Raw genomic sequence first — 191413 nt, forward strand, 5'->3', positions numbered from 1 at the left:
CCTTCACGGCCGCGCTGACCGCGCCGCGCGAGGCGGTCCACGACCGGCCGTTCAACATCGGCAGCGAGACCAACAACGTCACGGTCGCCGAGATCGCCGAGCAGGTCGCCGAGGCGGTGCCCGGCGCCAAGGTGCGGATCACCGGGGAGAACGGGGCCGACCCGCGTTCCTACCGGGTGGACTTCTCCCGGTTCCGCGCCGCCATCCCCGGCTTCGACATCGAGTGGTCGGTCAAGCGCGGCGCGCTCGAACTCGCCGACGCCTACCGCAAGTTCGCACTGACCAAGGAGGACTTCGACCAGCGCTTCACCCGGCTCGCCGTGCTGCGTGCCGCGTCCGAGGCCGGCACCGTCGACGACACCCTGCGGTGGCGCCGATGACCCCTCCCGGCGAAGAGATGCACGCCCTGGTGGAGCGGATGTACCCGCTGTGCCGGAGCATCACCGGCGACGGCGTCCGCGCCACCCTGGACATCGTCGGCGAGTACCTGCCGCTGCAGGTGCACGAGGTCCCGACCGGGACGCAGGTGCTCGACTGGACGGTGCCGCAGGAGTGGAACATCCGCGACGCCTACATCGCCGACAGCGCAGGCAACCGGATCGTCGACTTCGCCACGTCCAGCCTGCATGTGCTCGGCTACAGCGTCCCGGTGTCGGCGACCATGCCGCTGTCCGAGCTGCGCGACCACCTGCACACCCTGCCGGACCACCCGTCGTGGGTGCCGTACCGCACCAGCTACTACAAGCCGGAGTGGGGGTTCTGCCTGGCCCAGGAGACCCTGGACGCGATGCCGGACGGCGAGTACGAGGTCCGCATCGACTCCACGCTCGCCGACGGTCACCTCACCTACGCCGAGCACGTGGTCCCGGGGCAGGTCTCCGACGAGGTGATCGTCTCCTGCCACGTCTGCCACCCCTCGCTGGCCAACGACAACCTGGCCGGCATCGCGGTGGCGACGTTCCTGGCCCGCGCCCTGGCCGAGGAAACCCCGTACTACACCTACCGGTTCATCTTCGCGCCCGGCACCATCGGGGCGATCACCTGGCTGGCCCGCAACGCCGAGCGGGTGGAGCGGGTCAAGCACGGCGTCGTGCTGGCCTGCGCCGGGGACCGGGGTCAGTTGACGTACAAGCAGAGCAGGCGCGGCGACGCGGAGATCGACCGGGTGATGCGGCACGTCCTGACCGCATCGGAACGGCCGCACCGCGTCAACGAGTTCACTCCGTACGGCTACGACGAGCGGCAGTACTGCTCGCCCGGGTTCAACCTCGGCGTCGGCTCGCTCACCCGGACCCCGTACGCCGGTTACCCCGAGTATCACACCTCGGCGGACAACCCGGACTTCGTCTCCCCGGAGGCGATGGCGGACACCCTCGCGGTCTGCCGCGAGGCGTTCGCCGTCCTCGACCGCAACCGGCAGTACATCAACCTCAGCCCCCACGGCGAACCACAGCTCGGCCGGCGCGGGCTGTACGACGCGCTCGGCGGCCGCAGCGACACCAAGCAGGCCCAGATGGCCATGCTGTGGGTGCTCAACCTCTCCGACGGCGAGCACAGTCTGCTGGACGTCGCCGAGCGGTCCGGGCTGCCGTTCGACACCGTCGCCGCCGCGGCCGACGCCCTGCACGGCGCCGGTCTGATCAAGGCGTGACGCCGATGACGATCGAGGGGGAGAAGACGACCAGACCGGCCGGGTCCGCCAAGCGGGCCCTGGTCGGCCGGCTGTCCTGGGGGCTGGCCGACCAGGCGGCCTCCAGCATGTCCAACTTCGCGGTGGGCATCTACGTGGCCCGCTCGCTGGGGGTGACCGCGTTCGGCGTGTTCAGCCTGGCCTGGGTGACGTACGGCGTCGTGCTCAACGTCTCCCGCGGCCTGTCCACCGACCCGCTCGTGGTGCGCTTCAGCGGCGTGGCGGACGCGTCCTGGCGCGGGGCGGTGGCCCGCTCCACGGGGACCGCACTCGGCGTCGGCACCGCCATCGGCGCGGTGTGCTTGGCGGCCGGGCTCGGTCTCGGCGGCCGGCTGGGGCCCGCGTTCGCCTGCCTCGGCGTCATGATGCCGGGCCTGCTGCTCCAGGACGCCTGGCGGTTCGGGTTCTTCGCCGCGGGCAACGGGCGCAAGGCGTTCGTCAACGACGTCGTGTGGGGCGTCGCGCTCGTCCCCGCCATGGTCGTCGCCGCCCATGTGGGCAGCGTGGCCGCCTTCGTGCTCGCCTGGGGCGCGTCCGCCGCCGTGGCCGCCGCGTACGGTTGCCTCCAGTCCGGCATCCGGCCCCGGATGGCAGAAGCACGCGGCTGGCTTCGCGAACAGCGCGATCTCGGCTACCGGTACCTGGTCGAGAACGTCAGCCTCAGCGGCGCCAGCCAGCTGCGGGCGTACGGGCTCGGCGCGATCGTCGGGGTCGGCGCGGTGGGTGCGGTGCGGGGCGCCGAGCTCCTGATGGGCCCGTTCCTCGCCGTGCTGATGGGCCTGTCGCTGGTCACCGTCCCGGAGGCGGCACGCGTGCTGCGCCAGGCCCCGCACCGCCTCGGCGCGTTCTGCCTCCGGCTGGGCGGCGGACAGGCCGGCGCCGCGCTTCTGTGGGGCGGGGCCCTGCTGCTGATGCCCGACCGGCTGGGCGAGCTCGTGCTCGGCGATGTGTGGCACTCCTCCTCGCATCTCATCGTGGCGATCACCTTCAGCGTCGCCGGCGCGGGCCTCGGCACCGGCGCGGCAGCCGGGCTGCGTGCGCTCGGCGCGGCCCGGCGCAGCCTGCGCTGCCAGCTGTTCGCCTCCGTCTGCTACGTCGGCGGCGGGCTCGGCGGCGCCGCCCTGGCCGGCACGGTCGGCTCGGCCTGGGGTGTCGCCGCCGCGACCGTCAGCGGCTCGGCCGTGTGGTGGCTGCAACTGCGGTCGGCCCTGCGTGAGCGCGACCACAACTCCGTTCCCGAAGTGAGGACCTCATGACGGCCCAACCCAGGCTGAGCATCGGCCTGCCCGTGTACAACGGCGAGGAGTATCTCGCCGAGTCGCTCGACGCCCTGCTCGGGCAGACCTACGAGGACTTCGAGCTGGTCGTCTCCGACAACGCCTCGACCGACGGAACCGAGGACATCTGCCGCAAGTACGCCGCGCAGGACTCCCGCATCCGCTACATCCGGCTGCCCCGGAACGTCGGGGCCACCCCGAACCACAACTACGTCTTCACCCAGTGCCGCGGCGAGCTGTTCAAGTGGGCCTCGCACGACGACCTCTACGCCCGCGACCTGCTGCGGCGCTGCATCGAGGCCCTCGACGAGCAGCCCGACGTCATCCTCGCCCACGCCGACCAGGCCGTCATCGACGGCGACGGCCAGGTCAAGGTGCCCTACGAGTACACGCTCGCCACCGACTCCCCGCACGCGCCGGACCGCTTCCGCAGTCTGCTGTTCGAGCCGGGCGGCGACGACTTCTACGGGGTGATGCGGGCCGACATGCTGCGCCGGGTCAAGCCGCTCGACAGCTACCACCACGCGGACCGCACCTTCGTCGCCGAGATCACCCTGCACGGGCGCTTCCACCAGGTGCCGGAACTGCTGTACTTCCGCCGCGACCACCCCAACCGCGCCGAGCGGGCGAACCCGTCCAAGCGGGCGCGGTGCGTCAACCTGGACCCGCGCCGGGCGGGCCCGCTGCACCCGACGCCCCGGCTGCTCGCCGAGTACATCTGGGGCTTCGCCGCGGCGATCCGGCGGGCGCCGATTTCCCCGGCCGACCGGCGCGAGTGCTACCGGCACATGGGCGCCTGGATGACCAGCCGGGTCCGGCCGGGCGCCGGCGAGCGCGTCGAGGACCGCGCCCCGATCGACCCGGCAGCGCTCGGCGTCTCCGTCGACGCCCTGGTCGCGGGCCGCGAAGGGCGGCGGGCATGAAGACGGCACCACGGGTGGGCGTGTTCGGCCTCCTCGGCTCCGGCAACCTCGGCAACGACGGCTCGCTGGAAGCCGTACTCGGATACCTGCGCACCGAGCACCCGGACGCGGCCGTGGACGCCCTGTGCGGCGGGCCCGAAGCCGTGACGACCCGGTTCGGGATCCCCGCCACACGGCTGCACTGGAACCGCGCGGAGTACCGCACCGCGTCACGCGCGGGCGCGATCGCCTCGAAGGGCCTGGGCAAACTCGTCGACGTCTTCCGCACCGCCGCGTGGGTGCGCCGGCACGACGTGGTGATCGTGCCGGGCATGGGCGTCCTGGAGGCCACCCTGCCGCTGCGGCCCTGGGGCTTCCCGTACTCGCTGTTCCTGCTCTGCGCGAGCGGACGGCTGCTCGGCACCCGGGTCGCGCTCGTCAGCGTCGGCGCCGCCGAGATCCGCAACCGGCCCACCCGGGCCCTGGTGCGCTGGTCGGCGCGGCTGGCCGCGTACCGCTCCTACCGGGACGCCCAGTCCCGCGACGCGATGCGGGCGATGGGCGTGGACACCGCACGCGACGAGGTCTACCCCGACCTCGCGTTCTCCCTGCCGACCCCGCCGGCGAGCCCGCCCTCGGGCGCGCCGGGCACGGTCTGCCTGGGCGTCATGGACTTCCACGGCGGGAACGACGACCGCGCCCGGGCCGACGAGATCTACCGCCGCTACCTCGACGGGACGATCCGCTTCGTCCGCACACTGGTCGAGGAGGGCAGGCCCATCCGGCTGCTCACCGGCGACCAGTGCGATGTGGCGGTGGTCGAGGCGATCCTCGACGCGGTGGACTCGCCGCTGGTCACCGCCGCCGAACCGGCGTCACTGGCCGACCTGATGAAGGAGATGGCGGCGGCCGACACCGTGGTCGCGGTCCGCTACCACAACCTGATCTGCGCGCTGAAGACCGGAACCCCCGTGCTCGCGCTCAGCTATGCGGCCAAGAGCGACGCGCTCATGGACCGGATGGGCCTGGGCGCCTTCTGCCACCCCGCGCGCGAGGTCGACGCCGACCGGCTGCTCGAACAGTTCCGGACGCTGGAGAAGCGATCGGGGGAGCTGCGCCAGGTCCTCACCGAGCGCAACAAGGCCGCGGCAGAGCAACTCGCCGAGCAGTTCGCCGCGTTGACCGCGGCCCTGTTCCCGACGACCGACCCCTCTCACACCCTGCGGAAGGCTTGATGAAAGCGACCGAAGTCCCGGAGATCGCCGGCGCGTACCTGTTCGAGCCCACGCCGTACGCCGACGAACGCGGCTTCTTCTGCCGCACCTTCGACGCCGACGTGGTCCGCTCGGTGGGCCTCGACCCGAACGCCTTCGTCCAGGACAGCGTCTCCCGCTCGGTCCGGGGCGTGCTGCGCGGCCTGCACCTGCGCTCCGGCGCGGGCGAGGCCAAGCTGGTGCGCTGCTCGTACGGGAAGATCTTCGATGTCGTCGTGGACCTGCGCCCGGACTCTGCGACGTACCGCAACTGGGCCTCTTTCGAGCTGTCCGGTGAGACGCAGAAGACCGTGTACATCCCGGCGGGATGTGCCCACGGCTTCCAGGCTCTTACCGAAATCGCAGACACCTCTTACCGTATCGATCGTCAGCACGATCCGTCCGAGGACGTGACGATCGCCTTCGACGACCCGGAACTAGCCATCCCCTGGCCGCTGCCGGTCACGTCGATGTCCCAACGGGACCGTGAGGCGCCGAGCCTCAGCGAGGTCCTGAAGCACAAGGAGGGTGAAGTCGGTTGACCACCGAACACACCGTAGAGACATCGGAGTTCGTCCTGCCCCGGTCGCGGGCGGCGAACGAGCGGCTGCACGCCATGATCCCCGGAGGCGCGCACACCTACGCCAAGGGCGACGACCAGTACCCCGAGAACCTGGCCCCGGTCATCAGCCACGGCCGCGGCGCCCATGTGTGGGACGTCGACGGCAACCGCTACATCGAGTACGGCTCCGGCCTGCGCTCGGTCAGCCTCGGTCACGCCCACCCGCGCGTGACCGAGGCGGTGCGGGGGGAGCTCGACCGCGGCAGCAACTTCGTCCGGCCGTCCATGGTGGAGGTCGAGGCCGCGGAGCGTTTCCTGGCCACGGTGCCGACCGCCGAGATGGTGAAGTTCGCGAAGAACGGCTCCGACGCCACCACCGCCGCGGTGCGCCTGGCCCGCGCCGCCACCGGCCGCACGCGGGTGGCCCTGTGCGCCGACCATCCGTTCTTCTCCACGGACGACTGGTTCATCGGCACCACCCCGATGTCCGCCGGCATTCCGGAGACGACGAACGAGCTCACCATCTCCTTTCCCTACGGGGATCTGGCCGCCACGGAGGAGCTGCTCACCCGCTACCAGGACGAGGTCGCCTGCCTGATCCTCGAACCCGCCACCCAGACCGAACCGCCGCCCGGATACCTCGCCGGGCTGCGCGAGCTGGCCGACCGGCACGGCTGCGTGCTGATCTTCGACGAGATGATCACCGGCTTCCGCTGGTCCGAGGCGGGCGCCCAGGGCCTGTACGGCGTCGTCCCCGACCTCTCCACCTTCGGCAAGGCGCTGGGCAATGGGTTCGCCGTCTCCGCGCTGGCCGGGCGCCGCGAGCTGATGGAGCGCGGCGGGCTGCGCCACTCGGGCGAGCGGGTGTTCCTGCTGTCCACCACGCACGGGGCGGAAACGCACTCGCTGGCCGCCGCGATGGCCGTGCAGAGCATCTACGCCGAAGAGGGCGTCACCGCTCGGCTGCACGCCCTCGGCGAGCGGCTGGCGGCCGGGGTCCGCGAGGCCGCGGCCGGCATGGGCGTCGGCGAGCACATCGTCGTCCGGGGCCGGGCCAGCAACCTGGTCTTCGCCACCCTCGACGAGAACGGGCAGCCGTCCCAGGAGTACCGCACCCTGTTCCTGCGCCGGCTCCTCGAAGGCGGGGTGCTCGCCCCGTCGTTCGTGGTGAGCAGCGCGCTCAGCGACGCCGACATCGACCACACCGTCGATGTGGTGGCCCAGGCATGTGCGGTGTACCGGAAGGCACTGGACGCCGGTGACCCCACCCCCTGGCTGGCCGGACGACCCGTGAAGCCGGTGTTCCGCCGCCTGGCGTGACGTCAGCGATGCTCCAGCCGACCGGCGTCGGCCGTGCGAACGGCCCGCCGGTCGGCCACACGGTCGACGAGCCAGGCGGTCGGCGGTACCACCGCGAGTGCGGTGCACCAGCCGCCCAGCGCGTCGGTCGGGTAGTGCGCACCCAGGGCGACCTGCGCCCACCCCATCGCGGCGCCGGCCACCAGCGCCGCGCCGAGCACGAGTGACATGCCTGCCGCCCTGCCGAGGCCGAGCCGGCCGGTCGCGGCCAGTGCCGCCGTGAGGGCCAGCGCGGTGAAGAAGGCGGTGTGCCCGCTCGGGTAGGACAGGTTGCCCGCGCCGTGGATGGTGCGCCCCACCACGTGCTTGAGCAGCGTCGCCGTCCCCACGGTGATGCCGACAGCGGCCACGGCGAGCACCGCGACGCGAGGACGCCGAAGCAGCAGGCAGCCCACGACGGCGACCACGATCACCATCGCCGATCCGGCGGGTTCCCCCAGGAAGTCCAGGGTCAGAGCGACGTACCGCCACGGCGGCCGGACACTGTCCGCGGTCGGTGGGACGATCCACCGGTCCACCCTGCCGGGCTCGCCGTGACCGGCGTACAGGACCCCGATCGCGGCGACCACCAGGGCGGCGAGGACGGCGGTCAGCCCGAGCCACGGCCGCAGCGACGGGGACAGTACCGCGGGCTCCGGCCGGCCGGTCACACGCTCACCGCGCCCGGTCGGCCTGCGCCGCCGTCCAGGTCCGCTCCTGCCAGGCGATCCAACGCGAGCCCCCCCGCCGTGTCCGATTCCCCCCTCCAGCGATCATAACTGCCGGGCGGACACCCGTTCCGGGTCTCCTACGGATAGCTGGTCAGGTTCGCCACGTTGGTGCCGGAGTTGGACGGGCCGCCCGTGTTGTTGATGACGTGGCTGATGGTGCCGGTGCCGCCGAGGGAGACCGTCACCATGCTGGTGAAGCGGACGCCGGAAGTGTTCGGCGCCTCGATGGCGTGCGCGGCCACGACAGCGGGGTTGACGTTGAAGTAGCAGTAGCTGCCCAGGCCGTAGGCCTGGTGGCTGGTGACCGAGTCGGCGACCTTGTAGGCGGCGTAGCCCTGGGTGGAGCCGTTCATCCAGGCCGCCTGGTTCGGCGGGTCGTAGGGCATCTCGTTCTGGAAGAAGTACGTGCGGCCGCCGTTGCCGTTCCAGACGGTCTGGTACTTCTGGAAGTGCTCGACGAACAGGCCGTACATCGTCACGTCGTCCCCGTTGACGATCACTCCGGTGTCCGCGGTGTTGCTGGTCCAGCCGACGCCGCTGCCGTGGTCGGCGCGCCAGATCCACATGTGGTCGCCGATGACGTTGTCGCTGTTGACGATCAGGCCGGTGGTCACCTTGCCGACGCCCGCGCCGCCGACGCGGAAGTAGACGTCGTGCAGGGAGGTCGGGTCGGACGCGTGCGAGGCAGATGCGCTCGACGGTCCGACCTCCAGCAGGCTCGGCGAGTTGGTGGTGCCCGCGTCGAACAGCAGCCCCGCGATCTTCACGCCGTCGACGTCGGCGACCTTCATGGCGGTGATGCCGTTGTCGGGCACGAAGGTGGCCAGGCCCAGGCCGAGGACGACGGTGTCGGCGCGGTTGATCTGCAGGGTCTGGTCGAGGTGGTAGACGCCGGGCGTGACCAGGAGGTTCTTGCCCGCCGCGAGGGCGGAGTTGATCTGCGAGGCGGTGGCGCCCGGCTTGACGACGTAGAAGGAGTCCAGCGAGAGCGAGGAGCCCTGGGTGCCGCCCGTCCAGCTGGTTCCCGAGGAGTTGGACCGCAGGGACGGCACGAACACCTGGTAGTTGCCGGATCCGTCGACGTACAGGAACGGCTTCTCGCGGGAGACCGGGCTCTGGGCGACCGTCGTGTACGGCGGGTTGGGGAAGCTGGTGCCGGGGACGCCCGTGCTGCCGGTGAACACCATGTTCCAGTTGGATCCGGTCCAGCTGCCCAGCTGGGAGTTGCGGGTCAGCCACTGCTGCTGGCTGCCGGAGTTGACCTGGCCGTCGATCTTGCTGTCGGCGAGGAGGCCACCGCTGGACCAGCCGCCGTCGTCCAGGGCGAGATTGCCGCGCAGGTGCATCCGGCGGTACGGCGCCGCCTGCGAGACCGCCCAGCGGTCGCTGCCGCCGGTGGGGTTGACCGACAGGTTCTCCGCGCCGCGCCAGAAGTTCTGGGTGGCGTTGCCCTGGAACCAGTCGGCCTCGGCGTGCACCGCACCGTTGATCGTCACCGCGTCGGGGGAGAGGCCCAGGCCCAGCACCTGCGTGTAGAAGCCGACGTTGACGTCGGCGCTGTAGGCGCCCGGCTTGAACAGCACGGCGTAGCGCTGGGAGCCGAACTGGTTGGTCTCCTGCTGCTGGAAGATCGTGTTCAGTCTGCTCTGGATCGTGGAGGACGACATCGACGGGTCGAAGACGACCACGTTCGGACCCAGGTCGGGGTTGGCGGCCGACTGGGTCACGGGGACGACCTGGAAGCGCTGGGCGGCGGTGCCGTTGCAGGTGTACTGCACGAACTGCACGCTGTCGGCGGTCGAGGCCGCGGGGTCGTCGAGGCACTTGCCGCTGTTGCGGTTGACGAAGCGGTAGGCGCCGCCGCCCTCGTCCACCGGCAGCCACTGCTGGTTGGCGCCGCCGCCGTAGGCCCACAGATGGACCGGGGCGTTGTCGGCCGTGGAGACGTCGGCGACGTCCGCGACCTGGCCCGTGTCGTTGGCGTTGTTGATCCGGACGTATCCGTCGCTCGTGGCGGTGAAGCTCCACCGCTGCGCGGTGGTTCCGTTGCACGCGTACTGCTGCACGACGGTGCCGTTGGCGGTGGCGGCCGCCTTGGCGTCGAGGCACCGGCCGCTGGCGGCGTTCATGACGGTCGCGAAGCCGGTGGGCAGGGTGGTGGCCGCGGCGTGCGCGGGGGCGCCGGTGAGCAGGGACGCGGCGGCCGTGGCCACCACTGCGGCCGCGGCGGATCTGCCGCGCCAGGGGATGGAAGGCATGGGCAGTTCTCCTGGTCTCGTGCGGGGAGGTCAGCCGGTGTATCCGGCGAACACGCGGGTGTAGTCCCAGTCGGACTGGCTCACGCCGGAGCAGCTGTCGGCCGAGCCGCCGGTGCAGGGCCGGTCGCGGTTGGTGGACCAGAACGTGAGCCGGGCCAGATGGTGCTGCTGGGCGTAGCCGAGGATGGTCCGGAAGTCGGCCACCGTGACGGTCTCGTTGTTGTCGGTGATGCCGTTCATGGACGAGATGCCCATGTCCCGGTAGGCCGTGTCGTCGCTGTAGCCGTACGCGTTCTTCAGCGCGTTCTTGAGGCCTTCCGCGGCCCGGGTGGTGAGGCTGCCCATGTTCTGGCCGGCCCCGCCGAAGTCGAACGGCATGATGGCCCAGGCGTCGACGGTCAGCCCGGAGGACGCGGCCCGGTTGATGAGGCTCGTGTCGGGACCGCTCTGGCCGGTGCCGATGGTGATGTACACCTTCAGGCCGGGGTTGTTGGCCTTCACGGTCTTCAGCGCGTCCACGGTCCGCTGCTGCACGGTCCCGTTGCTGTAGGCGTCAGCCTCCAGGTCGATGTCGATGGCCTTGAGGCCGCCGTAGGCGTTGATGACCTTCTGGTACGCCGCCGCCAGCTCGCCCGCGCCGGCGCAGGAGCTCTCCAGCTTGTTGCCGCTGTAGCCGCCGAAGGAGGGGATCACGTCGCCGCCGTTGCCGCGCACGGTGTTGATCGTCTGCTGGTCGACACCGCCGGTCAGCGCCCGGCTGCCGTCCCACTGCGGGTTGCAGTAGCCGTTGCTGAGGACGAAGGCGAGTGTGTAGTACTTCACGCCCGTCGCGTTGGTGATCGTGGTCGGGCTCGGCGGGTCGCCCCAGCCGTTGTAGAGGTATGGCGCCACGGCCATCGGCGCGGACGGCGTGGTGCCGTCACCGGCCGCGGGAGCGGTCCACTTCTGGTTGGCGGCGCCCGTGCAGGTCCAGATCTGGGCGCGGGTGCCGTTGGCCGAGGAGTTGTCGGTGACGTCGAGGCACTTGTCCGCCTGCGGGTTGACGATGTCGTGGGCGGCGGTGACGGTCCACTTCTGGTTGGCGCCGCCGGTACAGGTCCACAGCTGGAGCTTGGCGCCGTCGGCGGTCGAGTTGCCGGTCACGTCGAGGCACTTGCCGAGGGCGCGGAGGGTGCCGTCGGAGCCGACGGTCCACTGCTGGGCTGCGGTGCCGTTGCAGTCGTAGAGCTGGACGGCCGTACCGTCCGCGGGGTTGGCGCCGGCGACGTCCAGGCACTTGCCGGCCAGCCCGGTGATCGTGCCGGTGGCGGCGTGCGCGGGGGACGCGGCGAGCAGGCCGGTGGACAGGGTGAGAGCGGTGACCGCCAGGGCGGCCGATGCGGGCAGTGGCCTGGGTCTGGGCATGGCGGGGGAGCCCTTTCGTGGGGGGTGGGGTGCTCGGGCCGCGTTCACCTTGTGAACGGGCGAGTACACGCGCGGGGTTGGGGCTGCCGGTGAAACTAAAGGTACGGACCACTTTCGTCAAGGTGTGAAGTAAGAGTTGAGGGAAGGGAGTTGCCGCGGTCCGGCCACCGGTTGCAAACGGAAGCCCCCGTGTTGCCTGTGCCGGGGGAGTGACGCGGGGATACCTCCATGTCAGAAGGGTGTGACGTAATGTCCTCAAGGCGGTCTGCGAGGCCGATCCGTCCTTCTCGAACACCTACCGTCGGCAAGGTGCTTCGCATCGCGCGTCGACACGAAGGTGCCGACAGGCGACAGCGACCGTGGGGGCCGCTGCACCGGCTGCCGGCGCGGCGCAGCAAGACGGCGCGGACTACTGGGCGTTCTGCTGGATGGCACCGCCAGGATCGGTGAAGGTCACGTTGGCCGCCGCATCCTGCGGCGGCGCACCGCTAGAGATCATCAAGGAGTACATCGAGAACCAGAAGCGACCCGACTGAGGGCAACAGTGCAGACCCATGCGCCCGTGCAGGTCACCCCTGTCTTGAAAAGCGCTTCCTCCCGGGCGTGAACGCCCGGGGGTCCGCGCTAAATCATGCTGAACACCGCCCCCTGACCCCGACCCCGAGCCGGACCTCGGGAGGCAGTGTCCGCCCGCGCTGTGAGTGCGTGCGGACACTGCCGCGTCGAGTGGCGGGGCGTCAGCTGCGCAGGAGCCGCAGGTCGATCGCGTCCGCCATGGCCTTCATGCCCGTGTCGTTGGGGTGGATGTGGTCGCCGGAGTCGTACGACGGGTTGAGGGCGGCCGGGTTTGCGGGGTCACGCATGGCCCGGTCGAAGTCGATGACGCCGTCGAAGGCGCCGCCGGTGCGGATCCACCGGTTGACGCTCTGCCGGATCGCCTCGGCGGCGGGCGTGTAGTAGCCGTTGCCCTGGTCGGGCATCAGGGTCGCCCCGATGATGTTGACGTGGGCGGCGTGTGCCTGGTCGATCAGGGTGCGGTAGCCGTTGATGAGGTCCTGGGCGGTGAGCGGTCGGCCGTCGGGGCCGGCGTTGTTGCCGATGTCGTTGATGCCTTCGAAGAGGATGACGTCTTTGACGCCCGGTTGTCCGAGGGCGTCGTGGCCGAAGCGCTTGAGGGCGCTGACCCCCTGCCACAGGTTCGGGACGTCGGTGAGGACGCGGTTGCCGCCGATGCCGGCGTCGACGACGCTCAGCCCCTGCGGGCCCGGTCCGGCGCCGAGCCGGCGGCCGAGGAAGTCGGGCCACCGGGTGTAGGTGCCGGTCGAGGAGTGGTAGCCGTCCGTGATGGAGTCGCCGACGGCAACGACGGTGCCCCTCGCGGTCGATGACAGAACGTCGAGGCCCGCGAGGTAGTACCACGAGGTCGTGGTCGTGCCGAACGCGGCGGCGCTGTCGTCGCCGGTGTGGTTGCCGGAGGCGATGTAGGTGGTGTCGAAGGCGTCGGAGTGCCAGGTCGACATGCCCGGCGCACCGGGGAGGTAGAGGCTGACGAGCAGGTTCTCGCCGGCGCCGACCGGGATCGGGACGACGTCACTGACCACCTGCTCGCCGGCCGGGATCGTGAGGCGGCGGGAGCCTGCGAAGGTGACGTTGCGGATGGTTCCGCGTGTCGCCTCGCCGCCGTCGGCCTGGACGGCCATGTCCACCTCGCCGACTTCGAGGGGGGCGCCGCTGTACCGATTGGACAGGGTGATGCGTGCGCCCCAGCCCGCGACGCTGCTGTGCACCACCATCCGGATGGTCTGGTTGTCGAAGGACGGGCCGCCGGTCGTCATGCTGGGCGACCAGGCACTGACCCTGGTGGTCTTGCCCTGCGACGAGGAGGTGGTCGCGCCTGCCACGGTGGCGGTGCTCAGCGGAACGACCGCGAGCGCCACGCCGGTCAGTGCGCCGCACACGGACAGCAGTGATCTGCGGCGCGGTGGGCGACCCACCGCCGGTCTTCCCTTTGCAGAGGACATCGTCGTTCTCTCCGCTCTTGTCGTGGTCCCATCGGGAGCAGGGCCGGACCGGACTCAGCCGAAGTTGCTCAGCATGACGGACGCCCCGGGCTTGAGGCTGACCTTCCGAGAGGTGCTGCCCGCGAAGACGGTCGTGTCGCGGCCGCCGACGCTTCTGAGCGTCAGCTGCGTGACCTTGCCGCCCCGCCATTTGAGGTCGGCGACGAAGCCGCCGCGGACACCGACGCCGGACACCGAGCCGGAAGCCGCCCAGGCGGCGGGCAGGGCGGGCAGCAACTCGACGTGACCGGGGCGCGAATAGACCAGCATCTCGATCATCGCGGAGGGGGTGCCGAAGTTCGCGTCGATCTGGAAGATGCCGCGGCCCCCTCCCATGTCCATGATGTCGAGGAGGTTGGACGCGCTGCCGTTGCTGCCGTTCACCGACGGCTTCAGGTTGTTGACGACCAGCTGGTAGGCCTTCTCCGCGTTCTTCAGCCGTGCCCAGCACAGGCTGCGCCAGGCGTTGGACCATCCGTAGCTGTTCATGCCGCGGGCGGTCAGCAGGGCCTTCGCGCCGGCGAGGATGTCCTTCGGGGTGGAGTCGTCCGGGCGGATCCGGTCGCCGGGGAAGAGACCGAACAGCGGGGAGAGATGACGGTGTGTGGTCTCGCCGAGGTTGTCGGGCGACATCCACTCCTCCAGCCAGCCGGTCTTCGGGCTGACCACGGGCAGGTAGAGGCGCTCACGCAGGCCGTCGACGGTCGTGCCGTAGGAGAGGTCCTTGCCGAGTACGCGGGTGGCGTTGCGGTAGTTGCCGAAGAGGTTCCAGACCGCTTCCTGGGCGTAGGTGATGCCCTTGGCGTCCTGCGGGCCCTGCTCGGGCGACCAGTCGCTGTCGTCGACGAGGACCTCGCGCGAGGCTCCCGAGGCGTCGGTGACGGTCGTGGTGATGAGGCGGGCCTCCCAGAACTCCACGGCGCCCTTGAGAAGGGGATAGATCCTTTCGAGGTAGGCGCGGTCCTGGGTGAACTCGTAGTGCTCGAACAGGTTCTGGCAGATCCAGGCATTGCCCGCGGGGTGCCACCACCAACCGCTGCCGCCGTAAGGGTTGGTGGAGAAGGCAACGGCCCAACCCGCGACCTTCCCGCTGGAGTTCCGGAACCTGTTGGCCGAGGTGTTGAACAGCCGCTGCGTGACGTCCGTCCACGAGGGAAGCTGTGCGAGGCAGTAGTCCGCGAAGGCGTCGAAGCACTCGGAAAGGCCCGTCCGGTCGGCCATCCAGTAGTTCATCTGGACGTTGACGTCGGTGTGGTAGTCGCCCATCCAGTCGGGGTCGTTGCCGTCCAGCCAAGGGCCTTGCAGTCCCATCGGCAGGCTGCCCCGCGATCCGGAGATCATCAGGTAGCGGCCGAACTGCAGGTAGGCCGCCTCGAGTTCGGGGTCGGGGACATCGTCCCGGTAGCGCGCCTGCACCCGCTGCCAGGTGTCCAGCCCGCGCTGGGCGGCGGACGACGTACCGAGATTGATGTCCTGCTGCTCGAACACCGGGCGGAAGTCGGCGACATGGGTGTGCAGCAGGGTGCTCGCGGCGTGACCGGCGGCGGCCAGGACCTTGGTTCGCGCCAGGCGTTGCGGCTCCACTGACGGGTCGCGGAAACCGGCGGCCGCGTCAGGGGCGTAGTTGGTGCCCCCGCTGACCACGACGGTCAGGTCCTTGCAGTGGCGGAACGAGATCGACGTTCCGTCGACGGCGACCGAGCCCGCGCTGCTGTAGGCCGTGACGGCGGCGCCGTACTTCAAGCCGTTGGCGAAGGACGCCCCGAACGAGGCACAGCGCTCCGTGCGGTTGGCCGTGGTGGTCTCACCGTGGGTGCCGGTGAGGGAGACGGTGCCGGTGTAACTGCCCCCGCCCTGCTGGGAGAAGTACAGGACGATGACGTCGTCCGGGCGGCTGGCGAAGACCTGCCGCTGGTAGGTGACGCCGGACAGGTCGTACGAGGCGCTGACGAAGCCCTGGGCCAGGTCGAGGGTACGACGGTAGTTGTTGACCGAGCCCAGGTCGTGCGCGGGGATGTCGACGGTGAGTTCGGCCAGCAGGGTCAGCGAGCCGAAGTCGTCACGGCCGTAAGGGAATTGGCCGTCGCTCTGCAGGGTGTCGTTGAGTCCGCCGGTCCACAGGGTGGAGTCGGTGATCGTCAGCAGTTCGGCGGCGGGGTCGTTGCTCGTGAGCGCTCCGAGGCGCCCGTTGCCGACCGGCAGACCCTGTTGGATCATCGAGCCGGGGGAACCGGGGGCCCGCCACCACAGCTGGTTCCTCGCGGCGGCGGCCGGGGACAGCAAGGGGGAGGACGCGGGCCGGAGGGGGGCAGCCGAGGCGGTGAAAGCGGGCAGACCGCCGAGGGCGGCGACCGCGCCGGCCGTGGAGGCGAAGGTCAGAAAGCGTCTGCGGCTCGGGTGGTTGTCGGATGACTCGGGGTGCTGAGTGTCCACGTTGTGCACTCCATGTCCGGGAGGGAAGGGCGCATGCGGGAACGACGGATGGGGGCCGTCGGGAGGTGTACTGATCAGGACGGGAGGCCGATCAGGCGGACTTGGGTACGTCGATCCGGTCGATGTCGGGGGAGTAGTCCCAGCCGCTGTCGAAGGTGATCGTGTTGGAGCCCGCGTGGAGGGCCAGCTGGACGCTGACGGTCTCGACCGTGTTCCAGTCACCGGTGGACGGGAACCTCAGGCTCGTGCCGTGGCCGCTGTTGGAGTAGACGGTCACCGAGCGGGCGTCGCCGCTGACGTAGCCGACGTCGACGGTGTAGATGCCGTCCTTCTTCACCGTGATGTCGTTGAACTGCAGCTTGCTGTCGAGGTAGAGGTTGCCGATCTTCTTGCCGCCGGAGCATGCCTCGCAGGAGGCGACGGAGGCGTTCCCGGTCAGGGTGTTGTTGCCGGACTCGGCCTCGTAACGGGTGGTCGCCAGGGGAGCGCCGCCGGGCTTCACGGTGAACAGCCGGGAGCCGTGCGCGGGCAGCGTCGAGGTGATCCGGTTCTTGTACGTGCCGAGGTTCTGGTGGTTCCACAGGTCGCGCACGGCGGCCGCGCCCGTGAAACCGAAGGACGCCCAGTCCGCGGTGACGGAGGCCGGCGAGCCGCCGAGGTTGAACAGCGCGACGGTGTAGCTGCCGTCGGGGTTCCTGGTCCCCCAGACCTGCTGGTCGCCCATCGGGGTGACGGGACGCGCGACGGGCGAGGTGTTCTGGTCGACCGCTATGACCTCCTGGTTGGTGAGCAGGGAGAGGCCGTAGCTGTCGAGCCGAGTGAGGTCGTCACCGGTGAACAGGGGCGACTTGTTGATGGCCCACAGCGTCATGTAGCTCTGTCGCTCGGCCTTGGTGAGGCCGTCCATCGCGCCGTTGCCGACGTCGATCGCATCGAGGTCGTTCCAGCCGCCGGGGCCCGCCTTGCGGCTCCACGCGGGGGCGTCGTTCCACCGGTCGTCGACCGAGTTCTCCCAGGTGACCAGGGTGTTGCAGTAGCACTCGACATCGGTGTCGATGCGCCAGCCGTTGGAGTACTTCTTCCAGTCCGCGGCGTGGGAGATGTCGAGCGACCAGGACAGCTCCAGGTGGATCGGCCGCCCGGTGCCGGCGATGGCCTGGTGCCAGGCGGCGACGTCGGCGACGTTGTTGTAGTTGTCACCGGACTTGGACGAGCCGGGGCCCACTCCGTCCAGTTTGAGGAAGTCGTAGCCCCAGCCCGCGAGCAGCTGCGCCTGCGAGTCGATGTACTTCTGCGCGCAGGGGTTGTCGAAGTTCAGCTTGTAGGCGCTGTCCCAGCCGTTGGTGGTGCGCAGGTCCGGGTAGACGACGTTCGCGGTGGTGCAGCCCGGGGCGTCGTGGATCGGTGTCCTGCCGTCGCCGTACGCTCCCTTCTCCAGGCCCACGGGGAGGTAGATGCCGGCCTTGAGGCCCTTGGCGTGGATGTGGTCGGCGACCGACTTCATACCGTGCGGGAAGCGCACCGGGTCGGGGGTCTGCCGGCCGTACTGGTCGAACTCGGAGGTCCAGTTCTTGTCCATCCACCAGCCGGCGTCGATGTTGACGTGGTCGTAGCCGTACTTCTTCAGCGTGGCGGCCAGGGCGTCGGTCTGCTTCAGTACGTTCGCCTCGGTGAGGTAGCTGTAGTTGCCGTCCGGGTTCAGGCCCGGGTACTGGGAGGACTGCATACTCCAACTCGACCAGCCCATGTACGGCTTGGCCGCCGGGCCGGAGGCGGTGTCCGCCGTGGCCGGAGCCGAACCGGCCGCTGTGGTCGCCGACTTGGAGGCGAGGGGCGCTGCCTGAGTGGCGGCGGCCGGCACCGCGGTGCCGAGCCCGGCCGTGACGGCCAGGACCAGCACGGCTCTGAGGGGACGGCGCGTGAAGCCGGGGAGGGCTCTGGAGGGGGATGAGGGCATGGCTCGCCTCCTGCTTGTGCGGTGAGTGGAGTGGTGCGGCGGTACCCGGTGGGGGCGGGGTATCGGTGAATTCGGGCTAAGGGAGGTCGGTGACCGTGGCGGACTGCGGGTTGCGGCTCTGCAGCATCGTGGCTACTCCTCGTACGTCTCCGACCCCATGAAGGACTGGATCGCGGTGGCCGCGGCCCCGCGCGCCCACTCCTCGAAGGGCAGCGGACGGGTCATCACGTCACACTGCGAAGCGGTACCGAAGGCGGACGCGGCGAACGCGTCCCGGATGCCTTCGGCGAACAGGTCGTACGCGGCCAGGCCCTCCCCGGAGATGACCACCCGCTCGGGGCCGAGGAGGTTCACCAGGGAGGCGATGGCCTTGCCGATGGCCTCGCCGGCCTGCGCATAGACCGCTCGGGCACCCGGGTCTCCGCCGTGGGCCAGGTCCAACGCCTCGCCCACATCGGTCAGTTGCCTGCCCGTGGCCGCACTCACCGCGCGGAGGATCGCGGGGTCCGCCGCGATCGCCTCCACGCACCCGTGGTTGCCGCAATGGCAGAGCGGACCCCTCGGGTCGAGGGACAGATGCCCGATCTCACCGGCCACGCCGTGCGCACCCGACACCACCCGGCCGTGCACCACCAGGCCACAGCCGATGCCGGCGCCCACGGTCACCAGGGCGAAGTCCGAGAGCCCGACTCCGGCCCCGAACCAGTGCTCGGCGACCGTGAGCGCCCGCACGTCGTTGTCGACGGTGACCGGCAGACCGGTCGCGGTTGCGGTGAGCTCGGCGAGCGGTACGTCGCGCCACTCCAGGAAGGGCGAGTAGCGGACCACACCGTTCGCGCGGTCCACGTCCCCCGAGATCGCGAGGCCCAGCCCCCGTACCTGCACACCGAACCCGACGGCCTCGATGAGCAACTCCTGTACCAGCGCGGTGATGGCGGGCAGCACGGCCTCCGGCTCGCGCCCCGAGAGGGCCACGTGCCGGGACACACGGATACGGCAGCACAGGTCGGCCAGCACGCCGATGATCTCGTCGCCGGTCACCTTCACCCCGATGAACAGCGCCCTTCCCGCGTCAACCGACACCAGGGTGGCCGGCCGCCCCACCGCGGGCCGCGCCTCTTCGTCCGCGCCCTCGACGAGATAGCCGAGTTCCATCAGCGGACGGACGGCCTTGGTGACCGCGGCCGCAGAGAGCTTGGTGCGCCGCCCCACCTCGGCCCGGGTGAGCGGGCCGTGGGAGAGCAGCGTGGTGAAGACCAGGGAGGCGGCCGGGGTCATGCTGGGGGCCGACTGCCGGGAGAAGGTCGGGCGCATGGCCGGAAACCTAAGGTCGAATCTTTTCCGCTGTCAATGAAAAAACCATTCTTGCTCTGAGTATCGGTACAGGCGACGCAAGGCCGCTGAAGAAATGGTCCATCGCGACATGTGCCGTTGAATCAAAGGTACGGATCTTGGGGCGCACCACTCCTGGCGGGCGGGATCTTGCACATCCATGTGTCACCCGTCAATATGGTTACGTGAATCATGCATTTCCCTGCGGGACCCTCCCTTTGGACTTCGTCGGCACGTTGCGGGCGCGACGCAACGGCGAGCCGCTCGAGAAGCTCGCCACTCCCGAGCTGCTCGACGACTGGTTCCTGGAGTCCGGGATGCTCGATCTGGCGCCCGGGGCGAGCGAGGTCGACCTCTCCCTCGCCGTGGAGCTGCGTGAGGCGATCTACTCCCTGGTGGCGGCCCGTATCGAACGGCGGCCGTTGCCCGCCGAGGCGGTCGCCGAGGTGAACCTGCAGGCGTCCGGTCTCCCCGTGACCGTGCGGCTCGGTCCCGACGGTACGACCCGTACCGGCACGGTCGTCCAAGGGCTCGCCGCCCTCGCCCGTGAAACCGTCGAGATCATCGGCGGTGAGGAGGCGGCGCTGCTGCGCGAGTGTTCCCGCCCCGAGTGCACCCAGGTCTACCTCGATCGTTCACGGGGCCACCGACGGGAGTGGTGCGCCATGCGAACCTGCGGAAACAGGGTCAAGGCCGCCGCGTACCGGGCGCGCCAGCACGGCGCGAAGAGCTGACGCCGGGGGAGTGAACGGTTGTGACCGGTCAAGCAGCCACCTCTCTCCGGGCGCGCTACGTCGAACAAGCCGTGTCCGACCTGGCGGAGAACCGCCGACGACAGCGCGAACTGACCGAGAAGATCAAGATGTTGAAGCAGGAGGAAGCCCTCCTGACGGACATCCTCCGGCTCGCCGAACGGAACGAGGAGCCGAGCCCTTCTCCGGCGCGTCCGCTCGGAGATCTCCTGATCGAACTGCTTGGCACCCAGGACCGGCCGCGGCCGGCGAGGGCTCTGTGTGACGAGCTGAAGCAGCGGTATCCGGACCGTTCGCCCACCCCGCAGGTCGTGCGCGGCACCCTCGAGTCACTCGTCGCGCAGGGGCGGGTGACTCGCCACAAGCAGGAGCGGGCGGTGTCGTACTCCCTTGCGGAGCGCGCGACGGACTGACTTCCCCCGTTCAGAGGCGGTCCGCGTCGACCACGGCCTGGGCGAAGGCCGTCGGTGCCTCCTGAGGCAGGTTGTGGCCGATGCCGGTCAGTGTCCGGTGCTCGTACCTGCCGGTGAACTTGTCGCGGTACATGGAACCGTTGCCGGGCAGAGTGAAGGGGTCCTTCTCGGGGTCGAGGGTGAGGGTGGGCACCGTGATGGGCGGTGCCGTGGCCAGCTTCTCCTCGTAGCGGTCGTAGCGGGGTTCGCCCTCGGCCACGCTGAGCCGCCAGCGGTAGTTGTGGATGACGACCGCGGCGTAGTCGGGGTTGTCGAAGGCAGCCGCGGTGCGCGCGAAGGTGGCGTCGTCGAAGGCCCAGGTCGGCGAGACGAGATCCCAGACCAGCCGGGTCAACTGCATGCGGTGGTCGAGGTCCTCCATGGCCTTCTTGCCGCGCTCGGTGGCGAAGTAGAACTGGTACCACCACGTGTGTTCCGCGGCCGCCGCGAGCGGTTCGAGCTGGGCCTTGCGGTCGGTGATGAGGTAACCGCTCACCGAGACCAGGGCCTTGACGCGCTCGGGCCACAGCGCGGCGAGGATGTCGCCGGTCCGTGAGCCCCAGTCGAAGCCTGCGATCACCGCCTTGTGGATCTTGAGGGTATCCATCAGCGCGATGATGTCCAGGGCGATCGCCGACTGCTGTCCGTTGCGGAACGTGTGGGAGGACAGGAACCGAGTGGTGCCGTGGCCACGGAGGTAGGGCACGATCACGCGGTAGCCCTCGGCCGCCAGCAGCGGAGCGACATCGACGTAACTGTGGATGTCGTACGGCCAGCCATGCAGGCAGATGACCACCGGGCCGTGAGCGGGGCCCAGTTCGGCGTAACCGACGTCCAGCAGACCTGCCTTGACCTGTTTGAGCGAGGGGAACGAGGTGGGGGCGCCCGCAGTGGCCGCGAGGGCCGGCGCGGCGCTCGCAACACCCTGAAGGCCGGCCAGTGAGGCGGCGGCCGCTCCCGTGCCCAGACCCATGGCTGCGTTGAAGGTGCGCCTGTTGATCATCTGAAGTCTCCACTTGTAGTGGGCCAAGTGCCGCACTGCTGCTGCGAGTTCGGCGGGGCGACTCTGACACGGAGTGCGTCACCTGTCAAAAAGGTTACGAAGTGAGATGAGTAACCGATTAGACAGGTGACCACCCTTGTGGCTGCCGACGTCACCTGTCAGAGTGGTTACGCTATCGAGGCATCGCCCGATGAAGAAATGGAGTTCGGCCATGAACAAGGAACCGTTGACGGACCCGGCCGCGTCGGCGCGGCACGCGCGCTACGGCTCGCTCCCCGAGCGCATCCGCTTCGAGGACATGACCGAAGAGGTGGAAGCCGGCCACGGTGGCGGGGTCGCCTCGTACAACCCCGAGGGCTCCTGGAAGTACTACTCGTGCCTCGCCCTGGACCTGGGGCTGTAGGCGTCCGTTCGTCATGACAGGAAAGCCGATGAGACGACTTCTGACCTTTCTGGCGGCCGGAGTGCCGCTGGCGGCCGCCTTGTGTCTGCCGACCGGAGCTTCCGCCGACAGCCGGGGCTCCGCCGCCCCCTTCAACTGTTCGACCGTCTCCGTGCCGGCCCCGGCCGGCACCGAGGTGGAGTCCGTGACGGTGACCCGCCAGGAGGGCGGCACCGTCAACGGGACCGGGATCCTTGGCGGTTCGGTCACCGACGTGCCGGCCTACTGCGAAGTGACCGTCACCCTCACCCATCCCGGAGACGGTGACCACGCCAAGGTGCGGACGTGGCTGCCCGCGCAGGGCTGGAACGGCCGTTTCCAAGCGCTCGGCGGCAGTGCCTACGCCGCCGGGGACAACGGAGTTGGCCTGGCAACAGCGGTCAAGAACGGCTATGCCACCGCCACCACCGACGCCGGCGTGGGCGACGTCCTGGACACCGGCTGGGCGCTGAACGGCAAAGGGCAGGTCGACACCGCGCTGCTGCAGAACTTCGCCGACCGCTCCCAGCACGAGATGGCGCTCGTCGGCAAGCAGGTCGTCGACGAGGTCTATGGCAAGGCCGCCTCCTACTCCTACTGGAACGGCTGCTCCACCGGCGGACGCCAAGGCTATATGGAGGCCCAGCGCCACCCGGACGACTTCGACGGCATCCTCGCCGACGCACCCGCCGTCAACTGGGACGCGTTCGAGGTCGCCACCCTGTGGCCGCAGGTGGTGATGAACGAGGCGAAGACCCGCCCGGGCATCTGCAAGCTCAACGCCTTCAACCAGGCCGCCCTCAAGGCCTGCGACAAGCTCGACGGAATCAAGGACGGCCTGGTCGCCGACGCCGAGCGGTGCACTTACGATCCCCGCAGTCTCATCGGCACCAAGGTCGTCTGCGCCGGCGAGGAGGAGACCGTCACGGCAGCCGACGCGGCCGTGGTGCGCAAGATCTGGGACGGCCCGCGGACCACCTCGGGCAAGAGGCTCTGGTACGGCCTGCCGGTCGGCGCCGACTTCACGTATCTCGCGGGCGACGCCCCGTTCTCCGTCCCGGCCGCCTGGGTCGCGTCATGGGTGAAGAAGCAGCCGTCCTTCGACACCTCGAAGCTGACGTACGACCAGTTCACGCAGACGTTCAGGCAGTCCCGGGACGAGTACGGCAAGCTCATCGGTACGGACGACCCGGATCTGTCCGCGTTCCGTGACGCCGGGGGCAAGCTCCTCACCTACCACGGTCAGGCGGACCAGCTGATCCCCACCCAAGGCACTGTCGACTACCGCGAGCGCGTCGAGCGGAAGCTGGGCGGCTCGCACCGGGTCGACGACTTCTACCGCCTCTTCCTCGCTCCGGGCACCGCCCACTGTGCACTCAAGGGCGCGGTGGACGACCTGGCGGCTCTGACGAAGTGGGTCGAGCAGGGCAAGGCGCCCGCAACACTCACCGCGTCCCTGACCAACGCCTCCGGCCGGACACTCACCCGCGACCTGTGCCGCTACCCCTTGATCTCCCACTACAAGGGGCAGGGCGACCCGGCGGACGCCGACAGCTTCCGCTGCGTCCCGCCGCACCGGCACTGACCGGCCTCGCTGCATCAACCGTGCAGCCCACCTTCCCGACACATCCCGACCCAAGATGGGGACCCGTCATGGCAGTCAGCTACACAGCCGTCGTCAATGTCACCGGAGAGGGCCGCAACGGCGGCACCGTCCGCTCGCAGGACGGCCTCCTGGACCACAGCCTGGCCATACCCAAGGAACTCGGCGGCGCGGGCGACGCCACCAACCCGGAACAGCTCTTCGCCGCCGGCTGGGCAGCCTGCTTCCTCGGCGCCCTGCGCCGTGCCGCAGCCACCCGCAGGATCAAGCTCACCAGCACCGCCATCACCTCCGAGATCACGCTCACGCACGGCGACGACGGCGAGTTCACCCTCTCCGCCACGCTCAACCCCGTCCTCGGCGGGGTCGACGAGCACACCGCCCGTGAGCTCGCGGAGGCCGCCCACCGGATCTGCCCGTACTCCAAGGCCACCCGCGACAACATCGCCGTGACCATCAACGTGAGCACGGCCTCTCAGAACGGTGACCCGCGGTGAAGGCCCAAGAGGGAACGAAGCGCGTCGGCGGACGGCGGCTCGCGACGGTTGCCGCCGCGACAGTCGCAGCAGGTGCCGTGGCCGGTACCCTCGCCGCCACCGCGAACGGCGCATCCCGGCCTGCTGGGGAGGGCGTGCGGGCCAGGCCGACCATCGTCCTGGAACACGGTGCCTTCGCCGACGGCTCCAGCTGGAACGGCGTGATGCGAAGACTGCACGCAGACGGCTACCCGGTCGTCGCGGCAGCCAACCCGCTGCGCGGACCCCACGGCGACGCTGCCGCCCTGCGTACCGTCCTCGACCACGTCAAGGGCCCCAAGATCCTCGTCGGCCACTCCTACGGCGGCTCGGTGATCAGCGCGGCCGCCGCCGACGACCCCCAGGTCAAGGCCCTCGTCTACGTCGCGGCCTTTCTCCCGGCACCCGGCGAGAACGCCCTCGGTCTGACCAACAAGTACCCGGGCTCCACCCTCCCGGAGGCCCTCGACCCCGTTCCCTCCGTCAATGCCGACGGCACCGCCGGAACCGACCTCTACATCAAGCAGGACAAGTTCCGTCACCAGTTCGCCGCCGACGTCCCCGCGAACCAGGCCGCTCTGATGGCCGCCGCCCAACGGCCCATCGCCCAGGCGGCGCTGGAGGAGAAGGCCACCGTCGCCGCCTGGAAGGACAGGCCCGCCTGGGACGTCGTCACCACGCAGGACCTCAACATCCCTGCCGCCGTGCAGCGCTTCATGGCCCGGCGGGCCCACGCCCACACCATCGAGGTCGCCGCCTCGCACTCGGTGGCCGTATCGCATCCCCGTCTGGTCGCCGAGGTCATCGAAAGGGCGGCACAAGTCACGCGCTGAGGCCCTCGCCCCCCCCACGCACGCGGTTGCTGCGCCGGCCCTCTCGGCCGGCGCAGCAACCGGTCGGCCCCACAAGCCCGTTGCCCGCACAGTGGTGGTCACGAGGCAATCTGCACCTTGCTGTGATCGCCGAGGACGAAACGGTGGGAAGCGGGCTTGCGGGGCGCGGGAGTGACCTCGACATTGCGGCCGATGAGGGAGGCCTCCACCCGCCGGACGCCGCTCACCGAGGAGTCGCGCAGCACGATGGAGTACTCGATCTCACTGTCCTCGATCCGGCAGTCGCCGGCGATCGAGGTGAACGGGCCGATGTACGAGTCGGTGATCACGGCGTTCGCACCGACGACCGCCGGGCCCACGATCCGGCTGCCGGTCACCTTCGCCCCCGGCTCGATCCGCACCCGGCCGATGATCTCGCTGTCGGCGTCGACCGTGCCGTCGATCCGGCGCTCCAGGCTCTCCAGCACCGAGCGGTTGACCTCGAGCATGTCGGTGACGTTCCCGGTGTCCTTCCAGTACCCGGAGATGGTCGTGGAGCGCACCTCACGCCCGTCGTCGATCAGCCACTGAATGGCGTCCGTGATCTCCAGCTCGCCGCGCGCGGACGGCTCGATCGACCGCACCGCCTCATGGATCGCCGGGGTGAACAGATAGACGCCCACCAGCGCCAGCTCGCTCTTGGGATGCGCGGGCTTCTCCTCCAGGCCGGTCACCTGGCCCGACGCGTCCAGCTCGGCCACCCCGAACGCGGTCGGGTTCGGCACCTTCGTCAACAGGATCTGCGCCTGGGGCCGTTCCGTGCGGAAGGCGTCCACCAGATCGGTGATGCCGCCGACGACGAAGTTGTCGCCGAGGTACATCACGAAGTCGTCCTCGCCGAGGAACTCGCGGGAGATCAGCACCGCATGGGCCAGCCCCAGCGGCGCCGCCTGAGGGATGTACGTGACGTCGAGGCCGAACGCGGAACCGTCCCCGACCGCCTCCCGGATCTCCTCCGCGGTGTCCCCGACGACGATCCCGACCTCGGTGATGCCCGCCTCGGCGATCGCCTCCAGGCCGTAGAACAGCACCGGCTTGTTCGCGACCGGAACGAGCTGCTTGGCCGACGTATAGGTGATGGGGCGCAAACGGGTGCCTGAACCACCGGATAACAAAAGTGCCTTCATTCGGATGACCCTACTTAGGCCGGAGTCGCTGACGAGGGAATTCCGTACGTCTCCGTCTTCCGAACAGCCAGCTGGTTCGCCAAGTGAAATGCTTGACGGTGGCCGCCTACCCCGAAGAGGTCTCCCGCCGTCTCTGGGAGCGGCACACGTTCGCCCCCTTGGGCCTGGCGACGCCGTAACGGAGCTTGCTCGGGACGAAGGCATGGCGCGTCTGTCGGGCCGACTCGGCCTCTGACGACGGCTGCGGAGCCTACGGCAGGTGGCCCAGTTGCCGGGCAACGGCGTCCTGCGCGCCGGCAGACAACAGCGAGCCGGCCCGTGTGAGGAAGCCGTACAGGCCGGGGCCGTACTGCTTGGCCAGTTCCGCGTTGTGTGCCAGTACGTCGAGTTCGTTGGCGGCCGTGATGTCGAGGAACGCCCTCAGCTCGTCGGGGGAGGGCTGGTGTTCGCGGCCGGTGAAGCGGTCCCGGAAGGCGACCGCCGAGCTGCCGTCGATGCGTGGGTAGACGACGGCGCGGTCACAGCTGGCGTACAGGTAGACCAGTCCCTCCGCCGGCTCACCGATCAGGGCGACGAGCGTGGCCCGTTCGGTGAGGGGCAGCAGGGACGTGGCGAAGCCGTCGGTTCCGTACGTCGCGTGACACAGTCCCGCGGTCTGGACGTCGGGGCCGGCTCCCCATGCGGCCAGCAGCCGCTGAACCCGCAGCAGGTGCTCGAGCAGTGTGCCGCCCGGGTGGGGTGATCGGCCGGCTCCATGGTCGCGCAGGAATTCCTCGATCGCCGCCTGATCCCTCGCGCCGCTCGGGGACTGCTGCCGGGCCTGTGTCATGGTCGGACGTCCTCTCACGTGTGGTGATCTCGCAACGGGGATCAGCCTATGGCGCGGTGTTCACCAGCTGATTCCGGCCGCCACCGGCAGGTGGTCGCTTTCGGTGGCCGGCAGCACCCACGAGCTGTCCGGCTGCACACCGCGGACCAGGATCTGGTCGATCCGCGCCACCGGGAACCTCGCCGGCCAGCTGAAGCCGAAGCCGTCCCCGGCCAGCTGCTGCGCGGAGCGCAGCTGCGAGGTGAGGCCGGCGAACGCGCGGTCGTCGGTGGTGCCGTTGAGATCGCCGAGCAGCACCACCCGCTTGCTCTTCTCGGCGGCGACGGCCTTGGCGAGCATCTGCGCGTTCCTGTCCCGTGAGTCCGTCGCGAAGCCCGCTCGCGGATTCACCCGTGCGGATCCCAGATGGGCCACATACACCGCCAGCGAACCGTGGTGTGTGGCCACCGTGGTGCGCAGCGCCCGGTTGTAGGTCAGCTTGACGGCGGCCGGTTTGGTGGCCGCCAGCGGTCCGTAGTCCATCCCGGTGTCGATCGGCCGGGTGTCCGAGATCGGCAGCTTGCTCCACAGCCCGACCGTGCCCAGCACCGCGTGGTACGGGTATGCCTTCGCCAGTCCCTTCTCGTAGACGCCCCGCGCCTGCGGGGTGAGCTCCTCGAGCGCCAGCACGTCCGCGCCGGAGGCGATGAGGTCGCGGGCGGTGCCGGCCGGGTCGGGGTTGTCGGCGCCGACGTTGTGGCCGGCCACGGTGAGGTAGCTGCCCGGGTGGGACTTGTCGCCGAGCATCCCGCCGAAGAGGTGCAGCCACACCGTCACCGGCAGCAGCAGCGCGGCCACCGCGGAGGCGGAGCGGCGCCAGATCGCTCCGGCCAGCAGCACCGGGACGAACACGCCGAACCACGGCAGGAAGGTCTCCACCAGGCTGCCGAGGTTCCCCACCCGGTTGGGGACCTCGGCGTGCAGCAGCATGAGCAGGCCGAGCAGCAGCGCCGACGCCGCCAGGACCGGGCCGCGCTTCCAGGGCTCGGGCCGGGACGCTCTACGGATGGCCTGGCGGAGGGGCGCGCTCCAGGCACGGGAGCCGGTGTCCCGGCGGTCGGCGCCGTCCTGTCCGGTCTCCGCCGCGTCCACCTGCGTCATCGTCCGTCCTCGCTCACTGCCGTTCACTGCTGCATCCTCGGGTCCTCGGTGGGGTCGGCGTACATCCGCGGACAGCCACGAGCGATCGCACTGATCCGCAGTTCGTAGTGCCAGGTTTCGTTCCGGTAGATCTGGCACAGGCCGTACTCGGCGCCGTGCCGTGACAGCCACGCCGTCGCATCGGATCGCCCGAGGTCGACGGCGTCTCCCGTGACGTGCGGGGACGTGGCCGCGGTGGCCACCCATCGGGCGGCCTCGTTCTCGGATCCGTACTTGGCGACCGCCTGGCGAAGCAGCTGGTTCTGGTACGCCTTTGAACGCCAGCCGCTGTTGACGTAGAAGGTGACTCCGTCGTGAGCGGCAGCCGACGCCGCCCGGCGCAGGGCCTTGAGCAGTTCCGGATCGAGCTTGGCCACGGCCGGAATCGTGTCGTCGAAGACCGTCACGCCGTCGGGGACGATCCCGTCGGCCTCGCCCAGCGCACCACTGTGCTCACCGTGACGAGCATCCGAAGGTAATACGGCCGACGGAGGCGAAAGCGACGAGGAGGACGAGGACTTCGGCACCTGGTGGCCGAGGACCGCGGTGATCACCGCTATGACCACGATCAGGCCGACGACCATCAGGCCGCGCGTCCGGCGGTTGGTTGCAGGTGCCGATGACGGGGTTCGAGTCATACCCCCAGTCAAGGCAGCACGGTGTTGCCGGCACGTATGTGGTTTTCGATATGCCGGCGATATGCGCCGGCCGGAGCGTAAATGACGTGCGGGTGCGGGGTGTTGAGGACGAACCTGGTCCGGCAGAAGCCGTCGGGGGGCACAGCGGGGCTTCCCGTTGTCGGCCGTACGAGAGGTCCCTGTGCCGTTCTCCCAACTGGGCGAGCAGACAAGCCTGGTGGTCCTGCCGCTCCTCGCCGTCCTGACGCTCAACGTCGGCGCCGGGGCTGGTGACCGCAGCAGGCGTGCTGTTGTCGCCGGCCCTGATGGCCCTCTCGCCGCTCGCCCGCCTGGGGCGGCAAGGTGCTTATGTCGCCGATGACGCTTGAGGAAGACGTGCAGGGCGGAGAGGGACCAGTCCTCTCCGCCCTTCCGGCCGACGGCCCGAGGACCGCACGTCACGCTCCGATGACCGGTCGCGGACTACGCGTGCCCGAACCAACTGCCGCCCCACACCGCCCGGGTCCCCGCAGGGCAGGTCAGACGGAAGTCCCACCGGCCCGAGTAGGAGCGCCGGAACTCATGGCGGCCGTCGGTGCAGTCCACATACACCGGGTAGGTGTGGCTGTCGCAGGTCAGATAGACGCTTCGCTCGCCGTCCGTGCGCCCGTTGAAGCAGGCCACCCCGAGCTCGCTCTCGTCCGGGGAAGCAGCGCGCTGCACGAAGTCGAGCAACGAGTGCTCCAGCGGGGCGCTCTCCTGGACGGTCCGCCCGTCGACGTTGGTGGCCTGGGCCTGCGCGTCACCCGACGGGCCCGCAGCGCCGGCCGGTACGGACGCCCCTGCCAGCGCGGTGACGGCGATCGCCACAGTGGCGGCAACGTTCCTCATGGACGTCAAGTTCTCCTCCACAGAAGGGACAACGAGCTACAGATGCGAAGGAAGGTAGCGAATTACTCCCGGCACCTCCAGCCAGACATCCACCGGAACGCCACTGGTTGACTGGGCGTGTGTCCGAAGAACTGTTATCCGAGACCCGCCCACCGGTCTCCCAGGTATCGGGCAGGATCGTTCGGCGTCGAGGACGGGACAGTTTTCATGGGGACACAGCGCACGGTGGAGCCGGCGGCACTCGTGGCCGCCGCCCGAGGGGGCGACCCGGAAGCCCAGGAGGCCCTGGTCGGCGCGTACCTCCCGCTGGTCTACAACATCGTGGGGCGGGCGCTGAACGGCTCGGTCGACGTCGACGACGTGGTGCAGGAGACCATGCTGCGCGCCCTGGACGGACTGGGCGGTCTGCGCGCCCCCGAGAGCTTCCGTTCCTGGCTCGTGGCGATCGCGATGAACGAGATCCGCAAGCAGTGGCAGGACCGGCAGTTCACCCCGGGCACCGTGGAGGAGGCCGAGGAACTCGCCGATCCGGGCGCCGACTTCGTGGACCTCACCCTCGTACAGCTGCAGCTCTCCGGCCAGCGCCGGGAGACAGCGCGCGCCACTCGCTGGCTGGAGCCCGACGACCGTGGACTGCTGTCGCTGTGGTGGCTGGAGTGCGCCGGTGAGCTGACCCGCGCCGAGGTGGCTGCCGCAATCGAGCTGTCGCCGCAGCACACCGCGGTACGGGTGCAGCGGATGAAGGCGCAGCTGGAGGCGGCCCGCGTGGTGGTGCGGGCGCTCGACGCGCAGCCGCCGTGCCTGGAACTGCGCGGCATGCTGGGCACCTGGGACGGGCGGCCCTCGGCGCTGTGGCGCAAACGAATAGCCCGGCACGCCCGTGGCTGCGGGCGGTGCTCGGGCCTGTGGAGCGGGCTGATGCCCGTGGAGGGGCTGCTGGCCGGGCTGGCCCTGGTTGCCGCGGCGCCCTCGCTGCTGACGGGCGTGCGGGCTGCCTGGGGAGGGATGGCCGAGGCCGGGATGGCCCTGCCCGGCGCGGGGCCGCGGCCCTCCGGCAGCTCCGGTGGCCGTACCGGATCGGGTCCGGGAGCCGGACACCGTGCCGCGCGCGGGCGGGCGTCCCGGAGCGAGGTACGCCGCCGCCGGCGCAACCGGCGCCGGGCCGTCGGCGGGGCGGTCGTGGCGGCCTGTGTGGCGGGCGGCGGCCTCTGGTACTTCGGCACGGATTCCTGGGCCGGCGGCGAAGGGGCGAGCGCCGAACACGCCGCGGGCGCCCCTGTCGCTGACCTGTCGGAGTCCGGTGCCGTCGACACTCCGCCGCCGGCCTCCACGTCTCCGTCTCCCGCCGCGTCACCGACGAAGAAGGCGAACGCTTCCAGGAGCCCGAGCCCCGCGAAGAAGGACGCGCCGGCTCCCCGCCCGTCCACCCGCCCGTCACGGACGGCGACCGGCACCCCCGAGGTGTCGTCGACACCGTCGGACACCGTGGCGCAGGTGGTCGCCCTGGTGAACAAGGAACGGGCCGCGGGCGGCTGCGGCGCGCTCACCGAGGACCCCCAACTGGAGAAGGCCGCGCAGGGCCACTCCGACGACATGGCCGCCCGCGACTTCTTCGACCACACCAATCCGGACGGCCTCGACCCCGGGACGCGCATCACCGCCGCGGGCTACAAGTGGTCCACGTACGGGGAGAACATCGCCCAGGGCCAGCAGACGCCGGAGGCGGTGATGGAGTCCTGGATGAACAGTCCCGGCCACCGCGCCAACATCCTCAACTGCTCGTTCAAGGACATCGGCGTGGGCGTCCACGACGGGTCGGGCGGGCCGTGGTGGACGCAGGACTTCGGCGCCAAGCTCTGACGTGCGGGCGGCAGTTGCCGGGCAGGTGCTCAGCGCACCGGGAAACCGAACGAGTACCCCTGCTGCTTCAGCCACGGCAGGATCTCGTGCAGGGCCGCCACGGTCTGGGAGCGGTCTCCGCCGGCGTCGTGGAAGAGGATCGTCGGGCCGTTGGACAGCTCGTTCTTGACGGTGGCGACGATGGCGGCGGTGCCGGGGCGTTCGAAGTCCTTGGAGTCCACGTTCCAGCCCAGCGGCCGCATCCCCTGCTGGGCGGCGAGGTGCCTGCTGTAGGGCGTGAAGGCACCGCCCGGGGCCCGGTAGTACAGCGGCCGGACGCCCCCGGAGGCCTTGGTGATCATGCCGGCGGCGTCCAGGATCTCCTTGGACTGGTAGGAGTTGGGCTTCTTGTCCATGGTGGTGTCGTGCGACACGGTGTGGTCGCACAGCCGGTGCCCGGCCGCCACCACCGCCTTGACCAGGTCCGGGTGCGCCTGGGCCTGGGTGCCGACCATGCAGAAGGTGGCCTTCACCCCGTTGTCCTTGAGCACTTGGAGGACCTGCGGGGTCCACGCCGGGTCCGGCCCGTCGTCGATGGTGATGTTGACGCCCCGGGCGCCCCGGTCCGAGGCGTGGACGATGCTCGCCGCCACCGGGGTCGTCCGTCCGGCGCCCGCCGCCGAGGAGGGGTGGGCCGAGGCGCCCGAGTGCTGCCCGCTGAAGGGGCCGGCCTGCGCGGTCCACACCGAGGTGGCCGCCGCCACCGCCGTCACCCCGACCGCCGCCGCGAATACCCGGCCGTACCAACCCCGCCCGCCATGCCGCGCCATTTCTGCCCCGCCCTTGTCATCCCGGTGTTGCTTGTGCACCTGTCAGGACGGCGAAAGGTTGCTCCGGGATCCGTCTGTTACTGATCACGGACAATTCCGCGGGAGTTCCGGGACGGACGACCGGCACATGGGGGCGGAGCAGGGGTGATGCCTCCGCCGGGGAGCCGGTTCTGCAACGTTCTTGGGGGGCCGATGTGGCGTACGACGGCCGCGGCCCCCGCCGGGCGTCGAGGCAGGCTTGCGACCCGGACCGGCTCGTCCCTGCGGTCGCTTCTTCTACGACTACGACGGGACGTTCTCGGGGACGGCGTACCGGGTGCGGGATGTGGTGCCGCCGCCCGCCGCGAGAAGGCTGCTGCCTCTGGAAGCAGGCGAGTTCACCCGGCTCACCGTCAACGAGCCCGGCGCTGCTGACGGCTCAGTGCGACTGCCGCTGTAGAGCGGCCCCTCAGGCCGCCGGCCGTATCAGCCCCGACTCGTAGGCGAAGGTCACGGCCTGGACGCGGGCGCGGGCGCCGATCTTGGCGAGGATGTGGCTGACGTGGGATTTGACGGTGGTCGGGGCGATGGACAGGCGGACGGCGATCTCGGTGTTGGACCAGCCTGAGGCGACGGCGGTCAGGACGTCGCGTTCGCGGTCGGTCAGGGTGTTCAGTCCGGCCTCGCGTCCGGCGGGGTGGCCGGCCGGCTGCTCGCGGACCGCGTCGATGAGCGCACGGGTGAGGGCGGGCGTGATCGCCGCGTCCCCTGCGGCCACCACGCGGATGGCCGCGGTCAGTTCTTCCGGCGCGGCGTCGGTGAGGAGGAATCCGGCCGCGCCGGCGCGCAGGGCGGCGTAGGCGTGCCTCTCGTGCGGGGACGAGGTCAGGACCAGGACGCGGGGAGGGGGCCCGGCCGGCGTGGCGGCCCCGGAGGCAGAGAGGAAGCGCGGGAGCTGTGCGGGGCGTGCGATGCGCCGGATGGCTTCGATGTCGTCAGTGCCGGCGAGGTGGCTGTCCATCAGGACGACGTCCGGACGGAGCGCGGAGCACAAGCCGACCGCCTCGGCTGCGCTCGCCGCTTCGCCGGCCACGGTCAGGTCGGGCTCTGCCGTCAGGAGCATGCGCAGGCCGACGCGTTGCAGGGACTGGTCGTTGACGATGAGTACGGAGACCATGTCTGTCCTTCCCGCCTCTAAACGAAACGGTTTCGTTCACCTGAAGATCAGCATAGCCCTCCCTGCTAGCGAAACGGCATCGTTCTCCTTATGGTCTGGGTCACATCTCCCGGCCGTCGTGGACGGCGGCGACTTCCCGGGGAGCGGTCAGGGCTCGCGGTGCTCGTGTGCCGCCTGCTCAAGAGCCTCCGCCTCGGCCTCCGCGATCCGCTGCTCGGCCTCCACGTCGATCGAACGAGTCAGCAGCCAGTAGAGCGCCGCGGCGACCGGCAGACCGATGAACAGCGAGATGTCGGCTCCGTCGAGTGCGTCGGCGACGGGGCCGGTGTAGAGGGTGCCGACGGAGAAGAAGGGGATCATGACGGCGAAGCCCACCAGGTAGGCGATGATGCCGTGCCAGCCCCAACGGCCGTAGATTCCACGGGGGTTGAAGATCTCGGCGATGGCGTAGTGGCCGCGGCGCACCACGTAGTAGTCCATCAGGTTGACCGCGGTCCACGGGATGAACAGATAGAGCACCAGCAGCAGGAAGTTGTTGAAGTTCTCGAGGAAGTTGGAGGTCGCGGCCAGCGCGCCGACCAGGGAGAGCGCCGCGGTCAGCCCGATGGTCACCAGCCGCACGCCGAGCGTCGGCGTCACCCGTCTGATGGAGTCGATGGCACTGATGAGGGTCAGCGAACCGCCGTACATGTTCAGCGCGGTGACGGAGACCAGGCCCAGGACGGCGAAGAGCAGCACGATCGCGCCGAATCCGCTGAACACCTTGTCGCCGGCCGCGTTGATCGACTTGATCGTCTCGAAGTCCTTGCCCGCCCATGCGGCGAGCAGCGCCCCGAGGACCATCAGCCAGATGCCGCCGAGCGCCGAACCGAAGTAGGTCCAGTAGAAGGTCTTGCGGACGGTCACGCCCGGCGGGAGGTAGCGCGAGTAGTCGGAGACGTAGATGGCCCAGCTGATCTGGTAGCCGGCGACCACGCCGAACTGCGCGAGGAACGGTGTGGCCTTGAAGGCGCCGAGGTCGAAGGAGCCCGCCGGGTAGTGCAGCGTGACCAGGACGCCCACCGTGAAGATCCCGAAGACCACCAGGAAGGAGTACGTCAGGAACTGCTCGGCCTTGTGGATGATGTCGTAGCCGACGAGCGCGATCACGAGGGCGACGACGGTGACCACGACCACCCACAGCTTGACGCCGCCGTGCACCGTGGTGTGCATCGCCTCACCGGCGAGGATGGTGTTGAAGACGTTGAAGCCCGCGTACTGCACATAGGCGAACAGCCACACCAGCAGGGCGCCGACGTAGCCGAACTGGGGCCGCGACTGGATCATCTGCGGCAGCCCGAGCTGCGGGCCCTGGGCCGAGTGGAAGGCCATGAAGAAGGTGCCGAGAACGGTGCCCGTCACGATCGCGATCAGCGACCAGATGAGGTTGCCGCCCTCGGTGATGCTGATCAGACCCACCGCGAGGGTGGCGATCTGCGCGTTCGACATGAACCACAGCGGGCCCAGATGCCACAGCTTGCCGTGGCGCTCGTCCAGGGGGACGTAGTCGATGGACCGGATCTCCAGGCCCGACACCCGCGGTTCCGACGAAGTGGTCACGGCACCTCCAGCGTGATGATCCGCCCCTGTGGCCGGATTCATTCCCCGGAGGCGTCCGGTCAAGCGGTCATTGCCGACCCTTGACCGGACGGTTCACCGAGGTCAGACCGCCGGGCTGGGGAACGTCGGGTACTCGACCCCGGAGACGTGCTGGACGACACGGATGACCTGGCAGGAGTAGCCGAACTCGTTGTCGTACCAGAGGTAGAGGATGGCGTTGTCGCCGTCCACCTTGGTGGCACCCGCATCGATGATCGAGGCGTGGCGCGAGCCGATGAAGTCGCTGGAGACCGCGTCGGGAGCGGTGGTGAAGTCGATCTGACGCCTCAGCGGGGAGGTCAGCGACACGTTGCGCAGATAGTCGAGAACCTCCTCGCGGTCGGTCTCGCGGCCGAGCCGCAGGCTGAGGATCGCGATCGAGACATCCGGCACCGGCACGCGGATCGAGCTGCCGGTGATGGGCGCCTTGAGGTCGGGCAGCGCCTTCGCGACGGCGGAGGCGGCACCGGTCTCGGTGATGACCATGTTGAGCGGCGCGGAACGGCCGCGGCGGTCGGCCTTGTGGTAGTTGTCCAGCAGGTTCTGGTCGTTGGTGAACGAGTGGACGGTCTCCACATGGCCGCGCAGCACGCCGTACTCGTCCGCCATCGCCTTCAGCGGCGGCACGATCGCGTTGGTGGTGCAGGAGGCGCAGGACAGGATCTGCTCGTCCGGCTTGATGGTGTCGTGGTTGACGCCATGCACGATGTTGGGGACGTCGCCCTTGCCCGGAGCGGTCAGCACGACCTTGTCGATGCCGGGGCGCAGGTGCTGGGACAGGCCCTCGCGGTCGCGCCACTTGCCGGTGTTGTCGATCAGGATGGCGTTGCTGATGCCGTACGCCGTGTAGTCGACCTCCGACGGGTCGTTCGCGTAGATCACCTTGATCGCGTTGCCGTTGGCGAAGATCGTGCTGCTCGCCTCGTCCACCGTGATCGTGCCCTGGAACTGGCCGTGGATGGAGTCCCGGCGCAGCAGCGAGGCCCGCTTGACGATGTCCTGCTCGCCGCCGCCGCGCACCACGATCGCGCGCAGCCTGAGGCCGTTGCCGGAGCCCGCCTTCTCGATCAGCAGGCGGGCCACCAGGCGGCCGATGCGCCCGAAGCCGTAGAGGACGACGTCACGGCCCTCGCCGCGCTCGATCTTGTTGGCGCCGGTGGCGCCCGCGACGGCCTCCGCGGTGAACGCCTCCACCGACAGGCCGCGGTCGTCGGCCTTGTACGTCGCCGCGAGCATGCCGATGTCGATCTGCGAGGGGCCGAGGTCGAGCGCGGTGAGCGCCTCCAGGAACGGCAGGGTCTCGGTGACCGAGAGCTCCTCGCCGGCGATCTGCCGGGCGAACCGGTGCGTCTTGAGGATGCTGACCACCGACTTGTTCACCAAGGAGCGGCTGTGCAGCAGGACCGTCACGTCCCGCTCGCGGTGCAGCTTCCCGATGATCGGGATCATCGACTCCGCGATCTCCTCGCGGGTCTTCCAGTTGGTGAACGAGTCGTCGTTGACAGTCACAGATCCATCTTTCGAGCTAGGCAGCGCTCATATGTTAATCCCTGTTTGATCGATCGTTTGAGCGGGGTTGGTCACACCGCTTCTCGCAGGCGTACCGACCCGGAATCGAGACGATCCGGCCGCCCGTCCGTACCTGACGGGCATGGGGCACGCCCGCCCCGCGACCGCCACCGGACCGACCGAGGGACGTACACCATGAACGCAACCGCAGCCATCGGCGTGACCGGCCTGGGCGTGATGGGCCGCAACCTGGCGCGGAACTTCGCCCGCAACGGCTACGCCGTCGCCGTCCACAACCGCACGGCGGGCCGCACCCGCGCGCTCATGGAGGTGTACGGCGACGAGGGCACGTTCGTCCCCGCCGAGACGCCCGCGGACTTCGTGGCCGCCCTCCAGCGCCCCCGCCGACTGATGATCATGGTGCAGGCGGGGGAGGCCACCGACGCGGTCATCGACGAGTTCGCCCCGCTCCTCGAGCCCGGCGACATGATCATCGACGGGGGCAACGCCCACTTCGCCGACACCCGCCGCCGCGAGGCCGCCCTGCGCGAACGCGGGATCCACTTCGTCGGCACCGGCGTCTCCGGCGGCGAGGAGGGCGCCCTCGAAGGCCCCTCGATCATGGTCGGCGGTTCGGTGGAGGCGTACGCCGTCCTCGGCCCCATGTTCGAGACCATCAGCGCCAAGGTCAACGGCGAACCGTGCGCCGCGCACATCGGCAGCGACGGCGCCGGGCACTTTGTCAAGATGGTCCACAACGGCATCGAGTACGCCGACATGCAGCTCATCGCGGAGGCCTACGACCTGCTGCGCCAGGTCGCCGGCTACACCCCCGCCGAGATCGCCGAGGTCTTCGGCCGCTGGAACAAGGGCCGGCTCGGCTCCTACCTGATCGAGATCACCGCCGAGGTGCTCGCCCACACCGACCCCGTCACCGGCGCCCCGTTCGTCGACATCGTCGCCGATTCCGCGGGCCAGAAGGGCACCGGCCGCTGGACCGTGCAGACCGCGCTCGACCTGGGCTCGCCGGTCACCGCCATCGCCCAGGCCACCTTCGCCCGCGCCGCCTCCGGCCAGCGCGACCTGCGCGCCGCCTACTCGGGCCTGCCCGGCGGCACCCGGCCCCCGCTCAGCCGCACCGAGGCCGAACGCTTCACCTCCCAGGTCGAGCACGCCCTGTACGCGTCCAAGGTCATCGCCTACGACCAGGGCTGGAAGATGATCCAGGACGCGGCCGCCGAGTACGGCTGGAAGATCGACCTCGGCACCGTCGCCCGGATCTGGCGTGGCGGCTGCATCATCCGCGCCTCCTTCCTCGACCGCATCCGCGCCGCCTACGCCTTCGACCGCGATCTGGTCAGCCTGCTCGGCGAGATGGAGTTCGCCATGGAGATCACCGACGCGCAGGTCCCCTGGCGGGAGATCATCGCCTCCGCCGCCCGGCGCGGCATCCCCGTCCCCGCCTTCTCCGCAGCCCTCGCCCACTACGACACCCTGCGCGCCGGCCGCCTGCCCGCCGCGCTTCTGCAGGGCCAGCGCGACTACTTCGGCGCCCACACCTACCACCGCACCGACTGCCCCGGCACCTTCCACACCCACTGGACCGCGCCGGAACGCTCCGAGACGACGGTCTGACCAGCAGGGCACCCACACCCGCGCCCATGTCCGCCCGCCGCAGTCCCGGGCGAGCGTGCAGGCACAGCACGACCACCACGGCGTACAGGGCGAAGGCGGCAAAGGCGGTCATCGATCCGGTTCCTCCCTGAAGGTCCCGGTGCCCGAACGGGTACCGGGATCTTTCCTGTTCGCCCCTTCGTCGCACGAGGCCGACCCTGCGGCCCACGGGATCGCAGTCGCGTCCGGCACACCCCTCCGGTGCGGCCTTGACGCCCCGACCTGCGCCGACAAGGCTTCGGGCAACACCCGCCCGGACAGGTAGGACGACGATGGCAGACTCCCCGGACACTCCCGACAACAGAGCCGCGGGCCGGCCGCTCCAGGTCGAGACGCACGGCCTGGACGTCATCGCCGACGCCGAGCGCAAGGGCACCCCGCGGACCCTGTTCTGGCCCTGGTTCGGCGCCAACGTCTCCATCCTGGGCCTGAGTTACGGCGCCTTCGCGCTCGGCTTCCGGATCTCCTTCTGGCAGGCGCTGAACGCGGGTGTCATCGGCATCGTCTTCTCGTTCCTGCTCTGCGGGTTCATCGCGGTGGCCGGCAAGCGCGGCTCGGCGCCGACCATGGTCCTCAGCCGCGCCGCGTACGGGGTGCGCGGCAACCGCCTGCCCTCGGTGATCTCCTGGGTGCTCACCGTCGGCTGGGAGACCGTGCTGTGCGCGCTCGCCACCATGGCCACCGCGACGGTGTTCGCACGGCTCGGCTGGGGAGGCGGCACGGAGACGAAGGTGGTCGCTCTCGTCCTGGTCGGCGCTCTCACCGTGATCGGCGGTGTGATGGGCTTCGACCTGATCATGCGGCTGCAGACCGTGATCACGGTGGTGACGGGCGTCCTGACCGTCGTCTACATCGTGCTGGTCGCCGATCACATCCACTGGAGCACCGTCAGCGCCCTGCCGGCGGGCTCCGCCCAGGAGTTCATCGGCGCGCTGGTGTTCATGATGACCGGCTTCGGCCTCGGCTGGGTCAACGCCGCCGCCGACTACTCCCGCTATCTGCCCCGGAGTTCGTCGAGCCGAGGGGTGATCGGCTGGACCACCTTCGGCGCATCCGTGGCCCCGCTGCTCCTGCTGGTCTTCGGCCTGCTGCTGGCGGGCTCCTCCAGCAAGCTCGACGCGGCCGTCGCAGCCGACCCGATCGGTGCCCTCACCACCATCCTGCCGACCTGGTTCCTGGTCCCGTTCGCCGTGGTCGCGGTGCTCGGCCTGGTCGGCGGCGCGGTGCTCGACATCTACTCCTCGGGCCTCGCCCTGCTGTCGGCAGGCATCAGGATCCCCCGCCATCTGGCCGCCTTCGTGGACGGCGTCCTGATGATCGCCGGCTCGATCTACATCGTCTTCTTCGCCGACGACTTCCTCGGCCAGTTCATGGGCTTTTTGACCACCCTCGGCGTCCCCATCGCCGCCTGGTGCGGCATCATGCTCGCCGATCTCGCCCTGCGCCGCCGCGACTACGACGAGGCAGACCTCTACCGCCCCGCGGGCCGTTACGGCGACGTACCGCCCGCCCCGCTGCTCCTCACCCTCGCCGCCACCGCGCTGGGCTGGGGTCTGGTCACCAACTCCGCGGCCAGCTGGCTCAGTTGGCAGGGCTATCTCCTCGAACCGTTCGGCCTCGGCGGGAAGTCCGGCGCCTGGGCCTACGCCAACCTCGGCGTCCTCGCCGCCCTCGCACTCGCCTTCCTCGGCACCCTGGCCCTGGGCAGCGCCCGCGTCCGCGCCCAGGAGGCCGAAGCACCGAGCCCGGCCGCGGGGGAGGAGGTGCCGATCGCATGACCCCGTCCGCCACCGGACTGCTCGCCGTCATCGACATGCAGCGCGTCTTCGCCGACCCCGACAGCCCCTGGGCCACCCCCCGCTTTTCCGAGGCCGCGGCAGGAGTACGACGCCTGCTGCCGGCCTACGGCGACCGGGTCGCCTTCACCCGCTTCCTGGCCCCCGCCCAGCCGGACGGCGCCTGGCAGGCCTACTACCGGCAGTGGCCCTTCGCCCTCCAGCCGCCCGAGGCCCGACTCTGGGAGCTGGCCGACGAGTTCGCCCGCCGGACACGGTACGTCGTCGACGCCACCACCTTCGGCAAGTGGACCCCGGAACTCGCCAAGCACCTCGGCCCCGAGGGGCGCCTGGTCCTGGCCGGCGTCAGCACCGACTGCTGCGTCCTGTCCACCGCGCTCGCCGCCGCCGACGCCGGTGTCGAGGTGCTCGTCGCCGCCGACGCCTGCGCGGGCGCGGACGACGACTCGCACACCAAGGCGCTGCACATCATGGACCTGTACCGCCCGCTGATCCGCGTGACCACCGTCGCCGAACTGCTCGGAGAGGCGGGGTGAGCGAAGCCCGGCCCGGGCGCCGGTGAATCACCGAAGCACGCGACCCGGCTGCCCCCGGAAAGGAATCCACCGTGCCCCTGCCCAGCTTCCTCGGGGTTTTCGCGCACCCGGACGACGAGTCCCTTTCCGCGGGAGGCGTGCTCGCGCAGCACGCGGACTCCGGGGCCCGGACCGCCGTCGTCACCGCGACCTGGAGGGAGGGGACCTGGCGGTCCGGGGAGTTGGCGCAGGCGTTGCGGGTACTGGGGGCCGGGAAGCCACGGATGCTCGGGTACGCCGATGCGCGGGTGCCGCAGTCGGCGCCCGGGGCGGCGCGGCTGTGCGACGCGCCGCTGGACGAGGCGGTGGGGCGGCTGGTGGCGCACATCAGGGAGTTCCGGCCGGACGTCGTGGTCACCCACGACGGTTACGGCGGGCTGAGCGGGCATCCGGATCATGTTCACACCCACCGGGTGACGGTGCTGGCAGTGGAGGCCGCCGGGTGGGGGCAGCTGTATCCCGAGACCGGTGCGCCCTGGCGGCCGAGTGCGCTCTATCTCGCCACCCATCCTGAGTCCGCCGCCCGTGCCTTGGGCGGCGCGCTGCTGCGGCCGGGAAGGGAAATGTTCAGTGTGCCGGACGCGTGGGTCGCTGCCGTCGTCGATGTCGGGCCGTGGACCGAGCGGAAGATGACGGCCGTGCTGGCCCATCGCAGTGAGGTGGAGCGGGGCGCCCTGCCCGGCCGGCTGGCCGCGCTGCCGCCGGCCGAGCGCGCCCGGCTGCTGTCCACCGAGTGGTACATCCGCCACGGCACCCGGCCCGCCACGGCACCGCTGCCGCGACTGGTCCCCTGAGGCGCGTCGCCAAGACCGTCGACCTGCCGACGGCCTTGGACAGCACGCTTCAGTGGCGGACGAGACCGTCGATCATCACAGCGAGGGTGAAGTCGAACCGGTCGTGTCCCTCGCCTGCGGTGAGCTCGCCGGCGTGGCGGGTGATGTGCGGGAAGGTGCCGGCAGGCAGGGCGCTGAACCGGCGTAGCAGTTCGTCGCGGTCGACCACCCAGACGGCGTCGTCGTCTGCCGAGCGCCGACGCACGATCGATGCCTCGAGGCAGTAGGCGGCCACGTACAGCAGGAGGGCGTCGATGGCCCAGGCGGCGCTCTGCGGGGCGATGCCCCCGGCGAGCAGGATCGCCAGCATTCCTTCCGTGACACGCAGGGTCTCGAGGTTGGTGGGAGCCATGGCGAGCGCGGCGCGGGAGATCCCGGGGTACTTCAGGTACTGGTCGCGTATCCGGGTGCACACACCGCGGATCTGCTCCCGCCAGGCCGCGGGGTCGGGCTCGGGCAGGACGAGTTCGGCGCACAACCGCCCGATGAGCAGTTCGTCGAGGTCGGCCTTGTTGACCACGTGGGCGTAGAGCGAGGCGGGGCCGGTGTCGAGCGCACCCGCCAGCCGCCGCATGGTCAGGGCCTCGTAGCCCTCGGTGGTGATGAGGGCCAGCGCGGTGTCGACGACCTGTTCCACGGTGATCGGGGCCTTGCGGCGCCGTGGCCTGGGGCTGCCTTCGGCCTCGGGATTCGGCGGCTGGTGGCGTGCCGCACGTCGCTCTCTCGGGTTCACTCGCCCATCATAACTTGACACGAACACTGTTCGTAAATAGAACAGTGTTCGTGACGATGAATGTGAAGCAGGACGTGGACGTGACCGTGGTGGGAGCCGGGCCGGTGGGCCTCGTGCTCGCCGCGGAGCTGGCGCTCTCCGGAGCGAGGGTGCAGGTGCTCGAGCGACTGGCCGAGCCGGACGAGGGGATGAAGGCGGGGGCGATCAACGTGCCGACGGCCGAGGCGCTCGACCGCCGGGGCCTGCTGCACGCCGCCGAACAGATGCAGCGAGAGGTCCTGGAGCGGGTCGGCTCGTTCGCCCGGACGGACGGCGACCAGCAGCCCGGTGGCGGCCCGCGAGCGCGCGAGGCGCGGTTCACCGGGCATTTCGCGGGGATGGTCCTCGACGCCGACCTCGTGGACTGGTCCGATCCCGACCTCGCCGCGCACGCCGCGGTCGACGGAGCGAGGATGGTGCCGCAGCGTGAGCTGGAGGCCCTGCTGGCCGACCATGTCGCCCGGCTCGGGGTGCCGGTGCGACGCGGGGTGGAGGTCACCGCGCTCGAAGACACCGGCGAGAGGGTGCTCGTCGGCACCACCGCAGGCACCGTGCGCACCGGCTGGCTGGTCGGATGCGACGGCGGGCGCAGCACAGTGCGCCGCCTCGCCGGCATCGACTTCCCCGGCACCGACCCCGAACTCACCGGACACCTGGCGGTCGTCGACATCGCCGACCCGGAGCAACTCGCGGACGGATGGGTGTGGTCCGCCCAGGGGGCCTACCGCTACGGACCGCAGCCCGGGCGGGTGGTCACCGTGGAGTTCGACAGCGCTGCGGCCGACCGCCCCCACGTCCGGCCTCTCCCGCACGGGGCGCGGACCCCCGCGCAGCCGGTCACCCTTGAAGAGCTGCAGACCAGTCTGCGCCGTGTCTCGGGCACCGACGTCACGCTGACCGCGCTGCGCGGCACCGCGACCCGCTGGAGCGACAACGCCCGCCAGGCCGCGGCCTACCGAACGGGTCGGGTGCTGCTGGCCGGCGATGCCGCGCACGTGCACGCGCCGTTCGGCGGGCAGGGACTCAACCTCGGGATCGGCGACGCCATGAACCTCGGCTGGAAGCTGGGTGCCGTGGTGGCCGGATGGGCACCCGACGGGCTGCTCGACACCTACGACGCCGAGCGCCGCCCGCTCGGCGCCTGGGTCCTGGACTGGGCGCGGGCCCAGATCGGCGTGCTGCGCGGAGACGCCAAGTCGGCCGCGCTGCGCACGGTCGTCGCCGACCTGCTGAACACCCCCGCCGGCACGACCTACGCCGTCAAGAAGATCTCCGGCGTCACCCAGCGCATCGACCTGCCCGGCGACCATCCGCTGGTCGGACGGTACGTGCCAGATCTGTGGCTCGCAGACGGTTCCCGGCTGGTCGACCACGGTCACGGCGGCGGGTTCCTGCTGCTCGACCGCACCGCGGACGGCGCGTTCGCCCGCCTCGCCGCGGCCTGGGCCGGGCGAGTGCGCAGTGTGAGCGACGAACACGCCACGCCGACCGGGGTGTTGGTACGCCCGGACGGGGTGGTCGCCTGGGCCTGCGACACCGCCGACACCACCGGCCTGGAAGCCGCCCTGCACCGATGGGCCGGCGCGCCCTCGCCCTCATCCGAGCACCAGCCGCCGAGCTGACCTGCTGCCCGGCGCCTGCTCATCGGCCGGCCCCGGTCGCTCGGTGGCGATATGCGATTGCGTACCCGGCGCAGGACACGACAGGGTTTCCGGACACCCCACCCGTCAGGAGGCGCTCTCGTGGCCGTCCCTCCCGTGCGACACCACCGACTGGCCCTCCTCGGCGGCGGCTTCAGCCTCGAGGACGACGGCCTGCTCGACGACTGGCTGCTGCGCCACGCGCGCACCGCCCGGCCCCGGGTGTGCTTCGTACCCACCGCCAGTGGGGACGCCCCCGCGTACATCGAACGCTTCTACGACGTCTTCCGGTCACGCCACACCGGTGAGCCGACCGTACTGCCCTTGTTCCGGCGGGAGTTGGGCGACGACGGCCTGCGGGCTTTCGTGCTGGCGCAGGACGTCGTGTACGTGGGCGGCGGCAACACCGCGAACCTGCTGGCGGTGTGGCGCACGCACGGCGTGGACCGGCTGCTGCGCGAGGCCTACGACCGGGGCACCCTGCTGTGCGGCATCAGCGCAGGCGCCAACTGCTGGGCCGAGGGATCGCACACCGACTCCTTCGGCCCCCTCACCTTCCTCCCCGACGGCCTTGGCCTGCTGCCCGGCTCGGTCTGCCCGCACTACGACAGCGAGCCGGGCCGCCGCCCCTCCTACCGTGCGGCGGTCGCCGACGGCTCGCTGCCCGCCGGATGGGCGCTGGACGACGGGGTGGGCGCGCTGTTCGTGGACGGACAGCTGACGGAGACGGTGACGCGGGTGCCGGGCGCCCAGGTGCACCGGGTGGAGCCGGACGGGAGCGGCGGCGCCGACGAGCGGGCCCTGCCCTGCCGTCTGCTCACCTGAATCCCGGGCGACCTTGGCCTTATCCGGTCGGTACCCGCAGGGCACTTGCCGTGTTCAATCACCTCTATCGCGTGACGTGACCGACTGCCCCACCCGTCAGGAGGCACCGTGCTCGCCGCTCCCGAACCCGACCTCACCGAAGACGACATCATCGAGCGCGCCGTCGCGCTCAGGCCCGCCCTGCTCGAACGTCAGCCGGAGACCGAGCGGTTGACGCACTACCCCAAGGACACCCACGACGACTTCCTGCAGGCCGGCTTCTACCGGATGCTCCAGCCGAAGCGCTACGGCGGCTACGAGTTCGGCCTGCCGGTCTTCTACCGCGTGGTCACCGAGATCGCGCGCGGCTGCCCCTCCACCGGATGGGCGCTCTCGCTGACCGCCGCCCATGTCCTCCAGGTCGCCACCCTCTTCGACGAGCGGGCGCAGGACGAGATCTTCGGCGCCGACGGCGACTTCCGGGCCGCCTCCACCGTCGTACCCGTCGGGGTCGCACAGCCCGACGGCGACGGCCATGTCGTCCTGGACGGCACCTGGCCGTACTCCTCCGGCGCCCCCTACTCCACGCACTACGTCGGCCAGACCCTGCGCGCCCCGGCCGCACCGGGCGAGGCACCGGGACCGCCCGTGGTGTTCGTCGCGCCGCGCTCGGTGTGGACGGTCCTCGACGACTGGCACGGCGTGCTCGGCCTGCGCGGCAGCGGCTCCAACAGCATCCACATGGAGCAGGCCCGCATCCCCGCCCACCTCACCCGCGAGGCCTTCCTGCTCGACCTGCCCGTCGAGGGCGGCAGCACCGGGTCGAAACTGCACGGCAACCCGATGTATGCCGGGCGGGCGCCGAGCTTCTTCCACGGGGAGTTGGCCGCCATCATGATCGGCACCGCGTACGCGGCCGCCGACGAGTACGCCCGGATCGTCGCCGCCCGCCCCCTCACCCTGGAACCCGACCGCACCCGTGCCGACCTGCACGACTACCAGCGCCACCTCGGCGAGGCGCTCGGCATCATCGACATGGCCGAGGCGGCGCTGCGCCAGACCGCGCAGGACTGGATGGAGACCTGCCGGCGCAACGTCACCGGCCAGGCGCCCTTCACCGTCGTCGAGGACAACCGGCTCGCCCTGATGTTCCTGAACGCCGGGCGCGCCGCCTGGGACGTGCTGCAGGGCATCCTCTTCCGCACGGCCGGCTCCCGGTACGCCCGCGACGGCGAACGGATGCAGCGCTACTTCCGGGACGCGGCCACGTACTGGACACATGTGGGAGCGAGCATGGCCGAGCCCCTGACCCGCCGGGTCGGCTGCGACCGCCTCGGGCTGCCCTCGCAGGACATACCGCTGATCCCCTGAGGCAACCACCCTGGTGAATTCCCGGGGAACGGACGAATGGGCCGGCTGGGATCGGGTACGCGAGCAGGACCGTGCCGGGGGCCGATCTTTCCCGGGCGGGCCGTACGACCGCCGCTACCAGGGGATCTGCCATGGAGATACCTGCCAACGACCACACCACCACACCTGCCCGGCAGGCGCTGGACGCGCTGGCCGTGAACACCGAGGACACGGCGGCGCTGGACACGCTCGCCGGCAGTGAGGTGCTCGTTCCCGTGCCCGACGACGCAAGCCAGCAGGACGCAGTCGATCCGAGCGCGGTGGCGCTGCCGGTCCTGGAGCAGCCGGGCGGCGACCCGGTGGTGCCCGTGTTCACCTCGGAGGGGGAGATGGCCGGGCTGCTGCCGTTCGTCTCCCGCTACCGTCTGGTGCCGCTCGGTGCGCTGGCCTCGCAGTGGCCCGCCGACGATCTGTCGCTGACCATCGACGCCGGGTCCGAGCACCCGCTGACGCTCACCTCCGAGGGCGTACGGACCCTGCTGGCCCGGCCCTGACGGCCGGTGGGTGACGCAGGGGAAGGCGCCGGGCCCGGGAGATGAACGGCGCCGTCCCCGCTCATGCCCGGGCGCCCGCGCCGTGGCAGACGATACGACCGCAGCGGCCGCCGCGCCGCTCCCGGACGCGCGGCGACCACCCGCAGAACACGGCGGATTGTGGCATTACATCGTGAGCCTCTCTCCTTGAGCGGCACAGGTTCCCGGAGGATCAGAGGCTCCAGCCCGGGTTGAGGATCCCTCTCGGTCGAAGACGCTCTTGAGCCGCCGCTGCAACGCATGGGCGGCGGGCCCAAGTGCCGGCCTCCCGCTGACCTGGCACTCCGTCCCCGGCTGGGAGCCGCCGGCCACGCCCGCTCCGGGGCCGCTGGTCGCCATCGAGGACCCGTGCGCCATCCGCCGCCGGGCGATCGCGACCCTCGCCGCACACGGCGTGCCCGCCACCGTCGTCGGCGACGCGGGCTATCTCGCGGGCGTCCTCGACATCGCCCGCACCGGCGAGGGCGTGGCCCTGCTCGCCGCGGTCGGGCCCGCCCCCCACGGACTGACCCCCTACGAAGGCCTCCCGTCCGTCACCCCGATCCCCATGAGTGCCCTGGCCCGCCCCGGCGACGGCCGAGGCCGCCATCGCCGCCGTACGGGATCTGCTGCGCCAGGAGTGAGACGCAGGCGGCCGACGTAACGTGATCGCATGGAACAGCGCATCACATTGATCACGCTGGGAGTGTCCGACCTCGCCCGCGCCAAGCGCTTCTACGAGGTGCTGGGCTGGCGGGGCCAGGAAGTCGAGGAGACCGTCTTCTTCCAGGCGGGCGGTCTGGGGCTGGTCCTGTGGAGCCGCGAGAAGCTCGCCCGGGACTGCGGCCTGGAGCCCGGGGCCTCCGGGGGCTTCGGCGGAATCGCCCTCGCGCACAACGTCCGCTCCGAGGCGGAGGTCGACGCACTGCTCGCCGCCGTCCAGCGGGCCGGCGGAACCATCACCAAGCCCGCGGCCACCAACGCCATCGGCTTCTACTCCGGCGCCTTCGTCGACCCGGACGGCCACGCCTGGGAGATCGCCCACAACCCCGGCTTCCCACTGGCCGAGGACGGCTCACTCACGCTTCCCGATTTCGGCGCCGAATAGAGCTTGGTGAACCGTCCGTTCACATGCCCCGGCTCTCGGCAGGCGACGGCGGCCCGCAGAGGATGCCGTCGCCGTCTTGGAGCACGGGGGCGAGCGCCGGCTGGTCTCCTACCGCGGTCTGAGCGGCTGGGTTACGGAACGTGCGCGCCTCGCCCGGCTGCCGGCTGACGACACAGGGCCGGCCAGGAGCCGCCGTAGCCGAGGACAGGCGGCCGCTGACGGTGCCCGTCGCCTTCCTGAAGGGCGGGGCCGAGCGCGGGCTGATTGTCCTACCGCGGTCTGACGGCCGGGCGCTGAACCCGCGCTCCTCGCTCGACTGCCGGCTGACGGGGAAGAGCCGGCCAGGAGCGCCGTGGCCGGGGACGCGATTCTTCGCGGCCGCAGACGGTGCCCATCGCCTTCGTGCAGGACGAGGGCGAGCGTCGGCTGGTCTCCTACCGCCGGCTGAGCGGCTCGGTTACGGAACGTGCGCGCCTCGCCGGGCTGCCAGCCCTGGGCTGACCCGGAGCTGCCATGGCCAGGATGGCGAGGGCTCCTGGCCGCACTGAGCACGTCACCGCGCAGAGGCTATTCGAGGCCGAGCGGCCGCCCCTGTTGGTGGCCCTCCGCGAGAGGTACGGCGGCACGCCCACCGTCTCCCCGCTCCTGCCGCCCTGCCCGACCCCGCCGACCACCCGGTCCTCAGCCTCCACGGCCCTAACCGATCACCGCACGCGGGAGCGGTTCACAATGGCCGCATGACGTGGATCTCCGGCGTGGCCGGCGGGCTGCTGCTGGCGGTCATGGCCTCCAGCGTGGTGCGGACCCTGGTCGTGCCGCGAGGGCTCTACTCGGCGCTGGTGTACCGGCTGTGGTGGGTGCTGCGCCGCCTGCTGCGGCTGGCGGCGATGCGCGGCGGCTACGACGCCGTCGACCGCGCGCAGACCTGGCTCGCTCCGCTGATCCTGATCGGCATGCTCGCGACCTGGCTCGGCGGAGCCCTGGCCGGCTTCGGACTGCTGCTGCACGCCGTGTCCGGGCTCTCCTGGGGCAGTTCCTTCCGGGAGGCGGGCTCCAGCCTGCTCACCCTCGGCTTCGCCAGCGGCGACCGGCTGCGGCTGTCCGTGCTCGACTTCGTCGCGGCGGCCACCGGACCGGTCCTGATCGCCCTTCAGATCGCCTACCTGCCCACGCTCTACGCCGCCTACAACCGACGCGAGCTGGAGGTGACCCTGCTGCAGTCACGGGCCGGCGAGCCCGCCTGGGGTCCGGAGATCCTGGCCAGGCAGTGGCTGGTCGACACCGAGACCGCGCTGCCGCAGCTGTACCGGGCCTGGGAGCGGCTGGCCTCCGACATCGGTGAGAGCCACTCCACGTATCCGGTCCTGATGGCGTTCCGCTCGCCCCGGCCCTACCGTCACTGGCTGGTGGGACTGGTCGCCGTGATGGACGCGGCGGCCATACAGCTGGCGCTCAGCCCGCGCACCGCCCCGCCGGAGGCCCGCCTGGTGCTGCGGGCCGGCTTCACCGCCCTGCGCGACATCGCCCGCGTCCAGCGTTTCCCCTTCGACCCCGATCCCGCTCCGGACGCCGCCCTGCGTCTCACCTACGTCGAGTTCGAGGCTGCCGTCGCGATGCTGGAGACGGCGGGCTTCCACGCCGAACGCAGCCTCGCCGACGCCTGGCCGCACTTCCACGGCTGGCGGGTCAACTACGAGGCGATCGCCTACGAGATGTGTCGCCGCTGCGACGCGGTGCCCGCCCTGTGGACGGGACCGCGCGCCTTCGCGTCGACGCCGATCCCGCCCCGCAGACCGGCGGACCGCAGACCCGGCGAGCACCGGCCGGGGCAGCCGGGCCCGTCCGCCGGAAGCGGTCCCTGATCACGGGCTGTCCGGGGGGTACGCCCTGACCATGGCCGGCATCGGGGACAACTACCAGTTGCACACTCTCCTCGCGGACCGGTTGATCGGCGATCCCGAGCAGGGGCTGGTGGCGGGGGAGCGCCCGGCACGCTCATGCGTCGAGGCGGCCACCGACGGCGATCCGAGCCTGAGCACGGGCGATCCCGGGATACGCCGCTTCCGCCTCTTCTACGGGCACGGCGGCTATGTGTACCCCGAAGGCGTCCCGGCCGACATCGAGCCGCTCGACGGCATCCGTGTGCTCGTCCTGCATCCGTCCAACGGCACCTTCGGCATGGGACTCGGCCGGGTCTTCGAGCACATGACGCCCACGCTCGAACTGGACCGCGTACTCGAACCGGCGCAGACGCAGGTCTGGTTCGACCGGATGGCACCCGCCGTCGAGAACGATCTGATGGCGGGCTGAGCAGGCCCGGTTCGAAGTCCGCGGCAGTGCGGCAGCGCCCCTGACGGGGCGCGGGGCAGGGGGCGACAGCCGCTGCGCCGCGCGGGCGCGCTCGGCCACTACGGGCCTGTAGGCGATCGACGGCCCATGGGGGCCCCGCGGCGGAGCCGCCGTCGGCACAGCCCGCGGAGTGCTCAAGCCGGGATCGAGGCCGGCTGCGGGAAGGTCACCCCGGTGAGCTCCTCGGAGACCGTCCACAGTCGGCGGGCGGCGGCCGGGTCGCTGGCCGCCGGAGAGCGGCCGACCAGGGTCGGGGCGCCGCGCATCTCACCGAGGCCGTCGGGGCCGACGTAACTCGCACCGGGCAGGTCCTGCACGGCGGCGTACAGCGTGGGCAGCGCGCCGGCCCTGCTGTCCTGGGCCATGAAGCGGTTGCCGACCCGCATGAGGGCGCGTCGCAGGGCGCTGCCGTCGTGGCTCTGGAGGTTCGTTGCGGCATAGCCGGGGTGGGCGGCCAGGGCGCGTACGGGCGAGCCCGACTCGGCGAGGCGGCGCTGCAGTTCGAGGGTGAAGAGCAGGTTGGCCAGCTTGGACTGGCTGTACGCCTTCATGGGTGCGTACTCGCCGGTGAGGTTGAGGTTGTCGAAGTGGATGCGCGGGCTGCCCGGCATCTTGTGCGCACCGGACGACACCGTCACCACCCGGTCGGTGATGTGCGGCAGCAGCAGGTTCGTCAGGGCGAAGTGCCCCAGGTGGTTGGTGCCGAACTGCATCTCGAAGCCGTCCTTGGTGGCCGCCTCCGGGATGTTCATGACGCCGGCGTTGTTGACGAGCAGATCAAGCCCGCCCTGCCAGCCGGCGGCGAACTCGCGCACCGAGGCGAGATCGGCGAGATCGAGCCGGCGCACCTCCACGCTCCCTCGCACGCCCGCGGCGGCGGTCTCGCCGCGCTTCACGTCCCGTACGGCGAGCACCACATGCGCGCCGGCACGTGCCAGCGCCTCGACGGTGGCGATGCCGAGCCCGCTGTTGGCGCCGGTCACGACGGCAATGCGTCCGGTCTGGTCAGGTATATCGGTGATGTTCCACTTGCTGGGTTCAGTAGCCATGCCCGCCAATGTAGGCGCTGCCAACAATGCTGTCAATGACAACAATGGTGACGCCGACAACAATGTAGGCGGCAAAAACATGACCGATACACTGACGCCCATGCACACCCGCAACCGCCGCTACCACCACGGAGACCTCCGCGCCGCCCTGCTGGCCCGTGCCGAGGAGACGCTCCGCGAGAAGGGGCCGGCCGCGCTGTCGCTTCGTGAACTGGCCCGCGACCTCGGCGTCAGCCACGCCGCGCCGAGCCGTCACTTCAAGGACAAGCAGGCACTGCTGGACGCGCTCGCGCTGACCGGGTTCGAGCGGCTGATCGCCGTCCTCGGGGCCTCGCAGGACGGCGTCGGAGAGGCGTTCGCCAAGCGGCTCGACGCGATGGTGCGGGCGTATGTGGGTTTCGCCCGGGAGAACGCCGAGCTCCTCGACCTCATGTACTCGATCAAGCACGATCCGGAGGCCTCCGACGCGCTGCGCGCGGCCGAGCAGCGCTGGTCGAACCTGGTCGTGAGGCTGATCGGCGAGGGGCAGGCCCAGGGTGAGGTGCGGGAGGGGCCGATGGAGCGCGTGGGCCTCCCGGTGTTCGCTGCCCTGCACGGCTACGCCGACCTCGCGGTGACCGGCATGCTGCCCCCCGAGGTGGACGAGCACGGGCTGGACGACGTGATCGCGTTCATGCTGCGAGGCTCCGCGCCGGAGTGAGCGCGAGACTCCGTGCCGGAGTGACATGGATCACTAAAGATCTACCCGCCTGATGCAACTGCCGCCCGTGTCGTAACTGTCTGACAGGGAAGCAGGCCCCTCGGGGCCGAGGAGCGAGAGAGCGGGGCAGGTCGTGGGACGGCGCAAGGGCATAGGGATCGCACTCGTCACGGTCGCGATGCTGGCGGGCACAAGTGCCTGCGGGGGAGCCGGCAGCAGCAAGGCGAGCGCGGACGACGGAAAGGCGGGCAAGGCGAGCGCGAGCGCCTCGCCGTCACCGACGAAGCCCGCGGGTCCGCCGATGCTGCTGGAGACCATCACCCCGCAGACCGGAACCACCGTCGGCGTGGCCATGCCGATCTCGGTGATCTTCACCAACCCGGTGGCGGCCAAGGCGCGGGCCACCGTCGAGAAGCACATGAAGGTCAGCGCCTCGCAGCCGGTGGCCGGCGCCTGGCACTGGATGGGCGACCGGCGCGCCGACTGGCGGCCGAAGACGTACTGGCCCTCAGGCACCAAGGTGAAGATCGACGCCGACCTGAAGGGCGTCAGCAACGGCAACGGGCGCTACGGCGTGCACGGCTACACGCACACCTTCACCATCGGCGACGACGTGCGCGCGGACGTCTCGGTGACCGGCCACACCATGAAGGTGACCCGCAACGGCAAGCTGGTGCGCACCCTGTCGATCAATGCGGGCAGCGCCCAGTACCCGACGTGGGACGGCACCATGGCCGTCATCGACAAGCAGGAGAAGGTCCACATGACCTCCTGCAGCGTCGGCATCAGCTGTGACAAGGGCAGCCCCAACTACTACGACCTGACGCTGCCCTGGGACGTCCATCTCACCCAGTCCGGCACCTACGTCCACTACTCGACCGGCGACCCCAACCCGGGCAGCGGCAGCGCCCGCGGCTCGCACGGCTGCGTCCATCTGTCCATGGCGGACGCCAAGTGGTTCTACAGCCAGGTCAAGCAGGGCGACCCGGTCACCGTCACCGGCTCACCCCGTGGCAAGGCCTCGGCGGACAACGGCTACGCCGCGTTCAACCTGAGCTGGTCCCAGTGGCTCGCAGGCAGCGCGGCCGGGGAGCAGACGACCGCACAGCTGTGAGGTCGGTCAGGCGGAGAGCTGAGGTCGAGCTCTAGGAAGAACTGTGGGTCGCGGCCCGGCTGCCCAGCAGCCGGGCCAGCACCTCGCGCTGCAGCGGAAGCACCTCGGTGTGCAGGTCGCGGCCCTTGTCCGTGAGGGCGACGTACACCCCACGCCGGTCCTCCGTGCAGACGGAACGCTCCACCAGGCCGTCCTTCTCCAGCCGGGCGATGAGCCGGGACAGCGCGCTCTGGCTGAGGTGGACCCGTCCCGCGAGGTTCTGCACCCGGCACTGGTCGCCCTCGCCGGGCGCCTCGGACGCGAGGATGTCGAGCACCTCGAAATCGCTCGCGCCCAGGCCGTGCGGGTGCAGGACCCGGTCGATCTCGCACATGGTGCGGGCGTGCACGGAGAGGATGTCGCGCCATCTCTCCTCGAGCCGGGACTCGGCCGTCTTCGCTGCCATACCTGCACGGTAACACCGAATCAGCCGTTAGTTGACTGTGCATTGAATGCGGGCGCATACAGCCCGGCGGTGGTCAGGCGGACGGGTCCTGGAGCAGCCCGACCAGATTGCCGTCGGCGTCCTTCAGCGAGGCGATCAGCCGGCCGTTGCCGACGTCCTGGACGTCCTGCACCACTTCCGCACCCGCGTCCACCAGGGCGGCGAGCCGGCCCCGGATGTCGTCGACGTGCCAGTACGGCACCGGCCCGGTGAGGCCCTTCGCATGTCCGTTGGGGTCCAGGCCGACATCCTGCCCGGCGTCCTTGAAACCGACGTAGTACGGCGTGTCCGCGTACGGCTCGACCTGCAGCAGGGCGCTGAACAGGGCCTTCGCCCGGGCGATGTCCTTGACGGGGTAGATGATCGTCTTGAGGCCGGCGGTCATGGTGACTCCTCCGCATCGGGTGGTCCGACGGAATTCGTCGGTGGCTCCACGCTAGGGCGGGCTGTGGTCCAGCGGCTTCTCCAATCCTGACCGGTCCGCTACCGTCGGAACACTGCGTGAGGGGGGTCTCACGGAGCGTCGCGCGAGTGCGCAGGGGGACTGGGGGGAAGCAGAGATGCACGAAATGACCTTCGACTTCGAAGGCCTTATCGGGATGATCGCGAACCACCTGTACAGCGAGAAGAAGGTGTTCATTCGCGAACTCATCCAGAACGCCCACGACGGCATCCGCCGACGGGCCGCTGAGCACGGCGTGGTCGGCAGGATCGACGTCGAGACCCGTCCCCAGGACCTGGAGATCACGGTCCGGGACAACGGGATGGGCATGGACCACGACGACCTGGTCCACTACCTGTCCAACATCGGCAGGAGCCTGACCCGTGAGGGTACGGAGGAGGACGAGACCCTCATCGGTCAGTTCGGCATCGGCTTCCTCTCCGCCTTCGTGGTGGCATCCCGGGTACGGGTCGTGACCCGGAAGGTCGGAGACAGCTCCGGCTGGCTCTGGGAGAACGAGGGGAACAAGGAGTACACCCTTCAGGAGTGCGAGGTCCCCGCGGCGGGGACGACGGTGACGGTTTCGCTCGCCGGCCCCGAGGACCGCGGCATGATCCAGGAGGCCGAGGTCCGCAAGCTGATCCGCCGCTACGCCGACATGCTGACGGTGCCGATCCACCTCAACGGCTCCCCGGAGCCCGAGAACACCATGCACATGCCCTGGGAGAGGAGCGGGCTCACGTCATGGGAGTTGCAGGACGACCTGACGTTCTATGTGGAGCGCACCCTCAACGACCGGGTGCTGGAGGTCATCCCCGTCCAGTTGCGCGGCCCGGTCCACGCCGACGGAGTCCTGTACATCACCCGTGACCGTGTCTACAACGTCGACCAGCCCCGCACCATCCGCCTGTTCCAGCGGCGCATGTTCCTGTGCGAGGACCAGCAAGAGGTCCTGCCCCAGTGGGCCCGCTTCGTCAACGGCGTCATCAACACCCGGGACCTGACACCCACCGCGGCGCGGGACAACTTCCTCCGGGACGACAACTGGGCAGCCCTCCGGGACGCCCTCGGGGACCTGGTCATCAAGCACCTGGCCCACCTGCGCGACACCGATCGGCCGCGCTTCGCGAGCATCGCTCGCTACCACCGGATGAGCTTCGCCGCCGCCAGCTACTACTACGAGGCTTTCTTCGCCAAGTTCGCAGACCTGCTGCTGTGGCGGACCAATCGGCTGCCGGGAGAGGCGAGCCCAGGGGTGTCCCTGGACCCCCTGGCCGACGCGACCGCGGGTGAAGTGCTGCGGACGCTCCCGGAGATCCTGGCTGAGGTCCGCCGCCGAAGCCCCCAGTCGGCAGGACCCCAGATCTTGCAGTGCATCACCGGAGTCGATGCGGCCCGGCAGTACTTCGCCATCGCCAACGCCGCGGACACGCTGGTCGTGGACGCCAGTTACGCCTTCGAGCCGGAACTCCTCGAGGCGTACACCCGGCTGCCCGGCAAGTCGCTGCAACTGGTCCACGTCGACCGCGAGGACGCGCCATCGGGCGGAGTCATCTTCCGCTCACCCTCCGGTGACGCCAGCGCGGAGGTGGAGCGCCTCGCGGAACGGATGAGCGTGGTTCTGCACACCCCGCTCAACCAGGCGATCAGGACCGAGGCCCGTGCCTTCGACCCGAGGACCATCGCGGCGGTGCTCCGAACCGACGCACGCACCGAGGCCCAGCGCAAGGCGGAGGAAGTGATCCTCGATCCGAACGCGCTGCCCGGCATCCGGGAGATGGCGGAGGCGGTGTCCCGGATGACGCTGGGTGCGGGCCAGCGGCTCACGATCAATGCGGCCAATCCGCTTGTCCAGCGGCTGGCGGCGCTGCAGGACGCGGCGGACGAGGAGGTCCAGCAGCTGATGCTGGCGCTTTACCACAGTGCGGCCCTGGCCAACGGGCAGATGATCACGGCGCAGGCGGCGCAGGCGTTCCACGACCAGTTGCAGCGGCTGATGGGGCGCAGCCTCGAGGCCCTGGAACTCGACGCCAGGCGCCGGGCGCTGGAGGAACAACTGCATGTGCTCAAGGGCCGCAATCGGTCCGATACCCGGCCCACGCACCCGACCTTCTTCATGATCACGCCGTTCGCGGACCGGTACGCGGCTCTTGTCGCCGCGTGCCGCAAAGCGCTGGAACGGCGCGGTTGTGAACTGGTGGTCGCCAATGAACGGCACGAGGACCATCGGCTTCTGGACAATGTGCAGGTGCTCATGGACGGGGCCAGCGGCTTCATCGCCGAGATCACCGAGGCCAATCCCAACGTCATGTTCGAGCTGGGCGCCGCCTTCGCGGACCGCCGCGACCGTCCGGTCGTCCTGCTGCGGGAGAACGGCCCGTCCGTCAACGGGACGCTGCCCGCGGACCTGCGCGGCCTGCTCTACGTCACATACGATCCCGACGATGCGGAGCTCGTACAGCGCCTCGGCGACGGCCTGGCCAAATCCAGCGCCATGCGGGAGCTGTTGGAGGACAAAAAGCGCCTGTACTACCTCTCGCCCAGGACGATCAAGGAGCAACTGGGTGTTTTGATCCTTCCGGAGGAGAAGCTCGCCGCCCTCGCGCGCCGCTTCCCGACGGCGGAGGACTGGCGGACCGCCGAAGAACCGGACGTGGCACAGATCCTCGGCCAGCAGTACGAGGACCTCGCGCCGAACGTCCTGAAGCGGATGCGGTAGTCGGGAGCCGTGCCGTGAACAGCCGTGAGTTAAAGGAGCTGGTCCAGCGGGCGAAGGAGGCGGTCGCCGCCGACGACCTGTGGACAGCGGCCCTGTTGTACGAGCGGGTGCACGAGGTCGCGTCGGCGCAGGGCCGGGAAGACTGGGCCCGCTGGGCGCTGCGTGAGGCCGCCGGGTGCTGGTCCGTCTCTTCCGAGCCGGACCGCGGCCTAAGCCTGCTGATGCACGGGCTCCACGAAGCAGGTCCACCCGATCAAGAAAGCTACTGGCTCCACGCGCTGTTCGTGGGATACGCGATGCACCTGGACGTGGTGGTCGACGACATCGATGGACAATTGGATCAGTTGTCCGAACTCGCGGTGGACGTCTGGGGAGACGAAGGGGCGAATACACCGTTCCTGCAAGGCGAACTCCTAAGGCGGCGCGGCGACTGGAGCGGGGCACTCGGGGCATACGAACGAGCCTGGGCAGACCGCGAAACCGGGGGCCCGGGATGTTCCGCCGCTGAGATTGCGTCATGGGCGGCCGACGCAGCTTTGCGGTTGGCCAGGCGTGAAGAAGCACAACGGTGGACGGAGTTGTGCGCGCTCCACGCACGCCGGGTGTGGGAGCGTAACCATGTTGCAGCGCGGCATGTGAACCTCGCGTTGTTCGACAATGATGCTCCAGCGGCACGAGCGGCGTCGCGGGCCTTGGATGCGATCATGTCGCGCCAACGGCCCATCTACCGTGGCGTTGCCACCCTCCAAGCGGTCCACGCTCTCCTGCTCGACCCGGGGCAGGAAGATCCCGCCGAACCCGCACACCTCACCCGTCTGATGCTGGACCGGCATGCTGACGAGGGCGCTCTGTCATTCGACGTCCGCTACCGCTGGCTCCGCACGCGCGTCTGCCTCGAACTCGCGAGCCTCCGCTACGCGGCCGGCATACCTCCACGAGATGACATCTACTACCGACAGCCCGACGCGATGCCCACCCCCGACCGGATCCGTCTTCCCGACGAGATGGAAAAGCGGTTGTCCGTCCTCCACGAGGCATGCGACATCGCTCTCGCTCACGCCCGTGAGGCGGACACCCGTTTTGGCTGCTCCTGGCGAGAGCACGAGATCGCCGACCTCAGGGCCCGGGGTGAGCACATCGTCCACGCCCCATGGCGCCAAGGCCGGTCCCACTGACGAGCCCGGCCCCCCCTGTGCCGGCAGCACTCGTACCATCTCGGCGCTGATGCCGTCGTAGGGCTGGCGGATCGCGGTGAGGGCGGGGACGGCCTCCGTCGCCGCGATGCAGGCCGCCCAGGGACACGTCCTCGGGAACCCGGCGGCCCGCCCGGCGCATAGCCGTTACAGCACCCCTGCGCCATCAGGTCGGAGGCGACGAACACGGCGTCCATGCCGGGGGCCTGCGCCAGCAGTCGTTCACAGCCGGCCTCGCCGCCGGCCCGGCTGTAGTCACCGGAGACGGTGAGCCGCTCGTCGATCTCGACGCCCGACTCCGTGAGCACCTCCTGGCAGCCGGCGAGACGGTCGACACCGCCCGGCGTGTCCAGCGGACCGCTCACCACGCCGATCCGACGGCGCCCCGCGACAGCAGGTGGCGCACCATGTCACGGGCGCCGTCCCCGTCGTCCGCGGCCATATGGCTCACCTTGGAGCCGAGCCCCATGGGCTTGCCGCGCTGGACGAGGGGTCCCCCGCCTCGCGCAGCTGCTCCGCGACCGGGTGACTATGAGCGCAGGGCCGAGGGCCCCTGCCCGCGGTCCGTCGGGGCCCTCGCCGTCCGGCCGGGCGGGTCCGGCGGCTCGTCGAGGTGCCCGAGCCACTCGCATATGAGTCGTCCCAAGAGGGCACCGCCGTAGACGACGAAACCCACCCCGACCAGCCAGGACTCCACCACCAGGACCGTGCCGACCGGGCCGTAGCTGATCGCGTTGGTGACCAGGAGCGGGGTGAAGACCAGATAGGAGAAGCCGCGCAGGCCCACCAGGCCCGCCATCGTGGCGAGCGCACCGGGCAGCAGATAGCGCCAGGGCACCTGGCGGTTGAGCAGGAAGTGAGGTCCCCACCAGAAGAACAGGAGGCCGACCCCCATGCTGAGCAGGATGCGGGGCGGGCCCTCCAGCACGGTCCGGGTCTGTACCTGCGCGTAGAGGTACGCCATCAGCATGATCAGCCAGATCGCGTGCCGCCAGAGGTGGTGCCAGGGAGCGGCGGCCGTTTTCCAGATCCGTTCGTAGCCGTTCTGCACGCTGGAGGCGAAGGACATGCCGAAAAAGGCGAGCAGCGCGAGGCTCAGCGCGCTGGTGGTGCTGATCACCTTGCGGGTCGGGCCGAACACATGCGCGAGCGCGTCGGCGGACCGGCCGTCGAGGGCCATGCCGTCCACCAGCCACCCCGCGAAGCCGCCGTGTCCCAGCGGGTCCGCCGCGGCCACCACGATCAGCAGCGGCGCCAGGGTGACCAGGGCCAGCGTCGCGAACCCCATGGCCCGGTGCATCAACTCAAGCTCGTTGCCGCGCCTGTGCAGCTCGGCAATCCCCAGCCGGTGCCAGCCTGCCAGCCGTGACATGGGGACCACCCCTTCCTCCGGCCGGGGCTAGCGGTGGTGGTGTCCTGAGTGGCCAGAACGCATCCCGGTAAACCTGATCGGGTGACGCGGCACCCGATGGGCATCCCTACACATGCCAGCATGAACCGTCCCGACCTCGACGTGGAGGTTTTCATGGACCGTCCCAGTGAACTCGTCCCGCTCCGGTACGTCGCCATCGGCGGCCGCGGCCCCGAGGACGTCGTCGCCGACGCCCACGGCAGGGTGCTGACCGGAGTGGAGGACGGCCGCATCCTGCGCATCGACGGACTGGCGCGGCCCTCGGCCGCCCGCGTCGAGGTGCTCGCCGAAACCGGCGGCCGGCCGCTCGGTCTCGAACTTCTCCCGGACGACGCCCTGTTGGTGTGCGACGCCGAACTCGGACTCCTGCGCGTCGACCTCGGGGAGGGCATCGTACGGATCCTCGCCGACTCGGTGGCGGGGGAGAGGCTGCGGTTCTGCAGCAATGCGGTCGCCCTGTCCGACGGCAGTGTCTGCTTCACCGTCTCCAGCCGCCGCTACCCGCTGGACCAGTGGATCGGCGACATCGTCGAACACACCGGAACCGGTCGTCTGCTGCGCCTCGCCCCGGGCAGTGAAAGCCCAGAAGTGCTGCTGGAAGGGCTCCAGTTCGCCAACGGGCTGGCTCTGAGCGCTGATGAATCGTTCCTGGTCGTCGCCGAGACCGGCGCCCGCCGGCTGACCCGCTACTGGCTCACCGGCGACAAGAGCGGACAGAGCGAACCCTTCGTGGAGAACCTCCCCGGCATGCCCGACAACCTCTGGCGGGCCGGCCCGGACGGCCCGGTCTGGGTCTCCCTGGCCGGGCCCCGCGTCCCCCCGCTCGACCTCCTGCACCGCAGCGCCCCCGCCGTCCGCGGCGCCGCCGCCCGCATCGCCGTCCGCGCCCCCTTCCGTCCCACCGGCACCATCGGCGCCCTCGCGGTCGACGACCAGGGGGCGATCGTCCACCACCTCGCCCGCCGGCACTCCGGCTATCGCATGGTGACCAGCGTCTGCGAAGCCGCCGGACAGCTGGTCCTGGGCAGCCTGTGGGAGCGGGGCATCGCCGTGTGCGAGCGACCGGCCCCGAAATGACCCGGGCCCCGGCCGGGCGCTACCCTGTTGCCCGGCCGCGAGCACCCCTCGCGGCGCGGCGGTGGGGCCCGCCGTACCCGAACCGCGGCAGTGGTGTCGCCAACGGTCCCTACTTGCGAAGGAGCGGCGCCCGCATACCCCGGGCCCCGGCGAGTAGGAGACGTACGACCATGACAGCCCCGGAAGCCGAGAGCGTCCGCGCCCGCCCCCGCACCCCGCGACCGCCCGCCTGGCGCGCCCAGGCCCCCGTCGTCGCGGTGGTCGCGCTCGGCGGGGCCATAGGGGCCGTCGCCCGCTACGCCCTCTCCCTGTGGTGGCCCGCCCAGCCCGGCGGATTCCCCTGGGCGACCTTCTGGACCAACGTCGTCGGCTGCGCCGTGATCGGCGTGTTCATGGTCGTCATCACCGACGTATGGGCCGCCCACCGCCTGGTACGTCCCTTCTTCGGCACCGGCGTGCTCGGCGGCTTCACCACTTTCTCCACCTACGCCGTCGACATCCAGAAGCTGGTCGACGCCGGCCACCCGCTCACCGGGCTGGCCTACCTCGCCGCGACCCTGCTCGCGGCGCTCACGGCGGTGTGGCTCGCGGTCGCCGCGGCCCGCCGGGTCCTGAAGTGGAGGCAGCCATGACGAGGCTGACCGGCAGCGCGCTGCGCCTGACCGTCTTCATCGGCGAGAACGACACCTGGCACCACAAGCCGCTCTACTCGGAGATCGTGCACCGCGCCCACGCCGCGGGTCTCGCCGGGGCCAGCGTCTTCCGCGGGATCGAGGGCTTCGGCGCCTCCTCCCTGATCCACACCTCGCGGCTGCTGTCGCTCAGCGAGGACCTGCCCGTCGCGGTCGTCGTCGTCGACACCGAGGAGCGCGTCCGCGCCTTCCTGCCCCAGCTGGACGAGCTCGTCGACGAGGGCTTGGTCATCCTCGACGACTGCGAGGTCATCCGGTACGTCGGCCGCGAGGACATCCCCGGCAAAACGGACATGAAGGGTAAGAGGTCGTTGTGAACTGGCTGCTGGTCGTCGGCGGCGCCATGGTCGGAGCCCCGCTGCGCTACCTCACCGACCGCGCCGTGCAGTCCCGCCACGACTCGGTCTTCCCGTGGGGTACCTTCGCGGTGAACGTCACCGGCTGCCTGATCCTCGGTCTGCTGACCGGCGCGGTGGCCGAGGGCGCCGCCGGTTCCCATCTGCAGCTGCTCCTCGGCACCGGCCTGTGCGGAGCCCTGACGACGTACTCGACCTTCTCCTACGAGACCCTGCGGCTGACCGAGACCGGGGCGGGGCTCTACGCTGCCGCCAACGTCGTCGGGAGCGTGACGGCGGGCCTCGGTGCGGCATTCGCCGGGGTGTCGATCGCCCAGGCCCTGTGGGGGTAGGCGACCGGCCCGACTCCCGCGCGTAGTAAGACTGTCTACAGCACTGTCGACCAACTCCTCAGAACTGGATCCCATGAGCGTCATCAACGTCGGTCAGGCCGCCGTCCTCGGAGTAGTGGAAGGGCTGACCGAGTTCCTTCCCGTCTCCTCCACCGGACATCTGAAGATCACCGAAGGGCTCATGAGCATCCCGGTCGACGACAAGGCCGTCGTCGGCTTCTCGGCCGTCATCCAGGTCGGCGCGATCGCCGCCGTGCTCCTGTACTTCTTCAAGGACATCGTGCGGATCGTCTCCGCCTGGGGGCGTGGCCTGCGCAACAAGGAGGAGCGCTACCACCACGACTACAAGTTCGCCTGGTGGGTGATCTACTCGACCGTCCCGATCGTGATCGTGGGCCTGGCCGCCAAGCCCCTCATCGACGGGCCGCTCGCCTCGCTGTGGGTGGTCGCCGCCTCGCTGATCGTCGGCAGTGGCGTGATGTGGGCCGCGGACCAGATGGGCCGGCACAAGCGCGGTGAGGACGACACCACCCTCAAGGACGCGATGCTGGTCGGCTGCTCGCAGATCCTCGCCCTGCTCTTCCCCGGCTTCTCCCGCTCCGGCGCCACCATGTCCACGGCCCTGATCCTGGACCTGGACCGGGTCGCCGCCACCCGCCTCTCCTTCTTCCTCGGCATCCCGGCCCTGACCGGCGCCGGCCTGTACGAGCTCAAGGACGCCCTGGGCACCGGCGTGGGTGCCGCCCCGCTGGCCGTCGGCACCATCGTCTCCTTCGTGGTCGCCTATGCCTCCATCGCCTGGCTGCTGAAGTTCGTCGCCAAGCACTCCTTCAACGCCTTCGTCGTCTATCGGATCATCGTCGGTGTGCTGCTCCTGGGCCTGCTCAGCACGGGCGGCCTCAGCAGCTGACGGCGGTCGCGGAAACGGGCGCCTGTCGGTGAGCCGGCCATCGTCGCGGACCAGCCCTCGGTGCGCGGCGCTGCCGAGCAGGCGCCGTATCCGCCGGTTTCCTGAAGCGCTGCCCCGGAAAAACGCGCATGCGTACGGGATCTCCGCCGTGCCACGATGGCCCGGGGAAGCGAGGTCTCGTGGACGAGATGAGGCGATTTCGCCGGGCGCTGGCCGTGTGGGCGGCCGGGGGAGCGGGGGCGAGCGCGGCCGCCGAGGCGGCCCGGCAGCTGGCCGGCGGCGGTGTGCGGACGATCGTGCTCGTCGAGGGAAGCAGTGATCAGGTCGCGCTCGAAGCGCTGGCCGCGCGCCACGGCCGCGACCTCGCCGCGCAGGGCGTTGCGGTGGTGCCGCTCGGAGGCGCGACCAACATAGGGCGTTTCCTGGACGTGTGCGGCCCTGAGGGGCTCGGCCTTCCGCTGGCCGGACTCTGCGACATCGGCGAGGAGCGGCACTTCCGGCGTCATCTGGAGCGCGTCGGGCTCGGTTCCGCTCTCACGCGCGCCGGACTGGAGGCGCTCGGATTCCAGCTGTGCGTCGCGGACCTGGAGGACGAGCTGATCCGCGCGCTCGGGGCCGAAGGCGTGCAGCAGGTGATCGAGGCCCAGGGCGAGACGCGCCCCTTCCGCACCTTCCAGGGCCAGCCGGCCCAGCGGAACCGGCCGGTGGAGCACCAGCTGCGGCGCTTCATGGGCACCCACAGCGGCCGCAAGGCGCTCTACGCGCAGGCACTGGTCGAGCACCTGGACCTCGCGCTCGTGCCCCGGCCGCTGGAGCGCCTCATTGCACACGTGTGACCACGGCTCGGATGCGTGAGGGACGCCTGGCTGGGGACTTGGGGGTGAGGCCGGGTTGCGCGGCGTACCCCTGGGGGCCGACTCGGCCAGGCTCCTCTGGTTCAGACCACGAGCCGGGGGAGCCGCCGTGCGGTCAGGACACGCTGCCCTGCTCGCAGACTCGGCGGGCGACCTCGTGGAGCTTGATGTTGTTCTCCTGTGAGAAGCGCCGAAGGGTGTCGAATGCCTGCTCCTCGGTGAGCTGGTGGGCGCCCATGAGGATGCCCATGGCCTCGCCGATGGTGTGGCGGGTGGCGACCGCCCGTTCCATCTGGGCGTGCGTACGGGCGCTGGAGAAGGCGACCGCGGCGTGGGAGGCCAGCAGCCAGCCCGCCAGCTCGCTGGCCTCGGTGAAGGCGCCGGGCTTGCGGGAGTAGAGGTTCAGCGCCCCGAGCTCCTCGTCCTCGGTGAACAGCAGGAACCCCATCATGCTGCCCACGCCGAGGGCGCGTGCCTGCGGGGCGTAGGCGGGCCAGCGCGGCTGCTCCAGGGTGACGTCGGCGATGCGGAAAACCCGCTCACCCTCCGCGGTGCGGGCGGCATCGAAACACGGCCCCTCGCCCAGCCGTTCCTGCAACTGGTCGCTGTCGACGACCAGCTGCTGCGTGGGCGCCAGCGTCTCCACCGTCTTGCCGTGCAGCATCAGAATCCCCGCGGCATCGCAGCCCTCCACCAGCTCGATGGCCGAGTGGGTGATCCGTTCCAGGGTGGCGTGGACCGAGTCCTGGGCGAGGAGATCCCGGGCCATCGACGCCATCTGCTGCGCGAACCGACCCCAGTCCATACCGTCCTCCGTGTTCCGGCCCGTGCTCGTCAAAAGCCGTCTACCCAGCTTCTCTGTCGCCTCCCTTGACAGTTCCCGTTCGTCACCCCCAGGATCACTCCCGTGAACCTGTCAGACAGCAAGACAGCCAGTCAGGGTCCGCGGCGCATCAGCGCCATGGAGGCGGTCCTGGCACACCTGCGCTCCGCCATCGAGAACGGCGAGTACGCCGTCGGGGACAAGCTGCCCTCCGAGGCGGAGCTGTGCCGCACCCTCGAGGTCAGCCGGCCCGTGCTGCGCGAGGCCCTCAGGGCGCTGCAGACGATGGGCCTGACCGTCTCCAAGACGGGCAAGGGCACCTTCGTCGTGGCCAGCACCGTCGAGGACCCCACCTTCGGCGACTACGCGGCCAGCGACCTGCTGGAGGTGCGCCGCCACGTGGAGATCCCGGTGGCGGGCTACGCGGCCGTGCGCCGCACGCCCGAGGACCTCGACCACCTGGCGCACCTGCTGGAGCGCATGGAGCAGGAGACCGACACCACCTCCTGGGTCGCCCTCGACACGCTGTTCCACCTCGCTGTCGCCCAGGCCGCCCAGAACCCGGTCTTCCGCCGGGTCATCGAGGAGATCCGCGACGCACTGGCGCGTCAGTCGGCCTTCCTCAACGAGCTGGGCGGACGCCGCGAGCAGTCCAACCGCGAGCACCGGGCGATCGTCGAGGCGCTGATGGACGGTTCCGAACTCGACGCGGTGGACGCCATGGCGCACCACCTCGACCGCGTCGAGACGACCCTCACCGACATCGTGCGCCCCGCGCGCACGGACATCCCCACGGAAGGCGGACCCGAGGCGTGAGCGAGCACCTCAAAGAAGAGACGCGCACACCGGCCGCACATGTCGACGCAGGCGACGCCGGCTACAGCAAGTCGCTGAAGTCCCGGCACGTCAACATGATCGCCATCGGCGGCGCGATCGGCACCGGTCTCTTCCTCGGCGCGGGCGGCCGCCTCGCCGACGCCGGCCCCTCCCTGTTCATCGCCTACGCGGTCTGCGGCATCTTCGCCTTCCTGGTGGTGCGCGCCCTCGGCGAACTCGTCCTGTACCGGCCCTCGTCCGGCGCCTTCGTCTCCTACGCCCGGGAGTTCCTGGGCGAGAAGGGCGCCTACACCGCGGGCTGGATGTACTTCCTGAACTGGGCGACCACCGGTATCGCGGACATCACCGCGGTGGCCACCTACACGCACTACTGGGGCATGTTCTCCGACATCCCGCAATGGTTGATCGCATTGATCGCCCTTGCCGTCGTGCTGACGGTCAACCTGATCTCCGTCAAGATCTTCGGTGAGCTGGAGTTCTGGTTCGCCATCGTCAAGGTCAGCGCGCTCGTGATCTTCATGTGCATCGGCATCTACCTGCTGGTCACCCAGCACCCCGTCGACGGCACCCACCCCGGACCGGCCCTGATCACCGACAACGGCGGCGTCTTCCCCAACGGCCTGCTGCCCATGCTGCTGATCATCCAGGGCGTCGTCTTCGCCTACGCCTCCGTCGAGCTGGTGGGCGTCGCCGCGGGGGAGACCCAGAACCCCGAGAAGATCATGCCGAAGGCGATCAACTCGATCATGTGGCGCGTCGGCCTGTTCTACGTCGGCTCGGTCGTCCTGCTGTCCATGCTGCTGCCCTGGAACAAGTACAGCGCCGCCGAGAGCCCCTTCGTGACCGTGCTGTCCAACATCGGCATCCCGGCGGCCGGCGGCGTGATGAACCTCGTCGTCCTCACCGCGGCCATGTCCTCGCTCAACTCCGGCCTGTACTCCACCGGCCGCATCCTGCGCTCCATGGCGATGTCCGGCTCCGCCCCCAAGTTCACCTCGGTGATGAGCCGCAGCCAGGTCCCGTACGGCGGCATCCTGCTCACCAGCGGTATCTGTGTGCTGGGCGTCGGCCTCAACTTCGTGGTCCCGGCGGACGCCTTCGAGATCGTCCTGAACTTCGCGGCGATCGGCATCCTCTCCACCTGGGGCATGATCATGATCTGTCACCTCCTCTTCTGGCAGAAGACCCAGAAGGGCGAGCTGACCCGCCCGAGCTACCGACTGCCGGGCTCCCCCTGGACCGAACTCGTGACGCTGGCTTTCCTGGCCTCCGTCCTGGTCCTCATGTACGCCGACGGAGGCGCCGGCCGCACCACCGTGCTGTGCCTGCCGCTGATCGTCGGAGCGCTCGTCGCAGGCTGGTACGCCATCCGCGGCCGAATGCGGCGCACCTCAGCCAAGGCCGACGCGTAACCCCGGCGCCGGCTCCAGACCACTCAGAAGTGAACAGGCAGTGATGTACAGCAGCTCTCACGCGGACGCCCCCGCGATCCGTGAACCCCTCCACGCGCCCGTCGCACACGTCGTCCGCGGCGGAGTGACCGAGGGCATCCACTACGGCTCCGTGGTCGTCCTGGGGGCGGACGGTGAGGTCGAGTTCCAGCTCGGCGACATCGAGGCCGCCTTCTACCCGCGCTCCTCGCTCAAGCCCGTCCAGGCCGCCGCCATGGTGCGGGCGGGGCTGCCGCTGGAGGGGGCACTGCTCTCGCTCGCCGCCGCCAGCCACTCCGGCGAGGAACGCCACCTCGCCGGGGCCCGGCGGATCCTGGAGCTGGCCGGCGTCACGGAGGACGACCTGCGCAACGTCAAGGACATGCCGTACGACCCGGCGGTCCGCGACACGTGGATACGCGAGGGCCGCGAGCCCTCCCGGCTGGCCCAGAACTGCTCCGGCAAGCACGCGGCCATGCTGTACACCTGCAAGCTCAACGGCTGGTCCCTCGACGGCTACCTCGACCCGCAGCACCCGCTCCAGCAGGCGATCGCCGAGATCGTCGAGGACCTCACCGGGCAGCGCATCGCCCGGGTCACCGTCGACGGATGCGGCGCTCCCCTCTTCTCCATCTCCCTGCACGGCCTCGCCCGGGCCACCGCCCGCATCGCCACGGCGGCCCAGGGCACCCCGGAGGCCCGGGTCGCGGACGCCATGCGCGAACACGCCGAGATGGCCTCCGGCGCCGGCCGTGACGTCGCCGCCCTGATGCGGGCCGTCCCCGGGCTTGTCGCCAAGGACGGCTTCGAGGGCGTGGAGGTCGCCGCACTGCCCGACGGCCGTGCGGTCGCCGTCAAGATCTCCGACGGCGCGAACCGGGCCCGGATCCCCGTCACCGCCGCCGCCCTCGCCCGGGCCGGTGTCGACCCCGCCATCCTCACCCCGTTCGCGGGCGAGACCCTCCTCGGCGGAGGCGAACCGGTCGGCGAGATCCGCCCGGTCCGCGCGCTGGAGCCCCTCACGGTCCGGGCCTGCGCCTGAGAGCCGGTGCCACATTCCCGCCCGGTCGCGCCTTGCCCGGCACACGCCTGGTGACTCCCTCGCTCTCGACTTCGCGCGAGCGGGCGCGCCCCGGCCGCCGAGCGGTGATCCGGCCGGGGATGTGGCACAGGCCCTGACGGCTCCGGTGGCCACCGAGTGTGCGCGGTGGCCGCCGGCGGACCACCCGCGCCGGTCGCGCACCGGCCGGATCGACCCAGCGGGCACGCCACCCGCCGGCCCACGAACCACCGGCCCCGTCACCACCGGGCCGGTGCCTCGACCGGCTCGGGCGGGCGTCACCCCGTACCGCCCGAGCCGGCTCCACCCCACCCCCGACGTCGCCAGCCACCCAACCCTCACGCTCTGAAAGAGGACCCGCACCTCATGACCGCCGCCACCCGCAGCGAACACGACCTGCTCGGAGACCGCGACGTCCCCGCCGACGCCTACTGGGGGGTGCACACCCTTCGCGCCACGGAGAACTTCCCCATCACCGGCACCCCGATCTCCGCCTACCCGCACCTGATCGACGCCCTCGCCGCGGTCAAGGAGGCCGCCGCCCTCGCCAACGAGGAACTGGGCCTGTTGGAGCCGAAGAAGGCCGCCGCCATCGTCCAGGCCTGCCGCGAGATCCGTGCCGGCAGGCTGCACGACCAGTTCGTCGTCGATGTCATACAGGGCGGCGCGGGCACCTCGACCAACATGAACGCCAACGAGGTCGTCGCCAACCGGGCGCTGGAACTGCTGGGCTTCGAGAAGGGCCACTACCAGCACCTGCACCCCAACGAGGACGTCAACCTCGGCCAGTCCACCAATGACGTCTACCCGACCGCCGTCAAGATAGCGACGGTCTTCGCGGTCCGTGGACTGCTCAAGGCGATGTCGGTATTGCAGGATGCTTTCGCCCGCAAGGCCGTTGAGTTCCGTGGCGTGCTCAAGATGGGCCGTACCCAGTTGCAGGACGCGGTGCCGATGACGCTGGGGCAGGAGTTCTCCGCGTATGCGGTCATGATTGACGAGGACCGCAACCGTCTTGACGAGGCCGTCCAGTTGATCCATGAGATCAACCTGGGCGCCACGGCGATCGGCACCGGACTCAATGCACCTGCCGGATATGCCGAGTCGGCCCGCCGTCACCTCGCGGCCATCACCGGGCTGCCGCTGGTCACCGCGGCCAACCTCGTGGAGGCCACCCAGGACTGCGGGGCGTTCGTGCAGATGTCCGGCGTGCTCAAGCGGATCGCCGTCAAGCTCTCCAAGAGCTGCAACGACCTGCGGCTGCTGTCGTCGGGGCCGCGCGCGGGTCTGGGGGAGATCAACCTGCCGCCGGTGCAGGCCGGTTCGTCCATCATGCCCGGCAAGGTCAACCCGGTCATCCCCGAGGTGGTCAACCAGGTCGCCTTCGAGGTGATCGGCAACGATGTGGCCATCACCATGGCCGCCGAGGCCGGACAGCTCCAGCTCAACGCCTTCGAGCCGATCATCCTGCACTCCCTGTCGGAGTCCATCACCCATCTGCGCGCGGCTTGCCTGACCCTCGCCGAGCGGTGCGTGGACGGCATCACCGCCAACGCCGAGGCGCTGCGCAAGTCCGTGGAGGACTCCATCGGCCTGGTCACCGCCCTCAACCCGCACATCGGGTACACGGCGGCCACCGACATCGCCAAGGAGGCCCTCGCCACCGGCCGCGGTGTCGCCGAACTCGTTCTGGAGAAGGGCCTGTTGCCCGCCGAACGCCTCACCGACCTGCTGCGGCCCGAGGTCCTCGCGGGCAGCGGCCCCACCCTCGCCTGAACCACGGCCGCGCGCCAGGACCGACCCGGAGGCACAATAGTGATCATGACAACGACGTCGTCCTACGCCTACCAGCCGGTCCTGGAGCGCATCGCCGAGGAGATCGGGCGCACCCCCGGCCGAGGCCGCCCCGCCGACTACATCCCGGCACTGGCGGCCTGCGACCCGCGCCGCTTCGGCATGGCCGTCGCAGAACTGGACGGCACGGTGTACGGCGTGGGGGACTGGCGAGAGCCGTTCTCCACGCAGTCCCTCACCAAGGTCTTCACCCTCGCCCTCGACCTGGCCCGCGAGGGCGACGAGCTGTGGGAGCACGTGGGCCGCGAACCCTCCGGCAACCCCTTCAACTCCCTGGTCCAGCTGGAGTACGAGAACGGCATCCCGCGCAACCCGTTCATCAACGCGGGCGCCCTCGTCGTCACCGACCGCCTGCAGACCCGTACCGAAGACGCGTCCGGCGAACTGCTGGCCTTCCTGCGCGCGGAGAGCGGCAACCCGGCCCTGGACTTCGACAAGGACGTCGCCGCCTCAGAGGCCGCACACGGCGACCGCAACGCCGCCCTCGCCCATTTCATGGCGTCCTACGGCAACATCGACAACCCGATCCCGGTACTGCTCGACCAGTACTTCCGTCAGTGCTCCCTCACCGCCTCCTGTGCGGACCTCGCCCTCGCCACCGGCTTCCTGGCCCGCCACGGCATCCGCGCCGACGGCAGCCGGCTGCTCTCCCAGAGCCAGGCCAAGCAGGTCAACGCGGTGATGCTGACCTGCGGGACCTACGACGCCGCGGGCGAATTCGCCTACCGCGTGGGCCTGCCCGGCAAGAGCGGTGTCGGCGGCGGCATCATCGCGGTCGTCCCCGGCCGCTGCACCCTGTGCGTGTGGAGCCCCGGCCTCGACGAGCGCGGCAACTCGGTCGCGGGCGTCGCGGCGCTGGACCGCTTCACCACGCTGACCGGCCTGTCGGTGTTCTGAACCGGCCCGGGGTCCTGTGCCGAACCGGCCCAGCACCCCGGTCGGCCCGTCGCTGCCCCGGGGATCGCTGCGGCCGTTCGCTCACGAGCCGGTCACGCGCAGGCCCCCGCCCCGAAGGCGGCGCGTCAATTTCCGGCCACCCGGCGTTGACACGCTTCCCGAGTGTTGGCCATGGCTTTCCCCGTCGATCTCCGCCGCTGTCAGGTGCTGGGCCTGGCCGGCACCGCCTTCCTCGCCCTCGGGGGTGAGACGGCCGGCGCCCTGCCCGTGCGCGATCTGCTGGCGCCGGCAACCGCCCGCGCGGCGCTGGGCCTGGTCGGCGTGTACTTCGGCGTCGTGCTGCTGATCGCCGCCTGGGTGCTGCTCGGGCGGCTCGTGCGCAGCGCCGATGCGCCCACCCCGCGCGAACTGCTGCTCGTGCTCGCCGTCTGGGCGGCCCCGCTGCTGCTGGCCCCGCCGCTGTTCAGCCGGGATGTCTACAGCTACCTCGCGCAGGGTGCCATGGTCGACGCCCACATGGACGTCTACGCATACGGCCCCGCCCAGCTCGGCGGCCCCCTCGCCGACGAGGTCGCCCCGCTGTGGCAGCACACTGGCGCTCCCTACGGCCCGGTGTTCCTCGCCGTCGCCTCCGCACTGTCCGGGCTGACCCGCGGTGAACTGCCCGCCGGACTGGTCGGGATGCGGCTGCTCGCGCTGATCGGCGTGGCACTGATGGCGGCCGCGCTGCCCCGCCTCGCCCGGCACAGCGGCGCCGATCCGGCCGCCGCGCTCTGGCTCGGCGCCCTCAACCCGCTGGTGCTGCTCCACCTGGTCGCCGGTGCCCACAACGACGCCATCATGCTCGGCCTGCTCGGTGTCGGCCTGGTCGCGGCCCTCGGCCGGTGGCCGGTCCTGGGCGCCGTGCTCGTCACCCTCGCGGCCCTCGTCAAGGCGCCCGCCGTGCTCGGGCTCGCCGCGGTCCTCGTCCTTCAGGTGCGGGCCGGCCGCCACCCGGCGAAGGCCGCCGTGTCGACCGCCCTGGCCGCCGCGGCCACCACGGTCGCCGCAACAGCCGCCGCCGGCACGGGATACGGCTGGATAGGCGCCCTCGACACCCCCGTCTCCCCGCACAACTGGGCGCTGACGAGCCTCCTCGGCCGCGCCACCGGAGCCGTGCTGGAACACCTCGGCAGCGACCTCGCCCCCCTCGCCCTGCCGGTCTGGCACCTGCTCGGCCTTGCGATCACCGCGCTCGTCATCGCGGCCATATGGTGGCGGCTGCGCCCCCGCCCGGTCTACGCGCTCGGCCTGAGCCTCGCGGCCGTGGCCGCCTTCGGACCGGCGATCCGCCCCTGGTACGCCCTGTGGGGGCTGTTCCTGATCGCCGCCGCGGCCCCCACCACCTCGGTACGGCACCGGGTGGCGGCCGTGACAGGCGTGCTCGCGCTCGCCACCCTGCCCAGCGGCGGGCCCGTCGACACCGGGCAGCTGATGCTGGCCGTCTCCGGCGGGGCGCTGGCCGTGGTGGTCCTGTGGCAGGTCCACCAGGCGGCCCAGGCGCCCGCGCTGGGAGAAACCGCATGACCCCGCCCCGCACCGACCGCGGCCGACTGCTCCTGGTCCTCGCCCTCGCCACGGCCGTCACCGCCTTCACCGCGACCGTGCCGCTGCTGCGCGACTGGTTCGACCTGCGCGTCTACTACGGCGCCGTCAACACCTGGATCCACCACGGCGGACGGCTCTACGACTACCGGGTGCCGGGCACGGAATACGGCTTCACCTACCCGCCGTTCGCCGCCGTCAGCATGCTGCCCATGGCCCTCGTCGGCCTGGGCACGGCGATCGCCGGATCCCTGCTGCTCAACCTGGCGGCCCTGGCCTGGGTCCTGCACATCCTCACCCAGGGGGCCTGGCGCCGCTACGGCTGGTTCGGCTGCGCCCTGGGCGCGTGCCTGCTCGCCCTGTTCGAACCGCTCCGCGACACCTTCAGCTTCGGCCAGGTCAACCTCCTGCTGCTGGCACTGGTCCTCACCGACGCCTGGCTGCTGACCACCGGGCGGGAGCGCTGGGCAGGCATCGGCATCGGCCTGGCGGCCGCGGTCAAACTCACGCCCGCCCTCTTCATCGGCCTGCTCCTGCTCGCCGGCCGCCGGCGTGCCGCGGCGGTCGCGACGGCCGTCACCGGGGCGGCGACAGGCCTCGCCGCCTGGGTGGCCCCGGACGCCTCCCGGTTCTACTGGACCGAGGCTCTGTGGGACACAAGCCGGGTGGGCCGCCTCGACTACGTCTCCAACCAGTCGCTGCAGGGCATCCTGGCCCGGCTCGGCGTGGCGGACCGAGCGGTGTGGGCGGCGGCCGTCCTGGTCGTCCTCGGCATCTGGGCCCTGCGCACCCGCCGGGCCGTCACCGCCGCCGACTGGCCGGCCGCCTTCGCCCTCACCGGTCTGACCGCCTGCCTCGTCAGCCCCATCACCTGGGTGCACCACCTGGTGTGGCTGCTGCCGTCGTTCGCCGTACTGATCCGCGCCGGGCACGCGCGCGTGACGGGCGTTCTGTACGGGGTGCTGTGCACGAGCGTGGTGTGGCTCTGGTTCCACGACGCGTCCGGCGTCGACGGCTTCCTCGGCAGCAACACCTACACCTGGATCACCCTGGGGCTGCTGCTGTGGCTGCCGGTGGGTCAATTCCGCGCCGACAGCACGCCCTTGCGCCGCAGCACCAGCACCACCGCCCCCGCGCCGAGTGCCACGGCACCCGAGATGACCCCCGCCCTCGGCCACGGTGACCCGCCGTCCGGCGCGACGGCCACGGGCGTGGCGCGCGGCCCCGGGCGGGGCTTGTCCAGCAACGCGTCCAGCGAGCCCACCGGTTCGACCCTCCCCGCCGCCTCGAACCCCCAGTCCAGCAGTTCCCGCGCCTCCTCGTAGACGGTGAAGCCCCCACCCGCCTGAGGGTTCATCACGGTGACCACGAGCGTGCGCCCGCCCCGGCGGGCGGCGGCGACGAGCGTGTTGCCCGCGTCGCCGGTGTAGCCGTTCTTGACGCCGATCAGCCCCGGGTACGGCCGCACACCGTCCGCCCCGGTCAGCAGCCGATTGGTGTTCTCGATCTCGTACGACCAGCCGCCCCCGCCGGGGAACCTCGCCACGGCCGTACCGCAGTACCGGGCGAAGTCCGGATCGCGCAGCCCCGCCCGGCCGAACACCGCCAGGTCGTACGCCGACGACACCTGGCCCGGCGTGTCGTACCCGTCGGGCGAGCGCACCTGCGTGTCGCGGGCCCCCAGCGAACGGGCCCTGGCCTGCATCTGCCCCGCCGTCGTCTGCCAGCCGCCGTTGAGCGAGGCCAGCACGTCCACGGCGTCGTTCCCGGAGTTGAGGAAGACCCCGCGCCACAGATCCGCGATCCGGTACGTCCGCCCCTCGGCGACCCCGACCCTGCTGCTGCCCTCACCGATGTCCTCCAGCTCCTCATCCCGCACCGTGTGCCGGGCGTCCGCCGGCAGCGCAGGCAGCACCGTCAACGCGAACAGCGTCTTCAGCGTGCTGGCAGGCGGCAGTTTGCGGTGGGCATCGTGCGCGGCCAGCACGTCCCCGCTGCGGGCGTCCGCCACCAGCCAGGACAACGCGGACACGTCGGGGATCTCAGGCGCCCCGTGGTGGGGCCGCACCTGAGTGCCCTCGCGATACAGGAACGAGGGATCCGGCAGCGCCGCCCGCGGCACGCCCGGCGGGGTGGGCTCCGCGCGCGCGACGGGCGTGAACGCAAGGACACCCGCCGCGCAGAGCGCGCAGGCGGTGACGGCCGTCCGGGACGAGAAGTGGATGATCACACGATCAACGTAGGAATCGGCCTGCCGTACGCGACGGTGACCGGGCCGGGGGCGGGGCTCCAGCACCCGGATGCCGCAGTGCGGGGCCTGCGCGGCGGCCGGACGACGGCTGCGAACGGGCGGAGCCCGCGAGCGAGGACACCGACGGTAGCGGCGTAGTACCGCGGTACTACGCGCTCAGCCCGGGTCGGCCTCCCGGTACCACGGGATCGGGCGGATCGGCTCCTAGCGTTGCCGGTGAGGCGTCGGAAGCGACGGACGCCGTAAGCCGACAGAGAGAACGCGCATGATCGACGCACGGCAGCTGACCAAGAGATACGGCGACAAGACGGCCGTGGACGCGCTGGACTTCGTCGTGAAACCGGGTACGGTGACAGGCTTCCTGGGCCCCAACGGCGCGGGAAAGTCCACCACCATGCGCATGATCGTCGGACTCGACGCCCCGACGAGCGGCTCCGTCACCGTGAACGGCCACCAATACGCCCGCCACCGGGCCCCGCTCCAGGAGGTCGGGGCCCTGCTGGAGGCGAAGTCGATCCACCCGGGCCGCTCGGCGTACAACCACCTCAGGGCCCTCGCGCTGACCCACGGCATTCCGCGCCGCCGGGTCGACCAGGTCATCGACCTCGCCGGCCTTGCCAGTGTGGCGAAGAAGCGGGCCGGCGCGTTCTCCCTCGGGATGGGCCAGCGACTGGGCATCGCGGCCGCGCTTCTGGGCGATCCACAGACGGTGATGCTGGACGAGCCGGTCAACGGGCTGGACCCGGAGGGCGTCCTCTGGATCCGCAATCTGCTCAAGTCGCTCGCCGACGAGGGCCGCACGGTGTTCGTCTCCTCGCATCTGATGAGCGAGATGGCGCTGGTGGCGGACCATCTCATCATCGTGGGCCGGGGGCGGCTGCTGGCCGACACCACCGTCGGGGAGCTGATCCGCGAGGCGGGCGGCGACACGGTGAAGGTCGCCACCCAGGACCCGGCGCGGCTGCGGGACGTCCTTGCGGGCCCGGGCGTCGACATCACGGGGCGGGTGGGCTCCGAGGAACTGCAGGTGACCGGGCTGAGTGCCCGCAGCATCGGCCTGAAGGCGGCCGAGCACGGGATACCGCTGTTCGAGCTGAGCGCGAGGACGGTGTCCCTGGAGGAGGCGTTCATGGACCTGACCAGGGACGCCGTGGAGTACCACGGCTCCACGACCGGGATCGAGACCCTCGGGAGGCCGGCATGAGCACCCTCACCGCAACCGCCGAAGAACCCCGCACCGCCCCCGCCCGCCCCGCCTACCGGGTGACCGGACGGCGCGTGCTGTCCTCGGAGTGGGCCAAGCTGTGGTCCCTGCGCTCGACCTGGATCACCCTGGGCCTCGGCCTGCTGTTCCTGGTGGCGTTCGGACTGATCGCGGCGAGCCGGTACAAGTCCGGGATCAACTCCGGCCACATGGACCGGGACTTCGCCACTTCGACGGCCGTGAGCCTGTCCCTCTTCGGTACGAACTTCGCCCAGCTGGCCCTGGGAGTCCTCGGCGTGCTGGTCACGGCGGGGGAGTACTCGACCGGCATGATCCGCTCCACTCTCGCGGCGGTGCCCCGCAGGCTGCCCGTGCTGTGGTCCAAGGCGGCCGTGTTCGGGCTGGTCGCCCTTGCGGTGGGGACGCTGGGCGCGTTCGTCGCCTTCCTGTTCGGCAGCGGCATCGTCTCGGGCACACCCGCGGCCATGGGCCTCTCGCACACGGGCGTGCTGCGCAGCCTGCTGGGCGCCGGGCTGTATCTCGGCCTGGTCGGAGTGATCGGCACCGCGCTGGGCGCGCTGCTGCGCTCCGTGGCCGGCGGGATCTCGGTGCTGGTGGCCACCTTCATGCTGATCCCGGGACTGATCTCGCTGCTGCCGAGCTCCTGGCAGGACAACATCAGCCCCTACCTGCCCTCCAACGCGGGAGAGTCGATGTTCGCCCTGACCCACGACTCGACGACCCTGTCACCCGGCGCAGGGCTGCTGGTCTTCCTCTGCTGGACGGCGCTGGCGCTGGGCGGCGCGGCCTACCGGCTCGCACGCAGCGACGTCTGACGCACCATGGACAGGTGACGTCCGTGACCACCGATGACATCAGCGGGATGGGACCGCTGGTCGCCCGCTTGTCCCGGGGCGGCCAGCGGCTCAGGCAGGCCGACCGGAACCGTCCGTGGGTGCTGGACACCGCGGTCGTGGTCCTGGTCTTCCTGATGTTCTGCCTGCCCGACCTGCTGCACGGCGGTGCCGGCGACGGCGACGGCCCGCGCCGCTTCCGGCTCGCCTTCACCCAGCTGCCCCTCGCCGGGACGCTGGCACTCCAGGCCGGACTGGTCCTGCCCCTGCTGTGGCGGCGACGCAGGCCCCTGGCCGCCTTCGGCGTCATCGCCGCGGTGTTCGTTCTGCAGTGGTCCCTGAACGCGGTGCTGCGCGCGGACATCGCCCTGTTCGTCGCCCTGTACAGCCTGGCCCTGCACGGACGGCTGAAGCAGCTGCCGTGGGCCTGCGCCGCCATGGCGGGCGCCATGGTGCTGGTCGCCCTGCGGGTGTCCGCGGCCATGTCCGTCTGGGACGCGCTGTTCTTCCTGCTGAGCACCACCACCGCGGCCCTCGCGCTCGGCCTGATGGTCCGCATCCGCCGGGCCCAGCTGGCCGGACTGCGGGAGCGGGCCGCCCGGCTGGAGATCGAACGGGACCAGCGCAGCAGGCTGGCCACCGCCACCGAACGCACCCGGGTCGCCCGCGAGATGCACGACATCGTCGGCCACAACCTGTCCGTCATCATCACCCTTGCCGACGCCGGCGCCTACGCCAGTGACCTCGCTCCCGAACGCGGCAAGGAAGCCCTCCAGCTCATCGGAGACACCGGCCGCCAGGCCCTGGGCGAGCTGCGGCGCGTACTCGGTGTGCTGCGCGAGGCGGCGGACGGCCCCCAAGCCGGGCCCGAACTCAGCCCGCAGCCCGGCATCGCGGACATCGACGCCCTGTGCGCCAAGGTGCGCGCCGCCGGACTTGAGGTCGTCTACCGGACCTCCGGCGACGTGGACGCCCTCGACAGCGGAGTGCAGCTGACGGCGTACCGCATCGTCCAGGAAGCCCTCACCAACACCCTCAAACACGCCGATGCCCACACCCGGGTGCACCTGGCGATCGTCGAGGCGGACACCCGGCTGACCATCCGGGTCCAGGACACCGGCCCGGCGACACCGCCGGGCCCGCACGAAGAAGGGCACGGACTGGTGGGCATGCGGGAGAGGGCGGCGCTCTACGGCGGCACCGTCAGCGCGGGACCGGCGGGCGGCGGAGGCTGGAGCGTCGAGGCCGTCCTCGACCTCACGCCCCAAGGCGGTGTCCGGTGACCACAGTGCTCGTCGTGGACGACCAGCCGCTGCAACGCTACGGCTTCCGCATCCTCCTGGACTCCGTCGCCGAGACCGAGGTCGTCGGTGAGGCCGCCCACGGCGCCGAGGCCGTCCGCAAGGCCGCCGAACTGCGCCCGGACGTCGTCCTGATGGACATCCGGATGCCCGGCATGGACGGCATCGAGGCCACCCGCCGCATCGTCGCCACCGGCGAGCGTTCGCGCGTCCTCGTGCTCACCACCTTCGACCTCGACGAGTACGTCCACGCCGCCCTGCGCGCCGGGGCCAGCGGCTTCCTCCTCAAGGACGTGCGCCCCGAGGAACTCCTCGCCGGCATCCGTGCCGTCGCGATCGGCGACGCGGTGATCGCGCCCGCGCTCACCCGCCGCCTCCTGGACGAGTTCGCCCAGTACGTGCCCGCGCACCGGGGCGGCCTCGCCGAGGACCCGAGGTTGACCTCCCTCACCGACCGCGAGCGCGAGATCCTCGTAGCCGTCGGCAAGGGCTGGACCAACGGCGAGATCGCCGCGCACTTCGTCCTGTCCGAATCCACCGTCAAAACCCATGTGGGCCGTGTCCTCGCCAAGATCGGCGCCAGGGACCGCATCCAGGCCGTGATCTTCGCCTACGACCTCGGACTCGCCCGACCCCGCACGGACTGAACGGCCCGGGGCCGCAGGCGAGGCCCGGGTCATGACCATCCCCCGGATCAAGAACGTGACGTCGCATTTCACGATGAAGACCGTCAAGCCCCGCCCGTAGTGGGTGCGGGCACCTGTGGAGGGGGACCCTGGGTCCACACCACCCGCAGGCTCGAGGCGCAGATCCGCCACCCCTCGGCCGTCCTGACCAGTTCGGCATCGGCATGCCCGGCGGAGATGAAGACGCCGCCGGTGCCGTCCGCCAGAACGTGGGTGCTCAGCTGGGCGCCCCGCGTGGTGGCCCGATCGCCGTCGATCTCGATGATCGCGTTGGTGCCCATATGCACGGTTCGGTCGAAGAGCGCCATGCCCTGCCGGACCCGGGCCAGCAGAGCATCGCGGCCATGGACGGTGCCGATGGGCATCTCGGCGGTGACGTCTTCGGTGTGGAAGGCGCGAGCCCATTCCTCGTCGAAAACCCCCTCGTCCAGGGAACGCAGGTAGCGGTCCAGCAGATCGGTGATCTCGGCGCGGTCGGTCAGGGTGTGCAGCTGCCGCTGCATCTCTTCGATGTCCATGCCTGAAGGCTCGTCCCTCAAGCGCAGTTGAGGTCAAGGGGGCTGATGGGATGCCGTGATGACCCCGAGTTCTTCTCCTCAGGGGTGGGCGCGTGCTGAGCGGCTGGATGCCCCCCGCATGGTGGACGCCCTGCACGCGCAGAGCGGTGTGCGTCGATTCGACCTGGTCACCCTGCGCTCCGGTATCCACGCCCAGGCAGCCGACCCCGGGGTGACACAGCCGGTCCGCGTAAGATCACGCAGGCCCGATTTCCGGTTGATGAGGAGGCCCAACGGCCATGACGGACAAGCGTGTTGTAGTGGTAACCGGCGGAGGCACCGGCATCGGCGCCGCGACTGCCCGGCTGCTGCGGGCCGCCGGACACGACGTCGTCATCGGTGGCAGACGGCCCGAGCCGCTACAGCGCGTCGCCGACGAAACGGGTGCCCTTCCGCACGTAGCCGATCTCACGGATGCGACCGCCGTGGGTGAGCTCGTCGAGGCCACGGTCTCCCGCTACGGCAGGCTCGACGGACTGGTCCTCAACGCGGGTGTCGGACGCAGCGGCGCGGTGGGAGATCTCTCGGACGAGACATGGGAGTTGGTGATGCGCACCAACCTGACGGGGCCCTTCCTGCTGCTGCGCGCCGCACTCCCGCATCTGCTGGAGACCCGCGGTTCGGTCGTTGCCGTCGCCTCCGTCGCGGCACTGCGCAACGGGGTCGGCAACGCCGCGTACGCCACCTCCAAGGCCGCGCTGCTTCAGCTGTGCCGCTCCTTGGCCGTCGACTACGGCAGCCAGGGTCTGCGCGCCAACACGGTGTGCCCCACCTGGGTGCGCACCGAGATGGCTGATCGTCGTATGGCCCGCTTCGCCGAGGAGTCCGGGCTCGGAGGCGGCGTGGACGAGGCCTACGAAGAAGCGACGAAGCTGGTGCCCGCGGGGCGCCCCGGCGACCCGTCCGAGGTCGCCGAGGCGATTGCCTGGCTGCTCTCGCCCGCGGCGTCGTTCGTCAACGGCGCGGTACTCACGGTGGACGGCGGAGTCTCGGCACGCGACGCGGGAACCCTGGCGTTCGACTTCAGCGTCGAGCGCAGGGACGCTGGTTCCTGACGGGCATCGCTTTCGTGCCGGCGGCCGCCTGAGCGGGACGATCAGAGGAGGAGGGTGCGTGAGCACTCGGGACAACGCACCGGACGGGCCGTCCGGCGTTCGCGGCGCAGCCGGGCGCGGCGCACTGGAGGGTCTGCGCATCGCCGACTTCTCCCGGGTCCTCGCGGGGCCCTACGCCACCATGCTGCTCGCCGATCTCGGCGCCGACGTGGTGAAGGTGGAGCGGCCGGGCACCGGGGACGACACCCGGGCCTGGCAACCCCCGACGGACCGGGACGGCACGTCGACGTACTTCCTGAGCGTCAACCGCAACAAGAGGTCCGTCACCCTGGACCTCACGACCGAGGCGGGCCTGGAGCAGGCCCGTGCCCTGGTCGCCGAGTGCGACGTCCTGGTGGAGAACTTCCGCCCGGGCACGATGGAACGACTCGGGCTCGGGCATCGCGAACTCCTCGCCCGGCACCCGTCGTTGGTCTACTGCTCGATCAGCGGCTTCGGGGCCGGTGCCGGAGCGACGATTCCCGGATACGACCTGCTCGTGCAGGCCGTGGGCGGTCTGATGAGCGTGACCGGGGACCCGGCAGGAGAGCCGACCAAGGCGGGCGTGGCACTCGTCGACGTGATCACCGGGCTGCACGCCACGCTCGGCATCCTTGCCGCCCTCCGGCACCGGGACGCGACCGGGGAAGGGCAGCGCGTCGAGGTCAATCTGCTCGGCTCGCTGCTGTCGGCCATGGTCAACCAGGCGTCCGCGTTCGCCGTCGCCGGTGTGGTTCCGGGGCGCCTCGGCAACGCCCACCCGAGCATCGCGCCGTACGAGACGTTTCCGGCCGCCGATCGTCCCCTCGCGATCGCGGTGGGCAACGACCGGCAGTTCGCGGCGCTCGCCGAGATCGTCGGCGAGCCCGGCCTCGCGCTCGACGACCGCTTCCGCACCAATGCCGATCGGGTCGCCCATCGCACCGAACTGAGGGACATCCTGAGTGAACGGCTGGGCGCCGCGGGCGCGGACCACTGGTCGTCGGTCCTGCTGGCCGCGGGCGTGCCCGCCGGACCGGTCAACACCCTTGACGAGGCCTTCGACTTCGCGCGGAAACTCGGTGTTCCCGGCATCGTCGACATTCCCGCCGCACCTGCCCACGGAGCCGACGGCACACCCTCCCGCCAGATCGCGAACCCCATCGCACTGAGCAGGACACCCGCCCAGTACCGCCTGCCGCCGCCGCACCTGGGACAGCACACCGAGGAAGTTCTCCACCGCAGTGCCACGCAGGCCTCCACGCCGGACGAGTCGGCCACCTGATCGTTCTGACGCGGGCCCCTGTCGTGGGCCGATGAGCGGACGGGTCAGGTCGCCCTTGCGGTCGAGTGCACTCCAAGTCCTAGAGTCACGCTTCCGACCCGCCCCCATCCGCGACGGAGCACCGCAATGCGCTATCGAGTCCTCGGCAAGACCGGCATCGAGGTCAGCACGCACTGCCTCGGCACGATGATGTTCGGTGCCGTCGGCAATCCCGACCACGAGGACAGTGCCCGCATCATCCATGCGGCGCTCGATGCGGGCATCAACTTCGTCGACACCGCCGACATGTACTCGGCCGGCGAATGCGAGGAGATCGTCGGCAAGGCTCTCAAGGGCAGACGCGACGACGTCGTGCTCGCCACCAAGGTGCACTTTCCCCTGGGGGAGGGGCGCAACCGCAGCGGCAACTCGCGCCGCTGGATCCTCAAGGCCGTCGAGGACAGCCTGCGGCGCCTGGACACGGACTGGATCGACGTCTACCAGGTGCACCGCCCCGACCCCACCACCGACATCGAGGAGACGCTGTCCGTCCTCACCGACCTGGTCAGGGCGGGCAAGATCCGGACATTCGGCTGCTCCATGTTCCCCGCCGAGGACCTCGTCGAGGCCGATCATGTGGCGGAGCGGCGCGGACTGATGCGGATGCGTACGGAGCAGCCGCCGTACTCGATCCTCGCGCGCGGTATCGAACGGGCCGTGCTGCCCACCGCGCAGCGCCTCGGCATGGGCGTGCTGACCTGGTCTCCGCTGGCCTCGGGATTCCTGTCCGGCGCCTACCGCGCGGGCCGCCCCGTCGACCTCACCACCGGCCGCGCCAGACTTACCCCGCACCGCTTCGACCCCGAAGCCCCGGGCAACCCGGCGAAGTTCGAGGCCGTCGAGCAACTCGTCGCGCTCGCCGAGGAGATGGGCCGCACCCTGCCGGAACTGGCCGTCGCCTTCCCCCTGGTGCACCCGGGCGTCACATCGGTGATCATCGGTCCGCGCACCATGGACCAGCTCACCTCATTGCTCAAGGGGGCCGATCTGCTGCTCGACGACGCGGTGCTCGACCGTATCGACGAGATCGTGGCGCCCGGCACCGATCTCTATCGGGCCGACGGCGTCTGGCAGCCCCAGTCGCTCACCGAGCCCACCTTGCGCCGCCGCCCGGCCGGGGAGCGGGCGGCCGCGGAGTGACAGAGCCGGACGTGATCGACCTTGCGGTCACGGCCGGGAGTGGTCGGTCACTGGATGACCGCCGGGCGGCGATCTAGTGGGGTCCGCTCGGAGACGAGGACTGCGGTGTGCCGGGAAGTCGAATCGTGACGGCCAGGCCGCCGGTCGGACGGGGTGCGAGGTCGAGGGTGCCGTCGTGGGCCCGGACGATGCTGTGCACGATGGCCAGGCCGAGGCCGACGCCGGCATGTTCGTCGGTGCGTACGCGTTCCGTTCCGCGCTGGAAGGGTTCGGTGAGGGTCGGTACCAGCTCCGGCGGGAGTGGCGGGCCGGTGTTCTCGACCCGCAGCACGCCGACGTCGTGCTGCGTTTCGGTGTGGACCGTCACGGTGCCGTCGGCGGGAAGATTGTGCACGATGGCGTTCTGGACGAGGTTCGTCACCATCCGCAGGATGAGCGCCGCGGAGCCCACGGTCCGTGTCGGCTCGCCGGTGACGTCGAGCGTGATCCGGCGCTTCTCGGCGAGAGGAAGCAGCGTTTCGGCGGCTTCTTCGGCCATGAGGGAGAGATCGACGGGCTCGCGGGTGAAGCTCCTGGCATCGGCGCGGCTGAGCAGCAGAAGGGCCTCGGTGAGGTTGATCGCCCGCGCGTTGACGGTGTGAAGGCGCTCGATGAGTTCACCCTGGTCCCGCGTCGGGTCCTTGCGGGCGGCGTCGAGGAGCGTCTGGGAGATCGCCAGCGGGGTGCGCAGCTCGTGGGAAGCGTTCGCGGCGAACCTCTGCTGCTCGGCGACGTGTGACTCCAATTGTTCGAGCATGGTGTCGAACGTGTCGGCGAGTTCGCGGAACTCGTCCTCGCGGCCCTCCATATGGATCCGGTGCGCCAGCGACCCGCTCGCGGCCATCCGTGCCGCCTCGCCGATCCGGGTCAGTGGTACGAGCATCCGGCCGGCGAGGAACCATCCCCCCAGGAGGCCGAAGACGAGGAGGAAGGCCAGTGCTACGGCTGCGGCGGGCACGAAGCCGCGCAGGGCGTCGGAGCGGTTGAAACCGGTGATGATGACGACGCCGAACTTGTGCTGGATGGCTTTGGGGTCGTCGGTCCGCAGCCAGCGCAGCACGAACACCCACATCACGGCCAGCAGGAGAGCGCCGGCAAGGAGAAGGAATCCGGCGTAGCTGAGGGTGAGTTTCAGCCGGGCGCTGAGCCCGGGGCGTCTATTCATGCGTGCCGCCGGGTGGGGTGCCGGTGTCGATGCGGTAGCCGACGCCGGGCACCGTGGCGATGAGCCATGGTTCCCCCAGTCGTTTGCGCAGGGCGGAGACGGTGATCCGGACGGCGTTGGTGAAGGGGTCGGCGTTGTTGTCCCAGGCCCGCTCCAGCAGCTCTTCGGCGCTGACGACACCGCCTTCGGCGGCGACGAGGACCTCGAGCACCGCGAACTGTTTACGGGTGAGCGCGACATAGCGTCCGTCGCGGAAGACCTCCCGGCGGAAGGGGTCCAGCCGCAGGCCCGCGATCTCGCGGACCGGGGGCCGGGCGTGCGCGCGTCTGCGGTCGAGTGCCCGCAGCCGCATGACCAGCTCTCTCAGCTCGAACGGTTTGGTGAGGTAGTCGTCGGCACCGAGCGCGAAGCCGGACGCCTTGTCGTCGATCCGGTCGGCGGCGGTGAGCATGAGGATCGGGATACCGCTGCCGGAAGCGACGATGCGGCGGGCGACCTCGTCACCGGACGGGCCGGGGATGTCCCGGTCGAGGACCGCGAGGTCGTAGGAGTGGACGCTGAGCAGCTCCAGGGCGGAGTCGCCGTCGCCGGCGATGTCGGCGGCGATCGCCTCCAGCCGCAGACCGTCACGGACGGCTTCGGCCAGGTAGGGCTCGTCCTCCACGATCAGCACACGCATAGGTGCAGCCTAGGCAGCGGAACATATCGCCGCCGTATGCAACGACTCGCCGTTCTTGGCGCCGGAGTTGGTGAACCCGGCGGTGCTCTGCCAATTCGGGGGATGGTTGCCGGCATGGCACCGGATGCGCACCTTGTGAGGGGCAGGAAAATTGCCCCGGTACGGGATTCTCCGAGGTGAATGGCCCTGCCACCCATGACGACCTGGCAAGGTTGTGCATTCCATTGACGGCAGCGAAAAAAGAGCCCTACATTCCTCGACGTGTTCGCTCAGTGCACTGAGCATCTTCTCCGGCCCCGCCCGCCCCGCACGCCCGCACTCGCCCCGAGGAGCCGCACCATGCCCGCCGGAACCCGCACCCGCATTCCCCGCACTCGTCTGCGCATCGCCCTGACCGCCCTGGTCACGCTGGCGTCCGCGGCGCTCACCACCCTGCCCGCCCCGGCCGCGCAGGCGGACACCCCGGCCACCACCCACCTCACCGGCACCCTCGCCGACGGCGCCACCTGGATCGCGGACGTACCCGACCGCTGGAACGGCACCCTGCTGCTGTTCAGCCACGGCTTCGGCCCCACCGTCGCCAGGGACGCCCCCACCGACGCCGTGCGCACCGAGCTGCTCGCCGAGGGCTACGCCATGGCCGGTTCGTCGTACGACCCCCACGGCTCGATGTGGGCACTGAGCAGCGCCGAACGCGACCAGTTCGCCACGCTCGGCGCCGTCACCGCGAAAGTCGGGACCCCCCGGCGCACTCTGGCCATCGGCCAGTCCATGGGAGGACTCGTCAACGCGCAGCTCGCCCGCGACGGCGGCGGGCGCATCGACGGCGCGCTCGGTCAGTGCGGACTGGTCGCGGGCGGCACGGATCTGGACAACTACCAGCTGGACGCCGAGTACACCATCGCCCGCCTGCTGCTGCCCGGTCAGGACGTGAAACTCGTGCGGTTCGGCACGTCCGCCGAGGCGTCCGCCACCGCCGACCTGCTCACCAAGGCGGTCACCACCGCGCAGTCCACCCCGCAGGGCCGGGCCCGGACCGCGCTGGCCGCCGCCTTCCTCAACCTACCCGCCTGGTCGCCCGGCAAGGACCGGCCCGCCGCGACCGACTGGGCGGGCCAGGAAGAGCAGCAGTACGACTGGTTCGCGCAGGGCATCCTGTCCTTCGTCGAGGGCGGCCGGTATGCCGTCGAGCAGTCGGTCGGCGGCAACAACTCCTGGAACCGGGGCGTGGATTACGCCCGTCTGCTGGACGGCTCGGAACATGCGTCTCAAGTGCGTGCGCTCTACGGGGCAGCCGGTCTCGATCTGCATGCCGAACTGCGCACGCTGACCGAGGGCGCCACGATCAACGCCGACCCCGCCGCCGTCGGCACCGCGCAGCGGACCTCCTCCGCGGGCCAGGGCCTCGAGGTGCCCCTGCTCGACGTGCACACCACCGCCGACAACCTGGTCCCGGTGGAGCAGGAGAACCGCTTCGCCGCCCGCGTGCGCGCCTCCGGCGACGGCGCGCTGCTACGACAGGCGTACGTCGAGCGGCAGGGCCACTGCGCGTTCACGACCGCCGAGACCGTGGCCGCCCTGCACGCTCTCGAACACCGCGTCAGCACCGGTCGCTGGGACGACGCAGCGACCCCGGAAGCGCTCCAGCGGTCCGCCACGGAACTCGGTCTGGACGGAGCGGCCTACGTCCCCTACCGCCCGGCCCCACTGACGGTCGGCCGCGACCGCCCGGCGCACCCCACCGGCCGCTGACGTCGGGACTGCGAACGCTCAGTGCCGTCGGCGGGCGTTGAGGCGAGCGGCCTGGCGGGTCAGATGGTCGCGTTCGGCGAGGTTGGACGCCTTGTGGGCCGCCTCGGCGTACAGCCGTGCCGCCGTCGCCAGGTCGCCGTCGCGCTCGTGGAGATAGGCCGCCACCGCGGCGTGGCGGGGCAGTGCGGCGTCCAGCTCCGCGAGCGCCGCAAGGCCCGCGCGCGGGCCGTCGGCCTCGCCGACGGCCACCGCACGGTTGAGACGGACGACGGGACTGTCGGCCACGCGCAGGAGCTCGTCGTACCACTCGACGATCTGCACCCAGTCGGTCTCCTCGGCCGCGGGCGCATCGGCGTGCAGGGCCGCGATGGCGGCTTCCGCCTGGTACTGGCCCAGCCGGTCGCGGGCGAGGGCGGCCTGCAGGACGACCACGCCCTCGGCGATCAGTTTCGTGTCCCACCGGCTGCGGTCCTGCTCGGCGAGCGGCACCAGGCTGCCGTCGGGCGCGGTCCGGGCGGCACGCCGGGCATGGTGGAGCAGCATGAGGGCGAGCAGCCCGGCCACCTCGGGATGGTCGAACCGGGCCGCGAGCTGCCGGGTGAGCCGGATGGCCTCGGCCGCGAGGTCGACATCGCCGGAGTAGCCCTCGTTGAAGACCAGATACAGCACGCGCAGCACGGTGGCCACGTCGCCGGGCTGGTGGAAACGCACCTCGGAAACGGTGCGCTTGGCCCGGCTGATGCGCTGCGCCATGGTCGCCTCGGGCACCAGGTAGGCCTGGGCGATCTGGCGGGTGGTGAGCCCGCCGACGGCACGCAGCGTGAGCGCGACCGCCGACGACGGGGTGAGCGAGGGGTGGGCGCACAGGAAGTAGAGCTGGAGCGTGTCGTCCACCGCGGGCGCCGGACCGGGAGCCGGCTCCACCTCGACGCGGTCCTCACGCCGACGGCGGGCATCATCGGCACGCCTTGCGTCGAGGAACTTGCGCCAGGCGACGGTGATCAGCCAGCCCTTCGCATCCCGCGGCGGATCGGCCGGCCAGACACGCAGGGCCTCCACCAGTGCGTCCTGTACGGCGTCCTCGGCCGCCCCGAAGTCCGCTCCGCGGCGGACGAGGACGGTGAGCACACTTGGCGTGAGGCTCCTGAGCAGGACCTCGTTCACCGGTGGGGGCACTCCGTGGTGCTGGGGTTCGCGGCCAGGAACGGGCGCACCTCCAGCCACTCGTGGATCGGCTTGCCGCCCGCCCCCGGGGCGGCCGACAGCTCCCCGGCCAGCTCGACAGCGCGCTCGTAGCTGTCGACGTCGATGACCATCCAGCCGGCGATGAGGTCCTTGGTCTCCGCGAACGGTCCGTCGGTGACCGGCGGACGCCCCTCACCGTCGTAGCGAACCCATGCGCCTTCAGGGGCGAGCGCCTGACCGCCGACGAACTCGCCGGTCTTCTCCAGCCGGGCCGCGAAGTCGTTCATGTACTGCAGATGCGCCGAGATCTCCTCCGGGGTCCACTGGTCCATCGGCACGTCGTTGACCGCGGCGGGGGCGCCTCGGTAGTGCTTCAGCAGCAGGTACTTGGCCATCGTGGTTCTCCTCGGTGCTCGTGCGACCCATTGTGGTCGAGTTCACCCCGGGGACGGAGCCGGAGGCGGGTTCTCGACATCGCCGTCCAGATCTTTTCTGCGGGGTGGCCGGTTCCCTGTCGGGTGGCCGATTCACCCGAGGTGGCAGAGCGGGTACCTAGGATCGTCGGCATGGCACTGCGACCTGTTCACGTGAACATCAAGGCTGTCGACCCCTCGGCGGTCGGCCGGTTCTGGGCGGAGGCGCTCGGCTGGAGCGCCTACAGCCCCGGCGTGACCACCTACGTCGGGCCCGCCGGCGGCCTCGTCTGGCCGCACCCGGCCGTCCTCGGTATCGACGTCGTCCCTGTCCCGGAACCCAAGACGACGGCGAAGAACCGTGTGCACCTCGACCTCGCCACCACCTCCGCGGCCCATCAGGCGGAGCTGGTCGCGCGCCTTGAGGCTCTCGGTGCCACGCCCGCCGACGTGGGGCAGGACCAGGTGCCGTGGACGGTCCTCGCCGATCCGGAGGGCAACGAGTTCTGCGTGCTGGAGCCCCGGGAGATCTACCGGGACACCGGTCCGATCGCCGCGGTGGTCGTCGACTGCGTGGATCCACGGGCCATGGCCCGGTTCTGGGGCGAGGCGCTGGACTGGGCCGTGCACGAGGTGAGCGACGATCATGCGTCGCTGCGCTCGGCCAAGGGTGTCGGTCCGTATCTCGAGTTCCTCCGCACGCCCGACGGGAAGACCGTGCCGGACCGCGTCCATCTCGACCTGCTGCCGTACGCCGGGGACGACAAGGCGGCGGAAGTGACGCGGCTGCGTGCGCTCGGCGCCACCGACCTCGACCTCGGGCAGGGTGACGTCCCGTGGACGTGCCTGAACGACCCGAAGGGCCACGAGTTCTGCGTCCTGGCCCTGCCCTGACGCGAGGGCCGGACAACTCGCGGCCCGCCCACGGCAGTTGGGCGGCGGTGGTCCAGCGCGTCGGGCCGGGCTGCGGGCACGCGGGCAGCAACGTCCCCTGTCCCTAGCCCGGGGCAGGACATGGTCGCCGTACTCGCTGCGACGCTAGCGCCGACTCGCCTCGGCGCCAAGGACGTTCAGCAGAGCCAGGGCGTCGGCGCCGGGGGAGCCGGGCGGCGCGCTGTAGAGCACCAAGTGCTGGTCGCGGTCGGTGAGGGTGAGCACGTCGCAGTCGACGGTGATCTCGCCGACGGCCGGGTGGCGGAAGGTCTTGGTGAGTGTCGGCGCGGCCTGGACGTCGTGCCGTTCCCACAGCCGGGCGAAGTCGTCGCTGCCGGTGCGGAGTTCGTCGACGAGGCCGGTCACCGCGGGATCCGCCGGGTAGCGGGCGAGGGCGGTGCGCAGCTGCATGACCACGTGGTGGCGGAACTCGGCGGCGTCGGAGACCCCGTACAACGGGGCATCGGCGGACGTCGGACCGAGGAATGCCCGGCGTGCGAGATTGCGGTCGTGTTCGGCGAGGGGTGCGAAGTCCTCCATGAGCGCGGCCGCGAGGTCGTTCCACGCGAGCACCTCGAACGCGGCGGATATCACGAAGGCCGCAGTCCGCGGCAGCCGATCGAGAAGCGTGAGGATGCTCGGGCGGACGTCGCGGCGGTGCAGCCGGGTACGGGTCGGCGCGGTTCCCGCGAGGACGTGAAGGTGGTCGGTCTCGGCGTCGGTGAGGCGCAGCGCGCCCGCGATCCCGGCGAGGACCTCGGCGGACGGCCTGGGCGCCCTGCCCTGTTCGAGCCGGACGTAGTACTCGGTGGAGATGTGCGCGAGGACCGCGGCCTCCTCGCGGCGCAGACCCGGCGTCCGGCGCCTCGGGCCGGCGGGAAGACCCACGTCCTGAGGCTTGAGCCGCTCACGGCGGCTGCGGAGGAACGCTCCGAGTTCCTGCTTGTCCATACGGCAAGTGTGCCCGCGGCGCGGCGGCGGATCCTGGTACTGGCTGTGCCTGTATCCGGTCGTGAGCCGGGCCGACGCTGCTGTCATGACGAACACCACTGACACTGACGTCCCACCCGTGGGCCTGCTCACCGGCAAGGTCGTACTCATCACCGGCGCCAGCCGCGGCATCGGGGCGGCCGCGGCCCGGCTCTTCGCCGCCGAGGGCGCCGCGGTCGTGCTCGCCGCCCGCAGCGCCGGCGCACTCGACGCGATCGTCGCCGATATCCGCGCCGACGGCGGAGCCGCCGACGCCGTCACCCTGGACCTCGCCGACCGTGAGAGCATCCGCTCCGCCGTCGACCACGTCGAGAAGCTGCACGGCCGGCTGGACGGCGCCTTCAACAACGGCGCCGTCCCCCAGCAGCAGTTCGGCCCGCTCGACACCACCAGCGACGAGGACATCGACGAGCAGTTCGCCGTCAACTTCCGCGCGCACTGGACCGCCATGACCGCCCAGGCCGCCCTCATGCGACGAGGTGGCGGCGGCGCGATCGTCAACACCTCCAGCATCGGCAGTCGCCGCGCGAATCCCGCCCTGCCCGCCTACGGCGCCATGAAGCGCGCGCTCAACAGCCTCACCGAGACCGCGGCGGTCAACTGGGCCGGCGACCGTATCCGGGTCAACGCCATCACTCCCGGCGGCACCTCCACCCAGATGATCGACACCTGGGAGGCGGCGACCCCGGGCATCGTCGAGCAGATCACCGCGAGCATTCCGCTCGGACGGATGGCAGAACCCCGGCAGATCGCCGAAGCGGCGGCGTGGCTGCTCAGCGATCGCGCCTCTTACGTGACCGGCGCGATCCTTCCGGTCGACGGCGGCGCCGGCGCCTGACCAGCGGCTCCACCTGCTCCGCGTCCAGCCACCGTCAGGCCCCGAATCGCCGTCGGGCGGACTCGATGTGCTCGAAGTACCGGTAGGTCCATTCGCACATCCCGTCGACTGTCGCCCGCAGCGCGTGGCCCGCCTCGGTGAGGGTGTACTCGACGCGGGGCGGGACGGTGGGGTGGACGGTCCGTTCGGCCAGGCCGTTGCGCTCCAGCATGCGCAGGTTCTGGGTGAGCATCTTGTGGCTGATGCCCTCGACCCGGCTGCGCAGCTCGCTGAAGCGCAGGGTGCCGTCCCCCAGCGCCTCGATGATCAACAGTGCCCACTTGTTGGCGACGTCGGAGAAGATCTCCCGCCCCAGGGAGTCGGCACGGCGCAGGTCGGCATCCTCGGGCGAGCCGCTGAGCTGCTTGGTCACCATCTGGTTCCCCAGTCACTGAAAAGTGCGTTCTTCCATGTCAGCGCACACTCTCCTACGGTTCCTGAGTAACCACAAGAGACCACGTGCTGGTCTGGCGGACACGGGCTCGAAGGAGCCCGCGCAAGGAGGCGGACACCATGGCCATCACCCTGAAGAACCCTCAGGGACTGCCGAAGATCGACGTCTACCGGCAGGTGGCGATCGCTTCCGGTTCCAAACTGGTCTTCATCGCCGGGCAGGTCGCCTGGGACGCCGATGGGGTCACGGTCGGTGAGGGCGACCTCGCCGCCCAGGTCGAGCAGTGCTACCTCAACATCGACACCGCGCTGGCCGAGGCAGGCGGTTCCTTCGACGACGTGGCGAAGCTGACCTTCTACGTCGTCGACTGGACCGCCGAGAAGATGTCGCCGCTCCTGGAGGGGCTCTCCCGGGCGGCCGCGAAGCTGGGGGTCACTCCGGTGCCGCCGACCACGCTGATCGGCGTAGCGGCGCTGGACGTCCCCGAGCATCTGGTCGAGATCGAAGCCACCGCGGTCCTCGACTGAACATGGCCGCCGAGCCGGCCATGGACCGCTGAGTGCCGAAGCGGCCGGTCTCCCCGCCACGTGGCGAACTGCTCGTCACGCGTGGACAGTTCACCGACCAGCTCGTGGCATGCGCTCGGGCCGGATCAGTCGGTGGGCAGAGTCGGCTGGATGCGGCGCAGGAATGTCGCGTTGTCGGGGGTGTCCCGCATGCGCTCCAGGAGGGTTTCCAGGCCGGCCTGGCCGTCGCGGGTCTGCAGCGCGCGGCGCAGGCCGCGCATGGCGGTCAACTCGGCTGCGGGCAGCAGGAGTTCCTCGCGGCGGGTGCCGGACGGGACGATGTCGACGGCCGGGAAGACACGGCGGGCGGCGAGGTCGCGGCTGAGGCGGAGCTCCATGTTGCCGGTGCTCTTGAGCTCCTCGAAGAAGTAGTCGTCGGCGCGGGAGCCGGTCTCGACCAGTGCGGTGGCGAGGATCGTGAGCGAGCCGCCCTCCTCGGCCAGCCGGGCGGCGCCGAAGAACCGCTTGGGCCCGAGCAGTGCGGTCGCGTCGACTCCGCCGGTCAGGGTGCGGCCACCGGCGGCGGCCGCGTTGTTGTGCGCCCGGCACAGCCGGGTCAGTGAGTCCAGCAGGATGATGACGTCCTCGCCGGCCTCGACGAGCCGCTTGGCCCGCTCGATGACGAGTTCGGCCAGGGCGATGTGCTGCTTGGCCGGCCGGTCGAAGGTCGAGGCGTACACCTCGCCGCGCACGGAGCGCCGCATGTCGGTGACTTCCTCAGGCCGCTCGTCGAGCAGCACCACCATCAGGCGGCACTCGGGGTGGTTGCCGGCGACGGCGGCCGCGATCTGCTGGAGCAGCACGGTCTTGCCGGTTTTGGGCGGGGCCACGAGCAGACCGCGCTGGCCCTTGCCGACGGGTGCGATCAGATCGGTGACCCGCCCGGTCAGACCGGCCGCCGGGTGTTCCAGGCGCAGCCGGTCGCGCGGGTGCAGCGGGGTGAGGTCGCGGAAGTGGCGGCGGCCGCGCAGTTCGTCGGGCGTGCGCCCGTCGACCCGTACGACCTCGGTCAGGGCGCGCCGGCCGTCGCGTACGCCTTCGACGAGGTCGCCCTTGCGCAGGCCGTGACGGCGAATCAGCGCGGGGGAGACCGAGACGTCGGAGGGCGAGGCCAGCAGGCTCGCGGCGCGCAGGTGCCCCTTGCCGCCCGCGTCGATGTCGAGGACACCGGTGGTTGTCTGGGTCGTGGGCTCCTGCTTGACAGGGGGTTGTTCGAGAGTGGTGGTCATGGTGGTCGGTCCTTTCGAGGACGGATGGCATGAGACATGCGGAAGGAAGGGGTGGGATGCCGCGGAACGGAGGCGCACGGAGCGCCTTCGGCGGCAGGAACAGCACCTCGGGTACGGCACAGCCGTGCCGGTCGCGAGGCGGTGCTGGAAAGCCGGTGCGCCGACCGGGAACGGTGGGCGATGCGGCGAACTGAAGAGGAACTGGCACCGGCGCCCTCAAAGGGGGGCGTACACAAGTGCTGTCAGGACCGTACCACAACGGGTACGTCGCCAAACCGCTCCTCTGCACACACCCAACGCGTTGACGTTCTCGTCTATTCCGCGCATCCGGCGGAACTCGACGACATGCAGCCGGCCGCGGCCCGGCGCGGGCGGGAAGAACTCCGGAGCGGTCACAGTTGGCGTGGGACGAGTGTCCGACGACGAGAAGGGCAAGTCATGCGCGCACTGATCGTGGACCCCGCGGCACCTGGACGGCTGCGTCTGGGAGAGGCCCCTGATCCGCGGCCCGCGCCGGGCCAGGTGCTCGCCGAGGTCCGGCACACCTCGCTGAACGCCGCCGAGCTGTGGTTCGCGCAGCAGGCGGCGCCGGGCGAGGTGATCGGCTTCGACGCGGCCGGCGTCGTCGTGGACGCCGCGGCGGACGGCACCGGGCCCGCCCCGGGCAGCCGGGTCGTGGGCTTCGCGGAGGGCGGCGGATTCGGGGCGCTGCGGGCCATGGACGTGGCCGATGTCGCCGTGGTTCCGGACGCCGTCGACCTCGGCGAGGCCGCTACGCTGCCGGTCGCCGCGGGCACCGCGCTGCGGGCGCTCGACCAGGCGGGGCCGTTGCTGGGCCGCCGGGTGCTGGTGACCGGGGCCTCCGGCGGGGTGGGCGGGTTCGCGGTACAGCTCGCGCGGCTCGGCGGGGCGCAGGTCATCGCGTTGGCCGGTTCCGAGGAGGGGCGGCGGTGGGTCGCCGAACTCGGGGCGGACGAGGTGGTCGGCGGGGTCGGTGAGGTGACCGGGCCGCTCGACGTGGTCATCGACACCGTGGGCGGCGATCAACTGGCCGCGGCCTACGGCCTGTTGGCGTCCGGCGGCAGCGTGCAGAGCATCGGCTGGGCCTCGGGGCGGGAGGCCGTGCTGCCCGTCGGGTCGACGCTGGGCAGCCCGGCGCCCAAGGCGATCGTGTCGGTCTACAACGGCGGCGGACTCACCGACCGGCAGGCCCAGTTGGAGCGGCTGCTGAGCCTGGTCGCCACCCGGAAGCTGCGCGTGCCGGTGGGCTGGCGCGGCCCCTGGGGCAAGATCACGGAAGCCGTGGAGGCGCTGGACAGTCGCAGTCTGCGGGGGAAGGCGATCCTCGACATCGAGTGAGTTCCGTCCGCCTCGGCGAATGATGCGTCTGCGCGCGCTCCGGGCAGACATCGGATCCACCAGCCTGGTCCGCGAGTTTCGGGCAGACCCCCGGGCCCGCTGTGATCAGCATCGTCGATGTGCACCGCCTCCTCGGTCCTGTTCGGCAAGCTCGGCGGCGGGGACGCCGGCATGAAGGCCGCCGCCGGGCCCCGGCGTTCCGGTCAGGCGTTGGGGTCGAAAGGGATTCCGGCGGGCATCGAATGGGCCAGGGCGTAGGAGAAGTCACCGTCCTTGATCTTGATGGTGGCGGCTCCGAAATCCGCGCTCAGGAGCTTGTCGCGGAAGCCGTCGGGATAGCCGTTCCAGCCGACCAGGCGGGGGTAGAACCAGCCGCCGGTGGCGTTCTCCGGTGGCTCGTCGTTGGTGTTGGCGAAGCGGAAGCAGTGCGTCGAGACGCCGTCCTTGTGGTAGACGATCTTCGGGTGGGTGCCGTCGAAGCGCACCGAGGAGCGGGCCGCCACCTGATAGCCGCTGTGCTGCGACACCGACACGTACTGGACCTCGTTGTTGCTGATCCACACGACCACGTGCTCCCAGTCGTGTCGGTGCCCGATGGCGGCCGGACCGAGGGTGGCCTGGTCCTTCTCGAAGTAGCTGGCATACATCACGGCGCACCAGCCGTTGTTGCACTTCTCCCGCGAGTAGGTGTTGGCGTTGGCCAGCTGGGCCATGTCGTGGCAGTGGCCGTTGACGTCGCCGCCCAGCTTCAGGCCGGGGTTGATGGTGCCGTCGGCGCCGATGGCGGCGGTGGCGTAGCAGCCGTCGCCGTCGTAGTCGTAGGCCGGGGAGAAGGTCTGCTCCAGGCCGTCGGCGTTCTGCGGCAGCAGCTGCAGGACGTTCGCGTGGGCACTCGCCGGGATCGCCACGACGAGTGTCAGGGCGCCGAGAGCGCCGACGACGGCCTTCGTGAGGGAGGTCAACTTGCCCATGGCGGCTCCTGGTTGGACGGATCGCGTCAGCCTTGCAGCTGGTCCAGACCATGACAGGATCCCGTCACAGTCGTCAACACTTAAGGAAAGAGATGAAGTTGATGGCTGGAAAGGTGGGTCTCATCGTGAGACTGGCTATCGTGAATCCATGAAGCGGACGTCGTTCTCGAACTGGCCGTGCTCCATCGCCAGAACCATGGACCTGGTGGGTGACGCGTGGACTCCCCTCGTGCTGCGCGAGGCCTTCTACGGGATCCGCCGTTTCGACGAGTTCCAGAAGGAGCTGGGCATCGCCCGCAACACGCTGGCCGACCGGCTGCGCCTCCTCGTGGCCGAGGGCCTGCTCGACAAGCGGCCCTACCAGGACGAACCCGTGCGCCACGACTATGTGTTGACCGAAAAGGGGCAGGACTTCTTCGGCGTACTCGCCGCGCTGTCCCGGTGGGGCGACCGCTGGCTGGCAAAGGAGGCCGGCGCCCCGGTCCTCTTCCATCACGACGCATGCGGACACGACACCGAGGCCGAGGTGGTGTGCGCCGAGTGCCGCCGGCCCCTGCGGGCCGAGGAGACCTCCATGCGGATGGGCCCCGGCTATCCCGAACGGCTGCGGCAACGGCCGGACGTCCAGCGCCGTTTCGGCGCGGCCTGACGAGCATCACAGGTACCGGCGGAGGACCCCGGCCCCCCCTTGACACCCAAGTCCTATAAAGCAACTCTGAAGGTCAGACCCCTTAACGGCGAGGAGGCTGACCGGTGTGAAGTGGACCGGCGCGCACTACACGGACAAACCCACCGTCGAGGTCCGGACCTGGATCGGCGCCCCGCCGGAGCGGGTGTGGGCGCTGGTCACCGACATCGCGCTGATGCCGAGCCTGAGCGACGAACTCCAGTCGGTCGAATGGCTCGACGGCGCCACCGGGCCGGCGGTCGGCGCCCGCTTCCTCGGCCGCAGCAAGCACCCGGCGTTCGGAGAGTGGGCCACCACCTCGTACGTCATCGAGTACGAGCCGCAGCACGTCTTCGCCTGGGCGGTGCAGGACCCCGCCGAGCCCTCCGCGGTCTGGCGTTTCCGGCTGCACGAGGGAGGCGGCGGCACCGAGCTCTCCCAGTGGATGCAGATGGGGCCCGGCCGCTCCGGTCTGTCCGTGGCGATCGACCGGATGCCGGAGAAGGAGCAGAAGATCGTGTTCGTGCGGATGCGGGAGTTCGAGCACAACATGACCGTCACCCTGGAGCACATCAAGAAGCTGGCGGAGGCCCACTGATGCGCACCGCGACCACGATCGAGGCCTCGGGCGGTGAACACTGGTCGCAGCAGGCCGACTTCGTCGTCGAGGCGGAGAAACTCGGCCTCGACATCTGCTGGGTGGCCGAGGCATGGGGCTCCGACGCGCCCTCCGCCCTCGGCTACTACGCGGCCCGCACCGACCGGATGCTGCTGGGATCCGGCGTCCTGCAGGTCGGCACCCGCACCCCGGTCGCCGTCGCACAGACCGCGATCACCCTGTCCAACCTCTCCGGCGGACGGTTCCTGCTGGGCCTCGGGGCATCCGGCCCGCAGGTGATGGAAGGACTGCACGGGGTCCCCTTCGCCCGGCCGCTGTCCCGGATGCGGGAGACCGCGGAGATCGTGCGCCGGGTGCTCGACGGCGGCAAACTCTCCTACTCCGGACGGGAGTTCACCATCCCGCTGCTCGGCGGCGACGCCGTCCCCATGCGCCTGTCCACGCGGGCCGAACACGACATCCCCCTCTACCTCGCCGCCCTGTCACCGGCCATGCTGCGCCTGACCGGCGAGATCGCCGACGGCTGGCTCGGCACCAGCTTCGTGCCCGAGGGCGCTGCTGCCGCGTACTTCACGCACCTCGACGAGGGCCTGGCCCTCGGCGGCCGCAGCCGCAGCGACCTGGACGTCTGCCAGGGCGCCGAGGTCGCCTTCGCCCCCGACGAGGAGGCACTGGGCGCGATGGTGGCGGGCCGCAAGAAGGAACTGGCCTTCAGCCTCGGCGGCATGGGCTCGGCGTCGACCAACTTCTACAACCACGCCTACAGCCGGCAGGGCTGGGCGGAGGTGGCCGCCGAGGTGCGCGAGCGGTGGCAGGCCGGCGACCGGGACGGCGCGGCCGGCCTGGTCACCGACGAGATGGTGCTCGGCACGACACTGATCGGCACCGAGTCCATGGTGCGCCGACGACTGCGCGTGTGGCGGGACGCCGGAGTGGACACCGTACGTCTCTATCCCGCCGGGCAGACTCTGGACGACCGGCTCGCCACCCTGGGCCGGGCGATCGAACTCGTGCGGGCGGTCGACGGCCCCGGCTGAACCCCTCCCAGAATGGTTCACTCGGGGTGTCGATTGCGGCGGCCCCCGTTCGTCGGTGGGGTGCAAGAAGCTCATGACGACCGGGAGGACCCATGAAGTACATGCTGCTCGTCTGCGGAGACGACACCGCCGACGCCTCGGGCATGGCACCCGTCGAACCCTGGGTGGAGGAGCTCGGTGACCGCAGCGTCCGGCTGCACGGCCACCGGCTGGCCCTGCCCTCGGAGGCGGTCACCGTGCGGGTGCGCGACGGCGAGGTGCTGCGCACCGACGGCCCGTTCGCGGAGACCAAGGAGTACGTCGCCGGATTCGACGTCCTGGAGTGCGACAGCCTGGAGGAGGCCGTGGAGGCCGCCGCCAAGCACCCGGTGGCCACGATCGGGGCCATGGAGGTACGCCCGTTCTGGCCGATGTGGGACGAGGAGGACGAGGAGACGTCGATCCGCCGGCTCGACGCCGAACTGACCGAGGCGGCCCGGGAGCGCGACGTGGAACGGCTGCTGGCCTGCTACGCGCCGGACGCCGAGATCTTCCACCTCGCCGACGGCGGCGGGCGGCAGGGCCTCGACGCCTTCCGCAAGACGGTGGAGGAAGAGTTCGCCGCCGTCACCGGGCCCGTGACCCGCGAGGTCATGGAGCTGCGGATCCACGTCGACGAGAGCATCGCGTTCGCCCATGCCCTCGTCCGCACCCGTGCCACCCGCACGGACGGCACCCCGCTGGACGAGGTGCTGCGCGTCACCACCGGCTACCGCAACGCCGGCCTGCGCTGGCTGATCACCCACGAGCACGTCTCGCCGGCCCCGGACGCCGACTCGGCGAAGGACAGGCCGTGAAGTACGTGCTGTTCGTCTGCGCTCCCGCGGACGAGGAGGAGCCGGCCCCCGCACGGGTCACCGCCCGCCTGCAGTCGCCCGCCGACGCCACCACCGTGCGCGTCGCGGGTGACGAAGTCCTCCTCGGCGACGGGCCGTTCGCCCGCACCGAGGAGTACATCGCGGGCGTGGACCTCGTGGAGGCCGACGACCTCGACGAGGCCATCGCCCTCGCCGCGCGGCACTCCACGGCCCTCGGCGGCGCCACCGTCGAGGTGCGGCCGGTGCGGGAGTGAACGTGCCCGATGCCGAGGAGGCCGTCGCAGCCGCCTTCCGCGAGGAGTGGGGCCAGGTCGTCGCCACCCTGATCCGGGTGACCGGCGACTGGGACCTCGCCGAGGAGTGCGCGCAGGACGCCTTCGCCCAGGCCCTGGACCGGTGGCGGCGCGACGGAGTACCGCGCCGCCCCGGTGCCTGGCTGACCACGACGGCCCGCAACCGCGCCCTCGACGTGCTGCGCCGGGAGGCCGTGGGGGCGGCGAAACTGCGGGAGGCGGCCGTGCTGGCGCGCGACGAGGGACCGTACGACCCGGACCACGACGGCGACGACAGCGGCGTCCAGGACGACCGGCTGCGGTTGATCTTCACCTGCTGTCACCCGGCGCTGGCCATCGAGGCGCGCGTCGCCCTGACCCTGCGCACCCTGGCGGGACTGACCACTGCGGAGATCGCCCGCGCCTTCCTGGTCCCCGAGGCGACCATGGCGCAGCGCCTGGTGCGCGCCAAGAAAAAGATCCGCAACGCCGGCATCCCCTACCGGGTGCCGCCCGCCCACCTCCTGCCCGAACGCACCACGGGTGTGCTGGGCGTGCTCTACCTGCTGTTCAACGAGGGGTACGCGGCCACGACCGGCGGCGACCTCGTACGTACGGACCTGTGCGCGGAGGCGATCCGCCTCGCGCGCGTGCTGGTCCGCCTGATGCCCGACGAGCCGGAGACGCTGGGCCTGCTCGCCCTTCTGCTGCTGCACGACGCCCGCAGGCACACGCGCGTGGACGCCGCCGGGGAGCTGGTGACCCTGGAGGACCAGGACCGCAGCGCCTGGGACCGCGCCGAGATCGACGAGGGCGCCACCCTGCTGGAGACGGCACTGCGCCGCGGCAGCCCCGGCCCGTACCAGATCCAGGCCGCCATCGCCGCCTGCCACACCACCGCCGCCACCGCCGAGGACACCGACTGGGCCGATGTCGCAGGCCTGTACGGCGAGCTGGCCCGCTTCGTGCCCTCCGCCGTGGTCCGCCTCAACCGGGCCGTGGCCGTCGGCATGTCCGAGGGCCCCGACGCGGGTCTCGCCCTGGTCGCCGAACTGGAACACGAGGGCGACCTGGTCGGCTACCACCTGCTGCCCGCCACCCGCGCCGACCTGCTGCGCCGCAGCGGACGTACGACGGAGGCGGCCGAGGCGTACGAGCGGGCGCTGGAGCTGGTGGAGAACGACGCCGAACGGAGGTTTCTGGAGAAGCGGCTCGCGGAGTGTCGATCTGCATAGCGGCCGTTCGTCGGTGGGGTGAAAGCAACCCCACGACCCGGGAGACCCCGATGACCGCTCACGCTCCGCGCCCCAGCAGGCTTCGCCGGCTCCTCGCCTCGCTGCGGCGGCCGCGCCCGACCACCGGCACACCCGACGTCTGGCTGGCAGCCCTCCGGCTGGGAGGCTGACCGTGATCGCCGACAACGCCCGCCGCTGGTACGCCCTCGCCCTGCTCTGCGTCGCCGGGTTCATGGTGATCCTCGACGCACAGATCGTCCTGCTCGCCCTGCCGTCGATCACCCGCGGCCTCGGCCTGTCCGCGGACGGCGCCCAGTGGGTGATGAGCGCCTATTTGCTCACCTTCGGCGGGCTGCTGCTCCTCGGCGGCCGCACCGCCGACCTGCTGGGCCGCCGCCGTGTCTTCATGACCGGAACGCTGCTGTTCGGGCTGTCCTCGCTGCTGTGCGGATGCGCCTGGAGCGCCGGAGTGCTGATTGCGGCACGTGCCGTCCAGGGGGTGTCGGCCGCCGTCATGGCGCCCAGCGCGCTGTCCCTCCTGGTGGACACCTTCGAGGAGGGCCACGACCGCAACAAGGCGCTCGCCATCTGGTCCGGCAGCGGCGGCTTCGGCGCCACCGCCGCCCTGCTGATCGGCGGGCCCCTCACCGACGTACTCGGCTGGCAATGGGTCTTCTTCCTCAACGTCCCCGTCGCGCTGCTCCTGCTGACCCTGAGCCCCCTCCTGCTGCGCGAGAGCCGCACCGGAACACGCTCGCGCGCCTACGACCCGGCCGGCGCACTCACCGCCACCGCCGCGCTCGTCGCCTCTGTGTACGCCGTCGTCGAGGCGCCCCGCGCCGGATGGCTGTCGGCGCGCACGACGGGCCTGCTGGCCGCGGCCGTGCTGCTCGCCGTCATCTTCATCCGTGTCGAGGCTCGGTCGACGGCACCCCTCGTCCCGCTGCGTCTGCTGCGTGCGCGGACGGTCGGCGGCGGCAACGTGGTCGTCTTCCTGCTCGGCGCCGCCGCTTTCGGGATGTCGTACACGCTGTCCCAGTACGGGCAGGGCGTCCTCGGCTATTCGCCGCTGCGGTTCGGGCTCGCCAACGTGGTGATGCCGGTCGGCGCCGTCGTCGGCTCCTACGCCGGGCAGGCGCTGGTCACCCGCGTCGGCGCCCGCCCGGTCGCCGTCGGCGGACTCGCCCTGGTCGGCGCGGGCAGCCTGCTGCTGGCCGAGGTCCCGGTGGACGGCGCCTTCGTCCGCGATCTGCTGCCCGGGCTGCTGCTCTTCGGACCGGGCCTGGGCGCCTGCGCGGTGGCCGGTTCCATCGCCGCCCTGACCGGTGTGGGGGAGCGGGAGTCGGGGGTGGCCTCCGGCATCAACACCGCGGCCTTCCAGATCGGCGGGGCCTTCGGCGTCGCCGTCGTCACCTCTGTCGCCCTCTCCCACAGCGGGGGCCCGGAACGGCTCGGGGCCCTGACCGAGGGCTACCGGTCCGCGTTCACGGCATGCGCCGCGCTTGCGGCGGCCGGTCTGGCCTGCGCGCTGGTGCTGCTGCGCAGGCCGCGGGGACGGCAGCCGCAGCACGTACCGGCCGCCGGGGCCACGAGGCGCCGCGTGCGCTCTTGACCGCCTCGCCGTGGAACCTTCTCCACGCGGCAGGGCGCCATTCCGACCTCGGTGCTTGCCGCGGTGGATTTGCGGCTATATCTCCGGTGCGGGACTCGATCCGAGGAAGGCGGGCAGCATGGATCGCGCGGATCCCTTTACCGGTGATGTCGTGGTCAAAGCGGCGGTGGACGGAAAGCAGTGGGAGCTCCAGCGGGAGTTCTGCTACAAGAACCCGGAGCATCTCGAACACGGCGGCACGACCGGTCCCATTCCGGTACACGCCCTGCTCGAGACGGACTTCGCGTCAGTGCCGCGTGTCTTCGTCTGGCTGTTTCCGCGCTACGGGGTGTACACCCGCTCGGCCATCCTGCACGACTCTCTGTGCAGGGACCACTCGGTGCAGCGGGCCGAAGCCGACAGGATCTTCCGCGTCTCGATGAGGGAACTCGACGTGGCGCTGCTCCGTCGTTGGGTGATGTGGGCCGGAGTCCGGGCGGGCGGCATGTGGGAGGTCGTGAAACGAGGCGGAACGTGGCGGGCGGTCCGCTCGCCCGCGGTCTTGAAGAGAGCCGCGGGATGGCTCCTGGTCGCCGTACCGGCCGCGGTGTTCCTGGCCGTGCCGGCCGTCGTGATCAGCGTCTGGCTCCTCCTCTTCTGGCTGATCGAGAAGGTTCTCTACCACGCGCTGAAGGCCTTCAGGAAGGAACCGAACCACCCCAAGCTGCTCTTCAAGACCGGCTGAGCCGTCAGGACCGCGCCTGCGCCTCCTTCTCGATCCGGTCGAACTGCGCGCCCATGGCCGCCGCCAGGGCCTGCGCGGCGGACAGCGGGCGCACCATGACGGTCAGTTCGTCGATCAGGCCCGCCTCGTCGAGATGGATGAAGTCGCAGCCGCTCAGCTCGCGGTCGCCCACCCGTGCCGCGAACACCAGCGCGTGGTCGCGGCCGTCGGCCCCGGCGAGCTCGCGCTCGTAGCGGAAGTCCTCGAAGACCTGCGAGACCGCGCGCAGGATCGCCGCGGTGATCGCCTTGCCCGGGTAGGGCTTGAACACCACCGGGCTGGTGAAGACGACGTCCTCCGCCAGCAGTGCCTCGACGGCGTCCATGTCGCCTGCCTCGACCGCTTCGCGGAACGCACGCATCCGATCACCTCATAGTGAACTAGTTGAGTATGTGTCGATGAGAATAATCAGCCGCGGAGGGACGTGTCCAGCGCCCGTTCCCCTAAGCTGACGCTGATGTTCAGCCCCGAAGGTCCCAGTGTGCGCGAGCTCGCCGTCCAGGCGCTCTCGTCCGTCGAGCACGGCTACGACCTGCTCGCCCCGAAGTTCGACCACACCCCCTTCCGGACGCCCGACGCGGTGCTCGACGCCGTCGCCTCGGCGCTGGCGCGGACCGGGCCCGTCGACGCGGGGCTCGACCTGTGCTGCGGTACCGGGGCGGGAGCCGACGTGCTGGCGCGGGTGTGCCGGCGCAGCGTCACGGGGCTCGACTTCAGCGCGGGCATGCTCGCCGTGGCCCGGCGGGACGTACGGCCGACCGGGCCGGCGGTGTCCTGGGTGCGGGGGGACGCCCGCACGCTCCCGTTCGCTCCCGGCTCCTTCGACCTCGTGGTGAGCTTCGGGGCGTTCGGGCACTTCCTGCCCCGCGAACTGCCGGGGCTGTTCGCCCAGGTCCACTCCGTGCTGCGGCCCGGCGGCCGCTTCGCCTTCCCGATCCTGGCCCCGCCGAGGCCCACCTCCCCGGCGTTTTGGATGCTGCTCGGCTTCGACGCCGTCATGCGGGTGCGCAATGCCCTGTGGCGGCCGCCGTTCGTCATGTACTACCGGGCTTTCCGGCTCGGGGACGTGCGGCGGGAGCTGGAGTGGGCCGGGTTCCGCGTGGGCCTTGAGGAGCTGCCCGAGTTCGGGCGACGCGGCGACGGCAGCCCGCGCGTGCGGATGGTCACGGCCGTGCGTTCCTGACCAGGGCCAGGCGACTCGTCACAGGCCGTTCGGGTCGGCCATGCCGCCCAGCGCCAGTGCGATCGCCGCGTCCGGCCCCAGCTCCCGCCCCTCGCGCACCGCTTCGGCGAACCGGGCGTCCCCCAGCGAGGCCCGCAGCCTGCGCTCGTACTCGCGGTGGAAGACCGTCAGGTCGGGCCTGCCGAGCTGCGGCAGGCCCGCCGCGTGCCACAGCCGCCGGCTGATGCCCAGCAGACGGGCGGCGAGTTCCTCCTCGCCCCGCGAGGCCTGCGCGACCACCAGCAGGTCGGCGACCGCCGCCGCGCCGATCCGGTCGTGCACCCGCCACTTGGCGGCCAGTGCCTCGCGCGCCGACAGCACCGCCTCGTCCGGATGGCCGAGACCGATCCCGGCGAGAGAGACGAAGAAGTCGCCCCAGGCCCGCATCCACAGCTCCCCGCGCTTGGCGCACTCGGCACGCAGCCGCGCCGCGACCGCCGCGCACCGCTCGAAAGCGGCCTGGCTTGCCAGCAGATACGCCTGCACGGCCAGCGTCAGCAGCTGGAAGAACTCGGCGCCGCCGTCCCCGGCCGGCGCCTGCCGGACACTCCCGTACAGCACCGCCGACCGCGCGGACTCGCCGCGCACCGCCAGGCTGGCCCCGGTCAACGGCAGCGCGGGCACCGGCAGTCGACGCTCCTCGGCCAGCCACACATAGGCGGCGCTCACCGACTCGGCCGCCTCCAGGTCGTCCGGGACGACGGTGACCAGCCGGTGCGCCCAGACCGCCAGGGTGTGCTCGGGCCCGCCGCCCTCGGGGGTGTGGCGCAGCGCCCGCTCCAGATAGGTGCGGCCCTCCTCGGCGAACCCGCAGGCGAACCAGAAGAACCAGAGGCTGCCGGTGAGTTCGAGCGCGGTCTCGGGCTCGTGCGCGGCCAGGCACTCCTCGATCGCCAGCCGCAGATTGGCGTGTTCCGCGGTCAGCCGCTCGGCCCACATCCGCTGGCCGGGCCCGAGCCATTCCGCCTCGCCCTGGCGGGCGATCCAGCGGAAGTAGTCCCGGTGGCGGCGGCGCACTGCCTCCGCCTCGCCGAGGCCGGTCAGCCACTCGGCGCCGAACGAGCGGACCGTGTCCAGCATCCGGTAGCGCACCGCCGCGCCCTCGCCGTCCCGGGCGACGATGGACTTCTCGGTGAGCGAGGCGAGCAGGGCGAGGATCTCCTCCGCGTCCAGGGGGCCGCCGTGGCACACGAATTCGGCCGCCTCCACGTCCCAGCCGCCCGCGAACACCGACAGCCGCGCCCACAGCAGCCGTTCCAGCGGTGTGCACAGCTCATGGCTCCAGCCGATCGCGGTGCGCAGCGTCTGGTGCCGGGCAAGACGCGGCCTGGCGGGCGAGACAAGCAGGTCGAAACGGGAGTCCAGGCCCTCCAGGAGCCGGTGCAGGGGGAAGCCGCGCAGCCGCACGGCGGCCAGCTCCAGCGCCAGCGGGATCCCGTCGAGACGGGCGCAGACCGCGGCCACATGCACCCGGTTGGCGTCGGTGAGCGCGAACGAGGGCACCGCGGCCGCCGCCCGGGTCGCGAACAGCGCCACCGCGTCGTCGCGTTCCCCGAGCGGCAGCGGCGCCACCGTCAGCAGATGCTCTCCGGGCACGCCAAGCGGCTGCCGGCTGGTGGCGAGAATCCGCAACTCCGGAACGCTCGCGAGCAGTTCCTGCGCGACCCGCGCGCACTCGTCCAGGACATGCTCACAGGTGTCGAGCACGAGCAGCACGGGCGCCCCCGCGAGGTGTTCGGACACCGCCTGCAGCAGGGGCCGCAGTGTCTGCTCGGTCAGCCGGGTCGCCTGCGCCACCGTGTTCGTCAGCAGATCCGGATCCCTGAGCTCCGACAGCTCCACCAGCCACGCCCCGCCCGGGAACCCGGCCTTCGCGGCGTGCGCGGCCCGCAGCGCAAGACGGGACTTGCCCACACCCCCGGGCCCCGTCAGCGTCACCAGCCGCTCGGTCCCCAACAGCCCCGATATTTCTGCGAGTTCGAGCCGACGGCCGACGAACGCGTTCGCCTCGGCGGGAAGGTTGCCGATCCTGCCGCCCTGCACAGAGGCCGCCATCGTCCCCCCTCACCCGGAACCGATGGCGGACACGATAACCCCTCACGGCAGGGCTGCTTCCGGCGTAGCGTGGAAGCGGTCCGTCCACCGAGGGAGGTACGGGGATGGCCGTCCCACCCACCCTGAAAACCGTGGGGCAGATGCGCCAGGGAGACCACCTGTTCCTCGGCTACGACACGGACGAGGAACGCGAGACCGTCCTCGTCGCTTTCCTGCTGGACGGCCTGGCCAGCGGGCAGCGCGGCCTCCTGCTGCCGCCCGCCGACATCCCGGCCGGCGTCGCCCTGTCCTTCCTGGAGGCGCACGGCTGCCGGGTGGACGAGGAACTCGCGGCCGGCCGGCTGCGCGTCGACCCGCACCTCGCGGGCCCCGAGGGACTGTGGGACCTGGACGAGGTGATCCGCCGCGAGACCCGGCGCGCTGTCGGCGACGGCTTCCTCGGCCTGCGCGTGTGCACGGAGATCCTGCGCGCCCGGGCCGGCAAGGAACTCAAGACCCTGCGCGACAGCGAACTGCTGCTCGACCCCGTCTTCTCCTCGCTGCCGGTCCTCGGCATCTGCCAGTACGACCGCCGCATCTTCGACGAGACGGAACTCGCCCCGCTCGCCGGGCTGCACCACGGCCGGGTCGGCGCCGACGACGTATGGCGCGACGACCTCCTCGTCATCACCCGCACCTTCGCACCCCCCGGCCTCGCCCTGGCCGGAGAGATCGACGACACCAACGTCACGGCCGTCGCCCGCGCCTTGCACACCGAGACGGCCCGTGCCCGGGCCCGCGCGGCGGACGGCCCCCGCATCCACCTCGACCTGCACGAACTGCGGTTCATCGACGTCGGCGCCCTGCGCCTGCTGGTGTTCACGGCGCTCGCCCTGTACGCGGCGGACGGCACCCTTGAACTGTCCGGCGTGGCCCCGGGCGTCCAGCGGGTGATGCGGGTGACCGGCTGGGACCGGGTGCCGGGCCTGCACCTCCAACCGGAAGGGCAGGAAGCAGAAGGACCGTGACCGGCTTCGCCACGGCCGCACCGCCGCCGCGCGCTCGCCGCGTACGCCCGCCGCCCGGGGCTGACCGGGCGGCGGACGTACGACCTGGTGACGGCGGTGCACGAGAGCGTCGTCAACGCTGTCCGCTACGGCGGCGGACACGGCCTGGTGCGGCTGTGCCGCCCCGGGCTCACCCCGCGGCGGGCAGCGTGAACTCGTAGACCAGGGCGTCCGGTTGGGCGTCCACGACCAGGTCGGTGATCTCCAACGGTCGCGCGTACTGGTCGTGCACGCGCCGTCTGACCCGCACCGAGGGCTCGTCCGCGAGCGGGGTGATGGAGTCCCGGTGGTGCAGGGTCAGGCCCGCCCTGCGCATCCAGTCGTAGGCGCGGCGCAGCTGGGCCGATGCGGCGCCGTCGGCACGGTCGCGGTAGCGGGCCAGCTCCTCGACCTCGGCGAGCGCCACCGCGGAGAACGAGGTGACGGCCGTGCGGCGGCCGCGGCCGTCGGCGCCGGCCGACTCGTAGCGGTGCACGAGCGTCTGCGAGCGTGGGGCGAGCCCCAGGGCCTCGGCGTGCTCGGGCGGGGGCGTCTCCCAGGTGACCGTGGCCCGGTCGACGGCACACGGGTCCGCGACCCGGGCGCCGACCGGGAAGGTCAGCGAGGACGCCGTCTCCACCGGCAGACCGGGCAGCGTGGCGTGGCTGCCCCGCCGGTCGGTGGCGACCAGACCGTCCCGGCGCAGCACCTCCAGCGCCTGCCGGACGGTCTCCCGGCTGACACCGAAGTGCCCTGCCAGCTGCCGTTCGCCCGGAAGCCGTTCACCGGGCGGGACGGTGCCGTCGCGCAGCTCGCCGAGCAGCTGCCTCGCGACGCGCCAGTACAGCGGGTCCCCTCGGTGGTCGCCTTCGGTGGGGGGAGGGTCGTGCGGGGTGGTGCGGGCCATGCCGCGCCTCCTGTTGGTGACGGAACGTAGCCGTGCGGGCTCATTGCGCCACCAGATCTAGCATTGGTCTAAACCACCAGGGAAGACCGGCTTGGTGGTTCGGCCGAAACCGGCCCGCGCCGAGCGCTGCTCACAGCGCCCGGTACACGGCCTCGACCAGAGCCATCTTCCGCGGGTCGTCCGCGATTTGAGGCCCCATCCGGTTCATCACATACCCCACCGACACCCCCGCCTCCGGGTCGGCGAGCCCGCAGGAACCGCCGAAGCCGTCATGTCCGAAAGCCCGCGGGTTCGGCCCGTACGAGCCGTTCGCACCGCTCAGCCACAGGCCGAGGCCGATCTCCGTCTCATGTCCGAGCCCGGCGCCGAGCACCAGGTCCAGGCAGCTGCCCTGCCCCTCGCGCACCCGCTCGACCGCCTCGGGGGACAGGATGCGGTGGCCGTCGTACGAGCCCTGGCCCGCGAAGATCCCGTACAGCGCGGCGACGGCCCGCGCCGTGCCGTGCCCGTTCGCGGCCGGGATCTCGGCGGCCCGCCACTCGGGCGTGTTGGCCTCGCCTGCGCCCACCAGCGGATTGGCCAGGGCGGCGAGCGCCTCCGGCCCCAACTGGCTGAAGATCGCCGCCTGTTCGCTGCTGGAAGCCGCCGGCGGATGCACCAGCTCGGCCGCCCGCCCGGCATCCTTCTCCGGCAGCCCGACGGTGAAGTCGATCCCCAGCGGCCCGGTCACCTCCCGCTCCAGAAAGGCCCCCGGCAGCAGCCCCGAGACCCGCCGCACGACCTCGCCGACGAGGAATCCGTAGGTGAACGCGTGATACCCGGACCGCGTCCCCGGCTCCCACCAGGGCTCCGTCGCCGCCAGCCGCCGCGTGGTCAACTCCCAGTCGTAGAGCTGCTCCAGTGAGTGCGGCTCCCGCAGCCCGGACAACCCCGCCCGGTGCGACAGCAGATGCCGCACGAGAACCTTGTCCTTGCCGGCCTCGGCGAACTCGGGCCAGTACGCGGCCACCGGCGCGTCGAAGTCCAGCAGTCCCCGGTCGGCGAGGATGTGCGCGCACAGCGCGGTCGGACCCTTGGTCGTCGACCACACGTTGACCAGCGTGTCGCGCTCCCAGGGCCGGGTGCGCGCCGCATCGGCCCAGCCGCCCCACAGATCCACGACGGTCCTGCCGCCGACGGTGACGGCGACGGCCGCACCGAGCTCCGCCCGCTCCCGGAAGTTCTCCTCCAACGCCGTCCGCACCGCCGCGAACCGCTCGTCGCAGTAACCGTGCACCTCGGGCTCGTGTTCCGCCATGGGGCCCTCCGTCGTCCGCCGGGAAGCCGGGCCGCGACGCTGCGGCCCGGGCAACCTGAACGTACCGACTGGTCGGACTGGAGGGAAGGTCAGAGGAGGAACAGCTTCCCGGCGGGCTCCTGGTGACCCTCGGCCGTATGCCAGTAGTCCCGCGTCTCGACGGCCAGGCCCGCCCCGTCGAACCGCACGAACACACAGCCTGCCAGGGCCGAGGCGACGCCGCCCTCCTCGGCCAGGACACGGAACTCGGCCACCGCCACCCCGTCCTGGCCGACGACCGGCGGTGAGAACCGCACGTCCGTCGCCCGCTCCTGTGCGAACGACCAGCGCAGATACCCGGCCAGCTCGCCCCGCCCCCGATGCGGCTCGCGGAACGGCATCGAGCGGTGGACGCAGTCCTCGGCGTACAGCTCAAGGAGCGCGTCCACGTCGTGCGCGGCCCACGCCCGCTCCCAGACCCGCACGAAGTGTTCGGCGGCCTCACGCGTGTCCATGCCGCTCACTCCTCACACGTACGACCGCAGCCACTTCAGCTTGGCCGCCTCCTGGAAAGGACCGCCGCCCTCGTGGTCGTTGAAGTCATACACCTCGATCGCCTTGTCGTCGTGCGCCCACGCGTTGAACGCGGCGAAGACGGTGGAGGGCGGGCAGGTCTGGTCCTCCAGGGCCGCCGAGAACAGGGCGGCGGCCCGGCCACGGGAGGCGAAGTGCACCCCGTCGAAGTAGGACAGGGTGCGCAGGACGTCCGCGGTGCGGCCGCGGTGGGTCTTGAGGAACAGGCCGATCTCACGGTACGGGTGCCGGTCCGTCACCGTCGCCGCGCGCGGGAAGTCGCACAGGAACGGCACGTCCGGGGCGATCGCGGTCAGGTCCGGGACGAGACCGCCCACCGCGAGGGTGATGCCGCCGCCCTGGCTGCCCCCGAGGGCGGCCGTGCGGGAGGCGTCGGTGAGAGGGTGCGAACGGGCCGCCTCGACGGCACGCACCGCGTCCGTGAACACCCGCCGGTAGTAGTAGTTCTCGGGCGCGTCGATGCCGCGGGTCATGAAGCCGGGGTAGGCGGGCGCGCCGCCCACCGGGTCCGCGGTGTCCCCGCCCCCGCCCCAGCCGCTGCCCTGCCCGCGCGTGTCCATCACGAAGTGCGCCCGGCCCGTGGACGCCCACAGCAGGTGCTCGTGCGGCAGGCCACGCCCGCCGCCGTAACCGAGGAACTCCATCACCAGCGGTATCGGCTCCTCGGTCGCGGCGGGCAGCGTCAGCCAGCCCTTCACCGGGTGCCCGCCGAACCCCGCGAAGGTCACGTCGTACACGTCGACCGTCGTCAGACCCGTGTCGACCGGTTCGAAACGGGCGTCCAGATCGTGCTCGCGGGCCTCCTGCAGCGTCTTGGACCAGAACGCGTCGAAGTCCTCTGGCTCGACGGACTCGCTGCGGTAGTCGCGGAGCTCGCCGAGGGGGAGGTCGAACAGAGCCATGTAGGACCGCCTTTGCGAAGGGGCAGTTACCGAAGGACACTGCGGACGATCACACCGTACGTGGGTGGTCGGACGACTCGCCAGGTCTGTGCGGCGGTACCTGGCTACGATGGGCGCCATGACGTCAGCCGTGGATCTGCTGGTCAAGGACGCCGCTCTGGTGGTTGTCGACGGGGAGAGCGAGATCCCCGGCGGCTGGGTGGCCGTCAGCAATGGTCGGGTCACCGCCGTGGGCACGGCCGGGACCGAGCCCGAGGCCCGTACGACCGTCTCCGCGGCCGGACGGCTCGTCACCCCCGGCCTGATCAACACGCACCATCACATCTACCAGAACCTCACCCGCTCCTACGCCCCCGCCGTGAGCGGCACCCTCTTCGACTGGCTGACCACCCTCTACCCGCTGTGGTCCGCCCTGGACGAAGAGGCCGCCTACGTGTCGGCGTACGTCGGCATGGCCGAACTGCTGATGGGCGGCTGCACCACCTCCTCCGACCACCTGTACGTCCACCCCCGCCCACGCCTCGTGGACGCCGAGATCCGCGCCGCCCGCGACATCGGCTTCCGCTTCCACGCGACCCGCGGCTCCATGACCCGCTCCGTCGAGGACGGAGGACTGCCCCCCAGGAGCGTCACCCAGACCGTCGACGAGGTGCTCGCCGACAGCGAGCGGCTGATCAAGGCCCATCACGACCCGGCGCCGGGCGCGCTGATCCGGGTCGCGCTCGCGCCCTGCTCGCCGTTCTCGGTGACCAAGGAGGTCATGACGGCGACCGCCGAACTCGCCGAACGCCACGACGTGCGCCTGCACACCCACCTCGCCGAGGACCACGACGAGGACGCTTACTGCCTCGAGACCTACGGCTGCCGGCCCGTGGAGTACTTCGAGGACTGCGGCTGGATGAGCGACCGCACCTGGGTCGCCCACTGCATCTACCCCAACGACGACGAGCTCGGTCGGCTCGCGGCAGCGGGCGTGGGCGTCGCGCACTGCCCCAGCTCCAACATGCTCATCGGCGGGGGCACCGCGCGCGTCAAGGAGATGCGCGAACTCGGCCTGCCCGTCGGCATCGGCTGCGACGGCTCCGCCTCCACCGACCACGCCTCCCTCTGGATGGAGACGCGCGGCGCCCTGCTGCTGGGCCGCTACCGCGGCGGACCCGGTGCGATGACCGCCCGCGACGCCCTCGACATCGCCACCCGCGGCTCCGCCCGATGCCTCGGCCGCGCCGACGAGCTGGGACATCTGCGCCCGGGCGCCTGCGCCGACATGGTCGTCTGGGATCTCCACGAGGTCGCCCTCGCAGGCGCGTTGAGCGACCCCGTCGAGGCCTGGCTGCGCTGCGGACCGGCCCGCGCCTGGACGACGGTGGTCGGGGGCCGGGTCCTCATCGACCGGGGCGAGCCGGTGCTGCCGGGCCTGGCGGAGGCGCTGCGGGACCACGGGCGGATCGCGCGGAGGATGCAGCAGGGGGCGTGACCGGGACATCCCGCGCCCGGGCACTGTGCCTACCCCGATCCCGGATGAGAACCCGACCCGCGGAGGTCTACGCCGCCGCCGCGACTCCGAGCGAGTCGAGGGCGGCGGCCACCGTCCTTCGCAACGACGCGGCGTCGGCACCGGCACGCGAGCGCAGGTTGACCCCGTAGGCGAGCAACGCCAGCAGATCCGCGGCAGCACCAGGATCGACCCCGGGGGCGAGCTGCCCCTGGCGCCCGGCGGTCACCAATGCCGCGTACAGCGCCTCGCGCAGCTCCCGGTGGTGCTGGTCCAGGACGCGGCGCACCTCCGGATCACCGTTCTCGGCCCCGGCGTGCGCGTTGGAAACCATGCAGCCCCATCGGGCGTACTCACCCGAGCAGCGCGCCTCGATCAGGCCGGCGAAGAACTCGGAGACGGCCGGCAGACCCCGCTCGTCCTCGGCCAGGCGCCGGAACACCGGCTGGGAGCGCTGCTCCAGATAGCGGCGCAGCGCGGCAAGGTACAGCTCCTGCTTGCCGCCGAAAGTGGCGTACAGGCTGGAGCGGTTGAGCCCGGTCGCGGTCACCACGTCCTGGATCCCGGTCGAGGCCATGCCCTGCCGCCAGAACAGCCGCACCACGGTTTCCAGGGTGGCGTCCGGATCGAAGTGCTTGATGTCCGGCATGGTCCACCCCACCATCCTGAAATGAGGATTCCAAGATACTCCCGGTTCGCACGCCGCCGTTGAGCAGTCCAACTCGCCGCTCTCATCAAGGCGTTCGCTCTGACCGGCCGTCACCCACCCACCAGCCTATGGCCGATGAGTGCCGCGGCCGGGCTGGCGCGGGACCACGCACACCCTTATCTTGGAACGGTCATTTCAAGATTGACCGGTCCCGCTCCAGTCGCCGACCAGGAGGAACGAGCACCATGACCACCCTGAACGCCGAACTGCGCACCTTCTACGAAGCGCGTCAGCAGCAGATCCCGGCCGAAATACGGGAGATCATGCGCCGGGCGGGCCAGGAACTCGCCGACTCCGGCCAGGCCGACCACGCCCTGACCGTCGGCGCCCAGGCCCCACGCTTCACCCTCCCCACCGCGACCGGACAGACCGTGAGCCTCGAGAGTCTGCTGACCGACGGCCCGGTCGTGCTGACCTTCTACCGCGGCGCCTGGTGCCCGTACTGCAACATCGCCCTGCGCTCACTCCAGCGCCACCACGAGGCCATCACCGCCCGCGGCGCCCGCCTGGTGGCCGTCTCCCCGCAAATCCCCGACGGGTCCCTCACCCTGACGGAGAAGCACGCCCTCACCTTCGACGTCCTCAGCGACGTCGGCTCCGACACCGCCAAGCAGTACGGCCTCGCCTTCGACCTCCCCGACGACCTGGCCGCCGTCTACGACAAGCTCGGCTTCGACCTCCAGCGCGTCAACGACGGCCACCCGCGCACCCTCCCGCTGCCCGCCACCTACGTCATCGACCGCGAAGGCACCATCCGCTGGGCGTTCGTCGACACCGACTACACCACCCGCGCCGAACCCGCCGACATCCTCGCCGCCCTCGACGCACTGGACTGAAGACCCCGGCTGCTTCAAGCGCATCCGCTGCGGCCAAGCACCGGCGGCGAAGCAGGCGTGGTACCGGTTCGGCCGATCGCCTTCCTGGCAGGATGGCGGCATGGAACGTGTGCTTGGAATCGGTGGTTACTTCCTGCGCGCCGCCGATCCGGCGGCCCTGAGCGCCTGGTACCGCGACTGCCTGGGCCTGGACGCCGACGAGAACGGTCTGTGGCGCCCGGAAGCCGGGCCGACGGTGTTCGCGGCGTTCGAGTCCGAGAGCGATTACTTCGGGTCCCCCTCCCAGCAGACCATGCTCAACTTCCGGGTCCGCGACCTGGATGCGATGCTCGCGCAACTGCGAGCCAAGGGAGCGGACGTGGCCGAAGAGACACAGGACATGGAAGGTGTCGGCCGATTCGGCTGGGTCACTGATCCCGAAGGCAACCGGATCGAGTTGTGGCAGCCCGCCTGAGCGCGTCGCGTCCCTGAGGCCGGCTTGTACATGAGGCCGGGGCGGGGCCGGATCTTCGTGGCTTCTGTCAGTACGGCGGTCAGCCGGCGAGCCGCGAGACTGCCCGTCGGTGGCTGCGGTGTGCCCGGGGCGCGGGGCCCGGAGCCCAAGGGCATGGCCAGGCACAGGGGAGAAGGCAACGCGAGTGTCCAGCGGTCGGTGCCGACGTCTGGGCGGACTTCACCGCCAACACGCCACTCGAGATGCCGCGCTGCCGCGCCTGACCAACGACCGGACGCTGTGCGGCCTGCCTGCGGTCATCGCGCCGGGGCAGGTCCGCGAGCGGGTCACGCCCGGCGCCGCGTCCACTCGGGCTCCGTCCGTGCCCACTCCCGCTCCCATTCGTCCAGCCGGTGCCTGGTGGACACCCGCCGTACGACCGTGTGGGCCACCAGGACCGCGGCGACCGCGCCGCCCGCGGCGCAGATGCCGATGGTCACGGTGTGCTGCCAGACCTGGGTCTCGCCCGGCGGCGGGGGAGCGGCCCTGCCTGCGCCGTCGAACCACACGTCGACCGTGTCGCCGTGTTTGGTGCCCGCCGGGACACGAGCGTTCGCGGTGTGTGTGCCGGTCGCGTCCGTCCAGCGCACATCCACGCGGTACGAGTTGTCCCGGCTGCCCTGTACCGACGGCAGCCGCTCGGGCGTCCTGCCGACGACCTCGGCCCGCACCCGGTGGCGTTCGGCGCGCTGCGCCGACGCCACGGCCCGCGCCTCGTCATGGGCCCACCAGCCCGCGAGCGCTCCCGCCAGTGGCGCGCCCACGAGCAACAGGACGGCGACGACCAGCGCCGTCCACGCCTCGACCACGTCCGACCGGCGCCGCAGCGGATTGCGCCGCCAGCGCCAGCCGTGCACCCGGGTTCGCATGTCGACCTCCTCGCCGTCGCCGGAGCCGGAGGGGCCGTATGGTCTTTGGTTCGTATTGTCCCTCCCCACCGCGTATATGCGCGAGTGCCCAGGAGAATCAGGTACCCAGCGCAGGGGAGATCGCTCAATCTGCCGGGCCCCGCCATCGGGAGTGTCAGCCGAAGCGTTCGATGCGGATCCGGTCCACGGGCTGGCCCGCCTCGACGAGCAGCCGTGAGGCATGCTCGGCGAAGGCGTTCGAGCCGCACACATAGGCCTCCCACCCGCCTGGGGGTTGCTCGGCCAGGAGCGGTGCCACATGTGCGGCGGCCAGACGGCCCACGGGCGTACCCGCCGGTGCGCGGCGCGTGAACACGGGTGTCGTCTCGGCGCCGAACTCCCGGGCGTAGATGAGGTCTTCGGGAGTGCGCGCGGACACCAGCAGCCGCAGCGGCACCTCCAGCCCGCGCGCCCGGTGGTGCCGCACCATCGACATCAGGGGTACGACCCCGGAGCCCGCCCCGAGCAGCAGCGCGGGCCGGTCGCCCGGCCAGGCGAAGAAGCCGCTCAGCGGGCCGCGGACCTCGACCTGGTCACCGGGCTCGGCCACGGTGTGGAACCAGCCCGAGACCTCGCCGCCCTCCACATGGTCCAGGGTCAGCTCGATGTGCCCCGGGTCGTCGGGCGCGGACGCGAGCGAATAGTGGCGCTGGGCCACATAGCCGTCCGGTGCGGTCAGCCGCAGCATCAGGTGCTGGCCGGGCAGATGCCCCTCCCAGTCGGGCACCGCGAACCGGAAGGTGGCCGCGTGCGGGGTCTCGCGGCGGATCTCGGTGAGCGTGGCGGTCTGCCACACCGAGGCCGCCCGGATGCTCACGGCGATCCGGCCGGGCACGGCGAAGCGGGTCGGGGGAGTGAACCCGGCGGAAGGGGACGGTTGCGTCAGTTGCTCAGTCACCGGAGTACCGCTGCTCCTGCCAGGGGTTGCCGCGCGCGTGGTAGCCGTTCTGCTCCCAGAACCCCGGCTCGTCGTGGTCGAGGAGCGTCAGGCCCGCGATCCACTTGGCGCTCTTCCAGAAGTACAGGTGCGGCACCAGCAGCCGGGCGGGCCCGCCGTGCTCGGGGGCAAGGGGCTGCCCGTCGTACTCCCAGGCGATCCAGGCCCGCCCGCCGGTCAGGTCACCGAGGGGGAGGTTGGTGGTGTAGCCGGTGTGCGAGTAGGCGACGGCATGGGTGGCCGACGTATGGGGGCGCACCTCGTCGAGGAAGGCGTCCAGGGACACACCCGCGAACCGCACCCCGAACTTCGACCAGCTCGTCACGCAGTGGATGTCGCCCTCGTACGCCGACTCCGGCAGCGCGTGCGCCTGCTCCCAGTCCCAGGTGTGCGGCCGTTCCACCAGGCCGTCGACGCGGAAGGTCCAGTCGGCGGGCGCCAGTTCGGGGGTGACCTCGGCGGACAGGACGGGCCAGTCGTCGCCCGCGTCGTACTGACCGGGCGGCAGGCCCGGATTGTCGACGCGGGCGCGCCCGGCGAAGCCTCGGGTGACGTTCATGCGGATCCAGCGGGACGGAAGTGATTGCTTACGCATCCAACCGTACGGGTTCGTGAGGGGTGCTCCGGCCCCGGGCCGGGCCTCGATCATTAAGGCCGTATGAAGACTCCGGCGGCCCGGGAATAGCCGACCTCGGCTCCTCCTTGCCGACTGGTGCCGGAACCGGTGCCCCGTACAACCGGTGACCAGGCGGCAGCGAAGGAGAGTGGGAGCAGATGCCCAAAGCGTACGTCTTCACGCGCTACGGCGGACCGGAGGCCGAGGCCCTCGTCGACGTGGACCGGCCGAGCCCTGGCCCCGGTCAGGTGCTCGTCGCGGTGCGCGCCGCGGGGGTGAACCCCGTCGACTGGAAGCAGCGCACCGGTTACCGCCGCCCCGGCGAGAGCGGCGAGCGCGACTTCCCCGCCTACTTCGGCAACGAGGTCTCCGGCGTCGTGGAGGAGGTCGGCGAGGGAGTCGAGGGGTTCGCCGTCGGGGACGCGGTCTTCGGTCGGCCCGTCGTCGGCGGATACTCCGAGTACGCGCTGCTCTCGGTCGACCTGATCGCGCCCAAGCCCGACGCGCTGTCCTTCGCCGACGCCGCCACCCTGCCCGTCGCGGCCGTGACGGCGTACGACGGAATCCGCCAGCTCGACCTGCCGGCGGGCGCGACCCTCCTGGTGACCGGCGCGGGCGGCGGGGTCGGTGTAGCGGCGGTGCAGATCGCCCGCGCGCTCGGCCTGCGGGTCGTGGGGCTCGCGAGCGAGGCCAAGAAGGACTTCGTCGCATCGCTCGGGGCCGAGCACGTGGCCTCCGGCCCGGGCTGGACCGGGCGCGTTCCGGGCGGTGTCGACGGCGTGTACGACCTGGTGGGCGGCGACGTCCTGGAGGAGGCGGCGACGCTGCTCACCGACCGGACCAGGCTGATCACGGCCGGGGCCCCGCCCGAGGTCGTGGAGAAGCTGGGCGGTGCCCGCGTCGCGCGGGTGCGCACCTCGGAGCGGCTCGCGGCGGCGGCCGACCTCGTGGTGCGCGGCGACCTGGACCCGCACGTGACGCAGACCTTCCCGCTGGAGCGGGCCGGCGAGGCGCTGCGCGCCGTGGAAGAGGGCCACGCCCGTGGCAAGATCGTGATCGAGGTCGCCAAGTGAGCCACGTTCTGGACAACCCCGCCCTCGCCTCGCTGACCGGTCCGCACGCGCACTTCGCCGAGCGGCGCGGCCGGGTGCTGCGCTACCCGGCCGACGTGTCGCCGTGGCTTGCGCTGCCCGACGATCCCGGCCCCGACGACTGGGCCGACCTCGCGGCGCTCGCGGGCCCCGGGGCGGAGGTGCCGCTCGCCGGCTACTGCGGCGAGCTCCCCGCGGGCTGGGACATCACCTTCCATGTGGACGGCGTGCAACTCGTCGACGACGGTATCGCCGCCGCACCGGACCCCGAGGCCGTCCGTCTCGGCGCCGCCGACGTGCCCGAGATGCTCGACCTGGTCGAGCGCACCAGGCCGGGCCCCTTCCTGCCCCGCACCGTCGAGCTCGGCACCTACCTCGGTATACGCCGGGACGGCGCCCTGATAGCGATGGCGGGGGAGCGGCTGCACCCGCCGGGCTGGACCGAGATCAGCGCCGTGTGCACCGACCCCGCCTTCCGCGGCGAGGGCCTCGCGACCCGGCTGATCCTCGCGGTGGCCCACGGCATCCGCGAGCGCGGCGAGACGCCGTTCCTGCACACCGGGGCGGGCAACACCAACGCCATCCGCCTCTACGAGTCCCTCGGCTTCCGGCTGCGCCGTACCACCGCGTTCCTGGCGGCCCGGCCCGGCAGTGCGGACGCACCGTGGCTGCCCGTGCCGGGCCAGAGGGACGAGAAGCCAGCCGGTCAGACCGAGCCCACCTCGCTGCCCGCGGAATCGGCGCAGCCCTCCGGCACCGGCAGCATCCCGTCCGGGGCGACGCCGACGGCCGCTGCCGCTACGACGCCCTCGCCGGGCGCGAGTGGAACCGCTCCCAGCAGGTCCGCCGGCTCCGCCTGACCGGGCGCATCCACCACCCCCGACCCGACGCAGACCAGGTCGACGACGAAACCGAGCCCCGGCGTGGACAATCCGCTCGCGCCGACCTCGACGAACCCGACGCCGCCCAGGCAGTCTGGAGGTGCCCGACCACCGCCTGGTTCTCACCTTCGACGGCGGCCCCGACCCGACCTGGGCCCCCCGGGTCCTGGACATGCTGGAGAAACACCACCACGCTCACGCGATGCTTCGTCACCGGCACGATGACCTCCCGCTACCCGGATCTGGTCAAGCGCATGGTGGACGACGGCCACGAGGTGGGCCTGCACACCTTCAACCACCCAGGCCAGCGCAGCCGCGTCTCCCTGGCGGTCGCCCTGCTGGGCACCCCCGACACCTCTCCTTCCAGTCCAAGAAGCGCATCGACTGGGAGCTGTCCCGGACCAGCTCACGCTCACCGGCGCGGCGGGCATCCGCACCTCGCTCTTCCCCCCGCCGTATTCCTCCTCCGCCGACGCCATGGACAACAAGTCCTGCCCGGTGACGGAGTACATCGGCGCCCGCGGCTACATCACCGTCGGGAACGACACCGACAGCGAGGACTGGCAGAAGCCGGGCGTCGACACGATCATCCCCAACGCCACCCCGCACGGCGGCAAGGGCACCGTCGTCCCGATGCACGACTCGGGCGGCGACCGTCACCACACGGTCCAGGCGCTGGACAGGGTCGTGCCGATGCTGCAAAAGCAGGCTACGAGTTCGACTTTTCGTCGGTCATGATCCTGAGTCAGTCCGGTCAGCCGATGGCGATGCGCTTCTGCCAGTAGTTGTTGGCGTCCACGACCTTGGTCCCGGAATCGGTGACCGAGGGCTTGCCGCCGGCGTGGAAGTAGACCGAGCCGTCAGGGCGCACGGACCAGATGTCGGGTACGCCGTCCTTGTTGACGTCGGGTGTGCCGAACAGGAACGGCTTGTCGCTGCTGTACCAGCCGGCGGAGCCGTACACCGCGTCGATCCCCCCAGATGAATTGGCCGCAGAGGCAAGGGAGTTGATGTCGACCCCGCCCGCGCTCGCGGCGATGCCCTTGCGTAGCAGCAGCCGGCCGGAGGCGTCCGAGCGGTAGACGATGTCGGTGACGCCGTCGCCCGAGACGTCCTGGGCGAGGACGATGTCACGGTCGTTCCAGGCGGAGGCGGACAGACGGATCGCCTGGTCCACGGTCGCGCCGTGGTAGCCGGTGAAGGCCCACAGCTCGTCGTCCGTCTTCGCACTGTTCTTGACCGTGGCGAAGAAGTCGGTACGACCGTCGCCGGTGACGTCGCCCGCTGCCACGATCTGCGTGAAGGAGGCTGGGCTCGGAGCCCCGGCGGGCAGGAGGATCTCCCGACGCCGGTCGATGTCCACGGCCCCGTAGCCGTCGCCGGGGTAGACCCAGAGTTTCCCCTCGACGCGTACGACAAGGTCCTGCAGCCCGTCGCCGCCGTAGATGTCACCGTTGTGGGTGATCAGGGCGCCCTTGAAGTGGCCGTCCGGAGGCGCCACGTACGGGGGCAGGTCGTCGCCGTTCGGGTCCTTGTCAGGGTTGGCGCGGTAGGCGCCTGCCATGGAGTAGTCCAGGTCACCCGTGCCCTTGCTCAGATCGTCCTCGTTCGCCTGCGACGGGTACAGGGCGAGGTTGCCCGCCTCAGTGACCGCCATGAGGTCGGGCAGGGCATCGCCGGTGAAGTCGCCCGGCTTGTCGGCCTGGTCGCGACCATGTTCACATCAACCCAAACGACCTGGTGTTTCTCCACGGTTCGACCACAGAATCTGCAGGTCTGACAAGTCATCACGCGTGGTCCGGCACCGGTCCCGCTTCAAGTGGCCGGGGGGCCTCGCCGTGTTCGGTCGACCTTCGCAGGCGCGTGAGCGTCGGCTCGCACGCACAGCTGTTCCCGTCATGGCAGTTGCGTTGCTGGTGGGGCTGCTGCCGACGCAGGCGCTCGCGATACCTCCGGATCCGTCCAAGGAGGAAACCGGGCGCGAGACGCTGAACCTCGAGGGACTCGAGAGCGAACTGCCGGTGCCCGGCGAGGCGTTCAGCCGGAACCTGAAGACGCTCAAAGCCATGGTTCCCAAGGACCTGCTCGCCGCACCCACCGGGACGACGAGCCCGCCTTCCAACCTGGCCGGCTCGGTCACCTTCACTTCGAGTACGACCACGACGGCCTCGGCGCGAACGGCCGCGGCCAACGCCGAGCAGTCCGCCCTCAGCCCGGTCGGCGCACTGCCCGTCAGCCTGGGCCAGGCTCCCGACCAGTCGGCGCCCACAGGCACTTGGCAGGTGAGCATCCCGGACCGCACCTCGTCGGTCAGTCAGGGTGTGGACGGTGCCGTTCTGGTCGTCCAGGCTCCCGCCGGCGGCTCGGTCCCTGTCTCCGTCAAGCTGGACTACTCCAAGTTCGAGAGCCTGTACGGCGCAGACTGGGCCTCCCGCCTGCGCTTCGTGCAGTTCCCCGACTGCTACCTGACCACACCGGACGACGAGGCCTGCCAGACCTACGAGGAACTGGAGACGACGAACGACACGGCGTCGGCGTCCCTCACCGCCACGGTCGACCCGGCAGGCGGCGACACCGTGACGGCCGCCTCGGCTCCGTCCTCACACGGCACGAACTCCGGTGTCGTCCAAGCGGCTTACCAGAAGAGTGCGTCGGCGACTCCCGCGGTGACCACGGGCGGCAGTACGGCAGTCGTCGGCGCGATGGACTCCGGCCACGGCGGCGGGGGCACCTTCAAGGCCACCCCGCTCGCCTCGGACGGCAAGTGGGAGGCGGGAGGGTCGTCGGGCGCGTTCACCTGGTCCTACCCGCTGACCGTGCCGGACTCCCCGGCCGGCCCCGCCCCCAAGATCTTTTTCAACTACAGTTCGCAGACCGTGGACGGCCGTACGGCCGTCTCCTCACCGCAGGCCTCATGGATCGGCGAGGGCTGGGACTACGATCCCGGTCACATCGAACGCCGCTACCGTGCCTGTCAGGACGATCGCAAGACACTCAAGGCCGGCACCCCCAACAACACCGCCAAGAAGGACAAGACGTCCGACCAGTGCTGGGTGTCGTACAACGCCGTGATGTCGCTGGGCGGCAAGACCACCGAACTGATCCGGGATGCCGCCTCCGGCAGCGACCCGGACAAGGACACCGAGATCTACCGCCCCCAGCAGGACGACGGAACCCGGGTCGAGCACCGGGTCGGCGGCAGCAACGACGACAACAATGGTGAGTACTGGGTCGTCACGACCACCGAAGGCACCCGGTACTACTACGGCCTGAACGCCGTCGGCGGCGGTCACGCCAACACCAACTCGGTCTCCACCGTGCCTGTCTTCGGCAACCACCCGGGCGAACCCTGCCACGCCGACGCCTTCGCGGACTCGCGCTGCGGCTCCGGCAAGCAGCAGGCGTGGCGCTGGGGCCTGGACAAGATCGTCGATGTCCACGGCAACACGATGATCGTCAACTGGAAGCAGGAGACGAACTACTACGCCGTACGCAAGAAGTTCAAGTCGCCCGAGCAGTACGACCGTTACGCCTACCCGGACTCCATCGAGTACGGCATGCGCCCGGACAGCCTGACCAAGCCGTCCGCGACGGTCGACTTCGGCGTCAAGCAGCGGTGCCTGAAGTCGGAGTCGGCCTGCGACGCGGCCAACTTCGCCAAGACCGACGACCCCGGCGCCTACCGCCCCTGGTGGGACACCCCGGGCAACCTCAACTGCAAGTCCACGTCCAAGATGTGCCCGCCCTTCCCGTCCTTCTGGACACAGCTGCGGCTGGACACGGTGACGACCAAGGCCGCTCGCGCCGGACTGAGCGGTCTGGGCCCGGTCGACAAGTACACGCTCCACCAGTCCTTCCCCGAGGACTGGTACGACACGGCGCCCGGCCTGTGGCTCAACTCGATCACGCGGACCGGTTACGGGCCCGGTGACACCTCCGGCACCCTCCAGTCCCAGGACGGCGTCAGCTTCGCGCAATACAAGATCGGTTCCACCTCGCCCCTGAAGGACCGGCTGAAGGACCGCCAGCTGCCCAACCTGGTACCACGAAGCACGAGCGAACAACGGCCCGGCTTCACCCGCCCCCGTATCGGCACGGTCTCCACGGAGTACGGCGGCGACATCGAGGTCGAGTACACCGGCGGCTGCGCAAGCGAGCCCGCGGAGGACAAGGGCAAGAACAACGGCACCTGCTATCCGGTGCGTTGGTCACCTGACGGCGACGACCGGACCCCCGCGAAGGCGTGGTTCAACAAGTACGTCGTCGATTCCGTCACCGAGATCGACAAGGTCACCTCACACGGCAAGCCGGTCGTCAGCAAGTACGAGTACTCAGGCCCGGCATGGGCCAAGAGCGACGACGAGTTCACCCGCCCCTCGCTACGGACGTACAGCGACTGGCGGGGATACCGCCAGGTCAAGGTCACCAAAGGCAGCGAGTCCAGCTCCGAACCGGGCGTTCCCCAGGCACAGTCGCAATCCGTCACACGCTATTTCCAGGGCATCGGCGGCGAGGTCAAGGACTCCAAGAGCGAGCGCACGCTGGCGTCGGACGACACGCCGCAGTACGCCGGCATGACCGCGGAGGCCATCACCTACGTCGACTCCGACGGCACGATCCTCAAGCGCACACTGAACTACCCGTGGTCGAAACAGACCGCGTCCCGCACCCGTGAGAACGAGGACGGCACCACGGCCGACCCGCTGCTCGCCCACCGCACAGGCATCAAGCGAACGGACGAGATCCAGACGGTCGGCACGAGCTGGCGCGCCGTCCGCACGCAAACCGAGGTCGACGACACCTACGGCCTCCCCATCCAGGTGGAGACAGCCGTAGTCAAGCCGAGCGGCTCCTCCGAGGTGCTCTCCGACCAGACCTGCACCGTGACGTCGTATGTGCACAACACCACGGCCTGGCTGATCGGCCTGCCGAAGACGCAGCGCACCACGGGCACCTCCTGTGCCGCCTACGCAACCGCCGACCCGGCCACCAAGCTCAAGTCGGCGGTCCAGAACACCTATGACGGACTCTCCTACGGCGCGACGCCGACGAACGGGGCGGTCACATCGGTGGCCGAGATCGACGGGACGGGCACGTCGTACTCCGTCGTCACCGACATGAAGTACGACGACCTCGGCCGGATCCGCTACATCACGAAGCCGGGCGAGGGAACCACCGAGACGCAGTACACCCCCGAGGCGGGCGGACCGGTCACCGAGACCAAGGAGTTCGACGCCAATGGCCACGCCGCCACGACCACGTTCGACCCGGGCCGCGGCCTTCCGCTGTCCGTCACCGATCCCAACGGCCGCGTGACGCGCAACGAGTACGACGCACTCGGACGTCTGGTGAAGGGCTGGTCCCCGTCGCGCTCCTCGAGCGGCAAATCGCCGAACGTCGTGATCAACTACCAGCCGGCAATCGCCACGTCCAGCGAGAACCGCCCAGCGTCGGTGACCGTCGACTCCCTCAAGGACGACGGCTCCTATGCCCGCGAGGTCACCCTCTACGACGGTTTGATGCGCGAGGTCCAGAAGCAAACCGAGGCCCACGGCCCCGGCCGGATCATCGTGGACACCGACTACAACGACCACGGTGTGGTGGCCCAGAAGACCAGCGCCTACCTCGCGAAGGACGAGCCGAGCACAGAGCTCTTCCAGCCCAGGTCAAAGTCACTGATCCCGAGCTGGACCCAGTACCGCTACGACGGTCTGGAGCGCGAGGCGCGAGCGTCGGTCTACAACGACGGCGGGTACAAGTACGCGACGTTCACCTGGTACGACGACGTCAGCACGACCGTCGACCCGCCGGGCTCGACGGCCCCGAAGACCCGGACGTACTTCGACGCCCTCGGCCGTGTCACCTCGGTCAAGCACTTCACCAAGGACGCCTCCAGCGCGACCGCGGGACGCACGACTGCCTACGAATACGACGCCCGCGGCAACCGCAGCAAGGTCACCGATCCCGCAGGCAACGTCTGGTCGTACCTCTACGACGCTCGCGGCCGGGTGAAGACCACGACCGACCCCGACACGGGCACCACGGACACCTGGTACGACGCCGCGGACCGTCCCAACCACGTGAAGGACGCGCGCGGGCAGGAGACATTCACGGAGTACGACCTCCTCGGGCGTGTCACGGCCGTACGACAGGGCTCGGCCACCGCCACCCCCGTCAGGGAGTACACCTACGACAAAGCCCCCGGTGGCATCGGCCAACCAACCAGCTCCAAACGGCACACCGACAACGGCGATTACATCGACAACGTCACCGGTTACGACTCCGAGTACCACGTCACCGGCAGCGAGACGGTCATCCCGGCCAACTCGATGACGGCGGGTCTCTCCGGTACGTACGCCTACTCCTACACCTACACACCGACGGGCAAGCCGCAGTCGGTCACCCTGCCCGCCGTGGGCGGACTGGCCCGGGAAAAGGTCGTCACCCGCTACAACACAGATGGCCTTGCTGAGTCGACCTCGGGCCAGACCTGGTACACGGCCGACGCGACGTATTCGCCGTACGGCGAGGTACTGCGCACGGTCTCCGGCCCCCAGCCCTACCGCGTCTGGACGACTAACTTCGTCGACCCGCACACGGGCCGGCTCGAGCGCACGGTCGCGGACCGCGAGACGGACGGCCCACACCGCATCACGGACAGCTACTACTCCTACGACACGTCCGGCACGATCACCTCCAACGCCCGCCAGCTCAGCGAGGCGACGGGCGATACTTGGGACACCCAGTGCTTCACCTACGACGTGATGGGCGAGCTGATGCACGCCTGGACGTCGAAGATCACGCCGGATGGCAAGGACACCGGCTGCAAGGCCGCGAACGGCACGGCCTGGGGCTACCGCACCACCTATGCGTCCTCCTCGGGCCCCGTCGCCGATGCCCCGGACGAGGTGACAGACACATCGACCCCCGACGACTCCCTGACCTCGACCCTCGCTGCGGCCGCCCCGGACACGTCCACCGTCTCCACGGGCGCAACGGCCTACCGCCAGTCGTACACCTTCGACTGGCTCGGCAACCGGGCAACGATGACCGAGCACGACACGGCGGACGCGACGAAGAACGTCACGTTCACCTACGGCTACGGCAAGACGGTCGCCGCGACGAGTACCACCCCGGCGTACAAGACACAGCCCCACACGATGACGGACGTCAGTTCCACCCCGTCCGGCAAAGGGAGCGCCTACACCCACGACGCCGCGGGCAACACCCAGATCCGGGACCTCTACAACACCACGCAGAACCTGGTCTGGACGCCGGAGAACAAGCTCGACTCCATCACGGACGACGGCAAGAGAACGACCTACGTCTACGACGCCGACGGCAACCGCATCCTGGAGAACTCGCCTGCGGGCTCGACCCTCTACCTGGGCGAAACCGAGCTGACGACGGACGCGACGGGCGCGATCACGAGGGCGTCGCGTGCCTATGCCCAGGCCGGCGCACCCACCGTCGTCCGCACTGCCACCAACGGTTCGACGACGGGCCACAAACTCAGCGTCCTGCTCACCGACCACGTCGGCACCGCGGCCACCTCGGTGGACATCGGCTCCGGCCAGACTGTCACACGCCGCGCCTTCAAACCGTACGGAGAAGTCCGCGGCGCCAAACCTTCAAACTGGCCCAACAAACGCGGTTACCTGGGCAGCGGCATCGACGACACGGCCACAGGTCTGACGCACATCGGCGCCCGCGAATACGACCAGAGTTCCGGCCACTTCCTGTCCGCGGACCCGGTCATCGACATCGCGGACCCGCTGCAGATGAACGGCTATGCGTACAGCAACAACAGCCCAGTCAGCCAGAGCGACCCGACCGGCCTGTGCCCGGTCGACCTCTGCGGCGGCGGCGAAGGAAAGGGCGGCTCGACAACTGGCGAGGTGACCAAGCCGGCCAAGTCGAGCCCGGTTTACCAGCCGCTCCCCTACGACCACGTGGTGGCGGGCACGGGAAAGCGTCAGATCTTCCCCGGCGTCTACATCCCCGCCCACTTCAAGAACTGGCAGAAGGTACGCGACCGTTTCTACCAGCTCTGGCTGACCACCATGAGCACCAACGGGTACACACCTCAGTACCTCGACGACCCGAGCAACTTGGACCAGCAGGCCCAGGTGGAGCTCTGGCTGTGGAACGCGTGCAGAGCCGGAAAGGCCTGCCCGAATGGCACTACGTCGAGCTTCATGCAGGTCACGGCTGGCGGCATCTTCTTCGCCGGTTGGAATGGCCGTGGTGGCCCGGAGGGCCTCTCGGGGCGCGGGGCCAAGGGGGCGTTCAGCGCGTGCAAGTGCTTCCTCGCCGGCACCGACGTCCTCATGGCGGACGGCACGACCAAGGACATCGAGGACGTCAAACTCGGCGACCGGGTCAAAGCCACCGACCCGAAAACCGGAAAGACGAAGTCCCGCAAGGTGACCCGGCTCATCCGCACCGAGGGTGACAAGTACTTCAATGAACTGTCCATCGCCACTAAGGACGGCATAGAGAAGCTCACAGCTACGCACGAACACCCCTTCTGGTCCCCGTCCGAGCATGACTGGGTCGAAGCCGGTGCCCTCAAGCCCGGCATGACGCTGCTCACCGACGACGGGAGCACCGTCATCGTCACGGGGAACCGCGCCTTCACGAGGCACGCACGGACGTACAACCTGACGGTTGACGATCTGCATACGTACTATGTGCTGGCGGGGGAGACTCCGGTACTCGTTCACAACAGCACATGCGTGAAGCCGGTTAACCTTCCCGGGCGGCGGAAAGTGGACATCGATATGGATCATGTCCTTGACCGGCACACCGTTGCAGGCAAGACGTACAAGCAGAGCGGAATCAAGACGAAGTTCCCGGACTACATGTCTCCAGGCGAGATTGAGTCCACGATTCGCCAGGCATACAGGTCGTCTTCGATCGCAGGGCGTTCTCAGGGAGATCGAGTCTTCCTGCGAGGCTCGGCAAATGGGCTTGATATCGAGATGTGGGTGAACAAAGAAACGCGCATGATTGAGACCGCCTACCCGGTTTGGAGGTGAGATTGGTGGGGTTCGAACTGTTCTGTGACGTGGAATCTCTCGATCTCGCTAGATCGGGCTCTATCTGGGGTGACATCTGGATCGCTATCTCCGGGTGCCACTTTCCAGAATCGAACTGGAACGACATGCCAGTCGCATTCCTCGTGGAACTGATCGACGCGGTTTCTTTTGTCCGACAGGCTGAGGGTAGACGCAGGAGAGTCAGGTTCTTCGACGGTCCATTCTGGATCGATCTGACCGGTCTGGGTGATGGTGCCGTGAATGTTTCGGCTAACGCCCACGGTGCAGACAAGAAGGCGACGGTCAGCGCTGACGACATGGCTCGATCATTGACGGCGGTTCGGATCGAGTTGGTCCGCGCATGCCTGGAGCGCGGATGGGGTGATCAGATGGACGTTCGCCGCTTGCAAGCTCAGTAACAGGCGTCCGACGAGATTCCTGATGGATTCAGAACTGCAAATGTGAAGCCCCGCCAGGTGCGTCCTGGCGGGGCTTCTGCGTGGGGTGACGGCAGTAGTTGACGGCAACGTCAGCGGACGAGGACGGTGCAAGGCGGCGGTTCGTCGCCATCGAAGCTGGCCGTCTCGGTGATCCCACCACTTCTGAGCGCGGTGCTGAGGGCGTCGATGGCGTCTCGCTGGAGTCGGAGGCGGACGTGGGCGTAGACGGTGGCGGTGACGCCGATGTGGGCGTGGCCGAGAGCTCCTTGATTACGACGAGTTCGACGCCCTGTTCCAGGAGCAGGGTGGCGGTCGAGTGCCTGAGGCCGTTGCAGCGGATGCGGCGGAGGCTGGCCTTGTGGAGGAGTGTGGTTGGTCGGGTCGATCGGTCGGCCCTGCGCTGTGGTGAACACGTGCCCGTCGTGCTTCCACGTGGTGCCTGCTGCCTCGCGCTCACGCTGCTGCTGTTCGTGGTGGAGCTTCAGCGACTGTACGCAGCGGGTGGGGAGAGCCATGCGGCGTTCAGAGGCCCGGGTCTTGGTGGCTAGCGTGGTGAGCCCGCCTGCGCTGGTGCGCTGAAGGGTGCGGCGGATGGCGGCGGTGCCCGCGTCGAGGTCGAGGTCTTCCCAACGCAGGCCGAGGAATTCGCCCTTGCGGAGTCCGGTGTGGAGGGTGAGTTCGAACAGCGCGTGCAACCGGTGTCCCCGCGTGGCCGCGAGGAAATGGCGGGCTTCGTCGACGGTGAGGGGTTCGAAGCAGCGGGTCGTGGGGTGCCGGTGTGGACGTTGCGGGCGACGTTGCGCGGGATCTCTTCCTCGCGGACGGCGTGCTCCAGGGCGGACTTGAGGACGGAGTGGATGTAGGTGAGTGTCAGCGGGGAGAGCAGCTTGTGGTAGCACTGGCTGGCGGCGCAGCAGCGGGGCTGATCGCGCCGGACGTCGAGGCCGCGCGTGCAGCACTGACAGGTGGTGCGGACCTGGTTGAGCCGGGTGCGGACTTCCTTGTCGGTGATCTTGGTGAGCCTAGGCTGCCCCGCCGTCGACCGCGGCGACAGGACCTCAGGAGCGGCGCTAACGAACCTCTCACGGACGGACGGGAGTTGGCGGCCTCCTAGCCCTCGCCGCCGGGTGGCGTCCATGCGTTGTAGCGCACGAGGTAGTCCGCGAACCGCCGTAGATCCTCCTTCGGCCAGCCCGCAAGCCGCTCCCGGAAGGCCGCCCGGCGGCTGTCGGTGACCTGGGCGAGGATCTGACGTCCGGCCTCGGTCAGGTGCAGGACCTGGACGCGGTGGTCGTCCGGGTCCAGGCGCCGCTCGATGAGCCGGGCCTGCTCCAGGGCGGCCACCTGGCGGCTGACCGTGGACTTGTCCAGGGCGTAGTGCGCCGCCAGGTCGGTGGCGCGGCAGCCGCCGCTCTCCTCCAGATGGCCGAGCAGCGTGTACGAGACCAGTGACAGCTCGGGGTGCATACGGCCCGCCGAGGCACGGGCGCGGCGGGCGAAGGCCGTCATCTCGCGCTGGATCGTCTCCACGGCTTCGTCTGCTTCCACCGGGCCTCCCTCGTTCACCACGGAATACCACCCCACCTCGCTTAGTTGTATAGTACAACTTGAAGTGAGAGTTGTATAAGCCAACCATCTGGAGGTTGTGAGCGATGAGGTCGCCGGCCCTGCGCCATGTGATCACCCACCTGATCACCCCGCTGCTGATGTGCATCGGCATGGGGCTCGCGTACATGGGTGCCTTCGTCACCCCGGAGCCCCACCACCTGCCCGTCGCCGTCGTCGGCTCCGGCCCGCAGGCGAAGGTGTTCGCGCAGACCGTCAAGGACAAGGCGGGGGACCGGCTCGACGTCCGTACCGTCGCCACTCGGTCCGAGGCCGTCGACCTGCTCGACTCCCGTGCCATCACGGGCGCCTACGTGCCCGGCGCGAAGACGCCGGAACTGGTGGTCGCCAGCGCCGCCTCCGACATGGACGCCACGGCCGTCGAGAAGGTCTTCACGCCCATCGCCGCCGGGCAGGGCGTCCCGCTCAAGGTCACCGACGTGGCCGCGCCGGTCGACGACGACCCGACCGGGCAGGGACTGTTCTTCCTGCTGATCGCGCTGAGCATCGGCTCCTACGCCTCCGTCGCCGCGCTCGGCGCCGCCGGCGCCGGTCTGCCCATGCGGCTGCGTGCCCTGCTGGCACTCGGCGTCTCCGCCGTCGTCAGCGGTATCGGCGCACTGCTCGCCGGGCCCGTCTTCCACCTCGCCCACCACGACCTCGCGAGCCTGTGGGCGATGGCCTGGCTCTACTCCGCGGGCATCCTCTTCGTCGGCGTCGGCCTGCACACCTTCCTCAAGCGCTGGACCACCCTCGCCATGATGGTGCTGTTCGTCATGCTCAACTTCACCAGCTCCGGCGGCCTGTTCCGCCCCGACCTGCAGAACGGCTTCTTCGGCACCCTGCACGCCTTCTGGAACGGCGCCGGATTCGTCGAGGGCGCCCGCAGCCTCCTGTACTTCCACAGCGACGGCCTGTCCCGCAACGTATGGACGCTCATCGCCTGGCTGCTGCTGGGCCTCGCCGTCACGGCGATCGCCGCCGCCCACGAGCGGGCGCGGGGCCGGGCCGAGACGCCCGCGACCGCCGCGGCGCCGGTGCGCGCGGCTGAGCAACACAGGGCCGAGGAGGAAGCGGAGGAGGAGGTCGAGGAGACGGTCGGCGTCTGACGCGTTGCGGTAGTGTGGGCGCCCGGCCGTGGAAGCTCCCGGCCACCGAAGACCGAGGAGGTGGGACCCATTACCGCAGTGTCAGGTCGGGTGCTCACGCCTCGAGTCGCCGCGGGCCGCCGGCAGTAGGCGACCGCGAGAGCGCCCTTCGACTCACCGAAAGGCTCTCGGCTTCCATGCCTCCCTTGTCTCCTTCACCTTCCTCCCCGCTGTCGTCCTCCGCCCGTGAATCGGTCGTCGCCGCGCTGCGCGCTGCGGGCTGTGTCTTCGCCGAGGACGAGGCGGAGTTGATCCTGGCCGCCGCGCGCACACCGGAGGAAGTGGCCGCTCTGGTCGACCGCCGGGTGTCCGGACTGCCCCTCGAACTCGTCCTCGGCTGGGCCGGGTTCCGGGGGCTGCGCATCGCCGTGGAACCCGGCGTGTTCGTGCCCCGCCGCCGCACCGAGTTCCTCGTCGAACAGGCCCTCGCCCAGGCCCCCGACGCCTCCGTCGTCGTGGACCTGTGCTGCGGCTCGGGCGCCGTCGGCGCGGCCCTGGCCACCGCGCTCGGCCAGGTCGAACTGCACGCCGCCGACATCGACCCGGCCGCGGTGCGCTGCGCCCGCCGCAACATCGGCGCCGCCGGCGGCCGGGTCCACGAGGGCGACCTGTTCGCGGCGCTGCCGGAGGAACTGCGCGGCCGTATCGACATCCTCGCGGCCAACGTGCCCTACGTTCCCACCGGCGAGGTCGGGCTGCTGCCCGCGGAGGCCCGCGACCACGAACCGCTGGTCGCGCTCGACGGCGGCGCGGACGGACTCGACGTCCTGCGCCGGGTCGCCACCGAAGCACCCCGCTGGCTCGCCCGCGGCGGCTGCCTCCTGGTCGAGACGAGCGAACGGCAGGCCGCGGCCGCCGTCGACGCCTTCACCACGGCCGGGTTGAAGGTACGCGTGGCCGCGTCCGAGGAGCTGTACGCCCATGTCGTGATCGGCGTCCGCCCCTGAGCCGCTTGGCGGGTTGGGCGCCGCATCCGGTCACGCGGAAGGGGAGAGCTGTTCGCGCACCCAGGCCGGATCGGGGTTGACGTGCGGTCGACCCGCCACGACGACAGTCGGCACCGTCTCGTTGCCGTCGTTGGCCGCCCTCACCGCCGCCGCGCCGGCCGGGTCCCGCCAGATGTCCACCCAGTGCAACTGACGGGCCCTCAGGCCCAGTCGGAGGCGCAGTCGCAGACAGTACGTGCAGCCGGAGCGCCACAGGACGACCGGTCGGCCGTCGACCGCGCTGCGGCGCTGTGCCTCCGGCCAGTCGATCGACCGAGGGAAAACCAGGGGCGAGTTCACCCCCGCGAACGCCACGAACACCAGCAGGAAGGCCACGGCGGCGGCCGGGCTGCCTCTGAGGAGCAGCCCGGCTGCGACGACCGCGCCGCCGAACACCAGCACAACCGGCAGGATCCAAGGACGTCGCATGACGACGCAGGCTATCGGTGCCTCAGGTCGTCGCGCCGCTGCCCGAAGGGCTCGGGGACGGCCCGTGATGGCGCCAGTCCCTGTTGCCGGGGCCCGGGAACCCGTCGTGCCGGTCGCCGGGGCCCTCGCGGTCGAAGATGCCGGAGATCGCGTGGGTGGCGGTCCGGGTGCCGTCGTCGGAGCGGGTGCCGGCCAGCAGGGCCGTCTCGCCCTTCTTGAGGTCGCCGGCGCCCGAACCCTTCGTACCGTCACGGAAGACGGTGGTGTCGGAGTTCACGGTCCAAGCCCACTGGGCGCCGTCCTCGCTCTTGAGCGTGACCTGGTCGCCGGCGACCTTCTCCACGGTGCCGCGCTGCCAGATCCGTACGACCCACTTGCCGGTGTCCTGGTCCTTGACCGTCGTCTCGCCGTGCACCCCCATGCCGCCGAAGCCGAAACCGAACCAGGGGCCGCCACCGTGCCGGCCGCCGGGGCGGTCGGGGGACGGAGACGCGGACCCGGACGCGGAGGGCGTGGCGCTCTGGCCGGAGCCGCCCGAGGTGGCGGCGTAGGCGACCGTGCCGCCGAGGGCCAGCACGGCGACCGTCGCCGCCGCGGCCACGGCGCGCGCCCGGCGGGAGTGGCGCCGCCAAGGCCCCGCCTCACGGTCCGGGCCGCCCGGACCGGTCATCACTTCCATGCCCGGGGGCGTCCCGAAGCGCCCGTCAGGCGGCTCGCCCCCGGCTGTGGGTTCCTGGTCCGGCTCGTGCATCACGGCTCGCTCCCATCGGCCACGGCAGGCGGCATCTGCATGCCATGCCTTGCTGTGATTGTCGGATGCGGGCGATAAGGAACCCGTAATCAGTAGCTGTGAAAGCCCGGGATCACTGGCTGTGAGAGTCCGGGCGTCCCGGCCGCCTCGGGCGGTCAGCCCGGCTTCTGCACGCGCGCGATGAGAAGCGCCACGTCGTCTGAGTTGTCGGGCTGGTGCAGGGTGCGCAGCAGGAGGTCGCAGACCTCCTCCAGGGGGCGGTCCGGCCCTTCGAGGAGGGAGAGCAGGGCGTCCAGGCGCTCGTCGAGGGGATGCTGCCGGGTTTCGACCAGACCGTCGGTGTAGAAGACGAGACGGTCGCCGGGCTCCAGGTCGACCGTGGTGGTGGAGAAGGCCACCCCGCCCACGCCCAGCGGTACGCCCGTGGGCAGTTCCAGCAGCTCCGGGGGATGCCCCGGCCGCAGCCGGGCCGGCGGCAGATGCCCGGCATTGGCGATTCGGCACTGCCGCAGCTGCGGGTCGTGGACGGCGTACACACAGGTGGCGATCGAGTGGTCCAGGCCCTCGGTGATCTTGTCGAGGTGTTCGAGGAGCCGGGCCGGATCGAGGTCGAGGGAGGCGAGCGTGTTCGTCGCGGTGCGCAGCCGGCCCATGGTGGCGGCCGCGTTGATGCCGCTGCCCATCACATCGCCCACCACCAGCGCCGTCTTGCCGCCGTCCAGCGGAATCACGTCGAACCAGTCGCCGCCGACCTCGCTGGTGGCTCCGGCGGGCTGGTAGCGGGAGGCGACCTCGAGGCCGCCGGTCACGGCCGGGTGGCTGGGCAGCAGGCTGCGCTGGAGGGTGAGGGCGGTGTCACGGGCGTTCTGGTACCAGCGGGCGTTGTCGATCTGCACGGCCGCGCGCGACGCCAGCTCCCGGGCGAGCAGCAGGTCGTCCTCGCTGAACGGCTCGGGGTTGTGCGTGCGCTTGAGGTCCAGGGCGCCGAGCACCTCGCCGCGGGCGATCAGCGGCACCGCCAGATACGAGTGGACGCCCGCCGCGGCCAGCAGCTCGGCCGCCTCGGGGGAGCGGGCGATGCGCGGCAGGTCCGCGGGCGCGACCTCCCGCACCATCACCGGCCTGCCGGTGCGCACGCACTCGGTGACCAGGCGGTCGGGGCCGTACCGGGTGACCTGCCCGGGCGGGTCGGCCGCCCGCATCGCCTCCGGGGCGCGGTCCGCCTGCACGGCGAGGGCCCGGATCACCGCCGGCTCGGCGGGCCCCAGGCTGCTACGCCTGCCCGCCACCACCGCCTCGAGCAGATCCACGGCGGCTATGTCGGCGAGTTCCGGCACGGCGACGTCGGCCAGTTCGCGCGCGGTGCGGTCCAGTTCCAGGGTGGTGCCGATGCGCGCGGAGGCGTCCGCGATCACCTGCAGCCGCCGGCGCGCGGCCTCCGCCTCGACGCTCGCCCGCTCCTGCTCGGTGATGTCCACGACCGAGGCGGCCACGCCGAGCACCGTCCCGACGGCGTCCTCCAGCCGGTACAGCGAGAGTGACCAGGCCCGCTCCTCGTCCGGATCGGCCGGGGTCCGGCCGGTCGCCTTCTGGTCCACGAGGGGACGACCGGTCTCCAGCACGTGGCGCGCAGCCCTTTCGATGGCCTCGACGTCGAGGTGCGGCAGGACCTCGCGGATGGACCGGCCGATGTGCTCCTCCGCGGCGATCCCGTTGAGGCGCTCCAGGGCCGGATTGACCGACACGTACCGCAGATCGGTGTCCAGGACGGCCAGCCCGATGGGGGACTGCGCGATCATCCGGGTGGACAGCGCCACGTCCCGCTCCAGCCGCCGTACGGTCGACCGGTCGGCGCACAGCCCCAGCGCGTACACGTCGTCGTGGTCGTCCAGCAGGCGCATGTTGCGGAACTCCACCAGACGCGTGCTGCCGTCCTTGCGCCGAATGGGGAAGGCGCCGGCCCAGCTCTGACCGGTGACCATGACATCGGCGAAGAGTTTGACCACCAGATCGAGATGCTGTTCGTGCACCATGATCCGGGCCGCGTACTGGCCGAGAGCCTCCTGCGCCGGATAGCCGAACAACTCCTCGGCCTGCGGGCTCCACAGCACGACGCGGCCCTCGGCATCCAGGACCACCGAGGCCACGCCCAGTACGTCGAGCAGCCCGCTCGGCCGTACCGACCCCTCGCCCTCGGCCACCGGAAACCCAGGTGCACTCATTCCACGCACCGCCTTCGCCCGTTCGCGCGGCACGCCGTCCCCCGTGCCGACTCCCCATGTTCTACCGCGCTCAACCGTCCCTGTGACGACCCCGTCGCCCACCTCCACCATCCCTCAACACGGCGGGGGCCGTCCCCCGGAGCGGTGACGACAGTACCCGTACGGACCGTCACCGAGCCGACAGCCCCCGTTACCGATTTGGTCTGTACATGACTAGGTCACCGGGCCAGACTGTCCGCCGAGCACGCCCCGCCCCCCATCGAGGAGCTCCCATGCCCCTGCGCGCCCGGCAACGTTGTCACGCGGCCGTGACCGCGGCCCTCGCCCTCGCGGCCGCCGCGGTCCTGTCCGCCGCTCCCCCCGCGTCGGCGGCCGACACCTGGACGGAAGTGGGCTCGGACCGGGCCGACCCCCTGACCGAGAGCCAGGGCCTGACCTCCGTCGAGGTCCCGGCCAACAGCCCCAACCGGTACACCGGCATCGGCACGATCCCCGCCGCGGTCTCCAGCCGCGGCTGGAACCACGTCGGCGACCCCGACGCCTCCTACGACGGCTACTACGTCGAGCCCTACCAGGCCGACTCGGGCACCGCGAAGATGTTCCGCGTGCAGGCGCCGGGCGGCGCCTGGTCCGAGTACGTCCACACGCTCAGCTCCGGCGAGGCCCTCAACAACTCCTGGGTCGCGATCTCGCCCGACGGACAGTGGATGCTGGCCGGCGAGTACGGCACCATGAGCCGCTTCCTGGTGCTCCCGACCCCGGGCGCCAACGCGAGCACCTCGCCCTCGGCGAACCTCCCGCAGGCCTCCACCGTCAACCTCGACCACGCCGTACGCGACGTCCAGGGCTGCGACTTCTCCGGCCCGACGACGCTGCTGTGCTCCTCCGACGACCCGGCGGGAACGCTCTTCGGCATCACCAAGCCGCTCCTCCAGGTCGACCTGTCCGCCAAGCCGAACGGCACCTCGGACGTCTTGGGCCATGTCACCGCCCTGCGGCAGCTTCCCCTGCGCAGCTCCTGTTCGGGCACCTTCGAGGTCGAGGGCATCGACTACGACCGACGGGACGGCACCCTGCGGGTGATCGTCGTGTCGCCGGGCTTCTGCGTTCTGACGGACAGCAAGACGTACCGCTTCAAGCGGAGCTGATTCCTCGCTGGTCCGGTGCGGCCAGTGGTGCTTTTCTTGGGGTGTGGCGCGATTCGCGGGGAACTCGCGGTACCGCGCCACAGCCACGAGAGGAGCGGTCACGATGGATCGTCAGCGCTCGCACGAGGAGCCGGTCTCCCTCGAGATCAGCGGATGCAGCAAGGAGGACGCCCGGATCGTGTTCGACACGCTGTGTGCGTGCTTCGAGTCCGACCGGGGGCCGGAGGAGGTGCCGCAGCAGCTCCACGAGACGCGGCCGATGGTGTGGCTCGGCACGTTCGAGGTCACCGATGCGCATCAGTGTCCGGCGCCGGGGCGGTTGTCGTCCACCGTCGAGCTCGACGCGCAGGGTGGCTACTGGGCGATCGAGCGGTTGCGCAGCACGTTGGATCCTCTGTTCACGGTGCGTGATCTCTCTTCGGCGTCGGGGGATCAGGAACGGGAGTTGCACGTCATTCTTGAGAGTCGGTGAGGTTTTTGTCTGCGGCGCCGTGGGGGCTGGTCGAGCCGGCGGTCAGCAGGCGCAGTACGGCCTTCCTGTAGACATCGTGGACCTTGGGCAGGTCCGTGAGGCAGGCTCGCTCGTCAGTGCCGTGCAGGCCCTCGTAGCGCACGCCGAAGCCCGCTGTCGCCGGGATGCCCTCCCGGGCCAGTAGATTGCCGATGTTCGACGGGCCCGCGGTCTTCGCCACGACGGTGAGGCCCTCGTGGGCGGCCGCGTCCAACAGGGCGGCGGCGGGTTGCTCGTCCCCGGTCAAACGGTACGGCGGCCACGAGGCCACCTCGGTGATATCGGTCGGAGTCGGGCCGGGCAGCCGACGGTCCAGCTCCGCCGTCGCCGTGCGAACCAGGTGCTCCGCCGCGCGGGCGTCGAAGGCCGGGGTGGTGCGGACGTCGACGCCCAGCTCGCACAGGCCGGGCACCACGGAGAAGCCCTCGCCGCCGTGGCAGGAGGTCACCGTCACTTTGGGCGGCAGCGGGAACTCGCCTTCGGCGCCCGGCAGTTCGGCCTCCTCCAGCAGTTGCACCAGACGCGCCGCCCGGGAGACGGCACCGAGTGTCGTGCGCCTCGACCCGGAGTGTCCCGACTCCGCGTGCACCGCGATCGTGGCCCGCCACAGCCCCCGCCCGCCGACCACCACCTCGTCCGGGCCGGGATAGCCGATCATCACCCCCGCCGGGCGCACCGCGGCCCCGTCCGCGAGATAGGCCCGGGCCCCGCCGAAAGCGCCGGTGTGCTCGTCGGCGTCCAGCAGGACCGCGAGCCCGCCGTGCAGCTCCTCCGCCCGGGCGTGCAGATCCGCCGCGATCCGGCAGAACATCGCCGCCGCCAGCTTGGAGTCGGCCGCGCCGCGCCCCCGCAGCCATCCGTCCACGACGTCCCCGCAGTCCGGCGGGAACGACCAGGCGCCCTCGTCGCCATAGGGGGCGGTGTCCACGCAGGCATCCAGCGCCCACCATGGTCCGGGCCGGCCGCCCGCCACCTCCACCAGCAGGGCGACGGGCCGGCCCTCGTCGTCGTAGAGGCTGCGACAGGGCAGGTCGCGGGCGCCGAGCCAGTCCTGGAGGGCGGCGAGGACGGGCCCGTAGTCGTCGATCCCGGCCCGGCTCGGGCGGCGGACCAGTGCCTGCGCGAGCTTGACCACCTCGCTGTCTTCGGGGCTCATGAGGCCACTGTGCCCGTGGGTGGTCCGCGTCACCCCTCCCTCCTTATGCAACTAGTTGCAAAACATGGGCGGGGTCCTCTACAACAGAGGCACCACACCGTGCATGGAGGGCCCGATGAGCCGTTACCCGCATCTGCTGAACCCGCTCGACCTGGGCTTCACCACGCTCCCCAACCGCGTCCTCATGGGCTCCATGCACGTCGGCCTGGAGGAGGCCGAGCGCGGCTTCGAGCGGATGGCGGAGTTCTACGCCGCCCGGGCGCGCGGGGGAGTGGGGCTCATCGTCACCGGCGGCATCGCCCCCAACGACGAGGGGCGCCCGTACGAGGGCGGCGCCAAGCTCACCACCGACGCGGAGGCCGAGCAGCACCGGCAGATCACCGAGGCCGTGCACCGTGAGGGCGGCCGGATCGCCATGCAGATCCTGCACTTCGGCCGGTACGCCTACCACCAGGACCTGGTCGCCCCGAGCCCCCTCCAGGCGCCGATCAGCCCCTTCCCGCCCCGCGAACTCACCGACGCCGACGTCGAGCGGACCATCGACGACTACGCCCGCGCCGCCCGCCTCGCCCGGCAGGCCGGATACGACGGCGTCGAGATCATGGGCTCCGAGGGCTACCTCATCAACGAGTTCATCGCCGCCCAGACCAACCAGCGCACCGACCACTGGGGCGGCTCGTACGAGAACCGCATGCGCTTCCCCGTCGAGATCGTGCGGCGGGTGCGCGAGGCCGTCGGCGAGGACTTCATCATCGTCTACCGGCTGTCCATGCTGGACCTGGTCCCCGGCGGCTCCACCCTCGACGAGGTCATCACCCTCGCCAAGGCCGTCGAGGTGGCCGGTGCCACGATCATCAACACCGGCATCGGCTGGCACGAGGCCCGCATCCCCACCATCGCCACCTCCGTGCCGCGCGGCGCCTACACCTGGGTCACCAAGAAGCTCATGGGCGAGGTGTCCGTCCCGCTCGTGACCACCAACCGCATCAACACCCCGGAACTGGCCGAGGAGTTGCTCGCCGAGGGATATGCGGACATGGTCTCCATGGCCCGCCCGATGCTCGCCGACCCCGACTTCGTCAACAAGGCCGCCGAGGGCAAGCCGGAGGCCATCAACACCTGCATCGGCTGCAACCAGGCCTGCCTCGACCACACCTTCAGCCTCAAGATCACCTCCTGCCTGGTCAACCCGCGCGCCTGCCACGAGACCGAACTGGTCCTCTCGCCCACCCGGCTCAAGAAGCGCGTCGCCGTCGTCGGTGCCGGACCGGCCGGACTCGCCTGCGCGGTCTCGGCGGCCGAGCGCGGCCACGAGGTCACCCTGTACGACGCCGCGAGCGAGGTCGGCGGCCAGCTCAACGTGGCCCGCAAGGTCCCCGGCAAGCAGGAGTTCGACGAGACCCTGCGCTACTTCCGCCACCAGCTCGACGCGCACGGCGTGGACGTACGCCTCAACACGCTGGTGGAAGCAGCGGACTTGAAGGGCTACGACGAGGTCGTCGTCGCCACCGGCGTCACCCCCCGCACCCCCGACATCCCGGGCGTCGACCACCCGAGCGTCGTCGGCTACCTCGACGTGCTGCGCGACAACGCCCCCGTCGGCGACCGGGTGGCGATCCTCGGCGCGGGCGGCATCGGCTTCGACGTCGCCGAGTTCCTCACCGACGGCGGGGACAAGGCGAGCGAGGACCCCGAGACGTACTTCCGCCAGTGGGGCGTCGACATGGACTACCAGGCGCCCGGCGGGCTCGCCGCCCCGAAGCGGCCCGCCGCGCCGCGCACCGTCCACCTGCTGCAGCGCAAGACCAGCAAGGTCGGCGCGGGCCTCGGCAAGACGACCGGCTGGATCCACCGCACCGAGCTCAAGCACCGGGGCGTCACCATGGTCCCGGGCGTCCGCTACGACCGTATCGACGACGCCGGACTGCACGTCACCGTCGGTGAGGAGAGCACCGTCCTGCCGGTCGACACCATCGTGCTGTGCACCGGACAGGAACCGCGCCGCGGCCTCTACGAGGAACTGGTCGCCGCCGGTGTCGGCGCGCACCTGATCGGCGGCGCCGACGTGGCTGCCGAACTGGACGCCAAGCGTGCCATCAAGCAGGGCACGGAGCTGGCGGCGGCCCTCTAGGGGGCCCCGCGGCCGTCCCTAGGATGACTCCATGTCACTCCCGCACGCGATCCTCACCGCCCTGCTCGAAAAGCCGTCCTCGGGGCTGGAGCTGACCCGCCGGTTCGACAAGTCGATCGGCTACTTCTGGTCGGCGACGCATCAGCAGATCTATCGCGAGCTGGGAAGGCTGGAGACCGAGGGGCACATCAGGGCGCTGCCGTCCGAGCAGCCGGCCCGCGGGCAGAAGAAGAGCTACGAGGTCCTGCCCGCGGGCCGCGCCGAACTGGCCCGCTGGACCGCCGCGTCCCAGGACCCCAAGCCGCACCGCGATGTGATGCTGCTGCGGCTGCGGGCGGCGGCCGTGGTGGGCACCGCCGGGCTGGAGGCCGACCTGCGCCGCCATCTCGACCTGCACCGGCTGCAGTTGGCCGAGTACCGGGAGATCGAGCAGCGCGACTTCCCGCCCGGCAAGGACGCCCCCCAGGACCGCTTGCGGCACCTGGTGCTGCGAGCCGGCATCGATCTGGAGACCTTCTGGACGCAGTGGCTCACGTACGCCCTGGAGGAGCTGGCCGAACTGCCCGGTTCGGAAACGGCGTGAGCTCTGCGGCTCGCGGGCCCGCCGCCCTCAGAGCCGGTTCGGCCGCGTACGCCGGCGCAGGTACCAGCCCGTCGCGATGACACCCGTGCCCACCAGGGCGGCGCCCACCCCGACCGTCAGCGGGCCGTAGTCCTGGACGGCGCCGCCGACCCCGCCCCTGACACCGAGCGAGGGCGAGGGCTTGGTGGTGGCCGAGATGGTGGCGGCGGGGGTGGTGCTGGGCGTGGCGGTGGGAGTGGAGCCGGAGACGACGACGCTCTGGGTGCCCGCATTGATGCCGTTCGCGCACATGACCGTCACGGTGTACGTGCCGGGGCTCACGTTCGACCAGGCCGCCGACTGCAGGGTGGCGGTGCCCGTCAGCGCCGCCTGACGGGCCGGTCTGCTGGCGCTGAGCAGCGTAGCGGTGCCCAGCGCTCCGCCGACGCGTGAGGAGCACACGCTCGTGGTCACCGAAACGGTGGACCCGCTGGTGCTCACGGAGATCCCCGACCCCTGCGCCGCCGCCGGCACGGCGGCCAGGACGAGCGGGAGCGCGGTGGCGGCTGCCGCGGTCAGGGCGGAGCGAACGACTGGCTGAGAGTTGCGCATTGGACTGCCCTCCGACGGCACGGTTGGCGGAACATCCCTAGCGCCGCCGAAGTCGGGAAACGCCCGTGCTGCCTCAGGGGCAGCCAACGTCCCCGCGGCCCCTCCCGCATGCGGACCGCCTCCGGGCAGGTGACGGATTCCTCCGTCCGGCCCATGCCGCAGGGCCGCCACCGTCGTCAGCCGCCGGCCGCCCCGGTGGTCACCGTCCGCTCCACCGAGTAGCCGCCCCAGGTGCCGTCGGGCAGCCTGGCCCGGATCCGCACGCGGTGGCGCACGCCGGCATCCCGGCCGACGTAGAAGGAGTACGACGCCCGGTCGCGCGGCGCGTCCCCGCCGTAGACCAGGGAGGTGGCCACCCGGCCGTCGAGGCCGATCTGGTACTCCGTGACCACGCCGTCGGTGCGTGGCGGGGTCCAGCGCAGGTCGAGGTAGTACGCCCCGCCTTCGCGGTGGCTCGTCGCCCGGAAGGCGGTGGGTGCCGTGCTGCGCCCGTCGTCGGAGCCCGGCGTGGTGAGGCGGACGGTGGTGCCGGGAGGGGACAGATTGTCGGCCGCGTCGCGGGCGCGGACGCTGAAGGCGTAGGGGGTGCCCGGCCGCAGCCCGGTGACCACGGTCGCCGTCTGTGCCCCGCCCACACTGTGGATCTTGGCGGTGCCCTGGTAGACGTCGTACGAGACCACGGCCCGGTCGTCCCTCGACGCGGACCAGGACAGCTCGACGGCCCCGCTGCCGACCGCCCGGCCGCGCGTCTTCCCCGGGCGGGTCGGGGCCGTGTCGTCCGCCGCCGCGGCCGCCGGAGTCGCCGCCCGCACCTGGCGGCTGGGCGGCCCCCGGTGGCCCTCGGTGTTCCGGGCCCGCACGGTGAAGACGTACGAGGTGGACGGCCTGAGCCTGGTGACGTCCACCATGTGCTGGGAACCAGGGACCTCCTCGACCTCGGTGGTGCCGCGATACACCTCGTAGACGCTGACACGGGGGTTCGCGGACACCGCGTCCCACATCACGTGCACGCTGCTCGAACTGCCCGCCGCCGCGGTCACTCCTGTGGGGGCCGCCGGCAGCCCGCCCTCCTCCCCGGCGCCGCCTCCGCCACAGGATCCGACCAGGACCAGTGCGGCACAGAGCGCGAGGGATCGATGCACGAGCCCGGTGTCGCGACGCACGGCTCGGCCTCCCCGAAACGATCCCGCGGCATTGGTACGTACCAATATGACGCGGCTGACGTGATCGCATCAAGAGGGCGGTGGCAGGTCGGCAACATGGGCGACGGCGTTGCGGACCGCCCGCCGGAGTTACGTATGCTGAAGCTCCTCGCGGCTGAACCCTCCCTGAGGGATGGTGAGTTCATGCCGGTGGCGCGGGCCGCTGTCGTCGCTGTTCCCGCGCCGGACGCGGGTGGCCGGGCCGCCCGGAGCCGCACAGGCTCGGGCGCCCCGGCCCCTGCCGCAGGTCCGAAGACACGCCGCGCCGTGCCCCGCCTGGGCCGGTGCGCCGTCCGGTCCGCCTACGGTGGCCCCATGATCGCTACGGCGCCGGACCGGGCTGAATGCCCGTCAGTGCCCCTTCCGGAAAGGGCTTCTCATGGTGCGTGTCCCGTCGCTGACCCTGGCCGTGGCCGGCGCCGCATTACTCCTTGCGCCGATGCTGTCCGACGCCGCGGCAAGCGGCCGGGCGGAGCCGGCGGCCTGGCGCGAGGGCGACGTGCGTGCCGCCGATCTGCTGGCCAAGGTGCGTGAGTGCACCCAGATCTCCCACGGCCGCTACCGCAGTGACGCCGGCAGACCGGCATCGATTGCGGTGTGCGGCACCCGGCGGGCCGTCTTCTGGAAGGCCGACATGGACATCGACTGCGACGGACAGCCCGGCCCGCGCTGCAACCGCCGCACCGATCCCTCGTTCTCCCAGGCCACCGCCTATCAGCAGTCCGACGGACGCCATCTGAGCGCCGAACGCCTCCCGTACATCGTCGTGCCCGCCGCGAGCCGCATCTGGGACCCCCTCGACAACGGCGTCCGCGGCGGATCGGTCGCGGCCGTCGTCTACCGGGGCCGTGTGCAGTACGCGGTCGTGGGCGACATCGGCCCGGAAGGCATCATCGGTGAGGCGTCCTACGCCACCGCCAAGGGCCTCGGCATCCGCCCGGGCCCGAACGGCGGCACACCCTCCGGTGTCACCTACATCGTCTTCAAGTACTCGCAGGTCAAACCCATCGAAAGCCACGCCGCGGCCGTCGCGGTGGGGCGACGGCTGGCGCAGCAGTTCGTGCGGGGCGGATGAACGCCCGGGGTGCTGATCCGTTGTCGACGGGCAGGATCACGCCTTGATATGAGAGGGCCGGGCCGCCGGCGCCTCGGCGCTGTTCACGGCCGGGCCGACGTGCCCGCCGCCCGGCGGGAGCGGGCAACCGCGCAGCCTGTCGAAGCCACTTCGTGCCCGAGCCGACTACGGACCTGGGTGTCTTCGCCGGTACCACCGAGCGACGGCCGGTGCGCCGATCGGGCTGACCTGCGTCGAGCCGCGCCTGCGTGCCGTCCGGCTGGATGTACGGCGAGGCGGAACCGGCATTCGCCCGCGCCCTCCACGAGCGCGCCGTGGCGGCGGCACCTGCGGCCCGCGATCCAGGCGGTGCCGTTCAAGGCGGCCCTGCGCGCGGCTCTCGACCGGTACGCCTCACCCGCCGTCGGCGCGGAGCCGGACCGCGACGGCGGGTGAGGCCAAGCCCGACGGCATCCGTCCGCTCGGCCCTCACCGCCGCCGCGGCGGGACTTGGGTGGACGGCGTCAGACCTTCCGGTAGGTGTACGCCTCCGCCGCTGCCGCCTCCACGGCCGCGAGGTCGGCGCCCGTGGCCGCCGTGACCACCGCGGCCACCGCCCCCTCCACGAACGGGGCGTCCACCAGGCGTGTCCGGTCGGGGAGTTCGTCGCCCTCGGCGAGCAGCGCCTTCACCGTGAGCACGGCGCTGCCGAGGTCGGTGAGCACGGCGACGCCGGCACCCCGGTCCACGGACGCGGCCGCCGCGGCGATCAGCTCCGCGCTCGTACCGAGCCCGCCGCCCTCGGTGCCACCCGCCGGGGCGACGGGCACCGAGACCTCGCCGCCCGCGAGCCCCTTCGCCAACTCGGCCACGGACGCGGCCACTTCGGCGCTGTGCGACACCAGCACGATCCCGACCTGTTTCCCGTCACTCACCGTCGGCCTCCGCGAGAGCGGCGACGAGCAGCGCCGACGAGGTGGCGCCGGGATCCTGGTGCCCGATGCTGCGCTCCCCGAGATAACTGGCCCGTCCCTTGCGGGCCTGCAACGGCGTGGTCGCGAGGGCGCCCTCCTCGGCGGCGGTGCCGGCCGCGGCGAACCCGCCCTCGTCGAGCGCGTCCACCGCCGGCACCAGCGCGTCGATCATCGTCTTGTCGCCCGGTGCGGCGCCGCCGAGCGTCATGACCGCCTCCACCCCGGCCCGCAGCGCCTGGGCGAACTGCGCCTCGCTGACCTCACCGGCGTCCCCGAGCGCCTTGCCCGTACGGCGCAGCAGCGTGCCGTAGAGAGGCCCCGACGCGCCGCCGACGGTCGAGATCAGCTGCCGCCCGGCCAGCGTCAGGATCGCACCGGGCGTGTCCGGCGCCTCCTTCTCCAGCGTCGCGGCCACGGCCCGGAACCCGCGCTGCAGATTGCTGCCGTGGTCGGCGTCCCCGATGGGCGAGTCGAGGGCGGTGAGCCGTTCCGCCTCGCGGTCCACGGACGCGGCGGTCACCGTCATCCAACGGCGGAAGAAGTCGGCGTCGAGCACTGGATCTCCTTGCGTGGTAGGTACGTTGACACCTCGGCCCGCCGCTCTACATGCCCCAGCGCAGCCCGGGCGTCTTCACCGGCGCGTCCCACAGCCGCAGCAGCTCCTCGTCGATCTGGCACAGGGTGACCGAGGCGCCGGCCATGTCGAGCGAGGTGACGTAGTTGCCCACCAGCGTCCGGGCGACCGCGACCCCGCGCTCGGCGAGCACCCGCTGCACCTCGGCGTTGAACCCGTACAGCTCCAGCAGCGGCGTCGCACCCATGCCGTTGACCAGCACGAGGACCGGGTTGCGCGGGGGCATGTCCTCCAGGATCGCGTTCACCGCGAACTCGGCGATCTCACCCGAGGTCATCATCGCCCGCCGCTCCCGGCCGGGCTCCCCGTGGATACCGATGCCCAACTCCAGCTCGCCCGAGGGCAGATCGAAGGTGGGGCTGCCCTTGGCGGGTGTGGTACAGGCGCTGAGCGCGACGCCGAAGCTGCGGGAGTTCTCGTTGACCTGATGGCCGATCGCCTCCACCCGATCCAGGGGCTGCCCCTCGTCCGCCGCCGCACCCGCGATCTTCTCCACGAACAGCGTGCCGCCGACGCCGCGCCGCCCTGCCGTGTAGAGGCTGTCGGTGACCGCCACGTCATCGTTGACCAGCACCTTGGCGACCTGGATGCCCTCGTCCTCGGCGAGCTCGGCCGCCATGTCGAAGTTCAGCACGTCGCCGGTGTAGTTCTTCACGATGAACAGCACGCCCGCCCCGCTGTCCACGGCCGCCGCGGCGCGCGCCATCTGATCGGGAACCGGCGAGGTGAACACCTCGCCCGGACAGGCCGCCGACAGCATGCCGGGACCGACGAATCCGCCGTGCAGGGGCTCGTGCCCCGAGCCGCCCCCGGAGATCAGGGCGACCTTTCCGGCGACCGGGGCGTCCCGCCGCACGATCACCCGGTTCTCCACGTCGACGGTCAGCTCGGGATGGGCGGCCGCCATGCCCCGCAGGGCGTCCGCGACCACGCTTTCCGGCACATTGATCAACATCTTCATGGGTACCTCCCGGTGAGACTAACAGATGAGCCCATGGCCTCTGTTTTTGCAGGTCAGTGCGGGTTTGACTGGTTGTCGATCTTGGCGGTCCATGGTGATCGGAAGCGGGTTCTGGCGGTACTGATGCTGACGTAATGCTGATTTTGGTGACGGGGTGTCAGGTGTATGGCGTGGTCGGATGCAAGCGGGCGGAGAGCGCCCCTTTCGGCAGTATCGACCTTGCGGCGGTGAAGGTCACGCCGGACGGCGGAGCGATGCTGGACAGCGTGTGTCGGAGGTTCCTCCATGAACGTGGGAGCGCTTCGCCTGACGTGTCCCGTGACGAGGGCTGCGGCGCGGAGGTGCACCTCTTCGGGCCCGACGGTTACCCGCTCGACACAGTCACTGTGGACGCCCAGGTGGCGGGCGAGTACGGGGCCCGATGGCTGGAGGAGGCGTTTCGCGGCCACTGAGGGGAGGATCGGGCTGGTCAGTCGAGCTGGATGAGCCCCCGGCGCGCGGCCTCCGTCACGGCGGCCGCGCGGTTCTCGACCTTCAGCTTGCGGTAGATGCGCACGAGGTGGGTCTTCACCGTCGCCTCGCTGAGGAACAGCGCCTCCGCGATGGCCCGGTTGGTCAGGCCCTCCGCCGCCAGCCGGACGACCTCGACCTCGCGCCCGGTCAGGTCCGCGTCGGGCCGGACCACCTGGCCGACGAGCTCCCCGACGACCTCGGGGGCGAGGGCCATGGCACCGGCGGCGGCGCCGCGGACGGCCCGGAAGAGTTCCTCGGGCGGCCCCGCCTTCAGCGCATATCCGCGTGCGCCCGCCTCCAGCGCCCGCACGACGTCGGCCCGTCCGGAGAAGCTCGTGAGCATCAGCACCGGCACGGCCGGAGCCTCGACGGTCAGCCGGCGGACGGCCTCGATGCCGTCGATGTCGGCCCCGGCGAACCGGAGGTCCATCAGCACGACATCAGGCTTCAGCCGGACGGCGAGCCGTACGGCCTCCTCGCCGCTGCCCGCCTCCGCGATCACCTCCAGGTCCGGTTCCCCCTCCAGCAGGGCCCGCAGTCCGGCCCGTACGACGGCGTGGTCGTCCGCGACCAGCAGACGTACGGTCATCCGGCTGTCGCCGAGGTCAGACGGGGAGCCGTCGCCGGGAGCACGGCCCGCACCCGGGTGCCCCGGCCCGGTGCGCTGGTGACCCGCAGCTCGCCGCCGCACTCGCGGAGCCGGGCGCGGGCCGCCGGGAGGCCGAAGCCGCGGGTCTTCCGGGCGGTGGTCCCGGTCGGTTCGAAGCCCACTCCGTCGTCCTGCACGTCGAGTTCGATCCGATCCGCCTCATGGTGGAGGGTGACCAGCACGTTCACCGCGCGGGCGTGCTCGCGCACGTTGGCCAGGGTGCCCTGCGCGACGCGGAACAGGGTGGTCGCCGCCTGCTCGTCCAGAACGGGACGAGGCTCGCCGACGGAGCGGAACCGCACCCGGGCCGCGGCCCCCTCCTGCTCCACCTGGGCGCACAGCAGCCGCAGCGAACCCTCGAGTCCGGCCTCGGCGACGGCGGACGGCGTGAGGTCGTGGATGATCCGGCGGGTCTCGGCGAGATTGCCGTCCAGGCCGTCGGCCACCGCGCGGACCCTGGTGCGGGCCGCGTCCGGCCGCCGCTCCCAGTCCCGCTCGGCCGCCTGGAGCAGCATCAGACTGCCCGCGAGTTCCTGGGCCAGCGTGTCGTGCAGGTCCCGGGCGATCCGTGTGCGCTCGGCCAGCACACCGGCCCGGCGCTGCTGTTCGGCCAGGATGTCCCGGGTGCTCCGCAATTCCTCCAGCAGACGCTGACGTTCGGCGGCGTCCCGCTGCTGGGCCCGGTAGAGGGCCACGGTGCCCCACACGGCCGCGACCGGGATCAGCGCCGTCTCCAGGTCGAGCCGGCCGGTGGAGCCGACCAGCCGCCAGCCCAGTACGACGGAGATCGCGCCCACCGCGACCAGCGCCGCCCGCCGCCCGAGAGCCCGCAGGGCCGCGCACGCGAGCGGCACTCCGCACCAGGCGTACGCCCAGGTCAGCGGCGCCGGAGCCAGGAACACGAGGACGCCCCAGAGACCGATCAGCGTCGTGATCCAGCCGAGCCGGACGGCCGGACCGAGCCGGCTCCACAGCCCCAGACCGGCCCCGTACAGCATGGCCAACAGCCCGCTGACGCCGACCATGTGCCAGCACAGCGGGCTGTTCAGATCCACGAGCCGCACGACGGCGGCACCGACGACCAGGAAGAACACGTAGTGCGGGGCGTGTTCCAGGGTGCGTCGGGCGCCGTGGGCGAGAGCGCGGTCGGTCACGGCAGATCCCCTTGAACGGACTGATCCACTTGGACGGGCGTCCGAGTCTATCGGGGCTTGGTATGACCTATGTGAAGAACTGTGCGCTACGCGCCCGGGTGCAGTCCCGGCCAGCCGGGCGTGGGGTCGCCCTTCACCTCGCCGAAGTACAGGGCGAAGGTCTGCTTCCAGCGCTCGATCGCGGCACGGTCGGCCATGAAGCGGGGGAAGCCGTCGAGGTGCGCGTCGGGGTACTCCCAGAGCGCCTTCAGGCCGGTCGGGGGAGTGACGTCGGTGCGTACGGACCAGCCGTTGAAGGACCCCTGCTGGGTGGGGAGGGACAGCTGCCAGTTGAGGTACAGCTTGGCGGCGGTCCTGTTCGCGGCCTGCTTCAGGATCGCGGCGCGCTGGCCCCAGGCCATGAACGGGGCGCCGTCCGGGATGACCCACTTCACGGGCCCGGTGGAGAGCGGGGCGCCCGAGCCGCCGACGCCGATCGCGTGGGTGCCGGCCCGGACCGCGTCGCCGGGGGAGTTGCTGCCCCGCGCGAAGCGCACGTCCTGTGCGGCGAGCTCGGCCGCCCACTTCCAGCCGTACTTCTGGACGTAGAGCGAGTAGAGGAAGAGGACCGCGTCGTCGTCGTGCGGGTAGGAGGAGGCGATCTTCCCCTTCCACTTCGGGTCGACCAGGTCCAGCGGGGTCCGTGGGGCGTCCGAGCCGACCGCGGACGGGCTGTACATGAAGCTGAAGGCGATCGCTCCGATGGCGACCCAGGCGCCGTGCGGGTCCTTGAACTTGTCGTACACCTTGGAGAACCCGGCCGGCTTGTACCGCAGCAGCTTCCCCTGCTGCTCCCAGCGCGTGAAGTCCTGGAGGGTCTGGAGCTGCACGACATCGGGGACGAGGGTGCCGGTGGCGAGCTGGTTGTCGACGCGGACGTCGTGGTACTTGCTGTAGTCCACGACCAGGGTCAGGTCGATGTCCGGGAAGCGCTTGAGGAACGCCGCCTTGGTGAAGTCCTGCTGGGTCGGGGTGTCCCCACCGGCGTAGATGACGAGCTTCCCGCCCTCGGCGAGGGCGGCCTGGTACAGCTCGTCGAGGGTCCTGGTCTCCTCGGACCCGGTGGCGGCCTGCACGGTGCCGGCGCCCAGCGCGCCGATCCCGATGGCGGCACCTGCGGCGGCGCCGGTGGCGAGGACACGTCGTCTGCTGAGGAAGCTGGACATGCTGCGAAGACCTCTCTGATGGGGGGTGACGTACGCATCCTGCTCGCCACCGGCAGGCGCCCGCGTCCTCCGCGCGGAGCGAGGGGCGGGCGGGAGTGGTAAGCGCGGTTCAACCGAACGGTTGACCCAAGACCCCGGTGGGCGGTCGACCGAGTGTGACCGTCACGCGTCACGCTCCTTCGTAGCCATTGCTGAAATCCGGGTGCACGGCTACGAGTACGACACGCGGATCATCGAGTCCTTCCTCTTCTCACGCCGCTGAAGCCGCACCGGTGCTCGTCGGCCGAGCTGCTTCAACAACCCTCCCGGACGAGCTGAAGACCCTGCGCTATTCGGTGATGCGGATGCGTGAAATTGGCTCTGTCCGCAGTTCCGTGAATCCCCGGGTCAGGGAGGTGAGCGAGGGATCGTTTCGGCAGAGTATGTCCCGGCATGGCAAGCAAGACGCTCGAGGCTGTGCTGTTTCCCGGAATGGATGTGCGAGTGGATCGCGTCAGCGACTCCTCCGACGTCCTGGTGGTGGAGGCGGTGGCCATTGGTCGGCCGGGCCGGTGCCCTGACTGCCGCAAGCGGGCAAGACGCGTGCACAGCACCTACCAACGGGCCCTGGATGAGAGGCCGTTGGGCTCCCGTCGGGTCGTGGTACGGCTGCGGGTGCGCCGCTACTTCTGCGGCCGGAAGAACTGTTCCCGCCGGACGTTCGCTGAGCAGGTGCCGGGCCTGTCCGAGCGGCACCGCCGCTCCAGCACCGGGCTGACGGGCTGGCTGCGGTCGATCGCGGTGGAACTGGGCGGCCGTCCGGCCGCGCGGTTGTGTCGCCACCTGCGGCTGGTCGCGGGCCGGACCCGGCTGCTCAGGCTGTTGACGGCGCCGGTGGTACTGGATCGTGCGCCGCGGGTGCTGGGGGTGGACGAGTTCGCCTTCCGCAGGGGCTGCACCTACGGCACCGTGCTGGTCGACGTCGAGGCCGGCCGGGTCGTGGACGTACTGCCCGACCGCACCTCGGAGACGTTCGCGGCCTGGCTCAAGGATCACCCCGGCGCGGAGATCATCTGCAGGGACCGGGCCACCGCCTATACGAAGGCGGTCAAGGACGCCGCCCCCGACGCCCTCGAAGTCGCAGACCGTTGGCATTTACTTCAGAACTTGTCCGCCTCGGTAGAGAAGACCTGTCATCAGCACCGCAACTGCCTGCGCAAACACGCCGAGCAGGAGATGGAACTGCCAGTGCCGGAACCGGTTCCGATGGAACTACCGGTGCCGGAACTGCCCTGCACCCAGATCATCGAGCGAACCCGGCACCGATTCGAGGACGTCCACCGACTAGTGGAGAAAGGCTGGACGATCAGCGCCATCGGCCGCCGCCTGAACCTCGACCGCAAGACCGTACGTCGTTTCCGCGACACCAACCTCGACGAACTGCTGGCCTCTGCCCGCGACCGGCGCCCCAACGGCGTGCTGGAGCCGTTCAAGGCATATCTCAACGCCCGCTTCGCCGAGAACCAGGGACAGGTCAGCGGCACCCGCCTGTTCCTGGAGATCCACGAACGCGGCTACCGGGGCAGCCGCCAAGTGGTCCGCAAGCACCTCGCCGCCCTGCGGGCGGACACCGCCGAACCCGTCCGGGTCGACATACCCAGCCCGCGGAAGATCACCTCATGGATCATGCAGCCCCGCGACACCCTCACCGAGAGCCAAGACAAGCGGCTGCTAGCGGTCCGGCTCGCCTGCCCGGACATCACCCGGGCCTGCGACCTCGCCCGCACGTTCGCCGATCTCGTCCGGCACCGGCGCGGATACCTGCTGCTGGAGTGGATTCGCCAGGCCGAACAGGACGGCCCCAAGCCCATGCAAGGCTTTGCTGGCTTCCTTCGCCAGGACCTCGACGCCGTCACCGCCGGCCTTACCCTCGTGTGGAGTTCCGGCGTCGTCGAGGGGCACGTGAACCGGGTGAAAACGCTCAAGCGAGCGATGTATGGCCGGGCTTCGTTCGAACTCCTCCGGACCCGCATCCTCATGCAGCCATGACCGTCAGCAACTGGATCGATCGTCTACCTGAATGTCCAGGTCTGGCCAGGCTATGGCTAGACGCTTCAACTGGCCCTCCGCGGATATCCCTGCCGAACGAGACGGCCCGTCCGGTCTGAAGTGGACGAGTGTCCCGGTGGTGCCGTCGGGCTCGACGGGCTCCAGGTCGGTGACCGGGATGCCGTGTTCGTAGCGTTGGGTCCAGGCCCCGTCGCGGCGACGGTTGGTATGGATGAGCCATTCGCTGAGGGCTGCAACGACAGACATACCTCGACGCGGATGGCCGTCTGGAAGCAGTTCTGCGCCTGGGAAGTCGAAGAACCGAAGATCCTTTGATGCCATGACTGGTTTCTTCACGACGCGACCTTGCTCGTCGATACGGGTATCAGTGCCCCGCCCGTCGTCTGCCACGGACAAGGAACCATCCGGATAGAGAGTGACGAGACAGCGCCCGCCTCCCTTGCTCGAAGCTTCATCAGCGGCATAGGCGAGCACCTCAAGGACAAGATGCAACGGGCCACCCGGTGCGAACTCCGCTGGACTCTGCCGGATATGCGCAAGATGACTCAGATCGATGACACTAGACCAATCGTGCGTGGTGTTAACCCACGAACCTCTTGATACCTCCATCAGACAAGTATCCAGTCGGCTTGCGTTCGCCTCGCGGGAAGCCCCTCAAGATCAGCCGCTCACGGAACTGCGGCCAGAGCCATTTTCAAATAGCGCCATCATCGGTGGCCTGAACGGCTTCGAGGTATTCGGCCCAGCTGTTCTGGGCGTACTGAGCCCAGGCACAGGCGGTGTTGGGGTGGATGCCGAAGAGGTCGCTGACCACGATCGGAGGGAGGTCGGTGATCGCTTCCATCATGGCCGTGTTGCGGGCGCCGATGCTCGGCAGGCCGTGCTGCCTCATGTAGTGGCGGAGTGCATCAGCAGGGCGAGCATGCCAGATTTTGAAGGTGCAGGACGCCAGGTGGTGCCGACCACGTTTCGTCGAGCGAGTCGAGGGTGGCTTCGGGTGGTTCGGGTAGGTCTTTGAAGTACCGCGGCAGGTTGCTGTAAGCGTGGAGGAGTGTGTGCGCGAGGAGTTCGCGCGGGCCGATCTCGTGCCCGTACGCCTGCGTGGACGTGGCGTGGGGCCGGGGCGGCTCTTCGTCAGGAAGTCGCGCAGGAGTGTGCCGCTTTTCGTCGGCAGCGGCCGGGGCCGCTGCCCCGGCCCCCGCTCCTCCTGCCCGCTCAGACCGCGGTGAAGGTCCACTGCACGTTGGTGCTGCTGTTCCCTGACCACTGCTTGGTCACGGAGCCCGAGGGCACGTTCCCGCCGCCGTCGAGGACGAGGCCGGTGGCGCGGTTGGTGATCCAGTACCTGCCGCCACCTTGGTACCTGAGCTGCCACTGCTGCTTGGTGCCGCCGTCCCAGGGAGCCTCCAGGGCGGGGGAGCCGTTCGTGGTGGCGCCGCCGCCGTCGGCGACCATGCCGTTGGCGCGGTTGACCAGCTTGTAGTAGCCGGTGCCGAGCTCGACGGCCTGCCACTGGAGGTTGGTGCTGCCGTTCCAGGTCCACTGCTTGAGGTTGGATCCGCTGGGGACGTTCCCGCCGCTGTCCAGCACCAGCCCGTCGGTGACATTGGTGATCCTGAACCACGCCGAGGGGTCGAGCTGCACCTTCATCGACACGACGGCGTCGTTGTTGCCGGTGACGCGCAGGTCGGCGTTGTCGGCGGTGAAGGTCCAGGCGGTGCCGGTGAAGTTGTCACCGGAGTAGCCGATGATCTGGTAGCCGGGGGCGAGTTTCAGCGAGGACAGACTGCGGCTGGGCAGGCCGGCGAGCGACAACTGGTCGGCGGTGTAGGTGCCGACCTGGAGCACGGAGGAGCCGCCCAGATAGTTGACGTCCTGGTAGACCACGGCCCCGGACAGTGGTTTCAGGGCCGGGATCGGGCCGGAGAAGGTCAGCTTCACGACGTAGGCCAGGGCGGAGAACGGCGCTGACGACGACGGCAGGGTCACATGCAGTCCGGCCGAGTCCTGCGTCGGCGCGGGCAGGTTCGTGTACGTGCCGGCGGTGGGGTTCAGCAGCTGCACCGAGGTCAGCGAACCGAGGTTGATGCGGGCCGAGTTGAGCGTCGATATGTTCAGTGTGGTGCCGGGCCAGCCGAGGACCGTGGCGTACAGGACGGTGTTGTTCTTGTTGCGGGTGAAGCGGATGTCCTGCGCCGTTCCGACCTTCGGGGCGGTGAAGGCGCCGCCGCCCATATGCGTGGGACCTTCGCCGTACGTGGTCCAGGCCCGGGTCGAGTAGACCGACTCACCGAAGCGGCGCAGGTAGTCGCCGATGCCGAGGAGGATGTCCTTCTGGGCCTGGGGGATCGTGCCGTCCGCCATCGGGGCGATGTTGAGCAGCATGTTGCCGTTCTTGCTGACCCGGTCGATCAGCGAGTGCAGCATCTGCTGGATACTGTAGTAGCCGATGCCGTTCGTGTAGCACCAGCTGGAGCTGGAGATGCTGTCGTCGGTGAGCCAGTAGGGGGCGGTGATGTCGCCGGGGCCGCCGCGCTCGTAGTCGAATACCTCGCCGTGGCCGTTGAAGCCGTCCTTGTAGGTGGCGACGACTTCGCGGCCCCAGGTGTTCGCCTGGTTGTAGTAGTACGACAGGAAGTTCAGCTGCTGCGTCTGGCTGATCTTGTTCAGGTCGAAGTCCTGCCAGATGATGTCGGGTTGGGCGAGGTCGATGACCTCCTTGAGTTTGTCGTACCAGAGCTGGTTCTCGGCCGTGGCGCCCAACTGCCCGTACAGCTTCTGCAGGCTCGGGTCGGACTGCGCGGGCACGTGGTCGTAGAAGCCGTTGAAGTTGAACGCGTGGTGCATGGCCACCAGGAGCTTCAGCCCCTTGCCACGGATGGCGTCGGTGAACAGCTGGAGCAGGTTGAGCTGGGGGCCCTTCGCGACCGAGTTCCACTCGTTGACCGAGCTGTTCCACATGGAGAACCCGTCGTGGTGCTCGGCGACCGGGCCGGCGAACCGGGCGCCGGCGTCGACGAAGAGCTGCGCCCACTCGTCCGGGTCGAATTTCCCGCCGGCGGACTTCAGCTTCGGGGCGAACTTGTTGAAGTTGCCGTTCAGGTCGTTCGCGCCGTTGATGAAGTTGTGGTACGGCCACGCCGACGGGTCGCCGTAGGTTGCGATGTGGTGCTGGTTGCACGAATCGCCGCTGATGTACATGCGGCGCGGATACCACTCGTTCCCATAGGCCGGAACGCTGAACACGCCCCAGTGGTAGTAGATGCCGAACTTGGCGTCCTTGAACCACTCGGGAGCCGCGGTGTGCTGGTCGACCGAGGCCCACGTGGGGGTGTACGTCGTCGCGGCCCGGGCGGTGCCGGCGGCGAGAACGTTGCCCGCGGCCGCCGCCGCGACCCCCGTGGCGCTCGCCAGGAACTGGCGTCTGCTGATCATGGTGGTACCTCCGTCAGAGCTGTGGTGGGAGACCAGGGCCGTTGGTCGGCGGCACTTCTGCCGGCGAGCAGCGCGTCACCGGCTGCGAACGGCGACGGATTCTGCGGACTTCAGGGCGTTCACGGCGGAGCAGTTTCCCGACGGCATGTCCCCACTCCGTTCCCGTACGGCAGCACCGCCGCATGACTCTTTCGACGCCCGGAGCCTCTTGGGGAACCTTGCGCAGCGTGTGCGTGATGTCACGCATGAAGTTGTGGCACGCGCCATGCCTATGTCAACGGGTGTGCAGGGATGAAAACGGTCTTTCGGCTGTCGTTTTCTGCCGTTATCTATAGCTATCGGACCATTGCTCCCCGAGAAGACATGGCATGTCTGCGGGCCATGCGTCGGCGGTCTCGGGTCTTGCGGCGCAATTCGGTGAGGACGTGGCAGGTGAGCCCGGTGCCGACGGGTGCAGTGCGTACCGGGGAATAATAAGTCGTACTCATTTTGTCAAGATCTACAACGTGAGCTCTGGATTCTCAAGCACGCAAAGGCCTTATAACATCCGTAATTACGCATGAGCCCTTCGTCATTGCACCTAGGGCCAAAAGAACGCCGCACGCACCCTTGACGAACCCCTCGATAAGACGGCTAATTTCTTCGAAGTCGGTGACACTCAAGTCGCCTTAAGTGGCCGACGCCTACCAGGGACGGTCGGCGTCGGCCCATCCAAGCCGCCGCCCCCCGACCCGCGAAGTTGCGCCGCCCGCCGACGTCCCTGAGCCCGCCGGACGCTCAGGGATCGGGTAACGAGGAAGATCCGCGCAACCAGACAGACAACTCCGCAGGAGCCGACACATGAACGTTTTACCGACCGTCCGCACTGTCCGGAGGGGCAGACGATGAAGGCCGCAACCTCCATCATCCGCCGCCTGCCGGCAGCGTTCGCGACCGCGGTCTCCGCCGTCGTGCTGACCTCCCTCACGGCGCCCACCCCGGCTTCGGCCGCGACCCAGGCGACGTACTACGTCGCCCCCAACGGCGACGACGCCAACGCCGGGACGATTTCCGCACCGTTCAAGACCCTGCAGCACGCCCGGGACGTCGTGCGCACGGTGAACAACGACATGACCGGGGACATCAACGTCTTTCTCCGGGGCGGCACCTACCCGGTGAGCAGCACGATCGACTTCACCTCGGCCGATGCCGGCACCAACGGGCACCAGATCGTCTACGCCGCCTACCCGGGCGAGAAGCCCGTCCTGGACGGAGGCGTCGAGGTGTCCGGCTGGACCCAGCACAGCGGGAACATCTGGAAGGCCACCCTCAACCGGGACGACAAGCTCCGAGCCCTCTACGTCAACGGCAAGCGCGCCGAGATGGCCTCGAAGACGATCAACACGGCCGGATGCTACGGCACTTACACCGTCACGGCCGGCCAGGCCCCCTGGGCCTGGGAGTCGGGTTCGCAGTGCGACGGAGCCAAGTACAGCCTCTCCGACCTGCCGGCCATCGCGTCCAACCAGGACGACGTCGAGATCGTGTCGGCCACGACCTGGACCACGGCCATCGTGGGCGTCCGCCAGATCACCACGAGCTCGGACGGCGCCAACCGCGTGGCCCTGTTCCAGCAGCCGGGTGCGGCCATCGCCCAGGCACCGCCGTACGGGCCGTTCAGAGCCAGCGGCAGTCATACGTTCATGAACGCGTACGAATTCCTGGACAAGCCGGGCGAGTTCTACTTCGACAAGACGAAGCACACGCTGTACTACTACAAGTCAAGCTCCGAGGACATGACCACGGCGGACGTCTTCGCGCCGAACAACGTGTCCACCCTCCTCAAGATCGCCGGCACGTCGAGGACCGACCACGCGCGGAACATCACGTTCTCCGGGCTCACGGTCGAGCACTCCGACTGGAACCTGGTCAAGGTCGCGGGCTCCGTCTTCCGGCAGGGAACGCAGGGCAACGCCAGCTCGAACGTGTACGCCAGGAAGAACTTCCACGCGTACACCTACCGCAACGTCGACCTGCCGCCCGCGGCCGTCCAGATCGAGAGCGCCGACGGGATCGTCCTGCAGCGCAACACCGTGCAGCACACCGGCGCCGACGGCATCACCCTGGCCAACGACGTGACGGACTCTCAGCTGACCGGCAACGTCACGAACGACATCGCCGGGTCCGCCATCACCGTGGGACACCCCCAACACGTGTACATCGGTGACTACACCTCGACCAACAACGAGAAGTACCCGGTGAGCGTCGAGGGACTCTGCAAGAACATATCGATCACGGACAACTACCTCTACGACAGCGCGGTGCTGTTCCAGGGCTCCAGCCCGGTGTCGGCGTACTTCGTCGATTCCCTTTCCGTGCAGCACAACCGGATCGAGAAGTCCCCGTGGGCGGGCATCACGCTCGGCTGGGGCTGGTGGAACTTCGACGGTTCGACGAACTCGATCAATCCCGGGAACCCGACCACCACGGCGAAGAACAACACCGTCAAGTACAACGAGATCTTCGACACGATGCAGGTGCTCGGCGACTCCGCTCCCATCTACACGCTGGGCAGCCAGCCGGGAACGGAGATCAGCAACAACTACATCAAGGGCGTCCCGGCCGGCCACAAGTACGGCCTGCACCCCGATGAAGGCTCCGCCTTCATCAGCTACCACGACAACGTGTTCGACGTCGACCCCGGCCTGGCGTACACCGTCAACTCCGGCACCTGGGGCCGGCAGCACGACCTGACCATCACCAACAACTACGGCACCGTCAACAAGATCGCCGGCAGGAACGTCCCGAACAGCACGATCACGGATGTGAAGGGCTACGGGGACAACGTGTGGCCGTCGCAGGCGTACAGCATCGCTCTCAACGCCGGTCTGGAGGAGGCCTACAAGAACCTGCTGCCCGCCGCGGTCACGGCTGCGCAGGACTACGCGCTGCCCGCGAGCACGTTCGCCGGCACTGGCGTGATGACCATTCCGGTGCGCAGCCCCAAGGACGCGACCAGGACGCTGTGGCTGGCTCCCGCCGGTACGACGACGTTCGCCGCCGGTCCCACCATGACCAGCGCGAGTGGCACCGCGACCAGCATCCGCGTCCCGCAGACGGCGGGTGACTACCGGCTCTACGTCGTGGACGCCCAGGGCAACGCGTCCCCCGCGTCGAAGGCGCTGGTGCGCCAGCGCTGGAACCACGTCGACGACAAGGCCGCGGGCGTGACCTACTCCGGCACCTGGTCGAACTGGAACGACACGAAGGACATGAACGGGTCCGAGAAGTTCACGAACACCGCCGGCAACTACGCCGAGTTCTCGTTCACCGGCACGGGCGTCCGCTACCTCAGCATGACGCAGCCCAACATGGGCAAGGTGGACGTCTACATCGACGGCACCCTGGCCCAGGCGGGCATCGACGCCTACGCCGCGACGGTGACGAAGCAGGTGCCGCTGTTCGAGAAGACAAACCTGGCCGCGGGCCCGCACACGATCAAGGTGGTGTGCACGGGAACGAAGAACTCCGCCGCCTCCAGCACCGTCTGCGCGCTGGACGCGTTCGCCTCCATCCAGTTCCCCGCGAAGAACGCCAACTACAAGGTGGTCAACAAGGGCAGCAACAAGGCCGTCGATGTGTCAGGCGGATCCCTGACCGCCGGAGCCAACATCATCCAGTGGACAGACTCCGGAGCCGGGAACCAGAACTGGCGCTTCGTCCCGGTCGGTGACGGCAGCTACGAGATCGTCACCCGGAACAGTGCCCTGCTCATGGACGTCAGCGGCGCTTCCACCGCGGACGGCGCGTCCGTCATCCAGTCGTCCGACACCAACGCCGCGAACCAGCACTGGACACTGACCGCCAGCGGAAACGGCTACTACAAGATCAAGAACGTGAACAGCGACAAGGTGCTCGACGTGTCCTCGGGCGGCACTCAGCTCGTCCAGAACACGGACACGGGCGCCGACAGCCAGCTGTGGAAGGTCGTCGACGTCGACTGATCCGCCCGACGAAGGGGTGCGAGGAACGGTGCCGGCCGCCATAGCCGGACCGGTGCCGTCCCCGCGTACCTCCATCACCGCCCATTCGAATCGAGCAGTGCCACCTCACATGTGATGACGCCTACCACGGGACGGGACTTGTGGACATCACCAGACGACAACTCGGCCGACTCGCCGCGGTCGGCACCGGGGCACTCCTGCTCCCGGGCCTGCTGTCACCAGGCAGAGCCGCGGCAGCCGCACTGTCGGCAGGGAAGTGGGGCGACCAAGGCGACGGCACCTACGTCAACCCCATCCTCCCGGGCGACTTCAGCGACTGGGACTGCATCCGGGTCGGCAACGACTACTACGGCATCACCAGCACGTTCGGGTACTCGCCCGGCGTCGCTGTGCTGCACTCCAAGGACCTGGTCAACTGGCGCACGCTCGGCGGCGCGGTCGGTGACGTGACCCAGATCGGACCGGATCTGAACTGGGACCGGATGAACCGCTACGGCCGCGGCGTGTGGGCTGGCGCCATCCGCTTCCACGCGGGCCGGTACTGGGTGTACTTCAACACCCCCGACGAAGGCTTCTTCATGACCTCGGCCGCGTCACCGGAAGGGCCGTGGGACCCGCTGACGGCAGTGTGGCGGACCTCCGGCTGGGACGACCCGTGCCCGTTCTGGGACGACGACGGACAGGGCTACCTGATCACCTCGCACTACTCGGACGGCTACAAGATCAACCTGTTCAAGCTGTCCTCGGACGGCAAGTCGCTGGTCGGCTCACCCACGGTCATCCACCAGTCGTCGGGCAGCGAGGCCAACAAGCTGTACAAGATCAACGGCCTCTATTACCACCTGTACAGCGAGGTGAAGTCCGAGGGCCGGGTGCTGATGATGAACCGCGGCTCCAACCTCTACGGCCCCTACGAGACCAAACAGCTCGAACACGTCAACACCTCGGTGGACCGCGAGCCCAACCAGGGCGGGCTCGTGCAAACCCCGGACGGTGCCTGGTACTTCGTCACCCACCACGGCCACGGTGACTGGGAGGGACGCGTGCTGTCCCTGCTGCCCGTGACCTGGATCGACGGCTGGCCCATCCTGGGCCAGGTCGGCACGGACGGCATCGGCACCATGGTGTGGACCGGCCAGGTCCCCGCCGGCGGCACCCCCGGTCTGCCGGTCGACGCGCTTCCCTCCGTGGTGACCAGCGACCTGTTCACCGACACCCGCCTCAAGCCCCAGTGGGAGTGGTACTACCAACCCCGCGCGGACCACTGGTCCCTGACCGAACGCCCCGGCTACCTCCGGCTGAAGGCGTTCGCCCCGCTGGCGACCGACAACCTGACCAAGGTCGGCAACACCCTCACCCAGCGGGTGCTGCGCACGGCGGGCGGCGCGACGGTGACCATCCGCCTCGAACTGGCCGGCCTCGCCGACGGCCAGCACGCCGGACTGTGCCACTACGCCGCCACCTACGCCGGGTTGGGCGTCCGCCGTTCCGGGAGCACCACCACGATCGCGCACAACGCCGGCGGCACCCTCACCAACGGCCCGGTCGTCACGCAGAACGCCGTGTGGCTACGCACCACCTGGGACGTCAACGGCGTCAGCCAGTTCTCCTACAGCCTCGACGGCAGCGCGTTCACCTCCTTCGGCGGCACCTACCAGCTCACCTGGGGCGGATACCGCGGCGACCGGATCGGCCTGTACACCTACAACCCCAACAACACCGGCTACGTCGACGTCGACTCCGTGCAGTACACCATCGCCCCCACCAGGGCCTACACATGCGTCAGCGTGCGCAGCGGCAAGGTCGCCGACGTCTCCGGTGGAGCGACCGCGGACGGCGCCGGCCTGATCCAGTGGCCCGACAACGGCGCAGCGAACCAGCAGTGGACCTTCCAGTCCACAGCGGACGGCTACCACACCATCACCTGCGTCCGCAGCGGCAAGGTCCTCGACGTATCAGGCTCCTCGACCGCGGACGGCGCGCGGATCGTCCAGACGACCGCGGACGGCCGCACCAGCCAGCAATGGCAACTGCGCCCGCTGACCGGGGGCGCGTTCGTCGTGGTCAACCGCAACAGCGGCAAGGTTCTCGACGTCAACGCAGGCAGCACGGCCGACGGTGCCGTGCTGATCCAGTACTCCGACAGGGGCAGCACCAACCAGCAATGGACCTTCCAACGCGTCACCGGACAGTAGGCCTGGTCAGGCTCACTTGCGGGTGGCGTGTCCGCCCTGCGCAAGCTGATCACCACCACCATGCCGAACGAGGAGGCCGAGCAGCTGGTCAGCATCGTAGAGTTCGGTGTCGCACGAGCAGCTCGTTGCGATGCTCGTCGACCGGCGGGGACCGTGGGCTGACGGATTGTTCAACCCTGTAAAGGCCGTGCTGCCTCGATCAACAGCTAGGGGGCCTCGCTCGTTGCGCGCTGGTCTCCTTTGCGCGGAATGGCGCTCCTCCTGTCCGTGTTCGCCTGACAGCCAATGAGCGGTGTGCATCGTGAAGGTGCACACCGCTCGAACGCATCCTCGCCGGCCCCTCACCCACTACACCCCCAAACTCCGGCCACCCCGGCACCGACACGGCCGATCAGCCCGTCTTGTGCCCCCACCGCGGGCCGATCACGTCCCACTCCCTGCCCCACCTCTCGATGCGCCGCCGGTCCAGCCGCCAGCGAGCGGCACCCGCGGCCCCGAACGCGATGCCGGTCACGGCGAGCGCCGATGCGGATCCCAGGAGCCCCGCTTCCACGGCCGCATCCGTGCGGCTCGGCGGTCGGGTGGTGAGGCTTCCCCGCGTGTCGGTCCAGAGCACCGTCGTGGATCCGGCCTTGAGTCCGCCGTCCACCAGCGTCCTGCCGGTCCGGGTGGATCCGTCCCTTGCGGTCCAGCGGACCTGGGCAAACGCCCGGTAGCTCGTCGCCTCCGCGGGTGGGGTGTCCGTGAGCAGCACAGCCCTCACGGGGGTGCGCTCGGCGCGCTGCTGCATGAAGGCGTCGTCGGCGGCCCGGGCCGTCAGCACACCGGCGAGCGTTCCGCCCACGGTCACGAGCGTCCAGAGGGCAAGCCCTAGCCAGGCCTCGAGAACATCGTCGCGCCTGCGCAGCGGGTTGGGCCGCCACCGCCACAGCCACCTCTTGGTCCGGCTGCAGGTCCGCATCGGTCCGCACCTCCTCGTCGTCACTTCGAGCAAGGTGACAGCCGGGCGCGTGTCGTGGCATGGGCCTGGCAGAGGGAGTCGTGGGGCCGACCGGGACCAATCTTTTGGCACGGAGGGGCCCTTCAGCCCTGCCGTCGCCCGCCGGCCCGCAGCAGCCGTCCGCCCGGGGCGAGCGCCCCACCCCCCACTGCCGTCGTCGTCGGTGGCCTGACCGGCCACCCGCCGGGGACCATCGGCCCCTCACGCGAGAGGCCGCCGGGCGCCCACCCTCGTAGGACAACCACCTGTTCCGAAACCCGTGCGGGAGGAGGGCACCATGCCATCCGTGCCTCTCGACGCCGCGACCCTGGAAGCCTGCGTGGCGGCCGCCGTGGCCGCGCCCTCATTCTTCAACACGCAGCCCTGGCGCTTCAGGCTGGACCCCGACACCGTCGCCTTCGAGGTGCGCGTGGACCCGCAGCGCGGCCTGCGGCATGCCGATCCGGCCGGCCGTGCGCTGCATCTGTCCGTGGGTGCGTCCGTCTTCAACCTCCGCGTCGCGGTGTCCCACTTCGGCTGGGCACCCGTCGTGCGGCTGCTGCCCCGCCCCGACGAGCCCGACCTGCTCGCCGTCGTCCGGCCCACCGGAGCCAAGGGCGGGCACGGCACGGAACACCGCGGCGACCTCTACCCGGCGATCTGGCGCAGGCACAGCAGCCGCTTCCCGTTCTCCGCGAGGTCCCTGCCGCCGCAGGCACGCGCCGAACTCGCCGAGGCCGCCCACGCGGAAGGCGCCTCACTGATCTTTCCCGAGGACGCCGAGACGGTCCGGCTGTTGCGAGTGACCGCCGAGGCCGAGCGGCGCAACCACGCCGACGCCGAGCGCGGCACGGAGAGCCGTCGCTGGGTGCACCGGGACCCGGGCGCCCCGTTCGACGTCGGCCTTCCGCGCACCGCACTGGGCCCGCAGGACGCCCGCGAACGCATCCCCATGCGGGACTTCACCGCCGCACGCCACCCCGAGCGGTTGCCCGCCCAGGACTTCGAGACCGCCCCTGCCATCGCCCTGCTGAGGACCGAGCACGACCGTCGTACGGACTGGCTGCGGGCGGGGGAGGCGCTCGAACACGTCCTGCTCGTGGCCACCGCCCTGGGGCTGCGCGCGTCACTGCTGCACCAGCCCATGGAATGGCCCGACCTGCGCCGCGCCCTCAGCCAGGAACCGCACCACACCGGTCACGCCCAGATGCTGATCCGACTCGGCTACGGCCCGGAGGGCCCGGCCGGCCCGCGTCGTGCCCAGCCCGTCGTGCTGGACGAGCAGCTGCCGTCCGGCTAGCCGTCCCCGCCGAGGGGTGGCCGCGGTCAGCCTGCCGCGGCCGGCACGGCGTGCGAGGGCCGGTCGGCGCAGGGCCGGCCAGTCCGTCGGCGGATTCGCCCAGGGCGCTCCCGGCCGGCCGCCGGGGGACGCGAACGCGCAGCGAGCCGGGCGCGATGCGGCAGACGACCGGGGTGGTCAGCAGGAGGGCATCGCCGTCGACGCCGACCGCGATCCCCGGGGCATCGGCGTCGACGACCACCTGGTCTGCGGTCAGCGTGGTGAGTCTGCGGGAGTGCGGGCCGCGCGGCAGATCGGCCGCCCGGGCCACATTGTCGACCTGGACCCCGAGGACGCGGAGCGGGCCCGAATCCAGCCGGGTGCGGCGACCGAGGCCGTCCCGTCCAGCGACTCGCACCAGATCCGCCCCCTCGGCCACGGCTAGCCGGAGGAGTTCGGTTCTCCGCCAGGTGGAACCTGCCGACCTTTCCATCGCCGGAGGCTGCTGCGGTCGCGACCCCGCAGGCCGGCCGTCCGAGTCGGGTCCCCGGTGCTGCGCACGGAGGGATCACCTCGGCGGTCACGGCCGCACATCACCTGTCCGGGGTGATCCCAGGCGGGCACCGAGCCGCGACGATGCGAGAAAGGAGGGACGGTCATGATCACGATGAACGAGACACCTGCGTCCCCGTCCGAGCGTGCGGCCCTGGGAAAGGCTTCGCGGGCCGTGCTGCCGCGTTCCGCCCATGCCGTTTTCGAGCCGGACGCCAAGCGGCCCGATCCCGTCGACATCATCGAGCGGCAGTCCGCAGCCCGGGTCCCGGAACTCGTCCCGATCCGATACGGCCGCATGCTCGAGTCGCCGTTCCGCTTCTACCGTGGGGCGGCGGCGATCATGGCGTCCGATCTGGGGGCGTCCCCGCACACCGGGCTCATGGCACAACTGTGCGGTGACGCCCATCTGCTGAACTTCCGGCTGCTCGCCTCCCCCGAGCGGCATCTGGTCTTCGACATCAACGACTTCGACGAGACCCTGCCGGGCCCCTTCGAGTGGGACGTCAAACGGCTCGCCGCGAGCCTGGTGATCGCCGGTCGCGCCAACTCGTTCCCGGCCTCGGACTGCGCCACGGTCGTGCGCGAGAGTGTCCGGGCCTACCGCGAGCGGATGCGGGAGTTCGCGGGGATGCGCACCCTCGACATCTGGTACGCCCGCGACGACGCCGCCCAGGTCGAAGCGATCCTGTCCGTGCGGCTGAGCCGCAGCGAGCGCCGGCGCGTCGACACCGCATCGGCCAAAGCACGCACCCGCACCAGTCTGCAGGCCGCCGGGAAGCTGACCCGGCTGGTCGACGGCGCACCCCGGCTCATCTCCGACCCCCCGCTCATCACCCCCCTCGACGAACTGCTGCCCGGCACCGAGGGCGACGATCTGCAACGGACCCTGCGTGCCCTGGTCGCCGACTACGCGCGCACCCTGTCTTCGGAACGGCAGCACCTCCTGAGCCGGTTCCACGTGGTCGACATGGCTCGCAAGGTGGTCGGCGTCGGCAGCGTGGGCACCCGCTGCTGGATCATTCTGCTGCTGGGTCGCGACGACGAGGACCCGCTGCTGTTGCAGGCCAAGGAGGCAGGCAACTCGGTCCTCGCTCCGTACAGCGGCGCGAGCGCGTACGAGAACCAGGGCGAGCGGGTGGTGGCAGGGCAGCGGCTGATGCAGGCCGCCAGTGACATCTTCCTCGGCTGGAAGCACATGACGGGTATCGACGGCCGCGAACGCGACTTCTATGTACGGCAGTTGCGGGACTGGAAGGGCATCGCCCGGCCGGAGACCATGGATCCCGCGGCCCTGGCGCTCTTCGGCCGGCTGTGCGGCGCCTCACTGGCACGTGCCCATGCCCGCTCCGGCGATCCGATCGCCATCGCCGCCTATCTCGGCGGTGGCGACACCTTCGACCGGGCCCTGGCTCGCTTCGCGCAGGCCTACGCCGATCAGAACGAGCGCGATCACCAGGCGCTGGCCGATGCGGTGGCCGCCGGACACGTGTCCGCGAGGACCGACCTCACCGCGTAGACGAGGACCGGACCTCACCGCGTAGAAGCGGGTCCGGACCGCGTAGAAGATTGTCCGGCAGACAGAGCAGGGCTCTGCGGCACCGCGCCGCCCTCACGCAGCTGCCGCCCGGCGCTCGTCCGCCGGTACCAGGCGCCGTACCGCTCGGCCAGTGCCACGGACGAGACGCCGTGCAGCAGGACGCTGAGTCCAACGGTCACGGCGAACACCCGGCCCATCGTTTCCGTTCCCGGCACGTGTTCCTCCACCACGAGCAGGGCCAGCACGACCGAGGCGAGCCCCCGTGGCCCGAACCATCCGATGTATGCGACCGTCGGCGGACGCAGCCCGCTGCCGATCAACGAGAGCGCCACGGGGAGCATCCTCACGACGGTCAGGCTGAGCACGGCGTACAGCACGATCTTCCACGTCAGCTGCTGCAGTGCGGGTCCCAGCAGCACCGCACCGAAGAGCATCAGGCTGACGGACGCCAGCAGCCCTCCGAGGTCCTCGGCGAACTCGGATGTGCGGTCCTCGCTCTCCGGCTCGCTGTCGGAGGGGGCGGGGAAGCGCCGAAGGGCGTATCCGAAGGCGAACCCGGCGACCCAGGCCGCGATGAAGCCGCTGCCGTCGGTGATCACGGCCAGTTCGTACGAGGCTGCGGCAACGGCGAGGACATGGACCTGTCGCCACTCCATGGTGACCCACCCTCGGGCGCGGGCGGCCTGCAGCAGCCACCCGCCGCAGCCGCCGACCAGCAGGCCCAGGGCGCTGCTGAGCAGCAGGGCCCGCCAGAAGGTCCCCGCCACGCCCTCGTGCGCGTAGGACGTGCCGGGGATGGCCGCGAGGAAGACGACGAAGAACGGCAGCACCATGCCGTCGTTGAGGCCGCTCTCGACATTGAGACCCTCGCGAACGAGCGCCGGCACCCGCGGATCGGACATGGCGCTCTTGCCCAGAGCGGCGTCGGTGGGGGCGAGGATCGCACCCACCAGGGCCAGCTCCCAAGCGGTCAGCCCCGGCAGCAGCGGCCAGGCCAGCAGCCAGCCGGCCGCGATGCTCAGCGGCAGCCCGATGCCCAGCAGCCGGCCGGGCAGGAAGCCGCCCGTGGCCAGGTCGCGTCGCCGTACGGTCATGGCGTCGGTGAACAGCACCAGGGTCAGTGCGGCTTCCAGCAGGACCGTCAGGGCCGCGGAGTCGTGTTCGACGCCGACGATGTCGAGGACGGCGGGGCCGATGAGGATGCCGCTTCCCGTGAACACGATCGCCGACGAGACGGGCGTGGTCGACAGCCGACGCGATCCGAGGGCATACGCGCCGATGACGCCCGCCACGGCCACCACGGTCCAGGCGCCGCTGCTCATCGCGCCGACCTCCCTCCGGCTGCCGTTGCGTTCCCCCCGTCAGTCGCGCATGAAGGCGCCGGCGGCCTCCTTCTCCAGATCGGCGAAGGGCTGACCGCTGACGTCGACCAGCACACGGCGGATCGTGCCGCCCAGGAAGTGGAAGGGCGGGTCGTAGTCGGCGGAGACGGCCTGGCCGCTGTCGCGGCCCACGCACAGGCCCTCGCCGTCGCAGGCGAACATGCCGGGCTGGGTCCTGATCCGGATTGCTCCGACCTCACGGTCGTCGACGCGCAGGGTCAGGGTCCCGACCGTGAGGCCGTTGTCCTTGCGGTCGTCGGCGCGGAAGTCGGCCGACAGGATGTGGTCGCCGACGGGCACCCGGCCGGGCGAGGCGACCTTCTGCTCCATCCGGCCCAGCCAGTTGTAGACGTAGTGCAGCCGTCCGTCGAGGAGGTAGAGGCTGTGTCCGCCGAACCGGCCGCCGTGCGCGAACAGCACACCGCGGGCCTCCGGGGTGTCGAGGCGGACGTCGGCGGCGAGGGCGTAGGACCGGCCGCGGATGTTGACCGCCACCGACTCGGGCACGTCGGCGCAGTCGGGGTAGTACACGTACTGGTCGCGGGGCTCGGAGAGCTGGGGCCGTGGCGTGCTGAAGATCTCGATCGCCGTCCGGTCGTCCAGCGGCAGCCCGCCCAGGCGTTCGGCCTCCCGCGCCCACAGCCGCTTGAGTTCCTCCAGCTTCTGCGGGTGCTCGGCCGCCAGGTCGCGGGCCTCGGCGCGGTCCTCCCGCAGGTGGTACAGCTCCCAGGTGTCGTCGTCGAAGCCGCTCCAGCCGGACGGCGCCGGCGGATGCAGCGCCGACGCGTGCCAGCCGTCGTGCCAGATGCCGCGGGTGCCCAGCATGACGTAGAACTGCGTGTCCCGGGGGTCGGGTGCCTCGGGGTCCTCCAGGACGCCGCGCAGACTCGCGCCCTGCAGCGGGGTCTGCCGGTAGCCCTTGACCGTCTCGGGCGGGTCGACACCGAGCAGGTCGTACAGGGTCGGCACGATGTCGATGGCATGCGTGTACTGGTGCCGTATGCCGCCCGCGGCCCCGATGCCGGCCGGCCAGGACAGGAACATCGGGTCCGCGACGCCGCCCTCGTAGGAGGCCCACCGTTTCCAGTACTTGAAGGGAGTGTCGAAGGCCCAGGCCCACCCCGTCGGGTAGTGGTTGTAGGTCTTGGGGCTGCCCAGGTCCTCCAGGTGGCGGAGGTTGTCCGCCATGTCGTCGGGCACGCCGTTGAAGAAGTTGTTCTCGTTCAGGGAGCCGTTCGGTCCGCCCTCGCCGCTTGCTCCGTTGTCGGACACCACCACCGTGATGGTGTTGTCGAGCTGCCCCGACTCCGCCAAGTAGTCCAGGACACAGCCGAGTTGGGCGTCGGTGTAGGAGACGAACCCGGCGAAGACCTCCGCCATGCGGGCGAACAGGCGCCGCTCGTCCTCGGTCAGGGTCTGCCAGGGGCGGACGAACTCGCCCGCCGGCCACGGCGCCCCGCCGGGCCCGAGCGCATACGGCTCGCCGTGCGGATTGATCGGGGTGAGCTCGGTCCCCTCGGGCATGACCCCCAGCTCGATCTCACGCCGCAGGGCCAGCTCGCGGTAGACCTCGTAGCCGTCGTCGAAGACGCCCCGGTACTGGTCGGCCCACTCGCGCGGGACGTGGTGCGGGGCGTGTCCGGCGCCGGGGCACAGGTAGGTGAACCACGGCTTGTCCGGGGCGATGACCTTGGCGTCGCGGATGAACTCGATCGCCCGGTCGGCCAGGTCCTTCGACAGGTGGTAGCCCTGGTCCGGGGTCTGCTGCACCTCGTGCGGGTGGTTGTCGTACACCAGGTCCGGGTAGTACTGGTCGCTCTCGCCGCCGAGGAAGCCGTAGAACCTCTCGAAGCCGCGGGAGAGCGGCCAGTGGCGCTTGGAGGAGGCCATGTTCGCCTCTTCCGACGGGCACAGATGCCATTTGCCGACGCAGTAGGTGTTCCAGCCGCGCTCCACCAGCACCTCGGCGATGTTGGCGTTCTCCATCGGGATGCGCCCGTTGCTGTTGGGGAACCCGTTGGTGACCTCGGTGACGCAGGCCATGCCGTTGCTGGTGGCGTTCCGGCCGGTCATCAGGCACGACCGGGTGGGCGAGCACAGGGCGGTGGTGTGGAAGTTCGTGAAGCGCACACCGGCGTCCGCGATACGGCGCATCGCCGGGGCCCTGACCAGGCCGCCGAAGAAGTCGAAGGTTCCGAAGCCCACATCGTCCCAGACGATGTAGAGGACGTTGGGCGCGCCGTCCGGTACCTGCGGCTGTCGGTACGGCTCCCAGTCGGGCACCGAGTCGCGGATGTCCTGCGCGATCCTCCCCCGGAACTCAGCAGCCATGTCAGCCTCCTCCCGGCTGGTGGGAGTGCCCTCCCAGCACAGCAGGTGGGTGACCGGCGCGACCTCACCCTCTCCGGGTGATCACGGCGCGGCGGGTCTCGGGGAGGCTCGATGGTGAACGGCTGCGCGCAGCAGCCCCCGTGAGGAATGGAGGCCGGCCATGGCCAGCACCGTTACTCCTCGTCGCCATTCGGCGGGCACAATGGCCGCCGCTTCCGGCCTTACCGTGTTCGCCGCGGTGTTGCTGATGATCGCCGGTGTCCTCGACATCTTCCGCGGCATCATGGCGATCGCCAATGACGACGTCTTCGTCAACACCCCGAACTACGTCTTCAAGTTCGACCTGACCAGCTGGGGCTGGATCCACCTGGCCCTCGGGGTGGTCGGGGTGATCGTGAGCCTCGGCCTGTTCACCGCGGCCACCTGGGCCAGGGTCGGGGGTGTGGCCATAGCCTCGCTGCTGATCATCGCCAACTTCCTGTCCGTCCCCTACTACCCGATGTGGTCGCTGACGCTGATCGCGATGTACGCGTTCATCATCTGGGGGCTGTGCGTCGTGCGGCGCGACGACGTCACCGATCAGCGGATGTGAGGCGCCCTCACCCGGCGCGGGTGATCACGGGCCCGGCGGCCGTCCGACACCCGACGGCGCAGGTGAATCGTGGCGGCCATCGGGGACGCGGTGGGCGCTCGGCCGGCCCCTGGCGCCCTTGGTCCAGGGTCTCCCGTTCGTAGCGGGACGGCAGCCGGCTGATGCGGATCCTGTTGGCCTGCGGTTCCGTGCCGGCGGGGTGGTGTGCCTGCGCCACCCGCTGCTGTCGGGGCCGGTGACGGTGTACATCGCGATCGCGGACCGGGGCCGGGCCCACCACGGCCTAACCTTCGCCGCGGGGACCTTCGGTGTCGTCCCCGGCATCGTCGTATACCGGGCCACCCGGCCGAGCCGGCCGTCGCGCTCGCCCGTCTGCTGGGCCCGTGGCTCGTGCTGCTCGGAGCTGCGAAGTGCACCGTGGCGCCGACGTTGCGCGCGGCCGGCCGACGCGCCCTGCCCGCTCCGGACATGCCACCGCGGTGATCGGCTCCACCGGCCGGCATCGTCACCCGCTCGGGCCTGCCCGACGTGCGCCGGGCCGCCTGTGCAGCGGCAGCGTCGACGGTCTCCCCGACGGCCACCGGGGCTGCCGTCGCGGGCCACCGACGCCGTACGAGGGCTCGGACCTCAGGTCGAATCCGCCACCGACAGCGCGGTCATGAAGATCGCCACGTGAAGGCCACCCGAACGGCCCACAGTGCCGTGGTGCACGCCCTGACCGGGCAGGGCGGCGGCGCCGTGGGTGTCGGCGACGGCACGGTCACCCTGGACGTCGGCACCGCCGTAGACCAGGTGACGTCCTGCCCCTGGCCGTGACGATTATTGTCGGCCCCGGATCATGTCGGCGATCATCTTCGTCACCGGGCCCCGAGCCGTCCCGGGTGTCGGCCGGTTTCCCCGCCGGGGCCGCGCTCGCCACGATGGCAGGCGCGGCCATCTCTCCGTCGCCTCGGCTTCGACCTGGGTGATTCCGGCGACTGGGGATCGAGCGGCAGCATCATCCGATACGCGCTGGCCGGCCTGTGGCCCCGACCGCGATCAAGAACCGTGTGCGGCGGGAGGCCGTAAGCGCCCAAGTGGCTGGGTACGCCGATGCGGGGCCCAAGCGGCCGATCACGGCGTCACCCGCCACGGGTGACCCCTCGACCCGACCGCGCGGCCACGCTCGGAGCCATGAGCACCGTATGGCTGCCCGCCCCCACCGTCCGGCGTCCCGATGCCGTGGCCCCGCGCAGCCCCTTCCACCTGCTGGCCAAGCCCACCGGAGCGATCTGCAACCTGGACTGCACGTACTGCTTCTTCCTCTCCAAGGAATTGCTGTACGAGGGCAGCAGGTTCCGGATGGCCGACGAACTGCTGCAGGAGTACATCCGTCAGCTGATCGAGGCGCACGGTCCGGCACCGGAGGTCACGGTGGCCTGGCAGGGCGGCGAACCCACGCTCATGGGACTCGATTTCTTCCGCCGCTCCCTGGAGTACGAACGCCTCAACGCCCGCCCGGGACAACGCATCGTCAACACCATCCAGACCAACGGCACGTTGATCGACGCCGAATGGGCGCGGTTCTTCCGCGACAACGACTTCCTCGTCGGGCTGTCCGTCGACGGGCCGCGCGCGATGCACGACGCCTACCGCGTCGACAAGGGCGGCAAGCCGACCTTCGACCGGGTCATGCGAGGACTGGACCATCTGCGTGCGGCAGGCGTGGACTGGAACGTGCTCACCACGCTGCACGACGCCAACGCCGGCCACGGCCGCGAGGTGTACGCCTTCCTGCGCGACGACTGCGGCGCCCGGCACCTCCAGTTCATCCCGATCGTGGAGCGCACCACCGCGCAGCACCTGCCGGCCGCCGACGCCGGCTGGGGCGCCCGGGCCAAGGACCGGCCGCTGTACCGGCAGGAGGGCGAGCAGGTCACCCGGCGTTCGATCACCGGGGAGCAGTACGGCCGCTTCCTCGTCGATGTCTTCGAGGACTGGGTGCGACGCGACGTCGGCACCGTCTACGTCCAGATGTTCGACGTGGCCCTGGCCAACTGGTACGGCGCTCCACCCTCGTTGTGCGTGCACTCCGAGACCTGCGGCCGCGCGCTCGCCCTGGAGCACAACGGGGACGTCTACTCCTGCGACCACTTCGTCGAACCGCGGTACCTGCTGGGCAACATCGGGCAGCGGCACCTGCTGGAGCTGGTGGACTCGCCCGAGCAGCAGGAGTTCGGGCAGCACAAACGGGACGGCCTGCCGCGCTTCTGCCGCGAGTGCGACGTACGGTTCGCCTGTCACGGCGGCTGCCCCAAGGACCGCTTCGACGTGACGCCGGACGGCGAGCCGGGCCTCAACCATCTGTGCCCCGGCTTCAAGGAGTTCTTTCACCACGTCGACGTGCCGATGCGCACCATGGCCGCGCTCCTGCACCAGAACCTGCCGCCCGCCCTGATCATGCGGCAGTACGCGGCCGCCGACGCACGGCGACCCCACAACGCCCCCTGCCCCTGCGGCGGCGGGCGCAAGTGGGCGCGCTGCCACGGGCGGCGGCCGCACCCCCCACCCGCGCCGGGTGATGTGTCCGCAGGTCGGCGGGCGCAGCGTGGAGCAGACAAGACCCTCTGACCGCCGCGGCAGCACGGCGGCCCGACACTGGAGGCAACCGTGGACTACACCCTGGCAAGCTCGGGCTACCCCCTGCTCGACGCGTTCATGACCATGCTCTGGTTCTTCCTGTGGGTCTTGTGGTTCGTCCTGCTCTTCCGTGTCATCGGGGACATCTTCCGGGACGACCGCATGAGCGGGTGGGGCAAGGCGGGCTGGACGCTCACCGTCTGCGTGCTGCCGTACCTGGGTGTCTTCGTCTACCTGATCGCTCGCGGGCGCGGCATGGGCGAACGCGACCGGCGCCAGATGCAGAGGCAGGAGCAGGCATTCCGCTCCTACGTCCAAGAGGCCGCCGCCGAGACCCCCATGGCCGGGCGGACCAGTACGGACGAACTGGCCAGGCTCGCCGGGCTGCACGACCACGGCGACATCACCGACACCGAGTACGCGCAGGCCAAGGCGAAGATCCTCACGTCGCACTGACCACGCACGGTACCGAGTCCGAGGAAGAGCGGAGCCCCGGCATGAGCGACGAGCTGACGCGGTTGACAGAGCTGCGCGGCCAAGGAGTGCTGACGGAGGCGGAGTTCGCCGCCAACAAGTCGCGGCTGCTGGGCAGGTGACGGCCGACAGGGCCGGCCCCTCTCCTTGGAGAGGGGCCGGCCCAGCTGTACGTACGGGGTCTTGTTTCTCACGCCGGGAGTCTCACGTCGGGAGCCGGCGCATCTCCACGACGTGCAGACCGAGCGACTGGAACCGCGCCAACAGGCCGTACAGATGGGCCTCGTCGGTGACCTCGCCGAACAACACGGTCTGGCGGGACGCGACGAAGCTGTCCAACTCGGGGAACGCCGCAGCCAGCGTGTCCGACATCTGCCCGTCGACGCGGATCTCATAGCGCATGAGCAGGCTTCTCTCGACCTCGTCCGGTCCTTCGTGTCTCTGTGTCTTCATGCTGCGGCGGCAGGAGGCGGGGGACATCACCCCGGGCAGGTGAACGGGCCTCACAGCAGGCCCAGCTCCCGGGCCCGGCGGACCGCCTCGCCGCGCCGGGCCACAGCCAGCTTGCGGTGGATGTTCTTCAGGTGCGTCTTGACCGTGTTGACCGACACATGAAGATCGTCAGCGATCTCGCCGGTGGACATCAGCTGCGCCACCCGCCCCAGCACGTCCCGCTCCCGCTCGCTGAGGGGCTCCCGGGACGGGATCACGGATGGCTGCTTCGTGTGCGGGGCGGGGGAGCGCCCCTCCGGCGCGGTGGCCAGCCAGTCATGTCCCTGCGTGAGCGCGGGCCGGCGGCTCAGCAGCCGCGCCAGCCACGGCCCGGCTTCCCGGAAGGGACGCCTCAGCTGATGAGGGCGCGAGACCGCGAGGGCACGCAGCACCAGGTTCTCCGCGGTGGCGGCATCGCCCAGCGCATCGAGGGCCTGTGCCCGAGCCACCAGAGCCCAGGCCATGATCCCCGGTCCACGACCGGGGTCGTCGGCGAGCGCGTCGAGGATGCCCAGTGCCCGCCGGCCCGCACCGGCAGCCAGGTACGCCCGGGCCTCGGCCACCAGGCCCTCCGGGGTCTGCGGTGGCTCGTCCTCGAAGACCCGCACCGCGGCCCGGGCGTCGTCCTCGGCCAGCCGTACGGCGGCCCGGGCCATCGCGATCCGGTCCTTCACCCACGGAGAAGGGTTCGCAGAGGTCAGCGGCTTCTCCGCCATCGCGTCGAGTTCTTGCAGCGCCCCCTGCGGATCTCCCGTCGCAAGCCGCAGACGGGAACCCAGCAGGGCCAGTTCGACGGCCACGATGGGATCGCGGGACGCGGCGGTCGAGGCGTGGGCCTGCTCGAGGTGGTCGTGCGCCGCCACGAGCTCGCCCCGGTCGATGGCGACGGCGGCGAGTACGAGCTGGGCCACCCCCGTTCGCGCGGACGCCGGCAGACCGGAGTGGTCGGCCTCGGAGATCGCCGCCCTGGCATGCGACTCGGCCTGCCCCGGCCAGCCGTGCAGATAGTCGATCAGTGCCAGTCGGCCGAGGGATTCATGCCGGGGCAAGGCCGTCGACGGCCCCTCGGCGGCCTGGACGGCGGCGGACAGCGTCGAACGAGCGGCATCGAAGCGGCCGGCCCACAGCTGGGCCGATCCGAGGTCGGTGAGCATGAGGGCCGTCAGCTCCGGGCGCTGCTCCAACCGCTCGGCGGGCAGCGCACGCGCGGCTTCCGCCGCCGTCTCTGCCGCCGTCTCGGCCATGTCCGCCGAGCCCGCCACCCGAGCGGCGAGGACTCGCAACACGGCACAGCTGAATTGTGCGGCCGCTGCCTCGCGCGGGTCGTCGGGCAGCTTCTCCTGCGCATGATGCAGGTAGGCGACGCCACGCTCCACGTCGTGGCGGGTCAGTTCGCGTGCCGCACGCACCAGATCGGTCGCGGGCCCGGAGGCGTCCGGGGTCATGGGGGCGAAGAGACCGTCCAGGCGCTCGGCGTCCAGGCCGGTGAGCATCCGGCCGATCGCCAGATCGTCGATGAGCTCGGCGGCGGCCAGATCCCAGTCGCCCGCGTCCGCCGCATGCGGCAGGGCCTCGCTCAGCAGGCCCGCGCCGCTCAGCCACTTGGCAGCCACCCGGTGCAGCTCCGGCTCGAGGCCGGGGTGGCGGACGCGCAGATGGGCCCGCAGGATCTCGGCGAACAGCGGGTGCAGCCGGTACCAGGAATGCCCGATGGGCTCGATGAACGCGTTCGCGCGCTGCAGCTCCGCCAGAATGGGTTCCGCGTCGTTCCGACCGGTGAGGGCATTGGCCAGATCCGGATGGGTCTCCTCGACGATGCTGGTGCGCAGCAGCAGGTCCTGGGTCTCCGCCGGGTGGGTGCGGAGTACTTCGGCCAGCAGGAAGTCCGCGAGGGTGCTCTGACCGGCCTCGAAGTCCGTCAGGAAGCCTTCCGGGTCATCGGTGTGCTCGGCCGCCAGGGCGGACAGCCGTAGTCCGGCCGCCCAGCCGCCCGTGCGCTTGGTCAGCGCACGCGCCATCTCCGCCGACAGCGGCAGTCCGTGGCGATCCACCAGGGCCGCCGTCTCCTCGGAACGGAACGCCAGGTCGGCGCTGCGGATGTCGACGAGTTCACCGGCGGCCCGATAGCGGTGCAGGGGCAGCAGCGGCTCCGCACGGCAGATGATCACCAGTCGCAGGCCCTCGCCCGCGTGGCGGAGGACGAACTGCAGCTCATCGGCCACCTCGGCGGACCCGGACGTCCCGTCGAAGTCGTCCAGGACGAGGATCACCGGCACGTCCCGCCCGTCCAGCCAGGCCGCGAGGCGGGTCAGCAGCGAGTGGTCCACCTTTCCGGGGCGGGCCGGGCTGCCGATCCGGTCGGGCACGGCGATCCCATGGTGCCGGAAGGCCTGCAGCACATAGGTCCAAAAGACACCGGGACCGCTGTCCTCGGGCTCCACCGTCAGCCAGGCGGTGGGCCCCGGCAGGCCCCCCGTGGCCCAGTCGGCGACCAGCAGGGTCTTGCCCGCGCCGGCAGGCCCGTCGACCAGGGTCAGCGGCCCCTTGACCCCAGCATCCAGCTGCTCGGTGAGCCGGGGCCTGCGCACGAACGTCTTCGGGACCACCGGCACGCTGAACCGTGCGACAAGCACCGGGTCACCGGTGGGGGTCAGCGCCCCCACGGGGGGATCCGGACGACCGCCTTCACCGGTGTGTGATGTGGGACCCATCACGTGCCTCAGTGGTAATGGAGCGGCGAAACACCCGCTCTCCGATCGTCGTGCCGGGCGAGAGCCGCTGCAAGCCAGGACTCCGCCACAAGCCGATGGGCTCAGCCCGTCACAGCGGAGACTGTGCCCTCCTCGGGAGCATCGAAGTGGTCCGTGTGCAGGTCGGGAAGGATCTCGAAGACGTCGGCCAGCAGGGCGGGCCGCAGGATACGCAGGAGGCGACCGCTGTCGGCCACCAGCCGGAGCCGGCCCTGCCGGGCCAGCACCCGGTTCCTTGCGCGGCACAGCAGCCTCAGGCCGCTGCCGTCGATGAAGGTCACGGGGCGCAGGTCGAGCACCAGGTGGGGGCGCGGGCCCGCGGTCAGTGTGTCGAGGCGTGCCGAAAGCGGCGTCGCCGTGAGCATGTCGATCTCGCCGCGCATCTCCACCACCGTCGTGCCCCCGATGACGCGTTCCGTGTGGCAGGGCGCCGACCCGGTGCGGATTTCGGCCATAGACAGAGCAAAGCGGGATGTCAGGTAGGGCGGTAGGGCCGGTCGGCCCTTTGCGCACGTCTGACGGGGATCGGGCGGCTCCATGCCTTCGCGCGCAGCGGATCGAGCGTTGCTCTCGGGCAGGGGCGGGACTGATGGCCATTTCCCGCCCGACGGTCCGCCGGAGCATGAGAGCCATACGGGAGCACAGAAGGGAAGCGGTCCCGTCCGGCCTGGCAGTGAGGGCCGACCGGCCCAAGTCCGCCCCACCGGAGCCGGACATGCTGGATCTACGGGTCAATCCAGGCATCGGGTGCGGTCCGGCAGGGCGAGAGGGAGTGAGGGGCCATGGCTGACAAGGCACCGTCTCGGACGGTCGAGGAACATGCGCTGGGCGATCTCGGACGTCGTCTCGCCGCACGGCGCGCGGAACTCGGACTGAGCCGGAGGGAGGCGGCCACCCGCGCCGGGATGGCGCCGGGCTACCTCCAGTACCTCGAGGAGTACTCCGGCGCCGCACCGGGGCCGGGCGTCCTGCTCCGGCTGTCCCAGGTCCTCGAGACCACTGTGCGGGACCTCACCGGCGGCGACACCGACCTGCCGAGCGGCCTGGAGCAGGCCTCCCGCAGTCCCGACTTCACCGCGTTGAGCGTCCCGGAGTGCCGGGCTCTGCTCTCCACCCATGGCGTGGGACGGATCGCGGTGCCCACGGTCTCCGGGCCCGTCGTCGTGCCCGTGAACTACAGCGTCGTCGAGGGCGCGATCGTCTTCCGCACCGAACCCGGCAGCACACCGTCGCAGGCATCCGGCTGCCAGGTCGCCTTCGAGGTCGACCGCATCGACGACGCGTTCAGCAGGGGCTGGAGCGTGCTGGTACGGGGCCATGCCCGGACCGTGACCGACCCCGACGAGGTGCGCCGGCTCATCGAGGGCGCCCGCAGCGAGCCCTGGGCCGGTGGCCACCGCGACCAGTGGGTGCGCATCGATCCCCTCGCCATCACCGGGCGACGCATCACGGTGTGACGCGGGACGTTCTGCGGCCGGGCAGGGGCCGATGGACCCTCACCCACCGCCGCGACCCGACGGACGATGGACCGGACGCTCCAGCGTCGCATCCAGGTGAGAGACGGGCTGGCTCATGTATCCCAACGACGGTTTCCGCGAACTCGAACGGCAGGAGTGCCTGCGTCTCCTGGCGAAGGTGCCCGTCGGCCGCATCGTCCACACCAGGCAGGCCCTGCCCGCGGTGCTGCCCGTCAACTTCTCCCTCGACAGTGACGGCGCGGTGCTGCTGTGCACCTCGGCGGCCTCCGAACTGGCCCGCGCCGTCGACGGCACGGTGGTCGCCTTCGAGGCCGACGAGGTCGACGCGGTGGCACACTCCGGCTGGAGCGTCGTCGTCACCGGGGCGGCCACCGTGGTACGCGACCCCGACGAGCACGAGCGCCTGGCCCGGACCGGCCCACGCTCCTGGGCGCCCTCGCCCGAGGAGGTCTTCGTCCGCATCGAACCCGAACTGATCACCGGCCGCGAACTCGTGGGCGGCCGCAGCCTTTACGGGATCCATCTGGCGCCCTGAGCGCCGCCGCGAGCACAAACCCGACAGGGCCGTCTGCCCCATCCGCACTTCCCTGACGAAAACCCCTGGCCCCGATGACACGCGGCCGTCACCCGGCGGGCGTGGTTGATGCCGGCGCTCGCCACCACGGGCTTGGCCGTCAACTTCTGGGCATGGGCGCGGCTGAGCCCACTCGGCCCCCGGCTCAAGGACTGCTTGGCCCCGACATTCTTCCAGCAGTCTCTGCTGGTGGCGGTGCCGGTCGTGGTCGGTTCACCGGGCCGGATCCCTGTCGGCGTGCTGACCGACCGCCTCGCCGCCTGGCTCTTCTGGACATCCGACCGGCGGTGGTCGCGGGCCTGTCACGGCTCGGCGCCCTCGACGAGGAGGGCCAGTCGGGGGCAGGCGCCGACGGCCCGGCGGGCGTGGGTGTGCAGCCGTGCCGGGACAGCCCGGTCCTTGATCACGGGGTAGCCCCATTCGTCGAGGTGGATCAGCTCGGGCAGCAGTTCCGCGCACAGGCCCTGGCCCGTGCAGGCGATGCGGTCGATGCGCAGGCTCCGGGTGCGGGTCATCGCCATCCCTCCGGGGGTGTGGCAGGCGGTACGGGTGTCCGGGGCGGCCGACGGGCTGCTTCGCAGACGTGGTGGGTGAGGTGCCGCTCGACGTCCTCGGCGAAGGTGTGCAGTGCGGAGGCCGCGAGACGGGCGGCGCCGTCCGGGTGGCGGCAGGCGCCCCGGTCCGGCAGCAGAGAGGTCCGGCGGTGCAGACGGGACCACAGATCCGCATCGGCCCGTCCCGCCGCCAGGGCGGCGAAGTCCTCGGCCACGGCGGGCAGGCCGAAATGGCAGGGGCCGCACTGGCGGGCGCCGTGAGCGGCCAGATAGGCGAGCATCCGCGCCGTCTCGCTCAGCCCGCAGGCCGAATGGGCGAGCGCGACGAGCACGCCCGCACCGGGCGCGGCACCCAGCGGGGCCAGATCACGGCGGGTGAGGGGCGTGTGCAGATGCTCCGCCGGGAGCCAGGTGCCGGCGAAGCCCCCCAGCAGGACCGCCTGTACGGGCTCCGCCGGACCTCCGGCCCGGTCGAGAACCGTGGCGAGGGGGGTGCCGAGCGCGACCTCGAGTACAGCCGAGGCGGCGACGGCGCCGGAAACGGTGACGAGCGTGGTGCCGGGCTCGTCCGGCGCGCCGGCCTGCCGGAACCAGCGGGGGCCGTGTCGGGCGATGAGAGCCAGGTGGGCAAGGGTTTCTGCGTTGTGCACGAGCGTGGGGCGCCGGGCGACGCCGCGTTCATGGGTGCGCGGGCTGCCCTGAGGACGGGCCGGACCCCCGTTGAGCCAGCTCACCAGCGAGGTCGACTCGCTGGAGACGTAGGCGTGCGGAAGGGCGTGCAGGCGTACCCGCACCCGGTCGAGGCGGGCGTGCCGACGCTCGGCCAGAGCCGCCCCGAGCTGCCTGTACTGGGCCGTGCGGTCGCGGGGCAGGCACACGTGGACGGTGTCGGCGCCGACCGCGGCGGCGGCCAGGACGGCACCGTCAAGGACAAGATGGGGCGCGACGGCGAGCAGGAACTGGTCCTTGCGGCTGGCGGGTTCGCTCTCCATGGCGTTGACGACGACCACCGAGCGGCCACGGCGCTCCGCGACGGCACGCAGTTTCCGGGCGGTGGGAAACCCGGCGCCGCCGCGTCCGGTGAGTCCCGCCGCCTCGACGGCCTCCACCAGGGACATCGGCGTACGGCTTGCGGGAGGCGGGCCGTAGCGTCCCAGGTGATCGGTGAGTGTGGCCGGTCGCCCGGTGGAGTGCCACCCGGCGAGCAGACGGGCCGCGGCGGGATCGACCGGCCCGGCCCAGGGGTGCTCGGGCGTGAAGGACGCCGGGACCGAGCGGTTCATCGTCCACCTCCGAGCAGGATCGTCGTCGCGGCGGCACGCTGGGCCCAGCCGGGCTGCAGCGGCCCCGCCGCGAGGAACTCCGCCAGCACCACCGGTACGGCGGTCGCAGTCACGGCGGCCACCAGACGCCCGGCGACCCGCCCGGGCCCGGCCTTCGCCAGGCGCCACCACACGGCACCGACCACCGAGGCCAGAGACCCGGCGTACAGCCACAGCTGGAGTGGAAGCCGGGTGTCGGTGCCGGTGCCCACCCCGTGGAAGAGCGCGAACGGCCATGCCGCGTACGCCAGCCAGTGCACCGCCTTCCAGCGCCGCACTCCCAGCCGCAGCCTCAGCGCGCTGGTGACCAGCACCGCCAGCAGCAGATCGAGCGCGGCCGTGCCCAGCCCGAGCCAGAGCGGACGGTAGGACGCCCCGAACGGCACCACGGAAACCGCCCATCCCAGGTGCACGAACGGATCGAGTACCGCGGTCACCACGTGCACGGCCAGGAACACCAGGGTGAGCAGGGACAGGTTGCGGTGCAGCAGGCCGATCTCGAACCGGCCGGTCCGGCGCGGTGCGGAGCGCCCGCCGGAGGCGATCCCCAGCACCAGGGTGGCGGTGAGCAGGATCAGGGAGAGGGTGCCGCTCGCGCGGCTGGCGTACCACAGGGGGCTGCCGGTCAGAGCCGGCGTCGTCATGGCCTGCCTCCCTGGGCGGGAACGGGGGAATCGGGCGGCCAGCCCGCGAGGCGTACGACCTCGCCGTCGAGGCCGACCAGCCGCACGGGCAGGGCGGTGCCGCGCAGCCAGTCCAGGGCCCGGTCGCCGAGCACGACCGCGGCCGTACTGGCGGTGTTGGCGTCCACGCAGGTGGCGGCCGCGACGGCGACGGTGCGCCAGACGGGTGTGGCGGGCTCACCGGTGCCCGGGTCGACGATGTGGTGCAGGGTGCGCCCGTCGCGCCGCCAGGTGCGCACCCGGATGCCGGAGGTCGCCAGCGCTCCGCCCGTCATGGCAACGGTGGGACCCGGCTCCGTGATGGGTCGTGCGTGGTCGTCGGCGAGCGCGATCCGCCAGCCACCGTCCGGTGCCGGCCCGGCCGTCGCCAGGTCGCCGCCGAGGCTGACGAGGACCCCGCTGCCGGTGGTGGCAGCGGCTGTGCGGGCGGCGCGGTCCGCGGCGAGGGCCTTCGCGGTGGCGCCCAGGTCCAGGCGGGTGTGCGGGGGCAGTCGCAGTCGGCGCGTGTGCGGGTCGAAGACGATCCGCTGCCAGCCCGGCGCGGGGCGTGACACGGGCAGCGGACGGGTGTCGTCGGGACGCACGGAGGCGAAGGTGCGGTCGTAGCCGAGCGCGCTCACCGCCCTGCCCACGGTCGGGTCCACGGCGCCGTCGGTGAACCGGGCGGCACGCAGGGCGATCTTGAGTGCTTCGGCGAAGTATGCGCTGACGGTCATGGAGGTGCCCGCGCCCAGGTTGACGCGGGTGAGTTCGGAGTCGGGCCGGAAGCGGCTGCACGTGAGGTCGACGGTGGCCAGCTCGGCGCGCAGGACCGCCGTCGCGGCGGGCAGCGCGCCGGGGTCGGTCACGAGCAGTGCCGCCGTGGTGCCCAGGGCAGGGAAGACCGTCTGGGCCGGTGCCGGGGCGCGCGTGGTCATGACGCCCCCGTCGTGGTGTGCGGCTGTCCCTGGGAGGCCGCCGGCGGCCGGGCGGGGGGCTGCGGTGCCGGCTGCGTGACCGGGGCCGTGCCCTCGTCGTCGTCCTCGCCCTGCTGGTCGTCCCCTCTTGCCGTGGTGGCGGTGGAAGCGGTGGAGTGCTGCGCGGGTGGGCCCGGCGGTGCGGGGGAGGCCGAACTGCCCGGCAGCAAATGGGTGTAGAGGCTGCCCAGGGCCGCGGCGCCGGCCACGGCGGTGACGGCGATCCACCGGGTGATGCGGCGACTGCGCCGTAGGCCTTGATCGCGCGCGTGCGGGGAACCGGCCGGGGCGGGGCTCCTGTGGAAGTCGTCGGGCGAGGGTGCCATGGCAGCGCTCCTGGTGAATCGGCGGTCCGCGTCGGGTGCGTGCTTCTCCAGGCTGTGCTGATGGCACTCGGGAACTGGTTCGCGTCTTCTTCAGAACCCGTAAAGATCTACCGGTTCCGATCCGCCGTCCGGTCCACCGGTAAGGATCTCGACGCGATCCCCCGCTCGTGCCCGCGCTCCGGCCCCAGCGGCAGATCCAGTACGACGGTCAGCCCGCCGCCCGGCGTGTCCTCCAGGCGCGCGGTACCGCCGTTGGCGGTGACCAGGCGGTGGACGATGGCCAGCCCCAGGCCGCTGCCCCTGGCCTCCGGGTTCCCGAACCGGTGGAATGCGACCGCCTTCGCCTCGGCCGTCATCCCCGGCCCGTCGTCCCGCACGCGCACCCGGGCCCGCCCGCCCGCCTCGCGGCCGTCGAGGGTGATGCTCCCGCCGGCTGGCACGGCCTCCACCGCGTCGGCGATCAGGTTGTCGAGGATCTGTTCCAGGTGGCCCGCGCCCAGCGCGACGGTCACCGCGGGTCCTGCGGACACGGTGCTGAGCCCCACCCCGCGCTCCTCCGCCACGGGCGACCAGGCGGCCACCCGCTCTGCCACCACCTCGTCGACGCGCACCGCGGTCGGGCGGGGTGTCGCCTGTTCGGCGCGCGCGACCTCCAGCAGTCCGTCGACCAGCCGGGACAGCCGGGCGATCTCCTCCTGGGCGGCGGCCAGTTCCGTCGCGGTGCCTTCTTCGGCGCCGGCGGCGAGGACGTCGAGCCGCAGCCGCAACGCGGCCAGCGGAGTGCGCAGTTGGTGGGACACATCGGCGATCACGGCCCGGTGGCCGTGCACCAGGGCTTCCGTGCGGGCCGCCATGGTGTTGAAGGTGGCGGCCAGCCGGCGCACTTCCGGCGGTCCGCCGCCGATGTCGGTCCGTTCGTCGAGGATGCCCTCGCCCAGTCGCCGGGCGCTGGCGTCCAGCGTCGAGAGGGGACGGCCCACCCAGCGGGCGAGGCGGACGGACAACAGCACGGACGCGGCCAGGCCCGCGGCGCCGATCGCCGCGGACCAGCCCCAGATCGCGGCGATGCGGGCGTCCAGCGGGCCCGCGGAGCGGGCCAGCACGACGGCTCCGGCGGGCCGTCGCACCTCACCGGCGGGTTCCGCGGCCAGCAGCCGGCCCTCGTTCTCCGGCGGTTCCGGCTCGTGCCCGGCCAGCACCTTCCCCACCAGCTCCGCCGCCTCCTCGCCCTGCGCCGCCGTACAGGGCGTGCCGGCCACCAGGCGCGCGGAGGCGTCGTACACCGCAGCGCAGTCCCCGGCCCGGGCCGCACTGCCGAGTTCCTTGCGCATGGCGGTGGCCGGCTTGTGGTCCGAGAGATGCTCCTCGGCGGCCGCGGCGATCACGCGGGTGGCCGCCCGCTGGTTGTCGCGGTAGGAGACGCGCTCGCGCGCCGTCATCGACACCGCCAGCGGTACGACCGCCAGCACCAGCAGCACGGAGGTCAGGGCCAGCAGCGTCCAGGCGATCCGGCGGGTCACGGCTGCTCCTGCGGCTCCTGGACCACTCCGAGCCGGAAGCCGTGCCCGTACACCGTCTCGATCAGGCCCGGCACGCCCAGCTTGCGGCGCAGCGCCGCGACATGCACGTCGAGCACCTTCGTGGGCCCGTACCAATGGGCGTCCCACGCCCGCTCCAGGATCTGCCGCCGGCTCACCACCCGGCCCGGATCGGCGGCCAGGCACTCCAGAAGGGAGAACTCCTTCGGCGTCAGAGCCACCGCGCGGCCGTCGACGGAGACCTGCCGGGTGCGCAGGTCGAGGGCCAGCGGCCCGTGCCGCAGGATCTCCGGCCGCGCCGGGCGCCGACGGCGCAGCACCGCCCGTATCCGCGCCAGCAGTTCGGCCAGCCCGAACGGCTTGACCAGATAGTCGTCGGCGCCCTCGTCCAGGGCGACCACCCGGTCCGCCTCCTCACCCCGGGCGGTCACCGCGATGATCGCCGCAGTGGACCGGGCCCGCAGCCGGCGGCACACCTCGACCCCGTCGATGTCCGGCAGCCCCAGATCGAGCAGCACCACATCGGGGGAGGGCGCGGCCAGCGCAGCCCGCCCGGTCCGCACGTCCTCGACGGCATAGCCGGCCTGCCGCAGTCCACGCACCAGGGACTCCGCGATGCCACGGTCGTCTTCCACGACCAGCACCCGCGTCTGGTCGGTTGCGTCCGTGGCCTCGGGGTTCATGCCCGGCGCCCGTCTCCCTGACGAGGGGATCGACTACGTCGTCTCGCCTCCCAGCCTGCGTCCTCGCCCGGCCCCGGGGGCAGGGCCGTTCGTCCCGCCTTTCGACACGATCGCCGGGGCCGGACCGGCCGTCAGCCCCTGCAAATGAATACCCGGCGGTGTATATCGCGGTCGGCGCGGTCCAGCGCACAGCGACGCGCGGTCCAACTCGCCGAGCTCGTGGGCCGACACCGACGACCGGACCCGCTGGTCCGTGGTGGGGGACTGGCATCCGAAGGCGGCCGGCGGTCTTCGGTCCGGCACGGTGGTGGGCCCGCCGTCCCCCCGGTGCCGGGGGGAGGAGGAGCGACCGCGGGGACCCGAGGGCGTGGGACGTTCGGGTCATCTGGCCTTGTTGCGCTGATAGTGGCGGGCGACGCGCACCCGGTTGCCGCAGCGGGTGGCCGAGCACCAGCGGCGGCGCGGATGGGCGGCCAGGAACAGCATCACGCAGTCGTCCGCCTCGCATTCCCGGATCCTGGTGACCGCCGGATCTGCCAGCAGATCGGCGGCGGCCTCCGCGAGGCAGGCGGCCAGCCGCAGGCCCGGTGGGCCGTCACGCCGGCGCGTGGCGGCCACCGCCGACCCGTTCCATGCCAGCTCGTTGATCGCCGGCGCGGCGCGCTGTGCCCGGTTGAGCGCCTCCAGGACGGCGGCCAAGGGCTCGTGGCCTCGGCGGACGTCGTCGAGGGCGCGGGCGGTGTGCTCCCGTACGGCCCGCACGGCGGCCAGGTCCGCAGCGGTGACCGCCTGGGGCACCTCGTCCGGCAGACGGTCGGCCTGAAGGGTCCACCAGGCCCGCAGGTCGTCCGGAGTCGCGAGCAGGTCGCCCGCGGTCGGACGGGTGTTGACCAGGTCCAGCGCCAGCGGTTCTCCGGTCAGCGGCACAAGATCACTCATGCGACTAATGATACATCGCTGGATTGACACGTTAGTCAGACCGGCGGTATACCTAATGCATGAATCAAGGTGAAAGGAATTAGTATGTTTGCCGCAGTCGCCCGCACCGTCCACCGTCACATCAATGTCGACGGCGTCCGCGTCTTCTACAGGGAGTCACTCCCGGACCGGGCCGACGCGCCGGTACTGCTCCTCCTGCACGGCTTCCCGTCCGGTTCTCACCAGTTCCGCGGCCTCATCGACGCGCTCGGCTCGCGCTACCGGCTGATCGCCCCGGACTACCCCGGCTTCGGCCACACCCGGGCCCCGGACGGCTTCACCTACTCCTTCGACCGGCTCACCGACATCACCGAAGGCTTCGTCCGGCGCCTCGGCCTCGATCGGTTCGTGATGTACGTCTTCGACTTCGGCGCGCCCATCGGCCTCCGTATCGCCGAACGCCACCCGGAATGGATCGCGGGGCTGGTCGTGCAGAACGGCAACGCCTACGAGGAGGGGCTCTCCGACATGGCCCGCGGCCTTGTCGACCTGACCCCCGACACCCCCGCCGCCGAGGACGCCATCCAGGGCATGCTCACCCTCGACGGCACCCGCAGTCAGTACGAGACCGGCGTCCCCGACCCCGACCTCATCGCCCCGGACGGCTACACGCTCGACCAGCACTTCCTTGACCTGCCCGGCCGCAAGGAGGCCCAGCAGGCACTGTTCTTCGACTACCACACCAACGTCGAGCACTACGACCAATGGCACGCATGGCTGCGCCGGCACACCCCGCCCACCCTCATCACCTGGGGAAGCAACGACCCCTTCTTCCCCGAGCCCGGCGCCCACGCCTACCTCCGCGACGTGCCCGGCGCCGAACTCCACCTCTTCGACACCGGCCACTTCGCCCTGGAAACCCATCTGCCGGAGATCGCCCCGCTGATCGCCGACTTTCTCGACCGCGCCTGGAAGTGATCAGTCCGGCGCAAAAGGAGGACTGATGAACATCAGGAACGTCGAGCACGAGGGCGAGCAGGCGATCCAGCGGCAGGCGGGCGAGGGCGGGCCCGGATGGGGTTCTCCCATGTTCGGCCCCGAGATCCCCCATGGGTTCGTCCCGTTCATCCGGGACCAGCGCATGCTCGTCATCGCCGGGGCTGACGATGAGGGCCAGATCTGGTCGACCCTCGTCGACGGGCCGACCGGTTTCGCCGAGGTGGTGGACGAACGGACCGTCGTCATCGACGCGTTGCCCGCGCCCGGTGATCCGCTCCGCGAGGCCTTCCACACCGAACGGGACATCGGTGTGCTCGCCCTCCAGCCGCAGACACGACGTCGGATCCGGATGAACGGAGTCGCCAGGCGCGACGGTAACCGCCTCGTCGCGCGGACCGAGCAGGTGCTGGGCAACTGCCCGAAGTACCTTCAGACACGCACCGTCGAGGAGACCGTCCCCGGCGGCGCCGGACCGGCCGTGACCGGTGAAGAGCTCAGTGAAGACCAGCAGCGGTGGATCGAGGGCGCCGACACGTTCTTCATCGCGAGCCTCTCGCCCGGGCACGGCGCCGACTCCTCGCACCGCGGCGGCATGCCGGGATTCGTCACGGTCGCCGGCCCGCGCACCATCGTCTGGCCGGACTACACCGGCAATCAGTTCTATATGACCCTCGGCAACATGCATCTCAACCCGGCGGCGGGTCTGCTCTTCCTGGACTGGGAGAACGGTCACACGTTGCAGCTGACCGGACAGGGACGGATCGACTGGGACCCCGCCCGCACCCAGAAGTACCCCGGGGCCCTGCGAGTGGTCGAGTTCGACATCACCAAAGTGGTGCAGATCGACCATGCCAGCTCCCTCAGGTGGCAGTTTCACGCCTACTCGCGGGTCAACCCGCCCGCGCGCGCCGACGACCGGCCCTGAACCAACCGTGGTTCGCCCGCCGGCAGCCGTGACATCGGTTCGGCCTGCGCCGACAGACGGTCCCCGCGCGGAGTCTCCATCAGCCGCGTGTGCAGTCCTGCCGGTGTCCTGAGGAAGCTGTCGGACCTCGCGGTCCAGGGACGGTCATCGGCGTCCGTGACGAGGGCGCCCGGCTCGCGGGCCACCAGCGAGCACGGCTCCGCACGCGCTGAGAGGCTTCTCGCCGCAGTGACGCCCGGTCGACCGAAACCACGCTCGAGACCCACACCCCGCAGCCTCGTCCGATCGGCTCATACGGCGATGAGGTGGTCCGCCAGCGCGACCACATCCGCGATCTGCTCCACCGCCGCCGTCAGCTTCGGGACCGTGCCGCGTCCAGGGAGCCGCGCAGCGTGACCCTGCCGCCCCAGACCTGTACGTCCACGAGCGCGGGATCAATGCCCAGCTCACCTTCGATGACGACGGTGACGATCTCCGTGCGGACGGCCGCGTCGTCCCGGACCAGAGCCTGCCCGCCACCACGCCAGCCGGGAAGCACCCCGCGGGGCAGGCACCATGACGCGGGCCGGTCGGCCCTGTGGGCCTGCCTGATCGGCCCCTCCCGTCCGCCTGCCATGACGTGGGACGTTCCAAGAGGAGGACGTCAGTGAGGACGTCGGCACGTACAACAAATGGGGTGTCGACCGATGATCAGGACACACCGTGCGAAGGCAAAGAGGGTCAGGTTCTGGCGGTGGCGGCGCAATCCCCTGCGGCGCCGCAGCGACCGGCTGGAAGCGTGGATCGTGCTCGCGGCGTGGACCCTCGCCCTGGTCGGGGGCCTGCTCGCCGCGCTGGTGACTCAAGGAGCGGTGCAGGACGACCTCGCCGCACGGCGCGCTGACGTGCACTCCGTCTCGGCGGTGCTGACCGAGGACGCGCCACGGATCCCGCCCGTTTCGACGTCGGGGTACAGCGACGACAAGGTGTGGGCGAAGGTGCGCTGGGCAGCCGCCGACGGTACGACGCACACCGGCACCACGAGGGTCGAGCCCGGCACCGCCGTCGGCACCCGGATCACCGCCTGGACCGACCACAAGGGCAGGCTGGTCCTCGAACCCGCGAGCCCGACCGAGGCATGGCTGCAGACGGTGGTGTTCGGTGCCGCGGCCGCCATGGGAGCCGGGGCCGTGGTCCTGGCGGGCGAACGGCTCGCCCGGGGACGGCTGGACCGGCGGCGCCTTGCGGCGTGGGACGCGCAGTGGGCGCGGGTCGGCCCTCAGTGGAGGAAGCGGTTGCTCGGCTGACGGAAGCCGGCCCCATCCCAGCCGAGGCCGGCCTGTCCTCCCACCCGCGCACACCATGCCCGCCGACCGACTCGGCAGACCGGTCACCGACGGTGCATCGTCTCCAGAGCCGCAGCCAGCACACGGGGGTCGTGGTGCCCCTTGTAGACCGCGGGAGGCTGCCGGTCGAGGTTCAGGAGCCGGGCCACCGCCGTCCACGCGGTGCGCACCGAGTACTCGACGGTGAAGACGACGTCGTCCGGTACCTCCGCGAACTGCCCGATGAAGGCGAGGTTGACCGATCCCTCGGGCACGACACGGGGTCGGTCCCCGCGGCGGCGGACCAGGAACTGGCTGGTGATGTACGGCATCAGGCAGGGCACGACGGTGGAGGTCTCCAGAACCCGGGCCGCCTGCGGCTCGTCGAAGCGCAGATGGTGCAGCACCTCCTCGAGGATCTCTCGGCCGGAGCACATCGTCATCGGCTTGGGCGTGTGGTTGCCCGCGCGGCCGGGGAACAGCCCGTAGCCCCACCACACGGAGACGCCCTCGGGCTGGTCGCGGTAGACCGGCTGGCGGTTGGCGACGATCGTCAGCAGCCAGTTGGAGTCGGTGAAGGTCATCAGCCCGCCCCTGCCGGTCTCACGGCCCGCGAACTCGGCCAGCTCGTCCAGGAAGACGGGATCCTTGGCGGTGACCGTGAACGACTCCCAGCGGGACTCCTTGACATGCTTGTCGAAGACCGCCGGGTTGCCGAAGTCCTCGCGCCCGCGGGCGATGCGTTGCCACAGCAGCCACGCCTGTGAGCGGTGGCCGGGCGGGGGCGGCGCCGTGGTGTGCGAGCCGAGGCTGGAGGCGTCGGTCATGGAGCCGTTGGTGACCAGGACCAGGTCCTCGGGAGCCACGGCGATCTTCTCGTCGCGGCCGCCCCGCGAGACGTAGAGGGTCTCGACCGTGGTGGCGTCGTGCCCAGGTGCGAACCCGAGGTCGGTGACCCGGCTCCCGGTGTGCACGGTGACGCCGCGCTCGCCCAGCCAGGCCGCAAGGGGACGCACGATCGAGTCGTACTGGTTGTAGCGGGTGCGGTGGATGCCCGACATCGACGCGAACTCCGGGAAGAGATGGATGAACCGTCTCAGGTAGCGGCGGAACTCGATCGCGCTGTGCCAGGGCTGGAAGGCGAACGTGGTGCACCACATGAACCAGAACTTCGTGGTGAAGAAGTGCTCGCCGAAGCAGTCCGTGATGCTTTTGCCGTCCAGGTGCCCCTCGGGGCTCGCCAGACACCGGACCAGTTCCAGCCGGTCGCGCTCGGAGAACCCCATGGAGGCGGTGTCGACGATCTTTCCGTCCCCGTCGACGAGACGCGCCACGTCGTCCCAGGCGAACTCCTCGTGCCCCGCCAGGATCTCCTCGGTCACGGACACCGCGGGATCGTCGAGCGTGGGGATCGCGGACAACAGGTCGTACGTGCAGCGGAATTCGGCCTCGAACATCCGCCCCCCGCGCATGCTGTAGCCGCCGTCCACGCTGCCGCCCGCGTCCAGGCTGCCCCCGAGGGTGTTCTCTTCCTCGAAGAGATGGATGTCCGCCCCGTCGAATCCGCCGTCACGGATCAGGAACGTGGCCGCGGCGAGCGCCGCGATCCCACTGCCCACCAGGTACGCCTTCGCCATCACACAACTCCTCGTCCTCGCTTGTCGGTTCGGGAACCACGACGCCCACGTTTTCGTGCGCCCGTGGGCCTGGTCAGTGGGCCGTTGGTCACCTCTGTGGTCCGGTGGGCCCGTGTTCCGGCGGGGCACGCAGGACAGCGGCCCGACCGGTGAGCCGCCACCGACCGGACCGCTCGCGCTCAGGCCTTACGCCGACTGCTGACCCCCGCCGCGCCACGGCGGCGCCTCGGTCCGGTGGCCGGCTTCCCAGGCATGGGCGGCCTTGTCGGTCTGGCGGCGCAGCCGGTCCTGGAGCAGGTCCACGACCTCCCGGCCGGTGGACTCCTCGGCGAGGACCACCACCCGCCGACCGTCGACGTGCAAATCGGCCGTGGCCAGCCAGGGCCGGTCGGCATGGCGGACGGCCGCCCGCACGATCCGTACCTCACCGGTGATGGCGGGCAGGCCGGAACGGCCGAGAACGGCGTCGATCTTCGTGCGGGCGTAGGTCAGGGTCTCCTGGTCCACCGGGCCGTCAAAACGCAGCCGAACCGCGGGTGCGGCCTGGGAGTTGTCGCGCGTCATCTTGGATCCTTTCCTGGAAGGTGCAGGTGGTTCAGGCCGCACTGTCGGCCAGCCACAGGTCGGGGCCGAAGACCTCGTACCGGATGCGTCGTGCCGGAACGCCCGCGCCGAGCAGCTGGGCGCGGACGTCGCGCATGAAGGACAGCGGGCCGCACAGGAACACCGTGGCGCCGTCGGGGAGTTCGACTCCGGAGAGGTCCATCAGACCCTCGCGGGCGTCGGGTTCCTCGGCCCCGGGACGCTCGTACCAGAAGAGCGCACGGGCGTGCGGCAGTTGCCCGACGAGCTCGCGGGTCTCGGCCCGCAGGGCGTGAGCGGCGGGGGAGAGGTCGGCGTGCAGGACCAACACCGGGCGGGTGGAGCCGCCCGCTTCGAGATGGGCCAGGATGCCCGTCATGGGGGTGCAGCCGATGCCCGCCGAGACCAGCACCAGCGGGGAGGTGTCGGCGTCCGGGCCGTCGAGGAACACGTCCCCGAAGGGTGCGGAGAGGGTCAGTTCGGTCCCCTCGCGGGCCTGGTTGTGCAACAGGTTGGAGACCTCGCCGGCCGGGTCGCCGATGACCCGCTTGACGGTGATGCGCCGCAGCTCCCTCTCCGGGTCCGAGGACAGGCTGTACTGACGCAGCTGGTGGATGCCGTCCGGCATGAGCATCCGCACGCTCACGTACTGGCCCGCACGCGCCCGCGGCGCCGGCCGACCGTCCGCCGGACGGAGCAGGAACGACACCACGTCGGTGGTTTCCGTGCGGCGTTCGACGACCGTCCACTGCCGCCAGGTCCGGCCGGGCTCGACGCCCGCGTCCCGGTAGAGGCGCGCCTCCCGGCCGATCAGGGCGCCGGCCATCAGCCAGTACACCTCGTCCCAGGCGGCCGCCACCTCCGGCGTGACGGCGTCGCCGAGGGTCTCGGCCATCGCACCGAACAGGTACTTGTGCACGATCGTGTACTGGTCGTCGGTGACCCCGACGGCCGCGTGTTTGTGCGCGATCCGGGCCAGCAGGGCGTCGGGCCGGGCGTCCGGGTCGGCCAGCAGGGCGGTCGCGAACCCGGCTATGGAGCCGGCCAGTGCGCGCCGTTGGTCTCCGCCGGCCTGGTTGCCGCGGTTGAACATCCCATCGAGCAGTTCCGGCCGGTCCCGGAGCATCGCCCCGTAGAAGCGCGTCGTGATCTCGTCGAGCGCTCCGGCCACGGCGGGCAGGGTGGCACGTACGACGGCGGCGGATTCTGCGGACAGCATGGAGCCTCCCGGGCGGGGGAATGGGGTGCGAAGGCCGCCGCGTCGAACGCGGCGGCCTTCTGTGTAGCAGTCGTCCTGCCGTCTTTCGGTGCCGTTTCGGGGCGTTGGGCGGAAGAGGGGCCGCACGGCCCCAGGGGTTCGGGAACTCCGGCCCCATGGCCCGCCCGGACCGTGGGGCCGTACAGCGCCATGGACCTGTCCCTCCGGACCTGGCCATCGTCGACCGGGGGGCGTGCCCGCGCGGCCGGGCGGTAGAGCGGGGCCCCCCCCCCCCCCCCCACCGCCGGGGCCCCCTGTGGCTCC

General features: G+C 70.7%; 172 protein-coding genes and 8 pseudogenes (1 of these 180 cut by a window edge). 100 read left to right on the forward strand and 80 right to left on the reverse strand.

Annotated elements, in window-relative coordinates:
- The 7 genes in view from ABT254_RS04775 to ABT254_RS04805 are tightly spaced (at most 5 nt apart) and all read left to right on the forward strand, a layout consistent with a single transcriptional unit that may run on beyond the window.
- A protein-coding gene (locus tag ABT254_RS04775) for an NAD-dependent epimerase/dehydratase family protein (protein ID WP_351463508.1) crosses the window boundary here: on the forward strand, positions 1 to 380 show its 3' portion. It extends 646 nt beyond the left edge of the window; only the last 380 of its 1026 coding nucleotides appear in the window; its start codon lies beyond the left edge, outside the window; the stop codon is at positions 378 to 380.
- Positions 368 to 1651, forward strand: coding sequence for a DUF4910 domain-containing protein (locus ABT254_RS04780; RefSeq protein WP_351463510.1), 1284 nt, complete (start codon positions 368 to 370; stop codon positions 1649 to 1651). Before ABT254_RS04775 ends, ABT254_RS04780 begins: the two co-directional genes overlap by 13 nt.
- Positions 1652 to 1656: 5 nt before the next feature.
- Positions 1657 to 2946 (forward strand): MATE family efflux transporter, encoded by a 1290-nt coding sequence (locus ABT254_RS04785; RefSeq protein WP_351463512.1) that lies wholly within the window; start codon positions 1657 to 1659, stop codon positions 2944 to 2946.
- Entirely contained in the window at positions 2943 to 3890 is a 948-nt protein-coding gene (locus ABT254_RS04790; RefSeq protein ID WP_351463514.1) for a glycosyltransferase family 2 protein, read from the forward strand. Before ABT254_RS04785 ends, ABT254_RS04790 begins: the two co-directional genes overlap by 4 nt.
- Positions 3887 to 5104, forward strand: a complete 1218-nt coding sequence (locus tag ABT254_RS04795; RefSeq protein WP_351463516.1) for a polysaccharide pyruvyl transferase family protein — start codon at positions 3887 to 3889, stop codon at positions 5102 to 5104. The genes ABT254_RS04790 and ABT254_RS04795 overlap by 4 nt, the downstream gene beginning before the upstream one ends.
- Entirely contained in the window at positions 5104 to 5664 is a 561-nt protein-coding gene (rfbC, locus tag ABT254_RS04800) for a dTDP-4-dehydrorhamnose 3,5-epimerase (RefSeq protein WP_351463518.1), read from the forward strand. The genes ABT254_RS04795 and rfbC overlap by 1 nt, the downstream gene beginning before the upstream one ends.
- Entirely contained in the window at positions 5661 to 7004 is a 1344-nt protein-coding gene (locus ABT254_RS04805) for a glutamate-1-semialdehyde 2,1-aminomutase (RefSeq protein WP_351463519.1), read from the forward strand. Before rfbC ends, ABT254_RS04805 begins: the two co-directional genes overlap by 4 nt.
- 2 nt (positions 7005 to 7006) lie before the next feature.
- Here the strand turns inward: ABT254_RS04805 and ABT254_RS04810 are convergent, their stop codons facing one another.
- From ABT254_RS04810 to ABT254_RS04840, 7 genes are all read right to left on the reverse strand, one after another.
- The gene (locus tag ABT254_RS04810; protein WP_351463521.1) at positions 7007 to 7693 is read right to left on the reverse strand and encodes a phosphatase PAP2 family protein; all 687 of its coding nucleotides are present in this window, start codon (positions 7691 to 7693) and stop codon (positions 7007 to 7009) included.
- A gap of 137 nt (positions 7694 to 7830) precedes the next feature.
- On the reverse strand, positions 7831 to 10011 hold the full coding sequence (locus ABT254_RS04815) for a pectate lyase-like domain-containing protein (protein WP_351463523.1): 2181 nt from the start codon (positions 10009 to 10011) through the stop codon (positions 7831 to 7833).
- A gap of 30 nt (positions 10012 to 10041) precedes the next feature.
- Entirely contained in the window at positions 10042 to 11415 is a 1374-nt protein-coding gene (locus ABT254_RS04820; RefSeq protein WP_351463525.1) for a lectin, read from the reverse strand.
- A gap of 737 nt (positions 11416 to 12152) precedes the next feature.
- The gene (locus ABT254_RS04825; RefSeq protein WP_351463527.1) at positions 12153 to 13409 is read right to left on the reverse strand and encodes an SGNH/GDSL hydrolase family protein; all 1257 of its coding nucleotides are present in this window, start codon (positions 13407 to 13409) and stop codon (positions 12153 to 12155) included.
- Positions 13410 to 13490: 81 nt separating this feature from the next.
- The gene (locus tag ABT254_RS04830; protein ID WP_351463529.1) at positions 13491 to 15908 is read right to left on the reverse strand and encodes a glycosyl hydrolase family 95 catalytic domain-containing protein; all 2418 of its coding nucleotides are present in this window, start codon (positions 15906 to 15908) and stop codon (positions 13491 to 13493) included.
- A 91-nt stretch (positions 15909 to 15999) separates the two neighbouring features.
- Positions 16000 to 17865, reverse strand: a complete 1866-nt coding sequence (locus tag ABT254_RS04835) for an alpha-galactosidase D (RefSeq protein WP_351463531.1) — start codon at positions 17863 to 17865, stop codon at positions 16000 to 16002.
- A 132-nt stretch (positions 17866 to 17997) separates the two neighbouring features.
- A complete protein-coding gene (locus tag ABT254_RS04840; protein ID WP_351463533.1) occupies positions 17998 to 19179 on the reverse strand; it encodes an ROK family protein in 1182 nt (393 codons plus the stop codon).
- Between the two features lie 203 nt (positions 19180 to 19382).
- Between ABT254_RS04840 and ABT254_RS04845 the strand changes: the two genes are divergently transcribed.
- Positions 19383 to 19931, forward strand: a complete 549-nt coding sequence (locus ABT254_RS04845; protein ID WP_351463535.1) for a CGNR zinc finger domain-containing protein — start codon at positions 19383 to 19385, stop codon at positions 19929 to 19931.
- A 20-nt stretch (positions 19932 to 19951) separates the two neighbouring features.
- Positions 19952 to 20362 carry a hypothetical protein gene (locus ABT254_RS04850; protein ID WP_351463537.1) on the forward strand — a complete coding sequence of 137 codons (411 nt, stop codon included), beginning with the start codon at positions 19952 to 19954 and terminating at the stop codon, positions 20360 to 20362.
- Positions 20363 to 20372: 10 nt separating this feature from the next.
- On the opposite strand, the gene ABT254_RS04855 is transcribed toward ABT254_RS04850, so the two are convergent.
- Positions 20373 to 21404 carry an alpha/beta fold hydrolase gene (locus tag ABT254_RS04855; RefSeq protein ID WP_351463539.1) on the reverse strand — a complete coding sequence of 344 codons (1032 nt, stop codon included), beginning with the start codon at positions 21402 to 21404 and terminating at the stop codon, positions 20373 to 20375.
- Positions 21405 to 21615: 211 nt separating this feature from the next.
- Here ABT254_RS04855 and ABT254_RS04860 point away from each other — a divergent pair, with 211 nt between their 5' ends.
- The 4 genes from ABT254_RS04860 (at position 21616) to ABT254_RS04875 (ending at position 24776) form a co-directional block, all read left to right on the forward strand.
- Positions 21616 to 21807 (forward strand): hypothetical protein, encoded by a 192-nt coding sequence (locus ABT254_RS04860; protein ID WP_351463541.1) that lies wholly within the window; start codon positions 21616 to 21618, stop codon positions 21805 to 21807.
- Between the two features lie 28 nt (positions 21808 to 21835).
- Positions 21836 to 23410: a tannase/feruloyl esterase family alpha/beta hydrolase gene (locus ABT254_RS04865; protein ID WP_351463543.1), complete on the forward strand. Its 1575-nt coding sequence runs from the start codon at positions 21836 to 21838 to the stop codon at positions 23408 to 23410.
- A gap of 68 nt (positions 23411 to 23478) precedes the next feature.
- Entirely contained in the window at positions 23479 to 23925 is a 447-nt protein-coding gene (locus ABT254_RS04870) for an Ohr family peroxiredoxin (RefSeq protein WP_351463545.1), read from the forward strand.
- Between the two features lie 77 nt (positions 23926 to 24002).
- Entirely contained in the window at positions 24003 to 24776 is a 774-nt protein-coding gene (locus tag ABT254_RS04875) for an alpha/beta fold hydrolase (protein WP_351463547.1), read from the forward strand.
- Between the two features lie 98 nt (positions 24777 to 24874).
- Here the strand turns inward: ABT254_RS04875 and ABT254_RS04880 are convergent, their stop codons facing one another.
- From ABT254_RS04880 to ABT254_RS04900, 5 genes are all read right to left on the reverse strand, one after another.
- On the reverse strand, positions 24875 to 25942 hold the full coding sequence (locus tag ABT254_RS04880; protein ID WP_351463549.1) for a glucose-1-phosphate thymidylyltransferase: 1068 nt from the start codon (positions 25940 to 25942) through the stop codon (positions 24875 to 24877).
- Between the two features lie 250 nt (positions 25943 to 26192).
- Entirely contained in the window at positions 26193 to 26771 is a 579-nt protein-coding gene (locus ABT254_RS04885) for a DUF6817 domain-containing protein (RefSeq protein ID WP_351463551.1), read from the reverse strand.
- 60 nt (positions 26772 to 26831) lie between these two features.
- Complete coding sequence (locus ABT254_RS04890; RefSeq protein ID WP_351463553.1) at positions 26832 to 27911, reverse strand: endonuclease/exonuclease/phosphatase family protein; 1080 nt, start codon at positions 27909 to 27911, stop codon at positions 26832 to 26834.
- Between the two features lie 23 nt (positions 27912 to 27934).
- The gene (locus tag ABT254_RS04895) at positions 27935 to 28588 is read right to left on the reverse strand and encodes a M15 family metallopeptidase (protein ID WP_351463555.1); all 654 of its coding nucleotides are present in this window, start codon (positions 28586 to 28588) and stop codon (positions 27935 to 27937) included.
- Positions 28589 to 29050: 462 nt separating this feature from the next.
- The gene (locus ABT254_RS04900; protein WP_351463557.1) at positions 29051 to 29458 is read right to left on the reverse strand and encodes a hypothetical protein; all 408 of its coding nucleotides are present in this window, start codon (positions 29456 to 29458) and stop codon (positions 29051 to 29053) included.
- Between the two features lie 207 nt (positions 29459 to 29665).
- Here ABT254_RS04900 and ABT254_RS04905 point away from each other — a divergent pair, with 207 nt between their 5' ends.
- Positions 29666 to 31318 carry a sigma-70 family RNA polymerase sigma factor gene (locus ABT254_RS04905; RefSeq protein ID WP_351463559.1) on the forward strand — a complete coding sequence of 551 codons (1653 nt, stop codon included), beginning with the start codon at positions 29666 to 29668 and terminating at the stop codon, positions 31316 to 31318.
- A 29-nt stretch (positions 31319 to 31347) separates the two neighbouring features.
- Here the strand turns inward: ABT254_RS04905 and ABT254_RS04910 are convergent, their stop codons facing one another.
- On the reverse strand, positions 31348 to 32127 hold the full coding sequence (locus tag ABT254_RS04910) for a polysaccharide deacetylase family protein (RefSeq protein WP_351463561.1): 780 nt from the start codon (positions 32125 to 32127) through the stop codon (positions 31348 to 31350).
- 238 nt (positions 32128 to 32365) lie between these two features.
- Between ABT254_RS04910 and ABT254_RS04915 the strand changes: the two genes are divergently transcribed.
- The gene (locus ABT254_RS04915; protein ID WP_351463563.1) at positions 32366 to 32566 is read left to right on the forward strand and encodes a hypothetical protein; all 201 of its coding nucleotides are present in this window, start codon (positions 32366 to 32368) and stop codon (positions 32564 to 32566) included.
- 9 nt (positions 32567 to 32575) lie between these two features.
- Here the strand turns inward: ABT254_RS04915 and ABT254_RS04920 are convergent, their stop codons facing one another.
- The 3 genes from ABT254_RS04920 to ABT254_RS04930 all read right to left on the reverse strand — a co-directional run bounded on the left by ABT254_RS04920 (position 32576) and on the right by ABT254_RS04930 (position 36430).
- Positions 32576 to 33283 carry a LuxR C-terminal-related transcriptional regulator gene (locus tag ABT254_RS04920; protein WP_351463565.1) on the reverse strand — a complete coding sequence of 236 codons (708 nt, stop codon included), beginning with the start codon at positions 33281 to 33283 and terminating at the stop codon, positions 32576 to 32578.
- 147 nt (positions 33284 to 33430) lie between these two features.
- Positions 33431 to 34882 carry a purine-cytosine permease family protein gene (locus ABT254_RS04925; RefSeq protein WP_351463567.1) on the reverse strand — a complete coding sequence of 484 codons (1452 nt, stop codon included), beginning with the start codon at positions 34880 to 34882 and terminating at the stop codon, positions 33431 to 33433.
- Positions 34883 to 34984: 102 nt separating this feature from the next.
- The gene (locus tag ABT254_RS04930) at positions 34985 to 36430 is read right to left on the reverse strand and encodes a glyceraldehyde-3-phosphate dehydrogenase (protein WP_351463569.1); all 1446 of its coding nucleotides are present in this window, start codon (positions 36428 to 36430) and stop codon (positions 34985 to 34987) included.
- 195 nt (positions 36431 to 36625) lie between these two features.
- On the opposite strand from ABT254_RS04930, the gene gnd reads away from it, so the two are divergent.
- The 4 genes from gnd to ABT254_RS04950 all read left to right on the forward strand — a co-directional run bounded on the left by gnd (position 36626) and on the right by ABT254_RS04950 (position 41269).
- Positions 36626 to 38065 (forward strand): NADP-dependent phosphogluconate dehydrogenase, encoded by a 1440-nt coding sequence (gnd, locus tag ABT254_RS04935; protein WP_351463571.1) that lies wholly within the window; start codon positions 36626 to 36628, stop codon positions 38063 to 38065.
- A gap of 311 nt (positions 38066 to 38376) precedes the next feature.
- On the forward strand, positions 38377 to 39882 hold the full coding sequence (locus tag ABT254_RS04940) for a purine-cytosine permease family protein (protein WP_351463573.1): 1506 nt from the start codon (positions 38377 to 38379) through the stop codon (positions 39880 to 39882).
- On the forward strand, positions 39879 to 40436 hold the full coding sequence (locus ABT254_RS04945; RefSeq protein WP_351463575.1) for a cysteine hydrolase family protein: 558 nt from the start codon (positions 39879 to 39881) through the stop codon (positions 40434 to 40436). The genes ABT254_RS04940 and ABT254_RS04945 overlap by 4 nt, the downstream gene beginning before the upstream one ends.
- Before the next feature lie 71 nt (positions 40437 to 40507).
- The gene (locus tag ABT254_RS04950) at positions 40508 to 41269 is read left to right on the forward strand and encodes a PIG-L deacetylase family protein (RefSeq protein ID WP_351463577.1); all 762 of its coding nucleotides are present in this window, start codon (positions 40508 to 40510) and stop codon (positions 41267 to 41269) included.
- 49 nt (positions 41270 to 41318) lie between these two features.
- On the opposite strand, the gene ABT254_RS04955 is transcribed toward ABT254_RS04950, so the two are convergent.
- Positions 41319 to 42041, reverse strand: a complete 723-nt coding sequence (locus ABT254_RS04955; protein WP_351463579.1) for a TetR/AcrR family transcriptional regulator — start codon at positions 42039 to 42041, stop codon at positions 41319 to 41321.
- Positions 42042 to 42097: 56 nt separating this feature from the next.
- Here ABT254_RS04955 and ABT254_RS04960 point away from each other — a divergent pair, with 56 nt between their 5' ends.
- The 8 genes from ABT254_RS04960 (at position 42098) to ABT254_RS04995 (ending at position 49864) form a co-directional block, all read left to right on the forward strand.
- Positions 42098 to 43702 (forward strand): FAD-dependent monooxygenase, encoded by a 1605-nt coding sequence (locus ABT254_RS04960; protein ID WP_351464072.1) that lies wholly within the window; start codon positions 42098 to 42100, stop codon positions 43700 to 43702.
- A 120-nt stretch (positions 43703 to 43822) separates the two neighbouring features.
- Positions 43823 to 44545 carry a Type 1 glutamine amidotransferase-like domain-containing protein gene (locus ABT254_RS04965; protein WP_351463581.1) on the forward strand — a complete coding sequence of 241 codons (723 nt, stop codon included), beginning with the start codon at positions 43823 to 43825 and terminating at the stop codon, positions 44543 to 44545.
- A 108-nt stretch (positions 44546 to 44653) separates the two neighbouring features.
- The gene (locus ABT254_RS04970; RefSeq protein WP_351463584.1) at positions 44654 to 45895 is read left to right on the forward strand and encodes an acyl-CoA dehydrogenase family protein; all 1242 of its coding nucleotides are present in this window, start codon (positions 44654 to 44656) and stop codon (positions 45893 to 45895) included.
- 131 nt (positions 45896 to 46026) lie between these two features.
- Positions 46027 to 46428: an SseB family protein gene (locus ABT254_RS04975; RefSeq protein WP_351463587.1), complete on the forward strand. Its 402-nt coding sequence runs from the start codon at positions 46027 to 46029 to the stop codon at positions 46426 to 46428.
- A 259-nt stretch (positions 46429 to 46687) separates the two neighbouring features.
- A complete protein-coding gene (locus ABT254_RS04980) occupies positions 46688 to 47110 on the forward strand; it encodes a type 2 periplasmic-binding domain-containing protein (RefSeq protein WP_351463590.1) in 423 nt (140 codons plus the stop codon).
- 9 nt (positions 47111 to 47119) lie between these two features.
- Entirely contained in the window at positions 47120 to 47554 is a 435-nt protein-coding gene (locus tag ABT254_RS04985) for a VOC family protein (RefSeq protein WP_351463593.1), read from the forward strand.
- Between the two features lie 737 nt (positions 47555 to 48291).
- Positions 48292 to 49416, forward strand: a complete 1125-nt coding sequence (locus tag ABT254_RS04990) for a hypothetical protein (RefSeq protein WP_351463596.1) — start codon at positions 48292 to 48294, stop codon at positions 49414 to 49416.
- A 31-nt stretch (positions 49417 to 49447) separates the two neighbouring features.
- Positions 49448 to 49864, forward strand: coding sequence for a hypothetical protein (locus ABT254_RS04995; RefSeq protein ID WP_351463599.1), 417 nt, complete (start codon positions 49448 to 49450; stop codon positions 49862 to 49864).
- A gap of 173 nt (positions 49865 to 50037) precedes the next feature.
- Here ABT254_RS04995 and ABT254_RS05000 read toward each other — a convergent pair whose 3' ends face one another.
- Positions 50038 to 50952 carry an oxidoreductase gene (locus ABT254_RS05000; RefSeq protein WP_351463602.1) on the reverse strand — a complete coding sequence of 305 codons (915 nt, stop codon included), beginning with the start codon at positions 50950 to 50952 and terminating at the stop codon, positions 50038 to 50040.
- A gap of 100 nt (positions 50953 to 51052) precedes the next feature.
- On the opposite strand from ABT254_RS05000, the gene ABT254_RS05005 reads away from it, so the two are divergent.
- The gene (locus ABT254_RS05005) at positions 51053 to 51652 is read left to right on the forward strand and encodes a TetR/AcrR family transcriptional regulator (RefSeq protein WP_351463605.1); all 600 of its coding nucleotides are present in this window, start codon (positions 51053 to 51055) and stop codon (positions 51650 to 51652) included.
- Positions 51653 to 51785: 133 nt separating this feature from the next.
- A complete protein-coding gene (locus ABT254_RS05010) occupies positions 51786 to 52766 on the forward strand; it encodes a L,D-transpeptidase (protein ID WP_351463607.1) in 981 nt (326 codons plus the stop codon).
- Positions 52767 to 52797: 31 nt separating this feature from the next.
- On the opposite strand, the gene ABT254_RS05015 is transcribed toward ABT254_RS05010, so the two are convergent.
- The gene (locus ABT254_RS05015) at positions 52798 to 53211 is read right to left on the reverse strand and encodes a MarR family winged helix-turn-helix transcriptional regulator (protein WP_351463610.1); all 414 of its coding nucleotides are present in this window, start codon (positions 53209 to 53211) and stop codon (positions 52798 to 52800) included.
- 73 nt (positions 53212 to 53284) lie between these two features.
- Positions 53285 to 53635 carry a VOC family protein gene (locus tag ABT254_RS05020; protein WP_351463613.1) on the reverse strand — a complete coding sequence of 117 codons (351 nt, stop codon included), beginning with the start codon at positions 53633 to 53635 and terminating at the stop codon, positions 53285 to 53287.
- A 175-nt stretch (positions 53636 to 53810) separates the two neighbouring features.
- On the opposite strand from ABT254_RS05020, the gene ABT254_RS05025 reads away from it, so the two are divergent.
- Both ABT254_RS05025 and ABT254_RS05030 read left to right on the forward strand, forming a co-directional pair.
- Positions 53811 to 56411, forward strand: a complete 2601-nt coding sequence (locus ABT254_RS05025) for an ATP-binding protein (RefSeq protein WP_351463616.1) — start codon at positions 53811 to 53813, stop codon at positions 56409 to 56411.
- Positions 56412 to 56425: 14 nt separating this feature from the next.
- On the forward strand, positions 56426 to 57586 hold the full coding sequence (locus tag ABT254_RS05030; RefSeq protein WP_351464107.1) for a hypothetical protein: 1161 nt from the start codon (positions 56426 to 56428) through the stop codon (positions 57584 to 57586).
- Between the two features lie 9 nt (positions 57587 to 57595).
- Here ABT254_RS05030 and ABT254_RS05035 read toward each other — a convergent pair.
- Positions 57596 to 58141 (reverse strand): annotated as a pseudogene (locus tag ABT254_RS05035) (LacI family DNA-binding transcriptional regulator); the annotation flags it as partial.
- On the reverse strand, positions 58134 to 58976 hold the full coding sequence (locus ABT254_RS05040) for a YhjD/YihY/BrkB family envelope integrity protein (RefSeq protein WP_351463619.1): 843 nt from the start codon (positions 58974 to 58976) through the stop codon (positions 58134 to 58136). The pseudogene ABT254_RS05035 and the gene ABT254_RS05040, both read right to left, overlap by 8 nt.
- 153 nt (positions 58977 to 59129) lie before the next feature.
- Between ABT254_RS05040 and ABT254_RS05045 the strand changes: the two genes are divergently transcribed.
- The 6 genes from ABT254_RS05045 (at position 59130) to ABT254_RS05070 (ending at position 63218) form a co-directional block, all read left to right on the forward strand.
- Entirely contained in the window at positions 59130 to 60092 is a 963-nt protein-coding gene (locus tag ABT254_RS05045; protein ID WP_351464075.1) for an SMP-30/gluconolactonase/LRE family protein, read from the forward strand.
- Between the two features lie 170 nt (positions 60093 to 60262).
- A complete protein-coding gene (crcB, locus tag ABT254_RS05050) occupies positions 60263 to 60724 on the forward strand; it encodes a fluoride efflux transporter CrcB (RefSeq protein WP_351463622.1) in 462 nt (153 codons plus the stop codon).
- Positions 60721 to 61101 (forward strand): DUF190 domain-containing protein, encoded by a 381-nt coding sequence (locus ABT254_RS05055; RefSeq protein ID WP_351463625.1) that lies wholly within the window; start codon positions 60721 to 60723, stop codon positions 61099 to 61101. The genes crcB (ABT254_RS05050) and ABT254_RS05055 overlap by 4 nt, the downstream gene beginning before the upstream one ends.
- The gene (crcB, locus tag ABT254_RS05060; protein ID WP_351463628.1) at positions 61098 to 61472 is read left to right on the forward strand and encodes a fluoride efflux transporter CrcB; all 375 of its coding nucleotides are present in this window, start codon (positions 61098 to 61100) and stop codon (positions 61470 to 61472) included. The genes ABT254_RS05055 and crcB (ABT254_RS05060) overlap by 4 nt, the downstream gene beginning before the upstream one ends.
- Positions 61473 to 61545: 73 nt before the next feature.
- Complete coding sequence (locus ABT254_RS05065; protein ID WP_351463631.1) at positions 61546 to 62382, forward strand: undecaprenyl-diphosphate phosphatase; 837 nt, start codon at positions 61546 to 61548, stop codon at positions 62380 to 62382.
- A gap of 179 nt (positions 62383 to 62561) precedes the next feature.
- Positions 62562 to 63218 (forward strand): TOPRIM nucleotidyl transferase/hydrolase domain-containing protein, encoded by a 657-nt coding sequence (locus ABT254_RS05070; protein ID WP_351463633.1) that lies wholly within the window; start codon positions 62562 to 62564, stop codon positions 63216 to 63218.
- 133 nt (positions 63219 to 63351) lie between these two features.
- Here ABT254_RS05070 and ABT254_RS05075 read toward each other — a convergent pair whose 3' ends face one another.
- Entirely contained in the window at positions 63352 to 64041 is a 690-nt protein-coding gene (locus ABT254_RS05075; protein WP_351463636.1) for a GAF and ANTAR domain-containing protein, read from the reverse strand.
- 156 nt (positions 64042 to 64197) lie between these two features.
- Here ABT254_RS05075 and ABT254_RS05080 point away from each other — a divergent pair, with 156 nt between their 5' ends.
- The 7 genes from ABT254_RS05080 to ABT254_RS05110 all read left to right on the forward strand — a co-directional run bounded on the left by ABT254_RS05080 (position 64198) and on the right by ABT254_RS05110 (position 73046).
- Positions 64198 to 64875 (forward strand): FadR/GntR family transcriptional regulator, encoded by a 678-nt coding sequence (locus ABT254_RS05080; protein ID WP_351464077.1) that lies wholly within the window; start codon positions 64198 to 64200, stop codon positions 64873 to 64875.
- Positions 64872 to 66308: an amino acid permease gene (locus ABT254_RS05085; RefSeq protein ID WP_351463639.1), complete on the forward strand. Its 1437-nt coding sequence runs from the start codon at positions 64872 to 64874 to the stop codon at positions 66306 to 66308. The genes ABT254_RS05080 and ABT254_RS05085 overlap by 4 nt, the downstream gene beginning before the upstream one ends.
- 43 nt (positions 66309 to 66351) lie before the next feature.
- Positions 66352 to 67368, forward strand: coding sequence for an asparaginase (locus tag ABT254_RS05090; RefSeq protein WP_351463642.1), 1017 nt, complete (start codon positions 66352 to 66354; stop codon positions 67366 to 67368).
- 384 nt (positions 67369 to 67752) lie between these two features.
- Positions 67753 to 69162: an aspartate ammonia-lyase gene (aspA, locus tag ABT254_RS05095; RefSeq protein WP_351463645.1), complete on the forward strand. Its 1410-nt coding sequence runs from the start codon at positions 67753 to 67755 to the stop codon at positions 69160 to 69162.
- 45 nt (positions 69163 to 69207) lie between these two features.
- Positions 69208 to 70137 carry a glutaminase gene (locus ABT254_RS05100; protein WP_351463648.1) on the forward strand — a complete coding sequence of 310 codons (930 nt, stop codon included), beginning with the start codon at positions 69208 to 69210 and terminating at the stop codon, positions 70135 to 70137.
- 171 nt (positions 70138 to 70308) lie between these two features.
- Positions 70309 to 71703 (forward strand): polyprenol phosphomannose-dependent alpha 1,6 mannosyltransferase MptB, encoded by a 1395-nt coding sequence (mptB, locus tag ABT254_RS05105; protein WP_351463651.1) that lies wholly within the window; start codon positions 70309 to 70311, stop codon positions 71701 to 71703.
- Positions 71700 to 73046 carry a glycosyltransferase 87 family protein gene (locus ABT254_RS05110; protein WP_351463654.1) on the forward strand — a complete coding sequence of 449 codons (1347 nt, stop codon included), beginning with the start codon at positions 71700 to 71702 and terminating at the stop codon, positions 73044 to 73046. The genes mptB and ABT254_RS05110 overlap by 4 nt, the downstream gene beginning before the upstream one ends.
- A gap of 83 nt (positions 73047 to 73129) precedes the next feature.
- Here ABT254_RS05110 and ABT254_RS05115 read toward each other — a convergent pair.
- Positions 73130 to 74017: pseudogene (locus ABT254_RS05115) on the reverse strand (D-alanyl-D-alanine carboxypeptidase family protein); the annotation flags it as partial.
- Positions 74018 to 74237: 220 nt separating this feature from the next.
- On the opposite strand from ABT254_RS05115, the gene ABT254_RS05120 reads away from it, so the two are divergent.
- Genes ABT254_RS05120 through ABT254_RS05135 form a run of 4 tightly spaced genes read left to right on the forward strand, consistent with a single transcriptional unit; the run spans position 74238 to position 77978 of the window.
- Positions 74238 to 75176, forward strand: a complete 939-nt coding sequence (locus ABT254_RS05120) for an ABC transporter ATP-binding protein (RefSeq protein WP_351463657.1) — start codon at positions 74238 to 74240, stop codon at positions 75174 to 75176.
- Entirely contained in the window at positions 75173 to 76012 is an 840-nt protein-coding gene (locus ABT254_RS05125) for an ABC transporter permease (protein WP_351463659.1), read from the forward strand. The genes ABT254_RS05120 and ABT254_RS05125 overlap by 4 nt, the downstream gene beginning before the upstream one ends.
- Before the next feature lie 23 nt (positions 76013 to 76035).
- Positions 76036 to 77313: a sensor histidine kinase gene (locus ABT254_RS05130; RefSeq protein WP_351463662.1), complete on the forward strand. Its 1278-nt coding sequence runs from the start codon at positions 76036 to 76038 to the stop codon at positions 77311 to 77313.
- A complete protein-coding gene (locus ABT254_RS05135) occupies positions 77310 to 77978 on the forward strand; it encodes a response regulator (RefSeq protein ID WP_351463665.1) in 669 nt (222 codons plus the stop codon). The genes ABT254_RS05130 and ABT254_RS05135 overlap by 4 nt, the downstream gene beginning before the upstream one ends.
- Before the next feature lie 83 nt (positions 77979 to 78061).
- Here the strand turns inward: ABT254_RS05135 and ABT254_RS05140 are convergent, their stop codons facing one another.
- The gene (locus ABT254_RS05140; protein ID WP_351463668.1) at positions 78062 to 78535 is read right to left on the reverse strand and encodes a nuclear transport factor 2 family protein; all 474 of its coding nucleotides are present in this window, start codon (positions 78533 to 78535) and stop codon (positions 78062 to 78064) included.
- A gap of 278 nt (positions 78536 to 78813) precedes the next feature.
- On the opposite strand from ABT254_RS05140, the gene ABT254_RS05145 reads away from it, so the two are divergent.
- The 3 genes from ABT254_RS05145 (at position 78814) to ABT254_RS05155 (ending at position 82111) form a co-directional block, all read left to right on the forward strand.
- On the forward strand, positions 78814 to 79629 hold the full coding sequence (locus ABT254_RS05145; RefSeq protein ID WP_351463671.1) for an SDR family NAD(P)-dependent oxidoreductase: 816 nt from the start codon (positions 78814 to 78816) through the stop codon (positions 79627 to 79629).
- Positions 79630 to 79687: 58 nt separating this feature from the next.
- Entirely contained in the window at positions 79688 to 80932 is a 1245-nt protein-coding gene (locus tag ABT254_RS05150; RefSeq protein WP_351463674.1) for a CaiB/BaiF CoA transferase family protein, read from the forward strand.
- A gap of 126 nt (positions 80933 to 81058) precedes the next feature.
- Positions 81059 to 82111 (forward strand): aldo/keto reductase, encoded by a 1053-nt coding sequence (locus ABT254_RS05155; protein ID WP_351463677.1) that lies wholly within the window; start codon positions 81059 to 81061, stop codon positions 82109 to 82111.
- Between the two features lie 73 nt (positions 82112 to 82184).
- On the opposite strand, the gene ABT254_RS05160 is transcribed toward ABT254_RS05155, so the two are convergent.
- Together ABT254_RS05160 and ABT254_RS05165 are read right to left on the reverse strand one after the other, a co-directional pair.
- Positions 82185 to 83315 carry a sensor histidine kinase gene (locus tag ABT254_RS05160; protein ID WP_351463680.1) on the reverse strand — a complete coding sequence of 377 codons (1131 nt, stop codon included), beginning with the start codon at positions 83313 to 83315 and terminating at the stop codon, positions 82185 to 82187.
- Positions 83308 to 83994, reverse strand: a complete 687-nt coding sequence (locus ABT254_RS05165; RefSeq protein WP_351463683.1) for a response regulator transcription factor — start codon at positions 83992 to 83994, stop codon at positions 83308 to 83310. Before ABT254_RS05165 ends, ABT254_RS05160 begins: the two co-directional genes overlap by 8 nt.
- Positions 83995 to 84333: 339 nt before the next feature.
- Here ABT254_RS05165 and ABT254_RS05170 point away from each other — a divergent pair, with 339 nt between their 5' ends.
- On the forward strand, positions 84334 to 85746 hold the full coding sequence (locus ABT254_RS05170; protein ID WP_351463686.1) for an alpha/beta hydrolase: 1413 nt from the start codon (positions 84334 to 84336) through the stop codon (positions 85744 to 85746).
- Between the two features lie 18 nt (positions 85747 to 85764).
- Here ABT254_RS05170 and ABT254_RS05175 read toward each other — a convergent pair whose 3' ends face one another.
- Entirely contained in the window at positions 85765 to 86910 is a 1146-nt protein-coding gene (locus tag ABT254_RS05175) for an RNA polymerase sigma factor (protein WP_351463689.1), read from the reverse strand.
- Positions 86907 to 87326 (reverse strand): YciI family protein, encoded by a 420-nt coding sequence (locus ABT254_RS05180; protein WP_030926839.1) that lies wholly within the window; start codon positions 87324 to 87326, stop codon positions 86907 to 86909. Before ABT254_RS05180 ends, ABT254_RS05175 begins: the two co-directional genes overlap by 4 nt.
- 171 nt (positions 87327 to 87497) lie before the next feature.
- Here ABT254_RS05180 and ABT254_RS05185 point away from each other — a divergent pair, with 171 nt between their 5' ends.
- Positions 87498 to 88238, forward strand: coding sequence for a VOC family protein (locus tag ABT254_RS05185; protein WP_351463692.1), 741 nt, complete (start codon positions 87498 to 87500; stop codon positions 88236 to 88238).
- Positions 88239 to 88382: 144 nt separating this feature from the next.
- Here ABT254_RS05185 and ABT254_RS05190 read toward each other — a convergent pair whose 3' ends face one another.
- Complete coding sequence (locus tag ABT254_RS05190; RefSeq protein ID WP_351463695.1) at positions 88383 to 89228, reverse strand: helix-turn-helix transcriptional regulator; 846 nt, start codon at positions 89226 to 89228, stop codon at positions 88383 to 88385.
- Between the two features lie 85 nt (positions 89229 to 89313).
- Between ABT254_RS05190 and ABT254_RS05195 the strand changes: the two genes are divergently transcribed.
- Positions 89314 to 90105 carry an SDR family NAD(P)-dependent oxidoreductase gene (locus tag ABT254_RS05195; protein WP_351463697.1) on the forward strand — a complete coding sequence of 264 codons (792 nt, stop codon included), beginning with the start codon at positions 89314 to 89316 and terminating at the stop codon, positions 90103 to 90105.
- A gap of 34 nt (positions 90106 to 90139) precedes the next feature.
- On the opposite strand, the gene ABT254_RS05200 is transcribed toward ABT254_RS05195, so the two are convergent.
- Complete coding sequence (locus ABT254_RS05200; protein ID WP_351463700.1) at positions 90140 to 90520, reverse strand: winged helix-turn-helix transcriptional regulator; 381 nt, start codon at positions 90518 to 90520, stop codon at positions 90140 to 90142.
- Positions 90521 to 90657: 137 nt separating this feature from the next.
- On the opposite strand from ABT254_RS05200, the gene ABT254_RS05205 reads away from it, so the two are divergent.
- A complete protein-coding gene (locus ABT254_RS05205; RefSeq protein ID WP_351463703.1) occupies positions 90658 to 91065 on the forward strand; it encodes a RidA family protein in 408 nt (135 codons plus the stop codon).
- Between the two features lie 125 nt (positions 91066 to 91190).
- Here the strand turns inward: ABT254_RS05205 and rho are convergent, their stop codons facing one another.
- Positions 91191 to 92333 (reverse strand): transcription termination factor Rho, encoded by a 1143-nt coding sequence (rho, locus tag ABT254_RS05210; RefSeq protein WP_351463706.1) that lies wholly within the window; start codon positions 92331 to 92333, stop codon positions 91191 to 91193.
- 438 nt (positions 92334 to 92771) lie between these two features.
- Between rho and ABT254_RS05215 the strand changes: the two genes are divergently transcribed.
- The gene (locus ABT254_RS05215) at positions 92772 to 93692 is read left to right on the forward strand and encodes a zinc-binding dehydrogenase (protein ID WP_351463709.1); all 921 of its coding nucleotides are present in this window, start codon (positions 92772 to 92774) and stop codon (positions 93690 to 93692) included.
- A 203-nt stretch (positions 93693 to 93895) separates the two neighbouring features.
- Here ABT254_RS05215 and ABT254_RS05220 read toward each other — a convergent pair whose 3' ends face one another.
- Entirely contained in the window at positions 93896 to 94663 is a 768-nt protein-coding gene (locus ABT254_RS05220; RefSeq protein WP_351463712.1) for an NPP1 family protein, read from the reverse strand.
- Between the two features lie 148 nt (positions 94664 to 94811).
- Here ABT254_RS05220 and ABT254_RS05225 point away from each other — a divergent pair, with 148 nt between their 5' ends.
- The 8 genes from ABT254_RS05225 (at position 94812) to ABT254_RS05260 (ending at position 101686) form a co-directional block, all read left to right on the forward strand.
- The gene (locus ABT254_RS05225; protein ID WP_351463715.1) at positions 94812 to 95312 is read left to right on the forward strand and encodes a winged helix-turn-helix transcriptional regulator; all 501 of its coding nucleotides are present in this window, start codon (positions 94812 to 94814) and stop codon (positions 95310 to 95312) included.
- 106 nt (positions 95313 to 95418) lie between these two features.
- Positions 95419 to 95928 (forward strand): SRPBCC family protein, encoded by a 510-nt coding sequence (locus ABT254_RS05230; protein WP_351463718.1) that lies wholly within the window; start codon positions 95419 to 95421, stop codon positions 95926 to 95928.
- The gene (locus ABT254_RS05235) at positions 95928 to 96986 is read left to right on the forward strand and encodes an LLM class flavin-dependent oxidoreductase (protein WP_351463721.1); all 1059 of its coding nucleotides are present in this window, start codon (positions 95928 to 95930) and stop codon (positions 96984 to 96986) included. Before ABT254_RS05230 ends, ABT254_RS05235 begins: the two co-directional genes overlap by 1 nt.
- A 92-nt stretch (positions 96987 to 97078) precedes the next feature.
- Positions 97079 to 97822 carry an SgcJ/EcaC family oxidoreductase gene (locus ABT254_RS05240; protein WP_351463723.1) on the forward strand — a complete coding sequence of 248 codons (744 nt, stop codon included), beginning with the start codon at positions 97079 to 97081 and terminating at the stop codon, positions 97820 to 97822.
- Positions 97819 to 98097, forward strand: a complete 279-nt coding sequence (locus ABT254_RS05245; RefSeq protein WP_351463726.1) for a YciI family protein — start codon at positions 97819 to 97821, stop codon at positions 98095 to 98097. The genes ABT254_RS05240 and ABT254_RS05245 overlap by 4 nt, the downstream gene beginning before the upstream one ends.
- On the forward strand, positions 98094 to 99350 hold the full coding sequence (locus tag ABT254_RS05250; RefSeq protein ID WP_351463729.1) for an RNA polymerase sigma factor: 1257 nt from the start codon (positions 98094 to 98096) through the stop codon (positions 99348 to 99350). The genes ABT254_RS05245 and ABT254_RS05250 overlap by 4 nt, the downstream gene beginning before the upstream one ends.
- 172 nt (positions 99351 to 99522) lie before the next feature.
- A complete protein-coding gene (locus ABT254_RS05255) occupies positions 99523 to 100962 on the forward strand; it encodes an MFS transporter (protein ID WP_351463732.1) in 1440 nt (479 codons plus the stop codon).
- A gap of 118 nt (positions 100963 to 101080) precedes the next feature.
- Entirely contained in the window at positions 101081 to 101686 is a 606-nt protein-coding gene (locus ABT254_RS05260) for a DUF1353 domain-containing protein (RefSeq protein WP_351463735.1), read from the forward strand.
- Positions 101687 to 101690: 4 nt separating this feature from the next.
- On the opposite strand, the gene ABT254_RS05265 is transcribed toward ABT254_RS05260, so the two are convergent.
- On the reverse strand, positions 101691 to 102086 hold the full coding sequence (locus tag ABT254_RS05265) for a nuclear transport factor 2 family protein (protein WP_351463738.1): 396 nt from the start codon (positions 102084 to 102086) through the stop codon (positions 101691 to 101693).
- A gap of 96 nt (positions 102087 to 102182) precedes the next feature.
- Here ABT254_RS05265 and ABT254_RS05270 point away from each other — a divergent pair, with 96 nt between their 5' ends.
- Positions 102183 to 102908, forward strand: coding sequence for a class I SAM-dependent methyltransferase (locus tag ABT254_RS05270; protein WP_351463741.1), 726 nt, complete (start codon positions 102183 to 102185; stop codon positions 102906 to 102908).
- Positions 102909 to 102926: 18 nt separating this feature from the next.
- Here ABT254_RS05270 and ABT254_RS05275 read toward each other — a convergent pair whose 3' ends face one another.
- Entirely contained in the window at positions 102927 to 105002 is a 2076-nt protein-coding gene (locus ABT254_RS05275; RefSeq protein ID WP_351463744.1) for an ATP-binding protein, read from the reverse strand.
- Between the two features lie 104 nt (positions 105003 to 105106).
- Between ABT254_RS05275 and ABT254_RS05280 the strand changes: the two genes are divergently transcribed.
- Together ABT254_RS05280 and ABT254_RS05285 are read left to right on the forward strand one after the other, a co-directional pair.
- Positions 105107 to 106009 (forward strand): MEDS domain-containing protein, encoded by a 903-nt coding sequence (locus ABT254_RS05280; protein WP_351463747.1) that lies wholly within the window; start codon positions 105107 to 105109, stop codon positions 106007 to 106009.
- An 84-nt stretch (positions 106010 to 106093) separates the two neighbouring features.
- Positions 106094 to 106201 carry a hypothetical protein gene (locus tag ABT254_RS05285; protein ID WP_502971928.1) on the forward strand — a complete coding sequence of 36 codons (108 nt, stop codon included), beginning with the start codon at positions 106094 to 106096 and terminating at the stop codon, positions 106199 to 106201.
- Here ABT254_RS05285 and ABT254_RS05290 read toward each other — a convergent pair.
- The 4 genes from ABT254_RS05290 to ABT254_RS05305 all read right to left on the reverse strand — a co-directional run bounded on the left by ABT254_RS05290 (position 106179) and on the right by ABT254_RS05305 (position 109706).
- Positions 106179 to 106934, reverse strand: coding sequence for a GntR family transcriptional regulator (locus ABT254_RS05290; RefSeq protein ID WP_351463750.1), 756 nt, complete (start codon positions 106932 to 106934; stop codon positions 106179 to 106181). The genes ABT254_RS05285 and ABT254_RS05290 overlap by 23 nt on opposite strands.
- A 130-nt stretch (positions 106935 to 107064) precedes the next feature.
- Positions 107065 to 108231, reverse strand: a complete 1167-nt coding sequence (locus tag ABT254_RS05295; protein ID WP_351463753.1) for a serine hydrolase domain-containing protein — start codon at positions 108229 to 108231, stop codon at positions 107065 to 107067.
- An 89-nt stretch (positions 108232 to 108320) separates the two neighbouring features.
- Positions 108321 to 108725 (reverse strand): nuclear transport factor 2 family protein, encoded by a 405-nt coding sequence (locus ABT254_RS05300; RefSeq protein ID WP_351463756.1) that lies wholly within the window; start codon positions 108723 to 108725, stop codon positions 108321 to 108323.
- A gap of 12 nt (positions 108726 to 108737) precedes the next feature.
- The gene (locus ABT254_RS05305) at positions 108738 to 109706 is read right to left on the reverse strand and encodes an acetylxylan esterase (protein WP_351463759.1); all 969 of its coding nucleotides are present in this window, start codon (positions 109704 to 109706) and stop codon (positions 108738 to 108740) included.
- Positions 109707 to 109824: 118 nt separating this feature from the next.
- Here ABT254_RS05305 and ABT254_RS05310 point away from each other — a divergent pair, with 118 nt between their 5' ends.
- Complete coding sequence (locus ABT254_RS05310) at positions 109825 to 111183, forward strand: 8-oxoguanine deaminase (protein ID WP_351463762.1); 1359 nt, start codon at positions 109825 to 109827, stop codon at positions 111181 to 111183.
- A gap of 67 nt (positions 111184 to 111250) precedes the next feature.
- Here the strand turns inward: ABT254_RS05310 and ABT254_RS05315 are convergent, their stop codons facing one another.
- Entirely contained in the window at positions 111251 to 111850 is a 600-nt protein-coding gene (locus ABT254_RS05315; protein ID WP_351463765.1) for a TetR/AcrR family transcriptional regulator, read from the reverse strand.
- A gap of 245 nt (positions 111851 to 112095) precedes the next feature.
- Here ABT254_RS05315 and ABT254_RS05320 point away from each other — a divergent pair, with 245 nt between their 5' ends.
- Positions 112096 to 112746 (forward strand): peroxiredoxin-like family protein, encoded by a 651-nt coding sequence (locus ABT254_RS05320; RefSeq protein WP_351463768.1) that lies wholly within the window; start codon positions 112096 to 112098, stop codon positions 112744 to 112746.
- 100 nt (positions 112747 to 112846) lie between these two features.
- The gene (locus ABT254_RS05325; protein ID WP_351463771.1) at positions 112847 to 113200 is read left to right on the forward strand and encodes a VOC family protein; all 354 of its coding nucleotides are present in this window, start codon (positions 112847 to 112849) and stop codon (positions 113198 to 113200) included.
- A 326-nt stretch (positions 113201 to 113526) separates the two neighbouring features.
- Here ABT254_RS05325 and ABT254_RS05330 read toward each other — a convergent pair whose 3' ends face one another.
- The 3 genes from ABT254_RS05330 to ABT254_RS05340 all read right to left on the reverse strand — a co-directional run bounded on the left by ABT254_RS05330 (position 113527) and on the right by ABT254_RS05340 (position 115643).
- Positions 113527 to 114108 (reverse strand): Rv1733c family protein, encoded by a 582-nt coding sequence (locus ABT254_RS05330; RefSeq protein ID WP_351463774.1) that lies wholly within the window; start codon positions 114106 to 114108, stop codon positions 113527 to 113529.
- Between the two features lie 154 nt (positions 114109 to 114262).
- Positions 114263 to 115045, reverse strand: coding sequence for a ferredoxin reductase (locus ABT254_RS05335; RefSeq protein WP_351463777.1), 783 nt, complete (start codon positions 115043 to 115045; stop codon positions 114263 to 114265).
- Positions 115038 to 115643, reverse strand: a complete 606-nt coding sequence (locus ABT254_RS05340; RefSeq protein WP_351463780.1) for a sulfite oxidase-like oxidoreductase — start codon at positions 115641 to 115643, stop codon at positions 115038 to 115040. The genes ABT254_RS05335 and ABT254_RS05340 overlap by 8 nt, the downstream gene beginning before the upstream one ends.
- A gap of 215 nt (positions 115644 to 115858) precedes the next feature.
- Here ABT254_RS05340 and ABT254_RS05345 point away from each other — a divergent pair, with 215 nt between their 5' ends.
- The 3 genes and pseudogenes from ABT254_RS05345 to ABT254_RS05355 form a co-directional block, all read left to right on the forward strand.
- Positions 115859 to 116773, forward strand: a complete 915-nt coding sequence (locus ABT254_RS05345) for an NADP-dependent oxidoreductase (RefSeq protein WP_351463783.1) — start codon at positions 115859 to 115861, stop codon at positions 116771 to 116773.
- Positions 116770 to 117435 (forward strand): annotated as a pseudogene (locus ABT254_RS05350) (GNAT family N-acetyltransferase); the annotation flags it as partial. The gene ABT254_RS05345 and the pseudogene ABT254_RS05350, both read left to right, overlap by 4 nt.
- A 148-nt stretch (positions 117436 to 117583) precedes the next feature.
- A pseudogene (locus ABT254_RS05355) lies at positions 117584 to 118394 on the forward strand (polysaccharide deacetylase family protein); the annotation flags it as partial.
- Between the two features lie 32 nt (positions 118395 to 118426).
- Here the strand turns inward: ABT254_RS05355 and ABT254_RS05360 are convergent.
- Positions 118427 to 119383, reverse strand: a pseudogene (locus ABT254_RS05360) (FG-GAP-like repeat-containing protein); the annotation flags it as partial.
- 187 nt (positions 119384 to 119570) lie between these two features.
- On the opposite strand from ABT254_RS05360, the gene ABT254_RS05365 reads away from it, so the two are divergent.
- Positions 119571 to 126713, forward strand: coding sequence for a polymorphic toxin-type HINT domain-containing protein (locus ABT254_RS05365; protein WP_351463786.1), 7143 nt, complete (start codon positions 119571 to 119573; stop codon positions 126711 to 126713).
- 5 nt (positions 126714 to 126718) lie between these two features.
- Positions 126719 to 127132, forward strand: a complete 414-nt coding sequence (locus ABT254_RS05370) for a hypothetical protein (protein ID WP_351463788.1) — start codon at positions 126719 to 126721, stop codon at positions 127130 to 127132.
- Positions 127133 to 127242: 110 nt separating this feature from the next.
- Here ABT254_RS05370 and ABT254_RS05375 read toward each other — a convergent pair.
- Both ABT254_RS05375 and ABT254_RS05380 read right to left on the reverse strand, forming a co-directional pair.
- Positions 127243 to 128186, reverse strand: a pseudogene (locus tag ABT254_RS05375) (tyrosine-type recombinase/integrase); the annotation flags it as partial.
- 77 nt (positions 128187 to 128263) lie between these two features.
- A complete protein-coding gene (locus tag ABT254_RS05380; RefSeq protein ID WP_450749289.1) occupies positions 128264 to 128662 on the reverse strand; it encodes a MarR family winged helix-turn-helix transcriptional regulator in 399 nt (132 codons plus the stop codon).
- Positions 128663 to 128805: 143 nt separating this feature from the next.
- On the opposite strand from ABT254_RS05380, the gene ABT254_RS05385 reads away from it, so the two are divergent.
- Together ABT254_RS05385 and ABT254_RS05390 are read left to right on the forward strand one after the other, a co-directional pair.
- A complete protein-coding gene (locus tag ABT254_RS05385) occupies positions 128806 to 129867 on the forward strand; it encodes an ABC-2 transporter permease (RefSeq protein ID WP_351463793.1) in 1062 nt (353 codons plus the stop codon).
- 176 nt (positions 129868 to 130043) lie between these two features.
- Complete coding sequence (locus ABT254_RS05390; RefSeq protein ID WP_351463796.1) at positions 130044 to 130853, forward strand: putative protein N(5)-glutamine methyltransferase; 810 nt, start codon at positions 130044 to 130046, stop codon at positions 130851 to 130853.
- A gap of 30 nt (positions 130854 to 130883) precedes the next feature.
- Here ABT254_RS05390 and ABT254_RS05395 read toward each other — a convergent pair whose 3' ends face one another.
- The 3 genes from ABT254_RS05395 to ABT254_RS05405 form a co-directional block, all read right to left on the reverse strand.
- Positions 130884 to 131321: a glutaredoxin domain-containing protein gene (locus tag ABT254_RS05395; protein ID WP_351463798.1), complete on the reverse strand. Its 438-nt coding sequence runs from the start codon at positions 131319 to 131321 to the stop codon at positions 130884 to 130886.
- 22 nt (positions 131322 to 131343) lie between these two features.
- Positions 131344 to 132000, reverse strand: coding sequence for a hypothetical protein (locus ABT254_RS05400; protein WP_351463801.1), 657 nt, complete (start codon positions 131998 to 132000; stop codon positions 131344 to 131346).
- A 227-nt stretch (positions 132001 to 132227) separates the two neighbouring features.
- Entirely contained in the window at positions 132228 to 134294 is a 2067-nt protein-coding gene (locus ABT254_RS05405) for a SpoIIE family protein phosphatase (protein WP_351463804.1), read from the reverse strand.
- A 272-nt stretch (positions 134295 to 134566) separates the two neighbouring features.
- On the opposite strand from ABT254_RS05405, the gene ABT254_RS05410 reads away from it, so the two are divergent.
- Positions 134567 to 135442 carry a hypothetical protein gene (locus ABT254_RS05410; protein ID WP_351463807.1) on the forward strand — a complete coding sequence of 292 codons (876 nt, stop codon included), beginning with the start codon at positions 134567 to 134569 and terminating at the stop codon, positions 135440 to 135442.
- Between the two features lie 103 nt (positions 135443 to 135545).
- Positions 135546 to 135914, forward strand: coding sequence for a hypothetical protein (locus tag ABT254_RS05415; RefSeq protein WP_351463809.1), 369 nt, complete (start codon positions 135546 to 135548; stop codon positions 135912 to 135914).
- Here ABT254_RS05415 and ABT254_RS05420 read toward each other — a convergent pair.
- Positions 135895 to 137109 (reverse strand): M20 family metallopeptidase, encoded by a 1215-nt coding sequence (locus ABT254_RS05420; protein WP_351463812.1) that lies wholly within the window; start codon positions 137107 to 137109, stop codon positions 135895 to 135897. The two genes, ABT254_RS05415 and ABT254_RS05420, sit on opposite strands and share 20 nt — an antisense overlap.
- 115 nt (positions 137110 to 137224) lie before the next feature.
- Here ABT254_RS05420 and ABT254_RS05425 point away from each other — a divergent pair, with 115 nt between their 5' ends.
- Both ABT254_RS05425 and ABT254_RS05430 read left to right on the forward strand, forming a co-directional pair.
- Positions 137225 to 139240, forward strand: coding sequence for an FAD-dependent oxidoreductase (locus tag ABT254_RS05425; RefSeq protein WP_351463815.1), 2016 nt, complete (start codon positions 137225 to 137227; stop codon positions 139238 to 139240).
- 31 nt (positions 139241 to 139271) lie between these two features.
- Positions 139272 to 139823: a PadR family transcriptional regulator gene (locus ABT254_RS05430; RefSeq protein WP_351463818.1), complete on the forward strand. Its 552-nt coding sequence runs from the start codon at positions 139272 to 139274 to the stop codon at positions 139821 to 139823.
- A 27-nt stretch (positions 139824 to 139850) separates the two neighbouring features.
- Here ABT254_RS05430 and ABT254_RS05435 read toward each other — a convergent pair whose 3' ends face one another.
- The gene (locus tag ABT254_RS05435) at positions 139851 to 140414 is read right to left on the reverse strand and encodes a hypothetical protein (protein WP_351463819.1); all 564 of its coding nucleotides are present in this window, start codon (positions 140412 to 140414) and stop codon (positions 139851 to 139853) included.
- Positions 140415 to 140590: 176 nt separating this feature from the next.
- On the reverse strand, positions 140591 to 141577 hold the full coding sequence (locus ABT254_RS05440) for a fibronectin type III domain-containing protein (RefSeq protein WP_351463822.1): 987 nt from the start codon (positions 141575 to 141577) through the stop codon (positions 140591 to 140593).
- Positions 141578 to 141998: 421 nt separating this feature from the next.
- On the opposite strand from ABT254_RS05440, the gene ABT254_RS05445 reads away from it, so the two are divergent.
- On the forward strand, positions 141999 to 142691 hold the full coding sequence (locus tag ABT254_RS05445; protein WP_351464080.1) for a glycoside hydrolase family 75 protein: 693 nt from the start codon (positions 141999 to 142001) through the stop codon (positions 142689 to 142691).
- A 503-nt stretch (positions 142692 to 143194) separates the two neighbouring features.
- On the opposite strand, the gene ABT254_RS05450 is transcribed toward ABT254_RS05445, so the two are convergent.
- Genes ABT254_RS05450 through dhaK form a run of 3 tightly spaced genes read right to left on the reverse strand, consistent with a single transcriptional unit; the run spans position 143195 to position 145239 of the window.
- A complete protein-coding gene (locus ABT254_RS05450; RefSeq protein ID WP_351463824.1) occupies positions 143195 to 143605 on the reverse strand; it encodes a PTS-dependent dihydroxyacetone kinase phosphotransferase subunit DhaM in 411 nt (136 codons plus the stop codon).
- The gene (gene dhaL / locus ABT254_RS05455; protein ID WP_351463827.1) at positions 143598 to 144200 is read right to left on the reverse strand and encodes a dihydroxyacetone kinase subunit DhaL; all 603 of its coding nucleotides are present in this window, start codon (positions 144198 to 144200) and stop codon (positions 143598 to 143600) included. Before dhaL ends, ABT254_RS05450 begins: the two co-directional genes overlap by 8 nt.
- Before the next feature lie 46 nt (positions 144201 to 144246).
- A complete protein-coding gene (dhaK, locus tag ABT254_RS05460) occupies positions 144247 to 145239 on the reverse strand; it encodes a dihydroxyacetone kinase subunit DhaK (RefSeq protein ID WP_351463830.1) in 993 nt (330 codons plus the stop codon).
- A gap of 134 nt (positions 145240 to 145373) precedes the next feature.
- Here dhaK and ABT254_RS05465 point away from each other — a divergent pair, with 134 nt between their 5' ends.
- Positions 145374 to 145691, forward strand: a complete 318-nt coding sequence (locus ABT254_RS05465) for a hypothetical protein (protein ID WP_351463833.1) — start codon at positions 145374 to 145376, stop codon at positions 145689 to 145691.
- Positions 145692 to 145708: 17 nt separating this feature from the next.
- On the opposite strand, the gene ABT254_RS05470 is transcribed toward ABT254_RS05465, so the two are convergent.
- The 3 genes from ABT254_RS05470 to ABT254_RS05480 all read right to left on the reverse strand — a co-directional run bounded on the left by ABT254_RS05470 (position 145709) and on the right by ABT254_RS05480 (position 148760).
- Positions 145709 to 146341, reverse strand: coding sequence for a response regulator transcription factor (locus ABT254_RS05470; RefSeq protein ID WP_351463836.1), 633 nt, complete (start codon positions 146339 to 146341; stop codon positions 145709 to 145711).
- Positions 146338 to 147555 (reverse strand): sensor histidine kinase, encoded by a 1218-nt coding sequence (locus ABT254_RS05475; protein ID WP_351463839.1) that lies wholly within the window; start codon positions 147553 to 147555, stop codon positions 146338 to 146340. Before ABT254_RS05475 ends, ABT254_RS05470 begins: the two co-directional genes overlap by 4 nt.
- A gap of 86 nt (positions 147556 to 147641) precedes the next feature.
- Complete coding sequence (locus ABT254_RS05480; protein ID WP_351463841.1) at positions 147642 to 148760, reverse strand: ABC transporter substrate-binding protein; 1119 nt, start codon at positions 148758 to 148760, stop codon at positions 147642 to 147644.
- A gap of 471 nt (positions 148761 to 149231) precedes the next feature.
- Here ABT254_RS05480 and ABT254_RS05485 point away from each other — a divergent pair, with 471 nt between their 5' ends.
- The gene (locus ABT254_RS05485) at positions 149232 to 150788 is read left to right on the forward strand and encodes an ISL3 family transposase (protein WP_502971929.1); all 1557 of its coding nucleotides are present in this window, start codon (positions 149232 to 149234) and stop codon (positions 150786 to 150788) included.
- Between the two features lie 3 nt (positions 150789 to 150791).
- Here ABT254_RS05485 and ABT254_RS05490 read toward each other — a convergent pair whose 3' ends face one another.
- The 3 genes from ABT254_RS05490 to ABT254_RS05500 form a co-directional block, all read right to left on the reverse strand.
- On the reverse strand, positions 150792 to 151418 hold the full coding sequence (locus ABT254_RS05490) for an ATP-binding protein (RefSeq protein WP_351463847.1): 627 nt from the start codon (positions 151416 to 151418) through the stop codon (positions 150792 to 150794).
- An 85-nt stretch (positions 151419 to 151503) separates the two neighbouring features.
- Complete coding sequence (locus ABT254_RS05495) at positions 151504 to 151701, reverse strand: hypothetical protein (RefSeq protein ID WP_351463850.1); 198 nt, start codon at positions 151699 to 151701, stop codon at positions 151504 to 151506.
- Positions 151702 to 152024: 323 nt separating this feature from the next.
- Positions 152025 to 154244 carry an alpha-L-fucosidase gene (locus tag ABT254_RS05500; RefSeq protein WP_351463853.1) on the reverse strand — a complete coding sequence of 740 codons (2220 nt, stop codon included), beginning with the start codon at positions 154242 to 154244 and terminating at the stop codon, positions 152025 to 152027.
- 884 nt (positions 154245 to 155128) lie between these two features.
- Between ABT254_RS05500 and ABT254_RS05505 the strand changes: the two genes are divergently transcribed.
- Positions 155129 to 158227: an RICIN domain-containing protein gene (locus ABT254_RS05505; RefSeq protein ID WP_351463856.1), complete on the forward strand. Its 3099-nt coding sequence runs from the start codon at positions 155129 to 155131 to the stop codon at positions 158225 to 158227.
- A gap of 140 nt (positions 158228 to 158367) precedes the next feature.
- Complete coding sequence (locus ABT254_RS05510) at positions 158368 to 160422, forward strand: family 43 glycosylhydrolase (protein ID WP_351463859.1); 2055 nt, start codon at positions 158368 to 158370, stop codon at positions 160420 to 160422.
- Between the two features lie 391 nt (positions 160423 to 160813).
- Here ABT254_RS05510 and ABT254_RS05515 read toward each other — a convergent pair whose 3' ends face one another.
- A complete protein-coding gene (locus tag ABT254_RS05515) occupies positions 160814 to 161383 on the reverse strand; it encodes an Rv1733c family protein (protein WP_351463862.1) in 570 nt (189 codons plus the stop codon).
- A gap of 316 nt (positions 161384 to 161699) precedes the next feature.
- Between ABT254_RS05515 and ABT254_RS05520 the strand changes: the two genes are divergently transcribed.
- The 3 genes from ABT254_RS05520 to ABT254_RS05530 all read left to right on the forward strand — a co-directional run bounded on the left by ABT254_RS05520 (position 161700) and on the right by ABT254_RS05530 (position 164751).
- Complete coding sequence (locus tag ABT254_RS05520) at positions 161700 to 162701, forward strand: Acg family FMN-binding oxidoreductase (RefSeq protein WP_351463865.1); 1002 nt, start codon at positions 161700 to 161702, stop codon at positions 162699 to 162701.
- A gap of 16 nt (positions 162702 to 162717) precedes the next feature.
- A complete protein-coding gene (locus ABT254_RS05525; protein ID WP_351463867.1) occupies positions 162718 to 163125 on the forward strand; it encodes a hypothetical protein in 408 nt (135 codons plus the stop codon).
- A gap of 213 nt (positions 163126 to 163338) precedes the next feature.
- Positions 163339 to 164751 carry a DUF2252 domain-containing protein gene (locus tag ABT254_RS05530; protein WP_351463870.1) on the forward strand — a complete coding sequence of 471 codons (1413 nt, stop codon included), beginning with the start codon at positions 163339 to 163341 and terminating at the stop codon, positions 164749 to 164751.
- Positions 164752 to 164765: 14 nt separating this feature from the next.
- Here ABT254_RS05530 and ABT254_RS05535 read toward each other — a convergent pair whose 3' ends face one another.
- Together ABT254_RS05535 and ABT254_RS05540 are read right to left on the reverse strand one after the other, a co-directional pair.
- Complete coding sequence (locus ABT254_RS05535; protein ID WP_351463873.1) at positions 164766 to 166094, reverse strand: cation:proton antiporter; 1329 nt, start codon at positions 166092 to 166094, stop codon at positions 164766 to 164768.
- A 39-nt stretch (positions 166095 to 166133) separates the two neighbouring features.
- Complete coding sequence (locus ABT254_RS05540) at positions 166134 to 168485, reverse strand: sulfatase-like hydrolase/transferase (protein ID WP_351463876.1); 2352 nt, start codon at positions 168483 to 168485, stop codon at positions 166134 to 166136.
- Positions 168486 to 168645: 160 nt separating this feature from the next.
- Here ABT254_RS05540 and ABT254_RS05545 point away from each other — a divergent pair, with 160 nt between their 5' ends.
- The 5 genes from ABT254_RS05545 (at position 168646) to ABT254_RS05565 (ending at position 172292) form a co-directional block, all read left to right on the forward strand.
- The gene (locus tag ABT254_RS05545) at positions 168646 to 169077 is read left to right on the forward strand and encodes a DUF7144 family membrane protein (protein ID WP_351463879.1); all 432 of its coding nucleotides are present in this window, start codon (positions 168646 to 168648) and stop codon (positions 169075 to 169077) included.
- Positions 169078 to 169749: 672 nt separating this feature from the next.
- Positions 169750 to 169893, forward strand: coding sequence for a hypothetical protein (locus tag ABT254_RS05550; protein ID WP_351463882.1), 144 nt, complete (start codon positions 169750 to 169752; stop codon positions 169891 to 169893).
- A 357-nt stretch (positions 169894 to 170250) separates the two neighbouring features.
- On the forward strand, positions 170251 to 171687 hold the full coding sequence (locus tag ABT254_RS05555) for an anaerobic sulfatase maturase (RefSeq protein ID WP_351463884.1): 1437 nt from the start codon (positions 170251 to 170253) through the stop codon (positions 171685 to 171687).
- 87 nt (positions 171688 to 171774) lie between these two features.
- Positions 171775 to 172152, forward strand: coding sequence for an SHOCT domain-containing protein (locus tag ABT254_RS05560; RefSeq protein WP_351464083.1), 378 nt, complete (start codon positions 171775 to 171777; stop codon positions 172150 to 172152).
- A gap of 41 nt (positions 172153 to 172193) precedes the next feature.
- On the forward strand, positions 172194 to 172292 hold the full coding sequence (locus ABT254_RS05565; RefSeq protein ID WP_351463887.1) for an SHOCT domain-containing protein: 99 nt from the start codon (positions 172194 to 172196) through the stop codon (positions 172290 to 172292).
- A gap of 82 nt (positions 172293 to 172374) precedes the next feature.
- Here ABT254_RS05565 and ABT254_RS05570 read toward each other — a convergent pair whose 3' ends face one another.
- The 3 genes from ABT254_RS05570 to ABT254_RS05580 form a co-directional block, all read right to left on the reverse strand.
- A complete protein-coding gene (locus tag ABT254_RS05570) occupies positions 172375 to 172572 on the reverse strand; it encodes a DUF8691 family protein (RefSeq protein WP_351464086.1) in 198 nt (65 codons plus the stop codon).
- Between the two features lie 101 nt (positions 172573 to 172673).
- Positions 172674 to 175325 (reverse strand): winged helix-turn-helix domain-containing protein, encoded by a 2652-nt coding sequence (locus ABT254_RS05575; RefSeq protein WP_351463890.1) that lies wholly within the window; start codon positions 175323 to 175325, stop codon positions 172674 to 172676.
- A 149-nt stretch (positions 175326 to 175474) separates the two neighbouring features.
- On the reverse strand, positions 175475 to 175867 hold the full coding sequence (locus tag ABT254_RS05580) for an STAS domain-containing protein (RefSeq protein WP_351463893.1): 393 nt from the start codon (positions 175865 to 175867) through the stop codon (positions 175475 to 175477).
- A gap of 327 nt (positions 175868 to 176194) precedes the next feature.
- Between ABT254_RS05580 and ABT254_RS05585 the strand changes: the two genes are divergently transcribed.
- The 3 genes and pseudogenes from ABT254_RS05585 to ABT254_RS05595 form a co-directional block, all read left to right on the forward strand.
- Positions 176195 to 176869 (forward strand): pyridoxamine 5'-phosphate oxidase family protein, encoded by a 675-nt coding sequence (locus tag ABT254_RS05585; protein ID WP_351463896.1) that lies wholly within the window; start codon positions 176195 to 176197, stop codon positions 176867 to 176869.
- A gap of 115 nt (positions 176870 to 176984) precedes the next feature.
- Positions 176985 to 177425, forward strand: a complete 441-nt coding sequence (locus ABT254_RS05590) for a pyridoxamine 5'-phosphate oxidase family protein (protein ID WP_351463899.1) — start codon at positions 176985 to 176987, stop codon at positions 177423 to 177425.
- A 108-nt stretch (positions 177426 to 177533) separates the two neighbouring features.
- Positions 177534 to 177716 (forward strand): annotated as a pseudogene (locus ABT254_RS05595) (MFS transporter); the annotation flags it as partial.
- A gap of 50 nt (positions 177717 to 177766) precedes the next feature.
- Here the strand turns inward: ABT254_RS05595 and ABT254_RS05600 are convergent.
- The 8 genes from ABT254_RS05600 to ABT254_RS05635 all read right to left on the reverse strand — a co-directional run bounded on the left by ABT254_RS05600 (position 177767) and on the right by ABT254_RS05635 (position 184465).
- The gene (locus ABT254_RS05600; RefSeq protein WP_351463902.1) at positions 177767 to 177979 is read right to left on the reverse strand and encodes a ferredoxin; all 213 of its coding nucleotides are present in this window, start codon (positions 177977 to 177979) and stop codon (positions 177767 to 177769) included.
- The gene (locus tag ABT254_RS05605; protein WP_351463905.1) at positions 177976 to 179301 is read right to left on the reverse strand and encodes an NADH-ubiquinone oxidoreductase-F iron-sulfur binding region domain-containing protein; all 1326 of its coding nucleotides are present in this window, start codon (positions 179299 to 179301) and stop codon (positions 177976 to 177978) included. The genes ABT254_RS05600 and ABT254_RS05605 overlap by 4 nt, the downstream gene beginning before the upstream one ends.
- Positions 179298 to 179984, reverse strand: coding sequence for a ferric reductase-like transmembrane domain-containing protein (locus tag ABT254_RS05610; RefSeq protein WP_351463908.1), 687 nt, complete (start codon positions 179982 to 179984; stop codon positions 179298 to 179300). The genes ABT254_RS05605 and ABT254_RS05610 overlap by 4 nt, the downstream gene beginning before the upstream one ends.
- Positions 179981 to 180940 (reverse strand): FAD:protein FMN transferase, encoded by a 960-nt coding sequence (locus tag ABT254_RS05615; RefSeq protein WP_351463910.1) that lies wholly within the window; start codon positions 180938 to 180940, stop codon positions 179981 to 179983. The genes ABT254_RS05610 and ABT254_RS05615 overlap by 4 nt, the downstream gene beginning before the upstream one ends.
- The gene (locus ABT254_RS05620) at positions 180937 to 181305 is read right to left on the reverse strand and encodes a hypothetical protein (RefSeq protein WP_351463913.1); all 369 of its coding nucleotides are present in this window, start codon (positions 181303 to 181305) and stop codon (positions 180937 to 180939) included. Before ABT254_RS05620 ends, ABT254_RS05615 begins: the two co-directional genes overlap by 4 nt.
- Before the next feature lie 107 nt (positions 181306 to 181412).
- Positions 181413 to 182825, reverse strand: a complete 1413-nt coding sequence (locus tag ABT254_RS05625) for a sensor histidine kinase (protein ID WP_351463916.1) — start codon at positions 182823 to 182825, stop codon at positions 181413 to 181415.
- Positions 182822 to 183526 (reverse strand): response regulator transcription factor, encoded by a 705-nt coding sequence (locus tag ABT254_RS05630; RefSeq protein WP_351463919.1) that lies wholly within the window; start codon positions 183524 to 183526, stop codon positions 182822 to 182824. Before ABT254_RS05630 ends, ABT254_RS05625 begins: the two co-directional genes overlap by 4 nt.
- Positions 183527 to 183907: 381 nt before the next feature.
- Positions 183908 to 184465, reverse strand: coding sequence for a CGNR zinc finger domain-containing protein (locus tag ABT254_RS05635; protein WP_351463922.1), 558 nt, complete (start codon positions 184463 to 184465; stop codon positions 183908 to 183910).
- Between the two features lie 84 nt (positions 184466 to 184549).
- Here ABT254_RS05635 and ABT254_RS05640 point away from each other — a divergent pair, with 84 nt between their 5' ends.
- Positions 184550 to 185422, forward strand: a complete 873-nt coding sequence (locus ABT254_RS05640) for an alpha/beta fold hydrolase (RefSeq protein WP_351463924.1) — start codon at positions 184550 to 184552, stop codon at positions 185420 to 185422.
- A gap of 25 nt (positions 185423 to 185447) precedes the next feature.
- The gene (locus ABT254_RS05645; protein WP_351463927.1) at positions 185448 to 186368 is read left to right on the forward strand and encodes a pyridoxamine 5'-phosphate oxidase family protein; all 921 of its coding nucleotides are present in this window, start codon (positions 185448 to 185450) and stop codon (positions 186366 to 186368) included.
- A 352-nt stretch (positions 186369 to 186720) separates the two neighbouring features.
- Here ABT254_RS05645 and ABT254_RS05650 read toward each other — a convergent pair whose 3' ends face one another.
- Positions 186721 to 186984 (reverse strand): hypothetical protein, encoded by a 264-nt coding sequence (locus ABT254_RS05650; protein ID WP_351463930.1) that lies wholly within the window; start codon positions 186982 to 186984, stop codon positions 186721 to 186723.
- Positions 186985 to 187054: 70 nt separating this feature from the next.
- Here ABT254_RS05650 and ABT254_RS05655 point away from each other — a divergent pair, with 70 nt between their 5' ends.
- Positions 187055 to 187654: an Rv1733c family protein gene (locus ABT254_RS05655; RefSeq protein WP_351463933.1), complete on the forward strand. Its 600-nt coding sequence runs from the start codon at positions 187055 to 187057 to the stop codon at positions 187652 to 187654.
- An 83-nt stretch (positions 187655 to 187737) separates the two neighbouring features.
- Here the strand turns inward: ABT254_RS05655 and ABT254_RS05660 are convergent.
- The 3 genes and pseudogenes from ABT254_RS05660 to ABT254_RS05670 all read right to left on the reverse strand — a co-directional run.
- A pseudogene (locus ABT254_RS05660) lies at positions 187738 to 189324 on the reverse strand (oleate hydratase); the annotation flags it as partial.
- A 171-nt stretch (positions 189325 to 189495) separates the two neighbouring features.
- Positions 189496 to 189873, reverse strand: a complete 378-nt coding sequence (locus tag ABT254_RS05665) for a hypothetical protein (protein WP_351463936.1) — start codon at positions 189871 to 189873, stop codon at positions 189496 to 189498.
- 31 nt (positions 189874 to 189904) lie between these two features.
- A complete protein-coding gene (locus ABT254_RS05670; protein ID WP_351463939.1) occupies positions 189905 to 191110 on the reverse strand; it encodes a globin domain-containing protein in 1206 nt (401 codons plus the stop codon).
- Positions 191111 to 191413: the final 303 nt, after the last annotated feature.

Origin of the sequence: Streptomyces sp. NPDC001137 (genome assembly GCF_040298885.1) — a bacterium.
In the GTDB taxonomy this organism is placed as follows: Bacteria; Actinomycetota; Actinomycetes; order Streptomycetales; family Streptomycetaceae; genus Streptomyces.

Excerpts from the sequence above, each read along its gene's own strand:
- ABT254_RS04785 (WP_351463512.1), top strand. The coding sequence starts at position 1,657 with ATGACGATCGAGGGGGAGAAGACGACCAGACCGGCCGGGTCCGCCAAG.
- ABT254_RS04790 (WP_351463514.1), top strand. The coding sequence starts at position 2,943 with ATGACGGCCCAACCCAGGCTGAGCATCGGCCTGCCCGTGTACAACGGC.
- ABT254_RS04795 (WP_351463516.1), top strand. The coding sequence starts at position 3,887 with ATGAAGACGGCACCACGGGTGGGCGTGTTCGGCCTCCTCGGCTCCGGC.
- rfbC (WP_351463518.1), top strand. The coding sequence starts at position 5,104 with ATGAAAGCGACCGAAGTCCCGGAGATCGCCGGCGCGTACCTGTTCGAG.
- ABT254_RS04815 (WP_351463523.1), bottom strand. The coding sequence starts at position 10,011 with ATGCCTTCCATCCCCTGGCGCGGCAGATCCGCCGCGGCCGCAGTGGTG.
- ABT254_RS04820 (WP_351463525.1), bottom strand. The coding sequence starts at position 11,415 with ATGCCCAGACCCAGGCCACTGCCCGCATCGGCCGCCCTGGCGGTCACC.
- ABT254_RS04835 (WP_351463531.1), bottom strand. The coding sequence starts at position 17,865 with ATGCCCTCATCCCCCTCCAGAGCCCTCCCCGGCTTCACGCGCCGTCCC.
- ABT254_RS04840 (WP_351463533.1), bottom strand. The coding sequence starts at position 19,179 with ATGCGCCCGACCTTCTCCCGGCAGTCGGCCCCCAGCATGACCCCGGCC.
- ABT254_RS04855 (WP_351463539.1), bottom strand. The coding sequence starts at position 21,404 with ATGATCAACAGGCGCACCTTCAACGCAGCCATGGGTCTGGGCACGGGA.
- ABT254_RS04860 (WP_351463541.1), top strand. The coding sequence starts at position 21,616 with ATGAACAAGGAACCGTTGACGGACCCGGCCGCGTCGGCGCGGCACGCG.
- ABT254_RS04865 (WP_351463543.1), top strand. The coding sequence starts at position 21,836 with ATGAGACGACTTCTGACCTTTCTGGCGGCCGGAGTGCCGCTGGCGGCC.
- ABT254_RS04870 (WP_351463545.1), top strand. The coding sequence starts at position 23,479 with ATGGCAGTCAGCTACACAGCCGTCGTCAATGTCACCGGAGAGGGCCGC.
- ABT254_RS04880 (WP_351463549.1), bottom strand. The coding sequence starts at position 25,942 with ATGAAGGCACTTTTGTTATCCGGTGGTTCAGGCACCCGTTTGCGCCCC.
- ABT254_RS04885 (WP_351463551.1), bottom strand. The coding sequence starts at position 26,771 with ATGACACAGGCCCGGCAGCAGTCCCCGAGCGGCGCGAGGGATCAGGCG.
- ABT254_RS04890 (WP_351463553.1), bottom strand. The coding sequence starts at position 27,911 with ATGACGCAGGTGGACGCGGCGGAGACCGGACAGGACGGCGCCGACCGC.
- ABT254_RS04895 (WP_351463555.1), bottom strand. The coding sequence starts at position 28,588 with ATGACTCGAACCCCGTCATCGGCACCTGCAACCAACCGCCGGACGCGC.
- ABT254_RS04900 (WP_351463557.1), bottom strand. The coding sequence starts at position 29,458 with ATGAGGAACGTTGCCGCCACTGTGGCGATCGCCGTCACCGCGCTGGCA.
- ABT254_RS04905 (WP_351463559.1), top strand. The coding sequence starts at position 29,666 with ATGGGGACACAGCGCACGGTGGAGCCGGCGGCACTCGTGGCCGCCGCC.
- ABT254_RS04910 (WP_351463561.1), bottom strand. The coding sequence starts at position 32,127 with ATGGCGCGGCATGGCGGGCGGGGTTGGTACGGCCGGGTATTCGCGGCG.
- ABT254_RS04920 (WP_351463565.1), bottom strand. The coding sequence starts at position 33,283 with ATGGTCTCCGTACTCATCGTCAACGACCAGTCCCTGCAACGCGTCGGC.
- gnd (WP_351463571.1), top strand. The coding sequence starts at position 36,626 with ATGAACGCAACCGCAGCCATCGGCGTGACCGGCCTGGGCGTGATGGGC.
- ABT254_RS04940 (WP_351463573.1), top strand. The coding sequence starts at position 38,377 with ATGGCAGACTCCCCGGACACTCCCGACAACAGAGCCGCGGGCCGGCCG.
- ABT254_RS04945 (WP_351463575.1), top strand. The coding sequence starts at position 39,879 with ATGACCCCGTCCGCCACCGGACTGCTCGCCGTCATCGACATGCAGCGC.
- ABT254_RS04960 (WP_351464072.1), top strand. The coding sequence starts at position 42,098 with ATGAATGTGAAGCAGGACGTGGACGTGACCGTGGTGGGAGCCGGGCCG.
- ABT254_RS04975 (WP_351463587.1), top strand. The coding sequence starts at position 46,027 with ATGGAGATACCTGCCAACGACCACACCACCACACCTGCCCGGCAGGCG.
- ABT254_RS04985 (WP_351463593.1), top strand. The coding sequence starts at position 47,120 with ATGGAACAGCGCATCACATTGATCACGCTGGGAGTGTCCGACCTCGCC.
- ABT254_RS04990 (WP_351463596.1), top strand. The coding sequence starts at position 48,292 with ATGACGTGGATCTCCGGCGTGGCCGGCGGGCTGCTGCTGGCGGTCATG.
- ABT254_RS04995 (WP_351463599.1), top strand. The coding sequence starts at position 49,448 with ATGGCCGGCATCGGGGACAACTACCAGTTGCACACTCTCCTCGCGGAC.
- ABT254_RS05000 (WP_351463602.1), bottom strand. The coding sequence starts at position 50,952 with ATGGCTACTGAACCCAGCAAGTGGAACATCACCGATATACCTGACCAG.
- ABT254_RS05005 (WP_351463605.1), top strand. The coding sequence starts at position 51,053 with ATGCACACCCGCAACCGCCGCTACCACCACGGAGACCTCCGCGCCGCC.
- ABT254_RS05015 (WP_351463610.1), bottom strand. The coding sequence starts at position 53,211 with ATGGCAGCGAAGACGGCCGAGTCCCGGCTCGAGGAGAGATGGCGCGAC.
- ABT254_RS05020 (WP_351463613.1), bottom strand. The coding sequence starts at position 53,635 with ATGACCGCCGGCCTCAAGACGATCATCTACCCCGTCAAGGACATCGCC.
- ABT254_RS05025 (WP_351463616.1), top strand. The coding sequence starts at position 53,811 with ATGCACGAAATGACCTTCGACTTCGAAGGCCTTATCGGGATGATCGCG.
- ABT254_RS05040 (WP_351463619.1), bottom strand. The coding sequence starts at position 58,976 with ATGTCACGGCTGGCAGGCTGGCACCGGCTGGGGATTGCCGAGCTGCAC.
- ABT254_RS05045 (WP_351464075.1), top strand. The coding sequence starts at position 59,130 with ATGGACCGTCCCAGTGAACTCGTCCCGCTCCGGTACGTCGCCATCGGC.
- crcB (WP_351463622.1), top strand. The coding sequence starts at position 60,263 with ATGACAGCCCCGGAAGCCGAGAGCGTCCGCGCCCGCCCCCGCACCCCG.
- ABT254_RS05055 (WP_351463625.1), top strand. The coding sequence starts at position 60,721 with ATGACGAGGCTGACCGGCAGCGCGCTGCGCCTGACCGTCTTCATCGGC.
- ABT254_RS05065 (WP_351463631.1), top strand. The coding sequence starts at position 61,546 with ATGAGCGTCATCAACGTCGGTCAGGCCGCCGTCCTCGGAGTAGTGGAA.
- ABT254_RS05075 (WP_351463636.1), bottom strand. The coding sequence starts at position 64,041 with ATGGACTGGGGTCGGTTCGCGCAGCAGATGGCGTCGATGGCCCGGGAT.
- ABT254_RS05080 (WP_351464077.1), top strand. The coding sequence starts at position 64,198 with ATGGAGGCGGTCCTGGCACACCTGCGCTCCGCCATCGAGAACGGCGAG.
- ABT254_RS05090 (WP_351463642.1), top strand. The coding sequence starts at position 66,352 with ATGTACAGCAGCTCTCACGCGGACGCCCCCGCGATCCGTGAACCCCTC.
- aspA (WP_351463645.1), top strand. The coding sequence starts at position 67,753 with ATGACCGCCGCCACCCGCAGCGAACACGACCTGCTCGGAGACCGCGAC.
- ABT254_RS05100 (WP_351463648.1), top strand. The coding sequence starts at position 69,208 with ATGACAACGACGTCGTCCTACGCCTACCAGCCGGTCCTGGAGCGCATC.
- mptB (WP_351463651.1), top strand. The coding sequence starts at position 70,309 with ATGGCTTTCCCCGTCGATCTCCGCCGCTGTCAGGTGCTGGGCCTGGCC.
- ABT254_RS05110 (WP_351463654.1), top strand. The coding sequence starts at position 71,700 with ATGACCCCGCCCCGCACCGACCGCGGCCGACTGCTCCTGGTCCTCGCC.
- ABT254_RS05120 (WP_351463657.1), top strand. The coding sequence starts at position 74,238 with ATGATCGACGCACGGCAGCTGACCAAGAGATACGGCGACAAGACGGCC.
- ABT254_RS05125 (WP_351463659.1), top strand. The coding sequence starts at position 75,173 with ATGAGCACCCTCACCGCAACCGCCGAAGAACCCCGCACCGCCCCCGCC.
- ABT254_RS05140 (WP_351463668.1), bottom strand. The coding sequence starts at position 78,535 with ATGGACATCGAAGAGATGCAGCGGCAGCTGCACACCCTGACCGACCGC.
- ABT254_RS05145 (WP_351463671.1), top strand. The coding sequence starts at position 78,814 with ATGACGGACAAGCGTGTTGTAGTGGTAACCGGCGGAGGCACCGGCATC.
- ABT254_RS05155 (WP_351463677.1), top strand. The coding sequence starts at position 81,059 with ATGCGCTATCGAGTCCTCGGCAAGACCGGCATCGAGGTCAGCACGCAC.
- ABT254_RS05160 (WP_351463680.1), bottom strand. The coding sequence starts at position 83,315 with ATGAATAGACGCCCCGGGCTCAGCGCCCGGCTGAAACTCACCCTCAGC.
- ABT254_RS05165 (WP_351463683.1), bottom strand. The coding sequence starts at position 83,994 with ATGCGTGTGCTGATCGTGGAGGACGAGCCCTACCTGGCCGAAGCCGTC.
- ABT254_RS05170 (WP_351463686.1), top strand. The coding sequence starts at position 84,334 with ATGCCCGCCGGAACCCGCACCCGCATTCCCCGCACTCGTCTGCGCATC.
- ABT254_RS05180 (WP_030926839.1), bottom strand. The coding sequence starts at position 87,326 with ATGGCCAAGTACCTGCTGCTGAAGCACTACCGAGGCGCCCCCGCCGCG.
- ABT254_RS05185 (WP_351463692.1), top strand. The coding sequence starts at position 87,498 with ATGGCACTGCGACCTGTTCACGTGAACATCAAGGCTGTCGACCCCTCG.
- ABT254_RS05190 (WP_351463695.1), bottom strand. The coding sequence starts at position 89,228 with ATGGACAAGCAGGAACTCGGAGCGTTCCTCCGCAGCCGCCGTGAGCGG.
- ABT254_RS05195 (WP_351463697.1), top strand. The coding sequence starts at position 89,314 with ATGACGAACACCACTGACACTGACGTCCCACCCGTGGGCCTGCTCACC.
- ABT254_RS05200 (WP_351463700.1), bottom strand. The coding sequence starts at position 90,520 with ATGGTGACCAAGCAGCTCAGCGGCTCGCCCGAGGATGCCGACCTGCGC.
- ABT254_RS05205 (WP_351463703.1), top strand. The coding sequence starts at position 90,658 with ATGGCCATCACCCTGAAGAACCCTCAGGGACTGCCGAAGATCGACGTC.
- rho (WP_351463706.1), bottom strand. The coding sequence starts at position 92,333 with ATGACCACCACTCTCGAACAACCCCCTGTCAAGCAGGAGCCCACGACC.
- ABT254_RS05215 (WP_351463709.1), top strand. The coding sequence starts at position 92,772 with ATGCGCGCACTGATCGTGGACCCCGCGGCACCTGGACGGCTGCGTCTG.
- ABT254_RS05220 (WP_351463712.1), bottom strand. The coding sequence starts at position 94,663 with ATGGGCAAGTTGACCTCCCTCACGAAGGCCGTCGTCGGCGCTCTCGGC.
- ABT254_RS05225 (WP_351463715.1), top strand. The coding sequence starts at position 94,812 with ATGAAGCGGACGTCGTTCTCGAACTGGCCGTGCTCCATCGCCAGAACC.
- ABT254_RS05235 (WP_351463721.1), top strand. The coding sequence starts at position 95,928 with ATGCGCACCGCGACCACGATCGAGGCCTCGGGCGGTGAACACTGGTCG.
- ABT254_RS05240 (WP_351463723.1), top strand. The coding sequence starts at position 97,079 with ATGAAGTACATGCTGCTCGTCTGCGGAGACGACACCGCCGACGCCTCG.
- ABT254_RS05260 (WP_351463735.1), top strand. The coding sequence starts at position 101,081 with ATGGATCGCGCGGATCCCTTTACCGGTGATGTCGTGGTCAAAGCGGCG.
- ABT254_RS05265 (WP_351463738.1), bottom strand. The coding sequence starts at position 102,086 with ATGCGTGCGTTCCGCGAAGCGGTCGAGGCAGGCGACATGGACGCCGTC.
- ABT254_RS05270 (WP_351463741.1), top strand. The coding sequence starts at position 102,183 with ATGTTCAGCCCCGAAGGTCCCAGTGTGCGCGAGCTCGCCGTCCAGGCG.
- ABT254_RS05275 (WP_351463744.1), bottom strand. The coding sequence starts at position 105,002 with ATGGCGGCCTCTGTGCAGGGCGGCAGGATCGGCAACCTTCCCGCCGAG.
- ABT254_RS05280 (WP_351463747.1), top strand. The coding sequence starts at position 105,107 with ATGGCCGTCCCACCCACCCTGAAAACCGTGGGGCAGATGCGCCAGGGA.
- ABT254_RS05290 (WP_351463750.1), bottom strand. The coding sequence starts at position 106,934 with ATGGCCCGCACCACCCCGCACGACCCTCCCCCCACCGAAGGCGACCAC.
- ABT254_RS05295 (WP_351463753.1), bottom strand. The coding sequence starts at position 108,231 with ATGGCGGAACACGAGCCCGAGGTGCACGGTTACTGCGACGAGCGGTTC.
- ABT254_RS05300 (WP_351463756.1), bottom strand. The coding sequence starts at position 108,725 with ATGGACACGCGTGAGGCCGCCGAACACTTCGTGCGGGTCTGGGAGCGG.
- ABT254_RS05305 (WP_351463759.1), bottom strand. The coding sequence starts at position 109,706 with ATGGCTCTGTTCGACCTCCCCCTCGGCGAGCTCCGCGACTACCGCAGC.
- ABT254_RS05310 (WP_351463762.1), top strand. The coding sequence starts at position 109,825 with ATGACGTCAGCCGTGGATCTGCTGGTCAAGGACGCCGCTCTGGTGGTT.
- ABT254_RS05315 (WP_351463765.1), bottom strand. The coding sequence starts at position 111,850 with ATGCCGGACATCAAGCACTTCGATCCGGACGCCACCCTGGAAACCGTG.
- ABT254_RS05320 (WP_351463768.1), top strand. The coding sequence starts at position 112,096 with ATGACCACCCTGAACGCCGAACTGCGCACCTTCTACGAAGCGCGTCAG.
- ABT254_RS05325 (WP_351463771.1), top strand. The coding sequence starts at position 112,847 with ATGGAACGTGTGCTTGGAATCGGTGGTTACTTCCTGCGCGCCGCCGAT.
- ABT254_RS05330 (WP_351463774.1), bottom strand. The coding sequence starts at position 114,108 with ATGCGAACCCGGGTGCACGGCTGGCGCTGGCGGCGCAATCCGCTGCGG.
- ABT254_RS05340 (WP_351463780.1), bottom strand. The coding sequence starts at position 115,643 with ATGAACGTCACCCGAGGCTTCGCCGGGCGCGCCCGCGTCGACAATCCG.
- ABT254_RS05345 (WP_351463783.1), top strand. The coding sequence starts at position 115,859 with ATGCCCAAAGCGTACGTCTTCACGCGCTACGGCGGACCGGAGGCCGAG.
- ABT254_RS05365 (WP_351463786.1), top strand. The coding sequence starts at position 119,571 with ATGGCAGTTGCGTTGCTGGTGGGGCTGCTGCCGACGCAGGCGCTCGCG.
- ABT254_RS05380 (WP_450749289.1), bottom strand. The coding sequence starts at position 128,662 with ATGACGGCCTTCGCCCGCCGCGCCCGTGCCTCGGCGGGCCGTATGCAC.
- ABT254_RS05385 (WP_351463793.1), top strand. The coding sequence starts at position 128,806 with ATGAGGTCGCCGGCCCTGCGCCATGTGATCACCCACCTGATCACCCCG.
- ABT254_RS05390 (WP_351463796.1), top strand. The coding sequence starts at position 130,044 with ATGCCTCCCTTGTCTCCTTCACCTTCCTCCCCGCTGTCGTCCTCCGCC.
- ABT254_RS05395 (WP_351463798.1), bottom strand. The coding sequence starts at position 131,321 with ATGCGACGTCCTTGGATCCTGCCGGTTGTGCTGGTGTTCGGCGGCGCG.
- ABT254_RS05400 (WP_351463801.1), bottom strand. The coding sequence starts at position 132,000 with ATGGAAGTGATGACCGGTCCGGGCGGCCCGGACCGTGAGGCGGGGCCT.
- ABT254_RS05405 (WP_351463804.1), bottom strand. The coding sequence starts at position 134,294 with ATGAGTGCACCTGGGTTTCCGGTGGCCGAGGGCGAGGGGTCGGTACGG.
- ABT254_RS05410 (WP_351463807.1), top strand. The coding sequence starts at position 134,567 with ATGCCCCTGCGCGCCCGGCAACGTTGTCACGCGGCCGTGACCGCGGCC.
- ABT254_RS05415 (WP_351463809.1), top strand. The coding sequence starts at position 135,546 with ATGGATCGTCAGCGCTCGCACGAGGAGCCGGTCTCCCTCGAGATCAGC.
- ABT254_RS05420 (WP_351463812.1), bottom strand. The coding sequence starts at position 137,109 with ATGAGCCCCGAAGACAGCGAGGTGGTCAAGCTCGCGCAGGCACTGGTC.
- ABT254_RS05425 (WP_351463815.1), top strand. The coding sequence starts at position 137,225 with ATGAGCCGTTACCCGCATCTGCTGAACCCGCTCGACCTGGGCTTCACC.
- ABT254_RS05430 (WP_351463818.1), top strand. The coding sequence starts at position 139,272 with ATGTCACTCCCGCACGCGATCCTCACCGCCCTGCTCGAAAAGCCGTCC.
- ABT254_RS05435 (WP_351463819.1), bottom strand. The coding sequence starts at position 140,414 with ATGCGCAACTCTCAGCCAGTCGTTCGCTCCGCCCTGACCGCGGCAGCC.
- dhaK (WP_351463830.1), bottom strand. The coding sequence starts at position 145,239 with ATGAAGATGTTGATCAATGTGCCGGAAAGCGTGGTCGCGGACGCCCTG.
- ABT254_RS05465 (WP_351463833.1), top strand. The coding sequence starts at position 145,374 with ATGCTGATTTTGGTGACGGGGTGTCAGGTGTATGGCGTGGTCGGATGC.
- ABT254_RS05470 (WP_351463836.1), bottom strand. The coding sequence starts at position 146,341 with ATGACCGTACGTCTGCTGGTCGCGGACGACCACGCCGTCGTACGGGCC.
- ABT254_RS05480 (WP_351463841.1), bottom strand. The coding sequence starts at position 148,760 with ATGTCCAGCTTCCTCAGCAGACGACGTGTCCTCGCCACCGGCGCCGCC.
- ABT254_RS05485 (WP_502971929.1), top strand. The coding sequence starts at position 149,232 with ATGGATGTGCGAGTGGATCGCGTCAGCGACTCCTCCGACGTCCTGGTG.
- ABT254_RS05490 (WP_351463847.1), bottom strand. The coding sequence starts at position 151,418 with ATGGAGGTATCAAGAGGTTCGTGGGTTAACACCACGCACGATTGGTCT.
- ABT254_RS05495 (WP_351463850.1), bottom strand. The coding sequence starts at position 151,701 with ATGAGGCAGCACGGCCTGCCGAGCATCGGCGCCCGCAACACGGCCATG.
- ABT254_RS05500 (WP_351463853.1), bottom strand. The coding sequence starts at position 154,244 with ATGATCAGCAGACGCCAGTTCCTGGCGAGCGCCACGGGGGTCGCGGCG.
- ABT254_RS05505 (WP_351463856.1), top strand. The coding sequence starts at position 155,129 with ATGAAGGCCGCAACCTCCATCATCCGCCGCCTGCCGGCAGCGTTCGCG.
- ABT254_RS05515 (WP_351463862.1), bottom strand. The coding sequence starts at position 161,383 with ATGCGGACCTGCAGCCGGACCAAGAGGTGGCTGTGGCGGTGGCGGCCC.
- ABT254_RS05520 (WP_351463865.1), top strand. The coding sequence starts at position 161,700 with ATGCCATCCGTGCCTCTCGACGCCGCGACCCTGGAAGCCTGCGTGGCG.
- ABT254_RS05530 (WP_351463870.1), top strand. The coding sequence starts at position 163,339 with ATGATCACGATGAACGAGACACCTGCGTCCCCGTCCGAGCGTGCGGCC.
- ABT254_RS05535 (WP_351463873.1), bottom strand. The coding sequence starts at position 166,094 with ATGAGCAGCGGCGCCTGGACCGTGGTGGCCGTGGCGGGCGTCATCGGC.
- ABT254_RS05540 (WP_351463876.1), bottom strand. The coding sequence starts at position 168,485 with ATGGCTGCTGAGTTCCGGGGGAGGATCGCGCAGGACATCCGCGACTCG.
- ABT254_RS05545 (WP_351463879.1), top strand. The coding sequence starts at position 168,646 with ATGGCCAGCACCGTTACTCCTCGTCGCCATTCGGCGGGCACAATGGCC.
- ABT254_RS05555 (WP_351463884.1), top strand. The coding sequence starts at position 170,251 with ATGAGCACCGTATGGCTGCCCGCCCCCACCGTCCGGCGTCCCGATGCC.
- ABT254_RS05560 (WP_351464083.1), top strand. The coding sequence starts at position 171,775 with ATGACCATGCTCTGGTTCTTCCTGTGGGTCTTGTGGTTCGTCCTGCTC.
- ABT254_RS05565 (WP_351463887.1), top strand. The coding sequence starts at position 172,194 with ATGAGCGACGAGCTGACGCGGTTGACAGAGCTGCGCGGCCAAGGAGTG.
- ABT254_RS05570 (WP_351464086.1), bottom strand. The coding sequence starts at position 172,572 with ATGCGCTATGAGATCCGCGTCGACGGGCAGATGTCGGACACGCTGGCT.
- ABT254_RS05580 (WP_351463893.1), bottom strand. The coding sequence starts at position 175,867 with ATGGCCGAAATCCGCACCGGGTCGGCGCCCTGCCACACGGAACGCGTC.
- ABT254_RS05585 (WP_351463896.1), top strand. The coding sequence starts at position 176,195 with ATGGCTGACAAGGCACCGTCTCGGACGGTCGAGGAACATGCGCTGGGC.
- ABT254_RS05590 (WP_351463899.1), top strand. The coding sequence starts at position 176,985 with ATGTATCCCAACGACGGTTTCCGCGAACTCGAACGGCAGGAGTGCCTG.
- ABT254_RS05600 (WP_351463902.1), bottom strand. The coding sequence starts at position 177,979 with ATGACCCGCACCCGGAGCCTGCGCATCGACCGCATCGCCTGCACGGGC.
- ABT254_RS05605 (WP_351463905.1), bottom strand. The coding sequence starts at position 179,301 with ATGAACCGCTCGGTCCCGGCGTCCTTCACGCCCGAGCACCCCTGGGCC.
- ABT254_RS05610 (WP_351463908.1), bottom strand. The coding sequence starts at position 179,984 with ATGACGACGCCGGCTCTGACCGGCAGCCCCCTGTGGTACGCCAGCCGC.
- ABT254_RS05615 (WP_351463910.1), bottom strand. The coding sequence starts at position 180,940 with ATGACCACGCGCGCCCCGGCACCGGCCCAGACGGTCTTCCCTGCCCTG.
- ABT254_RS05620 (WP_351463913.1), bottom strand. The coding sequence starts at position 181,305 with ATGGCACCCTCGCCCGACGACTTCCACAGGAGCCCCGCCCCGGCCGGT.
- ABT254_RS05630 (WP_351463919.1), bottom strand. The coding sequence starts at position 183,526 with ATGAACCCCGAGGCCACGGACGCAACCGACCAGACGCGGGTGCTGGTC.
- ABT254_RS05635 (WP_351463922.1), bottom strand. The coding sequence starts at position 184,465 with ATGAGTGATCTTGTGCCGCTGACCGGAGAACCGCTGGCGCTGGACCTG.
- ABT254_RS05640 (WP_351463924.1), top strand. The coding sequence starts at position 184,550 with ATGTTTGCCGCAGTCGCCCGCACCGTCCACCGTCACATCAATGTCGAC.
- ABT254_RS05645 (WP_351463927.1), top strand. The coding sequence starts at position 185,448 with ATGAACATCAGGAACGTCGAGCACGAGGGCGAGCAGGCGATCCAGCGG.
- ABT254_RS05650 (WP_351463930.1), bottom strand. The coding sequence starts at position 186,984 with ATGGCAGGCGGACGGGAGGGGCCGATCAGGCAGGCCCACAGGGCCGAC.
- ABT254_RS05655 (WP_351463933.1), top strand. The coding sequence starts at position 187,055 with ATGATCAGGACACACCGTGCGAAGGCAAAGAGGGTCAGGTTCTGGCGG.
- ABT254_RS05665 (WP_351463936.1), bottom strand. The coding sequence starts at position 189,873 with ATGACGCGCGACAACTCCCAGGCCGCACCCGCGGTTCGGCTGCGTTTT.
- ABT254_RS05670 (WP_351463939.1), bottom strand. The coding sequence starts at position 191,110 with ATGCTGTCCGCAGAATCCGCCGCCGTCGTACGTGCCACCCTGCCCGCC.